The organism is Sorangium sp. So ce367 (assembly GCF_051520455.1).
Taxonomy (GTDB): Bacteria; Myxococcota_A; Polyangia; order Polyangiales; family Polyangiaceae; genus Sorangium; species Sorangium cellulosum_B.
Window position 1 is genome coordinate 4454899 of the sequence record NZ_CP150334.1, and the last position, 230686, is coordinate 4685584.

159 protein-coding genes, 1 tRNA gene and 1 pseudogene (2 of these 161 running past the window's edge) are annotated in these 230686 nt (G+C 71.5%); 90 read left to right on the plus strand and 71 right to left on the minus strand.

Annotation, left to right across the window (positions count from 1 at the left end; translation table 11 throughout):
* The 12 genes from WME97_RS17005 to WME97_RS17060 form a co-directional block, all read left to right on the plus strand.
* Positions 1-1192, plus strand: the 3' portion of a protein-coding gene (locus tag WME97_RS17005; RefSeq protein WP_437552945.1) for a hypothetical protein. The gene continues 353 nt to the left of window position 1, outside the view; the window shows 1192 of its 1545 coding nt (coding positions 354-1545); its start codon lies off the left edge, out of view; its stop codon occupies positions 1190-1192.
* A gap of 45 nt (positions 1193-1237) precedes the next feature.
* Positions 1238-1462 (plus strand): hypothetical protein, encoded by a 225-nt coding sequence (locus WME97_RS17010; RefSeq protein ID WP_437552946.1) that lies wholly within the window; start codon positions 1238-1240, stop codon positions 1460-1462.
* Between the two features lie 187 nt (positions 1463-1649).
* Positions 1650-3059 carry a hypothetical protein gene (locus WME97_RS17015; protein ID WP_437552947.1) on the plus strand — a complete coding sequence of 470 codons (1410 nt, stop codon included), beginning with the start codon at positions 1650-1652 and terminating at the stop codon, positions 3057-3059.
* Positions 3056-5263 carry a hypothetical protein gene (locus WME97_RS17020; protein WP_437552948.1) on the plus strand — a complete coding sequence of 736 codons (2208 nt, stop codon included), beginning with the start codon at positions 3056-3058 and terminating at the stop codon, positions 5261-5263. The genes WME97_RS17015 and WME97_RS17020 overlap by 4 nt, the downstream gene beginning before the upstream one ends.
* A 236-nt stretch (positions 5264-5499) precedes the next feature.
* A complete protein-coding gene (locus WME97_RS17025) occupies positions 5500-6315 on the plus strand; it encodes a hypothetical protein (protein ID WP_437552949.1) in 816 nt (271 codons plus the stop codon).
* 30 nt (positions 6316-6345) lie between these two features.
* Positions 6346-7416: a hypothetical protein gene (locus tag WME97_RS17030; protein ID WP_437552950.1), complete on the plus strand. Its 1071-nt coding sequence runs from the start codon at positions 6346-6348 to the stop codon at positions 7414-7416.
* Positions 7417-7439: 23 nt separating this feature from the next.
* The gene (locus tag WME97_RS17035) at positions 7440-8081 is read left to right on the plus strand and encodes a hypothetical protein (protein ID WP_437552951.1); all 642 of its coding nucleotides are present in this window, start codon (positions 7440-7442) and stop codon (positions 8079-8081) included.
* The gene (locus WME97_RS17040; RefSeq protein WP_437552952.1) at positions 8062-8661 is read left to right on the plus strand and encodes a hypothetical protein; all 600 of its coding nucleotides are present in this window, start codon (positions 8062-8064) and stop codon (positions 8659-8661) included. Before WME97_RS17035 ends, WME97_RS17040 begins: the two co-directional genes overlap by 20 nt.
* A 100-nt stretch (positions 8662-8761) precedes the next feature.
* On the plus strand, positions 8762-9283 hold the full coding sequence (locus WME97_RS17045; protein ID WP_437552953.1) for a hypothetical protein: 522 nt from the start codon (positions 8762-8764) through the stop codon (positions 9281-9283).
* 215 nt (positions 9284-9498) lie between these two features.
* Complete coding sequence (locus WME97_RS17050; protein ID WP_437552954.1) at positions 9499-10671, plus strand: tyrosine-type recombinase/integrase; 1173 nt, start codon at positions 9499-9501, stop codon at positions 10669-10671.
* Between the two features lie 261 nt (positions 10672-10932).
* Complete coding sequence (locus WME97_RS17055) at positions 10933-13056, plus strand: recombinase family protein (protein WP_437545634.1); 2124 nt, start codon at positions 10933-10935, stop codon at positions 13054-13056.
* A 6-nt stretch (positions 13057-13062) separates the two neighbouring features.
* Complete coding sequence (locus WME97_RS17060) at positions 13063-13548, plus strand: hypothetical protein (RefSeq protein WP_437552955.1); 486 nt, start codon at positions 13063-13065, stop codon at positions 13546-13548.
* A 9-nt stretch (positions 13549-13557) separates the two neighbouring features.
* Here WME97_RS17060 and WME97_RS17065 read toward each other — a convergent pair whose 3' ends face one another.
* Positions 13558-14577 carry an AraC family transcriptional regulator gene (locus tag WME97_RS17065; protein ID WP_437552956.1) on the minus strand — a complete coding sequence of 340 codons (1020 nt, stop codon included), beginning with the start codon at positions 14575-14577 and terminating at the stop codon, positions 13558-13560.
* 123 nt (positions 14578-14700) lie between these two features.
* Between WME97_RS17065 and WME97_RS17070 the strand changes: the two genes are divergently transcribed.
* On the plus strand, positions 14701-15237 hold the full coding sequence (locus WME97_RS17070; protein WP_437552957.1) for a VOC family protein: 537 nt from the start codon (positions 14701-14703) through the stop codon (positions 15235-15237).
* Between the two features lie 97 nt (positions 15238-15334).
* Here the strand turns inward: WME97_RS17070 and WME97_RS17075 are convergent, their stop codons facing one another.
* Both WME97_RS17075 and WME97_RS17080 read right to left on the minus strand, forming a co-directional pair.
* Positions 15335-16513 (minus strand): hypothetical protein, encoded by a 1179-nt coding sequence (locus WME97_RS17075; protein ID WP_437552958.1) that lies wholly within the window; start codon positions 16511-16513, stop codon positions 15335-15337.
* 177 nt (positions 16514-16690) lie between these two features.
* On the minus strand, positions 16691-17296 hold the full coding sequence (locus tag WME97_RS17080) for a polysaccharide biosynthesis/export family protein (protein WP_437552959.1): 606 nt from the start codon (positions 17294-17296) through the stop codon (positions 16691-16693).
* A gap of 260 nt (positions 17297-17556) precedes the next feature.
* Between WME97_RS17080 and WME97_RS17085 the strand changes: the two genes are divergently transcribed.
* The 4 genes from WME97_RS17085 to WME97_RS17100 all read left to right on the plus strand — a co-directional run bounded on the left by WME97_RS17085 (position 17557) and on the right by WME97_RS17100 (position 22193).
* Entirely contained in the window at positions 17557-19086 is a 1530-nt protein-coding gene (locus WME97_RS17085; protein WP_437552960.1) for an O-antigen ligase family protein, read from the plus strand.
* A 96-nt stretch (positions 19087-19182) separates the two neighbouring features.
* Complete coding sequence (locus WME97_RS17090) at positions 19183-20133, plus strand: Uma2 family endonuclease (RefSeq protein ID WP_437552961.1); 951 nt, start codon at positions 19183-19185, stop codon at positions 20131-20133.
* Between the two features lie 256 nt (positions 20134-20389).
* Complete coding sequence (locus WME97_RS17095) at positions 20390-21523, plus strand: UTP--glucose-1-phosphate uridylyltransferase (RefSeq protein ID WP_437552962.1); 1134 nt, start codon at positions 20390-20392, stop codon at positions 21521-21523.
* A 139-nt stretch (positions 21524-21662) separates the two neighbouring features.
* Positions 21663-22193, plus strand: a complete 531-nt coding sequence (locus WME97_RS17100) for a GNAT family N-acetyltransferase (RefSeq protein ID WP_437552963.1) — start codon at positions 21663-21665, stop codon at positions 22191-22193.
* A 17-nt stretch (positions 22194-22210) separates the two neighbouring features.
* Here WME97_RS17100 and WME97_RS17105 read toward each other — a convergent pair whose 3' ends face one another.
* Positions 22211-22753: a PadR family transcriptional regulator gene (locus WME97_RS17105; RefSeq protein WP_231864867.1), complete on the minus strand. Its 543-nt coding sequence runs from the start codon at positions 22751-22753 to the stop codon at positions 22211-22213.
* Between the two features lie 405 nt (positions 22754-23158).
* Here WME97_RS17105 and WME97_RS17110 point away from each other — a divergent pair, with 405 nt between their 5' ends.
* From WME97_RS17110 to WME97_RS17120, 3 genes are all read left to right on the plus strand, one after another.
* Entirely contained in the window at positions 23159-23941 is a 783-nt protein-coding gene (locus WME97_RS17110) for a class I SAM-dependent methyltransferase (protein WP_437552964.1), read from the plus strand.
* Positions 23942-24108: 167 nt separating this feature from the next.
* Positions 24109-24720 carry a 30S ribosomal protein S4 gene (rpsD, locus tag WME97_RS17115; protein WP_437552965.1) on the plus strand — a complete coding sequence of 204 codons (612 nt, stop codon included), beginning with the start codon at positions 24109-24111 and terminating at the stop codon, positions 24718-24720.
* 305 nt (positions 24721-25025) lie between these two features.
* Complete coding sequence (locus WME97_RS17120; protein WP_437552966.1) at positions 25026-27710, plus strand: hypothetical protein; 2685 nt, start codon at positions 25026-25028, stop codon at positions 27708-27710.
* A 132-nt stretch (positions 27711-27842) separates the two neighbouring features.
* Here the strand turns inward: WME97_RS17120 and WME97_RS17125 are convergent, their stop codons facing one another.
* Together WME97_RS17125 and WME97_RS17130 are read right to left on the minus strand one after the other, a co-directional pair.
* Entirely contained in the window at positions 27843-28271 is a 429-nt protein-coding gene (locus WME97_RS17125) for a VOC family protein (RefSeq protein WP_437552967.1), read from the minus strand.
* A gap of 111 nt (positions 28272-28382) precedes the next feature.
* Entirely contained in the window at positions 28383-29768 is a 1386-nt protein-coding gene (locus tag WME97_RS17130; protein ID WP_437552968.1) for an aldehyde dehydrogenase family protein, read from the minus strand.
* Positions 29769-29825: 57 nt separating this feature from the next.
* Between WME97_RS17130 and WME97_RS17135 the strand changes: the two genes are divergently transcribed.
* Both WME97_RS17135 and WME97_RS17140 read left to right on the plus strand, forming a co-directional pair.
* Positions 29826-30617, plus strand: a complete 792-nt coding sequence (locus tag WME97_RS17135) for a Stp1/IreP family PP2C-type Ser/Thr phosphatase (RefSeq protein WP_437552969.1) — start codon at positions 29826-29828, stop codon at positions 30615-30617.
* A gap of 107 nt (positions 30618-30724) precedes the next feature.
* Positions 30725-30982 (plus strand): hypothetical protein, encoded by a 258-nt coding sequence (locus WME97_RS17140; RefSeq protein ID WP_437552970.1) that lies wholly within the window; start codon positions 30725-30727, stop codon positions 30980-30982.
* Positions 30983-31023: 41 nt separating this feature from the next.
* On the opposite strand, the gene WME97_RS17145 is transcribed toward WME97_RS17140, so the two are convergent.
* Positions 31024-32100: a glycosyltransferase family protein gene (locus tag WME97_RS17145; protein WP_437552971.1), complete on the minus strand. Its 1077-nt coding sequence runs from the start codon at positions 32098-32100 to the stop codon at positions 31024-31026.
* A gap of 114 nt (positions 32101-32214) precedes the next feature.
* Here WME97_RS17145 and WME97_RS17150 point away from each other — a divergent pair, with 114 nt between their 5' ends.
* Positions 32215-33216 (plus strand): hypothetical protein, encoded by a 1002-nt coding sequence (locus tag WME97_RS17150; protein ID WP_437552972.1) that lies wholly within the window; start codon positions 32215-32217, stop codon positions 33214-33216.
* A 282-nt stretch (positions 33217-33498) separates the two neighbouring features.
* Here the strand turns inward: WME97_RS17150 and WME97_RS17155 are convergent, their stop codons facing one another.
* Genes WME97_RS17155 through WME97_RS17165 form a run of 3 tightly spaced genes read right to left on the minus strand, consistent with a single transcriptional unit; the run spans position 33499 to position 37165 of the window.
* Positions 33499-34614 (minus strand): ABC transporter permease, encoded by a 1116-nt coding sequence (locus WME97_RS17155; protein WP_437552973.1) that lies wholly within the window; start codon positions 34612-34614, stop codon positions 33499-33501.
* A complete protein-coding gene (locus tag WME97_RS17160; RefSeq protein ID WP_437555411.1) occupies positions 34611-36113 on the minus strand; it encodes a sugar ABC transporter ATP-binding protein in 1503 nt (500 codons plus the stop codon). Before WME97_RS17160 ends, WME97_RS17155 begins: the two co-directional genes overlap by 4 nt.
* Before the next feature lie 32 nt (positions 36114-36145).
* Positions 36146-37165: a sugar-binding protein gene (locus tag WME97_RS17165; protein ID WP_437552974.1), complete on the minus strand. Its 1020-nt coding sequence runs from the start codon at positions 37163-37165 to the stop codon at positions 36146-36148.
* A gap of 350 nt (positions 37166-37515) precedes the next feature.
* Between WME97_RS17165 and WME97_RS17170 the strand changes: the two genes are divergently transcribed.
* The 10 genes from WME97_RS17170 (at position 37516) to WME97_RS17215 (ending at position 60884) form a co-directional block, all read left to right on the plus strand.
* Positions 37516-38787, plus strand: coding sequence for a DUF1566 domain-containing protein (locus WME97_RS17170; RefSeq protein ID WP_437552975.1), 1272 nt, complete (start codon positions 37516-37518; stop codon positions 38785-38787).
* A gap of 112 nt (positions 38788-38899) precedes the next feature.
* Positions 38900-40357 (plus strand): YkgJ family cysteine cluster protein, encoded by a 1458-nt coding sequence (locus tag WME97_RS17175; RefSeq protein WP_437552976.1) that lies wholly within the window; start codon positions 38900-38902, stop codon positions 40355-40357.
* 63 nt (positions 40358-40420) lie between these two features.
* Positions 40421-41452 (plus strand): DUF2169 family type VI secretion system accessory protein, encoded by a 1032-nt coding sequence (locus tag WME97_RS17180; protein ID WP_437552977.1) that lies wholly within the window; start codon positions 40421-40423, stop codon positions 41450-41452.
* A complete protein-coding gene (locus WME97_RS17185) occupies positions 41449-42510 on the plus strand; it encodes a beta-ketoacyl synthase N-terminal-like domain-containing protein (RefSeq protein WP_437552978.1) in 1062 nt (353 codons plus the stop codon). The genes WME97_RS17180 and WME97_RS17185 overlap by 4 nt, the downstream gene beginning before the upstream one ends.
* A 916-nt stretch (positions 42511-43426) precedes the next feature.
* Positions 43427-48220: an alpha-2-macroglobulin family protein gene (locus WME97_RS17190; protein ID WP_437552980.1), complete on the plus strand. Its 4794-nt coding sequence runs from the start codon at positions 43427-43429 to the stop codon at positions 48218-48220.
* Positions 48221-48630: 410 nt separating this feature from the next.
* Positions 48631-50856 carry a type VI secretion system Vgr family protein gene (locus tag WME97_RS17195; RefSeq protein WP_437552982.1) on the plus strand — a complete coding sequence of 742 codons (2226 nt, stop codon included), beginning with the start codon at positions 48631-48633 and terminating at the stop codon, positions 50854-50856.
* Positions 50857-50896: 40 nt separating this feature from the next.
* Positions 50897-53170 carry a type VI secretion system Vgr family protein gene (locus WME97_RS17200; RefSeq protein WP_437552984.1) on the plus strand — a complete coding sequence of 758 codons (2274 nt, stop codon included), beginning with the start codon at positions 50897-50899 and terminating at the stop codon, positions 53168-53170.
* Between the two features lie 13 nt (positions 53171-53183).
* Positions 53184-55955 (plus strand): type VI secretion system Vgr family protein, encoded by a 2772-nt coding sequence (locus WME97_RS17205; protein WP_437552985.1) that lies wholly within the window; start codon positions 53184-53186, stop codon positions 55953-55955.
* Positions 55955-56527 carry a hypothetical protein gene (locus WME97_RS17210; RefSeq protein WP_437552987.1) on the plus strand — a complete coding sequence of 191 codons (573 nt, stop codon included), beginning with the start codon at positions 55955-55957 and terminating at the stop codon, positions 56525-56527. Before WME97_RS17205 ends, WME97_RS17210 begins: the two co-directional genes overlap by 1 nt.
* Before the next feature lie 70 nt (positions 56528-56597).
* Positions 56598-60884, plus strand: coding sequence for an RHS repeat-associated core domain-containing protein (locus WME97_RS17215; RefSeq protein ID WP_437552989.1), 4287 nt, complete (start codon positions 56598-56600; stop codon positions 60882-60884).
* 1010 nt (positions 60885-61894) lie between these two features.
* Here WME97_RS17215 and WME97_RS17220 read toward each other — a convergent pair.
* Together WME97_RS17220 and WME97_RS17225 are read right to left on the minus strand one after the other, a co-directional pair.
* Entirely contained in the window at positions 61895-62200 is a 306-nt protein-coding gene (locus WME97_RS17220; protein ID WP_437552991.1) for a hypothetical protein, read from the minus strand.
* A gap of 237 nt (positions 62201-62437) precedes the next feature.
* Positions 62438-62737 (minus strand): hypothetical protein, encoded by a 300-nt coding sequence (locus WME97_RS17225; protein WP_437552993.1) that lies wholly within the window; start codon positions 62735-62737, stop codon positions 62438-62440.
* A 231-nt stretch (positions 62738-62968) separates the two neighbouring features.
* On the opposite strand from WME97_RS17225, the gene WME97_RS17230 reads away from it, so the two are divergent.
* Positions 62969-63859 (plus strand): tautomerase family protein, encoded by an 891-nt coding sequence (locus WME97_RS17230; RefSeq protein ID WP_437552995.1) that lies wholly within the window; start codon positions 62969-62971, stop codon positions 63857-63859.
* 255 nt (positions 63860-64114) lie between these two features.
* On the opposite strand, the gene WME97_RS17235 is transcribed toward WME97_RS17230, so the two are convergent.
* Positions 64115-64315 (minus strand): hypothetical protein, encoded by a 201-nt coding sequence (locus tag WME97_RS17235; RefSeq protein WP_437552997.1) that lies wholly within the window; start codon positions 64313-64315, stop codon positions 64115-64117.
* 306 nt (positions 64316-64621) lie between these two features.
* Between WME97_RS17235 and WME97_RS17240 the strand changes: the two genes are divergently transcribed.
* The gene (locus WME97_RS17240; protein ID WP_437552998.1) at positions 64622-67240 is read left to right on the plus strand and encodes a hypothetical protein; all 2619 of its coding nucleotides are present in this window, start codon (positions 64622-64624) and stop codon (positions 67238-67240) included.
* 47 nt (positions 67241-67287) lie between these two features.
* Here WME97_RS17240 and WME97_RS17245 read toward each other — a convergent pair whose 3' ends face one another.
* The 3 genes from WME97_RS17245 to WME97_RS17255 all read right to left on the minus strand — a co-directional run bounded on the left by WME97_RS17245 (position 67288) and on the right by WME97_RS17255 (position 71449).
* Positions 67288-69039 (minus strand): glycoside hydrolase family 43 protein, encoded by a 1752-nt coding sequence (locus WME97_RS17245; RefSeq protein WP_437553000.1) that lies wholly within the window; start codon positions 69037-69039, stop codon positions 67288-67290.
* Positions 69040-69276: 237 nt separating this feature from the next.
* Positions 69277-70929, minus strand: a complete 1653-nt coding sequence (locus WME97_RS17250) for a hypothetical protein (protein ID WP_437553002.1) — start codon at positions 70927-70929, stop codon at positions 69277-69279.
* Between the two features lie 67 nt (positions 70930-70996).
* Complete coding sequence (locus WME97_RS17255) at positions 70997-71449, minus strand: hypothetical protein (protein ID WP_437553003.1); 453 nt, start codon at positions 71447-71449, stop codon at positions 70997-70999.
* A gap of 64 nt (positions 71450-71513) precedes the next feature.
* Between WME97_RS17255 and WME97_RS17260 the strand changes: the two genes are divergently transcribed.
* The gene (locus WME97_RS17260) at positions 71514-73625 is read left to right on the plus strand and encodes a hypothetical protein (RefSeq protein ID WP_437553005.1); all 2112 of its coding nucleotides are present in this window, start codon (positions 71514-71516) and stop codon (positions 73623-73625) included.
* 68 nt (positions 73626-73693) lie between these two features.
* Positions 73694-74788, plus strand: coding sequence for a hypothetical protein (locus tag WME97_RS17265; RefSeq protein ID WP_437553006.1), 1095 nt, complete (start codon positions 73694-73696; stop codon positions 74786-74788).
* Positions 74789-74818: 30 nt separating this feature from the next.
* Here WME97_RS17265 and WME97_RS17270 read toward each other — a convergent pair whose 3' ends face one another.
* The 5 genes from WME97_RS17270 to WME97_RS17290 form a co-directional block, all read right to left on the minus strand.
* Positions 74819-76000: a hypothetical protein gene (locus tag WME97_RS17270; protein WP_437553008.1), complete on the minus strand. Its 1182-nt coding sequence runs from the start codon at positions 75998-76000 to the stop codon at positions 74819-74821.
* Between the two features lie 121 nt (positions 76001-76121).
* Positions 76122-76859, minus strand: coding sequence for an OmpH family outer membrane protein (locus WME97_RS17275; RefSeq protein WP_437553010.1), 738 nt, complete (start codon positions 76857-76859; stop codon positions 76122-76124).
* Between the two features lie 33 nt (positions 76860-76892).
* Positions 76893-80954 carry a serine/threonine-protein kinase gene (locus WME97_RS17280; protein WP_437553012.1) on the minus strand — a complete coding sequence of 1354 codons (4062 nt, stop codon included), beginning with the start codon at positions 80952-80954 and terminating at the stop codon, positions 76893-76895.
* Between the two features lie 308 nt (positions 80955-81262).
* Positions 81263-82270, minus strand: coding sequence for a hypothetical protein (locus tag WME97_RS17285; protein WP_437553014.1), 1008 nt, complete (start codon positions 82268-82270; stop codon positions 81263-81265).
* A gap of 410 nt (positions 82271-82680) precedes the next feature.
* Entirely contained in the window at positions 82681-83988 is a 1308-nt protein-coding gene (locus WME97_RS17290) for a PP2C family protein-serine/threonine phosphatase (protein WP_437553016.1), read from the minus strand.
* A gap of 467 nt (positions 83989-84455) precedes the next feature.
* Here WME97_RS17290 and WME97_RS17295 point away from each other — a divergent pair, with 467 nt between their 5' ends.
* The 3 genes from WME97_RS17295 to mutS all read left to right on the plus strand — a co-directional run bounded on the left by WME97_RS17295 (position 84456) and on the right by mutS (position 92026).
* The gene (locus WME97_RS17295) at positions 84456-86213 is read left to right on the plus strand and encodes a hypothetical protein (RefSeq protein WP_437553018.1); all 1758 of its coding nucleotides are present in this window, start codon (positions 84456-84458) and stop codon (positions 86211-86213) included.
* Positions 86210-89134: a hypothetical protein gene (locus tag WME97_RS17300; RefSeq protein ID WP_437553020.1), complete on the plus strand. Its 2925-nt coding sequence runs from the start codon at positions 86210-86212 to the stop codon at positions 89132-89134. Before WME97_RS17295 ends, WME97_RS17300 begins: the two co-directional genes overlap by 4 nt.
* A gap of 117 nt (positions 89135-89251) precedes the next feature.
* Complete coding sequence (gene mutS, locus WME97_RS17305) at positions 89252-92026, plus strand: DNA mismatch repair protein MutS (RefSeq protein ID WP_437553022.1); 2775 nt, start codon at positions 89252-89254, stop codon at positions 92024-92026.
* Between the two features lie 10 nt (positions 92027-92036).
* Here mutS and WME97_RS17310 read toward each other — a convergent pair whose 3' ends face one another.
* Together WME97_RS17310 and WME97_RS17315 are read right to left on the minus strand one after the other, a co-directional pair.
* Positions 92037-94091, minus strand: coding sequence for an IgGFc-binding protein (locus WME97_RS17310; RefSeq protein WP_437553024.1), 2055 nt, complete (start codon positions 94089-94091; stop codon positions 92037-92039).
* A complete protein-coding gene (locus WME97_RS17315; protein ID WP_437553026.1) occupies positions 94091-96193 on the minus strand; it encodes an IPT/TIG domain-containing protein in 2103 nt (700 codons plus the stop codon). The genes WME97_RS17310 and WME97_RS17315 overlap by 1 nt, the downstream gene beginning before the upstream one ends.
* Before the next feature lie 518 nt (positions 96194-96711).
* Between WME97_RS17315 and rpsB the strand changes: the two genes are divergently transcribed.
* The 4 genes from rpsB (at position 96712) to WME97_RS17335 (ending at position 101205) form a co-directional block, all read left to right on the plus strand.
* Positions 96712-97548 (plus strand): 30S ribosomal protein S2, encoded by an 837-nt coding sequence (gene rpsB, locus WME97_RS17320; protein WP_437555413.1) that lies wholly within the window; start codon positions 96712-96714, stop codon positions 97546-97548.
* A gap of 270 nt (positions 97549-97818) precedes the next feature.
* On the plus strand, positions 97819-98769 hold the full coding sequence (tsf, locus tag WME97_RS17325) for a translation elongation factor Ts (protein WP_437553028.1): 951 nt from the start codon (positions 97819-97821) through the stop codon (positions 98767-98769).
* 9 nt (positions 98770-98778) lie between these two features.
* Positions 98779-99723, plus strand: coding sequence for a polysaccharide deacetylase family protein (locus tag WME97_RS17330; protein ID WP_437553030.1), 945 nt, complete (start codon positions 98779-98781; stop codon positions 99721-99723).
* A gap of 477 nt (positions 99724-100200) precedes the next feature.
* Positions 100201-101205: a hypothetical protein gene (locus tag WME97_RS17335; RefSeq protein ID WP_437553032.1), complete on the plus strand. Its 1005-nt coding sequence runs from the start codon at positions 100201-100203 to the stop codon at positions 101203-101205.
* Between the two features lie 69 nt (positions 101206-101274).
* On the opposite strand, the gene crcB is transcribed toward WME97_RS17335, so the two are convergent.
* Positions 101275-101658 (minus strand): fluoride efflux transporter CrcB, encoded by a 384-nt coding sequence (gene crcB / locus WME97_RS17340; RefSeq protein WP_437553034.1) that lies wholly within the window; start codon positions 101656-101658, stop codon positions 101275-101277.
* An 89-nt stretch (positions 101659-101747) separates the two neighbouring features.
* On the opposite strand from crcB, the gene WME97_RS17345 reads away from it, so the two are divergent.
* Positions 101748-103322: an ATP-binding protein gene (locus tag WME97_RS17345; protein ID WP_437553036.1), complete on the plus strand. Its 1575-nt coding sequence runs from the start codon at positions 101748-101750 to the stop codon at positions 103320-103322.
* 55 nt (positions 103323-103377) lie between these two features.
* Here the strand turns inward: WME97_RS17345 and WME97_RS17350 are convergent, their stop codons facing one another.
* Positions 103378-104292 (minus strand): ABC transporter ATP-binding protein, encoded by a 915-nt coding sequence (locus WME97_RS17350; RefSeq protein ID WP_437553038.1) that lies wholly within the window; start codon positions 104290-104292, stop codon positions 103378-103380.
* A 111-nt stretch (positions 104293-104403) separates the two neighbouring features.
* On the opposite strand from WME97_RS17350, the gene WME97_RS17355 reads away from it, so the two are divergent.
* From WME97_RS17355 to WME97_RS17370, 4 genes are read left to right on the plus strand one after another with little or no spacing between them, the layout of a single operon-like run.
* A complete protein-coding gene (locus WME97_RS17355) occupies positions 104404-104691 on the plus strand; it encodes a hypothetical protein (protein ID WP_437553040.1) in 288 nt (95 codons plus the stop codon).
* A 15-nt stretch (positions 104692-104706) separates the two neighbouring features.
* Positions 104707-105540, plus strand: coding sequence for a CheR family methyltransferase (locus WME97_RS17360; protein WP_437553041.1), 834 nt, complete (start codon positions 104707-104709; stop codon positions 105538-105540).
* Positions 105541-105559: 19 nt separating this feature from the next.
* Positions 105560-108421, plus strand: a complete 2862-nt coding sequence (glnD, locus tag WME97_RS17365) for a [protein-PII] uridylyltransferase (protein WP_437553043.1) — start codon at positions 105560-105562, stop codon at positions 108419-108421.
* Positions 108418-109485, plus strand: coding sequence for a tetratricopeptide repeat protein (locus WME97_RS17370; protein ID WP_437553045.1), 1068 nt, complete (start codon positions 108418-108420; stop codon positions 109483-109485). The genes glnD and WME97_RS17370 overlap by 4 nt, the downstream gene beginning before the upstream one ends.
* Positions 109486-109500: 15 nt before the next feature.
* Here the strand turns inward: WME97_RS17370 and WME97_RS17375 are convergent, their stop codons facing one another.
* Positions 109501-110406: a ParB/RepB/Spo0J family partition protein gene (locus WME97_RS17375; RefSeq protein WP_437553047.1), complete on the minus strand. Its 906-nt coding sequence runs from the start codon at positions 110404-110406 to the stop codon at positions 109501-109503.
* Positions 110403-111338 (minus strand): ParA family protein, encoded by a 936-nt coding sequence (locus WME97_RS17380; protein WP_437553049.1) that lies wholly within the window; start codon positions 111336-111338, stop codon positions 110403-110405. Before WME97_RS17380 ends, WME97_RS17375 begins: the two co-directional genes overlap by 4 nt.
* Before the next feature lie 691 nt (positions 111339-112029).
* Here WME97_RS17380 and WME97_RS17385 point away from each other — a divergent pair.
* The 9 genes from WME97_RS17385 (at position 112030) to WME97_RS17425 (ending at position 123802) form a co-directional block, all read left to right on the plus strand.
* On the plus strand, positions 112030-112194 hold the full coding sequence (locus tag WME97_RS17385) for a hypothetical protein (RefSeq protein ID WP_012235776.1): 165 nt from the start codon (positions 112030-112032) through the stop codon (positions 112192-112194).
* A gap of 265 nt (positions 112195-112459) precedes the next feature.
* Complete coding sequence (gene tig, locus WME97_RS17390; protein WP_437553051.1) at positions 112460-113728, plus strand: trigger factor; 1269 nt, start codon at positions 112460-112462, stop codon at positions 113726-113728.
* Positions 113729-114026: 298 nt separating this feature from the next.
* Positions 114027-114671 carry an ATP-dependent Clp protease proteolytic subunit gene (locus WME97_RS17395; RefSeq protein WP_012235778.1) on the plus strand — a complete coding sequence of 215 codons (645 nt, stop codon included), beginning with the start codon at positions 114027-114029 and terminating at the stop codon, positions 114669-114671.
* Between the two features lie 482 nt (positions 114672-115153).
* Complete coding sequence (gene clpX, locus WME97_RS17400; protein WP_012235779.1) at positions 115154-116410, plus strand: ATP-dependent Clp protease ATP-binding subunit ClpX; 1257 nt, start codon at positions 115154-115156, stop codon at positions 116408-116410.
* A 207-nt stretch (positions 116411-116617) separates the two neighbouring features.
* The gene (gene lon, locus WME97_RS17405; protein ID WP_437553053.1) at positions 116618-119110 is read left to right on the plus strand and encodes an endopeptidase La; all 2493 of its coding nucleotides are present in this window, start codon (positions 116618-116620) and stop codon (positions 119108-119110) included.
* 59 nt (positions 119111-119169) lie between these two features.
* Positions 119170-120738 carry a bifunctional phosphoribosylaminoimidazolecarboxamide formyltransferase/IMP cyclohydrolase gene (gene purH, locus WME97_RS17410; protein WP_437553055.1) on the plus strand — a complete coding sequence of 523 codons (1569 nt, stop codon included), beginning with the start codon at positions 119170-119172 and terminating at the stop codon, positions 120736-120738.
* Between the two features lie 189 nt (positions 120739-120927).
* Positions 120928-122361 (plus strand): ParA family protein, encoded by a 1434-nt coding sequence (locus WME97_RS17415; protein WP_437553057.1) that lies wholly within the window; start codon positions 120928-120930, stop codon positions 122359-122361.
* A gap of 115 nt (positions 122362-122476) precedes the next feature.
* Positions 122477-122821 (plus strand): hypothetical protein, encoded by a 345-nt coding sequence (locus tag WME97_RS17420; protein ID WP_157906707.1) that lies wholly within the window; start codon positions 122477-122479, stop codon positions 122819-122821.
* Between the two features lie 276 nt (positions 122822-123097).
* Positions 123098-123802: a Bax inhibitor-1/YccA family protein gene (locus tag WME97_RS17425; RefSeq protein WP_437553059.1), complete on the plus strand. Its 705-nt coding sequence runs from the start codon at positions 123098-123100 to the stop codon at positions 123800-123802.
* A 189-nt stretch (positions 123803-123991) separates the two neighbouring features.
* On the opposite strand, the gene WME97_RS17430 is transcribed toward WME97_RS17425, so the two are convergent.
* A complete protein-coding gene (locus tag WME97_RS17430) occupies positions 123992-124498 on the minus strand; it encodes a DUF4112 domain-containing protein (RefSeq protein WP_437553061.1) in 507 nt (168 codons plus the stop codon).
* A gap of 204 nt (positions 124499-124702) precedes the next feature.
* Here WME97_RS17430 and WME97_RS17435 point away from each other — a divergent pair, with 204 nt between their 5' ends.
* Positions 124703-126301, plus strand: a complete 1599-nt coding sequence (locus tag WME97_RS17435) for a hypothetical protein (protein WP_437553063.1) — start codon at positions 124703-124705, stop codon at positions 126299-126301.
* Between the two features lie 102 nt (positions 126302-126403).
* Here the strand turns inward: WME97_RS17435 and WME97_RS17440 are convergent, their stop codons facing one another.
* From WME97_RS17440 to WME97_RS17460, 5 genes are all read right to left on the minus strand, one after another.
* A complete protein-coding gene (locus tag WME97_RS17440) occupies positions 126404-128329 on the minus strand; it encodes a hypothetical protein (RefSeq protein WP_437553065.1) in 1926 nt (641 codons plus the stop codon).
* Positions 128330-128388: 59 nt separating this feature from the next.
* Positions 128389-130338 (minus strand): molybdopterin-dependent oxidoreductase, encoded by a 1950-nt coding sequence (locus WME97_RS17445; protein WP_437553067.1) that lies wholly within the window; start codon positions 130336-130338, stop codon positions 128389-128391.
* A gap of 112 nt (positions 130339-130450) precedes the next feature.
* Positions 130451-131389 carry a hypothetical protein gene (locus WME97_RS17450; RefSeq protein WP_437553069.1) on the minus strand — a complete coding sequence of 313 codons (939 nt, stop codon included), beginning with the start codon at positions 131387-131389 and terminating at the stop codon, positions 130451-130453.
* 202 nt (positions 131390-131591) lie between these two features.
* Positions 131592-132644, minus strand: a complete 1053-nt coding sequence (locus tag WME97_RS17455) for an RluA family pseudouridine synthase (protein ID WP_437553071.1) — start codon at positions 132642-132644, stop codon at positions 131592-131594.
* 87 nt (positions 132645-132731) lie between these two features.
* Entirely contained in the window at positions 132732-133925 is a 1194-nt protein-coding gene (locus tag WME97_RS17460) for a vWA domain-containing protein (RefSeq protein ID WP_437553073.1), read from the minus strand.
* Positions 133926-134153: 228 nt separating this feature from the next.
* On the opposite strand from WME97_RS17460, the gene glgA reads away from it, so the two are divergent.
* From glgA to hflX, 6 genes are all read left to right on the plus strand, one after another.
* On the plus strand, positions 134154-135608 hold the full coding sequence (glgA, locus tag WME97_RS17465; RefSeq protein ID WP_437553074.1) for a glycogen synthase GlgA: 1455 nt from the start codon (positions 134154-134156) through the stop codon (positions 135606-135608).
* Between the two features lie 168 nt (positions 135609-135776).
* Positions 135777-136772 carry a hypothetical protein gene (locus WME97_RS17470; protein ID WP_437553076.1) on the plus strand — a complete coding sequence of 332 codons (996 nt, stop codon included), beginning with the start codon at positions 135777-135779 and terminating at the stop codon, positions 136770-136772.
* Positions 136765-137226, plus strand: coding sequence for a FixH family protein (locus WME97_RS17475; protein WP_437553078.1), 462 nt, complete (start codon positions 136765-136767; stop codon positions 137224-137226). The genes WME97_RS17470 and WME97_RS17475 overlap by 8 nt, the downstream gene beginning before the upstream one ends.
* Positions 137227-137261: 35 nt before the next feature.
* Positions 137262-138677: a WD40/YVTN/BNR-like repeat-containing protein gene (locus WME97_RS17480; RefSeq protein WP_437553080.1), complete on the plus strand. Its 1416-nt coding sequence runs from the start codon at positions 137262-137264 to the stop codon at positions 138675-138677.
* Positions 138678-138953: 276 nt separating this feature from the next.
* Positions 138954-140873: a GAF domain-containing protein gene (locus WME97_RS17485; RefSeq protein ID WP_437553082.1), complete on the plus strand. Its 1920-nt coding sequence runs from the start codon at positions 138954-138956 to the stop codon at positions 140871-140873.
* Between the two features lie 242 nt (positions 140874-141115).
* A complete protein-coding gene (gene hflX, locus WME97_RS17490) occupies positions 141116-142546 on the plus strand; it encodes a GTPase HflX (protein ID WP_437553084.1) in 1431 nt (476 codons plus the stop codon).
* A gap of 51 nt (positions 142547-142597) precedes the next feature.
* On the opposite strand, the gene WME97_RS17495 is transcribed toward hflX, so the two are convergent.
* Entirely contained in the window at positions 142598-142768 is a 171-nt protein-coding gene (locus tag WME97_RS17495) for a hypothetical protein (RefSeq protein ID WP_437553086.1), read from the minus strand.
* Between the two features lie 100 nt (positions 142769-142868).
* Between WME97_RS17495 and WME97_RS17500 the strand changes: the two genes are divergently transcribed.
* Together WME97_RS17500 and WME97_RS17505 are read left to right on the plus strand one after the other, a co-directional pair.
* On the plus strand, positions 142869-143303 hold the full coding sequence (locus tag WME97_RS17500) for a DUF309 domain-containing protein (RefSeq protein WP_437553088.1): 435 nt from the start codon (positions 142869-142871) through the stop codon (positions 143301-143303).
* Positions 143304-143511: 208 nt separating this feature from the next.
* The gene (locus WME97_RS17505) at positions 143512-143904 is read left to right on the plus strand and encodes a response regulator (protein ID WP_437553090.1); all 393 of its coding nucleotides are present in this window, start codon (positions 143512-143514) and stop codon (positions 143902-143904) included.
* 157 nt (positions 143905-144061) lie between these two features.
* On the opposite strand, the gene WME97_RS17510 is transcribed toward WME97_RS17505, so the two are convergent.
* Positions 144062-144802, minus strand: coding sequence for a hypothetical protein (locus WME97_RS17510; protein ID WP_437553092.1), 741 nt, complete (start codon positions 144800-144802; stop codon positions 144062-144064).
* A 474-nt stretch (positions 144803-145276) separates the two neighbouring features.
* Here WME97_RS17510 and WME97_RS17515 point away from each other — a divergent pair, with 474 nt between their 5' ends.
* On the plus strand, positions 145277-145726 hold the full coding sequence (locus tag WME97_RS17515; RefSeq protein ID WP_437553094.1) for an acyltransferase: 450 nt from the start codon (positions 145277-145279) through the stop codon (positions 145724-145726).
* Positions 145727-145951: 225 nt separating this feature from the next.
* On the opposite strand, the gene WME97_RS17520 is transcribed toward WME97_RS17515, so the two are convergent.
* Both WME97_RS17520 and WME97_RS17525 read right to left on the minus strand, forming a co-directional pair.
* Positions 145952-147550 (minus strand): L,D-transpeptidase, encoded by a 1599-nt coding sequence (locus WME97_RS17520; protein ID WP_437553096.1) that lies wholly within the window; start codon positions 147548-147550, stop codon positions 145952-145954.
* Positions 147551-148146: 596 nt separating this feature from the next.
* Entirely contained in the window at positions 148147-148902 is a 756-nt protein-coding gene (locus WME97_RS17525; RefSeq protein ID WP_437553098.1) for a S1 RNA-binding domain-containing protein, read from the minus strand.
* 265 nt (positions 148903-149167) lie between these two features.
* On the opposite strand from WME97_RS17525, the gene WME97_RS17530 reads away from it, so the two are divergent.
* Together WME97_RS17530 and WME97_RS17535 are read left to right on the plus strand one after the other, a co-directional pair.
* Positions 149168-149240: transfer RNA gene (locus tag WME97_RS17530), tRNA-Lys, on the plus strand.
* A gap of 1045 nt (positions 149241-150285) precedes the next feature.
* Positions 150286-150447 (plus strand): annotated as a pseudogene (locus tag WME97_RS17535) (DUF6531 domain-containing protein); the annotation flags it as partial.
* On the opposite strand, the gene WME97_RS17540 reads toward WME97_RS17535, so the two are convergent.
* Entirely contained in the window at positions 150393-150779 is a 387-nt protein-coding gene (locus tag WME97_RS17540; RefSeq protein WP_437555712.1) for a hypothetical protein, read from the minus strand. The pseudogene WME97_RS17535 and the gene WME97_RS17540 overlap by 55 nt on opposite strands.
* A gap of 239 nt (positions 150780-151018) precedes the next feature.
* Between WME97_RS17540 and WME97_RS17545 the strand changes: the two genes are divergently transcribed.
* From WME97_RS17545 to WME97_RS17555, 3 genes are all read left to right on the plus strand, one after another.
* Entirely contained in the window at positions 151019-154000 is a 2982-nt protein-coding gene (locus tag WME97_RS17545; RefSeq protein ID WP_437553100.1) for an RHS repeat-associated core domain-containing protein, read from the plus strand.
* A complete protein-coding gene (locus WME97_RS17550) occupies positions 153997-156768 on the plus strand; it encodes a hypothetical protein (RefSeq protein ID WP_437553102.1) in 2772 nt (923 codons plus the stop codon). The genes WME97_RS17545 and WME97_RS17550 overlap by 4 nt, the downstream gene beginning before the upstream one ends.
* A gap of 138 nt (positions 156769-156906) precedes the next feature.
* The gene (locus WME97_RS17555) at positions 156907-157092 is read left to right on the plus strand and encodes a hypothetical protein (protein WP_437553104.1); all 186 of its coding nucleotides are present in this window, start codon (positions 156907-156909) and stop codon (positions 157090-157092) included.
* Between the two features lie 213 nt (positions 157093-157305).
* Here the strand turns inward: WME97_RS17555 and WME97_RS17560 are convergent, their stop codons facing one another.
* From WME97_RS17560 to WME97_RS17575, 4 genes are all read right to left on the minus strand, one after another.
* Positions 157306-158352: a cytochrome-c peroxidase gene (locus tag WME97_RS17560; protein ID WP_437553106.1), complete on the minus strand. Its 1047-nt coding sequence runs from the start codon at positions 158350-158352 to the stop codon at positions 157306-157308.
* On the minus strand, positions 158349-159338 hold the full coding sequence (locus WME97_RS17565; protein WP_437553108.1) for an MbnP family protein: 990 nt from the start codon (positions 159336-159338) through the stop codon (positions 158349-158351). Before WME97_RS17565 ends, WME97_RS17560 begins: the two co-directional genes overlap by 4 nt.
* Positions 159339-159467: 129 nt before the next feature.
* On the minus strand, positions 159468-160361 hold the full coding sequence (locus WME97_RS17570) for a dihydrodipicolinate synthase family protein (protein ID WP_437553110.1): 894 nt from the start codon (positions 160359-160361) through the stop codon (positions 159468-159470).
* The gene (locus WME97_RS17575) at positions 160358-160855 is read right to left on the minus strand and encodes a cupin domain-containing protein (protein WP_437553112.1); all 498 of its coding nucleotides are present in this window, start codon (positions 160853-160855) and stop codon (positions 160358-160360) included. The genes WME97_RS17570 and WME97_RS17575 overlap by 4 nt, the downstream gene beginning before the upstream one ends.
* Positions 160856-160919: 64 nt before the next feature.
* On the opposite strand from WME97_RS17575, the gene WME97_RS17580 reads away from it, so the two are divergent.
* Positions 160920-162407, plus strand: a complete 1488-nt coding sequence (locus WME97_RS17580) for a PLP-dependent aminotransferase family protein (protein ID WP_437553113.1) — start codon at positions 160920-160922, stop codon at positions 162405-162407.
* Positions 162408-162422: 15 nt separating this feature from the next.
* Here WME97_RS17580 and WME97_RS17585 read toward each other — a convergent pair whose 3' ends face one another.
* The 3 genes from WME97_RS17585 to WME97_RS17595 all read right to left on the minus strand — a co-directional run bounded on the left by WME97_RS17585 (position 162423) and on the right by WME97_RS17595 (position 164943).
* Positions 162423-163415 (minus strand): alpha/beta fold hydrolase, encoded by a 993-nt coding sequence (locus WME97_RS17585; protein ID WP_437553115.1) that lies wholly within the window; start codon positions 163413-163415, stop codon positions 162423-162425.
* A 32-nt stretch (positions 163416-163447) separates the two neighbouring features.
* Entirely contained in the window at positions 163448-164056 is a 609-nt protein-coding gene (locus WME97_RS17590; RefSeq protein WP_437553117.1) for a TetR/AcrR family transcriptional regulator, read from the minus strand.
* Between the two features lie 113 nt (positions 164057-164169).
* Positions 164170-164943, minus strand: coding sequence for an MBL fold metallo-hydrolase (locus WME97_RS17595; protein WP_437553119.1), 774 nt, complete (start codon positions 164941-164943; stop codon positions 164170-164172).
* A gap of 194 nt (positions 164944-165137) precedes the next feature.
* On the opposite strand from WME97_RS17595, the gene WME97_RS17600 reads away from it, so the two are divergent.
* From WME97_RS17600 to WME97_RS17610, 3 genes are all read left to right on the plus strand, one after another.
* On the plus strand, positions 165138-166589 hold the full coding sequence (locus tag WME97_RS17600) for a hypothetical protein (RefSeq protein WP_437553121.1): 1452 nt from the start codon (positions 165138-165140) through the stop codon (positions 166587-166589).
* Between the two features lie 10 nt (positions 166590-166599).
* Positions 166600-171423, plus strand: a complete 4824-nt coding sequence (locus WME97_RS17605; RefSeq protein WP_437553123.1) for a sigma 54-interacting transcriptional regulator — start codon at positions 166600-166602, stop codon at positions 171421-171423.
* A 61-nt stretch (positions 171424-171484) separates the two neighbouring features.
* Complete coding sequence (locus WME97_RS17610; protein ID WP_437553125.1) at positions 171485-172762, plus strand: hypothetical protein; 1278 nt, start codon at positions 171485-171487, stop codon at positions 172760-172762.
* Positions 172763-172904: 142 nt separating this feature from the next.
* On the opposite strand, the gene WME97_RS17615 is transcribed toward WME97_RS17610, so the two are convergent.
* Positions 172905-174398: a glycosyl hydrolase family 8 gene (locus tag WME97_RS17615; RefSeq protein WP_437553127.1), complete on the minus strand. Its 1494-nt coding sequence runs from the start codon at positions 174396-174398 to the stop codon at positions 172905-172907.
* A 1-nt stretch (position 174399) separates the two neighbouring features.
* Here WME97_RS17615 and WME97_RS17620 point away from each other — a divergent pair, with 1 nt between their 5' ends.
* Positions 174400-174732, plus strand: a complete 333-nt coding sequence (locus tag WME97_RS17620; RefSeq protein WP_437553129.1) for a hypothetical protein — start codon at positions 174400-174402, stop codon at positions 174730-174732.
* 45 nt (positions 174733-174777) lie between these two features.
* Here the strand turns inward: WME97_RS17620 and WME97_RS17625 are convergent, their stop codons facing one another.
* Positions 174778-175689, minus strand: coding sequence for a LysR family transcriptional regulator (locus tag WME97_RS17625; RefSeq protein ID WP_437553131.1), 912 nt, complete (start codon positions 175687-175689; stop codon positions 174778-174780).
* Between the two features lie 131 nt (positions 175690-175820).
* Between WME97_RS17625 and WME97_RS17630 the strand changes: the two genes are divergently transcribed.
* Positions 175821-176513: an O-methyltransferase gene (locus tag WME97_RS17630; RefSeq protein WP_437553133.1), complete on the plus strand. Its 693-nt coding sequence runs from the start codon at positions 175821-175823 to the stop codon at positions 176511-176513.
* 55 nt (positions 176514-176568) lie between these two features.
* Here the strand turns inward: WME97_RS17630 and WME97_RS17635 are convergent, their stop codons facing one another.
* Positions 176569-177828: a Kelch repeat-containing protein gene (locus WME97_RS17635; RefSeq protein ID WP_437553135.1), complete on the minus strand. Its 1260-nt coding sequence runs from the start codon at positions 177826-177828 to the stop codon at positions 176569-176571.
* A gap of 236 nt (positions 177829-178064) precedes the next feature.
* Complete coding sequence (locus WME97_RS17640) at positions 178065-178976, minus strand: LysR family transcriptional regulator (protein WP_437553137.1); 912 nt, start codon at positions 178974-178976, stop codon at positions 178065-178067.
* A 145-nt stretch (positions 178977-179121) separates the two neighbouring features.
* Here WME97_RS17640 and WME97_RS17645 point away from each other — a divergent pair, with 145 nt between their 5' ends.
* Positions 179122-179697, plus strand: a complete 576-nt coding sequence (locus tag WME97_RS17645) for a DoxX family protein (protein WP_437553139.1) — start codon at positions 179122-179124, stop codon at positions 179695-179697.
* A 146-nt stretch (positions 179698-179843) separates the two neighbouring features.
* Positions 179844-180200: an antibiotic biosynthesis monooxygenase family protein gene (locus tag WME97_RS17650; protein ID WP_437553141.1), complete on the plus strand. Its 357-nt coding sequence runs from the start codon at positions 179844-179846 to the stop codon at positions 180198-180200.
* Between the two features lie 42 nt (positions 180201-180242).
* Here the strand turns inward: WME97_RS17650 and WME97_RS17655 are convergent, their stop codons facing one another.
* Both WME97_RS17655 and WME97_RS17660 read right to left on the minus strand, forming a co-directional pair.
* Complete coding sequence (locus WME97_RS17655) at positions 180243-181682, minus strand: PLP-dependent aminotransferase family protein (RefSeq protein ID WP_437553143.1); 1440 nt, start codon at positions 181680-181682, stop codon at positions 180243-180245.
* A gap of 3 nt (positions 181683-181685) precedes the next feature.
* Entirely contained in the window at positions 181686-182273 is a 588-nt protein-coding gene (locus WME97_RS17660; protein WP_437553145.1) for a LysE family translocator, read from the minus strand.
* A 319-nt stretch (positions 182274-182592) separates the two neighbouring features.
* Here WME97_RS17660 and WME97_RS17665 point away from each other — a divergent pair, with 319 nt between their 5' ends.
* Positions 182593-183405 carry a hypothetical protein gene (locus WME97_RS17665; RefSeq protein WP_437553147.1) on the plus strand — a complete coding sequence of 271 codons (813 nt, stop codon included), beginning with the start codon at positions 182593-182595 and terminating at the stop codon, positions 183403-183405.
* Between the two features lie 171 nt (positions 183406-183576).
* Here the strand turns inward: WME97_RS17665 and WME97_RS17670 are convergent, their stop codons facing one another.
* Complete coding sequence (locus WME97_RS17670; RefSeq protein WP_437553149.1) at positions 183577-184425, minus strand: oxidoreductase; 849 nt, start codon at positions 184423-184425, stop codon at positions 183577-183579.
* A 124-nt stretch (positions 184426-184549) separates the two neighbouring features.
* Here WME97_RS17670 and WME97_RS17675 point away from each other — a divergent pair, with 124 nt between their 5' ends.
* Entirely contained in the window at positions 184550-185509 is a 960-nt protein-coding gene (locus WME97_RS17675; protein WP_437553151.1) for a LysR substrate-binding domain-containing protein, read from the plus strand.
* Here WME97_RS17675 and WME97_RS17680 read toward each other — a convergent pair.
* Positions 185457-187364 carry a M6 family metalloprotease domain-containing protein gene (locus WME97_RS17680; RefSeq protein ID WP_437553152.1) on the minus strand — a complete coding sequence of 636 codons (1908 nt, stop codon included), beginning with the start codon at positions 187362-187364 and terminating at the stop codon, positions 185457-185459. The genes WME97_RS17675 and WME97_RS17680 overlap by 53 nt on opposite strands.
* A gap of 308 nt (positions 187365-187672) precedes the next feature.
* On the opposite strand from WME97_RS17680, the gene WME97_RS17685 reads away from it, so the two are divergent.
* Both WME97_RS17685 and WME97_RS17690 read left to right on the plus strand, forming a co-directional pair.
* Positions 187673-189115: a sigma 54-interacting transcriptional regulator gene (locus WME97_RS17685; protein WP_437553154.1), complete on the plus strand. Its 1443-nt coding sequence runs from the start codon at positions 187673-187675 to the stop codon at positions 189113-189115.
* Positions 189112-192501: a protein kinase domain-containing protein gene (locus tag WME97_RS17690; protein WP_437553156.1), complete on the plus strand. Its 3390-nt coding sequence runs from the start codon at positions 189112-189114 to the stop codon at positions 192499-192501. Before WME97_RS17685 ends, WME97_RS17690 begins: the two co-directional genes overlap by 4 nt.
* A 28-nt stretch (positions 192502-192529) precedes the next feature.
* On the opposite strand, the gene WME97_RS17695 is transcribed toward WME97_RS17690, so the two are convergent.
* On the minus strand, positions 192530-193423 hold the full coding sequence (locus tag WME97_RS17695; protein ID WP_437553158.1) for a hypothetical protein: 894 nt from the start codon (positions 193421-193423) through the stop codon (positions 192530-192532).
* Between the two features lie 383 nt (positions 193424-193806).
* Between WME97_RS17695 and WME97_RS17700 the strand changes: the two genes are divergently transcribed.
* The 3 genes from WME97_RS17700 to WME97_RS17710 all read left to right on the plus strand — a co-directional run bounded on the left by WME97_RS17700 (position 193807) and on the right by WME97_RS17710 (position 198447).
* The gene (locus WME97_RS17700; protein WP_437553160.1) at positions 193807-194532 is read left to right on the plus strand and encodes a hypothetical protein; all 726 of its coding nucleotides are present in this window, start codon (positions 193807-193809) and stop codon (positions 194530-194532) included.
* A gap of 479 nt (positions 194533-195011) precedes the next feature.
* A complete protein-coding gene (locus WME97_RS17705; RefSeq protein ID WP_437553161.1) occupies positions 195012-195275 on the plus strand; it encodes a hypothetical protein in 264 nt (87 codons plus the stop codon).
* 79 nt (positions 195276-195354) lie between these two features.
* Entirely contained in the window at positions 195355-198447 is a 3093-nt protein-coding gene (locus tag WME97_RS17710) for a DUF3427 domain-containing protein (RefSeq protein WP_437553162.1), read from the plus strand.
* Between the two features lie 150 nt (positions 198448-198597).
* Here WME97_RS17710 and WME97_RS17715 read toward each other — a convergent pair whose 3' ends face one another.
* The 6 genes from WME97_RS17715 to pglX form a co-directional block, all read right to left on the minus strand.
* Entirely contained in the window at positions 198598-199419 is an 822-nt protein-coding gene (locus WME97_RS17715) for a DUF3883 domain-containing protein (RefSeq protein ID WP_437553164.1), read from the minus strand.
* Between the two features lie 246 nt (positions 199420-199665).
* The gene (locus WME97_RS17720) at positions 199666-201852 is read right to left on the minus strand and encodes a DEAD/DEAH box helicase (RefSeq protein WP_437553166.1); all 2187 of its coding nucleotides are present in this window, start codon (positions 201850-201852) and stop codon (positions 199666-199668) included.
* Between the two features lie 13 nt (positions 201853-201865).
* Complete coding sequence (gene brxD / locus WME97_RS17725; protein ID WP_437553168.1) at positions 201866-203179, minus strand: BREX system ATP-binding protein BrxD; 1314 nt, start codon at positions 203177-203179, stop codon at positions 201866-201868.
* 3 nt (positions 203180-203182) lie between these two features.
* Entirely contained in the window at positions 203183-206176 is a 2994-nt protein-coding gene (gene pglZ / locus WME97_RS17730; RefSeq protein WP_437553169.1) for a BREX-6 system phosphatase PglZ, read from the minus strand.
* Positions 206177-206336: 160 nt separating this feature from the next.
* A complete protein-coding gene (locus tag WME97_RS17735) occupies positions 206337-210161 on the minus strand; it encodes an NACHT domain-containing protein (protein ID WP_437553171.1) in 3825 nt (1274 codons plus the stop codon).
* Positions 210162-210231: 70 nt separating this feature from the next.
* Positions 210232-214233 (minus strand): BREX-6 system adenine-specific DNA-methyltransferase PglX, encoded by a 4002-nt coding sequence (pglX, locus tag WME97_RS17740; RefSeq protein ID WP_437553173.1) that lies wholly within the window; start codon positions 214231-214233, stop codon positions 210232-210234.
* Between the two features lie 189 nt (positions 214234-214422).
* Between pglX and WME97_RS17745 the strand changes: the two genes are divergently transcribed.
* Both WME97_RS17745 and WME97_RS17750 read left to right on the plus strand, forming a co-directional pair.
* Positions 214423-215058, plus strand: coding sequence for a hypothetical protein (locus WME97_RS17745; protein WP_437553175.1), 636 nt, complete (start codon positions 214423-214425; stop codon positions 215056-215058).
* Entirely contained in the window at positions 215042-215335 is a 294-nt protein-coding gene (locus WME97_RS17750; RefSeq protein ID WP_437553177.1) for a hypothetical protein, read from the plus strand. Before WME97_RS17745 ends, WME97_RS17750 begins: the two co-directional genes overlap by 17 nt.
* Positions 215336-215357: 22 nt before the next feature.
* Here WME97_RS17750 and brxC read toward each other — a convergent pair whose 3' ends face one another.
* The 11 genes from brxC to WME97_RS17805 form a co-directional block, all read right to left on the minus strand.
* Positions 215358-218969 carry a BREX system P-loop protein BrxC gene (gene brxC / locus WME97_RS17755; protein WP_437553179.1) on the minus strand — a complete coding sequence of 1204 codons (3612 nt, stop codon included), beginning with the start codon at positions 218967-218969 and terminating at the stop codon, positions 215358-215360.
* Positions 218970-218973: 4 nt separating this feature from the next.
* Positions 218974-219612, minus strand: coding sequence for a BREX protein BrxB domain-containing protein (locus WME97_RS17760; protein WP_437553181.1), 639 nt, complete (start codon positions 219610-219612; stop codon positions 218974-218976).
* Entirely contained in the window at positions 219609-220490 is an 882-nt protein-coding gene (locus WME97_RS17765) for a DUF1819 domain-containing protein (protein ID WP_437553183.1), read from the minus strand. The genes WME97_RS17760 and WME97_RS17765 overlap by 4 nt, the downstream gene beginning before the upstream one ends.
* Positions 220487-221056, minus strand: a complete 570-nt coding sequence (gene brxE, locus WME97_RS17770) for a BREX-6 system BrxE protein (protein ID WP_437553185.1) — start codon at positions 221054-221056, stop codon at positions 220487-220489. Before brxE ends, WME97_RS17765 begins: the two co-directional genes overlap by 4 nt.
* Positions 221057-221475: 419 nt before the next feature.
* Complete coding sequence (locus tag WME97_RS17775; protein ID WP_437553187.1) at positions 221476-222498, minus strand: zinc-dependent alcohol dehydrogenase family protein; 1023 nt, start codon at positions 222496-222498, stop codon at positions 221476-221478.
* Positions 222499-222686: 188 nt separating this feature from the next.
* The gene (locus WME97_RS17780; RefSeq protein WP_437553189.1) at positions 222687-224147 is read right to left on the minus strand and encodes a hypothetical protein; all 1461 of its coding nucleotides are present in this window, start codon (positions 224145-224147) and stop codon (positions 222687-222689) included.
* Between the two features lie 6 nt (positions 224148-224153).
* The gene (locus tag WME97_RS17785) at positions 224154-225485 is read right to left on the minus strand and encodes a hypothetical protein (protein ID WP_437553191.1); all 1332 of its coding nucleotides are present in this window, start codon (positions 225483-225485) and stop codon (positions 224154-224156) included.
* A complete protein-coding gene (locus WME97_RS17790; protein ID WP_437553193.1) occupies positions 225482-226444 on the minus strand; it encodes a hypothetical protein in 963 nt (320 codons plus the stop codon). The genes WME97_RS17785 and WME97_RS17790 overlap by 4 nt, the downstream gene beginning before the upstream one ends.
* Positions 226444-228984, minus strand: coding sequence for a type VI secretion system Vgr family protein (locus WME97_RS17795; RefSeq protein ID WP_437553194.1), 2541 nt, complete (start codon positions 228982-228984; stop codon positions 226444-226446). Before WME97_RS17795 ends, WME97_RS17790 begins: the two co-directional genes overlap by 1 nt.
* 5 nt (positions 228985-228989) lie before the next feature.
* Positions 228990-229904 carry a hypothetical protein gene (locus tag WME97_RS17800; protein ID WP_437553196.1) on the minus strand — a complete coding sequence of 305 codons (915 nt, stop codon included), beginning with the start codon at positions 229902-229904 and terminating at the stop codon, positions 228990-228992.
* Between the two features lies 1 nt (position 229905).
* Positions 229906-230686: the end of a DUF6531 domain-containing protein gene (locus WME97_RS17805; RefSeq protein ID WP_437553198.1), read on the minus strand. 3215 nt of this gene lie beyond the right edge of the window; only the last 781 of its 3996 coding nucleotides appear in the window; its start codon lies off the right edge, out of view — the gene reads right to left on this strand; it ends in the stop codon at positions 229906-229908.

Below are 230686 nucleotides of genomic sequence, written 5' to 3' on the forward strand. Positions count from 1 at the left end.
TTCCGGCGTGGATCTCATCGGGGGGTTCGGCTGCGTGAGCTGGAAGCGCCAGGCCGACACGCGCTCTGTGCTTCAGATTTCGGACAGGCCGGACATCGTCCTGACCGTTGTGCCGGCGAGCGACGGCGACAGCGGCGCCGCGGACGGGGTATCGACAATCGTCGACATGATCTTGGATGGGTGGAGCCCGATCACGATGCTTGTTCGCTCGAACACGGCCGTGGAGCTCATCCGGAGCGAGCTCCGCACCTCCTACGGATGGGCAGGCCACGATGGCGAGAAATGGGGCGGGCTAAACCAGGCACCGCGCGGACCGGATGGCGTGTATGGCGGCGATGCGTGCTCGGCAGACACGGTCCCCGGCGGCCCGGCGGTGATGAATCCGTGCGATGGCGGAATCCCGAGCGCCGGTGGCAAGGGAGGCGACGGGCGCGCCGACGGCGCTGGAGATGGGGAGGCCGGCGAGCCCGTACCCGAGCCGGACCCCGGCCACGATGGGCAGGGAGGACTTGGCAATCGGGCAGACGGTGGTTGCAGCGGCGGTTTCACCGGGAAAAACGGCATGTGGGGTACCGTCGGCGCCGCGGGTCAGGGCATCGGGCGTATCACCGAGACAGGATGGGAGGCCGATTGGGCAGGCAACGGCGATAGGGGCATGCCGGGTCAAGGCGGCGGCGGGGGCGGTGGCCGTCGAGGCGGCCTCGCCGTGTGCGGCGTGGCCTCGAAGGGAGGCGCCGGCGGCGGCTCCGGAGGCGCCGGTGGCTGCGGTGGGCGAGGCGGTCGAGGGGGTGAGAACGGCCACCCGACGATCGGGATCGTCGCGCTCCACGCCAACCTGACGGTACGCGACACCGTGATCGAGACGCTCGCCGGGGGACCGGGTGGCGACGGCGGGCCACCCGAGCAAGGGGGCAAAGGCGGTCGAGGCGAACTGGGCGGCGCCGTGGGAGACGGCACCTGGTCCTGCAAGGGTGGCGACGGCGGCCTAGGGGGCGATGGCGGCTACGGCGGCCCTGGGCGCGGCGGCGACTCGATCGGCATCGCCTACCTCGACGAAGCTCGGCTCACGCTCGAGGGGGTGACCTATACTCTCGGACCGCCGGGGAAGGGCGGCGTGAGCTGGGATTGGTCTGGCGAAGAGATCCGGGGGGAGGACGGCACCCGGGTCGAGACGCTGCGTTTCCCTGAATAGGATCACGACACTTCAGGCGAACCCTGTAGTGACAGGGCGCCGACGGTGACACACGCGGAGCTCCACGAGGGCGCCCGCGGGCCTGCTGGTGGCGACGTGGACAGCCGCGCGGCGCCCCAGGAGCACGACGCCGAGACCTTGCTCGCGGAGCTCGCCGGCGAGGGTCACGAGCTCAGCGGCGTCCGCCTCGACCCCGCGGCCGGTCCGAAGGCCGTGGCGCCACGCACCCCCAAGCACACCTCTCCGGTTCCGCGACTGTCCGCGCATTGAGGACGGACAACCTGGCGCTCGGGGCGCGATCCACGGCCGAGCAATGTCCTAGCGCTTTGGTGGGGACGCTTGCTTCTGGAGGACGTGCGGGCGAGCGTGCGCGAGCGAGAAAAATCGCGGGGTGGAGGCAATGCGCATGGGCGAAAGATCCAGACCGAGGCGACGGAGGACGATCCTTGCGGTCGCTGTGGCCGCCCTGGCGTTCGGCGCCGCGGGGGCAGGTTGTTTGTGGAAGTTCGGGGACGACACGTTCGGGAGCTTCTGCGCGGCGGCGGTGGGCGGCGAGGAGCACTGCGTGGGCGAGAATCAGGGGCCAGGCGCCGCGTGGGCCCAGGCGGAGAAGGACGGCGCTCTGCCCATCGAGGTGTGGGCCACCTGGCCGAACAACAAGACGCCGGAGGAGATCGTCGCGAGCGAGACCTCGCTCGGCGTCTGGTTCGGCCACATCGACGAGGCGATCGCGTACGTGCGCGACGACGCGAGGAACGCCGAGTCCCTGCGGGCGACGCTCGCGGGCAAGCTCGCGCGGCTGCTCGACGAGGCGAGGGACCGCCAGAGGGTGCTGCTCGCGGAGGCACCAGTCGACGCGGCCGGCAACTTCAGGGCGGCGATGCTCGACAAGGCCAGCGCCGAGAGGGAGCCGCTCGCCGCCACGCTCGCGGCCGACAGGCAGGCGATGGCGGCCGTGCAGGTGATCTTCGACCAGGCCCGGGACGAGGCCGCCCCGCTGCGATCGAAATACGCGGGCGTCGCTGCGCGCTTCGCCGCGTACCGCGCGACCGAGGCGGCGGAGACGGCGGCGTACGCGGCGCTCTCGGCGCAGGCGTCGCAGTCGGACATCGACGGCCTCGACGGCGCGGAGCAGGCCGTGCTCGCGGCGGCGCGCGAGGCGAGCCGCGCGCCCGGCGAGCTCACCGCGGATATCCTGGGGTGGTCGGCGACGCTCCAGGTCTTCGCGGCCTCCTTCGATGAGGCGATGGCGCCGCACAGGGAGCTGCTCGCCACGCACGGCGCCGTGCTGCCGGACATGACGTCGGGCGCGCTGCGCTCGCTGAACGCGATGCTGGGTTACGTGAAGGGTCGCGTCGCCCGGAGCGACGCGACCGCGGCGGCGCTGCTCGGCGGCATCGCGCTGCGCCGGCAGGCGCTCCGCGTGCTGCAGATGGACGAGGGGGCGCGCGAGGCCGTCGCAGGGGCGCGGGCGCGCAAGGCGTCGGACGCCTTCGAGCAGCGTGCGCGCGCGCAGGTCACGGCGCTGTCGGCGGCGCCACCGGTGAGCGAGAAGCTCGGGCTGCCGCTCTTGGCCGAGCGGTGCGGCGAGCTCCTGGCGCTGGCGCAGCTGCGACCGCTCTGCGAGGCGGCGGGGTCGTCCTGGCGCGAGGCCGGTTGCACAGCGCTTCGGGGGCGGTTCGACGCCGCGGAGGCCGAGCTCAGGACGGGGGTGCCTCAGAAGATCGCGGCGGGTCTCGCGGCGCTGCGGGAGAAGGGCATGGCCGCGGCGGAGCTCGACGCGGCTCAGGCGAGGCTCGACGCGGGGGACGTGAAGGGCGCCGCGATCGCGTATGACGCCGCCGTGCGCGGCGCGGAGGGGACATGAGAGGCTCCAAGGACGTTGCGCGGCGCGGCTGGAGCGTCGCGGCGCTGCAGAAGCTCGTCGCGCTGATCACTGCGGTGGTGTTGGTTGCGCCCTCGTTCGCGTGGGCCGGCACGCCGTACAGGCTGGACTGGGAGCGCACGGAGCTCAGCTCCTCGTGCGAAGGGGCGTTCCTCGTCGGACACAACTTCTTCAGCGTAAACGACACGCCGCTGACCACGTACGAGGTCCCCGGCGCGCTGGTGGATCTCCCCGACGGAACGCAGACGAACAGGGCGGAGACGGAGTTCGACTCGGTGCTGCTCCAGATGGGAGCGAACGACTTCCACTTCCATGTGAAGAACTCCGCCGGCGAGGACTGGTGCACCGAGTCGCACGAGGTGGTGCACCTCGTCTCGGAGCCGCTCGGGCTGAACAAGCCGCTCTTCGATGTCCAGCGCCGCGGGGAGAAGTTCTCCGGCAACACCGAGGTCGACCTGAGCCTCGCGGAGATCAACCCGGCGCTGGCGCGCGACATCGAGATCCTGCTGGCCGAGATCGCCAAGGAGCGCGAGGCGCTCGTGGCGAACGCACGGGCGGTGGGCCTGCTGGCGGAGAAGATGGACCTGCTCCAGCAACTCGACACCGAGCTCAAGGATCTGGTCAGCCGGCCGCTGGATGAGATCTCGCGGACCGACCTCGAGGCGATTCTGGACCGGTACAAGGACGCGGTCGCGCCGGATACGCGCGCGGCGATGGAGCAGCTCGTCGACGACCTGAAGCGGAGCGTCAGCGATCTCGAGGACGAGCTCGCGCGGCTGATGGACGAGTTCGGCGCGCAGGCGGACGAGGTGGCGGACCTGGCGACGGAAGACGCGCGCGCCGAAGGGTGGGATCCGGACGATCCGCAGGCGTACGCGCTCGGGGAGAGCGAGGTGCCGTGGGTCGAGGTGCCCGACATCGCGGAGGTGGAGGGGGCGTTCGACGAGGGGAGGGATCCCTACGAAGCGTACGCGGACGCGGTGCTCGCGGCGCTGGAGGCGGACGTGAGCGGCCGGGTGGTGGTCTTTCGGGCAGACTTCGTGGCGAACGTGAGGGCGTGGCGAGCCAACAGCGCGGCGCTGGAGATCGCGTTGCGCGACCGGATGGGGGTGTCGCTGGCGGAGACCAACGCGTTCCTGAAGGCGCAGAACCGGATCACCGGGTTCGTGCGGCAGTTCATGGATGCGTCGGACTGGTTCGAGGATTCGCCGGTGCCGGCCGACCTGCGGGCGCAGGTGGACACGGTGCTCAAGCCGCGGTTCGATGCGCTCGCCGACCAGATGAAGGACAGCCTGAACCAGTGGACGGGGGACGGGCTCGACCTAGAGCAGACGCAGCTCTACCAGACGATCAGCGCGTTCGCGGGGGCGATGTCGACGGTCGGCGAGGGCTTCGAGGCGTACGCGGAGGTGATGCAGACGCTGGTGCACGCGACGACGCGCATCGGGGTCGGGTTCGTGCCGGTGGTCGGGCCGGCGCTGGACCTGTGCGAGGCGGTCACCGGGAAGGCGTGGTGCCTGCCGTCGGGGCAGGAGCTAAGCGATGAGGAGCGGATCTTTTCGGGCCTGGGCTTCGGGCTCGGGGCGGTCGGGCCGATGTGGCGTGCGGTCAAGACCAGCAGCGGCCTGCGACCGGCCGCGATCCGGGTGGCCGGGGAGATCGCCGAGATCGAGGAGTTTTTTGCCAAGATCGTGAAAACGAACCGCGTCCGGGGCTACAAGAACCTCCGCGGGGCGATCACCAAGCAGAAAAAAATAGACATTTTCGAGAAGAAAGCGGCCAAGTTCCTGGTGGACGACGGCAGGTCGCTCGTTGGGGTCGGCGACGATGGGGTGCGCAGGGTGCTCGACATTCCGAGGGAGTCACCGACGGGTACCATCGAGGGGAAGGCGCCCGACTTCCTGTCGGTGTCCAGCGGGCACAAGCTCATCCTGAGCGAGGCGAAGGGCGGCGGAACGATCGACGCCTTTGACGTGCGCGATCAGCTCTTGAATGCGATGAGGGCGCTGAAGGACAAGTGGGGGCTCGCTGGCGACGTGCAGCGGGTCGAGCTCATCATGGAGCAGGGGGCGAAGTTCGAGCCGAATAAGTTCATCGTCAAGGACGGCTACCTGTTCGATTCGGACGCTGGCAAGCTCCTTACCCTCGATGGCTTCAATAAGCCCATCATGGTGATCCGGCTATGAGCTCAGGACCTCGATTCTTCGCCTGGTGCGACGAGCCAGAACGGATCGATGCGCTCGCAGCGGCATTGTCTGCGCTGATGATTCCGGGGGATCTCATCAGCCTGGGTATGAGCGCGACCATAACGTGCAGAACACGCTCCGTCGAAGACGTCCTTGCCACGGTCCGCGCCCACTTCGGAGGACGGAACAGCGCTCACGTGTCGTCCGGCGTGATGCTCAACGATTCCGAGCGCGTCATGGTTTTCAGCGCCGCGTGCTACCCTGAAGAAAGCGAGCGTGATCATCCTTACGGCCCCCTCAAGGCGAAGGCGGGCGAACGGAAGTGGGATTTCTACCCGTACGAGATCCCCGTGGGCAGGGGCCCCCGCTCCGTGGAAGCCGAGGCAGCGGTCGCCTACCATATGGTCCAAGGCGACATCGAGGACCTCCTGCTCCGCCTCTGCGCGCCGGACGCGAGCGGGCGCGTGCCGACCGGCGCCTGTACGGGCGAGGAGGACTGGATCGCCCCGGTCGAGATGTGCGCGACCTACAGCGCGAACGCCGCGGAGCTCGCGCGCGACCTCGCCCTGTCGTGGGTCAGCCTCCACGACAAGGAGAGTGTCTCGCGCATCGCAGGCACGTCGCTGGAGGCGCTCCGCGCGCGGGTGGAAGCCGCGCCGCGCGGCGCACGCGTGCCCATGAAAAGCACGAGCGAGCTCACGGGCTCGCTCTCACGCGAGACCGTGCTCAAGGCGCTCGCGACGCCGCCGGCCACCCTGCTCGATGCGCTCGAGGCCGCGGCTGTGTCCGACGACGCGTGGCGCGCGGCCGAGCCCCAGGCGCGCGAGCTCCTGGAGCTACGCCGCCAGCTTGACGACGAAGCCGCGGGGGAGGTCCCCCCCGCCTTCTGGGTAGATATCACGACGCGCGAGCACACCCGCTTCCTGGAAGAGCACTCCCCCTTCCACGTCCGCCGCCTCCCGAGCGGCGGGGTGGTGCTGGCCACGCACCCGTACCGCACGCTCTGGCCGCTCTGGGCCGACGCGCTCTTCGTGCTCGGCCTCCTGTCCTGACGCAGGCTATCTCATGAGGATGATCAAGCGATGAGAGAAGGGCCGTTTTTCTTCGCCTGGTGTGACGAGGCACAACGGGTCGATGCGTTCGGCGCGGCGCTGTCGGCCCTCATCAAGGAGCAGCAATACTTTATCCGCGCGATCATGGACCGCGACACGGAATGCAACACGATCTCCGTGGACGAGGTGCTCGCGCTGCTCCGCGGGCACTTCGGGCGCACCGACGCCGAAGCCTACTTCGTCGCGTCGTTGAGCCAGGAACACTTCGTCCATTGCATCCTTCGCTGCTTCACCGACAGGAGCGAGCGTCTCAAGCCGATGGGCCCCATCCACATGCACGCCCGCCAGATCGAGGACTTTTCCCCCATGCACATGGACCTCGCCCTGGGGAGGGGCCCGCGCTCCGTGCAGGCCGAGGCCGTGCTCGCGTGGCACATGGCGCTGGAAGACATCGACGACGTCCTGCTCCGCCTCTGCGCGCCGGACGCGAGCGGGCGCGTCCCGACCGGTGGCTGCACGACGGCGCGGACCTGGCTCGCGCCGGTCGCCCTGTGCGCGACGTACAACGCGGACGCCCGCGACATCGCGCGCGATCTCGCCCTGTCGTGGCTGTGCCTCCATGACAAGGAGAGGGTGTCGCGCATCGCGGGCCTGCCGCTGGAAGCGCTCCGCGCGCGGGTGGAAGCCGCGCCGCCTGGAGCGTGCGTCGCGCTGAGACATAGCAGCGGGCACTCGAGCTCGCTCTCCCGTGAAACCGTTCTCAAGGCGATGGCGACGCCGCCCTCCGCCTTGCTCGAGGCGCTCGAAGCAGCGGCGGAGAAGCCCGATGGCGCGTGGCGCGCCGCAGAGCCGCGCGCGCGCGAGATCTACGAGCGGACGCTCCCGTTCCGGGGGCGCGACGGACAGGGCACGGAGACAGGCGACGGCTCGCCGCTCTCGCAGGTCGAGATCACCATCGACCACTTCGAGTTCCTGGTCGATCACGCCCGGTTCTACGTCCGGCGCCTGCCGAGCGGCGGCGTGGTGCTGGCGACCCATCCGTACCGCACGCTCTGGCCGCTCTGGGCCGATGCGCTCTTCAGGCTCGGCCTGATGTCCTAACGATCCCGCCCAGCCGCCGCGGCGTGCCCGCCTCGCTCGAGCGCATCGACCTGGTCGTCGAGATCGCCGGCCGGCGCTTCGAGGAGCGATTCGCCTGCCCCTGCGAGCTGAACAGCGAGACGACGTTCTCGTGGGACGGCAAGGACGCCTCCGGGCGCCCCCTCGAAGGCGCGCAGCCGGTGACGGTGCGGGTCGGCTACGTCTACCGGGGTGTCTACATGGAGCCCGCGGAGCGCAGGAAGGCGTTCGCGGCGTTCTCGAGCACCCCGATCGTCGGCACCAGGACACGAGGCGACGTCACGCTGTGGAAGGTCTGGCGCGGGGCGCTCGGTATTATGCTGAGCGCTCGCTCCCAGGGGCCTCGCGGCTGGATGCTGAGCGAGCACCACGCCTACGAGCCCATCGGGCGGGTGCTTCACCTTGACGACGGGCGGCGTCGCCGTGCCGGTGCGCTCGGCAACGTGTTGACCACCGTGGCGGGCCACGGTTGCGCAAACTGCGTGCTGAGGGATGGCGAGCGGGCAACGGCGGTGCCGCTCAATGCTCCCTCGGGCGTGGCCGCGGCGACGGACGGCAGCATTTACGTCGCCGATACGTTCCACCACCGGGTGCACCGCGTGGGCACAGACGGCGTGATTGAGGCCCGTGGCCGGCACAGGCAATGAGGGGGATCGCCGCGACGGCGGGCCTGCGGTCGCCGCCGAACTCGACGTGCCGCGCGGGCTCGCGCTCGGGCCTGATGGCCGCCTGCGCATTGCCGAGCAGGGCGGCAATCGCGTGCGGCGGGGTACACCCGACGGGACGATCGCGACCGTGGCCGGTACAGGCGCGGCCGGGTACAGCTGGGACGGCGGCCCCGCCGCGCTGGCCACATCGACGAGTCCGTTCAGCATCGCGGTAGGGCTCGACGGCAGCGTCTACATCGCCGATAGGGGCAATCACAGCGTCCGTGGTGTGGCGCCCGACGGCATCATTGACACGGTGGCCGGCACGGGGGCGTGGGGCTTCGGAGGCGACGGCGGACCGGCCGAACCCTCTCGCCCGGTGCGCGTGGGTCGCGTTCTGTGCGGTGTGCCTACCTTGGGGCCCCTCGGTGTCACCTCCGCGCGCGTCGCTGAGGGGGCGCGCAGAACTACCAAATCGAGCCCTTCATTTTCCCCGTTTTTCGGCCCCTCAGCGACGCTTCCCAGAACACCTAACCCCGCGATACGGCTCGATGTTCTTTCCGAGCGCGTATCCCGGTAGTTCGCGGCGAACTACCGGGAGCGCAGAACTACCGTTTCGTGCCCCTTCCGGCGGCGTCGGTCACGGTTGCGAACGAACCCAACACGGATGGAGGTACATCATGACACGAGCGGCGCTCGCCCGTGTATCGGCCCCCCTTGCGCTTCGTCAGGTGGAACACGGCACACGCGTGGTCGAGAGGACATTCCCGGACGTGCCTGGCCGAGGATCGTGCCCCCCGAGGGGGCTTGCCCATCCCGTCACAGCAACGGCGACGCTCGCGATCCCGCTGGACGGCCTCACGCTCACAGCGCCGCACCCGGAGATGCTCTCGCAGAAGAACGTTGAGTCGGTCACCGGGATCCCGGCACGCGTCTACCTCGACACGATCCGCGGACCGGGCTTCCCGCTCCCGGTCACGAGGCTTGGCAAGCTGCGCCTCGTCCAGCGCGAAGCGTTCGTCGCCTACCTCCAGGCGCTGGCTGGTGACCCAGAATCGCGCCGTGACGAAGAGGTGGATGAGCGCACGCGGGTTGCCGCCGTGCTGGCCTCTGCCGGCCTCGAATCTGTTCCGTGTTCGCGCTCCGGCCGGGCGAGCGCTCCTTCCGCAGGAGCAAGCCGTGCTAGGCTGCCGCCGAAGTAGAGCGGGCCCGCTCGGCGCAGCGAACGCCGGACGGGCCCTTGATCGACCCCCGCATCACCGGAGACCGATCCATGACCGACGTACCCCAGCGACGGGCGCGCGCCAAGCGCTCGGCTTCATTCCCCACCACATCCCTCCCTGCACCGGCGTCGACCGATCGGCGTTTGCGTTCGAGCCGCTCTGGCGGGCGCCCCTCTCCGGCCGCGGAGGCAGCTGTGCCCGTCGCAGACTCGCCGAGTTCGGCGAGCACGACGGATCGCCCGAAGCTGGCCGCCCGCGCCCCTGGCAGTCCAGCAGGAGAAAAGCGCGCCAACGGCTCCGGGTCCGTCCGACTGCGCGGGAAGACGTGGACCGCGCGCCTCAGCCTTGGCGAGGCCGGTCGATCCACGTTCAGCTTGCCGACGTGCCGGACCGAGCAGGAAGCCAACGCGCGCTTGGAGGTGCTGGCCGACCTCGCCGGGCGTCTGCTCGCGGCCGGCCAGATCGTCCTCGGCTTGCCGCTGCTGGAGCGGGCTGCTGCACGCGAGGGCAGCGCGCTCCGCGACGTCCGGCTTGCCATCGAGCAGCTCTGCAGGGGCGAAGCGCGTGCTCGCGCGTCCGGGGAAACAACCTTCGCTGAGTTCGCCGAGTTGGTTGTTTCTGGAAGGCTCGCCGAGCAATACCCACTGCATGTGAAAGCGCTTCGCCATCCCGAGCAATACCGGCATAAGCTCAATCATGTTTTGGGGGTACTCGGGCCCGTTCCTCTCTCTCGTTTGACGCTCGACCATGCGGATCGCGCGATCTCCATGCTGCCAGGACATCTTGAGGACTCCTCGCGTCAAGGAGTCGCAAAGGTCATTCATCGGATACTCGCGCTCGCGACCTATCCGGCGCGCATCATCGCCAGCAATCCGCTGCCACGTGGATGGATCCCCAAGGCGGAGGACAACAAGGCCAAGGGCTCCCTCTATCCCGACGAGGATAGGCGTCTCATGGCAGCGGTGCATATTCCGCTGTCTTATCGGATCTATTATGGCTTCCTGATTCGCGAGGGAATGCGGGCAGACGAGGCCGGAAGGCTGGAGCCGTCCGACCTCGATCTCGAGCGCGGCGCCGTGGTGCTCGATGAGAACAAGACGGATGACCCACGCGCCTGGGCACTCTCACCCGACGTCGTGCGCGCGCTTCGGACCTATTTCGCTATATCTCCCCCGAAGGAGCGTGTCTTCATTGGGCCGAGCGGGCCCCTGCCGGGGCGCAGTGGGGCGCACAACTTTCGAAATCACCTGCGCCGTGCTGGCATCGATCGACCCGAGTTGTTCGAGACCACGCAGTCACGGCTGAATATACGCTTGCACGACACCCGCGCGACCTTCATCACCATCAACCAAACCGAATACAGGTAAAGTCACAAAGGATTCAACCCCCAGCGAGCTGCCGGTCGTTGCCGCAGAGGCGCTGCTGGCGTTGGCACGGTGGCTGCGTGCACAGTCGAGCGACGCGCCGCGTGAGCGGCGAGGTCCGGGAGGGACGGTGCCACATGCCCCAGCAGAGGACCACCGAGGAGCATCTGTGGGCGGCGCTGACGCGGGACAGTCAGGCGCAGCTCGTGAGCGTCCTCAGCAGCATGCTGAGCCGTTGCCTGGCGGCGCGCCAGGAGGCGGCCGATGACAACCATGGCAGGGTCCTGCACGAGCATCGAGGCGCGCCCGACGAAGCTCAGCAGTCGCCACCTCGATCGGCTTGCGGTCGTGTACATACGCCAGTCATCGGTGTACCAGGTCCAGCACAACCAAGAGTCGACACGACTGCAATACAGCCTCGAAGCGATGGCGCGGGGGCTCGGCTGGCAAGCGGAGCGGATCCTGGTACTCGACGAGGACCTCGCAACCTCGGGGGCTTCGGCGGCGGGGCGCCACGACTTCCAGCGGCTGTTGGCCGAGGTCGCTCTGGATCACGTCGGGATGATCCTGGGCGTGGAGATGTCGCGAATCGCACGCTCGAACAAGGACTGGCACCAGCTGCTCGAGCTATGCGCTCGCTTCGGCACCCTCATTGCAGATTTGGACGGTCTCTATGACCCGTCGCAATACAACGATCGACTGCTGCTGGGGCTGAAAGGGACGATGTCCGAGGCCGAGTTACACATCCTGCGTCAACGGCTGCTCCAGGGCAAGCTGCAGAAGGCGCGCCGTGGAGAGCTGAGCAAGCCAGTGCCCTCGGGCTACCTGCTGCAAGCCTCCGGCGAAGTGGTCCTCGATCCCGACGAGTCAGTCCGGGCGGTCGTGCGCTTCATTTTCGAGCAGTTCGAACGCCTCGGCAATGTGCGTGCCGTGCTGTGCGCGATGGTCGAGCAGGGGCTCCAGATCGGCGTGCGTCGTCGAACCGGGGCAGACCGCGGTGGCCTTGAATGGCACCGTCCCCATCGTGGCATGGTCGCGAACATACTTCGCAATCCGATCTATGCGGGAGCCTATGTGTATGGGCGGCGCAGGATGGACCCACGTCGGCAACAGCCAGGCCGCCGCGCTACGGGGCGCACGCCGCTCGTGGAGCCAGCGGACTGGCAGGCCTGCGTCCGTGATTGCCTTCCGGCGTATATCAGCTGGGAGCAGTTCGAGCGTAACCAGCTTCGCCTGAAGGCCAACCGTACGCAGGCGGCCTCGGGCGCCGTGCGGCGTGGGAGCGCCTTATTGCAGGGGCTCGTCAAGTGCGGGCGCTGCAACGTGCGAATGTCGGTGCAGTACGCCTCATGCAAAAAGAACGGACGCCTCTACCCGCGTTACGTCTGCAACGACGAATCGATTCACCATGGTGGTCGGCTTTGCACCAGCATCTCAGGCCCGTGTGTCGATCGGGTGGTTACGGCGTTGGCGCTTTCGGCATTGACGCCGGCCGCGCTAGAGATCAGTCTGCGGGTCCGCACCGATCTCGAGCAGCAGCGTGCGCAGCAGGAAGCCCTCTGGCAGCAGCGCCTCGAGCGTGCACGCTACGAAGCAGAGCGCGCCGCTCGGCAGTATAGGAGCGTGGAGCCAGAGAACCGGCTTGTAGCCCGCACGCTTGAGCGAAGCTGGGAAGACGCGCTCCGCGCCGAGCGCGAGTTGCGCGAAGCGTACGAACGGCACTCTCAGCAGGCGCCTCAACACCTGACGGCCGAGGACCTCGCCGCTATCCGTGCCCTTGCCACAGATCTGCCTGCGCTTTGGAACGCGCCCACAACGACGGTCATAGAGCACAAGACTGTGTTGAGGCTATTGATCAATCACGTGGTAGTCACGACCGAAAACGACACGTCGTGGATGGATCTCATCGTGCATTGGGTCGGTGGGCACCAAACATATCAGCGCATCCGCCGCCCCGTTCACAACCTGGGCAAGACGGGATACAAGGATGCGCTTATGGCGACGATCTACGACCTGCGGCGCAAGGGGCTCACGGCAGAACGGATCGCCAAGCAGCTCAACGCAGACGGCTGGATCACTCCGACTCAGCAAAACCAGTTTAACGGTCGATTGATCTTTGCGATGCTGTCTCGCTACGGCGCCGTCCCGCGGGGGCCCAAGCCGCCGCCGCGGAACGCCGAAAACGCCTGGTGGGTTGCGGACCTGGCTCGCGAGTTGAAGATGCCCGTTGTCACCCTGCATGGGTGGCGCCGCCGTGGCTTGGTGCAAGCTCGCCGGATCGAAGGCCAGTGGGCAGTAACCGCCGACAAGGTGGAGCTACGACGGCTCCGTCGACTCCGTCGTGAACACCCTCTACCGCCGAGCAGGAAGGCCTCGAAAAGAATGTGACAGGAGTTGCATCATGCGTGGTCGATCACCATCAAGCTCGCGAACGGCCGCACGGAGACGTGGATCTCCGATCGGACCGGGCATAAGTCGAGCCGTCAGATTCACCACTACAAGCGCGCGGCACGCAAGGTTGCTGAGCTCGGCTTGGGGGACTTCGCGCCTCTCGACGAGGCGATCCCCGAGCTGAACGGCAGGGGCGGCCGTTTATTAGGTGGAAGTGATCCCATGTCCGCGGGCCCGGAGGCGGGCTCGCCGTCGCCGAGCAACGGCGCGTCCTTCGTCCGCGCGCTGCACCACCGAGCGCCGGCCGCGGTCGATGACCACGCCGGCCAGCCCGCAGCGGGCGCCCCGGTGGCTGCAGGCGGCCCGTTGGGCCCGCGTTGGGCCACGCCGGAGAGCGAGCCGGCCGCGAATCAGACGGAACATATTGAAATTATTGACATTTATTCCGCCTCTGCCGCGTCGTCTCAGAAATCCTGGCGGGATTCCTGACACACGGAGCTACCGGGCGCGGGCGCGCCGGTACTCTCCCGGTGTCGTGCCCGTCCAGCGACGGAAGCTGCGGTAGAAGTGGCGCGGCTCGCCATAGCCGAGCAGGAACGCGATCTCCTGGAGGGCGAGGTCAGGCCGGCGGACGAGATCGAGCGCCTTCTCCCGCCGGGCCTCGTCGAGCTGCGCCGTGAACGACGTGCCGATGTCCTTGAGCGCGCGCTGGAGCGAGCGCGTGCTCATGCCCAGAGAGCGCGCGACCCCCTCCTGGTCCACGTCGCCGCGGTCGAGCCGCTCGTCGATGCGGGCGCGCACGCGCGCGTCGAGCGCCGCGGCGCTGGCGGGCGCGGCGCGCGCGGCGAGGAGCTGCTCGGCGTGGCGAACGAGGTAATCGCGGACCGACGGGTCCGCGCCGACCAGGGGCGCGTCGAGCAAACGCGCATCGTAGACGAGGCCCGTGGCGCCCGCGTCGAAGCGGGCCGGAGCCCCGATCGCCTCCTCGTAGAGCGACGGCGGGTGCCGGCGAGGATGGCGGAACAGCGCCTCGATCGGCCGCGCCGAGCCGCCGAGGTAGAGCGCGATGAAGCGCGCGAGCGTCGCGATCATCATCTCGATCGGCTCGGCCATGGCGACGACGCGCGGCTCGTGCTCGAGCGCGAGCCGGGCGACCCCGCCGCGCTCCTCGAGGGTGATACGGAGGTACGGGTCCATCAGCCGGCAGAAGCGGCCATAGACGGCGACGCCCTGCCGCACGGTCTCGCTGTGGCGAAGGACGTGCCCCACGATGCCGACGACCGAAACCGGGATGCAGCGCGCATAACGCAGCCCGAGCGGCTCGCCGGGGAGGCGCTGGAGAAGGACCTCCCACAGCGAGAAGAGCGATGCATACGGCACGAGCTCGTCGGGCGCGGCGAGGACCTCGGGCGAGACGCCGGCCGCCCGGAGGAGATCCTCCTGCGGGACTCCGCACGACGAGGCGAAGGCGATGAGCCCGGCAGGCATGGATGCGAACACGAGATCGCCGTCGGACATGGCGTGCGCCGAGGATAGCGCAGACGCCCGGGGGCTCAGCGCCGATCCCGCCGCGCTCGAAATCCAGCTTGAACGAGCGCTCCGGCTCGTGGCATCCTCGACATGCACGAAAAGGGGGGGACGATGGCGGTGCATCACATCGCGCTGGCGACCAGCGATCTGGTCGCCACACACCGGTTTTATACCCGGGCCATGGGGTTCCGTCTCGTGAAGGTCATCGCGGTGCCTTACGAGGGCAGCCGCGACGGGGGCTGGGCGAGGCACGCCCTGTATCGGACCAGCGAGCCCGATGGTCCGCTGCTGGCGTTCTGGGATCTGCACGAGGAGACGGTGCGGGGCCGCTTCAGGACCGATCTCTCGACAGGGCTCGGGCTGCCGGTGTGGATGAACCACCTGGCTTTCAGCGCCCCGACGGGCGAGGTTTACGGTCGGATGCTCGCGCGGTGGCTCTCGCACGGCCTCGAGGTGATCGAGCGAGATCGCGAGTTCTGCCGCTCGATCTGCACGATCGATCCCAACGGCATCATGGTCGAGTTCTGCCAGACCCTCCGGCCCTTCTCGGCCGAGGAGGTGGCCGACGCGGAGCGCTCGCTCTTCGATCCGATGCCGCCGCTCGAGCTGCCGCGACCCTCGATCGTCCACCGGTCGCAGCTGGGGTGACGCGCCTGCGCGCGACCGGGCCTCCGATGGGGATTGCGCCCCCTCGTCACGGCATGCCCAGCATGTTGGAGGATGAAGGCGCGCGCTGCGGTGTGGCTCAGGGCGCTGCCGGAGGACCTTCCCGGCAGGGCGCCACCCGATCGGCGCCGCCGAAGAACTCTTTCGCGAGCAGCGACCACGCCCGCGCGTTCTCCGGCGGGCCGCACTTGAACGGCGCCTTCGCGAGCTGTTTGCCGCGGAGCGCCGCGCGCTGCTCGCGGTAGTAGCGGATCGCCAGCTCGGCGGCGTACTCCACCACGCCGTTTCCAGGCTGGAACGAGTAATACGTGCCGCCCTTCACGATGGTCTCGTTCGGCGAGTACGGCGTGAGGCAGGTGATCCTCGTCCCGCAGCGCGCGACGATCCCGTCGTAGATCGGCGAGAGCGCCGCCTGCGACCACCCGCCGTGCGCGCCGTCGTTCAGGTGGAAGAGCTCGTGGAAGAGCGTCTCCCGCACGTCGTCCGCGGAGCGGTGGAGCGAGCCGGAGAGGTTGTACGCGACCGTCCAGCCCGAGGCGTACGCGGAAGGCGTCCGCGCCCGGACGGACCGGAAGTACCGGAGCGCGAGGGCGCGGTGCCGGTAGCGCACGGGCGAGCTGGCCGTGGCCGCGAGATCCGCGACGAAGGCGTCGAAGTCGGCGATCGCCGACACCGTCCACTCGAGGTGGCGGCGCTCGGCGCGCACCGGCAGCTCCGGGACGAGGTGGAGCATGCCGCGGTAACCGCCATCCATCATGTGCTCCCGCTCCAGCCCGGCGACGCTGCCGTTCTGGTCGAAGAGCGCGGTGGCGCTCGCTGCCGCCTGCGGGTCGCCTTGGTAGCGGAGCGCGAGCAGGCAGCGGATGCGCTCGTGCGCTGGGCTTGGCGCGGCCGCTGTCCCGGCGTTCCCGCGCCGGCAGGCGTCGATGGCGTCCCGGTGGGCGGCGGCGTCGCCCGGGAACAGGATCGCCTCGGCTTCGTCGGCCGAGATGGCGGGGGCCGGCTCGGTTGGGGCGGGGGAGGGCGTGGCGCCGTGCGCGCCATCGGCCTGCGCTGCTCCCGAGGATGCCGCGCCGGCGGGCCCAGGGGTTCTCGGGCCAGAAGGCGCGCTGGCTGCCGTGAGGGCCGGCGTGCCTGGCGCCGCCGCGGCCTTGCCGGCGGGGCCCGGGGGGCCGGGGCTCGCGGGGGCACACGCCGCGACGAACACCGGCAACGCGAGGGTCAATACGGCGGCGAGCGGCGTGGCCTCGGGGCGCATCCTGTCCAGGATGCCAGAACTTGGTGCGGCGATCATCCAACGATGTCCGTGAGGGCAGGGGAGGACGCCCATCGAAGCGCGACGGGCTCTCTGCGACGTGAACGCTACCCACCCGCGCGCCGCAGCCGCATGCGGAGAAGCCTGCTCCCGGAACGACGTGTCCCCGATGCAGGCCTTCTATGGCACCACCACGGTATCGTTCGTTTGCAGCGGCAGATCCCCGCGGAGATCGCCTTTCCCGACGACCTCATCGAACACGAACGGAATCCTGCGCTCGCCGATCGCGTCGCGCCGGACGATCACCACCTCGTCGGGATCGGCGAAGCGGGTGAATCCGCCCGCGAGGGCGAGCGCCTGGAGCACGGTGATCTGCGCCCTCGGCGTGAACTCGCCAGGACGCGACACCTCGCCCATCACGTAGACCCGGTAGCTGTGGAGCTCTGCCACCTCGACGCTGACGACCGGCTTCTCATGATAGAACTTGGCGGCCTGCGTCGCGATGTCCTCGGCGACGCCCATGACGGTGCGCCCCGACGCCAGGACGTCGCCGACGAGCGGGATCGTGATGAACCCGTCGGGTCGCACCGTGACGCGCTGGCTCAGCGCCTCGTTCTTCCAGGCGCGCACCTCCAGCACGTCGCCGGGGCCGACCGCATAGGCGCTCGTCGCGCGGCGCTCCGCATCGAAATCGACCCGCGGGGAGCGCGCGCCGCAGCCCGGGAGCGCCATGAGGACCGTGAGCGCGGAGCAGAGCAGGGCAATCCGGACACAGCGGGAGCACATGCGGTTTCCAGCCTCCTTGATGCGATGGCGCTCCAGCAAGCGCCGATCCCGCCGCCGCGCTCCGCGCCTGCTCCTCGCGCGCGCACTGGCGCTCTTCCCGCGTGCCGCTCGGGCCCGCGGTGCTAGATCCGTCGCGCGGAAGGGGGGAATGCGCGCCGCGCCTCATCGCGCCCGCGCAGGGCGCCTCCGCGCGGCCGTCACGAGGGCGCGGCGCGGGCCGCCCGTGCGCGGCGCGCACCACGCGAACGGCGCGCCACACCATGGCAGCGTGGGTCGTGTGCGCGCTGTGCGCGCTCGTCATCATCAAGCCGCAGGAGTTCATCCCCGCGCTCTCGGGGATTCCGCTCGTGCACGCGGCGTTCGGGATCACCCTGCTCTGCGTCGCCCTCGACGTCGTGTGGCGGCGGCTCAAACCGACGCTCGCGCCTCAGGTCGTCTATGCGCTCGCGTTCCTCGCCTGGGCAGCGCTGACCACCGCGCTGAAGCGCCCGACCGCGCTCGAGGAGCGCGGAATGCAGCTCGCGACCGTCGCGGGCATCTTCGTCGCCGTCGCCGTCGCCGCCGCCTCGCCGCGAGGGCTGCGGGCGCTCGCGATCACGCTCGTCGGCTGCGCCGTCCTCACGACCGTGGTCGCGATCGTGCAGGCGTTTCAGCCCCACGGCTGCATGATCGCGGCTCCCGATGACTGGGAAGGCAAGGGCGAGCTCGAGCCGGATGGGCGCCCCTGCGAGACCAACCTCGACTGCCGCATCGAGGCGCCCGTGCCCGACGGCAACTACCGGTGCGAGCGCCCCGGGCCGCTCGGCACGTCGACCATCGATGGCCGCGTCCGCTACCGCGGCTCGCTCGCCGATCCCAACGAGCTCTCGCTGATGGCCGGAATGTCGATCCCGCTCGCGATCGCGCTCGCCGAGCGGCGCTTCGGCCCGCGCCGGCCGCGCAAGTCCGTCCGCGGGGGCTCACCCTCGTCGGCTGGCGCGCCGCCCGGCGGCGCTGCGCCAGGGCCCCCGCGGGCCTGCGGGGCGCGCCGCGCGCTGACGCTTCCCGTCCTGCTCACGGATCGGCTGATCTCGCGCGTGGCCGGGGCGCTCCGCGCGCTCCCCGTGACGGCCGTCATCGCGGCGATCGGCGCGATGGTCGTCCTGTCGCGCTCGCGCTCGGGCGTCATCGTGTACCTGGCGGTCCTCGGCATCAGCTTCATCCGGCGGAGCGGCACGCTTGGCGTCATCGCCGCCTGCTTCGTCGGGCCGCCCATGCTCCTGCTCGGGGGCCGGAGCGGCGATGAGGCGAGCGAGAGCTCGGGCGAGCGCGTCGAGCTGCTCCGGGAAGCGTTCAAGATGATCCGCCGGACGAAGGGGATCGGCGTCGGCGCAGGGCAGTTCGGCGACGAGTCGTCGCTCGGCTTGACCGCCCACAACTCGTATCTCCTCGCCGCGGCCGAGACGGGCCTGCTCGGGATGTGCCTGTTCGCGCTCGTCCTGTACGCGTCGATCAAGGTGCCGCTGTCGATCTGGCTGGGCGACGTCGATGTCGGCCCCACGGCGAGGCGGTTCGCGCCGGCGATCTTCGTGAGCCTGTGCGGCGCGCTGATCGGCATCTTCTTCCTCTCGTGGGCCTACAAGGACATCCTCTACATGGTGTTCGGCGCCTCCGCCGCGCTCTACGGCGCCGCGCGGGCCGAGGACAGCCGCGTCGTGGTGCGCGTGTCCGGGAGGGAGGTCGCGCTCGTGTGCGGCGGGATGTCCCTGGTGCTCGTGCTGCTCAACGTCCTGCTCCGGTTCCTCGGGTGAGCGCGCCCGCGCGCGCCGGGCGCTCCGGGACGGCGGCGGCGCGGCCTCGCAGGTCGTCCGACGGGAGCGCCCTGGAATGGTGGTATGCTGGGCGGGATGTCGGCTCCCATCCGCAAGCCCGTCGACCCCGCCGCGGCGTCGATCCCGGCCGAGGCGCCGCGCGCCCCGACGGAGGCCGAGTGGGCCGCGATGTCGCCCGCTCAGCGCCAGCAGGCGATCACGGCGCTCGTCGACTCCATGTCCCAGGAGGAGATCGACGAGCGCCTGGCCATGGCCGAAGGGGACCCACACTTCGACGCCAAGGTGGAAGCCCGCGACACGCTCCGCGCCTGGTTCGGCCGGCGCGGGCGGCGCATCTACATCGGCGCCGAGATGAAGGTCCACTATCCGGGCGAGAAGGGCTTCACGCCCGACGTGATCGCGGTGACCGACGTCGATCCCACCCCGCGCCTCTGCTGGATGGTCAGCGCCGAGGGCAAGGGGATCGACCTCGCGATCGAGGTGCACTACGCCGGCAACTGGCGCAAGGACTTCGTCGACAACGTCGTGCGCTACGCGACCCTCGGGATCCGCGAGTACTTCATCTACGACATCCCGCGCGGACACCTCAAAGCTCACCGGTTACCGCCCACCGGCGTGCGGCGCTACGAGAGCATCCCCTCGCGCGCCGGGCGGTACCGATCGGAGGTCCTCGATCTGGATCTGGCGGTGGAGGCGGGACGTCTCCGCTTTTACGCGGATACCGCTGAGCTGGTCACTGCCAGCGAGCTGGTGGGCAAGCTGGAGGGGATGATCGAGGCCGCCGAGGCCCGGATCGAGCAGGAGCAGGCGCGGGCAGAGCAGGAGCAGGCGCGGGCGGAGCAGGCGGTGGGCCGGCTGTCGGCGGCGATCCTGATGCTGCTGGACGCGCGCGGCGTCCCGGCGAGCGACGAGGCGAGGGGCCGGATCCTCGGCGAGACGGACGTGGACGTCCTGGGACGCTGGCTCCAGCGCGCGGCGACCGCGGCAGCGGTGGAGGAGCTGTTCCTGGAGTCGACCGGCCGCTGACCGAAGCCGGACCGGGGGCTCCCGGGTCGGCGTGATTTCCTGGAGAGGGTCCATTCTCGGAATGGAACTGGCGATCTTCAGGCGAGCGACGTGGCATCAGGGAGCCGCGTACGACGCATTCAGCGCCATCCGGATCTCGGGTGTGTGCGCAGGCGCGAGATGCCTCTCGAGCAGGAGGCGCGCCCATTCTGCATGGCGTGACCGGTTGCACGACGCCGTTGCCTCGCGCATCGCCTCGTGGTCTTTTGAGGATACCGTGTCTTCCCTCACCCAGCAGATCGCCGCGCTCCCTGGCCCTCTCCTCGCTCGCCTCCGGGCTCGCGGGTTCGACCCCGATCGCGTCGCCCGGTGGGCCGCGTCCATCGGCAAGGACCGGGACGCCCGCAACCGCCTCCAGGGCACGGTCGAGCCGCCCGCGCCCGGCGATGTCGGCGACCTGCCCGCCGAGGGCACGCCCGAGCACGCCCGCTGCCGCGAGGCGGGCCTGGCCGCGCTGCGCCGGGGCGAGGTCGCCCTCTGCGTCCTCGCCGGCGGGATGGCCACCCGGATGGGCGGCGTGGTCAAGGCGCTCGTCGAGGTGCTGCCCGGTCGGACTTTCCTCGATCTGCGCCTCGCCGAGAGCGATCACCTCCGGCGCACGACGGGGGTCCCGGTCCCGCTGTGGCTGATGACCAGCGAGGCGACGAACGGACCGATCCGCGAGGCGCTCGGCCCGCGCCTCGATGAGCCGGGCGATCTGTGCGCCACGTTCGAGCAGCACGTCTCGCTGCGCCTGACCCCGGAAGGCGGGCTGTTCCTGGACGAGGCGGGCGAGCCGAGCGTCTACGCCACCGGTCACGGCGATCTCCCGGATGCCCTCCGCGAGAGCGGCCTCCTCGGCCGCTTCATCGCCCGCGGCGGGAAGATCGTCTGGATCGCCAACCTCGACAACCTCGGCGCGACCGTCGATCCGGTCCTCCTGGGCTGGCACCTCGGCCACGGCGGGCCGCTCTCCGTCGAGGTGGTCGACAAGGGCGGCGACAAGGGGGGCGGGCCGCTGCGGTGGAACGGCCGACCGGTGATGGCAGAGGACTTCCGGCTGCCGGTCGGGTTCGATCCGAAGGTCGTGCCCGTCTTCAACACCAACACCTTCCTGGCGAGCGCCGAGGCGCTCAACGCGCTCGCGCTGGACTGGATCTATGTGGAGGTCGAGAAGAAGGTGAACGACCGCAAGGCGATCCAGTTCGAGCGCATCCTGAACGAGGTCACGTTCGGGCTGCCGGCCCGGTTCGTTCGCGTCCCGCGTGAGGGCCTCGCGGCCCGGTTCCTTCCCGTCAAGGACGTCGAGGAGCTGGAGCGGCGGAGGCCGGCGATCGAGGCGATCGCCCGCGCGCGCGGCTTCCTCGGCTGAACCGAGGAGCGCAGGCCGCGGCGCGCGGCGCGCGGCTGGCGAGCGAAGGTGCCTGTCGTCGTGAATCGACGCGTGCGACGAGGCGCTGCGCGCCGCCGAGGAGCGCCCGAGCGCGCGCTGGCGGACGGGAGAAATGGATATGGCAGATGCGCAGACGGTCTCTCTGGACGCGGCGACGCCGGCGGATGCGGTGATCCTGTCCAACCTTCTCGAGCTGTACATTCACGATCTCAGCGACGTGTTCCCCGCGGTCGAGCTGGGGCAGGACGGGCGCTTCGGCTACCCCAAGCTCCCTCTCTACTGGTCGGAGCGGGAGCGGCGGTTCGCGTTTCTCATTCGATGCGGCGGGCGCGTCGCGGGGTTTGTGCTGGCGACGCGCGGTTCGCCGGCGGTGGAGGACCCGGACACCCTGGATGTGGCCGAGTTCTTCGTCCTTCGCCGCTATCGCCGCTCCGGCGTGGGCCGCCAGGCGGCGTGCCTCCTATGGAACGGCCTCCCCGGGAAGTGGACCGTGCGCGTCGCCGAGGGGAACCGGGGCGCTCTGGCGTTCTGGCGCGGTGTCGTCGCGGAGTTCACGAGCGGCGCTGTGACGGAGCTCGTGCGTCCTGGCCAGCCACACGCCTGGCGGGTGTTCTGCTTCGAGAGCGTGTCTGAGCGCGTCGCGCCCTGATTCCACGGCGGCGCGGATCACGGGCGCCGGCCGGCGCGCCCCTCCGGATCTTCGGCGAGCAGCTCCTCGATCTCGGCCGCCGCCTTGTCGAGCACCTTCACGGTGCGCGCGAGCACGGCCGGCGTGATGCGCCCCCGGCGCATCGCGTGGCGCAGCATCTTCATGAGCGAGCCGATGCGCTTCATGACGTCGCCGAAATCCTCGGCGAAGCGCTCCCACGAGGTCTCGACGAAGCGCTCGTAGAACTCGTCGACATACTCGCGGTTCGCCTTGAGGTCCTCGCGCCCCGCGTCGGTGATCTCGTAGATCTTGCGCCCCTCGGCCTCGATGACGCGCGCGTGGCCGAGCTCCTCGAGCATCTGCAGCGTCGGATAGATGACGCCGGGGCTCGGCCGGTAGGTGTCGCCGCTGCGCTGCTCGATCGCCTGGATGACCTCGTAGCCATGGCGAGCTCGCTCGGCGAGCACGTCGAGCACGAGGTAGCGCACGCCGCCGCGATCGGCGCGGAGCGGCGGCCCTCCGAACCAGTCGCCCCACCAGCCCGGCGGGCCGCCACCCATGCCGGGCCGACCCCTCCCGAACGGACCCCCCCTCGGCCCTCGCGGGCCTGCGCAGTGATGGTGTTCGTATCCCCAGAACATAGACAAAATCCCTCTCCGGCTCGGCGGCGGACCACCACGGCGGCGAACACTCAGCTGCCGCGCGCTCGTGCGCAGACCACCCCGGCTCCACTGCCCGGCGGACCTGTGGCGGCCGGGTCGATATTCTAAAAGATATATCTAAAAGATAGCTCTCGACTGTCGGCCGTCAAGAGGCGGGGCAGGTGGGGTTGCAGGCTCAACCTGGGTGGGGTTGCAGGCTCAACCTGGGTGGGGTCCGCCGGGCTCAACCTGGGTGGGGTCGCGGCTGATCGCCAGCTGTTCGCTGCTTGACACGGGACGCTCGTCCCTGTAACGAAAGTGAAAATGATTTTCAGTATCGACGCTGCCCCTTCGTTTGCTCGACGCGAGCTCGCGGGAGTCGCCGCGTGCGCGTACGCCTCCGACGCGTTTCCCGACCTCGGGCTCCACGACGAGGAAGCGCGTCAGCTCGCCCGCGTGCTCGAGGTCGAGCGCGCCGGCTTCACGGAACAGGAGCTCCGCCCCCTCGCGACCCGCACGCGGCTGGTCGACGACGTCGTGGACGACTTCTTCCGCCGTCACCCGGACGGGCTGGCCATCGGGCTCTTCTCCGGGCCGTGCACCCGGTTCTCGCGCGTCGACAACGGGCAGCTCCACTGGATCGACATCGACGTTCCCCGCGTGGTCGCGTGGAAGTCCCGGCGCGCCCCGCAGACGTCACGGTATGCGCTGGCCACGGCGTCCCCCGGCTGCGATCACTGGATCGATCAGCTCGCCGACGCGCAGGACTGGCCCACGTTGATCCTCGGCCTCGGCCTCTTCTCTCATCTCGGCCCCGAGCGGATCGGCGCCTTCTTGACCCAGGTCTCCCTGCGCCTCGCCAAGGACGTGGAGCTCCTGCTCGACGCGAGCCCATGCCTCCAGCTCCGTCCCACCGCGGCGAGGGGCGCGCGTCACGTCGAGCTCCACCGAGAGGGAGGCGTCGTCGAGACGTTTCCATGGCTGCGCGTCCTGGGCGATAACGACTATCCCGAGCCGCTCGGCGCCCGCATCCGGACCACGAATGGACTCGCGCGCTTCTTCCGTAAAGCGCAGTTCCCGATCCTCCGCCACCTCCGGCGCGTGTGAGCCCTCGATGGCACCCTCGATAACACCTCCATAACAAGTAACAGCAAGACCCATGCACAAGGACAGAGAAGCTCGATGAACATCCAGGACTACGTTGACGCACCGGCGCCCTGCGGCGCCGCGCTCCACCATCGCGACGCGCGCGCGTCCCTGGGGAGGGCCCGGGCATGAGCCGTTACACCGGACCTCGCGTCAAGGTCATGCGCGCGCTCGGGGTCGAGCTCCCCGGGCTGTCGGCCAAGAAGACGGAGCGGAGGCCTTACCCCCCCGGGCAGCACGGACAGGCCCGCAAGAAGCTCAGCGAGTTCGCCCTGCGGCTCCGCGAGAAGCAGAAGGTCAGGCTCAACTACGGCCTCACCGATACGCAGCTGAAGACGCTCATGCTCGAGGCGCGCAGGAGCGATCTCGCCGCCGGGACGAAGCTCATCGAGCTGCTCGAGCGGCGGCTCGACAACGTCATCTTCCGCGCGGGCTTCGCGCGCACCATCCCGGCCGCGCGGCAGCTGGTGGCGCACGGGCACGTGCTCATCAACGGAAAGCGCGTCGATATCCCGTCCTACCGCGTCACCACCGGAGAGACGGTGAGCGTGAGCGAGAAGCGCCGTGACCACCGGACCGTCGTGGAGGGCCTCGCGAGGACGGACATGGAGGCCCCCACGTGGCTCGCTGTCGACAAGGACGCCCGGCAGGCCCGCGTGGCCGCGCTCCCGGACGAGACGAGCATCCCGTTCCCCATCGCGGTTCAGCTGATCATCGAGTACTACTCGCAGCGGCTGTGACGAGGACCAGGGCTCGCCGCGCTGGCGAGCCCGCCTCCCTCGACGCGGGGCGGTCGCGACAAGCGCCCGCCTTCCTGGGAGCGTCCGCGCAGCGAGCCGCGCGCGCCGGACGCCGAATGTCCATGGCGTGCGTCGGCATGGGCCCTCTCTCACGCGGTCAGCCCGCGTGGTGGCGCCGAGCCGGGTGCGTCCCGGGGTGACGCGCCCGCGAGCACGCGCCTTGCCGTGCGGGGGCGGAGCGCCCTCGCGCGCGCCCTCCGCGCCGCGCGGCGCTGGACGCGCTGCCTACAAGGGCGAGGAACACCATGGCCAGCCTGAGCACGGAGAGCACACCCCGGGAGCGCCTGGATCGCGCGATCAGCGTCCTCGGCCGGGTCCGGATGTACTGGCGCGGAGCGGCCGCGATGCTGGCCGTCGGACTCGCGATCTCCTTCGCCCTGGCGCTCGCCACGAAGCGGGTGTGGCGGAGCGAGGCCACGATCCTCTACCGCGACACCATCCAGACCGGCCGCGATCCCCAGAGCAGCACCGCGCGCGCGGCGCGCCTCGGGTCGAAGCTCAAGGACGCGCTCACCGCGCGCGGAACGCTCGCCGGCGTCGTCGAGGCGTTCGGGCTCTACCCGGAGAAGTCCGCCCGCTCGATGGTCGAGGCCGTCGAGGAGATGAAGACCCACGTCGGCTTCCGCGCGCAGAGCAGCGATACGTACGTCGTCTCGTTCACCCACGACGATCCGCACGTGGCGCAGCAGGTCGCCGCCCGCCTCACGCAGATCCTGCTCGACGACTACCGCCGCGACAGCCTCGGCACGGCGACGATGACCCGCGATTTCCTGCGGGAGGAGCTCGCCGAGGCCAGCTCCAAGGTCGACGCGGCGAGCCGCGCGCTGGCGACGTTCCTCGCCAGGAATCCGCAGTTCCAGTGGGGGCTCAACGACTCTCCGTATGCGCCGGCGCCCCAGCCGCTCGGCTCGCCCGGCGCCCCCGCGCCCGCGGCTCTGGCGCGCGCCCTGTCGTCAGCGCAGCCTGCCCGCCCGGTCGACCCGCAGCTCGCGGCGCTCGAGCGGCAGCTCGCGCGGGTCGAGGCGCTGCTCGGGGCCGGGCGATCGCCAGCGGCGGCGCCGGGGCAGCCGCTGCCCCAGAGCCTCGTCGAGGCGCAGCGGGCCCGAACGGCCGCGGTCGCCGCGGTCGCGGCGGCCGAGGCGGCGCTCGCCGAGAAGCTCACGACCGTGACCCCGATCCACCCGGACGCCGTCGCCGCGAAGCGCCGCGTCGAGGCGGCGAAGAGCCAGCTCACCGCGGCCGAGAGCGCGCTCGGGCTCGTGCGCGCGGGCGTCACCGAGGCGCCGGCCGGCGAGGCGCGCGCGCTCACGCCGTCGCGGCGCGCGGCGCTCGCGGCGGAGCGGACCGCGCTCCTCCGGCAGATCGCGGGGCTGCGCGCGCGCGCCGGAGGGGGCAGGGCGCCGGTGGGGGGCGAGGCGCCGCGCGCGCCGGCGGAGAGCGCGGCCAGGGGCGAGGCGCCGCGCGCGCCGCCATGGGCGGCCGACGGGGGCGCCGAGGAGCGCGTGATCGAGCTCGAGACCGAGTGGCACCGGCTCCGCCTCGATCTCGAGCGGGCGCGCGAGTACCTGAAGACCGTTCAGGCCAACGAGCGGGCGGCGGACCTGTCCGCGGACGCCGCCGAGAACAAGAGCGAGACCGAGCTCGACGTCCTCGACCAGGCCTACCTGCCGAGCCGCCCTGACCGGGGGCGTGGCCGCGTCTTCTTCGCTGGCGCCGCGGTGACGTTCTTCTTCGCGCTCGGCGTCGCCGGGGCCCGGGTGCTGCTCAACGACACGCTCTACGACGGCGGCGACATCCACGCGCTCGGCGGCCCCGCCCTGCTGGCCGCGATGCCGGAGCTCCCGGCGCGCCCGCCGCTCCGCGAGCGCACGATCGTGCCCGCGTACTACGCGGAGCCGCCCGTCGAGCCGAAGTACGGCACGGAGCCGCCCGGCGGGCGCGGGCATGGCGCAGACCCGCCTGGCGCGGCTGGGCCTGGCACCGAGCCGCCCTGCGGGCTCGGGCACGGCGCAGAGCCGTCCGGCGCGGCGGAAGAGGCCGCTCCGGCCGGCGCCGCCCCGGAGGACACGCTCCGGGACGGCCTCGACCTCGGCGATTGCGAGGTGGCCGACCGGTCGTCCTGGAGCGCGCCCGAGGCGCCGCTCGCCTGCATGGGCGTGCGCTCGTTCGCGCGCGCCGGCGGCTCCGCGTTCGATGGGCCCGAGGTGGAGATCATCGGCGCGGACCTCGATCCCGAGGGGCACGGCGTGTTCGAGCTGCTCCGGGGCGCGCCCGCGCCCGCGCTCGCGGCGCTCCGGGTCCTCCGGCACCGGCTCGATCAGCGGCGGGCGGGCGAGCCGCTCGCGATCGCGGTGGTGAGCCCCGGCCGGGCCGAGGGAAAGACCGCGCTCGCGGTCCGCCTCGCGATGACGCTCGCCGAGGCCGAGCGCGCCCGGGTGCTGCTCGTCGACGGCCACCTCGCGTGCCCCCGCGTCGCGGCGACGCTCGGCCTGCGGCTGCCCGCGCACGCGAGCTTCTCGGAGCAGCTCCGGCGGCGGATGGCGGGCGAGATCCGCCCGCTGGGCGTCATCGCGGTCAGCCAGTCGCTCTCGGTGCTCGCGGAGCCGTCGCACGAGGCGAGCTATCCCGCGGCGCTCCACTCGGTCCACTTCGAGGCCGCGATGCGCACGCTGCGGCGCTACCACGATTACGTCGTCATCGACGGCCCTCCGGTCCTTGGCTCGGGCGACGCCAACGTCATCGAGGACGCCTCCGACGGCATCGTCCTCGTCGCGCGCGCCTCGCTGACCCGGGCGTCGTCGCTGACGAGGGCCGCCGAGCAGCTCGGCGATCGTCGCATCCTCGGGGTGGTCCTGAACGACGTCGCGCCGAGGCCCGTCGCCAGGAAGCGGGTCTGCATCGATGGAGAGCCAGCGGGGCAGTCCGTTTAAGGAGAGACGAGCAGGCGCCGAGAGGGGGAGCAGGGAAAGAAGCGCGGGAACAGCAGCGGTGGTGCGCTGGCGCCCGTGCCAATTCAATTGATTCTCTGTCGGTTCTTCGACGCTCTCGCGACATCTTCGCGATCAGAACGTGATCTTCACCGCGTCCGCCGACCTGTTCGCCGGGCCGTGGTGGACGACCTCGATGTTGTTGCCATCCGGGTCGAGCACGAACGCCGCGTAGTAGCCGGGATGGTACGGGCGCTTGCCCGGAGCGCCGTTGTCCTTGCCGCCCGCGGCGACCGCGGCGGCGTGGAACCGATCGACCGTCGCGCGGTCGCTCGCCTGGAAGGCGAGGTGCGTCCGGCCGGTGGTCACGCCGGCCGCGGCCGGCGAGTCCACGCTCGAGATGAAGAGCTCGTCGGCCCAGAAGTAATCGTCGCCCTCGCCTGCCATCGGGATCCCGATCACCTCGAAGACGGCCCGATAGAACTTCTTGCTTGCCGCCAGGTCGGCCACGACGAGCTGAACGTGATCGATGAGGCGCCCGCGATAGATCTCTTGAATTTCCATCGCCTCGGGATACCGCACTTCGCCCCCGGCGCAAGCGGACTCATTCGAGCTCATCTGCTCGCGGGCTGCGCGAGGCACGGTGTTGGCGCCGCGCGCCGCGCGCCCAGGCCTTCAGCCGATCTTGAAGTTGATCGATTTCGGCCGCGTCAGATGCAGGAACCCGAGCGTCGAGAGCGTCGCGCCCTTGCCGCTGTTCTTGGCGCCCGTCCACGGGAGCGCCGGATCCAGGGTGTCACACTGGTTCATGAAGACCGTGCCGACGTCGAGCTCGCGCGCGAGCCGCGCGGCGCGCTCGCGGTCGCGCGTCCAGACCGACGCGGTGAGCCCCAGATCGCTGTCGTTCATCAGCGCGAGCGCCTCCTCGTCGGACGAGACCGGCACGATGGGCAGCACCGGCCCGAACGACTCGATGCGCATCACGTCGAGATCGGGCGCCGTGTCCACGAGGAGCGTCGGCTCGAAGAAGCGGCCGCGGCCGTCGACCTGGGTCGCCCGACCGCCGCAGAGCGCCTTCGCCCCCCGGGAGAGCGCCTGCTTCACCTGCGCCTCCAGGAACGCCGGCGCGTGAGGCTGCGCCATTGGACCCAGGTTCGTCCGCTCATCGGTCGGATCGCCGAGGACGTAACGCTTCATCAGCTCCAGCGCGGCCTCCACGAACTTCGGATAGAGGTCGCGGTGCACATACGCGCGCTCGACAGCGCAGCAGCTCTGTCCGGCGTTGTAACAGGCGCCGTCGACGATCCCGTCCACCGCCTTCTCCAGGTCCGCGTCGGCCGCGACGTAGGCGCCGTCCTTCCCGCCGAGCTCCAGGCCGGCGTCGACGGCCACCTTCTTCGATGTGGCCGCATAGATCCGGCGTCCGCCTTCGACGGAACCGGTGAAACCGACGAAGTTGACCCGCGGGTCGGACGCGATGCGCTCGGACGTGGCGTGGCTGCAGTGGAAGGCCTGGACGAGGCCGGGCGGCGCGCCGGCCTCCGCGAACGCCGTCGCGAAGTGCTCTCCGCAGAGCGGCGAGCGCGGCGAGTGCTTGAGCAGCACCACATTGCCCGAGAGCACCGCGGGGATGACCACGTTCACGGCGGTGAGGAGCGGATAATTCCAGGCGGGGAGATTGAAGACCACACCGAGCGGAGCGCGCACGATCCGCCGCTCGAGCCCGGGGAGCTCCGGCAGGATCACATCGGCGAGCGCGCCCTCGGCGATCGCGATCATGTGCCGGGCTCGCTTGGCCATCCCCGCGACTTCATTGCGGGATTGGCGCAGGGGCTTGCCCATCATGCGGGTGATGTCGGCGGCGATCGACGGGGTGTTGGCCTCGATGTGCTCGACCGCGCGCTGGCACAGGGCGGCGCGCTCGGCGATGGATGTGTGCGAGAAGCGCCGCGCGGCGGCGGTCGCCGTGTCGAGGAGGCGGTCGACGGCGGCCTCGTCTGCAAGAGGCCGGCGGACGGCTTCCTCGAGGGTATACGGGTTGTCGATCACGAGGTCGGACATGGCGGGGAGATTAACCCAGTTCCCTGGGGGGCCAAGCGTCGTCTAGACTCGGGGCGAATGCGCGCCACCGCGGCAGGTCTATCCGACGTCGGCAGGGAGCGGGTCCACAACGAGGACCGATACATCCTCCTCCCCGAGTTCAACGTCTACGTCGTCGCGGATGGCATGGGCGGGCACGAGGCCGGCGAGGTCGCGAGCCGCATCGCCGCGAGCGCCATCGCCGGCTACTTCCGCGAGGCGAACGCCAAGCGGCGCAAGGCGTCGACCGGCGACAGGCTGCGCGCCGCCGTGACGTACGCGAACGCGCGCATCTTCGCGCACGCCGACGACTCGCGGTTCTACCGCGGGATGGGGACCACGGTCGTCGCCGCGGCGTTCTCGCCGCGGGAGCGGAAGTTCTACGTCGCCCACGCCGGCGACAGCCGCTGCTACCTCCTCCGCAACGGCGATATCTCGCAGCTGACCCGCGACCACTCGCTCATCGCGGACGCGCTCCTCGAGCGGCCCGACCTCACGGAGCGCGACCTCGCCTACCTGCCCCGCAACGTCATCACGCGGGCGCTCGGCATCGGCCCCAGCGTCGACATCGACCTGCGCGCGGAGCGCGTCGAGGCGGGCGACGTGTTCCTCCTCTGCTCCGACGGCCTCCACGGGCTCGTGGACGATCGCGAGATCGCGCGCATCGTCGAGGACAACGCCGTGCTCGCCGACGCGTGCGGCAAGCTCATCGACTGCGCCAACGAGAACGGTGGCCGCGACAACATCACCGCCGTGCTCATCCGGATCGAGGAGACGGCATCGGCGTCGTGGAGCCAGCGCCAGGGCGTCAAGAGCCGCAGCGCGCGGTAGCATCGGGCTGCGTGCGGAGGGGGCCGAGCGCGCGCCGCGTCATCACGTGAGCGGCGCCGCCGCGCCCCTGCCGCCTGCAAGTGGGCTGAAGACAAGGGAGGTCACGCATGCGAACCAGGTGGATCGGGATGGGGCTCTTCGTCGGCGCGCTGCTCGCGTGGGGCTGCGGCGGCGCGGCGCTCGGCGAGGCGTGCGACGAAGAGGGCGCGGACGGCGAGTGTGAGGACGGGGCGGTCTGCGGCAAGCCCGACGACAGCGCGGCGCTCGAGTGCCTGAAGACGTGCGTCGAGCAGACGGACTGCCCCGCGGACCAGGAGTGCAACGGGATCACCGGCTCGGACGTCAAGGGCTGCAGGCCGAAGTAGGGGAGGGCGCCTGGCCGAGCGCAGCGCGCCGGCCGCCGCGCTCAGAGCACGCCGGCGTGCGCGCGATCGAGCAGGCCGTCCATCACCTCGAACAGCTTCCGGTTGCCGTCCTGGGAGTAGCCCGCGAGCTTCTCTTCACAGGCCGGGATGGCCTTCACGAAATCCGCGACGACGGCCGGGTCGTCAAGCGAATCGGCGCCGCGGCCGAACCCCTCGCGCTCGAGGTAGCGGGCGTTGAGCACCTGCTCGAACTGGCGGCCGAGGGGGACGGCGAGCATCGGCTTGCGCAGGTAGACAGCCTCCCCCATCAGCGTGAACCCGCCGCCGGCGATGACGGCGCGGCACGAGGCGAGATCGTCGATGAAGCCCTCCTCGCTGAAGGGGCGGTAGCGGAGGTTGCCCTCGACCTGCTCCTCCGTGATGTTCCGGCGCATCCCGTAGATGCGGCACTCGAGCCCGGTCTTCGCGAGCGTCGCCGAGAGCGCGTCGTTCCCCTCGGCGGTCTGGTAGACGAGCAGGTGCTCCCCGGGGCGGCGGTTCGCGGCGATGATCTCGGGGCGGAGGATCGGCGGCACCAGCGTCGTCTCCTGCTTGCGGACCGGCGGGCGGAAGAACGTCGCGATGACGTAATGGTTGCAGAACGGCAGCTTGCTCTTCACGAACGCGCGCGTGAGCTGGAACCCCGCCTCGTGGCCGGCGAGGATCTCCGCGTCGTGGGTGCACCGGTTGATGATCTGCATGTTGTCGACCGAGAGGATCGGCAGCCGGTGGAGCTTGGCGTAGAGGTACGTCCACGACTCGAAGTCGCTGACGGTGAGCTCGGGGCGAAAGTCCTTGATGAGCTCGAAGTACGCGGCGATGTTCTTCGGCGTGCCCGTCGCGCCGGAGAGCACGTTGGACCACAGCGTCTTGCCGCGACGCACCCGGTTCTCCTCGTAGATCATGTGGAGCCCGTGGATGCGGTTCACCCCCGCGAAGCGCTTGGACAGGAAGTCGGTCGCCCTGCCCGACGCCATGATCTCGAGCTCGTGTCCCTGCGCGAGCAGGTGTTCGATCACCACGCGCGAGCGCATGGCGTGCCCCATCCCTTCGCCGACGACGCCATAGAGGATCTTCATGACGCGCGAGTGTAGCGGGGGCTCTGGGGCGTTCGGAAGGAAACCGCGGCGCCGCGGCGCGCGCGGCGCGGGCGGCGACCGAGCGCAGGCGGCGCCGCGGCGCGGGCGGCGGGCGTGACGCCCCGCCGCCGGATCTGGAGCGAGCTGCTGCCGCTCGAGGTGGTGCGGGCGCCCGGGACGCTCGCGCTGTTGCGGCGGTATGCGCTGGAGCTCTCGATCGCGGTGCGGCCGGAGACCGCGGCGGGGCTGCCGGATCTCGTGGCCGCGTGCGCGGACGCGGGGGTGGCGGTCGCGGTGTGGCCGATGATCGCGGACGAGGACGGGCGCTGGGCGAGCGCCGGCAATGCGGCGGCGTTCGGTGCGTTCGTCGCGCGGCTGCTGGACGCTCTCGACGCGCGGCGCCTGGCCGCGGCGGAGATCGTGTTCGATCTCGAGCCGCCGATCGAGGCGGTTCGGCGGGCGCTCGCGGGGGGGCGCGGCGCGCTCGATCTGCTCGGCGGTGGGCCTCGGGGAGCGCGGGGGAGCCCGCGGTGGGACGAGGCGCAGCGCGCGTACACCGAGCTGGCGGGCGCGGTGCATGCGCGCGGGGTGGCGACCTCGGCGGCGATCGTGCCGCTCGTCCTGGCGGACGGGCCGGCGCGCGGCTGGGAGCGGCTGCTGGGGACGCCCGTGTCCGCGCCGCCGTGGGGGCGCGTCGGCGCGATGCTGTACACGTCGCTGTTCGAGGGGTATTCGCGCGGCGCGCTCGGCCGGGAGGACGCGCTCGCGCTGCTCGCCTGGGGGTGCCGCGCCGCCGCCCGGCGGTTCGGTCCGAGGGCGGGCGCCTCGCTGGGCGCCGTGGGCAAAGGCGCGCTCGGCGACGAGCCTGTCTACCGCTCGGTCGCCGAGCTCCGCGAGGACGTGGCCGCCGCGGTGGCGGCCGGGGTCTCGGATCTCTCGCTGTTCGACCTCGGCGGGGTGCTGGCGCGACCGCCGGCCGAGGCCTGGCTCGAGGCGTTTGTCGCGCCGCCGGAGGCGCATTCACCCCGGGATACGCTGCGGGCGCGCGGCGTGATCGCGGCCGCCGCGCTCGTAGGTCGGGCGGCGGGTTATGCTCGCCGGCTCACCTCGCCGTGACGCGATCACCCGTGATGTGACTTGCCCTGGCCGCGGTAGCGCTTCCAGTGATGTCGCTTGTTCTTGTTCTTCGGCCTGCTGTTGCTGGACAGGCCGATAGACGTCTTCTTCGAGTGGACTGACATGGACCCGTCATGGCGCCGAGACGGGGTGGGCGACAGGGGGCACGAGCTCCGGCGCCGCTCAGGCCGGACCGCCGGGCTGAGGAGGCACCGACTTCCCTGACGGTCAGGGCGGGGCGCTCCTGGCGACCTGCCGGTTCGTCCCCCGTCGCCGGAAAGCTCAGACGCTCTCGCGATCGGGCGCTCGCGCGGCGGGCGGCCCCGCTGCGCTGACCGCCGCGGTCGCCTGCAGGCTCGGCGCCGCCTCGGCGGCGCCCGCGGAGGCATGCCGGATGCGCCGTTTCGTCTGCACGATGTGCACGATCTGGTCGAGGATCACGGCGACGAGGATCACGGAGCCGATGATGATGAAGGTCCAGTTCGGGTCCAGGCGCCAGATGCGCTGGATGCGGTCAGCGTCCTCGTACGGCAGCTGAAACATGTTGATGCCGTTGTCGATGACGCGCATCACCGCGGAGCCGATGACGATGCCGAGCACCGTGCCTTCACCCCCGCGAAGCGAGCAGCCGCCGAGCACGGCCGCGGCGATCGCGTACATCTCGTATGCGATGCCGACCTGCTGCGACATCTGCCCGATGTACGACGCGTAGCAGACGCCAGCCACGCCGCCGAGGCCCGCCGAGATCACATAGGTCGACGTCTCCACCCGCCTCACGTTGATGCCGGAGTACTCGGCCGCGTCGCGGTTGCCGCCGATCGCGTAAACGTAACGGCCGAACACCGTGAAGTGCAGCGCGTAGGCCGCCACGCCGCCCACGGCGAGGAACATCAGCAGCGGATACGGGACGAGCGCGTCGCTCCCGCTCTTGAGCAGCCCGCCGTTCGCGAGGGCGAGCAGCGGCGAGCCACCGAGGCTCAGCGTGCCCCCGCCGGCGATGGTCTGCGAGACGCCGCGCAAGAACAGCATGCCGCCGAGCGTGACGATGAACGGCTGCAGCTTGAGCCGCGTGATCAACAGGCCCTGGCCGAGGCCGATCAGCAGCGCCACGCCGAGCGCCACCGGAATGCCGATCCAGAGCGGGTAACCGAGGCCGCCGAGCTGGGTCGACGAGAGCTTGGCGATGAGGACGCCCGTCAGGCCGATCACGGACCCGATCGACAGATCGATGCCGCCGGCGATGATGACGAACCCGATGCCGATCGCGAAGATCCCGAGCATCGAGATCTGCCGCAGGGTGTTGATCGAGTTCGACTGCCCGAGAAAATCCGGGTTCGAGATGTAGAGGCCCAGACACATCACGACGAGCGCGATGGTCATCCCGAGCTCGCGCCTCACGACAGATCCTCCTTGTCGGCGTGCCCCGTCATCAAGGTCGCGATCCGCTCCTGGCTGAGCCGTTCCCGCGGCAGGACGCCCTTGATGCGCCGCTCGTGCATGACGGCGACGCGATCGCTCATTCCGATGATCTCTTCCATGTCCGAGCTGACCATCAAGATCGTGATGCCTTCATCCGCGAGGGCGGTCATGTGGCGGTAGATCTCGGCCTTGGCGCCCACGTCGATGCCCCGCGTCGGCTCGTCCAGGATGAGCACGCGCGGGTTCATGGCCAGCCATTTCCCGAGCACCACCTTCTGCTGGTTTCCGCCGGATAGGTTCACGACGGGCTGACGGATGCCGGGCGTCTTCGTCCTCAAGCGCTCCACCTCCGATTCGGCGACCCGGCGCTCCGTCTCCCTGTTCAGGAAGCCCCAGCGGCTGTAGTTGCCGATGTCGGGCAGGGAGGTGTTCTCTGCGACGCTGAGCGGCAGCACGAGGCCGTGGCGCTTGCGATCCTCCGGCGCCAGGTAGACGCCGCGGTCGATGGCGTCCCTGGGTTTTCGAGGAGCAAACTCCTTGCCTTCGAGCGTCATGCGGCCCCCGAGCGCCGGCGTGACCCCGAAGATCGTCTGCATGAGCTCCGTGCGGCCCGAGCCGACCAGGCCGGCGAAGCCGAGGATCTCCCCGCGTCCGGCCGAGAAAGAGATCTGCGCGGGCGCGCCGGGCACGACGAGCCCTTCGACCACCAGCACGGGCTCGGTCGACGCACGGGGCCGTTTCTCCGGGAAGTAGTGCGCGCTGAGCTCGCGGCCCACCATCATGGAGACGATCCGTTCGCGCGTCGCTCCCGCGCGCGTGAGGTCCCCGACGTGGCGGCCGTCGCGCAGGACCGTCACGCGGTCGGCCAGCGTCATGACCTCTTCCATGCGGTGCGAGATGTAGACGATGCCGATGCCGTCCGCCCGGAGCTTGCGGATGATCCCGAAGAGATGCTCGGACTCACCGCTCGTGAGCGACGAAGTCGGCTCGTCCATGATGAGGATGCGCGCGCTCAGGGCGAGCGCCTTGGCGATCTCGACCATCTGCATCTGACCGGCGGTCAACGCGGACACCGGGGTCGAGGGCGGGAGCCGCAAGCCCACGCGCAGCAGCAGCTCACTGGCGCGGGCGGCCATGTCGCCCTTCGGCAGCGGACGGAGGAGCAGCCCTGTCGCGCCGCCTTCGTTGCCGAGGAAGATGTTGGCCGCGATGTCCAGGTTCGGCGCCAGCATCAGCTCCTGGTGGATGAGCGCGATGCCGAGGCGCTTGGCGGCGCGCACGCTCTCGATGGCGACGTTCTTCCCGTCGATGCGGATCTCGCCTTCGTCGGGCTGCAGGGCGCCCCCGAGGATCTTCATGAGCGTGCTCTTGCCGGCGCCGTTCTCGCCCATGAGGGCGAGCACCTCGCCCGGCTTCAGCGAGAGAGAGACGCCCTGGAGCGCGACCACCCCGGCGAACCGCTTGGTGATCGCGCGCATCGCGAGCAGATCCGGAGCCGACGCTGTCACGCTCACTTCTTCATTTCGGCGAGCTGCTGCTTGAAGGTCGCCACGTTGGTCTTTTCGATCAGGTCGATGCCGGTGTCGATGCTCTTGTTGGCCGGGATCTGCCCCATCGCCGTGTCGGGCTTGACCGAGAGCTCATGCGCCCACTTGCTCGCCAGGTAACCGAACTGAAACGGCTTCTGGACGACCGTGGCCGAGATCGTGCCGTTCTCGATGGCCGTGAGCGTCTCCTCTTCCTCGTCGAACACCGCCGCGAGGACCTTGCCCTTCTTCCCGAGCGCCTCGATGGCGGCCGCGATGGCGGGGCCGTTGTAAGACCACAGGCCTGCGACGAGCTTCAGGTCCGGGTGCGCGTTGATGATGTCCTCCACGTTGGAGCGCGCCTTCGCGCGGTCGGTGTTGTCCTCGCGCTTGTCGACGATCTCGATGTTCTTGCCGGCGATCGCGTCCTGGATGCCTTGCAGGCGCTGCTTCGCGTTGTCCGCGGAGAGCGTGCCGACGAACACGGCCATCTTGCCGCCCTGCGGGAGGAGCTTCACGATATGCGCGCCGAGCGCCTTGCCGGCCTCGTGGTTGTTGGTGCCGATGTAGAGAAGGCGGCTCGACGCCGGGGCGTCCGAGTCGAACGTGATGAGCTTGCTCTTCCCGGCCACCTTGTTGAGCACCGGGACCTGATCGGCCGGCGCGATGGCGCTCACGGCGATGGCGTCGTAGCCCTGACTCGAAAGGTTCTCGAGGATCTGGTTCTGCTCCTCCGTGGTGCCGTTCGACGGCATCTTCACGTCGACTTGAACCTTGCTCTCTTGCTCGTATTTCCGGACGCCCGCCTGGGCGATCTTCCAGAACTCGGACGCGTTGTTGGTGACGAAGGCGAGCTTGACGATCTTCGGCTTCGCGCCGCCGCCCTCGGCAGGCGCGGCGCCCGTCCCCTCGCTCTTCTCGTTGCACCCCGTCATCGCGAGCAGCGCCAACACGAAGGGCGCCACGACCGCCCAACCCTTGCGCCAGGACTTCGTCTCTTTCACGGCTGGTCTCCTTGCTGATTCACATTCAAGAACGTGTTGACATCACGCGCGGCGTCGCCCTTACCCGGCCGTTGTCCCCGTGATCTGCCGCAAAGCTGGCGGCGCGTTCTCCCCACAGTGCGCCCCGGTGGCTGGGGTCTACCCTCCGCGTCCCTGGAGCCCGAACCACTCCTTGGTCTCTACCATCGGAATGGATCTGGAGGACAGAGGACACCCGCAGGAATGCATTGTGAACGTTCACAATTTCGGTGTCAACTCCGATCGGCGGGTGCTGTGCGCAGCGTGTGATAGGTTGGTGCGGTTCGAGCATATTTGTCTTGTGGCATTGGCTTGAGTGTGCGGAGGTGCTTGTGAATCGAAGCAAGCGGTGGGTCGTCGACGCGACCTGGGTGATGGCCGTCCCAGCGGCGCATGCCCGGACGGGGGTCGCGCTCGGCGTGGTGCTCGCGGCCGCGGCGTGCGGCCAGGAGGGCGGCGACCGCGACGCGATCGCGGGGAGCGGAGGGTGGGGGACGTGGGGGACGGGCGGCGCGCCCGCGACAGGCGGAGCCTCGGAGACGGGCGCCGGGGTCGGCGGCGCGGAGAGCACCGCGAGCGGCGGAGCGGAGAGCACTGCGAGCGGCGGCGCGCCGGGGGAGGGCGGAGCGGCCGGGGAGGGCGGTGGCCCGGGCAGCGGCGGCGCGGGCGGAGCGCCCGAAACATGCAGCAGGGCCGCGGCCTGCGGGACGCACAAGTGGGCGTGCTGGCCCATGCCCAACCCGGCGGGCAGCGGCCTGCCCAACCCCGCGAGTTATACCGATGTGGGGGGCGGCGTGGTGCGCGACGACATCACATGCCTCGAATGGCAACAGAACCCTCCTTCCGAGGCGTACACGTGGGAGCAGGCGATCCGCTATTGCGACGACCTGACGCTCGGCGGGTTCTCCGACTGGCGCCTTCCGACGCGCATCGAGATGACGTCGATCGTCGACTTCACCCGGAGCCCGGCCATCGACAGGGGCGCTTTCCCGGGGGCGCGCGGGGGCTTCCACAAGACGTCGTCCGACTGGATCCTCACCATCCGGCAGGCCGGCGCCGGCGCGGGGCGCGACCATGCCTGGGCCTTCAACCTGAGCGACGGGATCGTCAGCAACGCCTACTCCAAGGCGACCGCGGCGAGCCTGCGCTGCGTGCGAGGCAACGGCGAGGGCGAGGCGCCGAGCAGCCCGGCCGTGGCCCCGCCCGACCAGTACGCCGTCGTGTCGCCCGGCGAGGTGATGGACAGGTACACAGGCCTCGTCTGGCAGCAGGGGTATTCGCCGGCCACGCTCGCCTGGGCCGAGGCGGAGAGCTACTGCGCGACGCTCGATCTCAACGGCCACACGTGGCGCTTGCCCAGCGTCCGGGAGCTCGCGACCCTCGTCGACGAGGCGCAGGTGGCGCCGTCGATCAACCGGGCGATGTTCCCCGACACGCAGTACGGCGCCCGCAGCAACGACTGGTACTGGAGCTCCCACGCGGCCGTGGGGAACGCCTCGGCGGCCTGGGCGCTCAACTTCGACGACGGCTTCACCGGGTTCAACGCCGGAGAGAGCGGCAAGTGGAATTATTTCACCGCCGCGTGGGTGAAGTGCGTGCGCTGAGGGCGCAGCCGTGGCTGAGGCGGCCCGCCCCGGGAGCTCGGCGGCGATGGCCGGCGCCGCCGCGCCTCGTTTCGGTGGCGGGCTGCCGCTGCCGTCGGATAGCGTGCCTCGAGTGAGCCCGAGCACTCCGCCGGCGCGCCCTCGCCTCGCCGCCCACGTGCTCGCGCGGCGTCACGTGGTCGGCGAGGAGGAACGCGTCATCCTCCACGACGTCCGCACAGGGCAGCTGCTGCAGCTCGGCCCACGGGAGTGGGTCCTGCTCTCCGCGGCCGACGGGACGCGCGACGTCGAGGGCATCGTCATCGCGGCGGCCCGCGAGGGCGCACACGCGCGTGTGCCCGCGGCGCAGGCGTTTTTCGCCGAGCTCCATGCCGCAGGGCTGCTGGGAGCGGATGAGGCCGGCGAGGACGCGGGGCCGTGGCGTGCCGCGGCGCCCGCGGCGCCCGCGCTCGACCCGGGGGAGCGCGATCCCCGCGAGCGCCCGCTGGAGGTGCTGCCCGACTTCAGCCTGCACTGCGACGGCGGCGGGAGCTGCTGCCGGATCTACGCCTCGATCCTCTTCGATCCCGAGGAGGCCGCGCGGGCGCGGGCGCTGCGCCCCGACGTGCTGAGCGGGGGCGCGCGCCACGAGCGGGCCTTCACGCCGGAGCGCGGGACGTGGCCGTGCGCGGCCTCCGTCGTGGCGATGCGGGACGGCCGGTGCGCCTACCTCGAGGGCGAGGGGCGCTGCTCGCTCCACGCGAAGGGCGGGCCCGAGGCCAAGCCGCTCGGGTGCCGCACCTTCCCGACCAGCTTCATCGACGACGGCGAGTCGGTGCGCGTCTCGGTCGCCGTGGAGTGCGCCTGCGTGCTCGCCAGCGTGGGCCGCCCCGGCGGCGCGCCGCTGCTCGATCCGCGCCTCGTCACGCGGGGAGATCTGGACGAGCGCATCGATGTCGCCCGCCTGCCGGACCGCGCGCAGGTGGCGCCCTGCGCGACCGCCTCCCGCGCCGAGGTGGTCGCCTGGTCGCGGCGCCTCGCCGCGGCTGCGCCCCCGCCCGACGTCGCCGCGGGCCTCTTCTCGCTCGCCGCCGCGCTCGAGGCCGAGGGCCTCGCCGACGGGGCGATCGCGCGCTTCGAGCGGCCCGATCCCCTGGATCCCGCGGCGCTCGCGCCCTGGCTCGCCGCGCTCCACGGCCGCGCGGCGCGGCGGGCGCGCGAGGACGCCGCCTGGCGGAGCGAACGGGACCTCGCCCGGAGGGCCACGCAGTGGATCGCGGACGCGAGCCTGGCGCTGGCCGAGCCGGACCTGCTCGCCGCGCTGCTCCTCTCGCCCGTGCGCGCGCCAGATCGGGAGCGGTTTTACCTCCGCGCGGCGCTGCACGGCCACCGCCTGCTCGGGGCGCTGCCCCTCTCGCTCGCGCTCCGCGATCGCGCCGTGCGGCTCGTCGTGGCCCGCGCGCTGCCGGCGGTCGTCGACGGGGAGGGTCCGGACGACCCGGCCTGCGCCGAGCCGATCGCGCTCGTGGAGGCGACGCTGCGCGGCCACGGCCTCGACGCGTACGCCGCCGACGTGGCCGCGGCCGGGTGATCGCGCACGTCTCCTCGAACTCGGAGAGACATCGCCTCCGATCCTGTCGATAATGCGCCCGCGATGAGCCAGCCCCCGCTCGACAACAAGACGGACTTCGCCGCGCACCCACAGCTGCTCGTCGACCGGGACGGCGAGCAGCTGGTCACGATCGTCAAGGCGAGCTTCGAGCTGCAGGGCGACGGCAGCCTCGAGCTCGCGCCCCCCGAGCGCACGCGCGGGGTCCGCCTCGCCGACCTGCCCTGGGAGGAGAAGAAGCCCGAGAGCGTCGCGTACCCGGCCGACATCTGCCTGTTCAAGCCGGCGACGGACGTGATCTTCGTGGCCACGGCGTACGCGCCGAACGGCAAGGCGGTGCCGTCCTTCGATGTGCGCGTCGAGGTGGGCCCGCTCAGGAAATCGCTTGTCGTGTTCGGCAAGCGGCTCTGGGTGGACAAGGGCGGCGGCCTCACCGCGCCGGCGCCCATCGAGCAGATCGACATGCGCTACGACCACGCCTGGGGCGGGCTGGACGACGGCGATCCCGCGGCGCCGCTCGAGGAGCCGCGCAACCCGATCGGCACGGGCGTCACGCGCGCGCCGGCCTCGCTCACCCACCAGCCGGCGCCGGCCATCGAGGATCCCTCGTACCCGATCCGGACCGCGAAGACCGCGCCGCCGCCCGCGGGGATCGGGGCCGTCGGCCGGCACTGGGAGCCGCGCCGCGGGTACGCCGGGACGTACGACGCCGCGTGGCGGGAGAACCGCGCGCCGCTCCTGCCCGAGGACTTCGACCACCGCTTCAACCTCTGCGCCTCGCCGGGCCTCATCGCGGATCCGCCGCTCGCGGGCGGCGAGCCGGTGCGGGCGCTCAACCTCACGCCCGAGGGGGCGCTCAGCTTCGAGCTCCCGAAGGTGCAGGTCGAGATCGAGTTCCACGTGAAGGACCGCGCGCCGGTCGCCTTCGCGCCGCACCTCGACACCGTGCTCGTCGACCTCTACGCCACCGGCCCGCAGAAGCCGGTGGCCGTCGAGATGGTCTGGCGCGCGCACGTCAAGGCGCCCAGGCGGATGAAGGACGCGCGCGTGATCGTGCGCGAGCGGGGGCGAGCGTGAGGCCCCTCGCCGTCATGGTGGCCGCGGGCGCGGTCACGCCCGTCGGGCTGCGCTCGATCGACACCGCCTTCTCGCACCGCGCCTCGGCCGCGGCGATGCGCGAGTCGCCGCTCGTGGACGGGCAGGGCGAGCGCGTCACGATGTGCTTCCTGCCCACGCTCGATCCGCGCGTCACGGGCGCGGCGCGCGCCGTCCTGCTCGCGGAGCGCGCGCTCGGCGAGGCGCTCGAGAAGCTCGGCCCCGCGGCGCGGGGGCTTCGCATGCAGATGGGCCTGTGCCTCGACGAGCACCTCGGGCAGCGGCCGCCGGGCGGCGAGGCCCCGGCGCAGCGGGTCGCCGCCGAGCTCGCCGCGCGGGCGCAATCGTACGGGGGCGCGCCGGAGATCGCGGTCAAGGTCTCGACGCGAGGCCCCGCCGCGCCGGGGTTCTTGCTGCCGGAGCTGTGCGACGCGCTCGCGCGAGGCACGATCGACGCGGCGCTGCTCGGCGGCGTGCACACCGACTACGACCCCGCGCGCATCGCCGCGCTCGACGCCGCGGGCCGGCTCTTCCGGCCGGACAACCTCGACGCCCTCGTCCCCGGCGAGTGCGCGGCCTTCGTGGTCCTCACGCGCCCCGACGTCGCTCGGCGCGCGCTCCTCCGCGAGCTCGGGCAGATCGTCGGCCTCTCCACCGCGCACGAGCGGGCCCGCCCGGACAACGACGAGTCCGCGTTCCAGGCCACGGGCCTCACCGCCGCGCTGCGCGCAGCGCTCGCGCCGCTCGCCGAGCGCGGGATGCGCGCGGGCTGGATGCTCACCGACATCACCTTCGAGACCTTCCGCCATTTCGAGCTCCAGGCCGCGTCGGTGCGCACGCAGCAGCTCTTCTGCGATCCGCAGCAGCTGGAGTGCCCCGCCCAGCGCATCGGCGCGCTCGGCGCCGCGGCCATGCCGCTGCACCTCGTCATCGCGTCGGAGGCGTTCGCGCGCGGCTTCGCGCCGCACCCGTGTGCGGTCTCCCTCGCCGGGAGCGACGGCGGGGAGCGCGCGGCGATGGTGGTCGTGGCGCCGGGCTGATGGCGCGAGAGGGCGAACCAGGTCCAGGGGCAGCCGCCGAACGGGACGACCGCCGAGCTGCGGCGCCCACGAGGGATGCGGCCCGACACCAGGCCTACCGGTAGCGACCGGGCCAGCTGTCCGCCCAATGGGTACCAGCGAGCTCGGCGCATTGCGTTTCGACCTCCGCTGTTGTGCAGTTCCCCCTGGCAGGCTGAGCTCGACCGTGTTGCTTCTCGCACGCGTACGCAGCCGTAAAGAAGTTCCGCCAGTAGAGGGGACCACGATTATCGGAGCACGACGTGGAGCGCGCCCGGCTGGCTATCGATTCTGGGGCGGTATCCTCGCACATCTGCAGGACACAGCCAGCCTGGCAGGCTTCTCCCAGCTCTGCCGGCACGTGTACGCAGGGCGACAGCTCCTTTCCGGGGGCGCACCACTCGAGGGTCCGTGCCAGCTCTTTCGTGCTGCATGGCGGACCGTAGATGGTTCCCTTGGGTTCGTCGCGGCACCCGGGCGTGCAGGCGACGAGCAGGAGCACGAGCGCGATGGTCGATGCGCTCATGCCTCTTGCTTAGCATAGGCATGAGGCGCGGAACGACGCCGCGCAGCGTTCACGCGGCTCGTAGCGAGAGCACGAAAGTCCCCTGTATGAGAGTAGTTGTCGTTGCTCGGGGATCCGCTCACCGACCCGACCGCAAAATAGTGGGGTCGTTTGCGCCCACAAAAGTGGGGTCAATTCAAGGCAAGTGGGGTAATTACCCCACTACCTGTCGACTCCCTCCCCGGAGAACTGAAATTCAGCCCGGAGGAGGTCGACACCCTCCCCGGAGCCCGTCGCCAAACGGCGAGTCGTCCCGAGCGCGCGCCGCGCCGGCCACCCCGGACGGCCGTAGAGCGCAGGAACCTGCTCCCTTTGGCGGTGTCGAAAGGCACCATGCCCAGGCCTTCCCTTCCGCTCGCTGGCCTCCTCGTCGCCGCCCTTGGCACCACCGCGACCTCCGACGCGGCCACGGATGGCCGCGATGCGGTCGCCCGCGGCCTCGACCTCTTCCTTCACGCGCCCGACCGCGGCGCGCCCGGCGCCTCCTTGCCGGTCCAGATCCTCGCGTTCGGCTTCCCCACGGCGATCACGCTCCGGCCGCTCGAGGCGGTCACCGTGGAGGCGAGCTGGGATCCCGAGCACCTCGGCAAGGTCAGCGCCGTCCCGCCGCCCGTGCGGGTCACCACCGACGCGAAGGGGCGCGCTCACCTCGACGTCCCGATCCCCGAGGGGCCCGAGCGCGAGCTCCGGCTGCTGCTCGGCGTGCGCGCCGGCGACCGGCAGCGGACGCGGACGCTCACCGTGCACCGACTGGCGCCGCTCCAGGTCGACCTGCACGTCCCTGACACGCGCGTGGTGCCGGGCAGCGCGATGTCGGCGTGGATCACGGTGCAGAGCCAGGCCTCGGGGCAGCCGGCCCCGCGGGTTCCCGTGGAGGTCAGCCTGCTCGAGGGCGGCGTCGCCCGGCACACGGCCGTGGTCACGACCGACGCGGCCGGCGTGGCGATGACGCGTGTGTCCGTCCCCTGGATCGACGAGCCCGGCTGGCGCTGGATCCTCCGCGCCCGCGCGCGGAGCGCGGCGGGGGCCTCGTCGAACGCCGCGGAGATCTCCCTCTCGCCGCGCGAGGAGACGCCCGGCGCCCCGCAGATGCTGGCCGAGTGGTCCGAGCAGGATCTGCGCGCAGGGGATCGCGCCACTTACGTGATCCGGATCCGCGATGGCGCCGGCCAACCCGTGGCCGGGCTGCCGGTGCGGACCTGGATCGGGCCGAAGGGCACGAGCCCGCCCGAGGACAGGGCCGCGTGGGAGAAGCTCACCACGCCCGCGCGCACCGACGCGGCCGGCGAAGTCCGCGGCGCGGCCGTGGCGCCCACCACCGTGGTGCAGGGCGCGGGGACCACGCTGCGCGTCGTCGCGCGCGCGACGTTCGAGGGGCACGAGCTCGAGCGCGAGGCCACGGTCTCGGTGGAGAGCCCCACCTCGGAGGCGACGCTGCTGCCCGAGGCGGGCGCGATCGTTCCGGGCGTCGCTCAGCGCATGCTCCTGCGCGTCCGCGATGCGCGGCGGAAGCCGGTGCAGGGCACGTTCACCGTCGAGGGCGACGGGCTCCAGGCCGCCGTGACCACCGACGCGTACGGCGAGGCCGAGGTGACCTGGGACGCGCCCGTCGAGCTCGGGGCCTTCCGCAACGTCGGGCCGTGCGCTGGCGGCGTCGCCGCGGCGGTTCGCGTGCGGCCATCCGGCGAGCTCCCGGCGCTCGGGTCGCGGCGCGAGCCGTTCGCGCTGTGCGTCTCCGTCGATCGCGACGCCTCGGCGCTGCTCCGGCCCGAGCGGCTCCTCGCCCGCGCCGGCGATGCGCTCGCGCTCCACGTGATCGACGCCGGCGGCGCGGCCCCGCGCGCCGGCCGGCGGCCGGAGGGCGGCAGCGCAGCGGACGGCGCCGGCTGGAGCGTGATCGTCCAGGCCGGCAACTCGGCCCGCGCGGCGAGCGCCTGGATCGCCGGGGGCCCGGAGGGCGGCGCGCTCGGCCTGCCCGACGGCGCCGCAGGCGTCTGGACGCTCAGCGCCGCCGCTCCCCGGCCGGGCGCCGCCGCACGGCAGGCCGGAGGCGCGGTGCTCGTCACGCCGCGCGTCCTCCCTCGGCTCGAGGCCCGCATCACGGGCGGCCGCGCGGCCCCGCATGGCGCCGTCGACGTGGATCTCGCGCTCACCGACGGGGGCAACCGCGGCCTGCCCGGGACCGTCGCGGCCGTCGTCGTGGACCTGCACGGCGGGGGCAGCGCCGGCGGCCTCGCGGCGCTCGACACGCGCGCGCGGCTCTGCCAGGGCATGGTCGAGCCCGAGCGCTGCGGCGCCTTCCTGCAGGGCGATCCCGCGCTCGAGCCGCTCCGGCGCGCGGAGCTCGGCGCGCGGGCGCGCGAGGCGATCGCGCCGGCGAACGATCCGGCCGGCTCCGCGCGGGCGGCGCTCGACGAGGCGTTCGGCCAGGTGCTCCGCTCGCTCGAGGGGGCGGTCTTCGAGGCCACCAGCGACCCGGAGCGGCTGCGCGACGTGCGCCGCCGCGGGCCGGGCGGAGCGTATGCATGGAACCCCGAGCTGATGACCCTGGTCACGGCCGCCATGGATGCGCCCCCCGAGACGCCCGGCGGCGAGCCGCTCTCGCTCGCGGACCTCCTGGCGGTGGACCCGCAGGTCACGTTCGATCACGTCGCTCGCCGCGTCACCCGCCTCAAGCTCTTCCGCGTCCTCGCCGCGGCGCGCGCGTTCCGGCGCGAGCGGCTGCTCGACCCGGACGAGCCGGCGCTCCGCGATCCGAACGCGCTGCTCCGCCGCCTGGTGCGCGACGCGCAGCTCGAGGAGTCGCTCCTGCTCGATCCCTGGGGCGGCACGATCCAGTTCACCCCGACGACCGCGCCGCCCGCGCCGTTCCTCACGGTGCGGCGCGGCTTCGCCCTGCACGCGCCCGGGCCCGACGGCCGTATCGGCACGGGCGACGACGTGCGCGATCCGTTCGAGCGCGTGCTGCGCTCGGGCACGCCGTACGCCAGGGCGGTCGGCGAGGATCGCCTTGTCGACGCGAAGTTCGACATGGAGGTCGGCGACGCCACGGTGTCGGCGTGGGAGAGCCTCCTGGAGGAGTTCACGGGCACGTCGCTGGGCGAGGGGCTCGGCCTGAGCGGCATCGGCACCCTCGGCGGGGGCACGGGCTCCGGCGTCGGGTTCGGTTCAGGCCACGGCAGGCTGGGTGGATCCCACCGCACCTCGTTCGGCGCGCCGCGGGGCGTGTTCTTCTGGTCGCCGCCCCAGCGCACCGACAAGGATGGCCGGCTGCGGATGCGCGTCCCGCTCGGCGACGTCGAGACGACCTTCCGGCTCGTCTTCGTGGGCGTGCCGGACGGCACCACGCCGGCAACGGCCACGCTCGACGTGCCCACCGCGCAGCCGCTCTCGGCGCGCGTGGAGGCGGGCGCCGCGTGGGTCGAGGGCGACGAGGTCGACGTGGAGGTCTCGGTCCGGAACCGCTCGCCGAGGCCGCTCCGCGCGAACGTGGAGCTCACGGCGCGCGGCGTGGCCGCCCTCGCCGACCCGCGGCGCCGGGCGGTGGCGGTCGACGTGCCCGCGGGGGGCGCGGCCCCGGTGCGCGCGCGGGTGCGGGCGCTGCGCGCGGGGCGGGCGGAGCTCGCGGTCGCCCTGAAGGCGCAGGGGACCCCGGGCGACACGCTGGTGCACGCGTGGGAGGTGCGCCCCGCGGGCGAGCCCACCGATCTGAACATCGCCCAGGTCGTCGAGGGCGGCGCCACCGCCACGCTGAGCGTCGCGGCGGACGCGCAGCGCTACCAGCCCACCGGCCGCCCGCGGCTCGTCGTCGAGCGCGGCCTCGCGGGCGCGCTCACCGCGGCGCTCGAGGCGATGGATCCCGATCGGCTCTCGTCTGCCGGGGCGATGGCGGACGCGGTGGAGGTCGCGGCGCTCGTGCGCCGCTGGGCCGCGGCGCGCGGGGGCGAGGGCGCGCCGCTCGCCGCGCGCGCGGAGGACATCGGCCGCCGCGCCGTGGGCCGGCTGCTCGCGTACAAGGGCAGCAGGAAGGACCTGGTCTTCTGGCCCCCGGCGCTCCGGGCGCGCACCTTCGCGCCCGCGTCCGTGGCGGAGGAGCTGCCGAAGATCGACGCGCGCTGCCCGCCCGAGCCCCTGCAGCCCGCGGCGGCGCTCGACGCGCTCGATGTCGAGCCCTCGCCGGCGGGGGGCGCGGTGAACGCGTGCTGGGACGCGTTCGTCACGACGACGCTGGACGAGGTGATCGGGAGCGGCGATCGCGTGGCGCTCGCCCGGGTCCTGCTCGCGCTCGCGGAGCGGCCGCACCGGGCGGCGCTGGCCGCGAACGTGGCGGACCGGCTGCGCGCCTGGGTGGCGCTGCTCCCGACCGGCGGCATCACCTTGCCGCCGGGTCAGGCCGAGGATCGGAGCGCGCGCGCCGTGGTCTACGCGGCGCTCCTCCGCGCCGCCGGGCTCGGCCGGAGCGCGGCGCCGCCCGCGAAGCTCCTCGGCTGGGTGGGCGTGCAGCGGGACGTGCGCGGCGGCTACGGCGCGCCGGCCAGCACGCGCGCGGTGGTGCGCGCGCTCCTGGCCCACGGGGGCGAGGGCCGAGGGGCGGCACGGGTCACGGTCACGTCGGGCGGCGTGCGCCGCGACGTGGAGGTCGGGCCGTCGGGGCGGCTCGTGGTGCCGCTCGACGCGGGCGCGACGGAGGCGTCGGTCGAGGTAGCGGGGCCCGCGGTCGTGGCGCGCCTGGAGCGCCCGGCGCTCCGCCGCTGGAGCCGGCCGCCCGCCGCGGCGGCGAGCCCCGTGCAGGCGGAGATCTCCTGGCCGAGACGCCCGCGCGCGGGAACGACGGGCAAGCTCGCGGTCTCGCTGCGCCACACGCTGGGCCGCCCGGTCGAGGTCGACGTGCGCATCCCGCTTCCTTCAGGGGTGTCGCTGGCCGCGCCGCTCGGGGGCGTGCGGCAGGTGAACGGCGTCCTCGCGGTGCGGGCCTCCCTGGAGGCGAGCCGGCTCTCGACGCTCGTGGAGATCCCGGTGCGCTTCGCGCTCGCCGGGAAGGTGACGGCGCCCGAGGCGCAGGCCCGGGTGGCGCAGGAGGAGCTGCCGCGCGCGGTGGTCCCGGCGCGGCCGATCGTGATCGAGTGATCGGCGCTCCTGGATACCGGTTCACTCGCTGCCCGCGTCGAGGTGATGGGGGGCATTGGCAGGTACTGGTCCAATTTGAACAGGGAGACGGGGAGGCGGGGAGAAAAACTTAGTAAATTCCACCGTCTACATGTGATCTTTCTCGGGCAAAGTTGACCACCACCCTTCGGCCGTAGGTGGGGTCTTTTGAATCGCCAAGCCGCCAAGGACGCCAATGAACACACGAATCTTGGCGTCTCAGGGCGTGTTGGTGGCTCGATCATTCTGCCAGCGTGGGATCAATACCCCACCACCAACCGCGCGGATCTCCGCACGATCCGGCCTCCCACACCGCTCCCACCGCGTCGGCGCCGCGTCGGGTTCCAGCGCCGGGGCTTGGCGCCGTCCGCCGATCGCCTACCATGCCCCCAATGGCCGCTACCTTCGCCACCTTCTCCCTGGAGGGCGACAAGCTCCCCGCGGACGTCTCCGTGACCCGCTTCGAGGCCGTCGAGGCGATCTCCACGCCCTACACGGTCGAGGTGCGCTTCGCGACGCTGGACGCCTCGTTCCGGGTCGAGGACTGCCTGCGCAGCCGCCTCTGCCTGCGCGTCGTCGACACGTCGGGCCAGGAGCGGCTGTACGACGGCATCGTGGACCGCGCCGGCTTCGCGCACATCGTGGGCGAGAGCCGCCAGTTCGACGTCCGCCTTCGGCCCGCGCTGGCCGCGCTCGCGCACCGCGAGGGGTGCCGCATCTTCCAGGAGAAGACGATCGTCCAGGTCGCGCAGTCGGTCTTCGAGGACTCCGGCTTCGGCGACAAGGTCGAGTGGCGGATCGCGAAGGAGTACGAGCCGCGCGAGTTCATCGTCCAGTACCGCGAGTCGCACCTCAACTTCGTCTCGCGGCTCCTCGAGGACAACGGCCTCTTCTACTACTTCCGGCACGAGGCCGCCGGGCACACGATGATCATCACCGACGACCCCGCCGCCTTCGAGGTGGAGGAGGGGACGCCGGTGAGCTTCCGCATGGCGCAGGGCGGCCTTCCCGGGAGCCTGCCGCTCTCCAAGCTCACGAGGACGCGCGCGCTGCGCACGAGCCTCGTCCACCTCCGGGACCACGATTTCGAGAAGCCCGACGTGAAGCCGGAGTCCGCGCTGCCCCGCAAGGAGGCCATCGCGGCGCCCTACTTCGAGTACCCCGCCGGCTTCACGAAGGGGAGCGTGGGCGGCCGCCTCGCCGAGGCCCGCATGCGCGAGCTCTCCGCCGACGCCGACGTGTGCGAGGGCGAGAGCCGCGCGGCCGGGCTCAAGGTGGGCGAGCCGTTCGTCGTCGAGGGCGCCGCGGAGCCGTGCCTGAACGGCGAGTTCGTGGTCACCCGCCTCGTCTCGCGCGGCAACCAGACGCTCACCGGCGGCGCGACGAACTACGACGTCGAGAACCACTTCCGCGGCGTCCCCAAGGGCGCGCCCTTCGCGGCCGAGCGCCGCGCGCGGCGGCCGCGCATCCGCGGCATCCAGACGGCGGTCGTCACGGGGTCGAGCACCCAGGAGCAGGCGCTCCACGTCGACAAGTACGGCCGCATCAAGGTCCGCTTCTTCTGGGACCGGCAGGGCCAGCAGGACCACACATCGAGCTGCTGGCTGCGCGTCTCGCAGATCGCGATGGGCGGCTCGATGATCCTCCCCCGCGTCGGCTGGGAGGTCTCGGTCGCGTTCCTCGACGGCGACCCGGACCGGCCGCTCGTGCTCGGGCGCACGTACAACGCGGAGAAGACGCCGCCCGACGCGCTCCCCGCCGCCAAGGCGTCCGGCACGCTGAAGAGCATGTCGTCGCCCGGCGCGGGCGGCCACAACCAGATCGGCATGTCCGACACCGCGGGGAGCCAGGGGTTCGGCATCCACGCCCAGAAGGACCTCAACGTCACCATCAAGAACGACAAGGTCGAGGAGGTCACGGTCAACGAGGAGCAGCACATCAGCGTGAACGGCTCCCGCTCGGTGAAGGTCGACGACTCGACTTCCGTCGCCGGCAACCAGTCGCTCGACGTCGGCGCGGTGCTCTCGCACAAGATCACCGGCAACCAGAGCATCTCGATCGGCGGCAACGACACGACCAACGCGATCAGCAACCACGTCGAGAAGGTCACCGGCAACCGCTCCTACACGGTGAGCGGCAACCAGATCACGATCTCGAACGGCGTCAGGCACTCCATCACCGGGGACATGAGCCGCAAGGTCGGCGCGCTGCAGCTCTCCGGCAGCCTGGGCTCGATCAACGACAACGTCCTCGGCGGGATGACGGAGACGGTGGGCGCCGTGAAGGCGCAGATCATCAACGGCAGCCACGGAGAGCAGATCACGGCCAACAAGGACCAGACCTCGCTGGCGGCGGAGCTCCACCTCACGAAGGGCTCGCTCTCCCAGGTGGCGCTCGGCGTCACCAACATGGTCGGCGGCCTCCATTACCAGAAGCTGGACGGCGATCTCGTGGTGCAGGCGCCGCTCATCACCCTCCTCGGCGCCGTCGGCGCCTTCAAGGGCGGCGGCAGCGAGCTCAAGCTCGGCGGCGGGCCCGTCGTGATCAAGGGGTCGAAGATCGCGGTCAAGGGCGCGCTCGTCGTCAAGATGGGCGCGTCGATGAAGCTCGGATCGTGAGGGCCCATGAGCGCTGGTGACGTGAAGAGAGAGGTGAAGAGTGGCTGAACATCATGTCCTCGCGATCCCCTCCCTCAGCGTGGAGGGCAAGATCTACCGGGTGCTGCGCTTCGAGCTCACGGAGCAGCTCTCGGAGCTCACCCGCCTCGAGTGCGAGCTGCTCGACGACGAGGCGGCGCTGCCGAGGCCGAAGGAGGTCCTCGGCAAGCGCGCGGTGTTCACGCTGTCGCGCAGCGACGACACGCAGACGCGCTCGTTCGCCGGGACCATCGTCCTCGCCGAGCTCGTGCCCGATCCCGACGACGTGCCCACGCTGCGGATCGAGGTCGCGCCGGCGCTCTGGAACCTCGGGCAGCGCGCCGACTGCCGGATCTTCCAGGACAAGAGCGCTGTCGACATCGTGAAGGAGGTCCTCGAGGGCGCGGGCGTGCCCGCGGGCCAGCAGGACTGGCGCGTGACCGAGCCCCACCCGACGCGGGTCTACACGGTCCAGTACCGCGAGCGGGACCTCGATTTCGTGCACCGCCTCCTCGCCGAGGAGGGGATCTACTTCGCGATCCACATGAAGGACGACGAGGACGTCCTCGTCTTCGGCGACTCGCCGACCGGCCTCGAGGACATCGAGGGCGCGACCTCGCTGCCGTTCTTCCAGGACTTCGGCGTCGAGGGCTTCGGGGATCGCGTCGTCCGCCTCTCGCGCGAGGTCTCCGTGCGGAGCGACAAGGTGTTCGTCCGCGACTACGACCCGGAGAAGCCCTCGACGAAGCCGGAGGCCTCGGCCGAGGGGAGCGATCCCGGGGAGCACGTGCTCGAGATCTACGAGCACCCGGCGCGCACCGCCGACGCGAGCGTCGCGGAGCGGCTCGCCAAGGTGCTGCTCGACTCGGTGCAGGCGGAGCGCGACGTCGTGCACGGCGAGACCGGCTCGCTCGCGCTGCTCCCGGGCCGGCGCTTCTCGGTGGACGGCCACCCCTACGACCCCCTCAACCAGGAGTACCTCGTCGTACGCGCGCGCATCGCCGGCAGCCGGCCGCGGAACTTCGAGCTCTCCGGCCGCGCGGGCGCGGAGGACGGCGCGCGCGACCTCCGGTCGAGCTGCGAGTTCTGGGGCGTGCCGACCGGGACCACGCGCTACAGGCCCCCGCGGCGCGCCCGCGAGCAGGTGATCCCGGGCACGCAGACCGCGATGACCACCGGGGCCTCGGGGCAGGAGATCCACACGGACGCGAGCGGGCAGGTGAAGGTCTCCTTCCACTGGGATCGCTCCGGAAAGAAGGACGACACCTCGAGCCGCTGGATCCGGACGAGCCAGGTGCCCACGGGCGGATCGATGCTGCTGCCGCGCGTCGGGTGGGAGGTCACCGTGCGCCACGTCGAGGGCGACGCCGACCGGCCGTTCGTGATGGGCCGCATGTACAACGCGCTCACGCCGCCGCCCTACGCGCTCCCGAAGGAGGCGGGGAAGAGCTCGCTCCAGACCGCGACGACGCCGGGCGGGGGCAGCACCAACGAGCTCCGGATGTCGGACACGAAGGGCGGCGAGGAGATGTTCATCAACGCCTCGAAGGACATGTCCACCGAGGTGAAGAACAACGCGACCGAGTCGATCGGCAACAACCACAAGAAGAAGATCGGCGCGGACCAGACGACGAACGTCACCGACAGCATGACGACCAGCATCGGGTCGAACCAGACGCTCTCGGTCTCGGGCAACCAGTCGATGAAGATCGAGACCTTCCACGTCGACGACATGGGCGGCGATCACTCGCTCTCGATCGGCGGGAACCGCGACATGAAGATCGGCGGGGATCACAAGCGCGACGTCACCGGCAACAGCTCGCTCACGGTGTCCGGCAACCAGATCGATCTGGTGGTCGGCTCGGTCACGGATCAGACCCTGGCCGGCTTCAACCACGAGGTCGGCGCGGCGCTCGTCGAGCTCGCGCTGGGGCACCGCTCCGTGACGGTCCAGGGCGACCGGAGCGAGACGGCCACCGGCGCGAAGGTGATCGCGGTCAAGTCGGGCCGCGGCGTGCAGGTCGGCGGATCGATGAACGTGAAGGTCGGCGGCGCGATCGTCAACGTGGCGAACGGGAACCGTGTGGAGAGCTCGCTCGGCACGTACACCGAGCTCGCCGGGGGCGCGCAGATCGTCAAGGCGAACAACGCCGTCTTCGAGGCGACCGGCGCGCTCACGCTGGTCATGGGGGCGTCGATCCTCTCGCTGACGCCCGCGAGCGTCGCGATCATCGGCGTCTCCGCGAAGCTCGACGGCGACGTCTCCGACGCCGCCGCGCTGGTGCTCGACAACTGAGGAGGAGGCGAACGTGGCACGCGAGATGATTGCGCACTTCACGATCGACGAGGTCCCCGCGGCCCGGGTGCTCCGCTTCGAGTCGACCCACGAGGCCGGCAGGCCGCTCGTCCTCGACGTCGAGGTGTACCTCCACACGTACCAGGAGCTCGAGGCGATGATCGGCAAGCCCGCGGCGCTCTCCTTCGGCGTGCCCGGGGAGGCGCCGCGCGTCATCGCGGGCACGGTGGAGGCCGCGACCTCGATCGGCACCACCGAGCTCGGCGTCGAGGCGCTGCTGGGCGTCCGCTACGCCGTCCGCGTCGTCTCCTCGCTCGCGCTCCTCGCGCGCAGCGTCGACTCGCGGATCTTCCAGGACATGAGCGCCAAGGAGATCGTGGCGAAGGTCCTCGAGGATCACGGGATCACCAAGGTCGCGTGGCGGCTGAGCGGCGACTGTCCGAAGCGCGAGTACTGCGTGCAGTACCAGGAGAGCGCGCTCGCGTTCATCTCGCGGCTCATTGAGCACGAGGGCATCTACAGCTTCGTCGAGGTGGACGCCGACGGCGAGCTCCTCGTCTTCGACGACGACAGCACCGTCGCCGGGCCGATCCAGGGCGACCCCGCGCTGCCGTTCCGCCGGCGCACCGGGCTCAGCGCGGCCGACGAGCGCGACGCGATCTACGCGATCCGCGAGCTCGAGCGGGTGCGCTCCGGCAAGTTCGTCCTCCGCGATTTCGACTTCAAGCGGCCGAAGCTCGATCTCACGGCGACCGCGGCGTCGGGCGAGAACGACGCGCTGGAGCGCTACGACTACCCGGGCGGCTACTTCGAGCCGAGCGAGGGGCAGCGGCTCGCGCAGATCCGGCTGGAGGAAGAGCAGGTCGAGCGGCACACGATCGAGATCGACACCGTCTGCTCGCGCCTCGCGGTCGGCCAGAAGCTCACGATCACGGACGCCGGCGAGCTCGACGGCGAGTACTTCCTCTTCGCGGTGAAGCACACCTACGTCCACGAGGAGGACGACGCGCTCGGCGGCAGCGAGCGCGCGACGCCGCGCTCCAGGGCGCGGGCGCGCCTCGTGCCGGCCTCCGTGAAGTACAGGCCGCGGCGCATCACGCCGATCCCGCTCATCGAGGGGCCGCAGACCGCGACGGTGGTGGCGCCCGCCGGCTCCCAGACCGAGGCGATCCACACCGATGAGCTCGGCCGCTGCAAGGTGAAGTTCCACTGGGATCGCAGCGACGTGATCGACGACAAGGCGTCGTGCTGGATGCGGGTCGCGCAGCTCCAGACCTCCGGCTCGATGATGCTCCCGCGCATCGGCTGGGAGGTGATCGTCGAGTTCCTCGAGGGGAACCCCGATCGGCCGATCGTGACCGGGCGCCTCTACAACGGCGTCTACATGCCGCCGTACGCGCTGCCGGAGGGCAAGACCCGCACGGCGATCCAGACCTCGAGCACGCCGGGCGGCGGCGGAGCCAACGAGATCCGCTTCGAGGACAAGGCGGGCTCCGAGGAGATCATGGTGCACGCCCAGCGCGACATGAAGACGGTCGCGGCGAACAACGCCAAGCGGAACATCGGCAACAACGAGACGTCGGTCGTCGGGAACAACGCGTCGCTCGAGGTCGGCGGCAACCAGACGACGAAGATCACGAAGGGCTCGCAGAACACGGTGGGCGCGAACCAGACGATCAGCGTCGGAGGCAACCGCAACGTCGAGGTGAACGCGGTGTCGGCGCTGACGGCGAAGGGCAACGCGACGACCACCGTGGGCGGCAACCAGTTCGAGATGGACGGCAACCCCCTCGAGGCGATGCTCGCGCTCGCGGCGCAGGCGGCTGTGCAGTTCGCGAGCGTGATGGCCAACAACGCGATCGCGGCTGTCCAGGGGCAGGTCGACGGCGCCATCAACCAGGTGATGGCGCCGATCAACGGGCTGACCCAGAAGGCGGCGGGGGTCTCAGGGGCGATGAAGGCCGTCGCCGGCGGGGACATGAGCCGCATGCCCGGCATGATCGCGGGCGCGTCGGGCATCCCCGGCGCGAGCCAGCTCGCGGCCTCGATGGGCGGCGGCGGAGGCGGGGGCGGCGCGGCCGGCGGCGCGCCGGGCGCGGCCGGCCCGCCCAACATGCTCGCCTCGATCGCGTCGAACGTGGCGCAGAGCAGCCTCGCCGGGAAGGTCTTCGTGAAGCCGGAGGCGCTCGCCTCGGCCCTCGGCATGGACGGGGGCGGCGGCGGCGGCGGGTCGACGGCCAACGTCGGCGGGCCGGACGGCGCCGTCGATGGCATCGACGCCACCGACCGCGAGAAGGGCCCCGGGCACACGACCGCCAAGGTCACGGGCACCCACAAGGAGGACGTGGGCTCGATGAAGGTCCTGGGCGCGATCCAGGACATCGACAACAACGTGACGGGCAAGAAGACGATCGACGTCGGTGCCGCCACGGTGCAGGTGGCGTTCGGCAGCTACGCGGAGAGCGTCACGGGCTCGAAGAGCGAGAAGGCGACGGGCCTGGTCGTCCTCAGCAATGGGGGCGAGAGCGAGACGGTCACCGGCTCGCGCACCGCGATGGTGGGCGGCGCGGTGGTCGACAAGCTCAAGGGGTCTCACGTGGTGCAGGCCGTCGGGCCCGCGACGTTCATCGGGGCCTTCCACAAGGTGGAGGCGAAGGGCGCCATCGTCTTCAAGTGTGGCGCCAGCGAGGTGGTGATCGACGGCGCCGGCGTCACCATCACGTCCCCGCTCGTGACCATCCTGGCGCCCAAGATCCAGCTGCCGAAGAAGGTCTCGGAGGTCTGATGGCGACTCCGTTCGACGGTGGCTCGCGGGCGGCCGGCGCGTCGCTCTCGCTCGAGGAGCCGGACGCCGCGGCCACGGCGGAGGAGGCGTCCGGGTCGCCGCGCGTGACCCTGGACGACGTGCTCGCCGAGCCGGCCGCGGCGCCGCTCCCGGCGCGGAAGGCGCAGCCGCTCGGCGCGGCCATGCGGACCGCGCGCGTCGCCTCGATCGTGGGGCGGAAGGCGTCGATCCACGTTCGTGGCGCCGAGGGGCCCGTCGACGCCCAGATCGCGCCCGACGTCGATCCCGAGGTGATCGCCGACGCCCGCGCCCGCGGCGACGCCGTGCTCGTCGAGCTCTGCGAGGGCGAGCCCCCGCTGATCGTCGCGGCCCTGACGACGCAGCGGCCGCAGACGCTCCACCTCAAGGCGACCACCGTCGCCATCGAGGCGGAGCAGGAGCTGCTGCTCCGCTCCGGCCGCGGCGCGGTCCGCATTCGTCAGGACGGCGACATCGAGGTCGTGGGCAGCCGCATCAGCGCCGCGTCGCGGGGGCTGTTCCGGATCGTCGGGAGGCTCTTGCGGTTGAATTGACGGCACGCACCGCGTGTCCGCTGGAAGGCTCGGCTGTCATAGCTTTCACTCAGGGAGCGTCGAAACAGCAATGCGAACGGCACCTGTCCCCAACATCCCGGCCATCCCGGGGATGAACCCCGGAGTCTTCGTTCTCGGCGGCGGCGGTGACGGCGGCGGGGCTGGCGGCCGCGGAGGCGGCGCGGGCAAGGACAAGCAAGGCGCGAACGGCAAGAACGGGGGCGACAGCGCGTCGGGGGGCGGCAAAGGCGCCTGCGGCTCCGGCCAGAACGGCGGGGCGTGCCCCAACCATCACGGCAAGAAGGGGAGCGGCAAAGGCTCCAAGGGAGACCCTGTCGACATCGTGACAGGCCGTGTCTTCACGATCCCCGTCACCGACGTGCACTTGCCGGGCCCGCTGCCGCTGACGCTGACCCGCAGCTACACGAGCGCCGCGCGCGACCGCGACGTCGGGCTCGGGCGCGGCTGGTACCACTCGTACGCGTGGGAGGTGGAGGTGCACCGCGGCCGGACGAGGCTCTGGACCGGGAACGGCATGTACGTCGACTTCACGCCCATGCGCGTCGGCGAGTCGGCGGTGGGCCCCTCCGGGTGGCTGCTCGTCCGCGGCCAGACAGGCTTCGTGCTCGATCGGGGCGACGGCCGGTGGCTCGTCTTCGAGCACGCCTGGCAAGACCGGTACCTCCTGTCGGCGGAGACCGACTCTCACGACAACCGCATCTCGTTCTTCTACAAGGAAGGTGTCCTGACGCAGATCGTCGACTCGGTCGGTCGCAGGGTCGAGGTCCGCTCCACGAGGGAGGGGCGCATCGCGTCGTTCGAGGTGAAGAACGCGGCGCACCGGGGCCAGCTGGTCCCGTTCGCGCGGTATCGTTACGACGACGCGGGGGACCTGGTGCTCGCCGAGGACGCGATGGGCGCGGCGACCAGGTACACGTATACGGATCATCTCCTGACGTGCCAGGAGCACCCGACCGGCCTTTGCTTCTATTTCGTCTATGACGGGGCAGGGCGGTGCGTCGAGACCTGGGGCGCGTACCCGGGGCGCGAGGACGAGAGCCTCGCGGCCGATGTCCCGGCGGTGCTCGCCGACGGGACCACGGCCGCCAAGGGCATCTTTCACACGAAGCTCGAGTACGGGCCTGACAACTACGTGGAGGCGGCCGACTCGATCTCGGTCGAGCGCTTCTTCGGCAACGACTTCGGGAGCGTCGACAAGGCGGTCACGGCCGCCGGCGTCTTCTGCCGCACGTACGACGCGTGGGGAAACCTGCTGTCGTTCACCGACGCGACGGGGGCGACGACCCGCTGGGAGCGGGACGCCCGCGGGCGGGAGCTCCGGATTACGGATGCTCTCGGCCGGGTGACCACGTTCGAGCGGGACGCCGACGGACACATCCGGAGGGCGGTCGATCCTGCAGGGGGTGTCATCGAGACGGGGCGCCTCACGGGCGGGCTCGTGTGGCGCGACGCCATCGGCGCCACCTTCGAGGTGCACTTCGATCGCCGCGGGCTCACCACGCGGACCGTCGCGCCGAACGGCGGGCAGACGCTGTACCGGTACGACGATCACGGGAACCTCATCGAGCGGACGGACCCCACGGGCGCGGTGACGCAGTACACGTACGACTACTGGGGCCGCCGCCAGAGCATGCGCGACGCGTCGGGGGCGATGGTCACGTACGCCCACGACGACGCCGGCCGTCTCCGATCCGAGCGAACGCCGGACGGCGGCGTCACGCGCTACGAGTACGACCCGTCCGGAAACTGCACGTCGATCTGGCACCCGAACGGCCACTCCACCACGCACCGCTACGCGGGGTACAACCGGATCGTCGAGACGCGGGAGCCCGACGGGCGGATCGGCAAATATCGATACAACCGCGAAGGGCGCCTCGTCGAGGTGCACAACAGCCATGGAGAGGTGCACCGCATCCGGCTGAACGCCGCCAGGCTCGTCTCGGAGGAGGTCACCTTCGACGGCCGCACCCTTCGCTATCGTTACGACGCCATGGGGCGCGTCGTGCAGTTCGAGAACGGCCTCGGCGAGAAGACGGGGTACGTGTACGATCTCGTCGGTCGCGTCGTGGAGCACCAGTATCCCGACGGTGGTGTCGAGACGTTCGAGTACGACGAGCTGGACTACATCATCGCCGCGCACGGCCCCTCAGGCGACATCTTTTTCGAGCGCAATCTGCTGGGCTGGGTGACCTGTGAGCGGCAGGTGAGCGGCGGCGAGACGTTCTCGGTCGAGACGAAACATGACCTGATGGGCAATGTCGTCGAGCGAAAGACCTCCCGCGGACACCACCAGACCTGGGTGCGCGACGTCGCCGGCCGCGCGCTGCGGGTGACGCTCGACGGCAACGAGGAGCTCGGCGTCGTCCGCGACGCGCTCGGGCGAGAGACCGCTCGCTATTTGCCCGGCGGCGGGCGTGTGGACGTCGTCTATGACGGGCTCGACCGCATGGTCCAGCGCACCGTATCGCGCGGGGTCGCAGGCCCCGTGGTGGCCGCAGGGCAGCCCGACTGGATCGGGGCGCTCCCCCATGACCTCACCCTCCGGCAATCGGTTCACTACACGCCGCAGGGCGATGTGGCCGCGATCGACGACGATCGCTCGGGCGCCGAGCGATGGGAGCACGATCCGCGCGGGCAGGTGCTGGCGCGCACCGACGTCCACGGGCAGGGCGAGCACTTCCGGTACGACGCGGAGGGGAACGTGCGCGAGCTCGGTCACGGCGCGCCGGAGCGCGAGTACGGGCGCGGCAACGTGCTGCTCCGGCGAGGCCCCGTGTCGTACGTGTGGGACGGCGACGGGAGGCTGATCAAGCGCCGCGTGGTCATGCCGAGCGGTCAGGAAGCCACGACGAGCTACGAATGGAACGGCGCGGGTCTCCTGAGCGCCGTGGTGCGCCCCGATGGCGTCCGGATCGAACATGCCTACGATCCCTTTGCCCGGCGTCTCGAAAAGCGCGTGCTCAGGCGAGACGAAGGCGGGCGGATGGACACGCTGTCCGCGACGCGGTTCATCTGGGACGGGGACACGCTCGTTCATGAGATCAAGCGCGAGTGGGGCCCGGAGGGCGAGCGGGTCACCCAGGAGAGGACGTACTGCGCCGACGAGGAGACGTCGGCGCCGTGGGCGCAGAAGGACGCCAGGAGCGGCGGCGATGCGGTGTCGGCCGAGTGGTACTATTACCTGAACGACCCTGTTGGCAGGCCTGAACGCCTGCTCGACGCCGCCGGGAATGTCGCTTGCGAGCTCGACCGCACGGTGTGGGGCGCCGCGCGCCCGCGGGAAGGCGCGCGCACGGAGACGCCGCTGCGGTTCCTTGGGCAGTACTACGATGACGAGACGGGCCTCGCGTACAACCGTTATCGCTACTACGACCCCGCGGTAGGACGGTACATCAGCGTCGATCCGGTCGGGCTGCTCGGCGGGCAGAACGGGTTCTCGTATGCCGGCAATCGGCCCACGAAGATGGTCGACCCCACGGGGTTGATGTTCTCGACCACCACGGGGCGGAAGGACGCGAATGGCAATCCGCTGCCGGACATCCAGGGGAAGAGCTCGACCGTCCAGAGCGACGACGACCTCGACCCGGCGCTGAGGGATGCGGTATCGAACTCTCGCGAGAAATTCAAGGACCCCAACAAGCCCGACAGCGATCCTCGAAACCTGGACGCCGACAACAAGGTCAAGCCGAACGCGTCCAGCAAGGCGGGCAGGTGCGCCGAGATCGACGGGTTGAACCAGCAGGCCAAGGACATCCGGCAGCGCCTTAGCAAGGATGCGAACGGCAAGGACTGCGAGAAGTGGGCGAAGATGTCCGAGGCCGAGCGGAACGCCCGAGTCCGGAACGAGCTGCGCGAGGAGTACCGTCGGGGCGCGAAGATCGAGGCGCACTCGAAGAAAGGGAAACCCAAGAATTCCTCGGAGAAGCCTTGCCCGTTCTGCGCGCAGGTCTTCCGCGAGCTGGGCATCCATCCGGACAATATCAATGCTGATCCGAACAAGGATGTGTCCGACGAGGCCAAGAAGAGAGCTGGGCTCACCACGGGTGACGCCAAGGGCGGCGTCATGTACAATGGGAAGAAGTGGGATCACAAGACCGACGGCGTCTACGATCCGGACAGGAATGATCCGGGGAAGAACGTGGCGCGGGAGAATCCCTCCGCGACCAACGTCGTCCCCAAGCTGAACCCGGACGGCTCGCAGCAGAAGAACTCGCGCGATCCGAACGCATTCCAGGACGAGCAGGGCAATTACAGGCGACCGGACAAGCCGCCGCCGCCGCCGGAGCCGAAGTTCGTGCCGCCCGAGGACGACAACACCGACCCGACCGGGAAGTAGAGATGGCAGACATCGGCGAAGAGGCTGCGATTTCGGGCTTGCTCGGCGGGCTGGAGCGCGCGCCGGACGGGGTCTGGCAGGCCACGCGGGCCCTCCTCGCCTCTCCGGCGGCGGCGGCCTGGCGTCACGGCGAGCCGCGTGCTCCCGACTCGCCCGAGCAGCGCCCCTGGTCAGCGCTGGAAGCGCTCTGGGCGAGCTCCCGCCCAGGCGATAGGGCCTTGATCAGAGCTCCTGCGGGCTCTGGCGCGAGCTCTTTACTCGGTGCGTTCTGTCTTCATCTCACGCGGCGAGGGCTGGCCCGCGTGGCGTTCATCCCGATCTCGGTCCACGGCGGCATGGCGGATCCCTCGATATGGGTCGCCGCGCTGCATGCGCGGCTCGGAGCATTGACCTCCGGGAAGGCATCCGAGCGCGCGCTCGCTCCGCGCGTGGCGGACGAGATCCGACCGATCCTCGACGGTGACGAGAACCCCGAGACGCCGCTGCTGCTCGTCCTCGACGGTGCCCACGAGAACGATGATCCGGCGGTATGGTCGCGCATCGGATGGTCAGCGGGGCTGCCCGGGAACGTCCGGGTGTGGGTGTCTGCGGACAACGACCCCGGTGTCACGGCCGCCCGATGGGGTGAGGCCCTTCATTGGTTGAACGATTGGTCTGATGTCGTCCTGGAGACGCCGCCGGCGCGCTCCATCACGGCGTCGCCTGGTGACGTCGACGCAGATACCGTGTGCGTCTTGAGCGCTGCCAGCGGGCCGATAGCGGAGGCAGAGCTGGCCCAGATCGTGGGAGGCGATCAGGCCGAGACCCGGGTGTCTGCCACGTTGCGGAAGCTCGACCCATGGATCTGTCACTCAACGCATGGCGCCGCGTTCCATCATCGAGCTCTCGGGAGAGAGTTTGCTCTGCGCTTGAGCGGCCTGGGCGACGCCCGTGGCCGGGCGCTCTTGACGGCACATGTTCAGGCGACTCTCGATAGCTGCTCCGAAGGGAGCATTGCCCTTGGCGCTCGATCAGAGTACGTCATTCGATACGGGGCGATGCACTTCGTGCGGCACGATGCCACGGCGGGAGAGCTCGATCGCGTGATCGCCGAGCCGATGCGCGCCGCCTGGGAACCCCTGGATGGCGGTTCGTTCGGCTTTCGTGCGCTCGTCGTCGCCGCGTGGCGGCGAAGCCACGCGGCGTTCGGCGAGGCGACCTCGGAAGCCGCGCGCGGTCGGTGCATGGTGCAGGCGCTGCGGTTGCGCACGATCTTCGAGCAGATCATCAGTTTGCTCGTGCATGCGCTCCCGGACGTGGTTGCGGGTGCCATCCACGAGGGGATCTTTCGGCCGGACGCAGGCATCGAGCTCGCCAAGCCGCTGAACGAGAAAGACAGGCTGCGGCTGTGGCGGGCGGTCCGGCCCGCCGTGTCCGAGGCGGATGTAGCATGGCCAACGCCATTGCTGCACGAAGCAGACCGCGCCGTCGGAGGGCTCGAGGCCGCCGGCGCGACCGAGCCCCCGTCGGCATACCAGCTAGACCGCAGACGCTTCGTACTGGGCGGGCTGAAATCACGTCGTGTCGTGAAGGCGCTCGTGATCGGCGCGCTCCGGCGTATGGCCGAGCGGCTGCACTTCCCCGCGCGGGAGGAGGTTCTGCTGCTGGCGGCCAGGCGCCTTGCCGGGCTCCGTCCAGAGCGCCGTGCGTCCTGGGCTGCCCTGCTGGCGCCGCTCTACCCCGAGGAGCGCCGTGCCGAGCGACTCGAAGACGTGGACGCGCAGATCTCCGCCTTGCCGGAGCTCGGAGATCGCCTTGAAGTCTTGACGGAGCGGCTCCTGGGGACCTCGGCGGGAGCGAGCGCGATCGTTCAACGAGCCATGGGATGGCTGCTGTCCTCCGAACGGTTTCCGCTCACAGCGCAGCGCTTTCTCTTTCATGTTCCCGAGAGTGAATGGAACCGGCTCGTTCCCGAGGAGGCCCGAGCGCTCGTCCGTCGCTGGCAAGGCGAATCGCGAGGATCCGCGGATTCGCTCGGGCCGCTCCGCTGCGGGCAGCTGCCTCCGTGGCTCGCGGCCGAGGTGCAGGATGCTCCCCTTGCGGAGGTGAAAGCGCGGACGGACGTCTCCGACCGCAACTACGTCGCCTCCGAGCTCGTGTCCTTCGTCGCGGCGGATGTCCGAGCAGAGCTGGCGCGCATGTTCTTCTCGGAGCCGCCAGAGGCCTTTCGCGGCGAGGGCCGCGCCATCGAGAACTGGGCGGAATCGGCGACGCTGGAGGAGCTCCGCACCATTCACCAGAAGGTGTTGCCGTGCATGGGCTCTCAGATTGACGACGCGCTCGCGGCGCTCTCCCGCCGTGCAGTGGCGCTCGGCGACAGAGATCTCGCGACCAGCTTTTGCGCCGCGATGGAAGGGGACGACGACCGACATCAGGCCGAGCTGGAGATCGCGCTCGCGCTGGGCCCGTTTTCCGACGTGGAGCGCCTCGTGCGCCCGGACCTGGACGACGAGGAAGCGTCTGGAATGCTCGAGATGGTAGGGAAGGCGCTGAAGGGCGAGGGGCACGCGGAGCGTTTCGCGGAGCTCGTGCGTGGCGCTGCCCGAGCGTCGAACAGGCTGTCCGCGTGGGCGACCGTGTTCCCGTCGCTCTCCCCGGAAGCGAGGGAGAGGTTGTCGGCCGCCGTCGCCGACACGGTGAAGGAGGTGCTCCGCGAGCCCCCCGAGGAGTCGGACGACACGCTCTGCAGCATGTTTCCTTGGATGCCGGAAGAGAGCCTGTGCGACGTGTGGCGGGAGCGCGCCTCACCCGAGGCGTGGCGCCCCACGGTCGCCGAGAACACGCCTCTCTTCACGTACGATCGACGCTATGACAACGGCGCGTGCCTGGACACGCTCCTCCTGCGTCTGGGAGGTGAAGCCGCGCTCGTGGCCTGGGCCAGGACGCTCGCCGAGCTCGACGACTGGTTCTCGGAGATCGGGCCCGGGTCGGAGTGAGTGATCGAGCGCGGCCGTGGCGGGGCGGCGCTCGTCTTGTGGTGTTGCAAGGAGGCGGCCCTTGCATCGGGTGCCCCCAAGCATGCACTGTGTCATCGATTGGGAGGTGTGCTGTCGATCATCGCCGGTTCGTTGGTGGTTGCCAAGTGCCTCGCCGGGGTCGTCTCCGGTTCTCAGTAGGCTGTCTGCTGCCTCGCCCGGACTGTACGGGCGCAAATGTCCTCAGCTCCGCGCGTTCTGGTCGACGAGCGCCTGTCACTGTGCCTTGAGCGCTGGAGCGGACTCGAGGCGCATCGTCTGCTCCTCATCCGCGCCGGCGTGGTCGCCGGAACCAAAGTTCGTGCCACCCGAAGGCGACACCACCGCCAGGACCGAGAAATGAGCGATTCCCGCGACAATGTCACGATTCATTCTTTGCTGGAAGGTCTGGAGCGCGCCCCAGGATCGGTCTGGCACGCCACACGAGCCCTCCTTGCATCTGCGGATGTGGCTGCAAGTGTCCATAGCGGACCGGATTCTCGCCAGGTGGACGAAACTCATCTCGAGGCGGGCGAACCGGGCTCTTGGTCCAGGATTGAATCTCTCTGGGCAAACTCGCGGCCTTGTGAGCGGACTCTCATTCGAGCACCCGCGGGCGCTGCAATCAGCTCGCTGCTCGGCGCTATCGCTATCTACCTCACGCGGCGAGAGCTCTCCAGGGTTGCGTTCATACCGATCTCGGTCCGTTATGGAACGGCCGACCCCTCGGTATGGGTTGCCGCGTTGCACGCGCGCCTCGGACAGTTGACCCGGACGGGAGCGTTCGAGCGCGCGCTTGCGCCGCGCGTGGCCGATGATATCCGGCCGCTCATCGACAGTGACGAAACCCCGGAGATACCGCTGCTCATCATTCTCGATGGCGCTGGTGACAATGACGACCCGGCAGTATGGTCGCGGCTTGGATTGTCTGCGACGTTCTCCACTGATGTTCGTGTGTGGGTTTCGGTGTGCGGTGCCGAGGGCGATGGCGCGAGACGAACGGCTGCGGAGCGGGAGCGGTTGTTCCATCGAGGGAGTGAGTGGTCAGAGGTTTGGATTGAGGACCTGTCTGCGCGCCCAGTCGCAGAACTGCCCGAGGACGTAGATTTCGATACGGCGTCCATTCTGGGTGCTGCAAGCGGGCCAATACCGGAGGCAGAGCTTGCCAAGGTCGCTGGTTCCAGCCGGTCGGAGGATCGAGTGAAGGATACGCTGGAGCGGCTCGGACCATGGCTTTCCCGCACCGAGGACGGCGTAGCGTTCCTGGATAGAGCATGGGGTGAAGAGGTCCTCCGCCGCTCGATCGACCACGGGCTTTCTCGCGGGCACGAGTGCGTGAATGCCTACGTTCGAGCGACTCTCGATGGTTTCTTCGGAGAGGTCGATGTCGCCCTTTCTCGAGCAGAATACGTCGTCCGGTATGGATCGATTCACCTCGTGCATCATGATGCGACGGGTGAAGAGATCGATCGTGTCATCGCCGAACCGATGCGCGCGGCGTGGGAGTCCTTGGACGGTGGCGCGTTTGGTTTTCGTGCGCTCGTCGTCGCTGCGTGGCGGCGAAGCCATTCTGCGTTCCTCGAGGCGGTGTCGGCGGCCGAGCGCGGCCGGTGCATGGTGCAGGCGCTGCGGTTGCGAACGATCTTCGAGCAGCTCGTCACTTCGCTCGTGCACGCGCTCCCGGAGACGGTCGCCGGTGCCATCCGAGAGGGGATCTTTCGAGCGGGCGCAGGCGTTGAGCTGGCCAAGCCGCTGAGCGCGGAGCAGCGGATACGTCTGTGGAAGTCTGTCCGACCTGTGGTGTCGCCAACTGCCGTGGCGTCGCTAGAGCCGTTGCTGGGCGAAGCCGAGCGCGCCGTCGCTGAGCTGGCGGAAACTGGCTCGATCCATTCATCGGTCGAGCGTGGAGCAGAGCTCAAGAGCCGCATCCTCTACGAGGTGAAGTCTCGTCGTATGATCGCGGCGCCCGTCATCGGTGCACTTGTAAGGATCGCGAAGCGCCTGAGCTCTCCAGCGCGAGACGAGGTGCTTCTCCTCGCCGAGCGACGCCTCTCGGGCTTGCGTCAGGAAGAGGTGCTGGTATGGAGAGCCAGGATTGCACGTCTCTGTCCGGACGAGCGTCGTATCGTATTGCTTAATAAAGTGGATGTTGGGATAGTTGCCTTGCCGAGGTTGGAGGATCGGTTGGATGTAGTGGCGGAGCGGCTTCGGGTGAGCTCTGAGGATGCAGGCGGCATCCTACACACCGCGATGGGCTGGCTCGCGTCTGCCGAACGGTTCCCCGTGATGGCAAGTCGTTTTCTCCCGCATGTGCCCGAATGCGAGTGGAGCCGAATGGGAAGCGAGGAGGCGCGGGTCCTCGTTCGACGCTGGCAGGGTGATTCCCGCGGATACTTGGGAGATATCAGCCCGCTTCTCGGTGGGAATCTCCCGGGTTGGCTCGCTGATGAAGTCCAAAGCAACCTTGTTGCTTCGGTGAGACGGGTTGAGGGTGCCAGACGGGTCCATGCCGCTTCCGAGTACGCTCCGCATGTCTGTGGAGAACGTCGTGCCGAGCTGTCACGCATGTTCTTCTCGGAGCCGCCGGAGGCTTATCGGGGCAGGACCAGCGCCGTCCAGAATTGGGCCGCGCTGGCCACGCTGGAAGAGCTCCGCCACATCCACCAGGACATCTTGCCACACGTCGGACCTTGTGATGACGACGTCTTCGACGCCCTCTCCCGTCGTGCAGTGGAGCTGGGGGATAAGGACCTTGCGACCAGCTTCTGCGCCGCGCTGGAAGGGGACGACGACCGGCATCAGGCCGAACTGAGGGTCGCGCTCGCCCTGGGCTCATTCTCCGACGTGGAGCGCCTCGTGCGTCCGGACCTGGAGGACGAGGAAGCATCTGGGATGCTTGAGATGGTAGGGAAGGCGCTGAAGCGCGAGGAGGACGCGGCCCGCTTCGCGGAGCTCGTGCGCGGCGCGGTCCGAGCGTCGAACAGGCTGGCCGCGTGGGGGGCCGTGTTCCCGTCGCTCTCCCTGGAGGCGCGGGAGCGGTTGTCCGGGGCCGTCGCCGAGACGGTGAAGGAGACGCTCCGCGAGCGCTCCGAGGAGTCGGACGACACGCTTTGCAGCATGTTCCCCTGGATGTCGGTAGAGAGCCTGTGCGACGTGTGGCGAGAGCGCGCCTCGCCCGAGAAGTGGCGCCCCACGATCTTCGAGGCCACGCCTCTCTTCACGTACGATCGGGGTTACAGGAACGGCGCGCTCCTGGACACACTGCTCCTGCGTGTGGGAGGTGAGGCCGCCCTCGTGGCCTGGGCCAGGACGCTCGCGGAGCTCGACGAGTGGTTCTCGGAAATCGGACCTTGGCCGGACTGATCGCGCGCGTCCGCGGCGATGTGGCCATCGCCGCCCGGGTTACCGGTTCAGCTCGTCACTCCCGGACGACGCCCCTTCCGGCCGCGCTGCCGGAGCCCCAGGGACGCCGCGAGCAGCGCTGTCAGCGCGAGGGCACCTCCGGACGGCGCGCGGCTCGCCGCGCGACAGCTACAACCAGCCGGATCGCCCGACTCCCCGCCGGAGGTGCCCCCCGACGACGCCTGGGCGGCTGACGTTGAGCTGGGGGACCCTCCACCCGTGGCCGCACCCGTCGACGTCGAGGGCGCTCCTCCGGAGCCGGCGCTGGAGCTGGAGCCGGAGCCGACGCCGCCCCCGACGCCACTGACGCTGCCGTCGCCACCGCCGCTCGTGCTTCCCCCCGCGCCACCCCCGCCGGCGGCTGCGCCCCCGATGGGCGAGAACTGCCAGGAGTTCACGTTGAAGAGGTACGAATCGCCGCCGGTGAAGACCAGGTACAGGTCGTGAACGCCGGTGGCGCCGTCGACCGCACACGACGTGTCGCCCCACGTCTGCCAGTCCCCGGTCGCCGCGACCGCGCAGGTTCCCACGAGCGTGCCGTCGGGCGTCTCCAGGTGGAGCTCGATGCTGCCCCCCTGCCCGGCGCTCGCGACGCGCGCGCTGAAGCTCTCCGCCCCTTCGCCGAAGTCGACCCCGCGGAGACGCACCCAGTCTCCGTCCTCGATGTTGGAGAGGTTCATCCCCCCCTCCTCGCAGGGCTCGGTCTCGATGCCGCGCTGCGCGTTGAAGGTCTCGGCTTCGACGCGCGCGTAGGGGTCGAGGTTCTTGACCTGCTTGAGCCCGTCCGTCGTGTAGGTCACTGGCACGATCGACCCGTCCTCCTTGTAGGTGAACGACTCGATCCCGAGGTTCCGGCGATAGCCCGGGGGCTCGCCGGCGTCGTTGGCGACGGAGCGATTGTGGTAGGCGTGGTACCAGGAGCCGCCGAACTCGAAGATTCCCGCGTGGTTGTTGTTGTTGTTGTTCTTCGGCGGCTGGGGCCCCACCGTGCCGCGGTGGGTGAAGCCGGAGGTGGGGCTCGAGCTCGTGAGGTAGTCGATCCGCATGCCGTTCGCGGGGTTCGTCGAGTACGACAGATAGTAAACTCCGTTCCGCTTGTGCATCCACGAGGCCTCGAAGAAGTACGGGATCGTGATCGTGGAGGCCGAGCCCGAGACGCTCACCATGTCGTTGTTCAGCTTGATGACGCGCGCGTTCTGCTCGCCGTTGCCGCCGAAGTAGAGGTACGCTTGGCCATCGTCATCGATGAAGACCCCCGGATCGAAGAGCCAGATGTTCTGGCCCGAGGCGCCGGGGGTGCTCGAGGTGATCAGGGCGCTGCCCTTCGCGTCTCTGAACGGTCCGGTCGGGCTGTCGCTCTTGGCGACGCCGATACCTGATCCGTTGTTGGCGAAGTACATGTAGATGTTGCCGTTGCGCTCTATGAGCGAGGGGGCCCACGTGTTGGCCGCCCAGGAGGCGTCGCGGGGCACGCGGATCACTTCCCCGTGGTCGGTCCAGTTCTTCATGTCGCTGCTCGAGATGGCCACGAACGAGGCCATCTTGTAGCCGTCGTCCGAGCCGTCCGCCTTGACGTTGTCGTCGTCGTTCGAGCCGTAGAGATAGACGCGCCCGTCGTGCACCAGCGAGGCCGGGTCGGCGAGGTAGCGGTGCGAGGCGATGGGGTAATCGGCCAGCGCGGAGGGGCTCGCGACGAGCCCGACCGAGGCGAGCGCAACCCCGCAACAAGCCGTTCTCGCCAATGTACGTGAGCGACGCATGTTCACCTTACCTGTTGGTCCAGAGCCCTTGATCATGGCCGCTCGGGCGGCGCTTCGCCCTCGAACTGGTACAGGCGAGGTCCCGAGCGCAGGCTTCCAGGGCGAAGCGAAAGGATATCCCTGGGGGTCAAATGTGAACGTTCACATGGCCGATGTCAATCAAAATCCGGCGCGCGGTGAGCCTCGGCACCTCTCGACGCCGGCGCTGAGCGGCGCCCGACTCGAGCGCTGGTGTCCTCAGCTCCGCGCGCTCTGGTCGAGGAGCGCCTGCCACTGCGCCTTGAGCGCCGGATCGGACTCGAGGCGCTCGTGCCAACTCCTGTGGAGCGCGATCCAGCTCTGTGGGGTCAACCCATAGTGGCTCTGGATCTGCGGGATGTGATTCGGATGGTCGCGCATGTCGGCGCACAGGCTCGCGTACCGCGCGAGGGAGATCCGCTCCACGCGCCGCATCATCTCGTCGTCCTCCGCGCCTGCGTGCGCTTGCGCGGTGGGCTCCGCGGGCGAGGGGCTCGCGGACGGCTCGACGGCGCTTGGCTGAAGGAAGGGCAGGGCCCAGCTCCCCGTCGGGATCTGGGGCGGCTGCGGCGCGATCTCTCCCCTGGCAGGCCGCGGTGGCGCGGGCGATTGGCCCGGACGAGCGAAGGGCAGGGCGTTGTCTGCCGGCGGCGAGGGGGTCGGTCGCGAGAACGGCAGGACGTTATCGGCCGGCGGCGAAGAGGCCGGTCGCGAGAAGGGTAGGGGGTTGCCGGCGGGCGGCGAGGAGGCCGGCCGTGAGAAGGGCAGGGGATCGGTGGCTGGCGGCGAGGAGACCGGTTGAGAGAAAGGCAAGGGGTTGGCGGCCGGCGGCGAGGAGGCCGGGCGAGAGAAGGGCAAGGCTCTGTCGGCCGGAGGCGCAGGGGCCGGGCGAGAGAAGGGCAAGGCATTGTCGGCCGGAGGCGCAGGGGCGGGGCGAGAGAAGGGCAAGGCTCTGTCGGCCGGAGGCGCAGGGGCCGGGCGAGAGAAGGGCAGAGCGGCATCGAGCGGGGGCACGGGGGCCGTGCCGGAGAACGGCAGAGCGGCATCGAGCGGGGGCACAGGGGCCGTGCCGGAGAAGGGCCGAGCGGCATCGAGCGGGGGCACAGGGGCCGTGCCGGAGAAGGGCAAGGCTCTGTCGGCCGCCAGCGCGCCGACCGTGCCGATGGTCGTCGCCTCCATCTCCGGGCTGTCTGCCGGTGACGTCGCTGTACCCTCGACCGCGGGCGCGCCCGACACGTCTTGACGGAACGGCAGCGCATCCCGGCTCGGGAGAGACGTCGTGCCGAGGAGCGTCATGCGGGCTCGCGGTGCCGTGGACGGCCGCTCCAGGCTCGGCATGGGCAGTGGCGACGGCACCGCCGAGAGCAGCGACGGCACGGCCGGCGGCAACGGCGACGGCATGGCCGGCGGCAACGGCGAAGGCTGCACGACCCCGGGCGGCGGCGGGGCGGCGCTCAGCCTGGCCCAGGGAGATCGCGCAGCCCCCTCGTCGCTCACGCCTGCGGCAGGCGGCGGCGTCGTCCCATCCCGAGGCGCCCCCTGGAGCGGGGCGATGCGCGCTGCGGGCGCGACCGGCATCGGCCCTTCCAGCTTCCTGCGCGCGCCCCGCGCCTTCTCCTCGGCGCGGCGCTTCTGCGCGGCGACGAGCTCCAGGTACCGGCGGCTCGATCGCAGCTGCCCGCGCGCGGCCTGCGCGGCGAGCCTGGACATCCACCGCTCCCGCTCCGCCTCCCACGCCGCGGCCGAGAGCCCCGCGTCCGCGAGCACCTCGTCGCGCGGCAGGCCCGCCTCGAGGGCCCCGGCCACGGCGGCGAGCTCCTCGAGCCGGATCGATCGGACCTCCTCGTCCCGCTCCACCATGTCCACGAACATACCCCCTCGTCGCCGTCGGGCGGCGCGCTGCGGCGGCCCGGCCGATGTCGCCCCGCGGCCGTCCCGGTTACCTCATCGCCCGCTGAAACCGCGCCATGAGCGCCTCGTCCTCGAGCATCGCCGCGGTCCATCGCTGCTGCGCGCTCAGGTAGTCCTCGAGCGTCAGGTCCAGGCGGCTCAGCACCGTCGCCATGTCGGTGCCCCGCTTCAACCCGCGCGCGGCCTCGAGGAAGCGCTCGAACGACAGCTCGCTCTTCGCTCGGGCGCGCTGCACCCTCGCGAACGTCTCGGCGTAGGCGACGACGAGCGGCGGCACGCCCACCTCCTCGCCGTCGTCGTCGTCCGCCTCGGAGAGCCGCGCCTGCCACGCGTCGTCGAGCGCCTCCCAGCCGGCCTCGTCGAGCCCGTGCGCCGCGAGGAGCGCCGCGCGGTCGGCGCTCGGGTCCGCGAGCTGGGCGGCCAGCGTCGCGTACGCCTCGACGTCGTCGACGTTCTGCGCGCTCTGCGGAGGATCCTTCATCGTCCGGGCAGGCTACCTCAGCGCGCGTCTTGGGGCCTCCTTCGCGCAGGTGTATTCATGGCGCGTGTCCTTCTCATACCTGCCCTTCGTCGCGCCCGGCGGTCAGGAGGGGCAGCCCTCCGCGCCCGCCGGCACGGACGTGCTCGCCCACGACAAGCTCGAGAACGCGCACGCCGCGCTCCGCCGCGCAGCGCTGTCGCTCGAGCACGACGTCGAACCGGTGACCGACCTGACCGGGCCGGCGCGCGCCCTGGAGCGGGCCCTCGGCGCGATCTACGACGCCTTCGACGGCCGCGCCGAACCCCTCGGCGCCGTGCGTGCCGCCCTGGCAGAAACCGACAACGTCGCCGCTCGGATCGAGCAGGCGATCGGGCTCGACGCGGGTTTCGCCGCGGTGGACGAGCTGCTCCGGAGCGCGCGCGGCTGGCTCGAGCAAGCGGCGGCGCGGCTCGCCCTCGTGCCGCCGGCGCCGCCGCTCGACCTGCCGCCGATCCTGGCGAGCCGCGACCGGCCGCGGCTGCACGCGGTCCAGCGGGCGTCGCTCGCGCCGCTCCTCAAGGTCCCGGAGCCGCCCCCGGCCGAGCTCGTCGCGAAGCCCCCGCCGCCGATCCCGCCGCCGCGGACGTTCGAGGAGCTCAAGGCCGCCGTCGAGGCGCTGAAGCAGCAGGCGCCCGCGCCCGGCGCGCTCCCCGCGGCGGCGGAGGTGCGGCCGCCCGCGGCGCGGCCGGACGAGGGAGCTGCGCGCCCCGTGCCGCCGGGCTTCGCGCCCGAGATCGGTGACGCGCTCGACGATCTCGCCTTCCTCCGCGCCCGCGCCCGCGAGTGCTTCGAGGAGGTCGCGATGGTCGGCATGCAGCGGGCGCCGCTGCTCGGTGATCCGTTCCGCGGGGCGCTGATCCTCGAGCGGCGCATGCTCGCGGCCATCGACGTGATCGCCGCGATCGGGGCGCCGGCGCTCGAGCACGTGCCGCGGCTCGTGGCCGACGCGCCCGTGAAGGACGCGAGCGTCGCGTTCGCGAGCGCGATGGTGCTCGGCTGCTTCGCCGGCCGCGACGCGCTCGCCGCGGCCGAGCTCGCGCTGCTCCGGAGCGGCAAGGACAGGGCGTTCATCGACGCGCTCGGCGCTGCCCTGAAGCTGGTCCCGCACGAGCTCCTGCCGCTCGCGCTCCGCAGCCTGCTCCGCGAGCGCGAGCCGCTGGTCCGCGCGATGGCGATCGACGTCCTCGCCTACCGCGGCTTCGCGACCGAGGACGAGCTCGTCGCGGCGGCGTCGGACGACGAGGCCCCCGTGGCGGCGTGCGCGCTCCACCACCTCGGTTGCACGCCGGGCCCCCGCTTGCCCGAGCTGATCCAGCGGGCGCTCGCGTCGACCGCGGCGCCGGACCCGGCGCTGCGCGAGGCCGCCTGGACGGCCATGGCGCTCTCGGATCACCCGCACGCCCCGCTCGCGCTGCGCGGCGCGCTGGACGAGGCCGACGGCGCGGACGCCGCGGCGCTCCTGCTCGCGCTCGCGGGCGACGACGCCGACGCGCGGCTGCTCGCCTCGCGCACCGCCGAGGCGCCGCGCCGCGGCCTGATCTTCGCCGTGGGGTGGGCCGGCGCGGCCGCCGCGGTGCCGCTGCTCATCGACCTGCTCGAGCGCGACGTGGACGGGGAAGTGAAGCTCGCCGCGGCCTACGCGCTGGAGCGGATCACCGGCGCAGGGATGTGGGAGGAGGTCGCGGTGGAGGACGAGGAGATCTTCGTCGCCGATCCGCCCGAGCCCGACGTGGGCGAGCCTCGCGAGCTCAAGCTCGCGCAGCTGGTCAGCGATCCCAACGACCTGCCCGAGGCGCCGGCGCCGGAGATGGCGGAGCAGCCCACGGTGGACGCCGCGCGCTGGCGGGCCTTCTGGCGCGAGCGCTGCCAGGGCTGGGACATGAGCGCGCGCTACCGCCGCGGGCGCCCTTACACACCCGACGTCGTGCTCGACGAGCTGGATACGGGGCGGGTCACCCCGGGCGAGCGCCGGCTGCTCCAGCGCGAGCTGATCCTCCGCACGGGGCACTTCGTGCGCTTCGATCCGCACGACTTCGTGGTGGCGCAGGAGGAGGCGATCCAGGCCTGGCGGCCGATCGCGGCGCGCGCCTCCGGCGCCCCGGGCCGCTGGACGCGGCCCCGCCGGCGCGTAGGGTAAACGGCGCGCGGACTTCGGCGCGCCGAGCCGAGCGCGAAGAGGGGCGCGGTGCCCGGCAGGGGGGATGCATGGAGCGACGCGGACTTCGGACGAGCAGCTGGCGGCGGGTCATCGCGGCCTCGGCGCTCGGCGCCGCGCTGATCGCGCCGCCCTCGGCGCGGGCCCAGTCCAAGGAGGAGCTCGCGGAGGCGCGGGCGCTCTTCCAGGAGGGGGTCGCGCTGAGCGCGGCGAACCACTGCGCCGCGGCGCTCGCGAAGTTCCACGCGGTCGCGAGCGTGCGGCGGACGCCGCAGGTGCTGTTCAACATCGCGGAGTGCGAGGCGCGGCTCGGCAAGCTCGTCTCGGCGCTCGGCAACTACCGCATCGCCGCGGCCGCGGCCGACGGGGACCCCCGGGCGAACGACGTCAGCGCGAACGTCGGCGCGCGGATCGAGGACCTCGAGGCGCGCATCCCGAGGCTCGCGATCCGCCGGGGCGCGGGGGCGCTCACCGCCACGATCCTGCTCGACGGCGCCGCGCTCGGCGCCTCGGAGATCAGCGCCGACATCCCGGTCGATCCAGGGCCTCACGTGGTCTCGGCCTGGGTCGGCGATCGCGAGGCGGCGCGGGAGACCGTCACGCTCGCGGAGCGGGACGCGAAGACCATGGAGATCGCGATCGCCGAGCCGCCGGCGGCGCCGCGGCCGGCGAGCGCGTCGCCGGGAGGCGCGCCCGTGGACGTGCCGCCGAGGGCCGCGCTGGCGCGCCTGCCGGCGGCGCGTCCGTCGAAGGTGCCGGGCCTCGCCGTGCTCGGCGCGGGGCTCGCGAGCGGCGCCGTGGGTGGGGTCTTCCTCGGCCTCCGCGCCGGCACGCTGAGCGATCTCGACGCGCTGTGCGGCGGCGACAGGAGCTGCCCTCCTTCCGCCAGGCCCGTCGCCGATCGAGGCCGGCTCTACACGGGCGTCGCCGAGGCGGCGATCGGGCTCGGTGTCGTCGGCGTCGCCGCGGGGATCACGCTGCTCGTGATGAGCGGCAGCGCGGCCGCGGCCGAGCCGGACGCGAGCGCCCGCGCAGCCGCTGCCGCGGCCGGGCGGCGCGCCCGCACGGGCGTCCGCCGCGCGGAGGTCCTGCCGCAGGCGCCTGGCGCCGACCTCGCGGGCCTCAGCGTCGCCGGCAGCTTCTGAGGCCGGGCGCCCTCCGGGCCGGCGGGCGCATCAGGTGCGGCAGCAGAACGTCCGCGGGCTCGCGCCGCGGACCTCGCCGCTGGGCGTGCCGCCGCTCGGCCGGCACGCGCCGCCGGTGGGCACGCCGAGCGACGTCACCTTGCGGCCCACGACGGAAGGGTTGTCCTCGAGGTCCACACAGCTTCCCGCGGGCAGCTCCGTCACCTGCATCGAGCAGGTGTGCAGCTGCGCGTCGGAGTAGAGGGCGACGGTCGCCGGGCACGTCCCGCCCGACGGCGCGCCGCACGCGCAGTCGTCGTCGCAGCCGCGGCTGTCCTCGATGTCGGTGAAGAAGACGCGCCGCTCCGTGTAGGGGCCCGGCGGGCAGGCGGCGTCGCCGTCCCTGGCGATGCAGAGGCCGCCCTCGAACGGCGCGGCCGGCTTCGGCGCGCAGACCTGGCCGAGGTTGCAGCCGCGGCCGAGCGGCTCGGCCGCGGCGCACGCGCGGCCGAGGCGCGTCCACCTCGGGTCCGGCCTCTGCACCTGCGCGGCGCTCGGCGCGCACGCGCCGCCGGAGGCCGCGAGCGGGCTCACGCTGACCGACACGGCGCACGGCGCGCCGGTGGTTGCCGAGCACTCCGCGTCGCTGCTCGGCCCGCAGGTCAGCCTGTCGCTGAAGACTCCATCGGGGCCCCTGCACACCTGGGCCGCCCAGCCGGGCGTCGCGAGCGGGAAGAGGCAGTGCGGCTCCGACCCGCAAGGCGCGTCCGCGACGGTGATCGTGATCCCGTCCACCGAGTCGCACTCTTGCCCCTCCGCGGGACCGCACGAGCACGCGCAGCTCGCCGGCGGCGCGGACAGGCCGCGGTTTCCGACGAACGGCGGCCCCGCGGCGAACTCGGGTGGGCAGCCCGGGTCCATCGCGGGCTCACCGTCGAACAGCGCGAAGTAGCCGCTCCAGCCTTCCGGCACGGCCGCCGTGCACACGAAGTCGCCGCACGCGGGATCCGCGCAGTCGATCTGGCCGTCGCCGTCGTCGTCGGCGCCGTTCGCGCAGTCCTCCGCCCCGTCCCCGCTGGAGCCGCTGATGGCCCCGGCGCCGCCGGAAGGCTCGGGCTCATCGAAGCTGTACTCGGGGTACAGGCAGGCGGCGGGAGCGGCCAGGGCGCCTGCGGCGCCGAGCCCGATGCAGGCCGTGAGGCGCGCTCCCCGGCCGACGAGAAAAGAGCCCACCGAACCACCTCCGTGCCAGGTGGCCCCGCAGCGCCCGTTCGCGCTGCGCGCCCCCGCCCAGAGGATATCGCGCCGCGCGGCGTGAGCCACGAGCGCCCCGCGAGCGACGTGCGCTGCGCGGCTACTTCTTGGCGGGCGCGGCCGGCTTCGCCGGGGCGGCGGGCGGCGCGCCCTTGGCCGGCGGCGCGCCCTTCGCGGGCGGCGCCTCGCCGGCTTGCCCGCTGTTGTACATCTGGATCGCGCGATCGGTGAGCTCGAGATCGGCGCGGTAGTAGGGCACGGCCGACTTGTCGAGGATGAGGTCGTAACCCTCCTGCGCCGCGAGGCGCCGGAGGAGGCCGAGCACCTTCTGCAGCATCGGCGTCGTGAGCTCGCTCTCCTTGCGCTGCATCTCGCGCTGGGCGTCGAGCGTCGTCGCCTGGAACTCGGCGGCCTGCCGCTGCCAGGTCTCGAACCTGCGCTGGAGGACGTCCTTCGGCGTCTTGCCCGCCTGGGCCTCCTTGTCGAGCTTGTCCCGCTCGTCGTCGAGCGCGCGGCGCTTCGTGTCGAGCTCCACCTGGCGGCTGTCGAACAGCTTCTTGAGCGTCGCCTGGACGCGGAGCCCTTCCTCGGTCTCCAGCATGGCGCGGCGCACGTCGACGACGGCGATCTTCGACTGCGCGGCCGCGGGCGCGGGCGACAGCAGCGCCGCGCTGCCGAGCGCCGCGGCCGCGAGCAGCGGCAGGACGCGCGCCGTGAGCCACCGGCCCGAGGTCGGGCGGGCTGCCAGCGCAGCACCCTGGCTCGCGCCGGCCGGACGCGCAGGGGTGGAGAACGTGGAACAGCGCGCGACGAGCCGCTCAGGAGCGTTGTTTCGCATCGCGGATGGCCTTAGCTACCCGGCCACCCAACGTCAAGAACGTGGCGCGCCCTTCTCGTGCGCTGCCGCCGCCGCGCCCTCCGGGTGCGCGTCCTTGTTTTGCGCAGGGCTCGCGCTCCGGTGCGCTGAGGGATCGTTGTTGCTCGGCGCCTCGGCGCGCTCCTTCCGTCCCAGGGCGCCGGCGGTCTTCGCGACCTTGCTCCGCGACGGCGCCCCGGCGGCCCGCTGGGCGGACGGGTCCGCCGCGTGCGGCGGCCGCTGCGTCGAGGGCAGCGACCGGCCGAGGCGCTCTCGAGCGAGGGCGATCAGACGCCCGACGTCGTCGTTCCCCCGGAGGAACGCGTCGCGCTGGCGGGGATCCCGCAGGGCCTCGACGCGCGCGGCCAGGGCGGAGAACGCGGCGTCGAGCGCGGCGTTCGCCTCGCGCTCGTCCCCGATCGCGAGGAGGGCCTCGACGAGCGTGACGCGGATCGCGTCGCTCCACTCCTCGATGGGCCCACCGGCGAGGTGGCGCGAGGCCTCGCGCGCCGCGTCGACCGCGGCCCTGAGCTCGCGGCGCGCCAGCTGGACGCGCGCCATCGCGAAGCTCGCCATCGCCTGCAGCGCGGCCGCGTGGTGCGCCGCCTCCTCGCAGAGCCAGCGCGCGACGGCGTGGGCGGTCGCGTGGTCGCCGGGGGCGCCGCGCCAGACGAGGAAGAGCGCCTCGTACAGCCGGCCGGCGAACCTGAGGCGGGAGATCTGGCACGCGTCGGCGATCGCGCTCGCCTGGCGCTCGAGCGCGACGCCCTCCTCGATGTCGCCGAGCCGCGCGTACGACATCCCGAGGTTGTGGAGCGCGAACCCCTCGATCGCCCGGAGCTTCCGGCTCCGCGCGTCGAGCAGCGCGCGCTCGAGCAGCGCCTGCGCCTCCTCGAACAGGCCGAGCTGGTTCAGCGCCGAGCCGGTGTTCAGGCGGGCCCTTGCCGCGATGACGGCGTCGCCGGCCGCGTCGGCGTCCGCGACGAGCGACGCGCCCAGAGAGGCCGCGGCGGCCAGATCGCCGGCGTGCATCAGCGCGGCCAGGTGGGCCTCCCTGGCGTGGAGGAGCGCGTCGGTCGAGCCGCTCCCGCGCGCGGCCTCCATCGCCGCGTGCGCGGCGCGGAGCGCCTCGGCGGGCCGGCCCAGCGCCGCCAGGGCGCGGACGCGCGACGCGAGGAGCTTCGCGCGGATCGACGGCGAGAGCGCCGCCGCGAACTGCGGAGAGAGCGCGGACGCGGCGCGCGCGTCGCCCTCGGCGCCCTGGCCCGCCTCGATCATGCAGGTCACCGCGACGACCTGCGCCTCGCCCCACAGATCCGAGCCGGGCAGCGCGAGGCGCGACGCCTGCTCCGCGGCGTCGAGCGCCTCGCCGAGGCGGCCGAGCAGCTCGAGGATCTCCGCCCGGCGGACCAGGAGCGCGGCGCGCGTGGTCCCCTCGGCCCCGCAGGCGAGCCCGCGCGTCGCGAGCTCGAGCGCCTCGTCGAGCTCCGCGCTGCTCGCCGCCGGGTCCCGCGTCGCGCGCGCGTAGAGCAGCGCCGCCCGCGCCTTGTCGCCGCCCGCCTCGGCGTGGCGCGCGATCAGCCCCGGATCGACGCCCGCGGACTCGAGCCAGGCGGCCGCGGCGAGGTGGAGCGCGGCGCGGTCCTCCTCGAGGATCGACGCGTACGCCGCGTCGCGCACGATCGCCTGCCGGAACGTCCACTGCACCTGCCCCGGGACCCGCGGCTCCAGCTGGCGCGCGATCATCTCGCCCGCCTCCAGCTCGGCGAGCTCCGCGCCCACGGCGCGCTCGAGCAGCGCCGCGACGCCCGCCGTCCAGAAGACCTGGCCGAAGACGGACGCGGCGCGCAGCGCCCCGCGCACCCCGCTCGACATGCGATCGACGCGGGCCTGCACAAGGGCCTGCACGCTGAGCGGCACGCCGTCGCGCCCCTCCGCGGCCGACCGGATGAGCTCCTCCAGGAAGAGGCCGTAGCCGCCGGCGCGCTGGACGATGGCGCCGCGCGTGGCCGGGTCGGCCTGCGGGAGGGCGCTCGCCACGAGCCGATCCGCGGCCTCCGGGGCCAGCGGCGGGAGCGTCACGCGGGTCACGTCGCGGTGCTCCCAAAGCGACGGGAAGCGGGCGGAGAGCTCGGGCCGCGCGAAGGCGAAGACCCCGAAGCGGAGATCGGCGCAGCCGAGCAGCCAGTCGACGAGCTCGACCGTGGTGCTGTCGGCCCAGTGCATGTCCTCGATGACCAGGATCTGCGGCGTGGTCTCGGACTTCGAGCGGAAGAACGCCTCCACCGCCATCCGCGTGCGCGATTCCATGAGCTGCGGGCTCTCGCGGGCCGCGCGCAGCGGCTCGTTGCCCTCGTCGGGGAAGGGCACGCCGGCGAGCTCCCCGATGAAGCCGGCGAGGAAGCGGAGCGGGCGGGCCAGGCGCATCGCCACGTGGGCGCTCACCTTCTGCACCTGCTCCTCGAGGCGCTCGCACTCGCGGATGCCCATGAGCGCGCGCAGGGCGCGGCCCAGCCCCGTGAGGCCCGCGCCCTGGCTCATCGCGTCGCCGCGGCAGAGCAGGATGATCGGCGCGTGCGGCGCCGTCTCGAGGTGCTGGATCAGCTCGGCGCGGACGCGGCTCTTGCCGATGCCGGCGGGGCCGGTCACGAGCGCCGCGCGTGGCGCGCCGCCCTCGGCGATCTCTTTGAAGATGCCCTGGAGCCTGGCGAGCTCGTGCTCGCGCCCGAGGGTGGCCGTGGGGAGCCCGGCGAGCTTGCGCGCGTCGAAGCCGGCGGCGTCCTCGTGGACGAGCACGCCGCCGCGCGCGTCCTCCTGGACCACGAACCGCCCCTCCAGCGCCGCTGTCGCGTGGGCGTCGATCCGGACCGCGCCGGGCGCCGCGTACTCCAGCTGCTGCGCGGCGCGATCGAGCGCCTCGCCGGCGAGGCTCGCCCTGCCGCGGACGGCGTGCCCGACCGCGACCGAGGCCCGCGCGCCCGGCGTCGATCGGGCCACGGTCAGCGCCGCCCGCGCGGCGCGCGCCGCCTCGTCGCCCCGCGAGCGCTCCACCCCGAGCGCCGCGGCGAGCCTCCCGTCGGGGAGCGGCTCGAACCGCGGGTCGTCGCCGAGGGCCTCGCGGAGCGCGGCGTCCACCGCGGGGCGGAGCGGGCCGGCGCCCAGCTCGAAGAGCGCGCAGGCGACCACGCGCCGCTCGCTGTTGGCGAGCCGCACCTGCGGCCGCTCGTCGCCCGGCCCGGCGGGCCTCGGCATCATCTCCTGCGCGGCCGCGCGCCGGACGATCGAGGCGGACCTGTCGGTCGCGGGGGGATCGTTGCTCAGCTCCCCGACCCGCGCGAGCGCGCGCGCCAGCTCGCCGCCGTTCTCGTACCGCTGCTCGCGATCGCGGGCGATGGCGCGCGCGAGCACCTCGTCGAGGGCCTCGGGCACGTCGAAGCGGATCTGCTGCGAGCGCGGGGGGTCCTCGACCACGAGGCGGCTGAGCAGGGCGATCGCGTTCTCGGTCTCGAACACGTTCCTGCCCGTGACCAGGCGGAACAGGACGGCACCCAGCGAGTACACGTCGGCCCGCGCGTCGACCGCCTCGCCGCGCGCCTGCTCGGGCGCCATGAAATGCGGGGTGCCGATGATCGTGCCGCGCTCGGTGGGGCAGTCGTCCGGGACCGCGAGCTTCACGACGCCGAAGTCGATCAGCTTGATCGCGGTGCCCTTGCCGCGGACGAGGAAGATGTTGGAGAGCTTGAGGTCGCGGTGGACGACGCCGCGGGCGTGGATGGCGGCCATCGCGGCGGCGCTGCGCCGGACGACCTCCACCGAGTCGCGCAGGCCGAGCGGCGCGCGCCGCTGGCGCTGCCCGAGATCCTCGCCGTCCAGCCACTCCATCGCGAAGAAGAGGCGCCCGTCGAGCCAGGTGCCGTGCGCGACGTACTGGACGATGTTGGGGTGCCGCAGATCGGCGAGGATCGAGATCTCGCGCGCGAAGCGGGCGCGCTCCTGGTGCGACGCGGCGGCGCGCAGGACCTTGAGCGCGACCGGGGCGCCGGTGGTCTGATCCGTGCCCTTGAAAATATCACCCATGCCGCCGCTTCGGCTGCGGGCTTCGATCATGAAGCGGTCGGTCGGGTCGGTGAACTCCGGGAGCACCGTCCGGATAGGCTACGCGAACCTCGCGTCTTCATGCCAGCGAGAAGGCGTTTTGCGCAGCGCGCAGCGCCGGCGGGCGACCTGGGCCGAAGCCCGAATCGCGCGCCGTCATCGTGCTGCTCCGCAGCGTAGCGCCGCCACGAGCGGCGCGATCGGGGCACGGCGCTCGAAAATTCCAGCCAGCATCCGCGCCGCCGCGCCGTCCGCACCGTCATCCTGCCCGCGCGGGGCCCTCCGTGCGCTCAGAACCCTGCGAGTAGCCCGGCGCCGAGGGAAGCGCTCGGACGCAGATGTCTCAGCGCGCCGGCGAGCGGGTGGTCGACGAGCCCGAGCGCGGCGAGGACCTCGGCGTGGGTATAGAACGAGAGCGTGTCGTTGAGCGCGAGCTCGATCCCGCCGCGGAGCCCGAGCGCCATGAACAGCAGGGACACGTCGGCGGCGGGGGTGGCCCGATCGCCGACCTGCGCGACGCCCACCTCGACGAGAGCGCATGTGACGAGCAGGTCGACCGTGTGGAGGCACGGAGCGAAGGCGCCGCTCGTGTGCGTGCGCGAGTACGGCGATCGCGCCTTCGTGCCCCCGCCGGGGCTCGGGGCGTACGGACTCGACACCTCGCCGCGTCCGAGCGCGCTCGGCTTCGAGACGACGAACGTGCCCCGGCTCTCCAGCGAGAAGGAGAGGCTCTGTGACCAGCGAACCCTGACGAGAAAGGAGGCGCCGCCGAACAGCCCCTCGGGCACCCCGAGCCCCGCTATCGCGCCCATGCCGACCCGCGCCGAGCTCCACGGCTCGTCGGGCCTGCTCGCGGGCTCCGGGCGCGCCGGCGCGATCTCCGGGCGAGGCGGCGCGTCGGGCGCTCGCTTGTCGCCCGCGAACGGCGTCAGCGTGAAGGAGATCGCGACCGCGACGGTATGGGTGAGCTGCTCGCAGGCGCCGTCTCCGTGCGAGAGGTCGAAGCCTCGGCCGGAGACCCGCCCGTCGGCGTTCCGGTAGGTCGTCGTCGCGACGACGTGGGCGCCGTGAGGCCTGATCGCGACGTCGACCTCCTCGGTCGCGTCCTCGCGGAAAGGGTCGTACCCGACGCGCAGCCGGATCCGCTCGCGCAGCGCGCGCTCTCCGGGGCACGAGGCCGCTTGCGCATCCTCGCTGTAGCGCAGCCGCAGCGCGCGGCGTGCCGGCTCCGCCGCGCGCGATGGCGCGCTGAGCAGCAGAGAGGCGAAGACGATCATGCAGAGAAAGGAGCGTGCCATATCCCCGGTCAGCGGCTCCGCTGGACGAGCCATCCGTGGCCGCCATGAAGCGCTCTCGAGGCAAAGCACGTCAAGAGCTCACGTCGCTTCTCTTGCCGATCCCGGCAGGCGTCAATTGACGTGATAATCGAAGCTCGTGAATGGTAATGGCCGCAAAATTGCGATTGCGCACGAGCGGGATCCGGATCCGTGACGAGCGTGACCACTCGCCCGTATGCACGCAGGCAGCTGACCGGCGCGGAGCATGAGAATCCGTCGGGATTCGTGGCAATGCAGACACGCTGTCTGCAATGGCCTGCGCGCGGCGGGCATGCTCCGCCGGCCGCGCGGACCTCTCGGTCAGCGCCGTGCGCGGTCGATCTCGTTGGAGGGGGAGGGAGGGGGGAAGGGGGGAAGGGGCCGGCGAGCGATCAGCCAGCGCTGGCGCCGGCGCTGGCGCCAGCGCGCGAGGCGAGCCGCGCCAGGTCCTTGGGATCGCTGACGCGGACGAGGATGACAGTGATGTTGTCCCGCCCGCCGCCCGCGTTCGCCTTCTCGATGAGCGCCTGCGACGCCTTCTCGGGATCGGGCTCGGCGAGCAGGATGTCGCGGATCGCCTCGTGGGTCGTCATCTTCGACAGGCCGTCGGAGCAGAGGAGGTAGACGTCGCCGGGGTGGGGCCGGGCGATGATCAGATCGACCTTGACTGCGGGGGAGATTCCGATCGCCCGGCTCAGGTGGTTCGCCATCGGCCCGGTGATCCCCGCGGCGCCCATCGTGTGATCGGTGGTGAGCTGCGTGAGCTCGTTGTCGCGCAGGCGATAACAGCGGCTGTCGCCCACGTGGCCGATGTAGAGGCGCTGCTTGTTGGGCGAGAACCGCGCGCTGACGAGGGTCGTGCCCATGCCCGTGAGGCTCCGCTCGGCGTGGGCCCGCTCGTAGATCGCCTGGTTCGCTTGCTGGATCGCGACCGCGAGCTCGCTGCCGCGACGAGGGACGTCGGGGTAGGGGCTCTCCGCGTCGCTGTCCACGAACGACTGATCCTTGAACGCGCGCGCGATCGTGTCGACCGCGAGGCGGCTGGCGACGTCGCCGCCCGCGTGGCCGCCCATGCCGTCCGCCACGGCGAACAGGTAGTGCTCGTCCAGGCAGAGGTAGCAGTCCTCGTTCTTCTTGCGCTTCTGACCGGGGTCCGTCTGGCCGACGGCGCTGATGAGCAGGAGCGGCGACGAGCTGGTCGGCTCGTCGACGGCGGCCTCGTCGTCGTAGATGATGGGGACGGCGGACGGCTCCTCGCGCTCGTGCCCGTCGTCATCATCGTCGTCGTCGTCATCGTCGCCGCCGTACGACGGGACGCTCGCGCGCTTGATCGTGCTCTGCAGCACCTCCGGCGGCGCCAGCGTGATCAGCGTGAGGTCGTCGTCATCGTCGTCGAACGCGTCGTCGTCGTCGCGGCGCGATGGGCCGTTCGAACGCTTCCAGTCGGCGCTCGAGACCCGCTCGGTGCGGCCGTGACCTCCTGCGGTCTTCGCGTGGGCGCTCTCGCTCGCGGGCGCGCCGCCCCGCAGCCCTGCTGCGCCTGGCCTGGTCGTTGAATCTTCGAGATCTCCCTCCCCCTCGTCGAGGGCTTGGGCTCCTGGGCCCCCCTGCGTCAGCGTCGTCGCCGCGCGAGGACGGGTCCGGTCGCCGTTGTTCGAGCGAAAATACCAATAGATCAGCCCAAGAAGGGCGATTCCCATGACAAGGGCGGCTGCGAGATCGGCCATGTCCCGGCGACCAACGTAGCAAAGGCGCGCCGCGTCTCCGAGATCAACGTGCAGGGGGACGGACGACGGCGATCGATCCTGGTCGACCTTGACCTGTGGAGCCCACACTGCAGGGGCGCACCTTGGGCACCACCCGGCGCAGGGGAGCGCCACCTCTACCCCGCCGCAGGGCTCGCCACCCCGTGACGGGCGACCGCTGCAGGGCGCCTCGCCTGGAGCAGCGCGCCTCGCCACGAAGAGGCTGCGCCTGGCGGGCTGTGCGCGCTCACCCGGGGCAGGCCGTGCGGGCGTGCTGCGCTGCGGCAGGTGCGCGCGAGAAACGAGGGTCTTCGCAGCGGCGTGTGCCGCTCGTTCGCCAGGAGGCCCGCTGCGAGCGCCGCCCCCGGCGCGTGTCCGCCGCAAACGAACCCACCGAGCGGAGCGGGTTGCCAGTGCTCCTGGTGCTGACTAGTCTCCGCGCCCGCATGAAGCTCGCCCGCACACTTCTCCAGACACCTCGCATCGTTGGCGTGGGCCTCGCGGCCTCGATCGTGGGCGTGGGCGGGCTCGGGGGCGTGGGCTGCTTCGTCGAGGGCGAGGGTCTCCCGCCGCCCGTCGAGGGGCTCTATTACCCGACGGGCCTGGCGGTGTCTCTCGGGGGACGGGTCCTCTACGTCGCGAACTCGGACTTCGATCTCCAGTTCAACGGCGGCACGGTCCAGGCGCTGGATCTCCAGCGGCTGCGCAGGCGGGCGCTCACGCTCCAGTCGGCGCTCGCTCCCGGCGGGCCGAACGCCAGCGCCAGCGTGCGCGATGCGTGCAATAAGGTGGGGCTGGCGACAAACGCCGCGTCGTCTCTCTACCCGGGGCCGTGCGGGCCGCTCGACATCTCCGCCCTCGAGGGCGAGGACGAGGTCGTCCGGAGCTCGGCCGTGATCGGCGCGTTCGCGTCCAACCTCCTCCTCGTGCACAGGCCGCTCAGCGGCGAGGGCGCCGACCCCGGCGCGGAGCGGCAGGCGCGCCTGTTCGTGCCCGTGCGCGGCGACCCCTCGGTGACCTTCTTCGACGTCGCCGACGATCGGTCCGACGGCGCCGGCGCGCAGCGCTGCGACGGCGACGCCTGCTTCCAGCTGGACTGCGGCGCGAGCGCGGCGGGCGGGCGCTGCAGCAGAGATCACCGCATCGGGGAGGACCCGGGCCAGGAGCTCATCCGGCGCAAGCTGCCGCTGGAGCCGTTCGGGATCGCCGCCGGCCCGGGCGGGACGAGCATCGTCGTCTCGCACCAGACGGAGAGCGCCGCGAGCGTCATCGTGAACCGCTGGGAAGCGAACGAGAGGCCGCAGCTCGCGCACGTCCTCACGGATCTCGCCTTCGGGCCGACGGAGGTCGCGGCCGTGCCGCGCCCGGGCGTGCTCGGGGCGCTGCAGCAGGGCGGGTGGGCGATCGACGACCAGCCGGCGTTCGCGGTCACGTACCTCGCGGCGCCGGAGCTCGGCCTGCTCCGCTATCAGGACGCCGCTTCGGGCGGCGCGCCGCGCCTGTACGAGTCGACCCCGACGCCGATCACCTCGCTCGCGAGCGGCACCGACTCCCGCGGGATCGCGTTCGACGCGAGCGAGCGGCAGGCGTGCGAGGACGGCTGCGCAGGCGCGGCCGAGTGCCTCGAGCGGTGCGTGGAGATCCCGATCCCGGTGTACGTGGCGCATCGCGGCCCGAACTCGCTGCTCATCGGCGAGCTGACGACGACGCTGGTCAAGAAGGACTCGGACGTCCCCGCGGCGAAGCGGGCCTCGGTGTTCTACTCGATCGGGTTCCACGACGCCGCCGTGCTCGGGGCCTACCCGTCGCGGATCGAGATCGGTGAGGTGATCGACCTGGAAGGCGTGCCTCGCCGGAGGGTCTTCGCGCTCGCGTTCGACTCTGGGCTCGCGTTCTCCTACGACCCGGAAGCGCGCCGCGTCGACGCCGTCATCAAGACCGGGCGCGGGCCGCAGGCGCTCGCGTTCGACACGGGCTCCACGCGCAGCGACGATGCCGACAAGAAGCGCTGCGAACGCGAGCAGGGCAGCGCCGGCTGCGACCCCTATTCCCTCATGTACATCGCGCATTTCACCGACTCGTACCTCGGCGTTGTCAACCTCGACATGCGCAAGACGAACACGTTCGGAACGATGATCCTCACGGTGGGCACGCCCGTCCCGCCCCGGGAGTCCCAATGAAGCCGCGCCTCGCGCTCGTCGCCTCCACCTCCGCCCTGGCGCTCGCCGGGTGCGCCGCGGAGGCCACGCCGGTCCCTGTCGAGGCCCTGGCGCAGTCCGGCCGCAGCGCCTTCGTCTGCCTCGCCATCGACCGGCCGGATCCGAACAAGCCGGGCGTGATGCGCTCGCTGCCGATCACGGACTGCTCGTACGGCACCGTCGAGTCGTCCACCGACTACGAGGTCGACGCCAAGGACGGGGGCAGGGCCACGCTCCCGCACCTCTACGGCCTCGTCACGCAGACCGCGCACGGCGAGGTCGCGGTCGTCGACCTGACGACCGAGTCCTCGCTGATCGTCGATCGGGACACGGGCACGCCCGCCCCGAGCTTCCTCCCGGTCGGCGCGCAGCCGGTCGACATCGTCGCGACGCCGGGGGGGACCGCGTCGTTCGTCGCCGTCGCCGAGCCGGGGCGCGCGGGGATCTACGCGCTCCCGTCGGCGAAGGTGCTGCCGCGCGAGGGCTGCCCGGTCCCGTCGCTCAGCTCCTGGCCGGCCTGCTCGCTCCCCTCGGCGCCGGGCGAGATGCTGCTCGTCGCCGACCCGCCGGACCCGGACGCGGACCCGGAGGGCAGCGCCAAGCTGCGGAGCTCGTGCGAAGGCAGGTACGACGTCGAGCCGACCGAGCCTGGCGACCCCGGTGCGTTCGTGGACGACGTCTGCTCCACCTCGAACGGGAGCTTGGACATGGAGGGCGGCGGCCGGCAGAAGCTCCTCGTGACCCTGCCGGATCTCGGCGGCTTCGTCGTGATCGACGCGCAGAAGCTGCTCGAGGACACGGCGTACCAGGACGGAGGCTTCGCGGCGTGTGATGTGGAGCGGTGGGTCCCTCTCCAGGTCTCGCTCCCGCCGGCCGAGCCGCCCGACGAGCCGCCGCCCGGCGACGTGCCGCCCGGCGACGTGTCGTGCGCTCAGCCGGCGGTCGCGGCCAGCCCGGAGCAGGCCTTCGACAAGGCCCGGCCCGCGGGGCTCGCGCTCTCCGGCGACCGGCTGTTCATCGCCGATCTCGATGCGCCTGTGATCCACGTCGTCGACCTCCCGACGCCCTGCGAGCCGCGCGAGCAGCCCCCGCTGCTTCCCGCGTCGACGCTCGAGCCCGGGCGCGTCGTCACGACGAGGCGCCTCGCGGTGAGCCAGGCGTCGCCCCCCGAGTTCAACCGCTACCTCTACGCGGTCGACGCCGGCGACGGCAGCGTGATGGTCTTCGACATCAGCGACGACGTCAGCGAAGACCCGTCCAGGCGGTCGCCGCTCTCTCGCGAGAACCCCGACTGGAACCCGTTCCAGCCGCCCGACCGCATCCGCCTGCCGGCGCCTGTCCGCGATCTCGCGATCGTGCAGCGCGAGATCCCGAGGAGCCTCCCGGCGACCGGCGTGGTGCCGAGGGGGATCCGGTGCAGCCCCCTCCCGGAGCTCAGGACGTGCGACAGCAGCGTCACGTCGTGCGACCTCGAGACGCTGTACCGCACGTCGAGCGATCGCGACTCCGGCGCCGGCCCGCTGAAGCTCCGGGGCACGTTCGCGTACATGGCGCTCACGAACGGGCAGGTCGCGATCGTCGACATCGACGACCTCGACGCGGCCTGCCGCGGACCCGAGCGCCAGAGCGTCCGCGCGGGCTGCGACGCGGACGCTTCGCCGAGCAGCCCGCTGCTCGAGACGAGCGGCGAGGCGTCCTGCAACGTCGTCCTCCCGCACGCTGTCCGCTCGGAGACCTACATCGTGGCGAGCGACGGCTCCGGCCAGATCGAGCCCGGCGTGCAGGGCCTGCCGATCCTCTACGATCGCAGCGGCGCGGTCGTGCCGCTCTCCGGGGAGAGCCCGAAGATGCGCGCCACGTTCCCGTCCGAGGGGGCCGCGCCTGACCTCGCGCTCGCGGTGGGGGTGCAGCGCGAGGTGATCGCGTCGAGCGACAGCGCTGAAAGCGAGCTCGACGAGCGGGGGCTCGTGCTGAGGTCCGGCGGGCCGCAGCACGCGCTGACGATGAACCTCGAGGACCCGCGGGTGCACATCGCCAACGAGACGTGGGCCGTGACCTACGAGGGGGTGCTCACGTCGATCACCCGGGCCTCCGTCGCCTTCGACGAGAACCTCGACCTGAGGGGGACAGACGCCCGCTTTTGCCGCCGCGGCGTGCAGAGCCTGACCAGCGTGAAGGCGCAGCTGAAGGCGGCGGGCGTCCCGGAGGGCGAGGCCGAGACCCGCGCCGAGCAGCTCGCCGACGTCGCGCAGATCACGTCCGAGCTCCCGGACGAAGACGCCACCTACTGGAAGAGCGTCGACTCGGCCGTCTGCTCGTTCGACACCTGCAACGCGAAGTACGGCAGCGTCATCACGTCGCGCCCGGCGCTCCGCATCGTCGAGGCCTACGAGGACCACCTCGAGCTCGATCGGACGGACGAGGTCGGGTTCGCGGCGTGCTGCTTCGCCGGCTCGGTGCAGCTCGACATCCGCGCCGGGGGCCAGTGGATCGTCCGGAGCAACGGCGCCGGCTTCCTGCACCACGTGATCGCCGATCCTGCGGGCGGCTACTGCCGCAACTCGTGCGACACGCGCCTCTCGCGGTTCAACGGGCGCGTCGCCCATACGCCGCGCGACGGGCGCGTCACCGACGGTGACGTGGGTGCGTTCCTCAACCCGATGTTCCGGTTCGCGGTCACGGGCGGCGTGCCCGAGCAGGACATGCAGTTCCGCTTCACCACCCAGGGGGCGTTCACGCCGCTCGCCCTGGACCTCGTGGACATCAGCGACACATCGGAGCTCCAGCCGCAGTCCATCCAGCTCGTTCCGGCCACGGGCCAGCTCGCCGTCACCGACGGCTCGGTCCAGGGCCTGTTCCTGCTGAGCTCACGCGACGTCGCCGTGACGCGCCGGTACCGCTGAGCCACCTGCCGGCCCCGCGGCATTGCGGCTTCGGCGCCGATATTTCCACGAAAACAGCGGAACAAACGCGCGAATCACGCGTAGACCTCACCGGCGGTCGAGACTAAGACGCCGGCGATGCAGCCGTCCGAGCAGCCTGCGGCCAGGAAGAAGCTGACCCCGGTGATGCGCCAGTACGAGGATGCAAAGGCGCTCCACCCCGACGCCATCCTCTTCTTCCGGATGGGCGACTTCTACGAGATGTTCAACGACGACGCGGTCCTCGTGTCGCGCGCGCTGAACCTGACGCTCACGAGCCGCAACAAGGGCGAGCCCGACGAATCCCCGATGGCCGGCGTCCCGCACCACGCGGCGCACGGGTACATCGCGCGGCTGCTGGCGCTCGGCCACAAGGTGGCGATCTGCGAGCAGTGCGGGGATCCGTCGAAGATCAAGGGGCTCGTGCCGCGGCAGGTCGTGCGCGTCGTCACGCCGGGGCTCGTCACCGAGACCGATCAGCTCGACGCGCGCGCCAACCATTACCTGGCGGCGGTCGACGGCGGCGGCGTGCCCCGCGGCGACGCCCTCGGAGCGGGGGGCCCCTACGGCCTCTCGCTGCTGGATCTCTCCACCGGCGAGCTCTCGGCCACCTCGGTCCCGGACGCCGCGACGCTGCTCGCGGAGCTCGCCCGGGCGGATCCGCGCGAGGCGCTCATCGCCCGGGACCTCCCGGACGTCCGCGCGGCGGCCGCCTCGCTCGCCTGCCGCGCGGCGCTGCGCGACGACGAGGAGCTCGACAGCGCGCAGGTCGCGTCGATCCTCGACGACGCCGCGATCGAGCCGATCTCGGCGGCGGCGCTGGCCGAGCACCCGCTCCCGGCGGTGCGCGCCGCGGCCCGGGCGCTGCGCTTCGCGCGCCGCTGCAGCCCCGGCGCCCGCATCCCGGTGCGCCGCATCGCCCCGCACGACACCTCGGGCACGCTGCGCATCGACGAGACGGCCCAGGCGCACCTGGAGCTCGTGCGCGCCGCGGACGGCGGCCGCCGCGGCACCCTGCTCGACGTCATCGACTGCACGGTCACCCCGGGCGGCGCCCGGCTCCTGCGCCGCCGCCTGCTCTCGCCGCTCGCGGACCTGGCCGGCATCCGCCGGCGCCTCGACGAGGTGGAGCTCTTCGTCTCGCACCCGCGCGCCCGCGGCGAGCTGCGGCAAGCGCTCGGCGGCGTCGGCGACCTCGAGCGTCTCAGCGTCCGCGCGCTCCTCGGCGAGGCCACGCCGCGCGACCTCGGCCTCCTGCGCGACGGCCTCACGGCGGCCCCGGCGGCGATCGCCGCTGTCCGGTCGATCCCCGACCTCGGCAAGGCGGCGGCGCGGAGCGACGACGGCGCAGCTGCGCGGGGCAAGGAAGGCGCAGCTGCGCGGGGCAAGGACGCTGCAGCGGCCGGATCGGGCTCCGAGCCGCTCCTCGCCGAGGCGGCGTCGCTGGATGTCGTCGCCGACGTGTGCGCCGAGCTCACCGCCGCGCTGATCGAGCGGCCGCCCCCGAACACGCGCGAGGGCGGCATCTTCCGCGAGGGGTACGACAAGGAGCTCGACGACGCGCGCGGCGTGGAGAAGAACGCGACGGAGCTCATCCTCGCGCTCGAGGCGAAGCTGCGCACGCAGACGGGCGCGCCCTCGCTCCGGGTCAAGTACACGCGCGTCTTCGGCTGGTACATCGAGGTGACGCGCGCGCACATCGCCAAGGTCCCGGCGACCTTCCGCCGCAAGCAGACCGTCGCGACCGGCGAGCGCTACACGAGCGACGAGCTCGACGAGCTCGCCGACAAGATCGAGCACGCCGGGGCGCGCGCGCTGGAGCGGGAGACCGCGCTCTTCGACCGGCTGCGGGCCCTCGTCGCGAAGAGCGAGGGCCGCCTCCGCGCGCTCGCGCGCAAGCTCGCGGCGTGGGACGTCGCCGCCGCCCTCGCCGACGTCGCCCACCGCAACGACTACGTGAGGCCGCACGTCACGACGGGCGAGGCGCTCGCGATCCGCGACGGCCGCCACCCGGTGGTCGAGCGCTACGCGGCCGCGGGGCACTTCGTGCCGAACGACACCCGCCTCGATCTCTCGGGCGAGCGGCTCTGGCTGATCACGGGCCCCAACATGGCGGGCAAATCGACGCTCATGCGCCAGGTGGCGCTGATCGTGGTCCTCGCGCAGATGGGCAGCTACGTCCCGGCGCGCGAGGCGGAGATCGGCCTCGTCGACCGGATCCTCTCGCGGGTGGGCGCGAGCGACAACGTCGCGCGCGGCGAGAGCACGTTCATGGTGGAGATGCGGGAGACCGCCGAGATCCTCCGCGACGCGACGCGGAGATCGCTCGTGATCCTCGACGAGATCGGCCGCGGCACGAGCACGTACGACGGCCTCGCGATCGCGTGGGCCGTGGCGGAGCACCTGTTCGACGCGATCGGCTGCCGCGCCCTGTTCGCGACGCACTACCACGAGCTGACGGAGCTCTCGGCGCGCGCGCCGGGCATCGCGAACTACTCCGTCGCCGCGCGCGAGCACGGCGACGACGTGATCTTCCTCCACAAGCTCGAGGCGGGCCCCGCGAGCCGCAGCTACGGCGTGGCGGTCGCGCGGCTCGCGGGGGTCCCCGAGGGGGTGCTCGCGCGCGCCCGCGCGATCCTCGCGACGCTGGAGTCGGGCGCCGCGCTGCCGGGCGGCAAGCACGCCTCCCTCCGCGGCCGCACGCGCGGCGGCGCCGCGCAGCTCGACCTGTTCGTCCCCGCGCAGGCCGCGGTGCCGCCGGAGCAGTCGGCCGTCATCGAGACGCTGCGCGCCGTGGACATCGATCGGCTCGCGCCGCTCGACGCGCTGCGGCTCGTGGCCAAGCTGAAGGGGCTCCTCGGCGGCGGCGGCTGACCGCGGCGGCTCAGTCCGGCGGCGCGATCTCGCGGAGCTCGGTGCCGCCCGCGTACCCGTAGCTCACGAACGAGTCGAACCCCGTCACGAGCAGCCCCACGGGCGCGGAGGCCGTGAGCCAGTGCACCCCGTCGCGCTGCATCCCGGGCAGCACGTTGTCCGGCGCCTGCCGCGCCGGATCGATCGCCGCGAAGCTCAGCTGGCAGCGGTAGACGACGAACGACGGCGCGCCGCCCCCGCGCTGCTCCTCCGTGAGCCCGTCCGCGGGCGCGATCTCGCACTCGTCCGGCCCGAGCGTCGCGTCGTCGAGCCGCACGACGGCCGACCGCGGCGCGACCACGGAGATGAAGTCGAACGCGTACTTGTCCGGGGTCAGGAACACGTAGTCCGGCCGGAACTGCTCGATGGGCGGCAGGATGATGAGGCTCGGGTCTCCGCCTGGCAGCCCTTGCTTGACCCCCGTCGCGTTCTGGCTGGCCATGATCTGCGACACGATGACCGGCTCGGAGCTCTCGATCATGAAGTCGCCCCACGCCGTCACCTCGCGGAACTCGCCCAGCGCCGACAGCGTGATCCGATCGTCCGGCGGCGGCAGGGTCGTCTCGATCACGGCGCCCTTGCCGCTGGCCGCCACGATCCTGACGTACTCCGGCTCGGGCACGGCCTCGATCCGCGCGCCGGCCTCCTTGACGGTCAGCGACCGGCTCGGCGTGTGCGGCACCGCGAACCGCTTGCCGGCGGTCCGGGTCGGATCGAGCTGATCCTCCAGGTGGTCGGCGCAGCAGCGGCGATCCGCGAGCACCTCGAAGTGCGGCGCGTCCGAGGCCTCGCTCCCGGTGAAGACCGCGATCGGTTGATCGGCCTTCACGATCGATCCGGTGAAGTCCGCGTTGAACCCGCCGCTCTCCAGGTTGAGCACGTCGAACGCGCCGAGCTTGACCTCGATCGACCCGCCCTCCGGCGTCTCCGGGACGGGCCCGCCCCCGACGACCTTCGCCTTCGTCGTCACCTGCACGGTCGTCCCTTCGCGCGTCCCGACGATGGTCAGGAACGCCCGGAGGTCGATCGGGTTCTGCGGATCGAAGTTCGTGTCCGGATCGTCCGTGACCGCGATGGTCTGCGGCCACCCTGTGACGACGTACGCCGTCGCCATCGCGCCCGGGCTGTACGTCAGCGCCTCGCGCGGCTTCAGCAGCGAGGCGTCGTTGGAGAACACGTTGGCGTTCTCCAGCGGGTTGAACTGGTAGGCGACGATGGGGAACTTCGACGTGATCTTGTACGCGTGCCGCGTGAGCGCCGTGTGCGTGCCCGTGTTGTACTCGCCCTCCGGGCTGCCATCGACCTCGCGCGGCCCGAGCTTGAACACCTGGAGATAGAGCGGCGCGATGAGCGCGCTCGCGATCTCTACAGGGGCGGGCTCGTCGCCCGGCGCGCCGTCGTCCTGGAAGATGTGGATCTCGTTCGGCACGTCCGGCTGCGGGTTCGAGACCACCACCGCGAACTGCTGCGCCGCCGCGTTTCCGGTCGCGTCGATCCGCGCGTTGTCCAGATCGACCGCCCAGTACTCGCACCCCACGTTGCTCCGCTCGAGCTCCGCGACGGCGCAGAGCTGCTGGCAGCTCCCGCTCCGGCACGCTTCGCCGGCCTCCGTGTCGCACGTGTCGATCACGCGGCCGAAGCGGCCGTCCGCGTCGCAGACGACGACGTCCTGCTCGCGGCACGAGCGCGCAGCGGGAACGCAGGGCCGGCAGCCGAGCTCGAGCGACGCGCAGACGAGCCCTCGAGCGGCGCAGTCGTCGAGCGTCACCCAGGCCAGCCCTGCGCCGGTCTCCTCGCAACGCGCGAGCTCCGCCCCGCAGCGCACGTCGCCGGCCGTGCAGAGCGGCGGCTCCTCCGGCCGCTCACCCCACCGCGTGCCGCTGTCGAAGCAGCTCGGCGCGAGCCCGAGCCCCGCGGCGACGGCGACGAGGGCGGCGGCTGCAGCGTGCCGCGATCGGGCGCGGCGTCCTGGCTTCCGTGCGCGCGTCGGCCTGCGCGCTCGCGTCGGGTGGGGCGGGGCGTTCATCACAGGTGTGCGTTGAAGCTGTCGAGGGAGTAGGCCGTCATCCCTGCCGGCTTGAGCTGCCGGTAGACGAGCTTGCCGTAATCGAAGCCGTCGATCCGCGCCCCGTACACCCCGATCGTGAGCGGCCCCGGCGGCAGCGCGCCGTGCTCGAGCCCGAGCTGCCGGAGGTCCGGCACCTCGACGGCGTGAGACCCTGCCGGCACGGCCACGGTCCACCGGATGAGGCCGTTTCCGCTCGCGATGTCGTAAACGCTGAGGTCGACGGGCGCGCCCGCGCCGAACGAGGTCGCGAGGTGGGACCCATCCCAGGCGGTGTTCTGCGCGGGCGCCTCGAGCGTCGGCACCCCCACGAAGTCGCCGATGCGCACGGGCTCGCTCGTGCTGGTCGAGAGGACCCGCCCGACGACGGACAGCGGCGCGAGCCCGGCCTGGCCGGTCACCGCGCGCGCGGACGAGTGGTAGCTCGCGCCGAGCAGGTCGCGGGCGAGCGGCGGCACGCCGACGAACGTCAGCCCCCCGTCGAACGGGATCAGCGGGCTCTGCGCGCCGATCGGGAGCGTCGCGAACCCGTCGTTGCCGATCATCAGCGACACGTTCGCCTGGATCCGATCCGGCCCCTTCGGCCCCTTCGCCGGCGCCTTGACGTCCATCGAGAGGGCGTGGTCGAGCGGCTGATTGATCCGCACGAACACCTCCCTCGTCCACTCGTTCGGGAGCACGGGGATCCCGCGGACCACGCCCATGGCGTACGCGGTGAACCGCGGCGGGGTCGTCGAGCGATCCTCGAGGCCCGCCAGCGCGTAGATCGTGCGGTTGCCGGGCGCGACGTACATCGTGAACCCGTGCCCGAGCTCGCCCGACGTCTCCGGCGTGATGGCCTGGAACTCGGACGGCAGCTTGAAGGTCGCGAGAGGATCGGCGCCCGCCGTGAACAGGTACGCCGCCTTTCGCTCGGTGTCGCGGCGCGGGCTCGGGATGTTGCCCCACGCGACGCTCCCGGGGTCCAGCGACGTGTCCCAGACGAGCTCGCCCTCGATCGCCCCCGCGCTGCCGACCTTGCCGCCGACCGGCGGGGGGGGATCGCCGGGCGCGCCGCACGCGGGGGTGAGCACCGGATCCAGGTAGACGGTCACCGTGTCGACCGGCACGTCGACGAACGAGATCGGGCTATGGCACGTCGCGGCCACGGTGACGGTGCGCGGCGAATCGAGCGACGCGTCCTCGATCACCGCGACGCCGGACGCGTCGACCTCGATCGGGGAGGTCGTGTCGGTGCCGACGACGACGCTCGCTCCCGGGATCGGATCACCCGTGAAGTTGTTGTAGACGAGCACCTTCAGCCGTCCGGCGAGCGGCGCGCCGCTGAGCCCGCCCTTGTAGCCGTTCTCGCTGTCCTCGTAGGTGTAGCCGTCCAGCACGAGGATCGTCTCGCCGCCGGTCGTCACCGAGATCGTCTTCGCGCCCGGCGTGCCCTGGGGCACCGTGCACAGGAGCCGCGTCGGCTCCTGGACGGCGAGCGACGTGCACGGCTTCTGATCGATCTTCGCGACCGTCCTCTCGTTCCAGCGCGTGCCCTGGCCGACGAGCTCGATGGTCGTCCCGCCGGAGATCGGCCCGCTCGACGGGGACGCATAGAGCGCGTCGTACACGTAGCCGCCCGGCAGCGTTCGCCGGGTCGACGTGTCGTCGCCGTTCTGCACGGCGAGCTCCACCGGGCCCGCCGCGCCCGGCGGCGCCGCCACCTGGACCCGGCTGGGATCGATGGGCACGATCGCGGACGGATCGACCTCGACGTCGCCGAACCAGACGCGGACCTGGGAGCTGAAGCCGTTGCCGTGGAGCAGGACGCGCTGGCCTCCGTTGAATGGCCCGTGCGTCGGGTCCGCGCCGAGCAGCGCGTGCGGATCGCCGCCGGGCAGCCCTGCGCCGGCGGACGATGACGTCGACGTGGTCTGCGGGTCCACGCCGAAATCGCCGCCATCGCCGTCGGTCTGCCGGCGGATGCCCTCCGGCGCCGAGGCGATGCACGCAGAGACGATCGCGAGCCCTGCGCAGACCGAAGCGAAGCGTGCGGTAAGAAAGCCTCGTGATGCGGTTCGCACGAGGCGAGTGTACGCCATCGCGGATGCCGGGCCACGGCGCGCCAGGGGGCGTGGCCCGGCGTTCCCGTGCTCCGCGCCGCGTGGTCCCACCGGCGCAGCTGGCGCAACGAAGGCAACTGCACGAGGTAACTGCACGAAGGCAACTGCACGACGACAACTGCGTGGGTGGCTGCGAGGACAACCGCGCGGAGACACACGCAAACACACGGAAATCGTGCACGCCGGGGTGGCGGCTTCATCGCTTGACAAGCGAGGCGCCTCGGGGTAGCAAACCGCCCCCTTCTTGCGGTCTCGTGACGAGGGGGACAGCGGAGGCTGAATCCTCGCCTTCGCTGCCGCAGAACCGAATCCACACGCTCTCCTGGCACCCACGGCATTCCGCGGCCCGGTGCCCCATCAGCACGGACGCTCCTGTCCGCGCATGGGGTTGGTCGCGGGAGGGGGAGCGGCGGACCAACCGAAAGGGCACTGCCGTGACTGATACCAGCTTCTCCGCATCCGTCCCCGCGGCCGACACCATGCAGGCCGCCGCCCCCCAGCCGGGGGATTTCCCGCTTCCGCTCCGCTCGCTGCTCGACGCGGGCGTGCACTTCGGCCACCAGACGAAGCGCTGGAACCCGAAGATGCGGCCGTTCATCTACGGCGCGCGCAACGGCATCCACATCATCGATCTCGACCAGACGACGCGCCTCTTCAAGCGCGCGTACGACTTCCTGACCGACGCCGTCGGCCGCGGCGGCCACGTGCTGTTCGTCGGCACGAAGCGCCAGGCGCAGGACATCGTGCAGGAGGAGGCCCGCCGGGCGGGCATGTACTTCGTCACGAACCGCTGGCTCGGCGGCACCCTGACGAACTTCCGGACGATCAAGCAGGGCCTCGATCGCCTGCGCACGCTCGAGCGCATGAAGGAGGACGGCACCTACGAGCAGCTGCTCAAGAAGGAGGTCGTCCGCCTCGAGAAGGAGCGCGAGCGGCTCGAGAAGTACCTGGGCGGCCTCAAGGGGATGGGCGGCCTCCCGGCGGCGATCTTCGTGATCGATCCGCACCAGGAGTCCATCGCGATCAGCGAGGCGCGCAAGCTGAACGTCCCGGTCGTGGCCATCACGGACACGAACTGCGACCCGGATCTCGTCGACTTCGTGATCCCTGGCAACGACGACGCCATCCGCTCGATCCGGCTGATCACGGCCCGCGTCGCGGACGCGTGCGTCGAGGGCGCGCAGCGCCGCAAGGATCACGGCGAGGGCGGGCAGCAGGCGGCGGGCGGCGGTCGCGGCCAGCGCGACGAGATCAACGTCTACCAGGGCGGCCGCGGCGGCCGCGGCGGCGGTCCGCGCCAGCAGCAGGCGTCGTAGCGCGGCGCGAGCCGCGACGGAGCGGCCCAGCGCTCGGGCGGCGCGGTGACGACGACGTCGCTGCTCGTCTGGGCGGTGTGGCAGCCGCGAGAGAGCAGAGAGGGCGCAGGGACAGAAATGAAAATTTCACGCCTCTGCGCCTTCTGTGCCTCTGCGGTTCGACCCGCCCTCGCTGGGCCGTTCGTGCAACAGCAGTCGGACGTGTGGTGAACGGGGGCCGCTCGGCGCGGCCTCTTCCTATCTAGGTTTCAGGTTGAAGGAGAAAGAGCCATGGCCGGCATCAATGCGCAGGCGATCAAGGAGCTTCGTGAGCGTACCCAGGCGGGGATGAGCGACTGCAAGAGCGCCCTCACGGAGGCCGAGGGCGACATGGAGAAGGCGGTCGAGATCATCCTGAAGAAGGGTCTCGCGAAGAGCGCCAAGCGGGCCGGCGCGTCCGCCACCGAGGGCGAGGTCCGCGCGGTGGTCGCGGCCGACCGGCGCAGCGCGACGATGGTCGAGGTCAACATCCAGACCGACTTCGCCGCTCGCAACGACGCGTTCCGCCAGTTCGTCGGCGACGTGCTCGCGGCGGTCGAGAAGGCGCCCGACGGCGCGGACGCGGCTCAGCTCTCGATCGGCGGCAAGTCGATCGCCGACACGGCCACCGAGCTGACCGCGCGCATCGGCGAGAAGATCGCGGTGCGCCGCTGGGATCGCGTGTCGATCCCGGCGGGCAAGCACGGCGTGGCGCACGAGTACGTGCACCTCGGCGGCAAGATCGGCGTGCTCGTGGCGGTCGAGGCGTCGAGCCAGGCCGTGGCGGAGCACCCTGCGGTGCAGAAGTTCGTCGAGGAGACGGCGATGCAGGCCGCCGCGATGAGCCCGCTCGTCCTCCGTCGCGAGGAGGTCACGGAGGAGCTGAAGGCCAAGCAGAAGGAGATCTTCGAGGCGCAGCTGCGCGAGGATCCGAAGCCGAAGCCCGAGGCGGCGTGGCCGAAGATCATCGAGGGCAAGTTCAACAAGTGGTACTCGGAGGTCGCGCTCCTCGAGCAGGAGTCGGTGGAGGCGGCCTCGCGCGGCGAGAGCGGCCAGACCATCGAGAAGCTCCTCCAGGCGGCGTCGAAGGCGGCCGGCGGCGAGCTCAAGCTCACGCGCTTCGTGCGGTACGAGCGCGGCGAGGGCATCGCCAAGAAAGAGGACGACTTCGCCGCCGAGGTGGCGAAGATGGCCGCGAGCTGACGCGGTCCGATGCGGGGGCGCCTCGCCGCCGTCTCGATCGACCTCGACGAGGTCCCGAACTACTTCGCCATCCACGGGCTCGCCGTCCCGGATCGCTCCGGGGCGGCGGCCGCGCTGAGCGCCGTCTACGACACGGCGCTGCCGCGCATCGCTGATTTCGCTGCCTCCCACGGCATCCCCGTCACGCTGTTCGCGATCGGCCGCGACCTCGCGCGCCCCGAGAGCGCGGCGGCCTTGCGCGCGCTGAGCGACGCCGGTCACGCGGTCGAGAACCACTCGTACGGGCACCGCTACGACCTCTCACGGCTCCCGCGCGCCGCGATCGCGCAGGAGGTCCTGCTGGGCGCCGAGGCCATCGCGGAGGCGGTCGGCCGGCGTCCGACGGGCTTCCGCGCGCCGGGGTACACGGTGAGCGACGCGCTGTTCGACGCGCTCGACGCGGTCGGGGTCGCGTTCGACTCCTCGGTGTTCCCGTGTCCGCCGTACTACGCCGCGAAGGCGCTCGCGATGGGCGTGCAGCGGGTGAAGGGCAGGGGATCCTCCGCGATCCTGGACACCCCGCGTGTGCTCGCGGCGCCGCGCCGGCCGTACCGGCCTGGGCGACCGTGGTACCGGCGCGGCGGCCGGCGCTTCGTCGAGCTGCCGATCCAGGTGACGCCGGGGCTCCGGCTGCCGGTCATCGGGACGAGCGTGGCGCTCGCGGGCGCGGCGGGCGCACGGCTCCTGGCGCGCGCCTGCGCCCGGGAGGTGTTCGTCAACCTGGAGCTGCACGGGATGGACTTCCTCGACCGGAGCGACGGCCTCGAGGCGCTCGCGCCGTACCAGCCGGAGCTCCGGATCGCGCTGGGCAGGCGGATCGAGGCGCTTGGGGCGTTCGTGGAGGAGCTCGCGCGTGGGGGGGCGAGCTTCGTGCGGCTGGACGAGGCGAGCCGGGAGCGCGGGCTCGTGGAGTGACCCGGGGAGCGGGACGCGGCGAGCCTGCGGCGCGGTGATCGCGGGCGACGGAGGGTAGGGGAGATGGTTGATGCAGTGCGTCGTCTGCGCCTTCCCGGCGCGTCGTGCGCGTGCTCGGGATCTCTGGCGCGCGGGGGCGACGGGCTTGCCGCATGCTGCCTCCGTGTCGTGCGCGCGTTCCAGGCGCCTGTCCGTGCGTCGCCCGGCGCCGTGCGCGCGCCCCGCGCCCGTGGTGCGCCGGCGCGACCGGGGTTGCGCGTGTTGCCCCCCGGTCTCGCGCGCGCCGCCCGCCGTCGTGGCGCCGTTGATCTCGACTGGTGCGCACGTCGCATCCCGCCAAGCGCGCCGCAGCGGCCGACCCTGCACCGCTTTCCCGGCCCCCATGCATTCGTTCGAACCGGATCGTCGCGACGTGATCTTGCGTCGCCGATGTGCCCGCTTTCCCTTCCTTGACCCTCTCCCGTAGCCTCTCTTCTCATGGCCACTTCCAAGACCAAGAAGCCCGCGCCGGCGGCATCGCCGGCCGAGGTACCGATCAGCTCACCCACCACCGTCACCCTCGACTCGCTCGCGAGGGAGCTCGGCCCCGCGGATGGCGCGTTCGCCGCGCGCACCTACGCGGGCGTCCCCGAGGAGGACCTCGTCGCCGAAGGGACGCGCATCGACTCGCAGAGCCTCATCGATGACGCCCCGCACTTCGTCGCGTCGGCGCGGCGGATACTGGGCTCGCTGTCCGAGGCGCAGCGCGGCAAGGTGCGCATGCCCGCGGCGCTCTTGCCGCTGCTCGTCGCCGAGGCGGGCAGGCTCCAGGCGATGAAGCGGTCGCACGACGCGGCGGAGACCGAGGCGGCCGGCGCGAGGGCCGCGCTCGAGGTGCAGGGGCGGAGCGCGATGCGCGACGGCATCGGCGAGCGCGATCTCTGCTACGACGGCCTGCGCAACGCGCTCGGCGCTCGCCGCATGGCGCGGGTCGACGCCGTCGTGGGGCGCGCCGACTCCCCCGAGAGCCTCGCCAAGGGCCTCGAGGCGCTCGCGAGCTTCATCGACGAGACCCGAAGGGCCGATCCGGCGCAGGACGCGAAGGTCCTCGAGGACTACGGCGTCGGCGCCGAGTGCGCGGCCGCGCTCCGCGCCACGGCGCAGCGGGTGCGCGGCGTCGCCAGCGTCCAGATCGCCGCGGGGCGACGGGTGACGCAGCGCGCGCTCGATCTGCAGGATGGACGGGTCGCGATCGTGATCGAGAAGATCCTCCGCGCCTTCCGCGCGGCGCGCCGGGTCGATGGAACGATCCTGGTCCCCGAGCTGAACAAGGCCGCATGGATGTTCGAGGCCCGCTCCGGCAGCTCCGGCAAGAAGCCCCCGTCCGCCGGAGAGAAGCCCTCGTCCGGCCCAGAGACGCCCCCGCCCGCCGCCGGCGGAGCGCCGGGCGCCGTACTGCCGGCGCAGGGAGAGACGACACCGATCCTCGGCGCCGACGGCTGAGCCTCATCCCCCAGGATCACGGGCGGCGCCGCCTGTCGCCGGCGCTTTCCACGGCCCGTATCCACGCCTTCAGCTCGCGATGAGCCGCCTCGTGACGACCATCCCGAGGACGCCGGCGAGCAGGCAAGCGACCAGCGTGATCGCGATGTTGGTGAGCCCCGCCGCCAGCGACTTGTGCTCGATGAGCCGGATCGTCTCGTTGTTGAAGCTCGAGTACGTGGTGAAGCCGCCCATGACGCCGGTGCTCAGGCTGAGGCGGAGCGTCGGTGACAGGAGCTCCGTCGTCGCGGCGATCTCTCCGATGGCGCCGAGCAAGAACGACCCGATCACGTTGACCGCGAGCGTCCCATACGGAAACTCGGCGCCGAAGCGCTGCTGGCACCACGTCGAGAGCCCGTAGCGGGCGAGGGTCCCCGCCGCGCCACCGAGACCGATCCAGAACCACCGATCCATTCGTTTCACCTTATCGCTCGAGTCGCGATCACCGTGTTCGGCGGCCGTGCCCTTGCGTCCTCGTCGCCGCTGGCCCAACGCTCGCGCGGGTGAAGCGCCGCTTCAACACGACCGGGCCGTGCCGCCCCGATCTGCACTACATGATCCCGGCCGAGAGCCGCCTGCCCGAGGCCCCGAGGCTTGTCGAGCAGATGGGGTACTTCGTCGTCCACGCCCCGAGGCAGACGGGCAAGACGACCGCCCTGCGCGCGGTCGCCGAGCGGCTCACGGCTTCGGGGCGACACGCCGCCGTCCTCTTCTCCTGCGAGGAGGGCAGCGCCGCCGGCGACGACTACGGCTCCGCCCAGCGAGCCGTCCTGCGAGAGCTCACGCGCGCGGCCCAGATCGCGCTGCCCCCCGAGCTCCAGCCGCCCCCGTTCTCCCTCGAGGGCGACGAGGGTCTCCTCTCCGCCGCGCTTACCGCCTGGGCGCGTACCTGTCCGCGCCCGCTCGCCCTCATCTTCGATGAGATCGACTCCCTGCGCGGACAGGGCCTACTGAGCGTCCTGCGCCAGCTCCGTGCCGGCTTCCCCAGCCGTCCCGAGCACTTCCCTGCCTCGATCATCCTCTGCGGGCTGCGCGATGTGCGCGACTACAAGGCCGCGAGCGGCGGCGATCCCGGGCGCCTCGGCACCGCGAGCCCATTCAACATCAAGCTCAAGTCGCTCCGGCTCGGAGATTTCTCAGAGGAGGAGCTCCGCGCGCTCTACGCCCAGCACACCGAGGACACCGGTCAGGTCTTCCTCGATGCAGCGCTCACGCGAGCGTTCGAGCTCACCGCCGGCCAGCCCTGGCTCGCCAACGCGCTCGGTAGCGAGATCGTCGAGGAGATGGCCGTCCCGCCCAGCGAGCCCATCACCCGCCCGCACGTCGAGCAGGCCAAGGAGCGCCTCATCCTTGCCCGCGCTACCCACCTCGACTCGCTCGTCAGCAAGCTCGCCGAGCCCCGCGTGCGCCGCGTGCTCGAGCCCTTGCTCGCGGGGACGTACGAGGGCGGCGGCGACACGTACGACGATGACGCCTCCTATGTCCGCGATCTCGGCCTCGTGGCCCAGGACAAGCCGCTGCGCGTCGCGAACCCCATCTACCGCGAGGTGATCGTCCGCGTCCTGTCCTCGTCGGCCGAGGAGCGGATCGACGCCCCGCCCGAGCGTTTCCGCCTGCCCGACGGCCGCCTCGCGTTCCGGCGACTGCTCCGCGCGTTCGCGGCCTTCTGGCACGAGCACGGCGAGGTGCTTGCCTCCGGGATGCCGTACCCCGAGGTCGCCCCGCAGCTCGTCCTGATGGCTTTCCTCCAGCGCGCGGTCAACGGCGGTGGCTTCATCGATCGCGAGTACGGCGTCGGCCGCGGGCGCATCGACCTGCTCGTCCGCTTTCCCTACCAGAAGCCCGACGGTTCCCGAGCCGTCCAGCGGCGCGCGATCGAGCTCAAGGTGTGGCGCAAGGGCCAGAAGGACCCGCTCCTCGAAGGCCTCGCTCAGCTCGACGACTACCTCGCACGCCTGCGCCAGAAGCGCGGGACGCTCGTGATCTTCGACGCGCGCGGGCGCCTCGCCCGAACCGCGCCCCGGTTCAGCGAGGCCACGACGCCCCGTGGCCGCCGCGTCGCGCTGCTCCGCCTGTAAAAGCGAGGGTAGACCCGAGGAGACCGTGCTCGTCGCGCGGCGCTCGCCCCGGCAGCTACTCCGCCGCCTTCCTGAACTCGATCACCCGCCCGCCCGTGCTGTCCGCCAGCGCAGGCCGGTTCACCCGCGACACCTCATCCGTCGCCACCCCCGACGCCGCGATGAACTGGCGCGCCTGCTCGTTGTCGCCGTGCGCCAGCTCGTCCGGCGTCCCCGACGCGACGACGCGCCCCTGGATCACGAGGAACGCCTGGTGCGCGATGCGGAACGTGCTCGCCATGTCGTGCGAGATCACCACGCTCGTCACCTTGAAGCGCGCCCGCGTCTCCTCGATCAGGTCGTCGACCATCCGGCTCGTCAGCGGATCGAGCCCGCTGGTCGGCTCGTCGTAGATGAGGATCTCGGGCTCGAGCATCAGCGCGCGCGCCAGGCCCACGCGCTTGCGCTGCCCGCCGGACAGCTCCGACGGCATCCGGTCCTCCTTGTTCTCGAGGCCGAGCGAGTTCAGCATGCCCACGACCTTGTCGCGGATGTCCCGCTTCGACATGTGCTTCCGGTGCTCGCGCAGCGGGAACGCCACGTTGTCGAAGATCGTCAGCGAGTCGAGCAGCGCCGCGTACTGGAACACCATGCCGAACCGCTGGCGCATCCGGTTCATCTCGAAATCGTCGAGCGCGCCCATGTCCACGCCGTCGACCCAGATGTGGCCGGTGGTCGGCCGCTCCAGCCCGATGAGCAGCCGGAGCAGCGTGGTCTTGCCGGCGCCCGACCCGCCGATGATCACCGCCGTCTCGGTCCGCCGGAGGTGCATCGTGATGCCGTGCAGCACCTTCGTCGCCCCGAACGATTTCTTGATGTCGTCGACGAAGAGGTGATCCCCCGGCTGCCACCCCGGCGGCATGTTGCCCACCTGCTGCGCCTCCGGGGGGGCCCCTCGAGGGGGGGGCTGGCTGGGCGGCCTTCTCGACATCCGCACAGTACGGTACCACGGAGGGGGCCCCGCAGGACGCCGATCGCCTTGCATCACGGTAAGGGCGAGCACGTGCTTGACGCGGCAGGGCGCGGGACGGAAACGTTGCTCATGACCGACGACCTACTCAAGGCAGCCCTCGAGACGGCAGAGGCGAAGACCGACAAAGACGGCTGGGCCGAGCTCCCTGAAGGGCGCGTGCTCACGATCTACGCCGCGCACGACGGCGTGTCGCTCCCGGTGACCAAGATCGAGGCCGTGTCGAGCGCGGGCGGGCTCCTCAGGGCGCGCAGCACCAAGGGCGAGACGTTCGTGCTCGCGCTGAAGGACGTGTTCGCCATCGCCCTCGACGGCGGCGGCAAGGGAGCCCAGGCCAGGAAAGCCGGCTTCCTCGGCTGATCGCGACGACCTTCCATGGCCCGATCGTCGAGAGCGGGAGGAGGTCCTGCGGCGCGGTCCGCCCAGCGGGCCGTCGACCTCGCGCTCGCCGAGCTGCAGCGCCGGTTCGGCCTGGGCCGCAGCCTCGCCGCCCCGGGCTGGGTGCGCGAGCGGGTCCTCGCCGTGCTCAGCGCCGTGGCCGCGCGCCACGGCGTGTCGCCGCTCGCGGCCGCCGAGCGGCTGCGGGACGACAGGGAGGCCATCGAGGAGATCGTCAGCGCGCTCCGCGTCGGCGAGACGCGCTTCTACCGCGACCCGATCATCTGGGAGGCCATCGCCACCTCGGTGCTGCCCAGGCTCCCGCCCGACCTGCCCGTCGCCGGCCTCTCGGCCGGGTGCAGCACCGGCGAGGAGGCCTATACCCTGGCGATGGTGCTCGCGAGCGCGGGCCGCCGCTTCAGCGTGCTCGGGGTCGACCGCGCCGCTCCGGCGATCGAGGCGGCGCGCGAGGCCGTCTACTCCGCCGAGGCCGTCGACCAGCTCCCCCCGTCCTTCGTTCAGCGGTACTGTGAAGAGAAGGGCGGCGCGCTGCACGTCGGCCAGCAGCTCCGCGACGTCGTGTCCTTCGAGGTCTGCGATCTGGTGCACGCCGTGCCGAGCGGCGGGTTCCAGATCATCTTCTTCAAGAACGTGCTCCTGTATCTCGCAGAGCCCGCCGGCGACGCGGTGGCGCGCCGCCTCGCGGCCGAGCTCGGCCCGGGCGGGCTCCTGTTCTCCGCCGCGAGCGAGGCGCCGCGCCTCTGCGGCGCCGGCCTCACGCCGGTCAAGGTGAACGCGCACGTCACCGCCTTCCGCGCCCCGGGCGCCTGAGAAAGCAGAACGACACCGCATGAGCGTCGACCTCTCCCCCACGTCCAGGCCCAGCGGGCTCGTCGAGCTCCGCGCCGCCTATGCGCGCGAGCGCGCCGAGCTCGATCGCACGGCGCCGAGCGGCCCCACGCCGGCCGCGGATCCGGCCGCCGTCGGGGTCGCCCTTGGGCGGCGCCACGCGCGCCTGCTCGACGATCTCCTGGCGCGCCTCTTCCACCTGCTGCGCGAGTCCGGCGGGCCCAGCCGCAAGGAGTGGGACTCGGTCGCGATCGCCGGCGTCGGCGGCTACGGCCGCGGCGCTGTCGCGCTGCGGAGCGACCTCGATCTGCGCATCCTCGCCCACAACGCCCAGCGCGCCAGCGCCATCGCGGACGCGCTGCTCTACCCGCTCTGGGACATGGGGGTCGCCGTGGGGCACCAGGTCGTCACCATCGACGACCTCATCGACGGCGCGCGCGAGGACCTGCCCACCGCGACGAGCCTGCTCGACTGGCGGCACGTCGTCGGCGACGCGTCGCTGTCGGAGTCGCTCTGGCAGCGCGCCTCGTCGGGCATCTTCGCGCACTCGGAGCTGCCCCGCTTCATCGAGCGGCTCGGGAAGGAGATCTCGCAGCGGCACGAGCGCTTCGGCGGCTCGGTCTACCTCCTGGAGCCGGACGTGAAGAACGGCGCGGGCGGGCTGCGCGATCTCGACGTCGCCCGATGGGCCGCGAAGGCGCGCTACGGCGTCGGCGAGTTCGACGCGCTCGTCCGCTTCGGCGCGCTCGTCGCCCGCGAGGCAGAGGAGATCCGGAGCGCCGCGGAGATGCTCTGGCGCATCCGCAACCTGCTCCACGCCCACTCCGGGCGGAGGACCGACCGGCTGACGTTCGACGAGCAGGAGCTCTGCGCGGGCGCGCTCGGCTACAGCAAGGGCGCCGGTCCGGCCGACGCCGGCCGGAAGGGCGCGCCGCCCCCCGGCGAGGGCGCCGTGTCGCCCGAGGCGATCGAGCGGATGATGAGCGACTACTACCGGAGCGCCCGGACCATCTCGCGTTCCCTCGACATGATCGTCTCGCGCGCCACGCCGACGCTGACGCGGCGCCGCCGCCGCGACGAGGACCTCGGCGCCGGGGTCCGCCTCTTCGACGGCTGCATCACGATGAGCGATCCGGATCTGCTTCGGACCGATCCGGCGATCGCGCTGCGGCTCGTCTCCGAGGCCGTCGAGCGCGGCGTGCCGCTCTTGCCGTACGCGCGCGGCGCGATCGTCCGCGCCGCCGGCGATCCGGCGTTCTGCGCGGCGCTCCGCGAGAGCCCCGAGGCCGCCGAGCGGTTCCGGACCCTCGTCGCCACGTGCAAGGAGACGGAGCTGCAGAGCGGCTCGGTCGTCCGCGAGCTGCACGACCTCGGCCTCCTGCTCGCGATGATCCCGGAGTTCTTGCCGGTCGTCGGGCGCGTCCACCACGACGTCTACCACGTGTACACGGTCGACGTTCACTCGGTCGCGGCGGTCGATCGGCTGGCGGCGCTCGTGCGGGGCGAGCTCGCGGGCGAGTTCGGGCTCGCGTGCCGGCTCGCCGCCGAGGCGACCCGGCCGACGATGCTGTTCTTCGCCACGCTCCTGCACGACGTGGGCAAGGCGATCGGGGGCACCGATCACAGCGGGCGCGGCGCCGAGATGGCCCGGAAGATCCTGGCGCGCCTCGGCTTCCCTCAGGAGGACATCGACGAGGCGTGCCACCTCGTGCTGAAGCACCTCGTGATGTACCTCATCGCGACCCGGCGCGATCTCGATGATCCCGCGACGATCTCCGAGTTCTGCCAGGAGGTGCACGGCCGCGAGGGGCTGCGCGATCTCTACCTGCTCACGGTCGCCGACATCTCGACCACGAGCCCCACGTCGATGACGTCGTGGAAGGCGCGCATGCTCGACGAGCTGTACCTCTCCGCGGACAGGGCGCTGCGCGGCGCGCGCGAGGACGCGGGATCGTTCGACATCGACGATCAGCGCATGGCCCGCGCGATCAGCGGCACGGTCGGCGCCCTCGAGGACCTCCCGGCCGCGAGCGAGGCCGAGCGGCGCGCGCAGCGGGATTTCCTGGCCCGCTACCTCGCGTCGATGCCCGAGCGCTACCTGCTCGCGAACAGCCCGGCCGCGATCGCCGCGCACTCGGAGCTCGCGCGGCAGCAGCAGTCCGGCGCCAACACCGTCTCGGTCGCGCTCGTTCCGTCGCGCCACCCGGAGGCCGCGGAGGTCTGCGTGGTGGCGCCGGATCGCCCCGGCTTGCTCGCGGCGATCACGGCCGCGCTCGCGGCCTCGCGCCTCGAGGTCCACGCGGCGCAGATCCACTCGCGCGCGTGCGACGACGAGGGGATGGACGACGGCGGCGTGATCCGCGCGAGGGCGGGCTCGTCCCCGCCCGCCGGCGTGCGCCTGCAGGCCGTCGACCTGTTCTGGGTGCGCGACCGCGGCGAAGGGGTAGGGGGGGTGGCGCGCGCCATCCCGAAGCTCGTGACCGACATCCAGGCGGTGCTCTCGGGGCAGCTCTCCGGCGCCGAGCTCGCCAAGAAGCGCCGGGGCGGCGCGCTGCGCGAGCGCCCGACGCCGAAGGTCCGGACGCAGATATCCATCGACGATCGCGCCTCGCACCACACGGTGATCGAGGTCCTCACGCGCGATCGCCCCGGCCTCCTGTTCGCGATCTCGGACGCGCTCTACCAGCTCGGCCTCTCGATCTCGGTCGCCAAGATCAACACGGAGGGGACGCGCGTGGCCGACGTGTTCTACGTGAGCGACGCGGACGGGACGAAGATCGCGAACGGCAAGCGGACGCAAGAGGTGGAGGAGCGGCTGCACGCGGTCCTCCAGGGCCTGGACGGCGAAGGGAGTGTCGGATGAACGAGAGGTGGTTTACGCGCGCGGTGTGGACGACGACGGCGAGGCCCGCCGCGCAGCGGGTCCTCGGGACGATGGCGCTCGCCGCGTGCCTCGCGGCGTGCGCCCTTTCGTGTGGTGGAGCGCAGGAGCCCCAGCGCGACCCGCTCCTGGCCGATCCGCCCGAAGGCAGCGACGCGGCGGCTTCGAAGGGCGCGTCGTCCACGGCGCTGGACCGGGGCATCGCGTACATCAAGAACGAGAAGTACGAGGAGGCGAAGCAGCACCTCCTCCAGGCGATCGAGCACGAGCCGGGCAGCGCCGAGGCGCACTACTACCTCGGCCTCGCGAACGAGAAGACGAACGATCGCGCCGGCGCCGAGGCGTCGTACAAGAAGGCGCTCGCGAGCGATCCCAAGCTCGAGGCCGCCGCGCTGAACCTGGCCGCGCTCTACCTGGACGAGCCGCCTCGGCCGGACGAGGCGATCGCGGTGCTCTCGAAGGCGATCGAGCAGGCGCCGGACCGGGCGGCGCTCCACCAGAACCTGGGCTACGCGTACGGGCTGAAGGGCGACGTCGCGAACGCGAGCAAGCACTACGAGGCGGCGCTCAAGGCCGAGGACACGGCCGCCACGCGCTTCGCCTACGGCGCGATGCTGTTCGAGGCGAAGGTGCTCGACCGGGCCGCGGCCGAGCTCAGGAAGGCGCTCGCTGCGACCGGCGACGACGTGGCGACGATCGCGACGATCGGGCGGATGCTCGGGCCGGCGAAGGCCTACGCCGATTGCGTGGCGGCGTTCGACCGCGCCATCAAGCTGAAGCCTGAGGCCGAGTTCCACGTGCGCCGCGGGACGTGCCGCCACGAGCTCGGCGACGAGCCGGGGGCGCGCGCCGACTACCAGGCGGCGATCAAGGTGGACCCGCGGTTCGCGGCCGCGCACTACTACCTGGGCCTGTCGTTCCTGGCCGAGCGCAAGCCGCAGAGCGCGATCGCCGCGCTCACCGAGGCCGGGAAGCACGGCGGCGACACCGAGATCGGCAAGCGCGCCCGCGCCAAGGTGAAGGAGCTCAGCGCCAGGCTGAAGTGATGCGCGGCCGCCGGCTCACGCGCCGAGCAGCGCGATGAGCCTGTCGAGCTCGTCGAGCGAGCCGTAGGTGATGCCGAGCTCGCCGTGGCCGCCCTGGTCGCGCACCTCGACGCGGGTCCCGAGCCGGCGCGCGAGCCGCGCCTCCAGGTCCTTGATCGCGGGCGACTTCCCGCCGCGCTTCTTCTCGCCCGGCTCCTCGCCCTCGGCGGCACGGAGCTCCTTCTCCTTCGCCGCCTTGATCAGCGCCTCGACCTTGCGGACGGGGAGCTTGCCGTGGACGGTCCGCTCCGCGACGTCGGCCATCACCTTGTCGCTGGGCGCGCCGAGCAGCGCGCGCGCGTGGCCCTCGCTGAGCTCGCGCGAGATGACCATGGTGCGGATCCGCGGCGGCAGCCGGAGCAGCCGGAGCGAGTTGACGATCGTCGTGCGGTCCTTGCCGACGCGCTCGGCGAGGGTCTGGTGCGTGTAACTGTGCTCGCGCAGCAGCCGGTCGAACGCCTCGGCGATCTCGATCGGGTTGAGGTCGGCTCGCTGCACGTTCTCGACGAGCGCGAGCTCGAACGCCTCCTTGGGGGAGACGTCCTTGACGACGACGAGCACCTCCCTGAGCCCCGCGCGCTGCGCGGCGCGCCACCGCCGCTCGCCCGCGATGAGCTCGAAGGCGTCGTTCCCCGCCTGCGTCCGGCGCACGATGAGCGGCTCGATGAGCCCGTGCTCGCGGATGCTGCCGGTGAGCTCCTCCAGCTCGGTCTCGTCGAAGTGCTGCCGCGGCTGCCCTTTCTGCGGGACGATCTTCTCGATCGCACACACGAACACGCTGCGCCCCTCGGCCGCGGTCGCTGTCGCCGGCGGCGCCGCCGGGAGCAGGGCGTCGAGGCCCCTTCCGAGCGCGCGCCGCGCCCCTTTCTGATCGGCATTCATGATCTGGGTCGTGCGTCCCTCGCGCGCTCTCCGGGGTTCTGCGGGGGCGAAGGCTCGGCCGGCGGCTCCGCCTCGGCGGCGTCCCCGCGCGGCCGCTTCTTCGTGTCTGCCGCGGCGGCGGGCGGGCCGTCCAGGATCTCGCGCGCGAGGCTCAGGTAGCCCTGCGCCCCCTTCGACTGCGCGTCGTAGAGCAGCGCCGGCTTGCCGTGCGACGGCGCCTCGCTGAGCTTCACGTTGCGCGGGATGATGGCGTCGAAGACGCGGAAGTGCGCCTTCACCTCGTCGGCCACCTGGTGGGTGAGCGAGTTGCGCCCGTCGTACATCGTGAGGACGACGCCCTCGACCGTGAGCTCCGGGTTGAAGGCGCTCCGCACCCGGTCGATGGTCGCCATCAGGTGCGTCAGCCCCTCGAGCGCGTAGTACTCGCACTGGAGCGGCACGAGCACCCGGTGCGCCGCGGTGAGCGCGTTCAGCGTCAGGAGCCCGAGCGACGGCGGGCAGTCGAGCACGACGTAGTCGTAGCCCGCGAGCTGCGGGCGCAGGGCGTTGCGCAGCCGCACCGCGCGGTCGTCCGCGTCGACCAGCTCGAGCTCCGCCGCGACGAGGTCCTGGGTGGCGGGCACCACGCCGAGGAGCGGCACCTCGGTCGGGACGATCGCGTCCTTCAGCGACGCGCGCCCGATCAGGACGTCGTAGAGGGACAGCTCGAAGCTCCCGCGCCGCACGCCGACGCCGCTCGAGGCGTTCCCCTGCGGATCGCAGTCGACGAGCAGCGTACGGCACTCTGCCGCGGCGAAGCTCGCGGCCAGGTTGACCGAGGTCGTGGTCTTGCCGACGCCCCCCTTCTGGTTGGCGACGGCGAAGATGACAGGCGAAGGCTTGGGGGCGGAGCCGGGCTTGCCGGGCGCGCCCCCCTCGTTGGGCGATGGCATCGTGCTGTGTCGCGTCCGACCAGGCTGCTTACACGACCCCCATCGGCACGTCGAGAGAAGCGGGCGCCTCGACACAAACGTTTGACCGAGCGTGCGGGTCTGTCCTGCGGTCGGCCCAGCGCGCGGACCCAGCGCGCTGCCGCCGCGGGCGTCCCAGGCCGCCCTGGACGCTGGGCTGCGGCGCCCAGGACTCGCCCTGGACGCCGGGCTGGAGCGCCCTCGGGGGCGTGACCCGCGCGGGGCGTCGTCACCCGCTCGCCGCCATCCCATCGATCGCTTGCCGGATTGTTGGCCTGAACGGCCGGGATATCTACAGTGCCCACATGTCGCTTGATGTAGGCAAAGGTGGCCGAACGGCGAAGGCATGGGCGCGCGGTCGAGCCTCGAGGCGAGGCCGCTGCTTCGGCCTCGGCGGGGCGCTGCTCGCCTGCTGCGACCCGGGGCCCGTCGACCGGGTCCTTGCTCGCGCCTTCTGGGGCGACGGGCGCGGCCCTGCGCCGCTCGCCCCTGCCCAGGTCCTCGTGCTTTCGCCTTCGCTTCAACGCAGGTCGGCGATCGGCTCGCGCCGTCGTCCGCCCTCGACCTCGAGTCGCGGGACGACGTCGACCGCCCCTTGATCACGGACGTGGTGCCCAGCTTCGCCGAGCAGACCGACGCACCGACGTCGCCTCGGCACATGTGAGGAGGACAGATGCCGCTTCCCAGGTCGTATCAGAGCTTCTCAGAGTTCGAGCGGGAGATTCTCCGCCCGAGCCGTGTCGGCTTCTCGCTCGAGGACATCGTCGAGGAGGAGGGGTCCTTCGACGCCGAGCTCGACTTCGACAAGGACCCCTTCGACGTCTCGGACGACGACTGAGCGCGGCGGCGCGGCGGCGTGGTGTGCGGCATGGCTTCAACGTCCTCGCACGTCCTCGCGGTCGCGCTCGGCGCTGCTGCTCCGTCGCATCACCAGCGCCGGCGCTGCGCGGCGCTGAACATCAGCTTGCACGATCCCTCCCGGGATCCGAGCCCCGGCGGCCGCCTCTCCGCCGGGGCTCCTTTTTTTTAAAGCAGCGTCCTGTCGCTCGTCTTGACCCCCCCAGCGACGCGTGGCACGAGTGCCGCCCTTCGAAAAAACCGCCATGCAAGTCAACGTCGAAAAGCTTTCTCCCGTGCTGATGGAGTTTCAGGTGGAGGTCCCCGCGGACCGGGTCCGGAGCGAGGTCGACAAGGCCTATACGGCGCTCCAGCGGACGGCCCGGGTCCGGGGCTACCGGCCTGGCAAGGCGCCGCGCCAGGTGCTCGCGCACCTCTACGGCGGCCGCATCCACGCCGATGTCGCCCAGCGGCTCGTCGACGCCACGCTGAACCAGGCGCTCGCCGACAAGCAGGTGCAGCCCCTGTCCCAGCCGGCGATCGCGCCCACCGAGCTCCGCCCTGACGACGCGTTCTCCTACAAGGCCCGCTTCGAGGTCCGCCCCGACATCGCCGAGGTGAAGTGGGAGGGCTTCGAGGTGAAGCGCCCCTCGACCACGCCGAGCGACGAGATGATCGACGCCGAGATCACCGCCCTCCGGCGCGAGCACTCGACGCTGCAGGCGCCCGAGCCGGAGCGCCCCGCGGCGAAGGGGGATGTCGCGACGATCGCGTTCACCCTCGAGGTCGGCGGCGCGCTGCGCGACACGAAGGAGCAGGAGATCGAGACCGAGCTCGGCAGCGGCCAGGTCTTCAAGGAGATCGAGGACGCCCTCGCCGGGATGACGCCCGGCCAGTCGAAGGACGTCTCGGTCACGTTCTCCGAGCAGCACTCCAACGCGGATCTGCGGGGCAAGCAGGCGACCTTCCACATCACGTTGAAGGATCTGCGGGAGCGCATCTTCCCCGAGGTGGACGATGAGTTCGCGAAGGACTGCGGCGACGAGAGCCTGTCCGCGCTCCGCGAGTCGCTCCGCAAGAAGCTCGAGAAGGAGCTGACGCAGCGGGCGAGCGACGCCGTCGCCGAGCAGCTCGTTGTGGAGCTCTGCAAGGCGAACCCGATCCCGGTCCCGCCGTCGCTCGTCGATCAGCAGGCGCAGCTCGCCGAGCGCGAGCTGCTCGCGACGGCGCGGAGGCAGGGGCAGCGCGTCGATCCTACGCCGGAGTTCCGCGCCCGCGTGCGGCTCGACGCCGAGATGAAGGTGCGCGCGGGCCTGGTCATGGCCGAGATCGCGAAGGCGAAGGCGGTCAGGATCACCGAGGCCGACCTCGAGAAGGGCTACGAGGAGCTCGCCGAGCAGACCGGCAAGAACGTGGCGAAGATCAAGGCGGAGTACCGCGAGCCCCAGAAGCGCGAGCTCTTCGCCGGGATGATCCTCGAGGACAAGATCCTCGACATCATCGAGGCTGCGGCGAAGGTCGCCGACGCGAGCTAGCTTCGTCCAGCAGCGGTCCGGCGCGGAATGGCCGGACTCCTGCCCCGCACGCCGGCGCCTCAGCTCTGCTGCGCCGGCGTGCGCCGTTTGTCCAGGTCGCGCCTCTCGCGCTCTCGAGCGACGTCGGGCGCGCGCGGGCCGGATCGAGCGGGCCGCGGCGCGCCGCGTGTTCCGTGCGCCGCGCGGCGAGCGGCCGATATTTCCGGTAACCTCGGGCGCGTTCGGTCTTGCGATCGGACGCAGTCTGGCCCAGGAGTAGAGCCCCTGCCGCGCGGCAGCGAACCCCCCGGAGCACCGGATGACCCGACGAGTCGAAACCCGCACCCAAGCCATCGAGTTTCTCGAACGCGAGAAGGCCTACATCCTCCCGACGGTCACCGAGGTGACCCACCGCGGCGAGCGGGAGTGGAACATCTTCAGCCGTCTCCTCAAGGATCGCATCGTCTTCATCGGCACGGAGATCGACGACTTCGTCGCGAACGCCGTGATCGCGCAGTTCCTCTTCCTGGAGAGCGAGGATCCCGAGAAGGAGATCCAGGTCTACATCAACAGCCCGGGCGGCGTGGTGACGTCGGGGCTCGCGATGTACGACACGATGCAGTACGTGCGTTGCCCGGTGTCGACGATGTGCATCGGCCAGGCCGCGTCGATGGGCGCCGTGCTGCTCGGCGCCGGTCGCAAGGGTCGGCGCTTCGCGCTGCCGCACGCGCGGATGATGATCCACCAGCCGCTCGGCGGCGCGCGCGGCCAGGCGACGGACATCGAGATCCAGGCGCGCGAGATCAAGAAGATCAAGGAGACGCTGATCGACATCCTCGTCGACGCGACCGGCAAGAACCGGGACGAGCTGGCGAAGGACATCGAGCGCGACTTCTACCTGAGCGCGACGCAGGCCAAGGAGTATGGCCTGATCGACGAGGTCTTCCCGAAGCGGAACAAGTAGGTGGCCGCGCCGCCGCGTCCGGCGGGCGTGCTCGGGGTGAAGGCCGGCGCGGCGTCGCCCCGGGCCGCGCCGCGGCGCGGCGTGGCGACGCCGTGCCACGCCCCACCGCTGTGGCGGGCGGGGCATTGCGCGCGGGCGCGCAGCAGCGGAGCACGCAGGCCCGGCGCCTCACGCGCCGCGCTGCGCTCGCTCGATCCGCTGCTTTTCGCGTTTTTCGCGCGATGCGCGGGCGTGTCGGCGGCCGACTGCGGGGCGCCATCGGGTGATTCCCTGACTTCGGCCACAGGCTGGAGACCACCCCCGTTAGCTTGCGACGGTACGGGCACCGCACTAGAATCCGAGCGCGGCGTTTGGCTGCGCATCGCTGAAAATACAGGGGACGGTGGAAGCCGTTCCCGCCGCAAGTTGGAGGGGCCGCCGCCGCGGCGGGACCCCACCTCTCATTGAAGCGGTAGCGTCGGCAGACCGCACTGAGGGTCGAAGTGGAGCGAAGGCGGGACGATCACTCGAATGGCAATCTAAGCTGCTCTTTCTGCGGCAAGTCGCAGAAAGAGGTGAAGAAGCTCATCGCGGGCCCCACGGTGTACATCTGCGATGAGTGCATCGGGCTGTGCAATGACATCATCGCGGAGGAGGTCGAGAAGGACGAGCCGTACGCGGGGTCGACCCCGGTGCCCAAGCCCGCCGACATCAAAGCGACCTTGGACGAGTACGTCGTCGGCCAGAACCGCGCCAAGAAGATCCTCGCTGTGGCGGTGCACAACCACTACAAGCGCATCGACAGCCGGGTCTCCTCGGACGACGTGGAGCTGTCCAAGTCGAACATCCTCCTGCTGGGGCCGACGGGGTCCGGCAAGACCCTGCTCGCGCAGACGCTCGCCAAGATCATCAACGTCCCCTTCGCCATCGCGGACGCGACGACGCTGACCGAGGCCGGGTACGTCGGCGAGGACGTCGAGAACATCATCGTCCAGCTCCTGCAGAACGCGGATCACGACGTCGAGCGCGCGCAGCGCGGCATCGTCTACATCGACGAGATCGACAAGATCAGCCGCAAGAGCGACAACCCGAGCATCACCCGCGACGTCTCGGGAGAGGGCGTGCAGCAGGCGCTGCTCAAGATCATCGAGGGGACGATCGCCAATGTCCCCCCGAAGGGCGGGCGCAAGCACCCGCAGCAGGATTTCCTGCAGGTCGACACGACGAACATCCTGTTCATCTGCGGCGGCGCGTTCGTCGGGCTCGATCAGATCATCCAGCGGCGCATCGGCCAGAACACCCTCGGCTTCGGCGCGGACATCAAGGCGAAGAAGGACTTCAAGCTGGGCGACCTGCTCAGCGTGGTCCAGCCGGAGGACCTCCTCAAGTTCGGGCTCATCCCGGAGTTCATCGGGCGCCTGCCGGTCGTGGCGACGCTCCACGAGCTGAACGAGGAGGCGCTCATCGACATCCTCACGAAGCCGAAGAACAGCCTGGTCAAGCAGTACCAGAAGCTCTTCGAGATGGACGGGGTGAAGGTCAAGTTCACCCGCGGCGCGCTCGTGGCGGTGGCTCGCCAGGCCCTCGAGAGGAACAGCGGCGCCCGCGGTCTTCGCGCCATCCTCGAGTCGGCGATGCTCGACATCATGTACGACGTCCCGTCCCGCACGGGGATCAAGGAGGTCGTCGTCAGCGAGGACGTGATCGTGAAGCACGAGCCTCCGCTCATCGTGTACACGAAGGAGGCGGAGCTCGCGTAGCGCTCGCCCCCGGGGGGCGGCGGGCCGGGGCGCGAGGCCCGGACCGAGCTGCGCCCTCGCCCCCGGAGGCCCCTCCGAGCGCGCCGGCGCCGCGTGTCCCTGGAGGGCAGCGGGGCGAGCCGGCGGAAGTTCAGCATCAGATCAAGGCATTTGTGACAACCGAGGCGGGGGTGCCCCGACCTCCCGATACTCCCGGAAAGACGGCGGATGTTCTTCAAGAACGACAGTGATCGCGGCAAGAACGCACCCGAGCGCGGGATCGTCCCGTTGCTCCCGCTTCGCGACATCATCGTCTTTCCACACATGGTCTCGCAGCTGTTCGTCGGGCGCGAGCGCAGCATCGCCGCGCTCGACGAGGCGATGAACCGCGGCAAGGAGATCTTCCTCGCCGCGCAGCGCAACGCGAAGACGAACGATCCGACGCCGGACGACATCTTCGGCGTCGGATCGGTCGGCGCGATCATGCAGCTGCTCCGCCTCCCGGACGGCACCGTCAAGGTCCTCATCGAGGGCAAGCGCCGGGCGCGCATCCGCCGCTACGTCCAGAGCGATGCGTACTTCCTGATCGAATACGACGAGATCGTCGAGAGCTCGGTCGCGAGCGTCGAGGTCGAGGCGCTGATGCGCTCGGTCCAGTCGACGTTCGAGATGTACGTCAAGCTCAACAAGAAGATCCAGCCCGAGGTCCTGATGGCGGTGCAGGCCATCGACGAGGCCTCGCGGCTGGCCGACACCATCATCGCCAACCTGCCGACCATCAAGCTGACCGACCGGCAGGCGCTGCTCGAGATGGAGGAGCCGCAGAAGCGGCTCGAGCGTCTCATCGAGTTGATGCAGGCCGAGATCGAGATTCTCCAGGTGGAGAAGAAGATCCGGAGTCGCGTCAAGAAGCAGATGGAGAAGACGCAGAAGGAATACTATCTCAACGAGCAGATGCAGGCCATCCAGAAGGAGCTGGGCGGCGGCGAGCGCGACGAGTTCAAGAACGAGATCCAGGAGATCGAAGAGGCCCTCAAGACCAAGCGGATGAGCAAGGAAGCCGCCGCGAAGGTCAAGAAGGAGCTCAAGAAGCTGAAGATGATGCACCCCACGAGCGCCGAGGCGACCGTGGTGCGCAACTACATCGATTGGATCCTGGAGCTCCCCTGGTACGACAAGAGCGAGGAGCGTTATGACCTCGTCGAGGCCGAGCGGATCCTTGATGAGGACCACTACGGCCTCAAGAAGATCAAGGAGCGGATCCTCGAGTACCTGGCGGTCCAGGCGCTCACGAAGAAGCTCAAGGGCCCGGTGCTCTGCTTCGTGGGGCCGCCCGGCGTCGGCAAGACGAGCCTGGCGAAATCGATCGCGCGCGCGACGGGGCGCAAGTTCGTGAGGCTGTCGCTCGGCGGCGTGCGCGACGAGGCGGAGATCCGCGGCCACCGGCGGACGTACATCGGCGCGCTGCCCGGCAAGCTGATCCAGTCGCTCAAGAAGGTCGGGACGAACAACCCCGTGTTCCTGCTCGACGAGGTCGACAAGATGTCGACCGACTTCCGCGGGGATCCGGCGGCTGCGCTGCTCGAGGTGCTCGATCCTGAGCAGAACCACACGTTCAACGACCACTACCTGGATCTCGATTACGACCTCTCCGACGTGATGTTCATCACGACGGCGAACACGCTCTCTGGCATCCCGGTGCCGCTCCAGGACCGCATGGAGGTCATCCAGCTCTCGGGCTACACGGAGTTCGAGAAGCTGAACATCGCCGTGAAGTACCTCGTGCCCCGGCAGCGGAAGGAGTGCGGCCTCGAGGACGTGTCGCTCGACTTCACGGAGGGCGCGCTCCGGACGATCATCCACCATTACACGAAGGAGAGCGGCGTTCGCTCGCTGGAGCGCGAGATCGCGAGCGTCTGCCGCAAGGTGGCCAGGCGGGTGGTGTCCGACGGCAAGGAGAAGCCGATCGAGGTCGTGGCGAAGAGCATCCCGAAGTACCTCGGCGTCCCGAAGTACCGGCTCGGCCGGCGCGAGGAGCGCGACGAGGTAGGCCTCGTGAACGGCCTCGCCGTGACCAATGTCGGGGGCGATCTGCTCCCGGCCGAGGCGACGGTGGTGCCGGGCAAGGGCAAGCTCGTGATCACCGGGCTGCTCGAGAAGGGGATGGAGGAGAGCGGGCACGCGGCGATGAGCTATGTCCGCTCGCGCCTCGACCGCCTCGGGCTCGAGGCGGACGTCTATCAGAAGGTCGACATCCACATTCACTTCCCGGATTTCGTCCGCAAGGACGGGCCCAGCGCCGGCGTCACGATGGTGACCGCGCTCGTCAGCTCGCTCATGAAGGTGCCTGTCCGGAGGGATCTCGCGATGACGGGCGAGATCACCCTGCGCGGGCGCGTGATGCCGATCGGCGGGCTCAAGGAGAAGCTGCTCGCGGCCCACCGCGGCGGAATCGCGACCGTCATCCTGCCGAAGGAGAACCGGAAGGACCTCCGGGACGTGCCGCGGCGGGTGCTGAAGGCGCTGCGGCTCGTGCTCGTCGAGCACGTCGACGACGTGCTCCGTGAGGCGCTCATCCTGCCGGACGCCTATGCGATCTTCGGGCCGCCCAAGGGCGTCCTGGAGTACCGGGACGGCGAGCTCGTCGCCGAGGCGGCGCCGGTCAAGGCGCCGCCGGCCGCGGCGGGCGAGCCGACGCCGGCCGCGCCGCCCGGCGCGTGAGCGCGGCGCCGTCGGATGGGCTGGCGGTCGCCGCAGAGACGCACTAGCTGTGCGTCGCAATGATTCGACGCGCACTGATTTCGGTATCCGACAAGACGGGATTGCTCCCGCTGGCCAGGCGGCTCGCGGAGAAGGGCGTGGAGATCCTCTCGACCGGGGGGACGCAGCGGGCGCTCGCCGACGCCGGCGTGCCTGTCATCGGGGTGGAGGCCTATACCGGCTCTCCCGAGGTCATGGATGGCCGGGTGAAGACGCTCCATCCGCGGGTGCACGGCGGCATCCTGATGCGCGGCGCGATCGACGACGAGGACCTCGCGCGGCTCGGCGGGGCGCCGATCGATCTCGTTGTGTGCAATCTCTATCCCTTCGAGGCGACCGTCAGGAAACCGGGGGTCACGCACCCCGAGATCATCGAGAACATCGATATCGGCGGGCCGTCGATGGTGCGGAGCGCGGCCAAGAACCACGCGCGCGTCGCGGTGGTGGTCGATCCGGCCGACTACGATGCTGTGCTCGCCGAGATCGACAGGCAAGGTGAGGTGTCGAGCGCCACCCGCCGCCGGCTCGCCACCAAGGCGTTTGCGCACACGGCGGCCTACGACGGGATGGTGTCCGGTTACCTCTCCTCGCTCCCCGAGGAAGGTGAGCCGAACGCGGCGGAGCGCGAGGCCTATCCGCGCTTCCTCACGCTCGCCCTCGAGCGGGCTTATCCGCTCCGGTACGGCGAGAACCCGCACCAGTCCGGCGCCTTCTATCGTGAGCGGGGCGCGGCCGCGGGGTCGCTCGCGCTGGCGGAGTCGCTGGGCGCGGGCGGCAAGGAGCTCTCGTTCAACAACCTCGTCGACGTGGACGCCGCGTTCGAGGCGGTGCGCGAGCTCGCGCAGCCCGCCGCGGTCGTCGTGAAGCACACGAACCCGTGCGGCGTCGCGACCGGCGACAGCCTCGCGGCCGCCTACCGGACGGCGCGCGACGCGGACGCCGTGAGCGCCTTCGGTGGGATCGTCGCCCTGAACCGCGAGGTCGACCGCGCTGCCGCCGAGGTGCTCGTCGAGACGTTCCTGGAGTGCGTTGTCGCGCCCGCCTATACGCCCGAGGCGCTGGAGGTGCTCCGGACCAAGAAGAACCTCCGGGTGCTCGCCACCGGCGCGCTCCTGCCCGCGGATCACCGCGAGCTGACGTTCAAGCGTGTCGGCGGCGGCCTGGTGGTCCAGGAGCGGGATGCCTCGGCGGCCGGCGAGGTGCGCGGCGGTCGGGTCGTGACGAAGCGCGCGCCGACAGAGAAGGAGATCGAGGCGCTCGATCTCGGTTGGCGCGTCTGCAAGCACGTGAAATCCAACGCGATTGTGCTCGCGATGCCGGGGCGGACGGTCGGGATCGGCGCCGGACAGATGTCGCGGGTCGAGAGCGTGCGCATCGCCTGCAGCAAGGCGGGCGAGCGGGCTCGTGGGAGCGTCCTTGCGTCGGACGCGTTCTTCCCGTTCCCGGACAACGTGGTGCTCGCCGCGGAGCACGGGATCACGGCGGTCGCGCAGCCAGGCGGCAGCGTGAAGGACGCGGAGGTCATCGCCGCGGCCGACGCGGCGGGGATCGCGATGGTGTTCACCGGGGCCCGGCACTTCCGTCACTGAGTTGGTCTGGCGCCGAGGTCCCGTCACTGAACCGCCTCGCGCCTCTGTCCCGGGATGCGTGCGCTCCCACGCCATTGCGCCGGAAGGGTGGGTCACGCTCGCAGAAAAGTTGACCTTTGCGCCTTGACTGTGATGATGGTCAACGCTGCGCCTGGGCAAAGCGCTGTGCGCGGCGCGAAGGAGCGAGCTGTGGGCGGAATCAGCGAGACGTGCAGCGTGTGCGGGACCGGATTCGAGGTCCAGTTCCGGTACCAGATGGAGGAGAAGGACGGCGGCTTCTCCTTCTTCTGCTCGCAGAAATGCCTGGAAAAGAGCCAGCTCGGCGGGCAGGGCGGCGCTGCGCTCGCCACGTGCGACGCGTGCGCGAAGCGGTTTCCACCGGATCTCGTGTCCCAGGTGCTCTACGTCGCCGGGCGCCGGCACTACGCGTGCTCGCTGGGGTGCCGGACGCAGCTGGTCCGTGAGGCGAAGGGGGTGCGGCTCGGCGACATCGCGGCGGCGGCCGCGGCGCCTGCCGAGGGAGGAACGCCGACCGGTGACGAGGCGCCGCCGGCAGGAGGCGGGTCGCGCTCCGCCGTGGCGGCAGGTGAGCCGGCGCCGCCGGCGGCTCGGGCGGGCGCCCAGGGCGAGGCGACGGGGCGGGCCGCGCCGGCCGCGTCTGTCGCTCGCCCGGCGGAACTCAAAGGGCAGGGCGCGGTCGCGGTGCCCCTGTCGCCGGCGGGGGGCGCGAAGCGGCCGGCGCAGCCGCCGCAGCGCCCGGCCGGGGTGCCTCGCTGCCTGGCCGTGTTCAACCACAAGGGCGGTACGGGCAAGACGACGACGGCCGTGAGCGTGGCGGCCGGGCTCGCGGCGCGCGACAAGCGGGTGCTCCTCGTCGACACCGACGCGCAGGGGAACGTCTCTGTCTCGCTCGGCGCGGGCGCGGAGCGGTCGCTCTATCACGTGCTCGTGATGGGGCTCCGGGTCGCGGACGCGACCAAGACGGTGCGACCGAACCTGGATCTCCTGCCGTCCAACGAGACGCTCGCCGCGGCAGAGCTCTACCTGGCAGGGCGCCAGAACCGCGACCGCGTGCTCTCGGATCGCCTCTCCGCTGCGGCGGCCGAGTACGATTACGTGGTGCTCGACTGCTCGCCGAGCCTGTCGTTGATGAACCAAAACGCGCTGGTGTTCGCCGACAGCGTGCTCGTCCCGGTCGCGTGCGACTATCTGTCCCTCGTCGGCGTCCGGCAGGTGATCAAGACGGTGAAGAACGTGAACGCGCTGCTGCATCACCCGGTGCAGATCTGGGGCGTGCTGCCGACCTTCTACGACGGCCGCGCGAAGATCGCGCGCGAGGCGGTGAGCACGATGAAGCAGCACTTCGGTGAGCGCTGCCTCGCGCCGATCCGGCAGGCGATCAAGGTCAAGGAGGCGCCCGCGCAAGGGCAGACGATCTTCGAGTACGCGTCGGGAACCCCTGCCGCGGACGACTACCTCGCGGTGGTCGATCGCATCATCGAGAGCCGCGAGCGCGGCACGGCGGGCCCCGAGGCAGGGGCGGCGCGCGACGGGACAGCGTGGAGCGTCGACCGGGGGGACGCGGCCACAGAGCGGCCGGGCGCTGCGGCGGCGGGGGCGTGAAGGGACCCGCGGACGCGGAGTCCCACTGGATGAAGGACCCGCGGACGCGGGGTTTCGCTGAATGAAGGGCCCGCAGTCGCGGAGCCTCGACCGGGCAGGGGAGCTGGAGGAAGCAATGAAAAGCGAAGGCGATCTCGGGGGCGCCGCGCGGGCGCTGCTCGATCGCGACGAAGTGGAAGGTGTTTTGTCCGGGGCGTTTTATACGTCCACGGAAGCGCCTCGCGTGCGCGCGAAGGCCCGGACGAGCGGCGCCGCATCCGAGCCGGGTGCCGCGCCGGCGCCGGAGAGACCGCAGCACTACAAGGTCATCTGTATCTCGATGTACACCGAGGATCTCGAGCGGCTGGACGAGATGGTCAGCTCGCTCAAGGCGCGCGGGATGACCAAGGCCAACAGGAGCGCGCTGATCCGGCATGCGCTCTCCCAGGTGGACCTCGACAAGATCCCGAAGGGGATTTAATCCCTTCTTCCAGGGAGACTTCGACAGGACGCAGGGCGCAACGTCCGCATTTCCATCATCGTGCGGCGGGCGCCGCGGGCTCCGGGGGGCCCTGAGCGGTGCCGTGGGGGACCTGCGGGCCGGCCGGCTTTCCCGGGAGCCGGCGAGCGGCGGAGGGCCCCTGCACAGGCGCCGGCGCTCGCGACGTCGTGGCGCTGCGCCTCGTCCCCCGGCCGCCTCGCCGCGGGCATGCGGCGTGCTTCACGTGCTAGAGTCGAGGCCTACCAGAGAGGGAACATGGACCAGAACTACGTAGGATACGGGACACGCTCGTCGGTGCTCCGCGCCGGTGCCGAGTCGCGCGAGCGCTTCATCGTGCGAACGTACAACCACCTGTTCGGTGCGATCGTCCTCTTCGCTGCGATCGAGGTCGCGCTGTTCAAGACCGGCGTCGCCTCGGTCATCGCCAGGGCGATGATGGGCACGAGCTGGCTGCTGGTTCTCGGGGCGTTCATGCTCGTGAGCTGGCTGGCCAGCCGCGCGGCGCACACGTCGGTATCGAAGCCGGCGCAGTACGCCGCGCTCGGCGGCTTCGTGCTCGCCCAGGCGATCGTCTTCGTGCCGCTCCTTTACATCGCGGACATGGTCGCTCCCGGCGCGATCCAGAGCGCTGGGCTCGCCACGATGGCCGGCTTCGCCGGGCTCACCGCGATCGCGTTCGTGACCCGCAAGGATTTCTCGTTCCTTGGGGCGCTCCTGCGCTGGGGCGCCATCTGCGCGCTCGTCCTCATCGCGGCAGGCGCGCTGTTCGGCTTCCAGCTGGGCACCTTCTTCAGCGTCGCCATGGTCGCGTTCGCTGGTGCCGCCATCCTGTACGACACGTCGAACATCCTGCACCACTTCCCCGAGGACCGGTACGTCGGCGCCGCCCTCGAGCTCTTCGCGTCGGTCGCCATGCTGTTCTGGCATGTGCTCCGCCTCTTCATCAGCTCCCGCAACTGAGCGGGGGGCGCCCGCTTCGGATACGGGCCCACCTCGACGTTTTCGGTGCTCGGCGTACAAGAGTACGCCTGCGCGCCGAAAACGCCGATCTGGGCCCGTCTCCTGTGCGGGTGCGCCCCGCTCGGGCGGGGGACGTTGCGGAGAAGGACTCGGGTGGGGGACGTTGCGGAGAAGTGAGGAGAGGGGGCGTCAGGAGCCGAAGAGGGCTTGTAGCGCTCTTGTCAGCGAGAAGAGCATGAGAGCTGCCAGGGCGAGGATGCCTGCCAGCGCCAGGAACAGGCCGGCGTAGAAACGAAGATTGGAGGGCGGCGCGCCGCCCTGCGTTCGCGCCGCGAGATGGGCGCGCAGCAGGTCGAGGTTGCGCGCGTTCGCCTTGTAGGTCGCATCGAAGAGATCGCCTACGAGTGGGACCGTGCCGAGCAGCGTCTCGAGGCCCACGTTGAGCACCATGCGCAGCACCGCGGAGGCGGGGAGACGGTAACGCGTCGCCGCGAGCACGATGTAAATCGAGAGCGCAAAACCGATGAGATCGCCGACCCCAGGGATCAACCCGATCACGGCGTCGTAGCCGACCCGGTAGCCGACTCCAGGGATACGGATGGAGTTGTCCAGAAAATGCCCGAGGGCGTTCAAGCGTTTCAGCCGCTCGTCCTCGAGATCAACGACCTTCAGCGGGGCAAGGGGCGGCGCGGGCATGGCGGACCCATCTCTGCGAAGCGGATCAGACATCCCTTGCAGTCTACTTCTCGCACCCTCCAGCGGCGACTCAAGAGAGACGGCGGGGCGGCGTCGCAGGGACACGCGGCGCGGCGGGCGAGGATCGGGCAGGAGCACGTCGCCTCGGGAGGGGGCCGTGGACGGGCGGGCGCTGCCGCCATTGCGGCGACGGCGCTGTGATCCATGCTGGCGCCTGCCATGCCGAGCCCGCGCGCCCTGGTTCGCTGCTCCGGAGCGCGCCGAGCGCTGCTCGGCCTCGCCAGCGCGCTGCTCGGGACGCTCGGCGGAGGCGAGGCGCGCGCGCAGGGAAGGTACGAATCCGCGCTCCTCGGCGGGCGATCGGCGCTCCTGGGGGGCACGGGGGTCGTGCTGGGCGTCGACGGCGCCGCGCCCTTCCTGAACCCGGCCACGATCGTCCGCATCGAGGACCGGAACATCGCGTTCTCGTCGGCGTTCTTCCGCTACGCGCACCGCACACTGCAACGGTGGCACCAGCCAGGGCCGGTCGACCCCGGCCTCTACGGCGATCTCCGGCTCGATCGCACGTCGGTGAGCGATCATGGGGTGGACAGCCTCCCCGACGCGACATGCTATTTCTTCAACTGGAAGAGCGGCGCACGAGGCGCGGATTCGACGCGGGTGCCGGTCGGCCGCCAGGTCGTCGCCGCCTGCCTCGGCAAGACGGAGGAGAACGAGTTCGGGTTCGACGCGCTGCGATTCTCGGGGGAGTCCGCCTCGCGGCGCGTGAGCCAGGCGCAGACGCTCCGCTACGCGTGGGGCCGCTTCAGCGCCGGCCCTTCGTGGAGCTACAGCGCCACCTCGCGCCTCGCCGTGGGCGCCTCGCTCTCGCTCGTGCGCACCCGCTACACGAGCTCGCTCGGCGTCGCCAGCCTCGTGGAGGACACCAGCGCGGGCTCGGCGAGCAACGCGACCTACCAGGCCGCGCTCTCGGGCGATTCATGGGACCTCCTCGCCCACCTCGGCGTCACGTACCGGCTGAGCCGGGTGTTCTCGGCCGGGATCAGCCTGCGGACGCCCAGCGTTCACGCCGTCGACTCCCTGGACGCGAGCTACGTCGACACGCGCGCCGATGGGACGGCCGCGGCGCGCTACTGGGCCGGTGAAGGGGCGTTCGTGGCCCCCTCTCCAGCCCGCGTCGCGGTCGGCGCGAGCGCGGAGTGGAGCAGGCTGCGGCTGGAGCTCGACGGCTTCTTCTACATGGGCCAGCGCGAGTTCGCGCGGATCACCGCCGATCGCGAGGAGATCGCGATCGCCGGGGGCGCGGTGACGAGCCGGGCGCGGGGCCGCCTCCACATCGTCGAGGCGGCGGCGCCCCTCGTCAACGTCGGGCTCGGCGCCGAGGTGTTCCTCACGCGCGACCTCAGCCTCGTGGGCGGCGTCGCCTCCGATTTCAACGCGCTGTCGAGCCTGCGAGGCCCCATGTCCGCCGAGTCGAAGCTCTTCTTCGAGCGGATGAGCGGCGCCCACGCGTCGCTCGGGTTGGTCTCCTATACCCGGTTCGGCGACCTCGTGTTCGGCGCGCGCCTCGATTACGCCGCCGGGCAGATGGCGGCCGTCAACGCGTTCGCGTCGCCAGTGCGGCTGGATCCCATCGACTGCAGCGAAATCGGCGCGACCCTGGTGCTCGCCGGGAGGATCAGCCTGCGCACCGTGGAGGACGTGGCGCGCGAGATCGGCGACGCCGTGGAGGGCTCGGCCGCCGCGCCCCCCGAGCGGACCAGGCCGAGGGAGCCGATGCGGGCGCCTGCTCGAGAAGACTGAGCGGCGACGCGCGCCGTGGATCGATCGGGCGCCGCGCTCGTCCGGCGCGAGGATCTGCGCAGCTGCGCCTGAGGCCGCTCCCACGCCGCGGCGCCGCGGCGCTCACGCCGCCCCGGCGTCCCGCGTGCGCACCCCGGCGCGCTCCGCGAGAGCCTCGGCCTCGGCGAGCGCCTCCCTCTCCGCGAGGGCCTCGGCCTCGGCGAGCACGTCCGCGTCGCCTTGCTCCCTCAGGCGCTCGAACGCCGCGAGCGCCGCCGGCGCGACCGCCGAGAGCCAGCGCCGGCTCGCGGCGTCGAGCCGGAGCTCCTCGCGGAGCCGCTCCACCTCGCCAGCGCCCGCGGCGCCCGGGCTCGCCGCCGCGCGGCACACGTCGGCGAGCAGCTCGTCGCGCGCGTTCAGCGGCAGGTCCGCGTCTCGCTCGGTGAGGCGCGCAGCCCCGGCGATGTCGCCCTCCCGCGCCCGCAGCGCGAGCGCCACCCGCATCCTGGCCCTCTCCAGGAACGGGTACGACGCGTACCGCTCCGCGAGCAGCGCCATCTCGGCGCGCGCGTCGGCGCGCCGGTCCATCGCCGCGAACAGGAACGCGCGCTCGGCCAGGAGCGCAGGCAACAGGATGTCCGCCGCCGTCGCGCGCGCCGCCTCGGTGCCCAGCCGCGCGAGCCCCGCCTCGCACGCCGCGAGCGCCGCGGAGAGCTCTCCCTGTCGCTCCGAAAGCTCGGCGAGCGCGAGGTGCGCCTGCGCCGCGGCCGCGGGCACCTTGCTTCGCGTGAGGGCCTCGAGCTCACCCTTCCCCCGCTGCTCCTCGCCCTTCGCGACGGCGATCTGGGCGGCCATGAAGCGCTGCGAGAGCTTGCGCGCGCGCGCCATGTTCACGAGCACGGCCCCGACGAGCATCACGATGAAGAAGATCGGCAACGCCACGACGATCGAGAGCGGTCGGACGATCAGCCTCGCTGGCAAACGCTCGACCCCGGGCGCCACCGGCGGTTGATCGGGGCTCAAGAACTGCCACACCCCCAGGAACAGCATCACCAGGGCCACCCACAGGAGCACCGTGCGGCGCGCCGCCTTCGTCGCCGGCTGGCGGTTGCTCCCGGCGCGCCCCTCCGCCGCGGCGCGCGTGGAGGCGTCGGCGCGGTCCACCTCCGCGCGCGACAGCTCCTCCACACCGCCCGCCGCCAGCGCGGGGGCGCGCATGAACGGCGCCGCGTCGGGCGAGATGCGCGCCGCCCAGTCCGCCGCCGAGAGCTCGCCTCCCGCCTCCGGCTCCCGCTTCGCGCCGGTGCGGTAGACCGAGCTCGCCTTCGCCTTCAGCATGCGCTGGTAGGCGCGGACGAGGGCGCGCTCGCGCGGGCGCGTGTGCTCGACGAGGAGGCCCCGCTCGCGGAGCAGGTGCGCCCGCAGCGCCTCCCTGTCGCCCGAGCGCTCCAGGAGCACCGCGGCCGCGAGCTCCGCGCGGGCGCGCACCTCGGGCGACGCCAGGGCGCTCGTCCGCACGAACTCGATGTCCGCCGCGGCGCCGTCGCGATCGCTCGTCGAGGCGCGGAGCAGGGCCCTCAGCGAGCGCGCCGCGGCGATTGTCGCGTGCTCCAGGTGAAAGGAGAGCGAGTCGGTGCGGCGGGTCACCGCGGCGTCGGCGCGGGCGAGCGCGCCCGCGAGATCGCCGCGCTGCATGGCGGCGAGCGCGCGCTGGACGTCGATGACGCGCAGGACGTAGCGCGAGCGGCACGTCGCCTCCGCGTAGTCGAGCAGCTCGGCGGCGTCCTCGCGCTGGCCGGAAGCCGCGAGGTTGTACGCCTTGTTGACGACCTGCACGGCGACGCCGATCGATCGGGCGCGTAGCCCGATCGCGATCAGGAGCGCGCCGGCCATCCCGAAGGGCACTCCGGCCGCGACGCTGCCGAGCCCCGTCACGCTCACTCCCGCGCCCACCAGCGCCATCGACGCGCCGATCGCGATCTGCCGGTTCGCGAGGCGGCGCGCCGCGTGCGGTGTGATACCGAACCGTGCAGGCAGCTCTCTCGCCATCGCGCAAGCGTAAGAGACCGCCGGCCGCGCGGGCCAGGGGATCTCGCGTGCGCCGCGCGCTAGGGCAGGGGCGCCGGCGGGTCGATCGGCTCGACGCGCACCCGCTCCTCGTAGAGCGCGCCGCCCTCGCCGATGTCGGTGGTGCGCGCGGCGATCAGCGCGTTGGCGCAGCGGCCGTCCCGGAGGTGACCTCCCTTCGGGAGGAGCGCGACGTCGCGGCGCTGGGCAGGATCGTGGCGGAGCAGCGCCGTCATGGCGCCGACGCGCGACGTGATCCGGCAGGCGCCGCCGTCGGGCACGCCGCCGGCCGCGTCCGGGTGGACCGTGACGACGGCCGGACCGTGCTGGGGTCGCGCCCACTGCGACGACTGGGACTTCTCGGTGGAGAGCGCCATGAGCAGCAGCGGGAATTCGCTCGCGTCGGGATCCACGCGCTCATCGGGCGCCTCGGTGATGAGGTTGACCCGGCCGCTCGGGGTCGGGAACTTGCGGTCCTCGAACAGCACCTTCGGCGCCAGCGGGTTGCGCACCGGCCCGCGCTCCAGCGTCTCGAGCGTCACGCCGAGCGGCGCGAGCCTTGGCTCGGTGACCCGCCGCTTCCAGTCGCGGGCGCTGCCGTCGAGCGCGCCGCCGAGGCCCACGCGCCGCGCGAGCGCCTGCATGATCTCGAGATCGCTCTTCACCCCGGCCGGGGGCGGGACCACGGGCGTGGCGACGCCGAGGTAATGGTGGCCGTAGGCGCCGACCACGTCGTCCGCCTCGAGGAGCGTCGTCGTGGGCAGCACGAGGTGGGCGACCCGCGCCGTGTCCGTGAGGAAGGAGTCGACCACGACGACGAACTCACGCGTCCGGAGCGCCTCCGCGACGGTGTCGGACTCGGGCAGCATGGCGACCGGGTTGCCGGCGGTCACCCAGACGGCGCGGATCGGCGGGTCGCTCATCCCGAGCACCTCGCGCCCGAGCAGGGGCTCGCACACGGTGCGGGGCGCCGGGCGCTCGCCCTCGAACGGCGAGAGGTCAAACGCGCGGCGCCGCTTGAAATAGAACGAGACGCCGCCGCCCGGGATGCCGAGGTTCCCGCTCACCGCCCCCAGCGCGTCCAGGGCGCGCACGATCGCGCCGCCCGTGGTGCGCCGGCCCATGCCCCAGCCCACGAGGATCGCCGTGGGCCTCTCGGCGAGGCGGCGCGCGAGGTCCAGGGCCGCGCGCTCGGGCACGTCGGCCTCGCGGCACCACGCGGCGACCGAGCTCCGGCGCGCGAGCGCGCGGAAGGCGTCGAGGTGATCGCAGTAGTCCGTGGCGCGCGGGTCGGTCCACCCCTCGTCGAAGAGCACGCGGGCGACGGCCATCGCGAGCGCGAAGTCGCCGCCGGGGCGCGGCTGGTAGAACGCCCCGCAGAGCGACGCCGTCCTGTGGTGCACAGGATCGATGAGCACGAGCTCCGCGCCGCGCGCCTTCGCCTCGCGCAGCACCGGGAGCGTGTGAGGGCTCGAGGTGAAGACGTTCTTGCCCCAGAGGAGGATGTGCCGGGCGCTCCGGAGATCGGCGAGATCATGGCTGTCCTCCTCGCCGAAATCGGTGAGCTGCGCGGTGTCGCCCGCGCCGGAGCAGATGTCGCCGCGCTTGACCGTGACCGGCCCGAACCGCGCGAAGAACGCGTCGGCGATCCCCGTGAGCATCCCGAGCGAGCCGCCGCTCCGGTAATGGAAGATCGCGGCCGGGCCCGACTCGCGCCGGATCGTGAGGAGCTGCTCGGCCGCGGTGTCGAGCGCTTCCTCCCAGGAGACGGGCGTGAGCTCGCTGCCCTTGCGGAGCAGCGGCGTCGTCAGCCGCTCGGGCGAGTACTGGGTCTCGAGGAAGCGCGACGTGCGGTAGCAGAGGAAGCCCCGCGTGATCGGGTGGTCCGGGTCGCCGCCGAGGCGCACGACGCGGCCGTCCTCCACGGTGGCCACGATGCTGCAGGCGTCGGGGCAGTCGCGGTTACAGGTCGTCTTGCGGAGCTCCTGCATGGCGGCAGCGTAGATCGGGCCTGCGGTGCGGTACACCCGCCCCGCCCCCCCGGAAGTCCGTCCGGACCTGGCCGGGCTTCCACGCCGCGCCGGGGCGGCCCCGCGCGCCGGATCAATCGGCCGCGAGCCGCTCGGGCGCGTACTCCCGCGAGTCGTCGCCCGAGACCTCCTGAGCGATCGCCCGCAGCTGCTCGTAACGCTCGCGCAGGAGCGACCACAGCCGATCGCGGATGTCCCTCGAGTCGAGCCGCTCCGGCGGGCGGGTGTTGCTGAGCAGCCACTTCGCTGTGCTGTTCAGCTGGGTCAGCTCCTCCCTCGTGATCGGGATCCGGCTCTGCACGTGGCTCCACCGGTCCAGGATGAGGTTGGTGATGGTGGCCGTCGCGCTCGCGGGATCGCCGGCGACGAGCGCGCGCCGGACGATGCCGAAGGTCTCCGGGACGATGCTGCGCGGGAAGTACACCTCGGCCGTGGCGAGCGTCGGGCGCAGCACCCCGTAGAGCAGATCGAGCTTCTCGACGACCTCGGGCGGCGGCGCGCTCTCGGGCTGCATGCGCGTCACCGCGTAGTCGAGCGCCATCGCGAGCTCCGGCAAGCTGCGGATCGCGTCGAAGCGGGACTTCGGCAGCCGGCGCCGGTGGCGCGCCGGATCGCGCGTGACGGACTGCACGGCGCGCCGGACGATCGCGAGCACCCCGCTCGCGTCGCCGCGAAAGGCCTGCACGTTGGCCGCGGGCAGGTCGCTCGCCGGCATCGCGTACCGCTCGTAGCGCTCCCGATCCAGGCTCTCGTCGCCCCGGGTCCGCGGGTCGGCCTGCAGCGGCGCGGCGCCGGCCGATGAGGCCGCTGCGGCCCGCTCCGGGCCTGCCTGCCGCGGTTCTCCGGCGCCGGCAGGCTCTCCTGGAGAGGGCGCCGCCGCGTCCTGCCTCGTCTCTCCCGGACCAGGCACCGGCCCGGATGTCGTGCTCTGGGCGGTGCTCTCGGCCTCGAGCGGTGTGGACCGGAGCGCTGGATCCCGCAGCGCCTCGAGGTCGTCTCGCGCACGCGTCATCTCGGCCATCGTACGTAAGTCGGTACTTCGGCACAAGATCCGCAGGCGCTCGAGCGCGCTCGCGCGGGGCTCCGGTTGCAGCGTCCATGGCGCGCCGCAGGCGCCGCCTCGCCCACCGGTGTCATCGCGTCCCGCAAGCGTCACCCCGCACACACACGAGCGGAGGGGTGGCCCGCGCTGGATCCTCCGCCTTCCGCGTGGATCACGCGTCGAGCGCGTCCCAGAAGGTGCGCAGATCGTCCGAGAGCGGCGCCTCGATGCGCACGCGTTCGCCTGTCATCGGGTGCGTGAGCTCCAGGAGCCCGGCGTGGAGGGCGTGACGGTCGAGCTCGAGCGCACGGCGGTCGTCGTCGGTGAGCTCGCCGTCGGCGCCGCGCGCGAACATGCCCTCGTCCGGGCCGTAGAGCTTGTCGCCGACGAGCGGCAGGCCGCTCGCCGCGAGGTGGACCCGGATCTGGTGCTGCCGGCCGGTCTCGAGCGTGCAGCGGACGAGCGCGTAGCGCCGGCCGGTGAGGGGATCGGCGCGGCGGCCCAGCACCTCGCACCCGGTGGCCGACGCGAGGCCGCGGCCCGGCGGCGCGACCCGCATCTTGACCTTGTAGCGGCTCGCGTCGTCGAGCTCGAGCGGTAGCTCGACCCGGAACGTATCGTGCTCGGGCCAGCCCCAGGCGATCGCGGCGTAGCGCTTGACGACGCCGGTGCGCTCCTCGAACTGCGCCTTCACGGTCCGGTCGGCCTCGGGCGTGCGGCAGAGCAGCAGCACGCCGCTCGTCTCCCGGTCGAGCCGGTGGGCCAGGAACAGCCGCTCGTCGGGGCGCGCGGCCTCCATCATCTTGATCACGGTGCTCTTGTGGTACCGCGCCGTGGGGTGCACCGGCAGGCCCGCCGGCTTGTTGATGGCGAGCAGCGCGTCGTCCTCGTGGAGGACCGGGATCGGGGTGTCGGGCGCCTGCTCGTCCCACGGCTCGCGCCAGAGGAGGATGCACTGCTCCGGCCGGACGCGATCGCTGCCGCGCAGGCGCCGCGCCTCGGGCGAGTAGGCGCCGCGGGCGACGATCTCGGCGGCGCGCGTGCGGCTCGTCCGCTTGAGCTGGGTCTGGACGAACCGGTCGAGCCGCATGCCTGCCGACTCAGGCGGCACGCGAAGCACGGTGACGACCGACCCCTCCGGCACCTCCGCGGGGCGCACCACCGGCGTGCCGCGGCCGAAGGGGCCGCTCGTGCCGGCGAGCTCTCGCGCGCTGATCCTGGTCATGGGCCGAGCCGGCCTTGGCCTTTAGCAAAAGCGCCGGCCCGCGGCGCGGAAAAGGGGCGGCGCGCGTCGGCGCGCTGCTCCCTGGGTTCACTGGGGGACGAGGATCTCGCAGGGGAAGTCGAACGAGATCTCCTGCGCGTCCTTGAGCTGCTCGCAGGCGTCGCCGACGAGGGTGAGCTGGGTGGCGCTCTCCATCGTCCAGCCGTTCTGCGCGTCGTAGGGCACGGGCGCGCCGTCGAGGAGCACCTGGCCGAGCGACGCGTTGCGGAGGTCGACCTCGATCGAGCCCTGGAGGTCGAAGGTGCAGCTCTTGACGCCGGCGATGGCCGCGTCGAGCTCGTCCTCCAGGGAGGACGCGTCGGTGGGGTCCGGCGTGTAGTAGGTGGCGGTGCCGCCGGCGTCGGCGTAAGTGCCTGCGCCGGCGAAGCAATCCTCGTTCGTGCCGCTCCGGGGCCGCTGGACGGGCTGACCTGCGCCCGCGTTCGCGACGTCCTGCAGGTGCTGCGCGAGCGCGCCCGACCCGAGGCCGAAGACGAACGTGCCGATGCCCTGCTCGTAGGCGTCCTGCACCGCGCCGACGACGTCGTCGCGCGCGCACACGGCCAGCACGTCGTCGCAGCGATCGGGCTCGCCGTCGGTGACGAACAGGATGTACCTGGGGCCGGGCTCCGGGAACGCGAGGAGCTCCGGGACGACCGTCTCGTTGAACGTCATGGCGGTGGGCGTCTCGAGCTTGCCGGGCGGCACCGTGGAGGCCTCTTCGTAGGCGGCCGAGATGGCGGCGTGGTGGTTGAGGGCGATGCCGTCGGCCCTCGCGAGCAGCGGGCACTGCATGTTCTCGATCCCGGTGAACGTCACGAAGCCGAAGCGCACCCTGTCCTGCAGCCTGTCGACGACGTTGAGCACGGCGGTCTTGAGCGGATCCCAGAAGCCGCTGCCGTACATGCTGCCCGAGCGATCGACGACGATCATCACGGTCGGCGTCTGCGGCTCGAACGTGATGTCGAGCTGCTGGCATGCGCCGCCGCCGCCGCCGTCCGTGCCGCTCGAGCCGTGCGAGCCGGCGAAGTCGAGCCCGGCGCCGCCTTCGCCGACGCCCGAGCCCGAGACGGGGCCGGCGCCGGCGCCGCCCGCGCCGCCGCTGCCGCCATTGCCACCGATGCCGCCGGAGCCCTGGGACGAACCGCCGCCATCGTTCTTGCCGCCGCAGCTCACGGCGACGCCGGTGGCGAGGAGGGCGAGGAGCAAGGAAAGCCTGGGAAAGGTAAGCGTACTGCTCATGGAGAAACGATACACAGGGCAGGACCGCCCGTCTCCGCCATGTAGGGCCCTGGAATCCGCCCTGTAGGGCCCTGGAAGGGGGTGTGGCGCGGATGGAAAGTTGCTTCAAAACGGCGCGCGCGGCGCTGCGTCTGCGGCGACACCCGGGCGCTGGCCAGCGTTCAGCGCAGCTGTGGGTTCGGAAGCCGCGCTGTACGCACCCCGGTTCGTGCTACACACGGCGCCCGCATGGACATCCTCTTCGCTGCGTCCGAGATCGCGCCCATCGTCAAGGTCGGCGGCCTGGCCGACGTCGTTTCGTCGCTCTCGAAGGCGCTCCGGCTGCTCGGGCACAAGGTGACGATCGCGCTGCCGCGCTACCAGGCGCTCGACTCGAGCGGGCTGATGATGGCGCGCCGCCTCACCCCGATGCCGCTCGAGGTCGACGCGAAGGTGTCGCCGGGCGGGCCGATCCAGGTGACGCTCTTCGACGGGCGGCTCAGCACGGGCGTGGAGCTCGTCGTCCTCGACGTACCAGGCTTCCACGATCGGCCCGGCATCTACGGCGAGGAGGGGCGCGACTACGAGGACAACGCGCGCCGGTTCTCCCTGTTCTCCCGCGCCGTCGTGGAGCTCGTCCGCCAGCGCGCCCGGTCGGGCGCGCCGTTCGATATCGTCCACGCCCACGACTGGCCCACCGCCATGGTGCCGTACCTGCTCCGCCACCAGCAGTCCGCGCCTGGCCGGACCGTGCTGACCCTCCACAACGCCGCGCACCAGGGCCTCTTCCCGAAGGACGCGCTCCCGTACCTCGGCCTCGACGACGACCACTTCCGGCCCGAGCGGCTCGAGTTCTACGGCCAGCTCAATTTCCTCAAGGGCGGCATCCTGGCCGCGGACGCGCTCACCACCGTCTCGACCACCTACGCGAACGAGATCCTCACGCCGAAGCAAGGCGAGCGCCTCGACGGCGTGCTCCGCACCCGGGCGAACCAGCTGTCGGGCATCGTCAACGGCATCGACTACGCCGTCTGGAACCCGATGACCGATCCGGCCATCATCGCCCGCTACGACGCGGAGGACGTGAGCAACAAGGGCCGCTGCAAGAGCGCGCTCCTCCAGGAGCTCGGGCTCGAGATCCGGCCGGATCGCCCGCTCCTCGTGTCCATCGGCAGGGTCGTCGCGCAGAAGGGCAGCGACCTGCTCGCGAACGCCATGCCGAAGATCCTGAAGGGCGACGTCAGCGTCGTCGTGGCCGGCGAGGGCGACGCCGAGCTCATGGAGAAGCTCTCCGCCGCCGCGGCCAAGGCGCCCGAGCGGGCGAAGTTCCTCGGCGGGGTGAGCGAGGCCGTCGTGCACCGGCTCATGGCCGCGGCCGACCTCGTGGTCGTGCCGTCGCGCTTCGAGCCGTGCGGCCTCGTGCAGCTGTACGCGCAACGCTACGGCGCTGCCCCGGTGGCGTGCAGGACCGGAGGCCTCGTCGACACGATCGTCGACATCGACGCCGCCCTGGAGACCGGCACGGGGTTCCTGTTCGACAAGCCGACGGCCACCTCGCTGCTCGGCGGCGTGCAGCGCGCCCTCGCGGCCCTCACGTCGCCCCGCTGGCCCGCGGTCCAGCGCCGCATCATGCGCCTCGACCTCGGCTGGGATCGCCCCGCGCGCCGCTACGTCCAGGTCTACCGCCAGGCCCTCGCCAGCTGAGCGCCGCGCCGTCGCCGAGCCCCGCGCGCGCGGTCGCGAGGCGCTGCGCGCGGAACGGAAACGGCTCGGGACACCGCCTGAAGGTGCAGCCCGACCGAGATCAGGCGCCCTCCGCGCGACAACGTGTCGCATTGGCGCGGGGCAGGAGCCTCGCCTATAGGAGCGGCCGTGCTGGCCAGAGCCGTCGCCGCTGTGGTGCTCCTGCTGTCGGTCGCGGTGCACCCGAGGGCCGCGCGCGCGTCGGCCTGCTGCGGTGCGGGCCACGGCATGGCCCAGTGGCTCGCTCCCTCGGAGCGCGCCGCGGCGAGCTTCTCCGTCCGGCTCTCCGAGCAGCTCGGGGCGTGGGCGGTGGACGGAGGCTTCGACGTGTCCGGCGAGGGCGTCTACCACCGCGAGCTGAGGGCCGAGGCCGGGTGGCTGGTGCGGGCCGGGGATCACCTTCAGCTCGCCGTCTCCGTTCCGATGATGGTCACCTGGAGCGGGGTGGGGCTCGGCGCCACGTCGTCCGGCGGCGGGCAGGGTGACCTGGGTGCGGCAGCCAGGATCGACCTTATCGACGGCGCGGCGTCGCCGTGGATCCCGTCCGCCGCGTTCACGCTCGGCGTGACGCTCCCGACCGGGCGCGGCCCGAGCACCGCGACGGCGCCGTTCGACGCCGGCGTGAGCGGCGCGAGCGGCGCCCGCGCGATGGGCGTCGACATCACCGGCGCCGACACGACCGGCCTCGGGGTGGCCGAGATCCGGCCGGGGATGGTCTTCGAGAAGTCGTGGGGCTCGTTCCACGCGCTGCTCTCCGCCTCGACCAGCGTCCGCACCAGCTACCGTCTCCCCGACGGCGACGCGGCGCGGTCCGCGCCCCGCCTGCAGATCCTCGCCGCGGCGGGGCCCTCGTGGCCCTCCGGCGCCTCGCTCACCGTGGGCGCGCTCCACGAGCGCGAGGGCGAGCCGCGCGAGGATGAGCCTGGCCGGGGCCCGCGCGATCCCATGGGAAAGGAGCGCGTGCGGACGGCGCTGCTCGCCGTGCTGGCCCACGACGTCGGCGCGCGCTGGACCGCCGTCGGCAACCTCCAGGTGGACGTGCCGATCTCCGGGATCGGCCGCAACGAGGGCGCGTTCGCCGCCCTGTCCGCAGGCCTCCGCTACGTGTGGGGAAGACGTGATTGAACCTCGTGAACAGCCTTCGCCGAAGTCACCTCCCAGGCGCCGCTGGGCGCGCGCCCGCGCCGCCCTCCTCGCGGCGCTCGCCGTCCTCTCGCCGGCGGGCTGCGGATCCCAGGACGTGGCGCCGGACGACGGCCACCGGCTGGACGTCGGTGCGAACGGGCGCATCGAGTTCGCGGTGGAGTCGACCGAGCCGATCAAGCGAGGCTTCAACACCTTCCACGTCCGGCTCACCTGGACCGACTCGCGGGACCCGGCGCAGCGGATGAAGCTCCGCTGCTACGCCAGCATGACGAGCATGGGGCACGGGTCCGTGCACGAGGGCACGGAGATCGAGCCCGGCCTGTACGAGGTCGCCGACGTGCCCTTCGGGATGGGGGGCCTCTGGGACGTGCAATGCCGGGCCCTGACCTCGTCGCTCATCGACGAGGCGGCATTCGAGTTCGACGTCCACTAGGCTCACCCCTCGTGCGAGTCCCTACAGAACGCTCCGTGCGAGCCCTCCCAGCGCTGACGCGTCACTCCCGCAGCGGGCCAGGCGCGCGGCGGCGTGGCCCCCTCTCGTCCTGCGCGGCGCCGCTGCTCTCGGTCGCGGCGCTGCTCTCGGTCGCGGCGCTCGCCGCGCCGGCCTCGGCCAACGGCCGCTTCCCGGCCGCAGGCTTGATCGCGTCGCACCCGAGCGACCCGTCGCGCCTCATGGTCCGCGCGACCTACGGCCTGCTCGCCACGCACGACGGCGGCGAGCGCTGGCGCTGGATCTGCGAGCCGGTCGTCGGCTTCGGCGGGAACGAGGATCCGATGCTCGCCTTCCTCGCCGACGGGACGATCATCGCCGGGGTCTTCGACGGCCTCAGCGCGTCGAAGAACGGCGGCTGCGACTGGTCGTTCGCTCAGGGCGATCTGATGAACCGCTACGTCATCGACCTCTCGGCCGATCGTGAGGACCCTTCCCGTGCCGTGCTCGTCGTCAGCATGGGGCTCGGGGCGGGCCAGTTCCTGACCCAGCTCTGGGAGACGAGCGACAACGCGGACAGCTGGACGAAGGCCGGCGTCGATCTGCCCGGGGACTTCCTCGCCCACACGGTCGACGCTGCGCCCTCCGACCGCGCGCGCGTCTACGTGAGCGGCCGCTACGGCGCGCCCGACTACGCCGGGGCCCTCCAGCGCACCGACGATCGCGGCGCGACCTGGGAGCGGCTCGACATCCCGGGGAGCGACGACATGCGCCTGCCGTTCCTGGGCGCGATCGATCCCGTCGACCCCGACATCGTCTACGTGCGGCTCGACGGCGATCCGACCGACGCGCTGCTCGTCTCGAAGGACGGAGGGCGCAGCTTCACCACCGCCTTCGAGAGCGCCGGCGACCTCCTCGGGTTCGCGCTCTCGCCGGACGGCGCGACCGTGATCGTGGGCGGGCCCCAGGACGGAATCTGGCGCGCGCCGGCCGCGTCGCTCGAGTTCGAGAAGATCTCGGACGTCGGCGCGCGGTGCTTGACCTGGACCGCCGCGGCGCTCTTCGCCTGCGGCGACGAGTTCGCCGACGGCTTCACGGTGGGCCGATCGATCGACGACGGCGAGAGCTTCTCCGCGCTGCTGCACCTCGACGGGCTCTGCGGGCCGATCGAGTGCGCGCCGGAGAGCGGGGCGACCTCGACCTGCGCTCCGCTGTGGGGTGCGACGGCGCTCACCATCGGCTCGCAGCAGTGCGACGGCGGCGCCGCAGCGGCCGGCAGCGGCGGCGGGGGATCCGAGCCGCCACAAGAGGAGGCGTCGGACGGGTGCGGGTGCAAGATCGGCGCGGCAGGCGCGGCGCGGGGCGAGGACGCCGCGCCGTCCGCCGGCGGCGCGGTCTGGCTCGCACTCGCGGCGGGCCTCGCGAGCGCGCGGCGGCGCCGGCGCGCACGCTAGCGCGGCGACACGCGCGAGCGCGCCGGAGGTCGGGAGCACGGGCGCCACGGCACACGAGCGAGCGCGACGGCGCAGGCGCGCAGACGAGCGCAACATAACCGCTTATGGAAGGGCGCTCCCATGGCGCAGGCAGAAGGGTACGGACGGAGAGGGCGGACCGACTCGGCGCCGTCCGCGGGAGAGCCGGACGGGCAAGCCGCCGCCGGTTCGTTTCTGGATCTACGTCCTCGTGGGCTGGCGTAGACTGAGGGCGCCGCGGCTCCGGCCAGCGCGTGAATGGCCCCTAGAGACCTTCCCAGATCGCCGCTCGCCGTCTTCCTGCGCGCCCACAGCGCGGAGATCCTGGAGGCTTGGGAGCGCGCCGAGCGTCGCCGCGCGCCGGGCGAGCAGTCCCCCGGCTACATCGCGCTGCGCCAGGAGCTGCCCTCCATCTTCGCGCGCCTCGCCGAGCGCCTCGAGGCGGCCGTGTCGGCCGCGGCTGCGCCGCCGGGCGACCAGGAGCAGGACGCGTGGAGCGGCGTCGAGTCCGTGTCGGTCGAGTTCCCCGAGCCGCTGCTCGGCTTCCGCGTGCTCGACAAGCTCCGCGACGGGTTCGAGCTGGAGGACGTGGCCGCCCAGTACTCGGTGCTGCGCCGCTGCGTGCTCCGTATGCTCGAGCGGACAGGCACGCAGCCGTCGTGGGTCGAGATGACGATCCTGCACGAGGTGCTCGATCAGGTGATCATCGATCCGGCGACGCGGAGCGCCGCGCTGCGCGAGCGCGCGCTCGGTGCGCTCGATCGCGTCTCGGCCGAGGGCATGGGCAACGTCCACATCGATCGGCTGCTGCGGCGGCTCGTCGAGGTGCTCGTCGAGTCGGCGCGGTCGGTCGACTGGGCGGTGATGCTGCTGCTCGAGGGCGAGGTGCTGCGGATCCGCGCCGGCATCGGCGTCGACGAGGCGCTGTGGGGCCTGCGCGCCTACAGGCTGGCGGAGGGCTTCGTGGGGCGCGTGGTCCGCGAGCGGCGCCCGGTGGCGCTGCGCTCGGCGGCGCCGGATCCGCTGGCCACCGACGCCGGGGGCGGCGCGGCGGGGCCCGAGTCGGGGGCGCAGAGCGAGCGCCCGAGCGACGCGCTCCACGCGCTCTACGGCGTGCCGATGCTCTCGGAGGGCCGCCTCGTCGGCGTCACGGTCGTGAGCTCCCGCCGCGTGCCGGAGTTCTCCGAGGGAGACCGGCTGCTCTTCAAGAAGGCGGCCGAGCGCGCGGCCGCGCTCGCGACCCAGGCCCAGCTGCGCGAGCAGCTCGCCGCGGAGCGCGGCCGGTTCGAGGCGACGATCCAGCGGCTCCCGGTCGGCGTGGTCGTCGCGGAGGGGACGTCGGGCGCCGTCGCGCTCAACAACCGGCGGTTCGCGGAGATCGTCCGCGGCCCCGAGGAGACCCCGAGCAACGCGCCGCTGCGGACGCTGCTCAGCGAGACCGACGACGACCAGCGCGCGCGCTGGCTGCTCCACCGGGCGCTGCACGGCGGCGAGACGGTCTCCCGCGACGAGATGGAGTTCGTCCGCGCGGACGGAGAGCGCCGCCTCGGGAGCTTCAGCGTGGCCCCCGTGCGCGACGCCGACGGGCGCATCACCGCGGCCGTGATGACGGTCGAGGACGTGACCGAGCTCAGGAAGGCCGAGCGCGCGCGGCAGATCCTGATCGACGCGAGCGCGCTGATGGCGGAGTCGCTCGACCACGACGGGACGATCGAGCAGGTGGTGCGCCTCGGCGGCGAGCGCTTCGCGGACCTCTGCGCGCTCGATCTCGACGATGGCGGCGCCCCGCGGCTCGTCGCGTCGGCGCGCCTGCCCGAGGCGCGGGCGCTCCTGCCGAGGCTGCTCAAGCACCCGCCGCTGCTGCTCGGCGACGCCGCCTCGCTGGCCGAGGCGACGGCCCGCAGGGAGGCCACGCTGATCCCGCTGGTCACCGATCCGTGGCTGCAGCGGATCGCCCGCGGGCCGGAGCACCTCTCGGCGCTGCGAGAGCTCGGCGCCCGCTCGGCGATCCTCGTGCCGCTCGCGGCGCGCGGCCGCAAGCTCGGCCTGCTGAGCCTCTGGACCGTGGAGCGCGAGCTCCGGCAAGACGACACGGGCGTGGCCGCGGAGCTCGGGCGCTTCGCGTCGCTGGCGATCGAGAGCGCGCGGCTGCACGGCGAGGCGGCGCGAGCGAGGTGACGCCGCTCGTGCGCCTCGGGATGTGACGCGCGTGCCCCGGGCGTGCCCGGAAGGCCACGCCCGCCGCCGGCGTCGGGCTGTCCCTGCCCGCCCTCGTGGTCCATGGCGGGGCGAGCTCGGCGGTTCGCCGGAGCGAGCCCGGCGGGTTCGTCCGAGGCGACGCAGCGAGGCGCGGGCGAGCGCGCGGCGGCTTGCGTCGCGGGGGTAGATGAGGCGAAGCTCCCGCCCTCGCACACGACCGTATGACCACCACCAACCAAGAACGTCCCCTCGCTGTGCTCGTCGGGGTGCAGCTCCCCGGCGTCGACGATGTAGAGCACGCCGCCGATCTGGCCGAGCTCGGCCGCCTCGTGCACACGCTCGGCTTCAACGTGATCGCGACCGTGTCGCAGAGGCGAAGCGCGCTCGCGGCGGCCGCGGTGCTCGGGGAGGGCAAGCTCAGGGAGCTCGCGGAGCTCACGGGCGGCAGCGGCGTCGTGCCCTCGGGCGCGCCGGAGCGAAAGAACAAGGCGCGCGCGCGCCGGGCCGCAGAGAGCGGTGAAAGCGGTGAGGACGACGTCGAGCTCGGCGAAGACGACGGCGACGACGCGGGCGACGACGACGGCGCGGAGCCGCGCGCGGGCGGCGCCGGGCAGGCGGCGCGCCTGGCGACGGTCGTGGCGGTCGACCACGACATCTCGCCGAGCCAGGCGCGCAACCTGGAGCGGGCGACGGGCGCGCAGGTGCTCGACCGGGCGGGCGTGATCATCGAGATCTTCCACCGCCACGCGCGGAGCCGGGAGGCGAAGCTCGAGGTCGAGATCGCGCGGCTCAACTACGTCGCGCCGCGGCTCCGGGAGACGGGCGGCGGCGGGGATCGGCAGCGCGGCGGGATCGGCGGCAAGGGCGCCGGCGAGAGCGCGCTCGAGCTCGATCGGCGCAAGATCCGCGACCGCATCGCGGAGCTGAAGGAGGAGCTCGTCGCGGTCCAGCGCGAGCAGTCGACGCGCCGCGCGCTCCGGCAAGGGCAGCGCCGCGTCGCGCTGGTCGGCTACACGAACGCGGGGAAGTCGTCGCTGATGCGGGCGCTGACGGGCAGCGAGGTGCTCGTCGCCGACAAGCTCTTCGCGACGCTCGACACGACGGTGCGCGCGCTCCACCCGGAGGTGCGCCCGCGGATCCTCGTCTCGGACACGGTCGGCTTCATCAAGAAGCTGCCGCACGATCTCGTGGCGAGCTTCCGCTCGACGCTGGACGAGGCGCTCGAGGCGTCGCTCCTGCTCTACGTGGCCGACGCGTCGGATCCGACGTTCCGCGATCAGCTCGCGGTGACGCGCGGCGTGCTCTCCGAGATCGGCGCGAGCGAGGTGCCGAGCCGGCTCCTGCTGAACAAGGTGGACCGGCTCTCCGAGGAGGAGCGGGAGGCGCTGCGCCTCGAGTTCCCCGAGGCGACGCAGCTGTCGGCGAAGATCCCGGACGACGTGGCGGCGCTGCGGGAGGCGATCATCGCGTTCTTCGAGCAGTCGATGGTGGAGGCCGAGCTGCTCTTGCCGTACGCGAAGCAGGGCCTCATCGGGGAGATCTACGAGAACGCGCGCGTGCTCTCGGAGGAGTACGACGACGTCGGCGGCCGGCTCTCGGTGCGGGCGCACGCGGCGGCGCTCGATCGGCTGCGCAGCCTGCTCGCGCGCTGAGGGGGCGGCGGGGGGCGCGGGCGCGCGCGGCCTCGGCGCTGGCGAGCGGGGTCAGCCCGGGCGGGAGGCGCGGGCGCGCGCGGCGTCGGCGTGCGCGGCGATGGCGCGCGCCTCGTCGGCCTGCAGGCGCCGCCGTCGCCTGCGGCGGCGCAGGAGGATGCCGATCGCGAACGCCAGGAGGTGGAGCCCAGCAATCACCGCGACGAGGATCCACCGCTGCACGCGCCGAGCGTAGCACCGGAGCGCCGGAGCGCGGGCGTCCGGGGCGCGTGGTACGCTCCGCTGTCCGCTGTCGCTCCGCTGTCCGCTGTCGCTCCGCGCCATGAGCTCCTCCACCGACGCCGCGCTCGAAGCGATCGTCCAACGCGGGCTGGAGGCTTACCGCGCGGGGCGGTTCTTCGAGGCGCACGAGCTGTGGGAGTCCGGGTGGCGAGACGAGCGGGACCCCGTGAGGAAGACGTTTCTCCAGGGGCTCATCCTCGTCGCCGCGGCCCTGCACAAGCTCACGAGGATGCAGAGCCCACCGGGGGCGTTGCGCCTGCTCGACAAGGCGCGCGCTCGGCTCGCAAGCACGCCGGATGGCATGGGCGGGCTGGCGATCCCGCTGCTCGTCGACGACATCACCCGCGCAGCCGCCGTGATCGAGCAGCTCGTGCGCGGAGAGAGAACCGAGATCGACGCCTCGCTTCTGCCCAGGATGGAGATCGCGGGCGATGTCGCGCCGCCCTCGCCGTCCGGGGCGCGTTCGCGGCCCTGAGCGTCTGACCCGAACGGGCTCCGCAGTCGATATTGCGCTCGTCGCGTGCGACATGGGACGCGGGCGTGACATCGTTTGCCTGAGTGGTGGTCGCGCATGGGAAGCGCCCGTGTGGGGGGATATCGTGGCAGACGGGTACTGTGGAATCGGAGCGGAGGGGACGGCGAGCGCCGAGCCTCGGGCCAAGCTGCAAACCGAAAGGAGCCGCGTGACACGGCGCAAGCAGATCCTGATCGTGGACGACGACCAGGAGATCCGGGAAATGCTCGAGATCACGCTGGAGGAGGAGGGCTATGACGTCCTCTCGGCGAGCGACGGCGAGGCCGCGCTCGCGCTGCTGGAGCGCAACCGGCCGAATCTCATCCTGCTCGACATGCGCATGCCGGTGATGGACGGTTGGGGGTTCGCCCGCGCGTACGCGTCGTGTCCTGGTCCGCGCGCGCCCATCCTCGTGATGACGGCGGCGGTGGACGCCGGCACCTGGGCCCGCGAGGTGGGCGCGTGCGCGTCGGTCGCAAAGCCGTTCGATCTGAACCGCTTGCTCGATTCGATCGCGGCGCACACGGGGTGCCCGTCCGGCCCGAACCCGGCCTCCGCCTGACGAGGTTCACGCCGGGCGCGAGCCCGGCGCGCCGTCTGAGAGGGGCCTTGCCGGGCGCGAGCCCGGCGCGCTGCCTGAACGAGTTATCTGAGCGGGGTCCTGCCGGGAGCGAGCCCGACCGAGGCCGCGGCTGTCTGCCGAGGGGCTCGGCGGTGGATCAGCCGCCCGTGGCGCGGCGCATCGCGCAGAGGAGGTCGCCGCGGCACGGATCGGTGGGAGCGCGGCGGTCGGTCGTGTTCGGCGCCGCAGGGCCCGGCTTGGCGCGTGTCGGCGCGGCTGCGCCCGGGGCCCGTACGCGGTTCTCGGGTGCGCGCTGCGAGGCGGCGACGCCGTCGGGCGCGTCGCCAGAGCTGTCGCGCTCGGCAGGAGGCGCGACCAGCGCGCGCTCGGCAGGCGCCTCGACGCGCGGGAGCCGCGCCTCGACCGCGCTGGCGGCGGCGGCGAGGCCGGCCTCCGCGCGAGGGCCGGTGGCGGCGGCATCCGGGGCAGAGATGCCCGCCGTGAGGGCCGCGATCGCGGTGGCGCCGGCGAGCAGGACGGCGATCGAGCGGGCGCGCCACGCGCGCGCCGGCACGTCGAGCGCCGGCGCCTCAGGCACGGGTGCGGACGCGGGCGGCTCGCCGAACGGGAAGATCGGCAAGAGGTCGAGGACCTGGGGGCGGGCGCCCTCCTCGCCGGCCTTCAGCGCGGTGAGGTCGATCTGCCCCGAGGACGCGTCGTCGCGCTCCTCGCTCGCGGCGCGCGCCGCGGGCGGGGTCGTGACGGCGGCATCCTCCGTGATCGCCGGCGTATCCAGCGAGGGCGCGTCCACCGAGAACGAGACCGAGGTGTCTTCTCCGGGGCTGGCGGCGGCGGCTCGCGGTTCGTTCGTCCACTCCTCGTGCTGCGTGTACTTCATGGTTGCTCCCGCTTCAGCCGTATCGGTCGAGCGCTGGAGTCGCGCGCCTGCGCCGGCCGGTCGGCGTGTCCTTTCGAGATTTGGACATGCACACGCGCGCGTGCTTGGGCCCGCCGTGCGCCCAGGCCCACGCTGATCGGCGGCGGTCGCTCAGCGTTGTGAGCGATTCCGCCCCGCGCGCGCGCCGGCGTTCGCCGCGTTCGCCGCGTGCCTCGCGTCCGTCGCGCTCGCCGTGTTCGCCGCGACGCACGCGCCTGCTACCGAGGTCAGGGAGCACCTGAAGCGCGCCCGTCGGCGGCGTTCGCGATCTTGCGAGCGGGCTCGTGACGCCCATACTTCGACCGCTCGGATCGCCGAGGGCGTGCAGCCGGCGGGCCTCATGACCGCGTGCGCTCGGGGAAGTTGGTTGCGATCGGGGCGTTCCTCGTCGAACAGAAGTTCCCACGCAAACGCGAATCGGATACTTGAGGTGAGATGAAACCTACACGGCTCTTCACGGTTCTGGGGGCGCTGATGTTCCCCCTTGCAGTGGCTCTGGTCACCAGCGGGTGCCCCAAGAAGGAAGAGGACGACGTGCCGCCGGTGCCCTCGGCTCCGCCCGTCGTGCCGACGCCGGCCCCGACGCCGACCCCCACGACGCAGATCGTGCCCGAAGAGGACGCCGGGGCGGATGCGGCGGACGCCGACACGGCGGACGCGGACGCTGGAAAGAAGGTGGTCGGCACGGGCGATTCCAGCGGGATCCGCAAGTGCTGCGCGGCGCTGCGCCAGAACGCGAAGTCGGCCCCGCCCGAGCAGCAGGGCGGCTACCTCGCGGCCGCCTCGGCGTGCGACGGCCTGGCGAACTCGCCGCAGGGACGGCAAGCGCTCTCGACCCTGCGCGGCCTCCTGGTTGGCGCGCAGATGCCGGCGTCCTGCCAGTAACGGGGTAACGGGGCGGACGAGAGGGCCGGCAGCAGTCGGGCGAGCGGCCCTCCCGCCCAGTTTGCCGGATGCACCTGGCGAGCTGGGCCGGTCGTCCGGCTGTCCTGAGGGGGCCGGGCAGCCGGAGCCGTCAGCCGTGCACGGAGCCGTCAGCCGTGCACGGAGCCGTCAGCCGTGCACGGAGCCGTCAGCCGTGCACGGAGCCGTCAGCCGTGCACGGAGCCGTCAGCCGTGCACATAGACGAGCGTACCGCCGCCCTCGATGTTCATCGCTCCGTGCCACTCGGGCGGGACGGCGGGTTCGGTCCACTCGAAGAGCCAGGCCGCATCGGCAGGGGCCAGGTTGATGCAGCCGTGGCTGCGCGCCTTGCCGAACTCGTCGTGCCAGTACGCTCCATGCAGCGCGTAACCCCCGTGGAAGTACTGGGTGTACGGCACGTCACGCAGGTCGAACGCCGCCTCGGACGCCTCGTCATCGCCGTCCATCGTGGTCGAGACGTGCTTCGCGTGGATGTAGAACGAGCCACGGACGGTGGCGTCGGTCTCCTCGGGATCGGCCATGCCGCTGCGACCGCTGGAGATGAGCGCCGCGAACACGGGGCGCGTGCCCTCGTAAGCGACGAGCATCTGGCGGCGGATCGAGATGTCGATCCACTTCTTGCCGTCGCGCGCGAACCCCTGAGGGTCCTTGCGCAGCTCGGCGATGACGAGGTGGTCGGCGGCGAGCCATGAGCCCTCGGTGGTCTCGAGCAGCCCCTTGGCGCCGCCACGCGTGCGGCCGGTGAGCACCCAGCCCGAGCGGTGCGGCGCGAGGCCCGCGTCGACGAGCGCGCGGCCCGACGCGGACGGGCGCTGCCGCATGGTGCCGTGGACGCGGACGAAGGCAGGGGCGCCCTTCAAGGCGGGATCGGGGCGGGGATCGGTGCCGGGCGGCGGGGGAGGCAGTTCGTCGGCAGGCAGCTCGGCGATGGAGAAGCTCGCGGTGTCGGCCGGTGGAGCGGCGGCGGGCGTCGGGGCGGCCGAGGACGTGGGGGATGCCGACGACGCTGCGGCGGCCGCCGATGCCGTGTCGGAGGCGCTTGCGGGGACCTCGGCGCCCTCGGCGTCGAGATCCTTGATGATCACGCCGCGCATCGCGCTGAGGCGCGCGGGGCGGGTGCGATCGAGCGGGATGAGATCGAGCTCGGTCGTGAGGCCGAAGCGGCGGTTGGTCCACTCGAAGGTCGTGATCAGGCCGAAGGCGGAGCTCTCCTTGGTGCGGCCCGTATGCACCGAGTAGTGGAGCTTCTCCTCGGCGCCGTACGGCTTGGGGAGATCCCGGCCGGCGAGGAGGAACTCCGGCACGGGATCGAGCGGCAACGACGAGGGCGCGACAGCGGCGCGGGCGAGGTGGACGCCGAGCGTGGACCCCTCGACGCGGCGCTGATCCTCGACGGTCGGGAGCCGGAAGTAGAGGTGCGGCGGGGGCGAGCCCGACATGGCGTAGTAGTAAGGCACCGGCGCACCACGGCGCGGGCCGCGCACGGCGGCGGCGACCACCTGGTGCTCGAGCGCGAGCGAGGCGCCCTTGCCCACGCAGACGTAACCGCGCGGCGCGATCCGGTACCAGCCGCCGGCACATCCGCCGGTGCCCGCAGGGAGCTCGGCCCGATCGACGACCGCGCCGGCGCGCAGGTAACCGAGCTTCGTCGAGCGCTCGTCGGGAGCGACGTAGATCCAGGTGCGCATCGCGATGCTGGCGATCTTCGCGCCCCGGCCCGGGAGCGTGGACTCCTTCGAGGAGGGTGATGCGGCCGCCGGTGACGCGAGCGACGCAGGGGACACGGCGTCCGGCGCGGCGGATCCAGGAGAGGGGGCCAGCGCTTCGGGCGAGGGGAGACCCGGGGCCGCGAGGGCGGCTCCGGTGGCGGACGGGGCGGGCGCGCGAGCAGCGCCGGAGCGGTGATCGTCGGTGGCCCTGCCGGGCGGATCCTGGGACGGAGCGCAGGCCGTGGCCGAAAGGACGAGCGGGGAGGGACTGGCGAAGGCGACGGCGATGGCGAGAGCGCGAGCGCGGAGCAGGGCGCCGGAGAGCGAGCGGGAGGGCGCCGTGGCGCGAGAGCCGACGCGGGGGCGAGCGCGCGTGCGCGGAGAGCGCTGCGGTGCGGGCAGCGACGCGGGGGCGGAGGCTCGAGCGAGAGAAGGCATCGACGCGAAGGCGGAGGCAGGGAGACCCAGGCCCGAGGTGCGAAGGCGCGCGGGGCCAGCGAACCAGCGGGCGACGAGGAGCCGAAGCTGGAGCCGCAAGGGCTGAGCGGGCGAGGTGTATGCTGAACCGAGGGGGAGACGCAATCTCCTGCCGGCGGCTTGGGGACGGGGAGGGAGAGGAGGGAGAGGGAGACGGGAGGGAGAGCTGGAGACGGGACGAGGGGGAAGAAGCGCTAGCGCTTGACCTTCTTCGCGAGCAGGTCACCCAGCGTGCCGAAGTTGCGAGGCGCAGGCTTCGCCCCCTTGTCGTTGCCGCCGCCGGAGCGCTCGCCCTTCGCGTACGACTCGAACTGGCCGCGCTCCTCGTCGACGCGGAGCGCGGAGATCGAGAGGCGGATCTTGCCGGACTCGTCCACGTTGAGGATCTTCGCCTCGACGTCCTGCCCCACCGTGAAGTGCTTCTTCAGGTCGGCGGAGCGAGGCGTCGCCGTCTCGGCCGTCGGGACGAGGCCGCGGCCCGAGCGGCCCGAGGTGCCCGCGATCTGGACGAAGACGCCGTAACGCTCGATGCCCGTCACCTTGCCCTTGACCCGCGCTCCCTCGACGAGCAGCGGCGCGCCGCCCGCGGCAGGCGCAGAGACCGCGAGCGACGTCCCGCCGTCGCCGTCGTCGCTCGCGCGCACGACGACCGGCGTGAGGCGCACCTGGCCGGTGCCCGAGTCGACGCCGGCGACCACGGCCGAGATGCGCGAGCCGACCGCAACGCGGAGCTTGCCGTCACCGTCGGCGAGCGCGACGCGCTCGAACATGCCCTCCTGCTTGCCGCCAAGATCCGCGAAGACCGCCTCGCGAGCGATCGCGACCACGGTCACCTCGACGGTCTCCCCCGTGTGGTACTGGCGGCGGCGCTGCTTGCCAGCTCCTTCGGACTGCTCGAAGAGCGAAGCGAACGATTCCTTGGAGGCGGCGGAAGGGCGTGACGACGACATGGCGCGACCTCATAGCGCGAGGCGAGGGCGCGAGGAAGGCGGCGGTGAGCGGGAAGCGAGGGGAGAGGCGGGAGGGAGAGGGAGGGAGGGGCCGCAGCAGGGGCAGGGGCCGAAGCAGGGGCAGGGGCCGAAGTGGGAGGAGAGGGAAACGGGGGAGGGGGACGGGACGGGGGAGAGGACGGGGCCGGCGGAGTGCAGGGAGGCGGCGGGAACGGAAAGGTGGAACCTGGCAGGGGCTTCTGCTAGCTTCCGCGGCCGCTGAATCGGGTCGATAGCTCAGTCGGTAGAGCTGCGGACTTTTAATCCGTAGGTCCAGGGTTCGAGTCCCTGTCGACCCACTGAATGATTCCGAGAGGTTAGACGCGAAACCTCAGGTGGAATCGAGGCGGAGGTGGGCAGCGGCGCTGCCCACCCGGGCGTCTGGCGGACGGCGCCCTTGATGGCCGTCTCGCTCAGGTGCGCGTAGCGGTGCGTCAAGGCGATCGACGTGTGGCTGAGGTGCTCGCGGACCTCCTCGAGCGTCCAGCGACGGCCCCAGCCTGCGGCCGGCGAGCTGATACGCGTGGGCCCGCTCCTCGCGCGCGAGCGGCCGGCATGAGCCGACGCCCGAGGCGAGGCGAGCCGAGCGGCACGCTCGCGCGCGACGATCCGCGGTGCGCGCTACGTCGGGACGTCCTCCAGGAAGTCGCCGTCGGTGCGTTCGCCTTCTCGCTCTCGGGCGCGCGCTCGCTGACGAGATGGTACGCGAACAAGGATGCGAGTTCACTGCCCCTTTCGGGCTGCTGCTCGGCCGCGTCGTCCCCGTGCGGCTGTGCGTGGGCTGCTCTGGTCATCGACGCACCAAGCGCACGTGATGTCTCGTCAACCTGACCGAGCTCTGAAGTAGGACGCGAAGAGGCCGTGGTACCCGTCTCGGCAGGTGATGGCGGTGTCCTCGTTCCCATCACGGCGAGACGCTATCGAGTCGACAGGAAATGGTCGCCAGCCCCGATCGTCGTCTTGAACTTCATGGGTATCCTCCTCGTCGATGCGCATTGCCCCGGGCTGCGAGCGTGTGGGTGCACCCGGGGCCAGGCGGTGTACGTTCGTCTGGATCACACGGCAGCAAGACCGCACGACACCCGGGAGAAGACCATGGCCCGCACTGCGCCTGTACCGAACATCCCCGCCATCCCTGGAATGAACCCGGGCGTCTTCATCATGGGAGGGGGCGGGGCCGGTGGCGGGGGCGGGGGCGCTGGAGGAAACGGCTCTGGAGGTAAACAGGGCGGCAATGGCTCCAACGGCGGCAAGGACGCCAGCGGCGGCGGAAAGTCCGGGTGTGGCAGCGCCGGCGGCGACGGCGCCGGCTGCCCGAATCACCATGGCGGCAAGAAATCGGGAATGGCTGCGAAGGGCGACCCGGTCGACGTGGTGACGGGCCGGGTGTTCACGATTCCCGCCGTCGACCTCGAGCTTCCGGGACCGCTGCCGCTCTCGATCGTGCGGTCCTACACCACCGCGGCGTTCGAGCGCGACGTCGGGCTGGGGTTCGGGTGGAGCCACTCGCTGGCGTGGGAGATCGAGGTGCGGCAGCGCATCCTCCGCGTCTGGAGCGACGATGGGCCGGTCGATCTCGACACGATGCCCGTGGGCGCCGGCGCGGCGGGCCCCCACGGATGGGTCCTCGCACGGGAGGAGCGCGGCTTCGTCCTCGATACCGGCGATGGCCGCTGGTACGTGTTCGCCGAAGCGGCCGGGAAGCGGTTCCGGCTCACCGCGATCAAGGACCGATACAACAACGAGATCAGGCTCTCGTACCGCGAGGGCGTGCTCGCCGAGATCACCGACAGCGTCGGCCGGATCGTCCGGGTCCGGCGGGCGCTCGACGGGCGCATCGGCGCGTTCGAGATCAAGAACGCGCGGGAGCGCGGTGTCTGGGTGCCTCTCTCGCAGTACAGCTACGATGCGGCCGGGGATCTCACGTCCGCGACCGACGCTGACGGCTACACGACGCGCTACACGTACCAGGAACACCTCCTCACCTCCCATACGAGCCCTACCGGGCTCACGTTCTCATTCCGCTACGACGATCGGCGCCGCTGCGTCGAGACGTGGGGCGCTTACGACGATGGGCGTGACCGCAGCCTGGCGGAGGACGTGCCGACGCACCTGGCCGACGGGAAGACCGTCGCCAGAGGCATCTATTCACTGCAAGCTGGAGTTCGGAGAGGATGGATACGTCGAAGTCGCGGACTCCATCACGGTTCATCGCTACTTCGGGAACCGCTTCGGCAAGCTCGACAAGGCCGTGAGCGCCGGGGCCGTGTTCAGCCGGACGTACGACGAGCACGGGCACCTCCGGACGTTCGTCGATCCGGTCGGCGCCATGACCGTCTGGCAGCGGGATCGCCTGGGCCGCGAGCTCTCCATCACCGATCCGCTCGGTCGAATGACGAAGATCGAGCGCGAACCCGACGGGCACATCCGCCGAGCGATCGATCCGGCGGGCGGCGTCACCGAGATCGGGCGGACGCCCGACGGGCTCATCTGGACCGACCCCCTCGGGGCGGTGTTCCAGGTGCGCCAGGACGCGCACGGGCGGCTTATCGAGACGGTGGCGCCGAACGGCGGCCGCACGACGTACCGCTATGACGATCTCGGGAACATGGTCGAGAAGATCGACGCGCTCGGGGGCAAGACGCAGCTGGCCTATGACTACTGGGGCCGGTGCCGCTCGATCCGGGATACGAGCGGCGCGGTGCTGTCGTACACCTATGACAACCGCGGCAACCTCACCGGCGTCTACCGGCCCGACGGCGGGACGACCCGCTACGAATACGACGGCATGGGGGACTGCACCGCGGTCCTCCAGCCGAACCAGCAGGTGACCCGGTTCGTGCGAGGCGGCTTCCACAAGCTCTGCGAGGTGCACAAGCCGAACGGAGAGAGCACATGGTTCCGGTACAACCGTGAGGGGCGCCTCGTCGAGATCCAGAACGCGCTCGGGGAGCGCCACAGGCTCGAGCTCAACACCGCGGGGATGGTGACCAGCGAGCGTGGGTTCGACGGGCGCGTGTCTCGATACAAATACGATTACAATGGCCGGGTCATCTCCTTCCAGAACGCGGCGGGCGAGAGGACGGAGTACACGTACGACCTCGCCGGGCAGCTCGTCGCGCGCACCTTCGAGGACGGCAGCGTCGAGAGGTTCACGTACGACGACCGCGGCGACGTGATCGCCGCCGAGAGCCCCGCCGGTTCGTTCACGTATGAGCGCAACGCCGTCGGCTGGGTCGTGTCCGAGACCCAGAGCGTGGGAGGCGAGGCCGCGACCGTCCGGCGCACCTTCGATCTCATGGGTGATGTCGTCGAACGCACCACGTCGTTCGGTCACTCCGCCAGGTGGATTCGCAACGTCGGCGGGCTCGCGGAGAGGGTGATCCTCGACGGAAGAGACGAGGTCCGGATCGCTTACGACGCCGCGGGGCGTGAGGTCTGCCGCGCGCTCCCGCGAGGCGGCCGGATCGAGAGCGCGTGGGACCTGATGGATCGCCTCGTCGAGCGGCGCGTCTGCTCGCCGTCGAGCCGCGTGCACGTCGGGCCGAACCAACCGGAATGGGTGGGCCCGGCCCCGGCGTCGGTGACGGTGCACCAGGCGTACCGATACTCGCCTGCGTCGGAGCTCGTCGAGGCGTGGGACCAGGCGTACGGCACGCGCCGCTTCGAGTACGACCCTGCGAGCCAGATCCTGGCGAACGTCCCGGAGCACGAGCGCGCCGAGCTCTTTCGCTATGACGCCTGCGGGAACGTGTTCGACGTCGCCGCTGGCAAGAACGATCGCTCGTACGGTCCTGGCAATCGCTTGCTCAGGAAGGGAGACACCGAGCTCCTCTGGGACGACGACGCGCGTCTCAAGGAGACGCGGGCCAGGACCTCCGCCGGAGCGCTCGAGGTCACCCAATACACCTGGGACGCGCGTGGGCTCTTGCAGTCGGTCGAGCGCGCCGACGGCACCTTCGTGGAGTTCTCGTACGATCCGGACGCCCGGCGCGTGGCCAAGCGGGTCTCCCGGCGACTCTCGACCGGCGAGCTGCGGCCGGAGAGCGCGACGAGGTTCGTCTGGGATGGCGCCGAGCTCGTGCACGAGATCCGACAGGTCACGGGCGACGCGGCTGCCCACGCCGTGCCAACCGTGGATGCGCGCACCTACGTCTTCGAGGCTGGCGCGCCGTGGGCGCAGCGCGCCGGGGAGGGCGAGTGGTATCATTACCTGAACGACGAGATCGGTACGCCGGAGCGACTCGTCGGCCCCGACGGCGCCGTCGCGTGCGAGCTGCGGCGGAGCGCCTGGGGAAAGGTCGAGCCCGCGCGCGACGTGCTGGTGCCGGTGTCGACGCCGATCCGCTTTCGCGGGCAGTACTGGGACGACGAGATCGGCCTCTGCTACAACCGCAACCGCTATTACGATCCCGAGGCGGGTCGCTATATCAGCGCGGATCCGATCGGGATCCTCGGCGGTCTCAATGGATTCGCCTACGCGGAGAACCAGCCGACGCGGCTCGTCGATCCGGACGGGCTCATGGCCAAGGCCGGGACCGAGATCCAGACCGCCGGCGGCAAGACGCACCGCGGGTCGAGCGCGTTCGGGGGGCCGCTCGACCCCGCGCTCCAGACCGCTGTCGACAATGCCCACAAGAAGTTCGACGAGGGCCAGGTGGCAGGGCCGAAGCCGTCGAGCGCCGGGCAGTGCGCCGAGATCGAGGCGCTGAACAACCTGGCGAAAGACATCCGGCAGGACCGCCAGAAGAACGGTAAGACATTGAAAGACCCCGCGGCCGAAGACACCGAGATCAGGAAGGAGATGCAGAAACAGGTGAAGGAGGGCAAGATGACGACCAAGACGGACAAGGATGGTCTGCTCATGGATCCGTGCAAGTTCTGCGCGCAGGTCATGCGTGAGCTCGGCCTTCACTCGGCGAACAACGGGGGCACTGGCAAGAAGAACGGTGTCATCGGCTCGGACGGCAAGGCGTGGAACGGCAATGTCTGGCACAAGGGACGCTCTATGCCGTTCAGGACCGCTCCCTCGAGCACGCCGCCCTTCGCAGGGACATGAGCACTCCTTCGCGAGCACCGGATGCGCCGGCCGCGGGCCCGGCGGCGGCGGAGCGCGGCGTCCTCGCCTTCTGGCGCGAGGTCGAGCGCTACCGCAGCGCCCCCCTCGGCGGGGAGGCGCGCGCTGGTGCTGTGGCGGGCCTCGAAGCGTGGCTGGAGCATGGCGGTGCGCGCGCGGCGCTGCTCGGACCGAGCGGGCGCGGCAAGTCGATGCTGCTGGGCGCGTGGGCGCTGGAGCTGGCCCGCGCGGGCCGGCACGAGATCGCGTTCGTCCCCGTGAGCCGCCGGTTCGGTACGGCGCTGGAGTCCACGGCGCTGAGCCTCCTTTATGCGCGCGTGGCTCTGTTCCTCAGGTCGCGGTGGCGCACCGGCAAACGGCCGCACGGGGTCGAGGAGATGCGGCGCGTCCTCGCGACCATGCTCGAGGAGGGCCGCCCGCCCGGAAGCAGGCCGCTCGTCGTCATTCTCGACGGGTTCGACGAGGGCGTCGACTGGACCCTCGATGCAGCGCAGCGATTCCTGCGAGGCCTCGGCCCCGGCGTGCGCGCGGTGCTGTCGGCGCGCTCGAGCGAGGCGCTCGGAGGGCTCCGGGAGGGGACGGAGCTGGTCGCGCTGCCGCCGATCGAGGTCGACGAGGTCGCGAAGGCGATCGGGCGGAGGCTTGGCGAGCTGCCGGCCAGCGTGAAGAACGACGTCGCACGGGTGAGCGGCGGGGAGCCGCTGCTCGTGGAGGCGCTGATCGAGGTACTCGCGCGGGATGCCGCGGCCGTGGGAACGGCGCTCGCGAACGCTCCCGCCGGAGCTCCGGGGGTTCTGGATCTCTGCGTCGGCGGCATGATCCGCTCCGTATTGCCATGGCTTGCAGGCGCGCTCGCGCCGATCGAGGTGGAGGAGCTCCTCGCGATCTCGACGGTGAACGGCGGCGCCTGGAACGAGCTGAGCGGACCGCTGGTCGCCGCCGGAGAGTCGGGCCTCGCGCTCCGTCACCCGGCCTGGGCGGAGGCTGTTGAGGAGCGGCTTGCGCCGCAGCAGCGCGCGGCGGTCGATCGCCGGTTCGTCGACCACGGGAAGCGCGCGTTCGCGTCGGGCACGGTCTCTGACTACGTATGCCGGAACTGGCGCGCTCACCTGGAGCGGGTCGGCGCGAGCCTCGCAGACCGGCTCGACCTGGTCTCGAGGGCGTGGCTCGACGTGTGGAGGACACGCCCGGATGGCTCGTCCGGGTTCATCGCCGACGTGGACGCGACGGCGGCGTGCGCGGCGAGCCTTCTGGTCGATGCAGCTGCCGGAGGCGATGTCGTGGCGGTGCTGGCCGCGCGGGTCCGCTGCCTGCTTGTGACGAGCTCAGTGCGGAGGATCCTTGGCTTCGAGGAGACGCGGCGCGCGCTGGCTGCGCAGGCCGCGCAGGACGACGAGGAGGAAGAGGAAGGGGCCCAGGGAGGCGAGGGCTCCGCCGGACCCGACATCGAGATGCCGCGTGTGGGCGAGGACATCCTCGAGGCTGGACGGCCGATCGCCGACGCCGCGGAGCGCGCCGGTGCCCTGATCCGGCTGGCGAACGAGCTGCCCGACGCCGAGTGCGCCGTCGTGCTCGGCTGGGCGCTCGAGGCCGCCAGGGAGGAGCACGCCGGCGGGGCCGCGCTCGCCGCCGTGGCGCGCGCGCTCGACGGGCAGGCGCGCGTGACGGCGGCGCGCGAGGCGGCGGCGCGGCTCGCTCGCGAGCGGACCGGGGAGAGCCGGAGCGCGCGCGTGTCCCTGGCGGCGCTGCTGCCCGAGGCCGAGGCGCTCGACCTCGGTCGCGACGCATTCGCCGAGGTCCCGGCCGACGCGAGGAGCGACGAGCTGCCGGGGCTCTCGAAGGCCGCCGCGCAATGGTCTCCCGCGGCGGTGCGCGGGCTCTGGGCATGGTCCGAGGCGCTGCCCCCCTCGGATCGGCACCTGGTCCTAGCGCACCTCGCGTCGGGCCTGCCCGCGGAGGAGCGGGAAGCGGGCGCGTCGGAGGCGCTGGGGCTCGCGCTGTCGCTGCTCGCGGGCGACGCGCTTCCGCCGGACGCGTGCTGGAGCATCTGCGCGCTCGCGTCGCACGCGCCTGCCGGCGCCGCGTCCGCGCTGGTCCAGGCGTGCGCGGCTGCGGCCGGCCTCCACCTCCCGGTGGTGAAGGCCGTCGCCGCGCGCCTCTGCGATCTGGGGCGCGTGGAGGATGCGCTCGCGCTGGTGGACACGCTGCCCCAGCCGTCGGACCGGATCGAGGCGCGATCCGCGCTGCTCGCGCACCTGCCCGCCGCGGTCCGCGAGGCCGCCTGGGCCCAGCTGTCGGGCGATCTGCGGGCGAGCGACGGCGCGAGATTGCTCTTCGCGCGGAACGCCGCTGCGTGGACCCGGGCTCTCGGGGCGGATGCGGTCCTCGACCTGTCACGCGAGATCGGCGCCCCGTGGTCAGACCTGGTCGCGATCGCCGTGGTCTCGCCGGACGACGCGCCGGCGATTGCGCGCGATCTGGTCGAGCGCGCTCTGGAGCAGCCGAGCGACGAGGACGAGGCGCTCTTCGCGCTGATCCCGCTGGCCGCCTCGATGACCGAGCCGCACGCGCGCCGCGTCTGCCAGAGACTCCTGAACGAGCTCGGCTGGAAGCCGCGGCCCGATCTCCTCGACGACTGGACGAAGGACGACCTGGGGCACCTGGCGCCGTTGTTTGCCCGCGTCGCTGGACCGCAGGGCGTCGTCGCGGTGGCCCGGGAGATCGTCGACGTTTGCCGGTGGCTGCCCTGAGCGTCCGCGTGGAGATGTCGCGCGCCGAGCCCTTCAGTCTCATCTCCGTGGCGTATTCGCAGCTGCCACCGGGCCACAGTCGCTGACAGGCATTGAGGGCACTCGTCCCGACGCCGCGTGAGTAGCGAACAAGCCGCCATGGATGACAGCCGGCGCAACGAGGCTGCAGCCTCGAGGGCGCTCACGATTCGATGGGAAGATCTGCGCGACGTGCTCTATGAAGTCGAGGCTTCGACGCATCCATCGCCGCAATCTACGCGTCGTCGGGCCGGCCTTCCCGAGAAGCTCCTCGGCAACACGGGTCAATTGCCCGAGCCCGGGTGAGCTGCCCGCCTGCCGCAGCCAGCGGACCTCCTCGAGGGCCAAGTCGACCTCCTCGGAGCGATGGCAGCCTCGGATCTGGAGCGCCTCGCGCTACATCGGGCGGCGATGACCGTGATCATCGAGATGATGGATCGGGTCGACGACTCCCTCGCCGATGAGCGCGGTGTTCGCGGCGAGCGAGCAGCGCGTGTACCTCGCGCTCGCCCTTGCCGCTCACGGAAGGTACCGCGGATCGTCGAGGAAGGCGGCATCGGTCAGCGACCGCAGGAACGCCACCAGATCGGCCTTCTCGTCCGGAGAGAGCCCCAGCTCATCGATCTGCGGATCGGTGGAGGAATGGCCCAGCCCGCCGCGATCGTAATGGTCGACAACCTCCTCCAGCGTCGCCAGCGATCCGTCGTGCATATAGGGGGCGCTCGCCGCGATGTTCCGCAAACCGGGCACCTTGAACTTGCCAAGGTCTCCCGTGCGCCCGGTGATCACTTGCCGCCCGACGTCGCCGCCGTCGAGGTAGGTGCCGTTGTTGAAGAAGCCTTCGTTGGTGAGCATTCCGGACGGGTGGCAATGGAAGCAGCCAGCTGGCTCGCTCAGGAACAGCGCCTCGCCGCGGCGCTCGGCGTCTCCAAAGCTCGTGTCGTCCCCGCGCCGGTGCCGGTCGTAAGGGCTGTCGGCGCTGACGATCGAACGGACGAAGCTGGCCAGGGCATGGCGCAAGGACTCCTCCCCAGGAGGCCCGCCATAGGCATCCTTGAACGCCTTCACGTAGACGTCATCGCCGGCGACACGAGCGACGGCCTCGGCGAGCGGTAGATCCATCTCGTCGGGGTTCTCGATGGGCTTCCCCACCTGCTCTTCCAGGGTGGCCGCGCGGCCATCCCAGAAGAAGCTCTCGCCCCAGGCCAGGTTCACCAGCGCGGGCGCGTTCCGCTGTCCCAGACGGCCGTCGACCCCCCGGGAGACGGGGTCCGGATCGGCGAAGGCGTGCTCCTGGCGGTGGCAGCTTCCGCACGCTACCTCGCCGGTGCGAGAGAGGCGCTTGTCGAAAAAGAGCCTCTTGCCGAGCTGGGCCCTCGCCTCGGTGAGCGCGTTGTCGGCCGGCGCTCTGGCCGCCGCGGTGCGCGCTGGAAACCCGGCGGGGATGGCGTCCGTGACGAGCGGCGGCAGAGGTCCAGGGGCCGCCGGACCGTCGTCGCCGCATCCGCCCGCAAGGAGCAGCGCCGCCAGGCCGATGGCCCCGCCACGGTTGAAGCCCGGCGTCACGGACCGAAGGTGAACACCGTCAGATCGGGGAGGCCGCGCCGCAGGCGCTCACCCGCGAGGAGCTCGTCTCCCACGGGCCCGGGCGGCGCGACGAACCCGGTCAAATCGATGTCCGCCGTGGCGCCCCCGAAGACCTCGTCCATGACGACCCGGACGACCTTGCCCGTCGAGCCGCTCGCGGGCACGGACAGCGCGCCTCGTACCTCGACCCTGGGGGCGAGATCCTCGGCCAGGTTGCCTCCCATGTGGACCGCCGGCGGAACCGCAGCCGTCTCTCCGTCCGGATCATCGGAACCACCCTCACCCTCGGCCGGCGGAGCCACGCTGCCCTCGTAGCGCAGGAAGAGGTAACCGCTGTGCGGCCACGTCATCTGGGAGGCTTCCGACAGAGGCGCGACGTTCGCTTCGGGCCGAGAGGTGCTGCAGGCCTTGTGCAAGCCCCAGACGAAGCTGACGCCTTCATAGCTGCCAGCCGGAGCGCGCAGCCGGAGCGCGGCCGAGCCCGTCTCCTCGGCGTTGTAGAAGTGGACCCCGTAAGGGGTGGCGGCGCCGTCCGGGCCGACGATATCGACGGGCACGAGGTCGCCGTCCTCTCCGATCAGCGCCGCGTGTGAGACGTAGAAGCGAACGTTGAGCGGCGTGACCGTGCTGCCGTCCGGCGCGACGTTCGGCTCGCCGAACAGGAACGGCGCGCCGCCGAGGACGAGCTCGAACGCGAGCTCGACGATGGCGCCCTCGGTCCTGATGGACGCCGGCTGCTCTGCGCAACCGGTCGGCCAGGTGCCCTCGGCCTGGCCGCCGGCGCCGCCCGCGCCGCCCGCGCCGCTGGTGTCGGCCTGGCCGCCCGCTCCACCGGACCCGTCGGGCTGGCTGCCGCCCGCCCCGCCGGTCCCGGACGCCACTTGCTGCTGGTTCGGAGACGTGCCGCAAGCGGTCGCGGCGACCAACAGCAACCCGATCCACCGGAACAAGCCAGGAGATTTCATCGTGGGATCGAGTGTACGCGAGGACGCACCCCACCGGAACAGATGACGCATCGCCGGGATCTTGCTGGGTGAGACGCGATCAAGGCGCGAGCGGTGGCGTGACGAGCGGTAGCAAAGATTCCGGACGGCTCACGCGGATGGCAGTACGGCGAGATCGACCAGGATCCGCCGGAGCTCCTCCACCCGCGCCTTCTCGAGGGGCTGCAGCGGGGCCCGGAGCGGCCCGACGCGTGTGCCCATCAGCTCGAGGGCCGCCGAGATGGCCCGCGGCAGGCCATGCGCGACGATGAACTGAAGGAACGGCAGCTGGCGATAGAAAGAGCGCCGAGCGGCCTCGAGATCACCACGGGTCACCGCGTCATAGAGCTCGACGGTGAGGCGCGGGATGATGTGCGGGGCAGCCGTGCACCAGCCGCGAGCCCCGGCCACGAAGGCGGCGAGCGCGAGCGGATTGCTTCCGTTGTAGAAGGCAACCTGGTCGCCGCAGAGCTGCACGAGCCGGTGCATCCGGTTCACGTCCCCGGTGCTCTCCTTGACCATCGTGACGTTCGGGATCTGCAGCAACCGGGCGATCACGTCCGGGCTCAGGTCGAGGCCGCCCGTCGCCGGGTTGTTGTACACGGCGATGGGGACGGAGATGGCCTTCGCGACGGCCTCGAAGTGCGCCACGATCTCCTTGTCCGAGAGCTTCCAGTAGCTCATCGGGAGGATCATCACCGCGGCGGCGCCAGCCCTCTCCGCGTACCTCGCGTGGTGCACCGTCCGCTCCGTTGTGAGGCTCGAGACGCCGACCAGCGTCGGGACCCGGCCCGCCACGCGCCTCACGACGATGTCGGTGACGGCCTCGCGCTCCGCGTCCGAGAGGTACGGCAACACCCCGGTGCTGCCCAGCGGGGCTATCGCATGAACGCCCGCGGCGAGCATGTCGTCGACGATGCGGCCGAGGAGCTGTTCGTCGACGCGTCCAGCCTCCGTGAACGGCGTGATGGGGTAGGCGATGATTCCACGGAGAGGCGATGTCATCGCACGCCTCCTTCCCCCTCGTGATCCCGGTCGAAGAGCTGATCTCCCCGGTCGGGCACCTCTTCGCGCAGCGCGACCCCTCCCATGTTCTGCAGCATCGGCGCGTTCTCGCAGGCGAGGTAGCGGGCCCGACCCTTTCCGGTGTTGACGTGGTTGTGCCAGGCCCAGACAGGGACGTAGATCGCGTCCCCCTGCTTCCAGTCGACACGCCTCCCGCCCACGTACGAGTAGCCCTCTCCCTCCAGGACGTAGAGGATGGTCTCGTACGTGTGCCGATGCCGGTTCGAGGATTGCCCCGGATCGAGCCATCCGATGGTCATGCTGATCGCGTGCGACGGGAGGTCCACGAAGAAGACTGGATGCTTCCGCGCCTTCGAATACTCACCGTGACGCCCGGCGGACTCGACCGCGGGGTGCGCGAGCCTCTCTGGCATCACCACGCGAGGCCGCGGCGGCGTCTTGTCGAAGTCTGCTGAATGGAATCGTTCGCTCATGTCGGCTCCCTGTCAGCGCAAAAGGCATCTTGCGCAGGAGAGTGGATAGCGCGAAGCTGGACCCATGACAGGCTCCAGAACGAACATATCGACGGGTCCAGCTGGTCGGCCCTGGCGCTTCGACCTGGTGCTCGACGACGGCGCGTCCGTGCCGCGGCAGACCCAGCTGAGCAGGGCGATCGTTCAAGAGATCCAGCGCGGGCGGCTGCTGCCGGGTTCAACGCTCCCGGGCAGCCGGACGCTCGCGGCGCAGCTCGACGTGAACCGGAAGGTCGTCGTCGCTGCCGTCGACGAGCTGGTGGCCCAGGGGTGGCTCGAGGCGCTGCCCGCGCGCGGCACCCGCGTCGCGCTCAACCTTCCGACGCTCGCCGTCGCGGATGCCGAGGGCCGCCGCTCGGTCGATACCGTCCTCGCCCAGCGCCGCGGCACCATGATCGCGGTGAACGACGGGATCCCGGACGCCCGGATCGCGCCCGTGGACGAGCTCGCGCGCGCGCAGCGGCGCGCTCTCCGAGCGCTGGCGCGGACGGGCCTGGGCTACGGAGATGCCGCGGGCGATCCCGTGCTCAGGGAGGTCCTTGCGGGCTTCGTCAATCACGCCCGCGGGTTGTCGTGCTCCTCGGAGGAGGTCGTGCTGACGCGCGGCAGCCAGGGCGCGCTGAGCCTGTTCGCGCTGGCGATGCTGGAGCCCGGGGATGTCGTCGCCGTCGAGCACCCTGGATACACGCCGGCCTGGCGCGCGTTCCAGCTCGCCCGGGCCGACGTGGTTCATGTGCCGGTCGACGCTCATGGCCTTCGAACGGAGGAGCTGGAGGCGCACGCCAGGAAGCTCAAGGGGCGCCTCAAGGCCGTGTACGTGACGCCTCACCATCACTACCCCACGACCGTCGCCATGTCGGCCGAGCGTCGGATGCACCTGCGACGAATCTGCGAGTCGTTTCGCCTCTACATCGTCGAGGACGACTACGACTACGAGTACCACTTCGAGGGCGCGCCGCTGCTCCCCCTCGCCGCGACCAAGGACCTCTCGTCGCGCTGCATCTACGTGGCCTCGCTCTCGAAGCTCATCGCTCCGGCCCTGCGGCTCGGGTACATCATCGCGGACAGGTCCGTTGTCGCGCGCTTGAGGGCGGTCCGTGAGCTGCTCGATCGTCAGGGAGATGTCGCCCTCGAGCGCGCCGTGGCCGAGCTCATCGAGGACGGCGAGATCCAGCGTCACGCGCGGCGCGCCCGGCAGCTCTACCGGCAGCGTCGTGACCACCTGCTGGAGCAGCTCGCGTCGAGGCCGCCCTTGCGTTCCGCGATCGAGTGCGACCCGCCCGGCGGGGGATTGGCGCTCTGGATGCGCTTGCGCAACCTGACCTCGGAGGAGCTCGTCCAGCGCGCGCTCGCACGCGGCCTGGCCCTCACCCCGGGGTCCGTTCATGTCGCGGCCGGGGCCGTGCCCGCATTTCGCTTCGGCTTCGCGGCGCACACGAGCGAAGAGCTATCGAGGATCTGCGATACGCTGGAGGCGTGCCTGATGTCCGACGCGGGATCGAGGCGTCGATGAACAGCGTTCTCCACGTCACACCACGCGCCGGCGGTCGCGCTCGAACAGCTCGCGCTCCAGCTCGCACGTCTCGAGCCCTGTCCGGACCGGCCACGGGGTGCCGGTCACGACCTCGACCACCTCGGCGATCACCTCCGGCGCGCGCAGGACGCGCCTGTGGCCGAGGCCGCGGGTCGACATGAGCCGTGCGCCCGGCCAGCGATCGGCGAGCGCCGCGCCTGCCTCGAACGACACCTCGCGATCGTCGCGGTCGTGCACGACGAACAGCGGCGCGTTCATCCGCGGGGCCGCAGAGAGCGCGTCGAGGTCCGTGAGCGGCACGCCGTAGCGCGCCTCGAGGCGGGCGACCATGCGGCGCCGGACGGCCTCGTCGATGCCGAGGAGCTTCGCGAAATGCTGGGTGTAGCGGACCGCGCTGAGCGGCGGCGCGATGAACACGAGCCTCGGCGCCGGAGCGCCCGCGCGCCGGACCGACGCCGCGCGGGACAGGGCATACGTCGTCGCGGCGCTCCCGAGCGAGTGCGCGACGATGGCGTGGACGGGCCCGGCCTCGTCCATCGCGATCGTGACCGCGCGGGCCAGCTCCACGAGCGTGGCCGACCGGCTCGGCCCATCGCCGTGCCCCGGCGCGTCGAACGTCACCACGCGAAAGCCCAGCTCCACGAGCGGCCTCACGAACGCGCCGAGCTGGCTGCCCCGCCCCTCCCAGCCGTGCACGAGCAGCACGGTCGGCCCGTCCCCCCACGACCACGCGGGCAGCGCCTCCGCGCCCCACGGCAGCGAGAAGCGCGCCGCGCCGGCGAGGACCTCCTCCTCCCAGGCCGGGCGCGTGTGGCGGCGCGGAGAGCGGAACAGCCGTTCGGCCGCCAGGGAGGCCAGATCCGGCGCGGCCTTGTTGAGGAGCTTGAACCCGAACCGGATCCCACCGCGCAGGAGGACCTGCCGCGGATCAGTACGAACGATCGTTCTATTATTGGGCGACGAATGGACCTGATTGGCTTCCTGCATGGGGGGACCTCCTCGGGGGATTGCGAGACGGATCAGGCAGAGCGGCGGGGCGAGCGCCGGGCGTCGGTCACGAGCCTCTCGAAGGCGGCGCGGGCCCGGCGCTTCGACGCGTTGTCGGGCATCAAGCGGCTGAGCGCGTGGGAGCCGGACGCGATGGCATAGGCCTCGAAGGCGAACTGCCCGAGGTCGAGGTCCGAGCGGAAGTGGCCCTCTTCGACGGCGATGCGCGCGGCGGTGGCGAGCGTGGCCAGCCAGTCTTTCTGCGACGCGACGAGCGCGTCGCGCGCCGGACCGGGCTTGTCGTCCAGCTCGGCCGCGGCGGCATGGAAGACGCAGCCGCCTGGCATGAAGTCCTGCTCTGTCCAGACGAACCACCGATCGATGAGCGCGCGCACGCGCGGCTCACCGCGCGGCTCGCGCAGCGCGGGCGCGACCACGAGGTCGACGAAGCGGCGCTTGGCCTCTTCGAGGATGGCGACGTCGAGGTTCTCCTTGGAGCTGAAGTGCGCGAAGAGGCCGCTCTTCGACATCTTCACGCGCTCGGCCAGGGCGCCGACGGTCACGCCCGAGAGCCCGACCTCGCTCGCCAGCGCCAGCGCCTCGGCCAGGATGGCCTGCCGGGTATCTTCACCTTTCGCCACCTCGACTGGATAGAACGACCGTTCTATTTTGTCAAGCGACGGGGCAGCCGACCCAGGTTGGGCCGACAGGGCAGCCGACCCTCCTCGACGATCGCCTGCATTGCCGGCGCACGCTAGGCGCGCTTCGCCAGGTAGGCATCGACCAGCTCGATCAGCCGTGCCCGGCCGAAGCTGGGGTCGTGGCCTGCATGCACGATCTGCACTGGGAACTCCCGCAGCCGCTTCATGGTGCGGACGTAGGCGGGAATGTCTGCGCCCTCGATCTCATCCAGCAGCGGCCCGTCATAGATCGCATCGCCCGAGAACAAGGTTCCGGTCGCCGCCTCCCACAGACCGATGCTGCCCGGCGAGTGACCGGGCAGGTGCAGCACCTCGAAGTGACGGTCGCCGAGATCCACGACGTCGCCTTCGGCGACGACCTCCGTGACCGGCGCGGCATGCAGGGCGTAGCTTGCCATGTCGTACTCCGCGTAGGGCAGGGCGGTGATCACATCGCCCTCGATCGGATAGCCAGCGTCGCCCAGCTTGTGGATCTTCGCGGCGCCCATCACCGAGGCCAGCAAGGTGCCGCGGTCGGTCGGTGAGCGCAGGTTCTCCGCCTCGAGACCGTGCACCAAGGTGTGCTCGAAGTCATGGTGGCTGCCCACATGATCGGCGTGGGTGTGGGTCGCGACCGCCGTGACCGGCTTGTCGATCAGGTGCTTCATGGCCTCCCGCAGGCTGACGATGCCCAACCCCGTGTCGATCATCAGGTCGCGATCGCGACCGCGCACATGCCAGATGTTGCAGCGCATCAGCGGCACCACGTGCGGCTCGGTCAGCAGCGTGATGGCATCGCTGACGCGCGTGATCTCGAACCAGCGGTCGGCGATCGGCAAAGTGGCCATGCGTTTCACTTCAACCGCCCGCCTTACTCCTCGCTCGGGCGGTCGTCCATGGTTACCAGCTCCTGGTCACCCCGCCGTCCCGGTTACCACGTCCCCTGGTAACCGCCCCGGTGCGACGCGCACAATCCATTGAAATTCAATGACTTGGCGTGATGGCCCGAGAGCTGCTTAAGGGGCTGGCAGGAGACCTTACCATGGTAACCGAACCGACATCCCACCGCCTCACGCTTCCCGTGCTCCTCGCTACCCTGCTCGCCGCGTGCGCCGGAACGGCCGACGGCGGCAGCTCGACCGGCGACGCCCCGGCCGATCCGGCTGGTCCAGCGCCCCACGAGGGCGCCCCTTCCGGCCAGCAGGCCGCGCGCGCCGTGCCTTCGGCGCCGGATCTCGCGTACCCCGGCAAGGGCTTCATCGTCCACGAATGGGGCACCGACACCGTGGTCGTCGGCTCCGACGGCTCGCTTCAAGCGGGGCTGCACCACGAAGAGGAGGATCTCCCCGCCTTCGTCTATGACCGGCTCGGAGCCGGCACGCTCGATGGCTCGATCTCGACGAGCGTCAACGTGAAGATGGAGACGCCGGTCACTTACTTCTACGCCGAGGAGCCGCTCGACGCGCATGTCCATATAGGGTTCCCCAAAGGGATCTTCACGCAGTGGTACCCCGCCGTCCGCGCGTTTTACCCGCCCATCATCGCGCCCGGCAGCGTTGCTGGCGTGACGACGTACGCGGACCCGGCGTTCGACCCCGACTTCCCCTTTGGCTCGCCGATGTGCTCAGAGATATACGGCCCGAACGCGCGCGGGTTCCTCGAGTGGAGCAACATCGAGGTCCTCGGGCGCGACAGCGATATCCCCCTGCCCGAGGCGCCGCTCGATCGGTTCACGTGGGCGCACGCGCGCCAGGTCGGCGCCAACCCGCTCCGCATCGGAGGCGTGCCCGGCGCGATGGAGGCGCCCCAGCACGAGCGCTTCCTGTTCTATCGAGGGCTCGGCAACTTCGACCTGCCCGTCCGCGTGACGGCCGGCACCGGCGGGGCGATCTCCGCCGAGAATACCCTCGACGAGGCGATCGGCGCCGTCTTCGTCCTTAACGTCGGCGCCTCGACGGGGGCGTTCGTCGCCCACCCCAAGGGCATCGCCACGGGCGGCACGCTCGTCGAGCGCGCCCCCTCGCTCGACGGAGCGCCGCCGCTCGACGAGTTCGTCGAGTCGCTCGGCGCGAGCATGATCGACACCCTCGACGCGGCCGGCCTGTACCACGACGAGGCCGTCGCCATGGTGAACACCTGGAAGCGCCAGTGGTTCCGGACGCCCGGCGTCCGGGTGCTCTACCTCGCTCCGGAGGCGTGGACCGACGCCTCGATCCCGATCACCATCGATCCCACGCCTGCCGATGTCGTGCGCGTCATGATGCTCCGCGTCGAGGTGCTCTCGCCCGAGCTCGAGGCAGCGGACGTCGGCGCGGCGAGGCGGCTCGCAGATCCGTCCCTCGCCGGCGACGCCGAGCGCCACTTCGACGATCTCGGGCGCTTCGCCGAGCCGCGCCTCCGCCGCGCGCTCACGCTCCTCGGCGAGCCCGCGTACGGCCAGCCCCTGCTCGCCCGCGTCGCAGCCGGAGCGACGGCGAGCGCCGCGCGCGAGTAACCTCTCGGCCATGCACGCCCCGCGGCGCGAGCCCTTCGTGGCCCATGCTCGGTACGAGCCCGGCGAGATCCTCGGGCAGGGGGCGCAGGGCGTCGTGGGGCGCGTGATCGACCGCGAGGCGCGGGGGCGCGAGCTCGTCGCGAAGGTGTTCCGTCAGGGCGCTTTCCGCGAGGACACCCTGCTCGGCGAGTTCGCTCTGCTCGCGCGCCTGCGCGTCCCCGGCGTTGTGCGGGCGCACGATCTCGGGCGGGACGAGCGGACGGGAGCGCCCTTCCTCGTCGAGGAGTACGTGGCCGGCGACGACGCCGGGGCGTGGGTGCAGGGGGCCCCGGCCGGCGAGCGCCCGGCGCGGCTCGCGGGCGTGCTCGCCGGCGTCGCGAGGACGCTCGCCGCCCTGCACGACGCGGGGTTCGTGCACAGCGATCTCAAGCCGGCGCACGTCCGGATGCGGCCCCTCGGCGGGGGCGGCGCCGAGGCCGTACTCCTCGATCTGGGGGCCGCGGTGTCGAGGGCGCGCGCGCCGGGCGGCGCCGTCGCGTTCACCTCGGCGTTCGCCGCGCCCGAGCTGCTCGCCGGGGGCGCGCCGTCGGCCGCGTCCGACCTCTACAGCCTGGGGGCGCTCGCGTGGTGCTCGGCCGCGGGCCGCCCGCCCGGGCCCCTTCGCGCGCGGCGCCCGCTGCGCGACGCCGCGTCGTGGGTCCAGCCGAGCGTGGCCGAGGTGATCGAGGCGCTGCTCGCGCTGCACCCGCGAGACCGCCCTGCCGAGGCCCGCGAGGTGCTCCGGCAGCTCGGCGTCGCGGCCGCGGAGGCGGGCATCGCCGTGGGGACGCCGCCCGCGCCCATCGGGCGGGAGCGCGAGCTCGAGGCGCTGCAGCAGGCGCCGTCACCGTCAGGCCGCGTGCGCTACGTCACGGGGCCGAGCGGCGCCGGCAAGAGCCACCTCGGCCGCGAGCTCGTGACGCGGGCGCTGCTCGCCGGGCGGAGCGCCAGGTACGTGGCGTTCCCGCGCGAGGCCGACCCGCTCCAGCTGCGGCTCATCGCGTTCTTCCGGGGCGCCGAGCGCGCGCCGCCCTTCGTGACGCCGCCCGGCGACGGGCCCCCGCTCCTGCTCTTGCTGGACGACCTGGATCAGGCCCCGGCCGAGCTCCGCGCCGCGCTCGACGCGTACCGGTGCCGGCCGGCGGCGCCCGGCGGCGCGGCGATCGAGGTGGTCGCGACGGCCCGGAGCGCGCCCGAGGGCGCGGCGTGCGTGGCGCTCGGGCCGCTCGGCGACGCGAGCTTCGGCGCGCTGTGCCGCGCGCTCGGCGTGGACGACGAGGCGAGCGTGCGAGAGGCCGCCGTGGCGTCGGGGAAGAACCCGGGGTGGCTCTTCGCGTCGCTCGGCCGCGTGCCGCTCACGAAGGACACCGCGATCGAGCGCGTGCGCGAGCTGTCGGCCGACGCCTGCGCGACGCTCGCCGCGATCGCCATCGCGGGCGGCGCCCTGCCCGAGGCGCGCTGCGCTCTCGGGTTCGGGCGCGGCGGCCGGGCGTACGCGCGGGGTGGCGGGCAGCCGGGCGCCTCCGGCGAGCGAGCCCTCGGCGAGCTGCTCGCGGGCGCGCTCATCGCGCGGCGGGAGGCGGCGGCCGGCGCGCTCACCACGCTGTCCGCTCCCGCCCTGGCGAGGGATCTCGCCGCGGCGCTCGCCACGCCGGAGGTCGCCGAGGAGGTCGCCGCGGCGCTGCTCGCGGATCCCGGCGCGCCTGCGTCGGCGCTCCTCTCGGCGGCGGCGGCGCCGTGCACGAAGGCCCGGCGCGCGCAGCTCCACGAGCGGGCCGCGGCGCAGGCGCGCGAGGCCGGGCTGCGGTCGGAGGAGATCGAGGCGCTGCTCGCGCTCGGCGAGGACGCGGACCGGAGGACCCCGGCGCTCCTCTGCAGGCTCGAGCGGCTGACGCGCGACGCGGGCGTGGGCGCGGCGCACCCGCAGGTCGTGGCGTGGCTCGACGAGGCGGCGCAGCGCGACGAGCGGGTGCTCGTGCTCGCGCTGCGGCGCCGCGCGGAGAAGCGCGCGCGGGATGGAGACGCGACGGCGGCGAAGGAGCAGGCGCTCGCGGCGCTCGCGGCGGCGCGGCGGCTCGGCGGCGGGACGGCCGAGGCGTTCGCGCTGTCGACGCTGGGGCTCGTGGCGCTGATGCGCGCCGACTGGGGCGAGGCGGAGGCGTGGCTCGCGGGGGCGCAGGCGAAGCTGCCCGCGGCGGGCGAGCGCGTGGACGGCGTGGACGATGTCGAAGAGGTGGCGCGGCTCCACCACAACGCGGGCATCGTCGCCCTGTACCGCGGCCAGGTGGACGGCGCGGTGCGGACGTTCGAGGCGTCGCTCGCGGTCAAGCGGACCCTCGGGGACCGCGCCGGCATGCGCTCGTGCCTGATGAACCTCGGGATCGCGCTCGGGAAGGCGTCGCGCTACGAGGAGGCGTTCGGCGCGCTCGACGAGGCGATGCGGCTCGCGCGATCGCTGGGGCAGGTGGCGGGGCGCGGCTGGTGCCTGTCGGCGCGCGCGGACATCGAGGTGCGCCGCGGCGACGCGCGCGCGGCGGAGCGCTGTATCGAGGAGGCGTGGGCGCTCGCGGCGTCGCTCCCTGCGGCGATCCAGGCCGATCTGGTGATCGCGCGGGCGAACGTGGCGTTGCTCGACGGCGACGGGCGGCGGGCGCTCGCGGCGCTCGCGGCGCTGGACCCGGGCGTGCGGGCGAACGACCCGCTGGTGGACGCGCGGGCCCAGGTGGCGGAGGCGCAGGTGTACCTCACCAAGCTGCCGGCGGAGCCCCGGCGGGCGGCGCGGGGCGCGATCCGGGCCGCGCGGCGAGCGCGCGCGGCGATGCTCGCGGAGGTGGAGGCGCAGGCGCTCGACGTGCTGCGCTCGGCGCGGCCGGGCGCAGCACGTCGAGCGCCGGCCGCGGCGCCGGCGCGGGGCGGCGCGCATGCGGCGCAGGGGGCACCGGCGGCTGCGCAGGGGGCACCGGCGGCGGCGCAGGGGGCACCGGCGGCGCAGGGGGCACCGGCGGCGGCGCAGGGGGCACCGGCGGCGCAGGGGGCACCGGCGGCGGCGGGCGGCGCGTATGCTGGCCCAGGCATGACGGCGGCGGCGAGCGGAGGAGACGACGCGCTCTGGGCGTGGCTCGCGTCGGTGGCGACCGCGGACGGCGCCGCGGAGGCGGCAGTCGGGCTCGCGCGCGCCCTCGTGCAGCAGTCGGGGGCCGAGCGCGCGCTGCTCGCCGTGGTCGACGAGCAGGGGCGGGTGGTCGCGGCCTGGGGCGCCGACCTCGACGGGCTGGAGATCGCCGAGGCGGCGCGGCGCATCGCGCCCGACCTGGCGCAGCTCGCGCTGAGCCAGGCCGCGCCCGTCCACTACCAGCGCGACGTGGAGACGCCGGGAGGCCGCGGCTCGCGGCTCGTGCTTCGCGTCGGCGCGGGCCACGCCTCGATGGGCGCGCGCGCCCTGGCGGCGAGCGCGGCCTCGCCAGACCCGGCGCTCCCCGGGCCTCCGCGCGCGCTCATCGTGATCGAGCACCGGTTCCGCCCGGCGTGCTTCGACGCCGTCACGGAGGCGCGGGCCGCTCGCTGGGCGTCGCTCGCCGGGCTCTTCCTGCGGCTCTTCGCCCGCCCCGGCGCGCCGGAAGAGCCCCGCCGCGAAGGCCCGGCGCCTCCCTGCCTCGCCTCGCTCGCGGAGCCCGCGGCCGATCTCCGGCGCGCTGACACGACCGTCGTGCCCGCGGCCCAGCCGCGGAGGAGCTTTCCCGACATCCTGGGCCAGAGCGCCGCGCTGGGCCGGGCGCTCGCGCGCCTCGACGCGGCCATCGACAGCGATCTGCCCGTGCTCCTCATGGGCGAGACCGGCACGGGCAAGGAGCTCTTCGCCCGCGCGCTCCACGATCTCGGCCCGCGCCGTTCGCGCGAGCTCGTCGCCATCAACTGCGGCGCCGTACCCGACGCGCTCTTCGAGGCGGAGCTCTTCGGCCACGCGCGGGCCTCGTTCACGGGGGCCGAGCGCGCGCGCCCCGGCCTCCTCGCCCGGGCCGAGGGCGGCACGCTCTTCCTCGACGAGCTGGGGGAGCTGCCGCTCGCGCGGCAGGCGGCGCTGCTGCGGGCGCTGGAGTCACGGCGCTATCGCCCGGTGGGCAGCGACGACGAGCGGCCGTTCGACGTGCGGATCGTCGCGGCCACGAACCGGGATCTCGCGCAGGCGGCCGCCGAGCGGGCGTTCCGGCAGGACCTGCTCTTCCGGGTGAACGCCATCGAGATCCACCTGCCGCCGCTCCGCGACCGGGAGGGCGACGTGCCGCTGCTGCTCGCCGGGTATCTGGCCCGGACGGGCGCCCCCATCGAGATCGCGCCGCGCGCGCTCGCTGCGCTCGATGCCTACGCGTGGCCCGGCAACGTGCGGGAGCTCGCGCACCTGGTCCAGCGCCTGGCCGCGCTGGGCGTGCGCCGTGTCGAGCTGGAGCACCTCCCGCGGGGGGTGAGGGCGAGCGCGCCGCGGGCGAGCGCGCCGCGGGCGAGCGCGCTGCGGGCGAGCGCGCGCCGGACGCCCGACGCGGAGCGCCCCGCGGGCGAGGCGCGACCGCCGGCCAGTCCCATTCCGCCGCCGGCCGCGGGGCGCGGAAACTCGGGCGAGGCGCGCCACGCGCTGGCCGAGGACGACGAGCGCGAGCCGATCCGGCGCGCGCTTGCGGAGACCGGCGGCAACATCAGCCGCGCGGCCGAGCGTCTCGGCATCACGCGCCACGGTCTGAAGAAGCGCATGGCGCGCCTCGGCATGCGCGCTCCCTCCGGGTCGCAGAGGAAAGCGGAGTGAATCCCCTCGTGAAGGCGCCGCTGACAGAGAGGCAATCAAACGCAGTCGTGGAGGACTCCTTATGAAGGGCAGCGGTTCCGGAGCACTGAACACATCGAGGCTCGAGGAGGAGCGCCGACAGGGCCCCGCGGCAGGAGAAACGGTCTTTCCGATCTCCCCGCGCCCCTGCCATCGAGGGCCGAGCGCTCGCCGTGGATGGAGCGGGCGGTTCGCTCTCGCGCTGCTCGTCGCGGGCTGCTCGCCCGCGGCCGTCGACGGATCACCGGCGCACCTGCCGGACGGCGGAGGCGGCGCCCCCGCCGAGCCGCCCTCGCCCGCTGCGTGTGATGCCTCCGCGGCCGATGGCGTCGCCGTCTTCGCCTCGAGCGTCGACTCGGGCGACCCGCAAGCTCCCGGCGCTCCGCCCTACGCGATCGACGGCTGCTTGCTGGCCTACGTCGCGCCGCGCGAGGCTGGCGACGTGAGCGGCGCCCTGAGGCTGCGTGATCTCGGTACGGGCGAGGAGCTCCTCCTCGCGCCGGCCGCCGAGACGCCCCGCCGGCCTGCGCTCGCCGGCGACGTCGTGGTCTGGGAGGCGACGGACAACGGAGCACGCGTGGTGCGCGTGCGCCGGGATGGCGAGACGCAGACGATCCGCGGCCCGTTCGATCACGCGGGCGAGCCGCGCGTGGCGGGAGACGCCGTGGTGCTGACTGGCTGGCTGACCGCGGACGAGAGCGGCGACACGGACGTCTTCCTGTACGAGATCGGCCAGGCGGAGGCGGTCCCGATCGCGTCCGGCCCGGGGCAGCAGCGCTTCCCGGACGTCTCGGCGACGCACGTCGCCTTCGCTGATTTCTCCGAGGATCCCGACGGCCGCTTCGACGAGGACGAGCGCGATCTCGCGGACATCGTGGTCTATGACCGGCGCACGAGGCGCGCTGTCCCGCGATCCCGGGAAGGCAAACAGTCCTTCCCGATGCTCGGCGCCGGAGAGCGGGTGGTGGCTTATCTCGAATGGGCGCCGTTTCATCCGGAGCCCAAGTACGAGCAGTTCGATCTGCGGATCGGGGACATCACCGCTCTTGCCGACGGCGACGCCCTGGCCGCGAGCATCGAGCAGTCGGGCCTGCCGTACGTGCTCCCCGAGGTCCGCGGCGAGCTCATCGAGTGGGTGGAGCGGCCGGCGGACAGCAATGCGTCCTTGCGGCGGAGGCCGGCCGATCTCTCGGCGCCCGCGGCCGAGGTCCCCGGGCTCTCGGCGTTCGAGCTGTTCGGGCCGTCGGCTTCTGCGACGATCACCGTGGTCGCGGCGCGCTCTCCGGGAGGCGAGCTGGAGCTCCGCGGCGTCGCCCGGTGATCCGGGGGCGCAGGCCGGCTCCGCGGCGATGCGGTGCAGGTCCGGGAACGTTACCTCCCGGTGGGACAGGCCTTGCGAGGGGAGTCGGCGTCGGGCGCCCGCGATCACCGGAGTGATCCCGAGCGCCCCCACGCCGGCCGAGCTATTTCTTCGCAGCAGCAGGCGCCGCGGCAGCAGGCGCCGCGGCCGGCGCCTTCGCTGCAGCAGCAGGCGCCGCGGCCGGCGCCTTCGCTGCGGCGGCCGGCGCCGCGGCCTGCGCCTGCGGCGTGATGATGCGGAATTTCCCGCTCAGGTGCAGCAGCGACATCGTGTACAGCATGCCGTCGTAGTACCGCCACTTGCCGGTGGGCGCCTCGCGCTGATAGAGCTCCTCGACGAAGCGCCAGGCCCGCGGATGGGTCGCGGCCAGCGCCGCGACGGCGTTCGCCGACACGAGCCCGAGCGAGTCGTAGTCGACGGTGGGCTTGCCCTCGAGGGTGAAGTTGCCCTTGTACTTGGGGCCCTGCGCCTCGAAGAACGCGAGGAGGCGATCGCTCAGCTCGGTCTGCCGCGGATCCTTCGCCCACCACGCCGCGTCCACCGACCAGTTCATCGCGGTGCGGAACGCGTCCTGACGGAAGTTGGCGGTCCCCGCGTCCCAGGAGGCAGCCTTGGGGGTGCCATCGAAGTTGGCGTAATCCGGAGCGAGCCCGGTCTTCGGATGGGTCACCTTGACGAAGTAATCGCGGCTCACCTTGGCCGCCTCGGCCCAGAACGCGCGATCCGCCTCGGGGCCCCAGGCCGCCCAGACGTCGTAGAACGCCGGCAGGTGATACGACGGATCGGTGTGATCGCCGTTCTTCGCGAAGTTGTCCGCGTCGGGCGTGAACCGCACCATCTTGTGCTCGGTGTTGAAGAGCGAGTGCAGCGTCGTCTTGCGCTTGTCCTTGTTGACCGGACCGGTGATCGGCTTCCGGTTCTTCATCGCGTCGAGGATGGCAAAGGCTTCCTTCTTGTAATCGTAGATCCCCTTGCCGTTCCCCCAGCGGTTCGACGCGAACAGCAGCGCCGTGGCGAAATACTCCTCGGCGTCCGGGGCCGGATTCTCATCGATGGCCGTGCCGTCCGGGCGCATCTGCCACGAGAAATAGCCGAAGCCGGGGTGCTTCGGATCCGCGCGGTACATGTGGGACTTGGCCCAGTTCCACAGGGCGTCGAAGTCGTCTTTGCGATCGACCTGCACGGCGATCATCATGCCGTACGACATGCCCTCGGAGCGGACGTCGTTGTTGCCGATGTCCATGATGTACGCCTTGGGGCCGTTCGCGTTCTTTCCCGCCGGGAACAGGACGGCCTGCTCCTTGGGATCGCCGTGGAACAGCTGCTCGTAGGCCTTCGCGATCTTCGCGTCGATCTCTTCGGGCTTGTGTCCCAGCTCGGCGAACAGGTTGCGGTACTCCCCCGTGACGAACGCTCCCTTGGCAGCGGGCTTGAGCGGCGGACCGAGGGGCGCGGGCTCCGCCGGGGCGGGCGCCTGGGCCGCGCCGCTCGGGGTCGCGGTGCTGGCCGGAGCGGCGCTGCCGGCCGGGTTCGTGGAGCTCGCCGGATCGGGCGAGCCGACGTGAGTGCCTTGGTTGGTGGGCGCGCAGGCGATCACCGTGACCGCAAACCATGCCGATGCGACGGGAGACGTTAGCATTCGCAAGTTCATCGCTATCCTCGTGTTCGAGCTCGCATCCTCTGAGGACGCGCTCGGCGTGAACATCGCTGGCGACGTCCACGTGATGACGCTGATGGGCGAGAAGGAAATCCAACCGCTCGGAGGCGTCAAGTCCCAACTGCCGGGCCTGCCTCGGGGGAGACGACACCGTGACAACCGCGATCCGGCTCTTCTGGAAAAGTCGCGTGATCCCGGCATCTTTTCATGTGTCGAAGGGGATCGCCTTCACGTCACAGCGCTGCTCGCTCACGGGTCGACGCGGTCGACATGATCGACGTTCACACGCCCCGAATCGGCGCTGCCGGGTCGGGCGCGGCTACGCCCTGAACTCCGCGAGCGACCGGCAGACGCGGCGGAGCCGGTCGCGCAGCCACCGGTGCGCGGGGTCGGAATCGAAGCGGGGGTGCCACGCCTGCGAGATGGTGATGGCCGGCGTGGTCACGGGCAGCGGGAACGTGACGAGATCGAAGCGCGGGGCGGCGTGCGCGAGCCATTTGGACGGGAACGCGCCGACGAGGTCGGAGCTGGCGAGGAGGCACAGCGCCGCGTAATGGCCTGACGCCACGGCCGCGGTGGTCCTGGCGAGCCCTTTCTTCTTGAGGGCCTCGTCGATGGGGCCCCAGGTCTTGCCCAGCCTGGAGACGCCGAGGTGGGCGTGCTCGACGAACCGCTCCAGCGTCACCTTGCCGGACGCGAGCGGGCTGCCGCGGCGCACCACGCCGACGAAGCGGTCCCTGACGAGCGCCTGCACGCGGATCTCCGGGCCCATGTCGCCGATGATGCCGAGGTCGAGATCGATCCGGCCCTCGCGGAGCGCGGCGACGTCCTCGTCGCCCTCGGGCAGGAAGCGGACCGTGACGCCCGGGGCCTCGGCCCTCAGCGCGTCGAGGAGCGGGGCGCCGACGAGCCCGAGCATGCCGTCGCTGGTCCGGACGGCGAAGCTGCGGGTGAGCGCGGCGACGTCGAGCGCGCCCCGCTCACGGAGGACCGCGCTGGCCGAGGCGACCACCGCGCGCACGCGCGGGCGCAGCTCGGCGGCGCGCGGCGTCGGCACGAGCCGCCGGCCGGCGCGCACGAGGATCGGGTCGCCCACGGCCTCGCGGACGCGCGCGAGCGTGCGGCTCATCGCCGAGGGGCTGAGGTGCATCCGCTTCGCGGCCAGGAGGACGCTCTCCTCCTCGAGGAGCACGTCGAGCGCGACGAGCAGGTTCAGATCCATGGAGTGCATGGGACGCAGCAATAACTTACCGTACATGCACTGGAAGTCATGTCTGTTCGGGCGCAGGTTCGGTGTCGAACAGGGCAGCCGCGAGGGCAGGGGAGCCGTCGCCCGTGCCTGCCCGGAGGAGACATGCCATCATGAGCACGACGCTCGATTCGCCGCGCGTTCAAAGGACCCTCGACCGCCTCTTCCAGGACGCCGACAGCGGCGATCCGGGCATCATCGCCCGCGTCCGCGCCGACTGGGAGCGCCTCGGCCCGAGACCCGACCCCGAGACGCTCGCCCACACGCTCGCCGACGCGTATCTGCCGGTCTCCCGCGAGGTCGGGCGGCTGCTCCACCTGCTCGCCTTCGCGGCGCGGGCGCGCACGGTGGTGGAGTTCGGCACGTCGTTCGGGATCTCGACGGTGTTCCTGGCCGCGGCCATCCGCGATAGCGGCGGCGGGCGGGTGATCGGCAGCGAGCTGCACCCGGAGAAGGTGCGGCGGGCGCGGCTGAACCTCGATGAGAGCGGGCTCGGCGATCTCGTCGAGATCCGCGAGGGAGACGCGCTGGTGACGCTGCGGGACGTGGAGGGGCCGATCGATCTCGTCCTGCTGGACGGATGGAAGAACCTTTATTTGCCGGTGCTCCGGATGCTCGAGCCCCGGTTGCGGAGGGGCGCGCTCATCGTCGCGGACGATCTCGACATCGCGCCGGATGACCTGCGGCCGTACCTGGAGTACGTGCGCGGCGCGGGCAGCGGCTACGGGTCGGTGGAGATCCCGCTAGGGGACAGGCTGGAGGTCTCCTGCTGGCACGGCCGCGACGGGCGCGAGCGCGAGGCGTGAGATAGGCCGCCTCGTTCCTCACGCGAGGCGAGCAGCGCGCGGCGGCGTGTGCGCATCAATGCTTCTTCTTGCAGCCCCCGTAGCGTTCCACGCTCGCGAGGGTTGGCGGATTGCTGAAGTACGTCGCGTCATACCCGCCGGTGATGAGGACCGAGCCGTCTTGCAGGGTCGTCGCGGTCGGGAAGCCCCTCTCGATCGGCTCGTCGATCGGGGTCCAGCCGCCGTTCGCCTCCTTGAAGATCTCGGCGCCGTCGCTGCCGACGGCCATCACGCGGCCATGGGACATCGGCGCGACGGCGGACGCCCACGTGTGGAGGAAGTTCGGCGGCGCGGTCAACGTCCACGTGTCGCTCGCGGGATCGTAGATCTCGGCGGTCTCGCCGGCATCGACGAGGATCTCGATCTCCTCCTCGGTGCCGCCGTAGATCCTGCCGCCGCCGCCCACCACCAGCACGCGCCCGCTCGGCAGCAGCGTGGCCTTGTGCTGCATGCGGGGCAGGTTCGTCGGCGCCGCTGCCGTCCAGGCGCCCGTGGCCGGATCGTAGATCTCCACGCTGGTGCGGCCCTGGGGCATCTCGTTACCGTTCAACGTGTAGCCGCCGACGACGAGCACGCGCCCGTCCTGGAGCAGCGTCGCCGTATGCAGGTAGCGAGTCACCGACATCGACCCTGCGCTGGACCACGTGTTCGTGGCAGGATCGTAGAGCACGGCCTCCTTGAGGGTGCTGTCGTCGTCGCTGCCGCCCGTGCGTAATACCCGCCCGTCCGGCAGGAGGGTGAGCGCGGTATACGCGAACTCCCAACCACGGGCCGCCTCGCCGGGCGTGAGCGGGACGCTCGCCGTCGTGCCCGTGATCGGATCGTAGACAAGCCCGCCCGGGCTGAAGAGCACCCTGCCGTCCTGAAGGAGCGCCGCGCCCACGGGGGACATGGGGTAGGGCAGCGTGTGACGGGGCGTCCACGTGTCAGCGGCGGGATTGTAGAAGTCGACCGTCGTGGGGTAGGGGTAATCGCCGCTGCCGCCGGCGACCATCACCTGGCCGTCCGGCATGAGCAGGGCGATGTGCCGCTCTCGCGCCTCTGGCAGCGGCGCCACGGACGACCACTCCGCGTGGACGCCGACGTGGCGGCGGCACTTCTTCTTCGCGTGATGGTCGGCCGACGACGGCACCGCGTGCGCCTCGAGCGCCGCCTCTTCGAGCGGATCGTCCGCGGGCAGCGCGGGCTCCGGTGCAGAAGCGCAGCCGGCGGCCGTCAGCGCAGCGAAGGATAGGAGCGCGCGCAGACCACGATGGCAACGACCGATGGTGGACATGGTAGGACCTCGTCAGGAGTTAGGGGAGGGGGCGGCCGTCCCCGCGGGGACCCGCCACGAGCGCAACAGAGGATCATACCCGATCTCCGCGATGCCGAGGTGAGCGGAGGCCTGGTCACCCCGCGCGATCTGACCGCGGCGCGGTGGCGTCCCTCCTCGCGAGAACTCGGTGACCACAGACGTCATCGCCGCCGCTCTCTCCTGCGCTCCGGCTGCGCCGGGGCGGCCGCGCCGCGCTAGGCCCAGGCGTCCCACGCGGGCTCCTGCCCGAAGCGGCTCACGACGAAGTCGATGAAGCTTCGGACCTTCGCCGAGAGGTGCCGCCCCTGCGGGTAGACGGCGTGGATGCCGACCTCCTCGAGCGCGTAGCGGGGCATCAGCGGGACCAGACGGCCTGCGGCGAGGTCCTCGCCCGTGATGAACGTCGGCGCGACGCCGATGCCCAGCCCGCTCAGCATGGCGACGCGCAGCATCTCCCCGTTGGTCGCCGTGAGCCGGCCCTGGACGCGCACGGACACCTCCTCGCCGCCGGGCCCGCGGAACCGCCACTGGCCCGGCGTCGCACGGTACGTGTATTCGAGGCACTCGTGGCGCTCGAGGTCGGCCGGCTCCGCCGGCGCGCCGCGGCGCTCGACGTAGGCCGGTGAGGCGCAGAGCACGGAGCGGCTCGGCGCGATGCGGCGCGCGGCCAGGCTCGAGTCCGGGAGCGCGCCAATGCGGATGGCCAGATCGAAGCCCTCCTCGAGCAGATCGACCTTGCGGTCGTTCAGCGAGACGTCGACGGCCACCTCCGGATACGCGAGGAGGTAATCGGTGATCACCGGCGCGAGGTGGCGCATCCCGAAGGTGATGGGCACCGAGATCCTGAGCCGCCCCCGCGGCGCCTCGTGGAGCGCGCCCGCGGCGGCCTGGGCTTCCTCCACCTCCGCGAGGATGCGCGCGCAGCGCTCGTGAAGGGCCTCGCCCGCCTCCGTCAGGCTGAGCCGCCGCGTCGTCCGGTGGATGAGGCGCGCGCCCAGCCAGTCCTCGAGCGCGCGGATGTGGTTGCTCACCCCGGCGGGGGACAGCCCGAGCTCGCGCCCGGCCTTCGAGAAGCTCCCGGTCGCGACCACCTTCGTGAACACGGCCATGCTGGTCAAGCGGTCCATCGGGCTCCACCATCTTTCAGGATCGCGCAAAGGTCCTTCAAGCGCGGGGTGCGTTATCACGCGCCCGGATCGGGTGCATCCATGTCGCCTGAGCCGCGGTGACGTGCCGATCCTGGCAAGCGCCGGCGGCGGAGGAATCATGACCATGGACCGGATGCTGAGAGTTCTTCTCCCTCGCGCGCTCGATCGCTCCACGTCGACGGGCCTGCTCTTCGCTCGCCTGGTGGCCGGCACCGCCATGGCCCTGCACGGGGCGCCGAAAATGATGGCCGCGACGAGCTGGATGGGTCCGGGCCCCGTGCCGGGATGGCTCCAGGCGCTCGCCGCCTTCGCCGAGCTCGGCGGCGGCATCGCCTGGATCCTGGGCCTGGCCACGCCGCTCGCGTCCGCCGGGATCGGGGTGACCATGATCGTGGGGATCGCGATAGCTCACGTCCCCGCCGGCGAGCCGTTCATCCGTCTGACCGTGCAGGGCGTCGACGCGGGGCCCGGCCTCCCCTTCGGCGGTCTGCCCACGTGGCTCGTGCGCGCGGGCGGCCGGAGCGCCATGGGATCAGGGTCCTCCGAGCTCGCGTCGCTGTTCATCGCCTTCGCGGTCCTCCTCCTCGGCGCGGGACCGGGACGGTTCTCGCTGGATGCGCTGCTCGCGCGGCGGTTCGGGCGCCGGCTCGCTGCCGACGGCGAACTCGGGCACGCAGGCGAGGCGGCGCTCGTGCGCTGAGCTGCAGGGTCCGTCGGGCGAGCCCCCCGGTCGCGCACCTCGAGCGCATCCTTGGTTCGCTCGAGTCATCGTGACCTGATAACCAGATGTGGCCCGCAGCGCGGACCACGGACTCGTTCCCCCCGCGCTCTCTTGCAGGAGGTCGCATGATTCGACGGATCTGGCACGGCTGGACCACCCCCGAGAACGCAGACACGTACGAGGCCCTGCTGAAGACGGAGATCTTCCCGGGGATCCTGGCGAAGCAGGTGCGAGGCTTCCGCCGCATCGAGCTGCTCCGGCGCCCGCTCGGGGACGAGGTCGAGTTCGTCACCATCATGTGGTTCGACTCGATCGAGGCTGTGAAGGCGTTCGCCGGCGAGGACTACGAGACCGCCTATGTGCCAGCCAAGGCGCGCCAGGTCCTCGCGCGCTTCGACGCCCGCTCGCAGCACTACGAGCTCCGCGAGACGCGCGTGGTCGAGGGCGAACAAGCCAGCGCCAACACCGCCGACGGCGCGTGACACCCCTCAGGCGTGACGTCGACGGCGTCGCCTCCCGACCCGTCATGCCACCACGCCCGCCCTCGCCATCGCCCCCCGCGCGCTCGCCACCGCCGCGAACCGCTGCGCCAGGTACTCCGCCACCCGCGCGTGCTGGCTGAACACCACATTGAACCGGATATGCGGATCGCCCGCCCCATCGGCCATGAACGTCGCCCCGCGGGCCAGCAGGATCTTGTTGAGGTACGCGTCCTTCACCAGCTCGTCGACGTCCACCCCGCGTGGCGCCGTGCCCCAGAGGAACAGCCCGCCTTCACCCGGGTGGTCCAGCAACACGCCGGCGTCGCGCAGCCGGCGCGCCGCCGCGTTCCGCGCCGCGCCGAGCTTCTGCTGCAGCCGGTCGATATGCTTGCGCCACCTGCCGGCCGACAGCACCTCCAGGAGCACGAGCTCGTTCAGCGCGCCGGTCGTCAGCACCGAGTAGATCTTCTCGCGCAGGAGCGGCTTCAGCCGCCGTGGCTCGGCCGCGATGTAGCCCAGGCGCAGCGCCGGGCTCAGCGCCTTGCAGAAGCTGGAGTAATAGATGACCCCGTCCAGCCCCGAGAGCTGCGCCAGCCGCGTCGGGTGCCCGGGGTGGAAGTGACCATGCACGTCGTCCTCGGCGATGAGGACACCGTGCTGGTGCGCGATCGTCAGCACGCGGTGCAGGTTGGCGGCGCTCGAGCCCCAGCAGGTCGGGTTGTGCAGCACGCTCTGGAGGAACATCAGCCTGGGCCGGTGCTCGCGGCACGCAGCTTCCAGCGCCCCCAGATCCACGCCGTCCGGCCTTCGCGCCACAGGCACGAGGCGGTAACCCGCCTGCCGCAGGCGGCCGAACAGCAGGAAATAGCCCGGGTCTTCCACCAGCACCGCGTCGCCTGGCTGGAGATAGCCCCGGCAGATCAGGTCGATCGCGTGCGTGCCGCCCCAGGTCGTGAGCACGCGGCCCGCGTCGGCCGCGATGCCCTGCGCGCGTAGCAGCGTCGCGATGCGCTCGCGCAGCTCGGGCAGCCCCTGTGGCGGGCAGCGCGCCGCCATGCCGGCGTCGCTCCTGGCGAGCGCGCGCTGGAGCACCGTCGCAGGGATGGCGTCGCTCAGCCAGCTCGCCGGCAGGGCGCCGCTGCTGGCCAGCAGCACGCCGGCGCGCTGGTCGTTGGACTGCTGCGCCAGCCACACCGGCTCCTGCTCCTCCCCGGCCTCGAGCCACGCCTCGCTCGGCATGGCCGAGGCCGCCTCGCACACGAAGAACCCGGCCGTGCCGCGCGACTCGAGCAGCCCGGCCGCCACCAGCCGATCGTAGGCCGTCACCACGGTGTTGGGGCTCACGCCGAGCTGACCCGCCAGCTGGCGGATCGACGTCAGCCGCGCGCCGGGCGGCAGCTGCGCGCCCTCGATCAGCGCGCGCAGCCGCGCCTCGATCTGGTCGGCCAGGGGAACGGCGGAGTCGCGGTCGAGCGAGAACATGGGTCAACGCAGGAGCAGGAGCGCCAGCACCGCCAGCGCGCCGGCCATGATGCCATTGAACAGCCGGTGCCGTCGCGGATCGGTCAGAAATCGCCGGATCGCCACGCCGAACAGCGCCCACGCGGAGGTGCACGGAAAGGTGATCGCGAGGCTGATGACGGACACGAGCAGGGCGCCGCTCGCCACGCCCATGCCCGCCGGCATGAACACCGAGGCCACCGTGATCGCCTTGACCCAGCTCTTCGGGTTGACGGCCTGGAACACCGCCCCCTGCGCGAACGACAGCGGCCGCGGCACCTCGGCGCCCTTGACCGCGGCGCCGCCGGTCAGCTTCCACGCCAGCACCAGCAGGTACAGCGCGCCGGTCACACGCAGCACGGCGTGCAGCGCCGGGTAGGCGGCGAAGAGCGCACCCAGGCCCAGGCAGGCGAAGAAGGTCTGGACCGCGCCGCCCACGCTGATGCCCAGGAGATGCGGCAGCGATCCGCGGTAGCCGAAGTTGGCGCCCGAGGCGGTGAGCATCATGTTGTTCGGCCCAGGGGTGCTCGACATCACGAAGCAATAGGTCAGGAGGGGCAGCAGCTCGGTCATCGCAGGTCGCTCCGGTCGGGATTGCCCGGAGCGTAAGGAGGCGGTGTTCGCCGGTGAAGGCACAGGGGACGCGCCGCACGAAAGCACTGTGTCAGTCGCGCGACCGGTACAGCGAAGGGCCCGGGCCCGGGGTGCGCATCGGACGTGGACGCTGCTAGCGCTGAGTGGAACCCGGGTCCTGCCGCGTCGAACGGATGCCCAGCGGTCGCATCGCGGGTCGCACTGTGATAGCTGGAGCGGCATGAACACTGGAGTTCGGGCACCGACTGGGCTTGGGCAACGCGTCACGTCGGGCACGCGATGGGCAAGTTGCGCTGCGTTGGCGCTGGCACTCGGGAGCTGCGGGTCGTCCGGCAATGACGACGGCTCGAGCGGCAGCGGCGCGGGCGGAGGAGCAACCACGGGCGGGACGACAGACGGAAGCGGCAGCAGCGAAGCCGCTGGGTCGAGCGTCAGCACGGGTGGAAGCGACGGCTTCACCCCCGTCACGATCAGCTTCAGCTGGTCTACGTACAAACTGCTGGGCACGACGCGGACGCCGCTCACTTGCGGCGACATCGGCGCCGGGACCGTGGGATTTACGTTCAGCGGCGACTCGCTTGAACGCGCCGAGAACTGGTACAGCTCGAACGGCGAATTCTGCGCCTCGGGTGACTACCCGACCTATCGCTGGGAGCACGGCCCTGGCGACTTCTATCTGGCCATCACCCTGTACACCGGCCTGGCTTCGGACAACACTCGGAACGCGCTCATTTCGGGCGTGGTTGGCTTCACGGTGCCGGAGGGGGCGGCGCACGTCGACGTCCCGGAGGTCGAGCTCGCTCGCATCATGTTCCCGCTGAGCTGGTCAATCGAGAAAGCCGGCACCGCCGCGACCTGCGCCGACGTGGGCGCCACCGAGGTGGATTTCCTGCTCGCCGAGATCCGCGAGAATTTCGAGAGCACCATCTCGTGGAGCGAGCCCTGCTCCGCGACCCCTAATGAGATGAGGAGCACCCCCGGCAACTACCAGCTCACCGCCACTCTCAAGGGCAGCAGCGGAGCGCTCGCCTCCTGGACGGCTCCTGAGCAGCTCGTTTTCTCGAAAGAGAGCGCGGCCATACCGCCCCCAATCGTGTTCGAAGTGCCCTGAAGGCGGGGAACGGCCACCGCTGCAACCGGCGGCTCGAGCTTCTTCGACTTCTCGGACCCGATGTCGGGATGGCCCGAGATCGAGGCGCCCATGGTGAACGACCCGGAGGCGGCGGGCGCGTGACCCCCGTCTCTCCCTGCGCGCTCGCGCCTCCGGGGTGTCAACCTCGCTTCATTTCGGAAAGTCCGTCGACTCCGAGACGGCGCGCCACGCGGCGAGCTCCTGCGCCACGAGCGCGTTCTTCGCCTCGATCGCAGCGACGGCGTCGCTGCCGAGCGGGAGGCGGAGCGGGGGATTCTTCGCGCGGGCGAGCTCGACGACCACGCGCGCGAGCCGCTCCGGATCGCCAGGCTGCTGGAGGCTGACCGTCTTCGCGTAGCTCCGGACCTTGCCCGCGGTCTCCGCATAATCGGCGATGACCTTGCCCGTCTCGACGACGGACTTCGCCTCGAGGAACTCCGTCCGGAAGTAGCCCGGCTCGATGATCGTCACCGCGATGCCGAGCGGCGCGAGCTCGGTGTGGAGCGCCTCCGAGATCCCCTCGACGGCGAACTTCGTCGAGCAGTACACGCCGAACCCGGCGCCCGACCGGTAGCCGCCGAGCGACGAAATGTTCAAGATCTGGCCGGCGCGCTGCTTCCGGAGCTGCGGGAGCACGGCGCGCGTCACCGCGAGCAGGCCGAACACGTTCGTCTCGAAGACGCGCCGGACCTCGTCGCCCGAGGTCTCCTCGATCGCGCCGACGACGCCGTAGCCGGCGTTGTTCACGAGGACGTCGATCCGGCCGAACCGAGCGATGGCCGCCTCGACCGCGGCGGCGACCGACGCCTCGTCCGTCACGTCGAGCCCGACGGGGAGGAGCGCCTCGGGCCGCCCGAAGCGGTCGGTGATGCTCTTCGGATCGCGCGCGGTGGCGACCACCCGATCGCCGGCGGCGAGCGCCGCCTTCGCGATCTCCGCGCCGATGCCGCGCGACGCGCCCGTGATGAACCACACCCGCTCGTGCTTGCTCGTTTCCATGGGGATCTCCTCTTCGTTGCCCGGGGCGCTGCGCCCCTCACACGACGGAAGATGCAACATCCCGAGCATGAAGAGAATGCGCTGAAACGTTGATGCTTTATGAACATCTGGTTCATAATCCAGCATGTCCGACGCGCTCGACGGGCTCACGACGTTCCTCGCCGTGGGCCGCCTCAAGAGCTTCACCGCCGCGGCCGCCGCGCTCGGTGTCACCCCCACCGCCGTGAGCCAGAAGATCAAGCTCCTCGAGCGGCGGTGCGGCGTGGTGCTGTTCCAGCGGACCACGAGGCGCGTCGCGCTCACGGAGCCGGGCGAGAGCCTCTTTCAGCGCCTGCGGCCCGCGATCGCCGACGTCGAGGACGCGCTCGCCGCGCTCGGCGACTACCGCGGGCGCCCCTCCGGGAACCTCCGCATCACCGCGCCGCGCGTGAGCGGCGCGTGGCTCGTCGCCCCGCTCGTGGCGCAGATGCGGGAGGCGTACCCGGAGCTGTCGATCGAGGTCTCGCTCGACGACGCCTTCGTCGACCTCGTGGCGTCCGGCTTCGACGCGGGCATCCGGCTCGGCGACGCGGTGGAGAAGGACATGGTGCGGGTCCCGATCTCGAGCCACTCGTCGTGGTCGATCGTCGGCTCGCCGGCCTACCTCGCGAAGGCGGGGCGGCCGCGCTCGCCGGAGGACCTCGTCCGCCATCGCGCGATCCGCCAGCGCCTCCTCGCGAGCGGCGTCGTCTATCGCTGGGAGCTGGAGCGCCGGGGCAAGACGATCACGGTCGACGTCCCCGGCGGCGTCGTCACCGACGATATCGGGCTCATGGTCGCGCTCGCGTGCGCGGGGGCGGGCCTCGCCTACGTGCCGGACCAGGCCATCGAGCGCGACCTCTCGGAAGGACGGCTGGAGCGCGTGCTCGAGGCGTTCATCACGAAGGGGCCTGGCTTCTGCCTCTATTTCCCCGCGCGCACGCAGGAGCAGCCGAAGCTCCGCGCGCTGATCGAGACGGTCACGAGCTTCCGCGGGCAGGAGGCCAGGCCGCTCAGTCGCACTCCCCGACGCTCCACATCCCGGGCGCCTCCACGTGGAGCGTGACGATCTCGTCCTCGTCGAACCCGAGCGCCTGATGCACGCCCGTTGTGCGGTATCCAAGGAAGACCTGGTCGTCCCCGAGGTCCACGATCTGCTTGTGGGCGCGGCCGTGGATCTCGTGCTCCGCCACCGACGCGGTGATCGCGTTGCAGGCGAAGGGGACATAGCTCACGTGCGCGAGCATGATCGGCCCGGAGACGTTGAAGTCCGTGACCGAGAGCCCGGTGAACTGCCCGTCCGCGTCGTCGCTGCTCGGGTCGGTGAACGGCGTGAAGGTCCGGCCCCCTTCGTCGTTGTAGAGGTTGGTGATGGAGCTCGGCGAGCTCGGGTTGCTCGCCATGACAGCGATCTTCCCGGCGCCCGCCTTCCTGGCCTCGTCGACGCGGTAGATCGCCACGCCGCCGGAGACGTCATCGAAGTCGAGCCAGCGCTGCAGGCCGCGGTCGTATCCCTCGTTCTGGCGGTTGTCGATCAGGAAGTACTGATCCGGATCCGAGGTCTCGACCTTGTAGATCGTCGGCGCGACGCCCTGCCCGAGGAACTCCGCGCCGGCCGTCCGGACGATGGCAATGTCCTGCGGCGGGGACCCGGGCTCGATCACCGTCGGCGCCAGGAATCCGGCCTTGATCCGGCTCCAGGCGCCCATCGCCACGGGCACCGAGCCCGCGGGCGAGCCGCTCGTGCTCCCCCAGCTTCCGGACGCCATCACGCACCATGACCCGAGCGGGGTAGGGCCCTTGTAGAGATCCGGGAGGCCGACCGCCGAGTGCCCGAGCTCGTGGACGATGACACCCACCGTGGCCGGCATCGTCGTGGGCACGCCGCCGACCGAGTGGACCTGCCGTTCGCCGAGCGCGGCGTAGCCGGTAAGGACCTTCCCGTCGAGGGTGATCGGGTCCTCGAAGCCCTTCGCATGGGCCCAGATCGAGGGCGTCTTGCTCGTGTTCGCTGTCTCGTAGCCGGCCACGATGAAGACCGTGTTGAGCTCGTCGCCGCGGACCTTGCCGTCTGCGTTGGTGTCGTAAGAGGCGAAGTTGACGAAGGGATCCGCCATCACCAGCGCCTCCTTCAGGTAGAGCTGGAGGAGGGAGAAATCCTTTTTGCTGTTGGGGTGCGCGAACGGGAGCTTGATCCGGACGATGCCGTCGTTGGCGGTGCCCTGGGTCTCCTTCGCGCGGGTGAAGGAGAACTTCCCGCGCGACATGTCGGCGTAATAATGGTTCACCGAGCCAGGGAGGCTCCCGTACATCGTCTGTTTCCAGTACGCGAAGTCGGTGTTGAAGTTGCCGGTGAACGCGCCCGGCGCGGCGAGCCCGCCCCCCTGGGTGAACTCCAGCAGGATGGTCAGCAGGGGGCGCCGGATCCCGGAGATCACGGTCGGATTCGCCGCGAACGAGAGCGCGCCCCGGGAATGTGCGATCTCGGCCTCCCAGAGCGTATCGAGCGCCTCGTCGTCGATGCGCTGGAGCAGCGACGGATCCACGGGGCCGCCGTGCCCGCGGAGATCGCGGACCAGCACCCCGGAGGGGACGAGCCTGAGGGCGCCGCGCGCGTCCGAGCCGAGCTCGGCGACCTCGTAGTCGCCCGAGAGGGCGTTGAGCACGACGGCGGTGCCGTCCGCCATCCGGAGGTAATCGAAGTGCTCGTCGCCGATCACCTCGGCGCGGAAGGTCGCGCCGGTCGCGTCGAGCTGGATCTCGCGCAGCCCGGGCTCGGCGCTCACCGCGGCCGCGGGGCGGCTCGCCGAGACGGCGCTCGCCAGCACGGCGAGCGCGACGAGCCCGAGCCGCGCCGATCGGCGCGCGCCGGCGATCCCCTGGTGATCCACGTTGCCCGCGCCGCTGTTTCGAGACGTCATGTCCGCATCCTCCTCAATCCGCGTTTCGCCGCGTTCGAGGGGCGCATCGCAACGCGTGTGCCGGGATCGGTCAGAAGCGCGAATCGCCGCGTTTCCAGGCGGATCCGCGCGTCTCCGGCGAGCGCTTCGCCCCGCGCCGACACGCCGCCGGGACAGCTGTCACGCGCGCGCGACGGGCGCTGTCGCGGCGGCGTGACAGCGGTCCTGCAGGCGCTCCACCCGTGCGCGTGCGGTGCAGGCGCGGGCGCGGCTCGCGGGCGCGCCGGTTCCGGGTTGACGCGGCCCCCTCCAGGGGCACCATGGCGATCATGGGCGACAATCCCGGGGAGGCCTGCACGCTCACGAGCTTCGATGAGGGGCGCTCTCTCCGGCTCCCGGCCGTCTCGGTGACCGTTACCCTCCCGGACCGGCGCACGCTCACCGCGCCGCTCGATCTGCGCCCCCTCGTCGTGGGCGCGGGCGCCGACTGCGATCTGGTCCTCGCCGATCCACGCGCCTCGCGCCGGCACTGCGAGATCCGGTTGACCGAGCAAGGCGTGCTCCTGCGCGACCTGGGCAGCAAGAACGGCACGCTGATCCGCGACGTCCGGATCCGCGAGGCCTTCCTCCCGCCGCGCGTCCCCGCCACGGTCGGCGGCTCCGAGATCGTCGTCGGCCCCGCGGGGCCCGCGGCCGTCCTGCCGCTCTCCGCCGCGGACGCGTTCGGCGAGGCGGCGGGGCGGAGCCTCCCCATGCGCGCGATGTTCGCCCGGCTGGAGCGCGCGGCGCCGACCGATGAGACGCTGCTCCTGCTGGGCGAGTCCGGCACCGGCAAGGAGGTGCTGGCGCGGGCGATCCACGCGCAGAGCCGCCGCAAGGACGGCCCCTTCATGGTCGTGGACTGCGGCGCCATCGCCCCGAACCTCGTGGAGAGCGAGCTGTTCGGCCACGCCCGGGGCGCGTTCACGGGCGCCGCGGCGGCGCGGCCAGGCCTGCTCGAGCAGGCGAGCCGGGGCACGCTCTTCATCGACGAGATCGGCGAGCTTCCGCTCGAGCTCCAGCCGAAGCTCCTCCGCGCCATCGAGGGGCGGCAGATCCGGCGGCTCGGCTCGAACGAGTGGGTCCCCTTCGACGCGCGGATCGTGGCGGCCACGCACCGGAACCTGCGCGCGAAGGCCCAGGACGGCTCGTTCCGGGCCGATCTCTACTTCCGGCTCTCGGTGGTCGAGGTCCATGTCCCCGCGCTCCGGGAGCGCAAGGACGACATCCCGCTCCTCGTCGAGCGCTTCCTCGTCGCGCGGGATCCGCCGCGCGCGCTCGCGGACCTGCCGCCGGGGGCGCTCCCGCTGCTGGAGGCGTACGACTGGCCGGGGAACGTGCGCGAGCTCCGGAACACCGTCGCGCGGCTCGTCCTCTTCCCCGAGCTGCTCCACGAGATCCTCGGCGCCGCGCCGCCGGCGCCGCAGGGGAGCGTCAGCGCGGAAGCGGCGCGCCTCGATCCCTCGGGCGCGGGGCCCTCCGGAGCGGCTTCGTCGGGCGCTGCGCCCTCCGGCGCGCCGCCAGCAGGGGTCGGGGACGCCCGCCTCCGCAGGCTCCTCGAGCTGCCGCTGCCCGAAGCGCGGGAGGTCGTGCTGGAGGAGCTGGAGCGCGCCTACGTCACCGAGAAGCTCCGGCAGCACGGGGGCAACATCTCGCACGCGGCCGACGCGATGGGCGTCTCCCGCCAGCTCGTCCACCGGCTGCTCCAGCGCCACGGCCTCCGGGCCCGATGATCCTGCCCGTGGACGGTGATGATCCCCGCGTCGACGCCCCGCCGTGGCCGCGGCGCGGGCGCGACGACGCGACCGTCACCGGCCCGGCCACGCCCGGGGCGTCGCCCGCCGCGCCCGGGGCTTCGCCCGCTGCGTTCGAGGCCACGCCCGCCGCGCCCGAGGCCACGTCCGATCTTGGCCTCGGCGAGGAGAGCCGGCGCACCGCCGACGCGCCCGCGGTGCCCTCGTCGATCCCACCCTCGCCGATACCGCCCTCGCTCCACGCCCGCTTCGAGGACTTCCACCTCCTCGGCCGCGGCGGCATGGGCGTCGTCTACCGGGCCCGGGACCTCCGGCTCGGCCGGCGCGTCGCCATCAAGCTCCTCTCGGCGGGCGCGCAGATCGACGGGAGCTTCCTGCGCGAGGCGCGCTCCCAGGCGCGGCTCCGCCACGAGAACGTCTGCGAGGTCCACGAGGCAGGCGTCGCCGATCACGTGCCCTTCCTCGTCATGCGCTGCATCGACGGCCCCTCCCTCCAGGACGCCCGCGGCGACCTGACCCTCGAGGAGAAGGTGCGCGTGGCCCGGGCCATCGCCGCCGCGCTCCACGAGGCGCACCGGCTCGGCCTCGTGCACCGCGACGTCAAGCCGAGCAACGTCATGCTGGAGCGGGGCACGGACGGCGCCTACCGCCCCTACCTCATGGACTTCGGCATCGCGCGCGAGGCGGGGGAGAGCGGGTCCACCCTCACCGGCGCCCTGCTCGGAACCCCCGCGTACATGGCGCCCGAGCAGGCCGCGGGGCGGGTACACGCCCTCGATCGGCGGACCGACGTCTACGGCCTGGGCGCGACGCTCTACACGCTGCTCGCCGGCCGTCCGCCGTTCACCGGGGGCACCGTGATGGACGTGCTCCGCCAGGTGCTGGAGGCGGACGCGCCGCCGCTCCGCACCCTGGACCGCGACATCCCCCAGGATCTCGAGGCGGTGGTGATGCGCTGCCTCGAGAAGCAGCCCGGCGCCCGCTACGAGTCGGCGCGCGCGCTCGGCGAGGACCTGCAGCGCTTCCTGGACGGCGATCCCGTGCTCGCGCGCCGCGCCTCCCTCGGCCGCCGCCTCGCCAGGCATGCGCGGCGGCACCGGGCGGCGGTCGCGAGCGCGGCCGCGCTGCTGCTCGCGGCGCTGGTCGTCGCCGGCCTCCTCGTTCGCGGCCGGCGCGCCGCCGCGGAGCAGGCCAACCTCGCCCGCGAGCTCGGCGAGACCGTGAAGGAGATGGAGCTCTTCCTGCGCGCCGCCCACGCGATGCCGCTCCACGACGTCGAGCGCGAGCGCGACGTGGTCCGCGCCCGGCTCGGGGCCGTCGAGGCCCGGATGGCGACAGCGGGCGAGGTCGGCCGGGGCCCCGGCGAGTACGCGCTCGGCCGCGGCCTGCTCGCGCTCCAGGAGCCGCGCGCCGCGCTCGACCACCTCCGCGCGGCCGAGCGGGCCGGGTACCGATCGCCGGGGCTCGACCACGCCGCCGGCGTGGCGCTCTCCGAGCTCTACCGCCGCGCCCTGGAGGAGACCCGCCGCATCCGCGACCCGGCGCAGCGCGAGGCCCGGATCGCGGCGCTCGAGGTCGAGTACAAGGCCCCGGCGGTCGGGCACCTCCGCGCGGCGCTGGGCGGCGCCGGCGAGGCGCCGGCGCACGGCGCCATCGAGGCGCCCGCCTACGTGGAAGGGCTGCTCGCGTTCGCCGAGGGCAGGCACGACGAGGCGCTGGAGAGGGCCCGGGAGGCGTTCGCGGCGGCGCCGTGGCTCCACGAGGCGAAGAAGCTGGAGGGCGACGTGCTCTTCGCCCTCGGGAGCCGCCACCGCCACGACGCCGCCGCCTTCGACTTCGACCGGATGAAGGGCTACTTCGACAGCGCCGCCGAGGCGTACCGGATCGCCGCCGATCACGGCCGGTCCGACCCCTCGGTCCACGCCGCCGCGTGCGAGCTCTGGACCCAGACCATGAACGCCGCCGGCAAGCGCGGCGACTCGATGCGCCCGAGCTTCGAGCGCGCGCGGGCGGCCTGCGAGCGGGCGCTCGAGGCGAGCCCGCGGAGCCCCGAGGCGCTGGTCAAGCTCGCCTGGGTGCACAACTGCTTCGCCTGGTGGGCCGCGAGCGGCATGCAGCCGGGCGAGGACGCCGAGGCCGCCCTGCGCGCCGCGACCGCGCGCGCCGAGGCGGCGCTCGACAGGAGCCCGGACGACGCCTTCGCCCGGTACGTCGCCGCCGCGGTCGCCCGCGCGCGGGCGTACCACGCCGACATGCTCGGCCGCGACCAGCGCGCGGACCTGGAGCGCGCCATCCAGGGCTACGAGGCCGCGCTCCAGCGCGAGCCCGACTTCGCCTGGGCCCTCGCCGAGCTCTGCTCCGTCCACGCCGAGCTCGGCCGCCACGACTCCCTGCACGGCCGCGACCCGAGCCGCTCCTTCGAGCGCGCGGGGGCCCGCTGCGACCAGGTCCTCGCGCTCGACCCGGGCCTCGACGGCGCGCGCACCTCGCGGCTCGTCACCGGCGTCTACGAGGCAGAGCACCTCGTCCGCGCCGGCCGCTCCCCCGAGGAGGCGGTCCAGCGGACGCAGCAGGTGATCGAGGCGATGCATCAGAAGGACCCTTCCTGGGGTTGGGCGCCCTACTGGCGGGTCTGGCTGGAGCACGCGCTCGCGCTGCACGCGCTCGACGCGGGCGCGGATCCCGGCCCGGCGCTCGCGCGCGTCCGGGCGAGCGCGCTGGAGGTGGCGCCGGACGCGACGGCCTTCCCGGAGTCGCTGCGGGCGATGCTGGCGGTGCTCGAAGCGCGCGTCGGGGTCGCGCGGGGTGAGGACCCGTCGCCCTCGATCCGGATCGCGCGCGAGGCGCTCGATCGCCAGATCGCGGTGGCGCCCTGGGACGTGTCGGACCGGCTGCAGCGCGCCGAGGTGGAGCTGCTCGCCTACCGGTGGAGCGCGCAGCGCGGCCGGCCGGACGCGGCGCGGCTCGACGCGGCGCTCGCCGTGCTCGACCCCCTTCTCGGCGGGCAGCGCGCTGATCCCCGGCTCCCCGCGCTGCTGGCCGAACTCCACGAGGCCCGCGCCGCCCACCGGGCGGACCGCGGGGGGGACGCCGCCGCCGACATCGCGGAGGGGCTCCGGCATGCGGACGCGGCGCTCGGGCTCCACCCGCGGTTCGATCGGGCGCTCGTGGCCCAGGGCGGGCTCTGGCTGCTGCGCGCCGCGGCCGCGCCCGGCGCGGCGGCCCGGCAGGAGGCCGCCCGGCGCGGGGCCGAGGCCCTGGAGGCGGCCCTCCTGGCGAACCCGCTGCGCGCCCGGACCGAGGGCGCGCGCCTCGCGGAGGCGCGGCGGCTCGCGGGCCCGGCGCCCGACCCGGCCGCGCCCTGACCGCGCCGCGGCCCGCGGCCCGCGGCGCTCACCGGGGGAACGGCGCGGGATCGATCGTGCGCACGCGCCCGGGCTCACGGCACCAGTCGGGCTTGATGTCCTTCAGCCACGTCATCGTGCACGGCTTTCCGTTGCAGCTGAACTGGCCGTGTCCCGGGGGCCCGACGAGCTGGCAGGTGCCGTCATCGATGCTGTCCGCCAGGAGCCCCATGTAGTTGAGGCCGCAGGCCCCCGGCTTGTAGCAGTACCGCTGCTTCAGCGCCGACTCAGGGTCGACATCGCAATGGGCGATGAACGGGGCCGTTGCATAGACGGACACCTCGGCGCCGAACGCGGTCGAGGGGACCGCGCACCAGAGCGCCTCGCGGTGAATGTACTCGGTGTGAGGCGCCCCGTCGTCGGTCACCTGGGTGCCCGTGAGCAGGACGCTGAGGCCGTCGGTCACGTCGTTGACGTAGGCGATCACGCACTCCAGCACGTTGCCGATCACGGCATCGGAGAGCCCCTCCTCCGTCCAGGCCGACGCGCTGCTCACCATCCCTCGCCCCAGGTAGACCTCCTCGCCGTGGTGCACGACGGTGCCGTCGGCGGCGGCGCAGCGGACGGTGTGATCGAAGACCTCCTTGCCGTCCACGCCCCCGGGGGCCGCCTCGTCGAGGATCTTGGTGGCGAGGATGTCCGGGTGGATCTGGTCGCCCTGGAGCAGCGGGCTCCGCAGCGCCGTGACCACCGCGTACTTCCATGTGTGCCACGCGAGCTTCGGGGTCCCGTTGGTGTCCGGGATACCGGGCTTCATCACGGCCGCCTCGAGCCCTGGTGTGTCGAGCTCGACGTCGATCTCGGACTCCGACACCGGCGCGCAAGCCGCCATGAGGAGCCCGACGCCCATCACCATCCCGTGCGCACCGACCGAGCGCTTCATCGCGATCTCCTCGTCCAGAGAGTTTCGAGCCTTCGTTCACGGCAACGGCGAGCTCGCCGAGCGTGGACACAAGCGGCCATGATCGCCGCGCTGCGTGCCGGGGACAAGAGCATGCGCCGTGCCACGCGTGGGAGCGGCGCGGCGGCGGCGGATCTGGCCGCGCGTCTCCCGGCGAGGTGGTGCGGCGGCGTTACAGGTGACCGCCGCGCGGACAGCGGGTGTTGCGCCGCCATGACAGGCGCCCATCGGGGCTGCTGGAGCTGCCGGAGCGAGGGGAAAAATCGACCGAGGCCGTGTCGGGTCGGCGGGTCCTCTTGCGGGAGTAGGGGAAAGAGGGCGCGATCCGCGCGCTCCACGAACGCCTTCTGCCCGAGGTACACGCCATGAACAAGCCGTCGTCGCTCTCCGTCTTCCTCTGGCTCGTTCTCGCCGCGGTCGGCTGTGGCAGCAGCACGGAGCCCATCGAAACCGAGACGCCGGGGCCCGCGCAGGAGGCCCTGCGGGGGAGCCGTTACTGCGAGATCCTGCTCGGCGACGCGGATCTCGGCGCGGGATCGGTGACGATCGACGTGTACAACACGCAGGGCCTGAACGAGTGCCCCGAGGCGGCGTGGGTCGCGGTCGATGAGGCCGAGGTGAAGGCCGAGACGAGGGCGGACGTGGTGGTCATGAACGGCCCGCGCCACTGGATGATCGACAGCTTCGAGGGCTCGAAGGTGCTCGATCCGGAGGTGCGCACGCTCGGCGGCATCGAGATGCGCAAGACGGGCACGCTCACCGTCGCGCTCGCCGAGGCCTCGGGCAAGGCGAAGCCCTACGAGACACGCACCGTGCGACGGGACACGACGTGGGGCTACGACGCGGGAAAAAGCGTCTACGAGCTCGTCGATCCGGAGGGCGCGATCTACGAGTTGCAGTCGTACAGCGTGCAGGAGGTGCAGCAGGACGAGGCGTCGCTCGCGAAGCTCGGCGAGACATTGACCCTTCCCGACGGCTGGGCCTTTCGAACGCGGGTGCTCGACGAGAAGCTCGAGGTGGAGGCGGTGGACGGGCTCGCGGTCGTCGTGCAGGACGACTTCGGGAATACCTACCAGCGCTCGCGGCAATAGACTACGGAGGGAGGGGGAGTGGCCGCGAGGATCACGCGGTGGCGTGGCGTCATGAGTGTCCAGCCCAAACAGCACGAGTTCCTGCGCGAGGCTACCGGCGTGGGACGTCCTCTTCGAGCTTCACGCGCAGCTCGCTGGCATTGGTCCCCGGCGCGCGCCCGGACAGGCGGCTCTGTGGCTCTTCCCGGGGGCCGACGATCCGGCGATGCTCGCTCCGCCGCTTCGTGCCCGATCCGGCACGATCCTCGCCTCCCCGTAGGCCTGGCGAGGGACGCCTCGCGGGCGCGATGTTCCGGCGGCCGGTCGTGGGATAAGCTCTCGCTGGGAGCGAAGGGAGGAACCACAGGATGGCAGACAGGATCTCCAAGGTACCGATCGTGGCGCCGGTCGGCTCGAGTGAGGCGGCCGCTGTCCTGATCCCGCGCAAAGTTGCTGCTGCTGTGAAGCTGAAACCCTGATCGACAAGACGAGCGTCCGGCATGTTCCTCAAGATCCTCATCGTCCTTTTGCTCGCGCTGCCAACTCTGTTTTCTATCTATGTCTTCTCGATTGAAGGAACGAAGATGCTCAAGCCGTTGGCGTTCACCTTCACGCTGACCTCTGCGCTCTACGTCCTTGTCGTCAGTCTCGTTCGCGTCCGTCACCCTTCCACGCCGTACCTCGGTTTCTGGATCGTGTTACCCATCTGCTCGGCGCTCATTCTCGCTTGCGTGGTGATGGCTCTTTCCGTCGTCGGTCATTGACGAGCGTGAGCGGCGCTTCGCCGAGCGACCGGTCGAATGCCTCTTGGACGTGCGCTCGCCTGCCGTAGACTCGCTGGCCATGACGACGAGCCGGCGCGGTCTCTACCAGGATCTGATCACCGAGGCGCTGGCGTCCGGCCTGCGCGAGCTCGACGCCAGCCTGGAGGTCCGCACCGCGGGGCTCCGGGCCGCTGAGGCCGCCGACCGTATCGCACTGCACCTGGGTCGCCTCGTGCAGCGCGCCATCTCCGGCGTGCCCGATGTGGAGCGTGTGGCCGTCGGCGTGGGTCTGGCGCGGCGGCTCGTCGAGCAGATCGACCAGGTGATCGCCGGCGCAGAGCTCCAACCCGAGGCGCCCGTCGAACCGGCGACGGTGCTCCACGCCATCGTAGGGCGCCAGCCGGACGGCAGGCCGGAGACGATCCCCGAGCCGCTCATCCCGCTCCTCGACACGGCGCTGCTCACCAACGCGCCTGGCGAGCCGAGGGTGGGCCACCAGCTCCTGACCGAGGTTCGCTCGGCGGACCGCATCGACGTCGTCATGGCGTTCGTCCGCCGGAGCGGCATCGCCCCGCTGCTCGATGCGCTCCGCGTGCACTGTCAGGCGGGCCGCGCGCTGCGTGTGCTGACGACCACGTACACGGGATCGACCGAAGCGAGGGCGCTCGAGGCGCTCCGCAAGATCGGCGCTGACGTGTGTGTGTCGTACGACACGGGGACGACCCGCCTGCACGCGAAGGCCTGGCTGTTTCATCGCGCGTCGGGCTTCTCTACCGCCTATATCGGCTCCTCCAACCTGACGCACACCGCGCAAACGAGCGGGCTCGAGTGGAATGTTCGTGTGTCCGGCGCGCGCAACCCGGATGTCATCGCCAAGGTCGCCGCCGTCTTCGAGAGCTACTGGAACAGCGGCGACTTCGTGCCGTACGACCGCGCGGAGTTCCTTGAGCGCGTCGATCTGGCGACGAACGCGGCGCCATTGGTGATGCTCAGCCCGATCGAGCTCCGCGCCGAGCCGTTCCAGGAGCGTCTGCTCGAGCAGATCGCGCTCTCCCGCGAGCGCGGGCATCACCGCAACCTGCTGGTATCGGCGACCGGCACCGGCAAGACCGTCATGGCCGCCATCGACTACGCCCGACTTCGGGAGGCGCTCCCCCGCGCACGCCTGCTCTTCGTCGCGCACCGCGGGGAGATCCTGGAGCAGAGCCTCGCGACCTTTCGTCACGGCCTGCGCGATCATGCCTTTGGCGAGCTGTGGGTCGGCGGCCGTCACCCGCGGCGCTTCGAGCATGTCTTTGCGTCGATCCAGAGCCTCTCGGCAGCAGGGCTCGATGATCTGGATCCGTCCCATTTCGACGTGGTGATCATCGATGAGTTTCACCACGCAGCCGCGCCGTCGTACCGCGCGCTGCTGGAGCGCCTGCGTCCCGTCGAGCTCCTCGGGCTCACGGCCACGCCCGAGAGGAGCGATGGGCTCCCGCTCCTCGGCTGGTTCGATGATCGGATCGCCGCAGAGCTGCGGCTCTGGGACGCGATCGATCAGCACCGGCTCGTTCCGTTCGTCTACTACGGCATCCACGACGGGCTGGACCTGCGCGATGTGCCCTGGCGTCGCGGGCGCGGCTACGACGTCGATGGCCTCTCCAAGCTGCTCACAGCCAACGACGTCTGGGCCCGGCAGGTGGTGGCCCAGCTCGCTGCGCATGTCGATGACGCGCGACGGATGCGGGCGCTCGGATTCTGCGTCAGCATCGAGCACGCGCGGTTCATGGCGCGCGTCTTTCGCGAGGCTGGTGTCGCGGCGACCGCGGTGTGGGGGGACAGCCCCGATGACGAGCGGCGCGCGGCCCTCGCGGATCTCGGGGCGCGGCGGGTCAACGTCGTCTTCTCCGTGGATCTGTTCAACGAGGGGATCGACGTCCCTGCGGTAGACACGCTGATCCTCCTGCGCCCGACCGACAGCCCGACGCTCTTCTTGCAGCAGCTCGGGCGCGGCCTGCGGCGCAGCGCCGGCAAGACCGTTTGCACGGTGCTCGACTTCGTCGGGCACCATCGGCGCGAGTTCCGCTTCGATCGCCGCTTCGGAGCCCTGCTCGGCGGGAGCCGGAAGGAGCTCGTTCAGCAGATCGAAGGCGGGTTCCCGTTTCTACCCGCGGGCTGCCACATGGAGCTCGACCAGAAGGCATCGGAGCTCGTGCTCGACAACATCCGGCAAGCGGTGCCGTCGGGGTGGACAGCCAAGGTCGACGAGCTGCGGCGGCTCGCCCGCAGCGGCGACGTGAGCCTTGCGCGGTTCCTCGAAGAGACCGGGCTCGAGCTCGAGGACGTTTATGCCGGGCAGCGCTCGTGGTCAGACCTCCGTGATGACGCTGGGCTCCCGTCGCTCGGCGTGGGACCGCACGAAGAGGTGCTGCGGCGCGCGTGCGGGCGGCTGCTCCACGTCGACGACTTCGTGCGGATCGAGGTGGTTCGCCGGCTGCTCGCGTCTGACGCGTGTCCCGATCCGGGGGCGATGAGCCTGCGGGAGCGCCGCCTCCTGCGCATGCTCGTCGCCACCGTGGCCGATCGCGCCATCGACAAGGCGACCACCCTTGCGCAAGCGTGTGCTCTCGTCTGGGCGCATCCGCAGGTGCGCGCGGAGCTCGTCGAGGTGATGGACGTGCTCGCTGCCCGCGTGGATCACGTTCACCGGGAGCTCGCGACCCATCCGGACGTGCCGCTCCAGGTGCACGCGCGATACTCGCGCATCGAGATCCTGGCGGCGTTCGGCGTCGGGGGCGGCGCGAAGGTCGCGCCCTGGCAGACAGGCGTGTACTGGGCGAAGGACGCCCGCGCCGACCTGCTCGCGTTCACGCTCGACAAGACGAACGGGCAGTTCTCGCCGACGACGCGCTACCGCGACCATGCCATCAGCCGGCAGCTGATCCACTGGGAGAGCCAGTCGACCACCCGCGCCGAGAGCGAGACGGGGCAGCGCTACCAGCAGCACGAGGAGCTCGGCACGGCGGTGATGCTGTTCGCGCGGCTGCGCAGCGATGAGCGGGCGTTCTGGTTCCTGGGGCCGGCGAGTTATGTGCGGCATGAGTCGGAGTTGCCGATGGCGATCACGTGGCGGCTGAAGCATGCGCTGCCGGGGGATCTATTCGCTTCGTTCGCGGCGGCGGTTGCGTGAAATGTATAGCGCCCGCTCTGTGGACGGAGTGCCCGCCTGCTCTGCGCGTTCCAGAATGCTGCCTATTGGGATAGATTCTTGGATAGGCGCGGCGCGGGGAGCTCCCCGGGGGCGTCGCTCGAAGCGAGTACACGAAAGCGTGCTGCGTGCTCACGAGCGGCGCAGGTTCGCCTGGAAGGCGAGCGGTTTCAGCTCGAACTTGTCGAGCATTTCACGACCAGAGTACCGCCGCAACAACGGACGCTTCGAGAGCGCGCTCGTGACAAGCACCAGCACGAACGCCGGGTCCTCCCTGGCTTGAGCCACCTCTGCTCTCGTGATGATGAACGACTCCTGCGCTCCGCGGACGCCTTTGACTTCCACGTGGTCCTCCGCTCGCCGCTTGATGCACTTCAGATCGTAGCCACATTTCTCCTTTGAGACGTCCACGACCTTCCAGCCGTCCTTCTGGTAGAGCTCCGTGGCATACCACATGGCGAGGCGCTCGACTTCCGCGTTGGCCTCTGGTTCCCCGAACCCCCCGCCGCCCTCACTAGCCCTCTTCGCAGCGCGTCGCAGCGACGCTGGCTCGGCGCCCGCGCCGGCGTGAAGCTGGCTTCTGGCCAGGGTCTCCAGGCGGTCGATGTACTTCTGCTCCTTGATCTCTCGAAAACCGAGGCTGAAGTTCTGGTAATCGGCCAGAAAGTTCTTGAACCAGGGCTCGTCGGACAGGGAGATATCCGGCGTGAACAGCGTTCCCTCTCCACGAACGACTGTCTCGGGCTCCTCGTCTTCCGAATGAATCTCTTCCGCGATGAAGCGGGCGCAGAGCCCGTACCTCCTCGGCTTGCCTTCGCCGCAGATGATCCACACGACGTCTCCAAGAACATCTGGTATGCGCTTCTGTGTGACAATTCCGATTGGGCCTGTGCTGATTTCGGCGCAGCCGTACCCCATCCTCTCGGTGTTGTGGTATTGCATGTAATGTCGCATGGTGAGCTCCTGTGGGAAGGGGTGGAGCAGATCGTGACAGCGATCGCGGAAACACGGCACCTGGCGTACGAGCTGCTACGGCGAGCGCGCTCGACGCCGGCCGGCCGTGGTACGCGAGCCGCCCATCCTTGTCCCAGCTAGCGGCTCTGGTGTGATCGCTGGCCCGTCTTGAGTTGGTCGACAGTAACACCTGGGCGCCTGCCCCATCGTGGAGATTGGTTGAAGTGCTGGCCTCAGCAGCCAGACCTACGTCGGATCTGCATCGTTGGTCTCGCGAACCTCCACGGTCGGCCGCTGCCGGACATCATCCACGTTACCCGTAGGCCCCGCTCCACTTGCCAAGAACCGTGCCGTCGCTTCGAAGTCGAGCAGGTATCCGCCCACCATCTCGACCTGCCAGGGCTCGGGAAGAACGCGCTGGAACTTGCTCAGACGGTACTCGGGTACGAGAGCAAGAAGCCGGCGGCGGGTCTCTGCGGACTCCCAGAAGCTCGGTGATCGCAACTCGTCGAACAGACGGCTCACCGTGTCGAAGCTCACACCGTCACCCTGCACCTTGATGGAGAAGTTGTCGGGTACAACCTTCCATCCCCCCTTCCACTCGAGAGCATATTTGAGCGTCTGGTTGATCCGACCGCCGGCGAAGGTCCACCAGGTGACTGTCGTGCCGTCGAATTGGAGTGCGTCCCCGCTGCGCCGGAGGAGCTGGCCGAGGTCGCCGCGCCATTCGGCGAGGGCGGCTTTCGCCTTCGCGTCAAGGAACGGGTACTCCTCGTCGCTGGTAAGGACGTCCTTCATCGCCTGGCACACCTCGAATCCGAGGAATTGCGGGACAAACCCACCCCAGCTCGGCTTCTTGCCACGGGGAGCGCTGCGGACGCGCACGAGGCGTTCCTCGTGGTTGAGCGACACGACGAGCCAGGCGCGCCCGCCGAGCAGGAACGTGCTCATCTCCTCCACGAGGCGATCGACGAACGCTTGCTCCAGGCTGCCCAGGTCGCGTTTCGACTCGGTCTGCACCTTGTAGAGGACCGGGCTCGAGAACACGGCGTAAAGCTCGAGGAAGTTCTTCCTGCCGAAGACACGCTCGGCTGTCATCCCCATGCCGAGGAGCCCTCCGGACTCGAACAGATAGCCCTCGCGCTTCATGTGTTCGATGAGCGCCAGGTACTCCTCCCGCTGGATGCCCCGGAAGTCCGGCACCCGCTCGAGCATCTGCCAGCAGCGCTCCGCGCTGATGCCGCCGTGTTGCTGGGTCATCGCCAGCACCTGGTGCACCACGACGGGCCAAGCGCGCGTCTCCTCCTTGACGCTCTCCACCCACCCGCGCGCGGCGAGCAGGACCAGCGCCGTGCTCTGGACCATGGACACCGCGTCCTCGCACAAAAAGGTCATGTTGGCCACGGTGCCCGGCCGCCGACCCGTGCGACCCATCCGCTGCAGGAACGACGACACGGTGCTCGGGGCGTTCGCCTGAAACGTGAGGTCGAGCCCCCCGACGTCGATGCCGAGTTCGAGCGTGGACGTGGCGACGATGCAGGCGTTCGTGCCGCGGGCGAAGCGCTCCTCGGCGGCGTGACGCTCCTCCTTCGAGACCGACCCGTGATGTACGAAGACCTCGATCGCGTCGTCGCGCATGTCGTCGGCGACGGTCTCGGTGAGCGCCCGGGACTGGCAGAAGAACAGGCTTTTCTTGCCGCGTCCCTCCCTGACGGCCTCACGCGCGAAGTCACTCGTCTCTTCTCGGAGGTACACCTTGATGAGGCGCTGAGCTTTCGGCCTAGGAGGATCGACGACGACGCTCGGTCGCGCCGAGCTCCCGGTCAGCCAGCGGCCGATGTGCTCCGGGTTCCCGATCGTGGCGCTTAGGCCGATGCGCTGCACGTCGTGCTGCGAAAGTGCTGCGAGACGCTCGAGGACGCTCATCAGGTGCGCGCCCCGGTCCGTTCCGGCGAAGGCGTGGATCTCGTCTACCACGACATAGCGCAGATCCTCGAAGAGCCGGCGCACCGGAACCCGCGACGACATGAGCATCACCTCGAGGGACTCCGGCGTCGTCATCAGGAGTTCTGCGGGCTCCCGGCAGAAGGCCTCCTTCTGGCTCTGCGGCGCATCGCCGTGCCAGACGAACCGGCGCAGGCCGACCATCTGCGTGTACTCGCCAAGGCGGACCTCCTGGTTGTTCAGGAGCGCCTTGATGGGTGCGACGTAGAGCGCCCCCACGCCCGAGGGCGGCGCCGCCATGAGCCCGGCGAGGACGGGAAAGACCGAGGCTTCGGTCTTGCCGCCCGCCGTCGGCGCGAGGACCACGGCATTCTTGCCGTCCAAGATCGCCTCGCCCGCGAGCTCCTGGACCGCACGGAGGGACGTGAAGCCAAGCTGGTGCGCGATGGCGTGCTGCAGTCGCTCCGGAAAGCGCGAGAACACACTCATCGTCGGCTGAGCCTCACATCGCGACGCCGGCGCCGCCGAAGGCGTCGTCCGGCGGAGGGTCTTCGAGCTTGCGTCCGGCCAGCACGGCCTCTTCCTCGGGGGTCAGCCCCGCTGGCTCGAACCCGAGCAGGCCCTGCGCGTCCTGGTCCGGGTCGTCCGCGAGCACGTCGAGCACATTCACGAACGTCCGCAGGAACTGGCGCGGCACCACGCCCACGTCTCCCCGGAAGCCCGCCGTGACCATGTCGACCAGTTGCTCGACGAGCTCCCTGGGTAGCCGGCGCTCGGCCTCCTCGGGCGCGAGATCGGGGTGCAGTGAGCGGAGCTTGAGCGCCACCTTGAGCAGGCGCTCGCGGTCGAACGGCCTCAGGGCGAGCTGAGGCTGCCGCAGGCTCGGAACTCCGTTGAATTCCTCGTACTTTATCCGGGCATAGAGCGCCTCGACGCCCTTCACGCCCTGCCGATCATCAAAAAACGTAGGTGTGCCCGTGAACACCCAGAGCAGCCCCGGATAGCTGCTCGCGGCGTCCACGATCTGACGGATCGCGTTCAGCGACTTGCCGCGTACGTCGCCGCGCATGCGCAAGATCGTCTCCGCCTCGTCGATGATGATGACGAGCCCGGTGTAACCGGCGCTCTTGATGATCTCCAGGATACCGCGGAGGTACGCCATCGCGTCGCTGCTGGAGATGTCGCCCTTCACGCCGGCGATGCTCTTGAGGCTGGCAGCGACGTTCGAGCTGCCGGAGAGCCACGACACGAGGGCCGACGCCTCCTGGACGCGCCCTGCCTGCTTCAGCTCGAACACCTTCCTGATCACGCGGATCATGTCGGCGGGCGCCCGACCGCCGGTGAGGGCCACGAGCTGCTCGTCGAGCTTCGCGAGCACCCGCTCGTCGAAGGCCGGATCGTCCTCGCTCAGGCCGAGCTCCACGAGGCCCTCCTCGATGCCGCCGATCCATCGGTCGAGCACGTCCCCCAGCGCCCCCTGAGCGCAGGCCGGCGTGCTCAGGCCGCTGACGACCTTGCGGTAGAGCTCGTCGAATTTGTGGAAGTGAAGATCGTTGTCGGACACCACGACGAAGCTCGTCGCGAAGCCGCTCTTCTGCGCGTCGTGGACGACCAGATTCGCCATGAACGTCTTGCCGCAGCCATAGCCGCCGCGGAGGAACTTCACGTCCCCTTCGCCGCTCTTCACCTCGTCGAGCTTCCGCTGGAGCTCTTTCCTGTGCCGCTCGATCCCGACGGCGAACGCCTCCAGGCCCCGGTCGGGCACGGTGCCGTTGCGCAGACGCTGAAAGATGTGAGCCGCGTCGCGGAATGCCATGGGTCAGTCCTTTCTCGCGTACGCCTTCATGCCATTCACCGTGAGCACCTCCACCTCGAAGGGCAGCCGCCGGACGAGCTCGTCGAAGTGCCGGGCGAAGGTGCGCACGCGCCGCGGCGAGCCGAGCACCTGCGCGAGCTCGGCCTCGTTGATCGTACGTCGTTCCGCGATGATCTCGAGGACGCGCCGGTAAGCGTCGTCTGCGACGAGCTCGCCCCATGCCGGCGTGGCAGGCGCGGGCTGCACCGGAGGCGGTGCGCTGGGCTGCCGTGCTTGCGCGTCAGGGGGCGCGCTGGGCGGCCGATTCTGCCCCGGAGGGGGCGCGCTGGGCGGCCGACTCTGCCCCGGAGGGGGCACGCTGCCCCCGGTGGCACGGAGCTTCGGGAGGTGCCGGCTCCGCGCCACGTCGAAGAAGCCCTCGACCACCTTCGACGTCACCTCCTCGACCGCATCCGGGTGGTACACCTCGATGCGTACCTTCTCGTCGGTCTGTCCCTCGAGCTCGAACTCGACGATCGCCTCATCGCGGTTCGGCGGAACCAGGACGCGCCCGTCCGACAGCGCGGCCGGCGGCCCTGCGTCGAGCAGCCCGATGAGCACGTCGGGGCGACCCGGCACGCGCAGCGCCAGGCTGATGCTCTTCGGTGCCAGGAAGCCGAGCGACGCGTTCTCGCGGCTCTGCAGCCGCACGGCCACGCGCAGGCGCTGGCGCCCCAGGTGCGCCGGCTCGGGGTGAGCGACGACCTCGTACCGGGAGGTCGTCTTGCCGCGAGCGACCTGCCGGTCGAGGACCAGGACCGGGATCACGCGCTCCTGCAGGCTGTTGCCGCCGTGCACGAACGGCGCGATCTTCTCCTTCGTCTGCCAGAGCGCCGTGTCCGGCCGCAGCACCAAGTAGCGATCTTCCTCCACATCGTACTCGAGCGCGGAGAGCCGGATCTCCAGCACGTCCGGCATCCCGGAGGGCTCTGACAGGAGCGCGTGCCGTCGCTCGGGCACCTGCTTGCTAGCGCCGAACGGGATGTTGGCCGCCGTGGCGTCCTGCAGCAGAAAGCCGTGATCGGAGGCGATGACGAAGCGCTCGACGCCGGCCTGCGAGAGGAGCGAGATCGCCGATTTCAGCAGCGCGAGCGTGTGATCGAAGGTGCCGAGGTGCAGCCCGTGCTCGCCGGCCGTGTCGAGCTCCCGGCTGCGTACCACGACGAGCGGCGGCTTCCCGCCGAGGCGACGCTTGAGCTGCGCGAGGCTCAGGTCCTGGAGCTCCTCGAGCTCGATGTCCTCGGCGTTGTGACCCGGGCCGTGAAGGCTCCGCTGGCTCATGGCGCGCACGCGCTCTGTCGGCTCGCGCACGCTGAACTCCCCCGCGAAGAATCCGTCGATCTTGCCGTCCTTCATCGCCGGGCGGAGCCGCCCGTTCCGCTCGACGGGGGCGAGCGCGTTCATGCCGATCGCGGTCTCGGTCGGCAGCTCGGCGAGCCGCGCGCCGAGGCTCGCGCGGTATTTCTCGCGCCGGAGCTCCTCGGCGAGGCCCTGCGCCATCTCGAAGCGGAGGGCGTCGACGAGGAGGAACGCCACGCGCCCCCCTTGCTCCACGAGCGGGTGCACGACGTCCTCGTAGACTGCCCGCTGCCGCAAGCTGCGTCCGGGCAACGGGCCGTGCGCGACGCAGAGCTCGAAGAAGGCCCGGTTGATCGCGTCCGCCCAGTCGCGGTACGCGCGGCGCACGGCCTTGCGGACCTCCAGCAGCGCGTCGTAGTCATCGAGATCGGAGGCCAGCAGCGCGTGGGCTCGTTGCTCGAACAGCCGGTGCTGGCGGTCGACCGGGGCGAGCTTCTCCGCGTAGCGCTCCACCGCCTCGTCGAGCGACCCGCATCGGTCCAGCCCCTTGCGCGTCGTCGCGAGGGCGCGCCCCGTGCTCGCCGCCCGACGGAGGATCTCCCAGGTGCGCTGCAGCGCGGGCGAGCGACGGACCCAGAAGCACGTCTCCGGCGTCCGGGGACCGGCCAGCTCCTCGGCGCCGTCCCACTCGCCGCGGCGCAGGGCGCCGAGCGCCGCGGCGCGCATCGTGGCCTCCTCGAAGCGGAATGTATCGATGGCGCCGAGCGCGCCCGCGTGGTGGCTCGTGCGCTCCTGCCGCAGATGCTCCTGCAGCTCGTTGGCGAAGAGCTCGTAGGCGTCGGCGTGCTGCTCCCGGAAGCGTGCGGCGAGGCGGCGGCAGTCCTTCTCGAGCGGGCCGAGCTTGGTCAGGGCCTGGAGCTCCGGCGTGACCGGCGGCTCCTTCAGATCGTGGACGAACTCCACGGCCATGAGCCAGCTCGCGACCAGCGTGGCCACGGCGGTCGCGGTAAGCTGCGCCTCGCCGATGCGGTAGTTTCGCCAGGCGGCGCTGAGCCCGAGGCCTTTCTCGAGGAACGCGACGACTTGCTCCCCGTGCTCGGGAAGGTGGGCACGGAGGCGCGGATCGTCGGCCAAGAGCCCGAGGACGACGTCATCGAGCCCCCGGCTCTCCAGGAGCAGCGTGATCTCTCCCTTGGGCTGCGCCTGCAGCTCGTCGAGCCAGCGATCCGCTTTGTCGAGGCTGAGCCCCGGCGTGCGGACGAAGGTGTCGGTCTGCTCCAGCGTCGCCGCCCCCACGGCTGCCTCGCGGACGAGCGTACTCAGGCTCTTCTCGAAGACCACACCCGCCTTGTAGAGCTCGAACACGGGGGTCTCCTTGACCGTTTCCTTGTTCACGCCGGGGAGGTGGATGAGGACGTGATCGGGGTGGAGCGCGCTCCCGTGCGGATCGAGCGCGAGCATCAGCTCGAGGTAGCTGCCGCGGTACGCCACCACGGGGTACGAGAACCCGAAAGCGCCTCCGCGGAGGGCGTCGACGAGCGGGGTGTACTGCTGGTCCGCGTCGACCCACACCACGAGGCCACGCTCGCGGACCTTCTTGCTGACCTCGGCGGCGAGCGCGCGGCTCGCCGCGCCTCGGTGGGGCTCTGCGCTGGGCATGATCCTGCGGTGACGCTATCACGTTGCGCGCAATGTCTGAAGGCGGCGGAGCGCCGGCACGGAGGTCGTAGGCTCAGCGGCCACGGCGCGATCGCTCGCGATGCGCGGTCTCGCTGTGAGCCGGATCCCGACACCAGGCCGCGGTGCTGAGCCCGTCGCGTCAGGACTCGTCTTGTAGGCTTGGAGTGGATTCCCCCATGAGAAAAAGAAGTTCCTCGGCTGCATCGCTCAGACGGACGCAAGGCCAGCGGATGTCGGTCGAAACCCAGGGCAAGTCGTCATCGGTGAGCCTGCGTGTGGCCCGCACGAGCTCGCCCCGTAAAGCGGAGTCCGATAGATGGCTCCAGAGGCGGCGCGCCATGCGGAGGAAGGGGAGCGCAACAGCGTGACCATGGTCCCGGAGCGCCTCCAGACAGGCCCTTGCCCACGCTTCGGGAGCTGCAGCCAGGAGGCGCTGCGCGTCGTCGGGATCGAGGTCCTGATCGTCGTCATTCAGGAACGGACGCAATGAAGCCGCCCGCTCTGCCAGCCGCGCTGCCTCTTCGGGGTGCAAGAGGATGAGGTACGAGGTGGCCTGATGGATCAGCGGGTTCGGATCGGTGCTCGCCACGAGCATGGCGAGCACTGGCTCGATCTTTGGCAAGATCCGCGCGCGCAGGGCGGCGCTCAACCAGCGTGAGAGATCGAACGAGAAGAACGGCTCTTCGGAGGGCCACCCGGCCGTGTCGCAGATCCGCCTCTCGAGCACCGACGCCACCTCTTCAGGGAAATCTCCTTCCATCCAGGCTTGCAAGGACGCATCGAATATGTCGCGATCTGTTCCGTGCGCCCAGGCGATAAGGCCCTCCTTGATTTCTCGATCCTCCTCCCAGGCCGGCCACAACCCACGCAACCGGAGGCCAAGGCCTGCGGGGTGCAACTTCACCATCTTGCCGTCGGAATCGGGCCGTCCGCGCGTGGCGTAGTCCCATGCGTCCCGCGCAGAAGCCAGCGCAGCTGCCCGAATCGGCGGGTGATGCAGGGTTCCCTGAGAGGGTGGGCACCACGGGATCAGCGGCGCCATGAACGGGTTGTGAGGCAGCCACGCTGCGTAGACCGCCACGGCATCGGCCTCCCCCCTGGCGGCGAGCGGCTCGAGCGCCACGCCAGGGAACGACGAGGGGCACTCGACGTCAACGCCGTTCCGCCATCTCGCCACGAGGGCCCGGCCGATCTCAGGGTGTCGCAGGGCCGCGCGACCCAGGGCGTCCTGCGAGCCTGGCGGCATCGCGATGCTCCCGGAGCTCTCCAGCAGGTGGAGGGCAGCCTCCGGAACATGCTCAGCCGCCAGGCAGAGGGCGTGCATCCGATCGTTGGGCCAGGCGGGCATCAGGGCGAGCGCCTCCTGAACATCGCGCTTCAGGAAGCCCTCGGCGACAATCTGGAGCAGCTCCTGCCTGACGAGGCTCGATGGAGGGGCGAAGGAGGAGTCGCCGGCGCTGCGCTCGACGGCGGGCCGCGAGGGCGCAAAATCCGGTCGTAGCGCCTCGGGCCAGTGGCGCTCCAGCCAGGCTCGCCCCTCCGGCATGCTCCCGTGGGCTTCGATCGCCCGGTAGGCCGAAGGCCGGTGTGCGCCGCGAGACACGAGCTCCTTCCGCTTCGTCAGGAGCGCGTGAGTATCTGCTTCACCGGGTAGCAAAGCCAGCGCGGCAGCTTCGGACGACAGCCATCTGCCATGGACGAGCAGCACCTGCAGGTACTCGCGGTCGCCGTCGCGGCGAGGCACATGACGAAGCACCTCGGCCGCCACGAAGGCCGGACGCCCCCAGGCCGAGGATTCCACGGAGTACCCTTCGTCCTGAACCTCCCAGAACAGGATATCGCGGACCTCTGCGTCCTCTTTCCAGTGAGCCAGCCGCGAGATCGCCACCGCGCGGACTGTCGGATCTTGCTCGTAGAGCCTCTCGGCCCACGCCTCGGCGTCACCTTGGCCGCGCTCTGCGAGCCATGAGGCCCGACAGCCCGGGGCGAGCAGGACAGGCTTCAGCTTCGGCCACAGGTCTTCCCAGACCGGACCGCCATCGAGCGCGATTTTCCGGACCTCATCGCCCACGCGGCGTCGCTGCCATGCGGAGGTCTCATCGGTTAACCAAGCGAACAATGCCGAAGCCAGCTTGCTCGCGATCGGGGCGGAGGCGCGCTCACGATCCCGGGCCGCCTCGATCGCCACGAGAGTTCGCCGCAAGCGGGCGTCGCCAGCATCCGTGGGGACGGGATCGAGGAGGCTCGAGAGCAATTTCAACGCACGTGTCGGATCGGTATCCCAGCATCGGTCCACGGCCAGGCGCGTCACCTCGCCCGCCCAGGGCTTTCCGGCTGTGGTCATGAACTCTTGGTCGCTTCTGCGCAGCAGGGCCCCGGCTGCGAGGTACTCTGCCACGGGACGCAGCGGAAATTCCCATGCATCCCCGTGCACTGGGCGGATCAGGCCGAGCGTGAGCTCGGCGGTCTCGATCGCCGGCTCTACCTCCGCCTGGTCGACGACCTGCGCGAGGGCGGCCTCAAGAACCGACCGCGGCAGCGGGCGGCCCCCCTGCGCCAGAGCGTCGAAGGCCACTTGCTCGAACGCCTCCGTCAGCCGCATCCATGCGGCTGGATCCCGATCCTCCGCCCATCGGCGGAAGAGGTCGTCCGTGAGGCGCCGGAAGAGTCTCGCTCTTCCCGCGGTCTCGCTCGTCTGCTCCGGCTGCTGCAGAGCGATCAACGTGCTGCACAGCGGGTTCTCATGCATCGACGATGAGGCAATGGCCGCTTTCGGGGGCGCCACACGCCCCTGCCTCTCCGTGCGGCGTGCCCACAGGGACGAGAATTCCTGCCAGTCTTGCTCCCGCCATGCCGGAAGCTCGACCTGCGTTGCCTCCGGCAGCAGCCGCGGATGCAGGTGAGACGTCCGGCAGGTCACCGCGACAGCCTCGACGGAGCGGCGGCCATGCAGGGCGGTGATCTTCTGCAGCACAGCGTGCTGGATTCGCTCTTCGACCTCGTCCAGCCCGTCGACCATGACGATCCACCGACACAGGGGATCGGCCCAGAGCCGAGCCAGGCCGTCGAACGGCATGTGCGCTATGAGGCTGTCGAGCTGTGCTCCGGCGAGCTCGGCAGCCCGGATGCGCAAGGGGAGCGGCGCAGCCTCATCGCTCGCTGCCCGCTCGGCCAGCTGCGACGCCGCGTGCAGGAGCGCGACCGTCTTTCCTGCGCCCATGGGCGCGAGGACCAGGATGAGCGGCTTATCGGTGCTCCGAGGGGTGAGCCACTCGACGAGCGGTCCCTCGTACCTTGGTGGCCGGGTGCTGTCCGGCGAGCGCTCGCCCGACGCGCGCTGCGCCTCGGCAGGCAGCGCCCCGCCGTTGGACGCGAGCCGAAGGACCTGCTGGACCAGCACGTCTTCGAGGCGGATATCACGAGCTCCTGGGGGACGGAGCGGGAGCGGGTAGAGCGGTCCGGCCTGCCGCATCTCGCGGCACGCCTGCGCGCAGTATCCCTGCCGCAGTCCCGTCCGGTCCTGCTGCGACAACCACGGTCCGCTGCCGCAGTGCTGGAGCAACAGTTCGGAAAAATGTTCCCAGTCCCAGACTTGGAGGTCGATCTGGTGATTGCTACTTAAGTATCGCGCCTTGTCCTGGACCTTTGCCGAAACCGGCGCGGTCGTCACGACCACAACCGTGTCGATGTCCTGACGGTTCTGGAAGCTCTGGAGTAACCGGACCACGTTCTCGAGCTCTGCCGGTATCAGGCGCTTCGCTATATAGTTCTTTCCCTGAAAGGCCCATAGCCGACCGGTGCCGGCCGGTCGTCTGTCCCGTGCCAGGACGTCGAGGCCGTGCTGCCCCTGGCCTTGTCGACCGTAAAGGGCGGCGTGCGGATCCCCGAGGTAATCGCGGGCGAACCGGGCAATCGTTCGCTCAAGCGTTTTCCAATCGTCCGGAGGAGGAATCTGGGAGGGCATGGAGTCGGCCGTGTCGCGGCGCAGGATACTATACTACATTTCACCCGGGAGCGACTTTGGACACCCAGCTCTAGGCATCTTCCGCGTCGTCCGCCTCACCCGCATCGGGCTCTTCGGATTCGTCGGCCTCGGTCTTGGCGGCCTTACGTTCGCGGCGCTTCTGCTCGGCGGCCTCGATGGCGCGGGCCTCGGCGGCGTGCTCCAGGAGGAAGCGCTTGCGGTGGCCGTCGGAGCCGGACTCGTCGATCGTGAAGTCGGGCCGGATCTCGTCCTTGAGGCGGAGCTCCCAGGCGTAGGCCTTGGCGGGGTGGTACTTCCAGAAGCAGCCGTGAGCGACGGCGAGGCTCGGGTCCTTCTGGCACTTCTCGTCGACGCGGGCCGGGAAGTAGCGGGCTGCGAGGTGGGACCAGTCGTAGTCCTTGCGGCCGTCGGCGAGGCAGAGCTGCTTCCACCACTTCTTGGGGTCGTTCCACTGCGGGGAGAGCAGGGGCCAGAGGGCGGCGCTGTTGATCATCACGCCGCCGTCGAGGTCCATGCGGAAGGTCGCGTCCGCCGCGCGGGGAGGGCATGCCGGGTCGGTGGGCGGGGCGCCGCGCTCGGCGCACTGGGTGACGGCCTCGATGAAGTCGGCGAGCTCGTCGCGCAGGCGCTTGACGGTGGCGTACTGCTTCTCGGCGGCGATGGCGGTCTTCTTGTCGGTGCTGGCGCGGGCCTGGCTGAGGTCGGCGATCTCGCCGTCGAGCTTGCGCAGGAGCGGGTGCAGGTGATCGGCGAGCAGGGTTTGCAGGGTGTTGTCGGCCCAGCGGTGGATGCTCACCCAGGCGACGAAGCTGCGCTTGTCGCTGCTGAGCGGGAAGTAGATGGGGCGGTTCTCGTAAAGGGCCTTGTGGTAGGTGAAGAAGTCCTTGCGGAGCCAGTCGCGCAGCGGCTGCTTCTTGCCGGTGCCGATGGTGTGCTGGTGCTCGGCCCAGGCGCGGAGGACGGGAGCTGCCGCGGGGTGGGGGAGGGAGTCGGGGAGGTGGTCGCTGGGGCCGACGAAGAGGATGCCGGCGGGGAGGGCGTACGGGGGCGCGGCGTCGAGGATGCCCTCGCCGCCGGCGCCGAAGCGGCCGAGGGCGACGCCGAGGGCGAAGGAGACGGGGGCCTCCGGGGCGGGAGGGTCGTAGACGGGCTCGTAGGGCGGGAGCGGGGCGCCCTCGGGGCGATCGACGGCGCGCTGGGCCCATTCCTGGGCGTAGCGCCAGGGGGAGGGGCCGGGGCGACGGAACTCGACGGATGGCTCACGGTGGGATTCGTGCTCCGTGAAGGCGCGGTCGATGGTGGCGAAGATCTCGTCAGCGTTCGCGACGGGGAAGATGGGGAGGCGGTTGACGTCGCCGGTTTGGAAGCTCACGGAGGGGTTGAGTGAGGCCATGATTTCCTGCGAAACTGTCCGGTTCATCACGCAGAGGGTGTGCGCGAGGACGCCGGGAAACACCGAGGATCCCTTGTCGCCGAAGATGCTGACGTACCGATGGGCGCGTGACATGCACCTGCTCCCGATCATGGAGAAGGCGACTCCACGCTTGAAATAATAAGACTCGTTCTGGGGTCGTGAGGCTTGTTTCCCGTTTGCCTCGAACGTCTTGATTTGCAATCCGTTGGTGACCCAATGGACGACACAATCCAAGTCCTCCAACCATTGCCTCCCCGCTGCCCCACGTATGTAAGGAACCCATCTGGCAGAGTCTCCTGGTGATTCTTCTGTTTTTATATGTATATGAGCCAGAGGGATCTCCCAAGGACGCCGAAGGAATCGGATCATGTCGCCCGTAATCAGGCCTTGTCTGGCTGGACTAACCTCCCTCAGCTTCGGCGCCTTTGCGTACCGATCGAGCAATTCCTTCGTCCACCAGTATACAAAGGGCTCGCCCTCGATGACCCCGAAGTCATTCTGGCCGAATTCGTAGACCTGCTCCTGGCACAGGAGTGCGGCGGCGCGCCGTGCCGGTTTTCCTGCGTCTCTCCGGGGATCGGCGAGCGGCGCGGCCTGTACGCCATAAGCGTCTTCGTTAGATGGGGCGTGCCGAACTAGAACGAGCGAGGTACTGATGACGTCGTCCATCGAACGACTACTGAATGCCCCAGTGCCGAGATCGGCAAGCCCGCGAAGGTCTGCCTCTTGCAGAATCCTGCGACGAAGCTCCGTGAACTGTCCCAAGAACATCCACCCCCGCATCGTGACCAGCGCGGAGATCCCCCCCTCCCGCGTCAGCTCCAGCCCCCGCTCCAGGAACGCCGAATAGAGATCGGCCTTTCCCCGCGGGTAGTGCTTCGCTACATACTCGAACTGCGCGGTCTTGCTCAGCCCCTGGTACGGCGGATTCCCCACGACAATATCGTAACTCCCCTCCTTCGCCAGCCGCACGAACCGCACCCCCGCGGCCACCTGCTCCCCGTGCAGCCGCAGGCCCAGGTCCTCCGAGGCTGAGTGCGCCTCTAGGAAGCGCTCCAGCTTCTCGACCACCGTCTCCCTGGCCGCCTCGAACGACAGCTCCACCTGCTGCATCGCGAAGCCCCGGAACAGGTCTCCCTGCCCCGGCTTGCCGCGCTCGATCTGCCGCGTCGCCTCGTTCAGCGCCTCCCGTATCGCATCGTCGACCTTGAGCAGCGACCCGAGGTAGTTGACGCCCGCGATCCCCTTGACCAGTTTGCGTGTGAGGGCCCCGGCGATCCCGGCCTCCCGCTCGAGCTCGCGGCAGAGCTCCAGCAGCGCCGGATCGTCGTCCGGAAGGTCCCCGAGCCGCAAGCTCGGTGCGACCAGGTTCATCCGGCTGAGCTGCGCCTCGGGGGCGAACAGCCTCGCCCGCAGCGCGAGCGCCGCCGCCGCGATCTGGATAGCCCGCGGATCGATGTCGATGCCGTGCAGGTTGTTCGCGAGGATGCTCTCCGCGATCTCCTCATCGCGCCACACTTCGCCCCGGTGCCTCGCCTCCTCGCGGTACAGCTCGGCCAGCAGACCGAAGGCGATCACCAGGAAGTGCCCGGAGCCGCACGCGGGATCCAGCAGCTTCACCTCCCGGATCGACGGCGGCGCCTTCGCCACCGCATCCTCCGGGATGGGCTGCGGCACATAGTACTTCCACGCGCTCTCGAGTCCCGGCTCGAGCGGCATCAGCGCGTCGAGCGCCACCTCGCCGGCTTCACGCTTCGCCCGCCACGCAGCCCGGCGCGCCTCCAGCACGGGCAGCACCGCCTCGGCCTCGGGTGTCCAGCCGTTCTCCGGCTTCCGGCAGATCGCGAGCCACGTGAGGCCTAGGCTGTTCTGGAGCAGCCACTCGACCATGTAGCGCTCGGTGAACATCTGCGTCTTGCTGGCGATCTCGTGCGGTTCGATCTTGCCGCCGCCCGCGATCTTGGCGTCGAGCTGCTCGCGCTCCGGGTCGTTCCAGTACTGGTAGACCCAGCCGAGCGTGGTGTCGTCGCCCCAGGCGGACGCGAGCGCGGGATCGTTCAGCGCGGTGATCACCTCCCGCAGCACGGCGGCGGGAACCGGGAAGAGCGGCGTCAGGCCCACGGGGCCGAAGAGCCCGGGCAGATCCACGGCGAGCTCGGCGAAGACCGCATCGAGCAGCGCGCGGTAACCGCGGGTGTCGTCGCTCGCCAGCGGACCGGCGTAGTGGACGAACTCCTGCTCGTAGGCAGGGCTGCTCCAGCCGCCGGTCACCACGGCGGGGCGGAGCACGCCGTGGTGCTCCAGGATGCGCACGAGCACGAGCCGGTTGAGCAGCGTGTGCGCCGCCTCCTTCGCGGCCTGCTGCAGGAACCGCTGGCGGAGCTCCGCGTCCGCGCCCTTGCCGGCCTTCTTGTCCTTCGGCTTGCGGGCGCTGCGCACCTGCTCGTCGATCCACGCTTCCAGGCGCTCCCGCCGGCAGCGGCGGGCCTCGGGGAGCTGGGCCTTGGAGGGCGCGACGTCGAGGCGATACTCGCCCCTGGCGGCCTCGGTGAGCTGGTCGATGAGGCGGGCGCGGAGCCCGCGAACGGCCTTGCGAAGGGCTTCCTTCGCGTCGCTGGTCAGGAAGGTCTGGGTCATGGTGAGCGCAACGGCACGCGGCATCGCGGCGAGCCCGTGGAGGATACAGCCACGGAGGTGAGGGACCCCGGACGAACTTCGCCAGGTGTCAGAGACGACCTCTTGCGCACGTCCCAGCGTGCCGGTGCGAGAAAATCGCCGCCCGAGCTGCTGGGAACGTCGTCTGTGAGAGGCTAAACTGCGAGGGGCATGACGGCTCCCTCGGCGCCACCCTCCACGCCCTCCGCACCGGCGACGCCGCAGGCGTTCTTCGACTACCACCGGACGGTCATCGGCTACCACGGCACGCGCCGGTCCACAGCGCAGGCCCTCGTCGACGGCGCGCCCTTCACCGCCAGCACCAACGACGACGACTGGCTGGGGCATGGGATCTACTTCTGGGAGTACGCACCCCAGCAAGCCTGGTGGTGGGCGCGCCGCCGGTACGGGGAGGATGACGCGGCGGTCGTGGGCGCCATGATCCACCTCGGGAGGTGCCTCGACCTGCTCGATCCTGCCAACGCTCGGCTCCTCGGGCCGGCGCACGCGAATCTACTTGCCGCGCTGGCCGCAGCCGGACAGAAGGCACCAGGGAACGCGAACACCCACAAGTACCTGGATTGCGCGGTTTTCCAGTATCTGTTCTCGAAGCTCGATGAGGCCGGCTATCACTACGAGAGCGTCCGGGCGGTGTTCGTCCCGCTACGAGCGGGTGGTATGCCAAGGTTGTGGGAGCGGAGCGGTGTCTTCGAAGGCGGACATATCCAGATCAGCGTGCGGGAGCCCAGGAACATCCTGGCTGTCTGGTCGGTGCGAAAGGATGGTCGCTATGGCAAAGGCCCCTAAGCTGAAAAAGACAACGAAGCGAAGAAAGGCTCCAAGCCCTGCGGCGGCGAGCACGCAGCCGGGGCCGGCCGCCGCTCCTCCGTCGACCGGCCCGGAGTGGACGGTCGAGGCCCTGACCCAGGCTCTCCAGGCGACGACGGTCGACGAGGACATCGCTCTGCTCAAGCGCGCCGGCATCCTCACCAAGGAGGGCAAGCTCGCGAAGCTCTACACGAGCTGGGGAGACAAGGTCTCCCGCACACCGGAGATCAACGAGCTGGGCGAGATGGACGGCTGAGAGCGCGAACGCTGCCTCGGACTCACCGCAGTCGCACGCGGTGGTGCGCGGCGAGCTCGTGGAGGATGCGGCGGCGGACCTCGTCGAGCAGGCGCTCCAGCTCGGCGGCGGTGTCGACCTCGCGGCCGCTGAGCTGGAGCGCCACCTCAACGACGGGCGTGTCGCCAAGGCCCTCGAGCAGCGCGTCCAGCTGGGTCAGCGCCTTCGCCTCGGACGCCTGGCGGCGCATCGCGAGCTGGCCCTCGAGGACGTCGAGGGCCGGGACGACGGCGCGCTCGTCCGTGTTCGCGGCGGCGCCGTCGCTCAGATGGCGGAGGACGCTGTGCCGCTGGTCCGGATTGAGGCGCTCGAACCCGTTCCGCCGCTTCAGGCGCTCGCTTGCGAGCTCGACCTCCTTCGCGTGCGCGTCGAGCATCGCGCGCCGGCGGGCGCGGTACTCGCCGCGGAGGAGCTCCACGTGCGGCATGAGCTCCGCCGTGTCCTCCCAGGCGCGCTCGGTGCGGAGATGCGCCTTGATGGCGCCCGCGGCCGCGCGTGCCTCCTCCGAAGGGGACAGCCCCTCGAGGCCGGGCCAGGCGTAGTTCAGGACGTCCTCCGCCTGGCGGAGCACCTCGATCGCCTGGTCCGTGAGATCCGTCTCCATCCGGCGGATCAGGGTGAGCCCGTCCCTCAGCACGTTGAGCGAGCGCTTGACGGCGAGGACCGTGGGCTCCACCCGCCGATCCCGGCGGCACGTCTCGAGCGCGCCCTCGAGGTGGGTCAGGGCCGGCGGATAGACGGCGTTCTTCGGCAGGCGGCGGAAGCGCGTCCCGAGCTCCGTCAGCCGCTCGCGCACGCGGGCGAACCGCTCCGCAACGGCGTCGGCGATGGCGTCGTTGTCCCGCGCCACGTCCTTGCCGAGCAGGTCCCGAAACAGGGCGCAGATGGCGGTCCGGTCACGCGGCGTGAGGAGCTCGACCGTGTTCTCGGTGAGCCTCGCCTTGCGGAGCCCCGTCTCCTTGAGCAGCTCCCGCGCGCCCTCGTCCCGCGGGCTCGTGATCTCACCGGCCCCGGCGATCTCGATGCGGAGCTTCCTGCCGCGCAGCAGGCCGACGACGGCGGCGCGGAGCACGTCCGGCGGCACGCCGTGCGGCGGCGCGCCGAAATGCGCGAGGAGCGTGGCGCCGGTGATGCCGCCGTGCTCCCTCACGTACGCGAGGACGTCCGTGGGGACGCGGCCCGTGCAGGTGACCTCGTAGCGCCCCGCGTCCAGGCTGAGGATGCCGAGGCGATCCTGGCCGAGCACCGGGGGGGGCGCCGTCAGCTCAGCGTTCTCGATGAGGTACAGGATGTCCTTCTCGGAGACGGAGAACATCGTCGGGTGCGGGTAGAGCTCGCTCACGACCAGGTTGCCGAACGCGGAGAGCGCCGCGGTGAAGGTGGCCCCCACGTCGCGCGGCGACCTCTCGCGCCCACGGAAATAGAGCTGACCCGCCATGAACGCGCCCTTCACGGCTTCCGTGAGCTCCCGCCGGGCTGTATCCATGCGGTTTCGCTCCTCGATGAGCAGGCGCTGCTTGTCGTCCGACAGCGAGCTCTGACGGCCGCCGTAGCGCTCGATCATGCGCTCCGACCGCACGAGCTTCTTCGCGGCGTGCCGCGCGGCGTCCACGTCCCCCGCGACCCAGACGATGCGATCGCGGTACGCCTGGGTGTCGCTGCGCGGCACCCACTGCTCGGCGCCTTCTCCCTTCGTGAACTGGAAGTCCACGGTCACCACCGTGTACTTGCGCTCGTCCTTGATGTGGACGTCCTTCGACCGGACGCTATCCGAGAAGAGCGCGAGCCACGGGAGCGAAAGGCCCTGGAGCGAGGGGCGCTCGGCGTCGCCGAGGAGCAGATCGAGCGCCTTGACGACCTGCTCCGAGAGCTGCTCCGCGCCTGGCTCGTAGCTCTCGCGCTCGCGTTGCCACTCCTGCCCGGCCGAGCTCTCGATCTTGTACCCGGTCTTCTCGGAGTAACCGAGCAGGCTCTCGCCGGCGAGGACGTCGAGCACCTTCTGGACCTCCGGCTGGAGGTTGCCCTGCCCAACGAGCTCGTAGAGGCATCGCGCAATGAGCTCCGCCGACGTCTTCTGGTGGTCCTGCACCAGCTCGAGCAGCGCGACGGCCTTGATCACGCGCGCCATGAGCGTGTTTTTCTGCTTGGCGGCGAGATCGAGCGCGCGGGCGATCGTCATCTGGACGTCGGCGGCGAGCGCGCTGTGGAGCACGTCGTAGACGAGGTCGATGGTGATGAGGCGGCCCATCTCGTAGCGCGCGAGGTCCCGCTCGCGGAACAGATCGCCGAGGAGCTGGAGCAAGCCGCGGATCGTGTGCGCGTCGCCCTGCGTCCTCGCCGAGCGCGATCTGAGGGCGGTCGTGATGTCGAGCAGCAGGTCGATGTGCCCCGGCAGCAACGGGTACACCTCGACGAAATCCGTCTCCGAGATCTCGTCGCCGCGGTAGGCATAGAGCGCGAGCTCGGTGCGGTGTGCGTGAAATAGCTCCTTGATGTCCGGCTCGAGGAGCCTCTGCTTCCGGAGCAGGCGCTTGTGGACGACGTCACGGATGTTCGCGACGCCCAGGTGCACGCGCAAGGACGACGGGAAGCGATCCTTCAGCTTGAGGATGGGCGCGGCGACGCCGGTGCCTTCTTCGAGCTTCTGCTGCCCGGTGGCGAGCAACCAGGCCTTGCCCTTCATCCGCTGCCCCAGCGCGGCGACGAAGGACTGGAGCGCGAGCATCCGGTCGTCGTCGTCGTGCACGTACTGGCTCACCTCGTCGACGACGAAGAACAACGTCCGCCCAGGGCAGCGCTGGTCCATCATCTGCTGAATCGCCTGCACCGCCTCGTCCGCGGACCGCTTGCCCTCGAAGCGGGACCCGGTGCGGCTGTCCACCCACGCCATCGGGTGCGTGAAGAGCTCCGGCTGGAGCGCGTGCAGCGCTGCGGAGAAGTAGTCCTCCACGAGCTGGCTGTCCTTGAGCTGGCCCCAGGGCTTGCGGTGCACCGCGAGCACCTTGTCCATGAAGGCGGCGTGCAGCCCCTCGAGCTCCAGCTTCAGCTCGTACTCGGCGACGAGATTGCTGGTCTTGGAGTAGTCGAGCCGGTGCTGCAGCTGACGCACCACGACGGCGTGGATGTGCTCGTCGTCCCGCGCCTTGCTGCCGATGTCGAAGACGACCGCGACCGGTTGGATGCCGCTCACCAGGCGCTGCCATGCGGCGCGCAGATCGGGCGCGCTAGGGGAGTGATCCTGGGTGAGCAGCGCCTCGGCGAGGGGCTTCCCGCCGGCGAGCTTCCGGCCGTCGAGCGAGAGCCCCAGAAGCTTGGCGAAGCTCGACTTGCCGGAGCCGTAGAAGCCGGATATCCAGCTCGCGGGCAGCTCCGGTCCCCCGGGCTTCTGGAGCTCGCGGTGCATCGCGGACAGGAGGCGAACGAACTGCTCGTGGATCCCCCCCTCTGTCGCGCGCGGGTCGCCGGCCGGGTAGCCTCCGGTGATGATGTACTCCTCCACCTCGCGCTTCAGCTCGGCCGGCTCTTGCTCGTGAAAATACACGACCGGCGGGATGGTGCGGGTGACGTCTCTTTCGAACAGGTCTCCAATCAGCATCGGGTCACCGGTAGATCCTTGGGCGGTAGTCGCGGTCGGCCGGGAGCACGCCCATGAAGGACAGCCCCGTCTCGCCGACGACCTCGCCGGGATAGAGCAGCACGACCGGCACGTTCCGGGTGTGCCCGGCGACATGCTTGAGCAGCGCGGAGGTGCGGAAGAACGGGTAGAGCGCCCCGGCGCGCCCGAGGAAGATCACCGTGCGATCGGGGTTGCTCGATCGCTCGTTGAGGATGCGATCGATCTCCCGGATCACGTCCTTTGCGATGCCCTCGGGGCCCTCGAGCAGCGTGACGACGCGCTCCTTGAGCGTCCGCAGACCTCGTCCAGGATCGCTGGCCATGGTGAGGCGCTTCTCCCGCTGGATCATCGACTCCAGGAAATCGCTGCCCTGCGCGCGGAGCCGGGCGAGAAGCAGCGCGTTCAGCGGAATGGTACCCGTATTCCAGCCCGCGTCGCGCAGCGTCTCCGAGAGCTCGTGAATGGCCCGGCGCAGCTTGAACTCGTCCTCGGGATCGTACGGCAAGATGGCGAAGTTGTAGTTGCGAACGGTGCTGATCTGCGGGCCCTCGTCGCGCAAGAGGTCCTTGCGCAATGCGTCGAGTGCCTGATCGAGCTCGGTGGGGTGCTGGTAGCCGCTCATGCGCTCGCCCCGAGGTAGCGGAGCCCCCAGGCCGTCAGGCTTGGTTCGAGCCACCCGAGGTCGATCACGCCTCCGAGCTCGGCGAACCGGATGCCTGGGATGCGCGCCGCGAACGAGTGGAATGCGGCCTTGGTGATGCCCAAGGAACGGAGATAGGCGTTGTCCGTGATCGAGCCATCGATGCGGACGTCGCGCAGGAGGTACAGCACGTACCCGAGGATCTCGTCCGGCACGTGGAGCGGGGGCAGCTTGCGGGGATCGCGGCGCCCGCTGACGAGCCCGACATCGAGCGCCGTCGCGAGGAGGTTCGAGGCGAATTTGATGCAGGTGCTCGCCCCCCAGCGCCCCTCCTGGAGCCCGTCCACCCACCGGGCGACCGTGTCGCGGTCAATGGCCGTGAGGCCGTGCTCGCGGCGCGTCGGGAGCAGCTCCCCGGTGAAGCGGCGGTAGATGGGATCGGCGAGCTGCGTGTGAACGTGGCAGAGGAAGGGCCGCAGGTTCGACGGCACCGTCCCGAGCCGGCGGAACAGCGCGAGCGCCTCGGGGTAGGCGTCGAACCGCTCGATCATGTCGGTCATGAGGGTGCGGACGCGCGCCTCGCTCTTCGTACCGAACCAGCGGCGCTCGAACGCGATGCGAGCGCGGTCGGCGACGGAAGGCCCCTCGGACGCGGAGCCCCGAACCGCGTCGACCGGGACGTCCTTGTCGACGTGCTGCCAGTAGGCGTAGCAGTCGTCGATGGCCAGCATGCAGCGCAGGAGCCGTGTGTGAACCTCCGTCGCTTCCGCTGGGCGAGCGCCGCCCGGCGTCGGATCCGGCATCGAGCTCCGCGGAGATGTCCCTGCGGGGGCCTGGAGCGCGACCGACGCGCCGTTCAAGCGACCGGCTCCAAAAACGGCAGCGGATAGCTGGCCGAGAGCGGAAGCAGGGACGCGGCGAGCAGCGCCGCGGCCTCGACCGGCGACGCCGCGGTCACGTCGAGCCGCCGCCCTGCGGGTGTGATCTGCACCTTCGGCTGGCCCAGGCTCGCGAGCATCGATTCGAAGGCGGTCTTGGACCAGGGCCGGTCGACGAGGAACCTCGCGCCGAGCACTTCGGCGGGCGGGCGCCGCTGGTGCCGGTGCTGCGCGAGCCGATCGGCGAGCTGCTCATCCACGGAGAAGCCGAGGTGGAACAGGCTCCAGACGGCGTCTCCCCGCGCGAGCTTCTCACGCCCGGCCTCGTCAACGCGTCGCGCGACCTCGCGCACCAGCGCGAGGCTCGCCCAAGGGGCGGTCTTGGGGAGGAGTCGAACGAAGAGATCGCCCCCGGCTTCGAGATCGACGAGATCGGACCTCCACCACCCGAGGCGCGGCGGTTCACCGGCAGACTCACCCGCCCACGCCACGGTGAGCTGCAGCGCGAGGATCTCGTCAAGATGGGCGGGGCTGAGGCGGAGGGACATGGCTGGAGTAGGGGAGGGGCAGCTCGCCCCCGGACCGGAGCCCGGGATGTCTACCGCCGCGTTGGGAGGCCAGGCTACCAGAGCGAAACCCTGCGGAACAATGGGGACGGCCCTGCTCCGGGGTGAGCCTGACGATCGGCCGGACGCTGCAGGGGCAAAAAGCCCTGTCGCTCGTCTCGATGTATGAGTGAATATCCGCGGTTGGTCATCAATGGCGGTAGCGGCTCTCGTCGTCTCAAACCGGTGCGTGACGGACTGCCCCGCCACCACAACCGCTCTCGGGGGGAACGCCGCCGCGCACGCACATTGCGCAGCTCTGGCCGCGCCGCGGTCAGCCCGTCGTCTCCGGCGCCTGCTCACCGCGCGACGCCGCGCCCTGTCGCGCTCGCCCGCGACGACCGCCCCGCCGCCGCTTCGCCTCACTCGATCCCGATCACCACCTTCCCGAAGTGCTTCCCCGCCGCGAGCTTCGCGAGCGCCTCGTTCGCCCGCTCGATCGGAAAGACCTCATCAACCACCGGCCGAATCCCGTGCAGCTCGAGCGCCGCCCCGAGCTCCACGGTCGCCTGCCGCGACCCCACCATGGTCCCCTCGACGCGGATCGCCCGGAACAGGATCGGCATCGGATCGATCTGGCTCCCAACCCCGCTGAGCAGCCCGATCAAGCTCACCACGCCCCCCGTCTTCACCGCCTGCATCGATCGCGGCAGCGTCCCCGCGCCGCCCACCTCGATCACCCGATCCACCCCCTCGCCACCTGTCAGCCGCAGCACCTCCTCGTGCCACTCCGGCTGCTTCAGGTAATCGATCGCCTCGGTCACCCCGAGCGCGCGCAGCCGCTCGATCTTCGCCGCGCTGGACGACGTGGCGATCACGCGCAGCCCCGCCGCGCGCGCCAGCTGCGCCGCGAACAGCGACACCCCGCCGGTCCCCTGGACAAGCACCGTCGCCCCCGGCGCCGGCCGCGGCCCTGACTCGAACAGCGCGGTCCACGCCGTCACCCCGGCGCACGTCAGCGTCGCCGCCTCGTTGAACCCGAGGTGCGCCGGCGCGCGGACGATCGCGTCCTCCCCGAACACCACGAGCTCCGCGAGCACCCCGTCGTTCCCGCCCGCACCGAGCGTCACAGCGCTGTACTCCCTCCGGAACGGCCCCGAGGCCCACGCCGGGAAGAACGTCGAGATCACGCGATCTCCCTCCTTCCAGCGCCGCACGCCCGCTCCAACCGCGACCACCTCGCCCGCCGCGTCGCTCAGCGGGACAAGCTCGTCCTTGCGCTCCCCGCCGTACCTGCCGCGCACGACCATGAGGTCACGGTAGTTGATCGACGCGGCGCGGACGCGCACGAGCACCTGCCCCGGACCGGGCTTGGGTGCGGGGCGCTCGGCGAGCGTCCACGCGTCCGACTCCGAGGCGTTCTTCCGAATGATGACAGTCTTCATGGCGTGTCCTCCAATCTTCCCTGGACACCCCATCCGTAGATCCGTTCCTCCGGGTGCAGTAGTCCGCGCGAGGGAACGTCACCTGTGCCATTTCAGCACAGATCATGGTCTCGCTTGCCGCGATCGAGCTGCTCGTCGCCGCCCACAGTCGAGACCGGGAGCTTCTCGCGCACCGCGCGCCTGCACGATCACGGCTTGCTCGTGTTGCGGAGGCGCCACGCTCGGTACGAGGCACGGGCCGCCTCGAACGCGCTGCGCTCGGCGGCGTTCTGGGCGAGCCTCGCCGTCCAGGTGGCGTCCACGAGCGTCCTCTGCGCGGGCGTGAGGCCGTAGCGACGGAGCGTCTCCGGGGTGCGCTCCGGATCGAGCGAGAGATCGACGGTGAGCGACGCGTATTGCTCCAGCGAGAGCTGACCGGGCCCGCCGGCGCCGCCTTGCGGCTCGGCGCCCGCGCTCGCGGTCGGCCTCGGCGCGGGCGAGGAACCGGCCAGGAACGGCAGGATGGGCGACATCACGACCTCGCCCGGATCGACGGTCCTGTTGAAGTCGACGCGCCGCTCGGCGGCCGGAGGGTTGGGCGCCTGCGCGATGGCCGGCTGTCGTGGGGACGAGCGCTCGGGAGCGTGTTGTCCCGCCTTGGCGCGGGCTGCCTGATAACGATCCACCGCGACCTTCACGCGGCCCCTGAGCGCGGCGTCCGCGTCGACTCGACCCTTCCAGTACTGGAACGCCTGCGCCCGCTGCGCAGGCGTCAGCTGGTGTTTCTCGCAGAGCTGCGCCTCCGTCATGCCGAAGAGCGTGTGGTCGGCGAGCATCACCGCATACCGCTCCAGCGGGATGGGCGGCGGTGCCTCTTCCGCCTTCGCCTGACCCGGCGGGGCGGGCCGCTGGAACGGCAGGCCTTCCGGGAACGGGACGGCCGAAACCGCCACGGTCGTCCCCATCTGGATGCTCCCCGGGGCAGCACGAGCGTCGCGCATCGACGGAGGCGGCGGCGGCGGAGGCGGAGGCGACCGAGGCGGCTCCACGATCTCGCTCGCGACCTGCGCCTGAACCACCGCGGGTGGCTGCACGACCTGCTGCGCCACGACCTGCGGCACCACGACGGCCGGCGTCACCACCGCCGGCGACGCCACGACCAGCGCCGGCGCCGGCTCCGCGTCCGTCGCGGCGAGCAGCGGCGAAGGTGTCCTCGTCAGGGCAGGACAGTCCTCGAGAGCGCCCTCCATGTGGCCTCGAAGCGTCGCGGCGAGCATCTCATCCAGAAGGACGCGGTTCGCCCAGCCCGCCTCGATGCGCGCGTACGTCGCGAGATCGAGGTCGTGGCGCGCGAGGAACGCGATCGGCTCCGTCGCGGTCACGAAGTGCCGGCGGAAATGGGCCCACGCGCGGACATCCGACTCGATGGGCTCGAACGTCGGCTCGAACCGCCGCTTCGCGGTCAGCAGGGCGGCGTCGAAGGCCACAAGCACGGCGAGATCCGACGCCGCGCTCTCGTCGATCCTGGCCTGCCACTGCTCGGAAGCCTGCTCCCACGCCGCCGGAGCGACGCCGGCGTGCGCGAGGGCTCGCCGCAGGTCGAGCCCCGCCCCGAGGCCGGCCATCACGGCAGCGTACGATTCCAGCGAGATGACCGTCTCCTGTGACATAAGCCCTCAGCGCGCGAGGCGAGCCAGTTCGGACAAGGCTCCTTCCAATGTCGCCCCGAACGCGTCCCACGCCACCTGCGCCGGTCGGCCGGCCCGCGCGAGGAGCTCGTCGGCGCGCACGCGCAAGGCCTCGGCGGACAGGTCCGGGCGCCTCATCTCCTCGAGCACCGATCGCGGAGAATGAGGCTCGCCCCCCCGGAGGCGCGTCGGCGCGGCGGTCGCGGGGAGGGACGCGATCACCTCCTCCCACGCCTTCACGGAGGGCAACGCGACGCGCGATCCGAGCGCGGTCACGAGCGCGCCGTGCGCGTCCTCCTCGAGCTCGTCGCTCCCCAGCTCCGCGAGGAGGCGCGGAAACAGGGAAGGCAGCCCGATCCGCCCCATGGCGTCGAGCGAGCGCGGGGTCGTGGGAAACCCCGCCGCGAGATCGCGCGCGAGGGCCTGATCGCCCGCATCCCCCGCGAGCGCGATCACGTCGAGCGCGTACGGGCCGAGCGCGGCGACGGCGCGAGGATCCATGCTCCGTACCCGGTGCAGCGGCTCGAAGTCCCGCTGGAGGATGCGCGCGCGCGCCACCTCGTGGGCGAACGCAGGGGTCGCCACGTCGAGCCACGACGCGCGGCCCGGCGCGGCGAGCGCGGCGCCGCGCGGCGCCCGCGAGAGATGCCGCTCGAGGGCCGCCTGGACGATGGGGCTCTGCGCCCGCGCCAGGGCGGCGAGCGCGTCACCCGGGAGCTCGCCGGGAGGCGTCACCTCGAGCGCGATCGCGGAGAGGACCGGCTGCTCCAGGCGCGCCGCCCAGCGCCGCGCGCGCTCACGCAGATCCGCGCTCGGCTGGGTCGCTATCGCGTCGGCGAGCTCGACGATGCCTCGGTAGGTGGGGAAGGCCGAGCCGTCCAGGGATGTGAGCCACGCCTCGAACGCGTCCTCCACGCCATGCACCTCCAGGCAGCCGAAGAGGAGCGCCAGCGCCCACAAAGTGCCCAGGTGATCGAGGTCCGCCTCCTCCGCGAACGCGGCGAGCTCGACGGGCGTCAGCCCGGCCTCCGCGAGCGCGTCGATGTGCGCGAGGAGGCGGCGCGCGGCCTCGGGCCGATCGAGGTGCGGCCCCGCGCGGTGATCGGCCCCCAGCACCAGCGCCCGCTCCAGGAGACCGGTCCGCACGTGCCGCTGCCAGAGCGCCGCGGTGAGCCCCGCTGCCCGCTCGGCGTCGAGGCGGACCTCGCCTTGCCACGCGAGCGCGTGCAGATCCCGATCCGCGGCCGGCGGCTCTCGCTCGGTGAGGGGCGGGGAGGGGAGCACCCGCCGGAGCCCAGCAGAAGCTTGCCGGACGCTCATGATCGCTCGTCTCCCACGAGCGCGGCGCCCACGGTTCCATCGTGCGATCGGGCCCAGGCCAGCGCGACACGCTCGCGCGCCGGCCCGGGGAGAGGGAGCCCGTGCCGCAGCCAGGCGAGCGCGAAGACCGCCGACATCAGGCCCGCGGCGCTGCCGAGGGCGCCGATCTGCCCCTCGAAGCTCGGCATCTCCGCGCGCCCGAGCCTCGCGTGGTGACGCACGGAGGCGAGGTGGAAATCGCGGATCCGGAGCGGATCCACGTCGCGAGGGCCGACGACCAGCGGCACCGTCGGACGGAGCCGGAGCGCCGCGAACACGCGCGTGAGCGCGGCGCCGTCCGTGGGCAGATCGTTGTCGTCGCGCGCCTCGCTCTCCGCGACGGCGTACGAGTGCACCTTGCCCGCGAGCGGCGCCTGCGCGCTCGCGACGAGCCGCATCGCGGCGGCGCCCTCCGAGGGGGGCAGCGGATTGCGCGTGAAGGCCGAATAGCGCAGCTCGAGCCACCGCTCGATGTCCGGCCGGTGGATCCGGGAGTCGACGGCGAGCACCACCACCTCTGGATCCTGCCGGAGGACATCTTCCGCCTCCTTCAGGGCCCGCACATACCCCGCTGCCCCCGATCGCTGGCTCACGACGGCGTGACCCGCGAGCGTCAGGAACCGCGCGACGTCCGCCTCGCCCTCCAGCGCTTCGCGGGGCGCGACGAGGAGGATGGGTGTCTTCCTCGACCCGGGCGCGGCGCGCGCGAGGGCCTGCTTCGCGAGCAGGCGGATCCGCGACGACCACGGGCGTGAAGCGGCGATCCACGGGCAGTGGTGGACGGGGAGGGCCTCCCCGTCGCGGGTCGTGAACGCGCCGCTCGCGTGCGGATTGACCTCCGCTCGATGGAAGAAGACGTGCTCGCTCGGGCTCGACCCGAGCGGCGAGACAAGGGCGATCTCGGCGACGGAGAGCGCCATCAGCCGGCGTTCTCCTTGCCAGTGTGCTGGGTCTCGCCGTTGATGGTGATCGTCGCGGACTCGAGGGTGAGCCCGCCGCCGTGCACCGAGACCGTGGACGCGCCGTCGCCGACGTCGAACACCACGGTGCCGCCGTCGAGCGTGATGGCCCCAGCCGCCTGGATCGACAGCGCGCCGCTGGCCTTCACGGCGAACTCCGCGCCGGCATCGAGCTGGATGGCGCCGCCCGCCTTGAGGGTATGGGCGGTCTTGACGTTACGCCCGAGCCCGGCCCTCGCCCGGAGGGACGTCGCCGCCGCGGTGTCCGCCGACGCGGCCATCGTGAGGCGCGATATGCGGACGGCGGAGGTGGCGTGGCTCCCTCCGATGGCGAAGCTCGATGCGCCGAGGGTCGTCCACTTGAGAGACCCCGGCGTCTGGATGGCGTGGACGGCGCCGATCACCTCGGTGGTCGTGCCGTTCACGACCAGCTTCCGGTGCCCCGGCGCGGCGGCGGCAGCACCGGCGCCCGCGCCGCCGGGGCCCGCAGCGCCGCCTCCGCCCTGCTGTTCGGCCGCGCGTTGCTGGGCCTGCTCGGACCACGGCGTGAGCCCGGCGCTGTCCGCGGCCGCGACGATGGCGTCGCCGCCGGGGATCCGACCGGCGACCTCGCCAAGGCCCGTCCGCACCGCGGCCGTTCCCAGGCCGCTCCACCCGCCTCGACGGTATCCCTCGCCCAGCGCCTTTCCCCAGGTGTAGCCCCTCGAGAGGGCGGCGCCGACCCCGGGGATCTGGCCGACCCCGGCCAGCACCGCCGATTCTGCGAAACCCTTGAGCCCGCTGATCGGATCACCCACCTGCTCGATGAGGTTCGCGCCGATCGAGACGCTCTCGCTCCCAACCTTCGTCATGCCGGTGGCGTTGATCGTGATGTCCTGATTGCCACCCACGGAGGCCGTCTGGCTGTCGACGCCGACCGTCCACGCGTTCTCGAGCGACAGCGTCTCATTGCCGCCGATCTGCCACGATTGCGCGCCCTTGATGTGGATGTTCTCGAACCCCACGGTCTGGTTCTGCATGTCGGCCCCGACCGTCGTCGTCTTGCCGAAGCCGGCGTTCCACACCATGTGCTGCCGCCCGGCGGCGTCCTCCAGCGTGATCATGTTGGCCTTGCCGCCGCCGGGAGAGCTCACCGTGCCGAACGCCGTCATCGTCTTGTTGGCGGGCAACCCGAACGCTGGCAGCTGCCGGCCGTTGAAGGAGCGCCCGAGCACGTAGGGCCGATCCGGATCGCCGTCCTCGAAGCCCACAAGGACCTCCCAGCCCACGCGCGGGACGAGCATGGACCCCGGGAGATGGGCCTGCATCACGCGGACTGGCAGGCTCGCTGTCTCGTCCTTCGGGCCCCCGCGATCCCAGGGAAACGTGACGCGCACGCAGCCGGCCGCGTCGGTGTGGATCTCCTCGCCGCTCGCCCCGGTCACCGTGGCGCTCAGGATCCCCGGGACGCGCGGGCGAGGGGTGGCACGCGGGAGCCGGTACGGCACGCCGAGCGGGATCGCCTTCACGGACATCCGGCCTTCCGGCTCGCCCGCGCGCCACGTCAGCGAGGTCTCGACGACGAAGTACTTGCCGCTCGGCGCCGGCCCCACGGCGAGCGTCGCGTCCGCCTCGAACTGCACGCCGGGGCGGAGCTCGAGGGCCGTCGTGTCGAACTCGAGCACATCGGCGTCGGCCCGCAGCGCCTCGAGCCGCAGCGTCGCCTCGCGCTGCCCCTCGCCGTCGGTCCGGAACCGGCCGGGCGCCTGGTAGACCTCCACGGCCTTCTCCGGCTCGAGGCCGCCCTCGGCCTTGGCCTCGAGCTTCACGGCCGGCCTGGCCGGGTCGTGATCGCGGAGGGCCACCTTGCCTGGCCGGCGCCTGCGGATCTGCCTGGCGGCGAAGGCCACGCGCTGCCCCGGAACCAGGCCCGATTCATCGACGAACATCAGGGGATCCGACAGGCCGTCGGGCGCCGCGTCGGACCGGTCGCACAGGACGAACGCGTCGAACCCTTCCTTCGGATCGAACCGGAAGAACAGGCCCTCTTCCTCGCAGATCCGGCGCAGGAAGACGGCGTCGGTCTCGTTCCACTGGGTCACGTGCTCGCGCTCGGGCGGCGGCTCCGCCTCGTTCACGAAGGCGTCGTCCCGGACGCCGACACCGGCGAGGAGCTCCTCCACGATCGCCGCGGCGGTCGTCTTGCGGAACACCCGCGCGTCCTTGCGCAGCGTCAGCCACTCGATGGCCGAGCGGACGTCGAGCGTGTAGAGCCGCTGCGCGCCCGGGTCCACGGTGGCGCTCGCGGTGATCCCGGCGACGATGCCGTGGTGCACCGCGGTCGCGCCGTCGTCGCCGCCGATCTCGATGCGCGCGGGCGTCCCCGTGAGGGCCTCGCAGTCGAGCGGCTCCGGCGCGGATACGTCGATCTCGGCGCGCGTCGCGCCGCCGAGCGCGCTCGCGATCCGGAGCGCGATGGCGCGGGTCGTCGCCGGGGGATCGAGGGAGAGCGTGACGTGCATGGGAGTCAGCCCGAGCGCCTTCGTTCGGCCTTCGGGGGCCGCACGAGCAGCGCGTCCAGCGCGGGGCCGAGGCAACGCCATCCGTGCTTCTCCCGCCGCCAGAGCTTGCCGTCGCCGGTGAGGACGTAGCCGGTGGCGCCCAGCCGCCAGCTCGTCTGCCGATCCTCCTCGGCGAAGAGCTCTTCCTCGCGAAGATCGCGGTTGAGCCATGGCCGCAGGCTGTACAGGGGACCGAGGTGCTCGCCGGACGCGCCGCAATACACCCTGTACCGGTCCGGGTACCCCGCAGGGAAGGCGCCTTCCAGGCGTGCCGCGGAGACGCCGAGGCGCGACGGAGGCCAGATGCCCGCGTCGACGAGCGTGTGCCTCGCGAAGCCGGGCGCGATCAGCTCCGCGGCGAGCCGGAGAGCGGTCAAGCTGCCGCCGTTGAACGCTGCTCCGATCTGCTGGAGCGCGCTCTTCAGCAGCGGCTCCAGGTGCCTTTCGCGCGTCACGCGGCTCAGCGCCCACCAGTCGATCAACCGGAGCCATTCTGCGCTGCGAAAGCGTCGGTCCACCGACCGGAGCTCCTTGAGCGCGCGTCCGAGGGGAGACTTCGGCGCGATCGACGGCGCGAGCGACTGTACGTGCGCTCGGTACTCCCGGAACGTCCTCGGCCGCACCACACCATCCCATGGGACCCCGTCGGCCTCGTCCGCCGTGACCCTGTGTGGATGACCGAGCACCCGGCTCCCCTTCAGCATCACCTCACACTCGCGAGGTCCATACGTGAGGAACTGAACCTCGCAGGGAGGCCCGGAGAGCTCGCCGTCGGTGAAGAAGAAGTCCGGGAAGCCAAGCTGCTGGTAGAGCTCGATCTCCGGCGCGCGGCGCGCGGCGAGCTCGTTCATGAAGTCGACGGTGGGTCGCGGCAGGAGCATCTCAATGACCCTTGTGGGCGATGAGCCTCGCCAGAGCGGCTCTGACCTGTTCCATCCTCGCAGCCAGGGCCCTGTCGCTCGGGGTCCCTGTCGAGGCGCGCTGGATGCCCTCAGAGAGGTTCCGGAGCAGCTGCCATCGCCAGCCCGCGTCGGTCCTCAGCCTCTCCCTCGCGGTGTTGATCTCGGTCTGCACCGGTCCAGGTCTCCTCTCGGTGCCCGTGACACGCTCGAAGGTGACGTTGCCCCTGCCGTCGGTCCGGACTCCCAGCTCGACGCCCGGATTGTTGGTGTAGAAGTGCGTGCCTTTCCCGTCGTTCCAGTCCTGCGTACCGGGGGAGTGCGGCTGCCATGGGTCATACGCCAGACCCAGGGGATCTACCGTCTCGGTCGGCGCCCCGCCGAACGCCATCAGGTTCAACCCGCCATGGATGTTGATGGGATCCGGCGAGAGCCACCTTCCACACGCCGGCTCGAAGTACCTGAACCTCGTGGAGCAGAGGCCCGTCTCGTCGTCCGCGACCTGGCCGAGGAGCCGGAACGGGCTCTCCACGGGCAACGTGTGCGGGTCCCTCTCGACCGACACGACGTCGCCCCACGCGCCGTGATGGGCTCGCCAGGCCACGCGCCCGCGCTCATCCACGAGCTCCTTCGGCGTGCCGACCTGATCGACGACGACGCCGAAGACCATGCCCTGCTCGACCTGGAGCAGCGGCGTGAAGGTGCCGGGATCGTGGACGTGGATCCGGGATCGCGGCCCCTGCGCCGTGGCATGTCTCTCCTCG

Coding starts and splice junctions, on each gene's coding strand:
- WME97_RS17020 (WP_437552948.1), top strand. CDS start 3,056: ATGAGAGGCTCCAAGGACGTTGCGCGGCGCGGCTGGAGCGTCGCGGCG.
- WME97_RS17025 (WP_437552949.1), top strand. CDS start 5,500: ATGGTTTTCAGCGCCGCGTGCTACCCTGAAGAAAGCGAGCGTGATCAT.
- WME97_RS17030 (WP_437552950.1), top strand. CDS start 6,346: ATGAGAGAAGGGCCGTTTTTCTTCGCCTGGTGTGACGAGGCACAACGG.
- WME97_RS17045 (WP_437552953.1), top strand. CDS start 8,762: ATGACACGAGCGGCGCTCGCCCGTGTATCGGCCCCCCTTGCGCTTCGT.
- WME97_RS17055 (WP_437545634.1), top strand. CDS start 10,933: ATGACAACCATGGCAGGGTCCTGCACGAGCATCGAGGCGCGCCCGACG.
- WME97_RS17065 (WP_437552956.1), bottom strand. CDS start 14,577: ATGTCCGACGGCGATCTCGTGTTCGCATCCATGCCTGCCGGGCTCATC.
- WME97_RS17070 (WP_437552957.1), top strand. CDS start 14,701: ATGGCGGTGCATCACATCGCGCTGGCGACCAGCGATCTGGTCGCCACA.
- WME97_RS17075 (WP_437552958.1), bottom strand. CDS start 16,513: ATGCGCCCCGAGGCCACGCCGCTCGCCGCCGTATTGACCCTCGCGTTG.
- WME97_RS17080 (WP_437552959.1), bottom strand. CDS start 17,296: ATGTGCTCCCGCTGTGTCCGGATTGCCCTGCTCTGCTCCGCGCTCACG.
- WME97_RS17085 (WP_437552960.1), top strand. CDS start 17,557: ATGGCAGCGTGGGTCGTGTGCGCGCTGTGCGCGCTCGTCATCATCAAG.
- WME97_RS17090 (WP_437552961.1), top strand. CDS start 19,183: ATGTCGGCTCCCATCCGCAAGCCCGTCGACCCCGCCGCGGCGTCGATC.
- WME97_RS17100 (WP_437552963.1), top strand. CDS start 21,663: ATGGCAGATGCGCAGACGGTCTCTCTGGACGCGGCGACGCCGGCGGAT.
- WME97_RS17105 (WP_231864867.1), bottom strand. CDS start 22,753: ATGGGTGGCGGCCCGCCGGGCTGGTGGGGCGACTGGTTCGGAGGGCCG.
- WME97_RS17110 (WP_437552964.1), top strand. CDS start 23,159: ATGATTTTCAGTATCGACGCTGCCCCTTCGTTTGCTCGACGCGAGCTC.
- rpsD (WP_437552965.1), top strand. CDS start 24,109: ATGAGCCGTTACACCGGACCTCGCGTCAAGGTCATGCGCGCGCTCGGG.
- WME97_RS17120 (WP_437552966.1), top strand. CDS start 25,026: ATGGCCAGCCTGAGCACGGAGAGCACACCCCGGGAGCGCCTGGATCGC.
- WME97_RS17125 (WP_437552967.1), bottom strand. CDS start 28,271: ATGGAAATTCAAGAGATCTATCGCGGGCGCCTCATCGATCACGTTCAG.
- WME97_RS17130 (WP_437552968.1), bottom strand. CDS start 29,768: ATGTCCGACCTCGTGATCGACAACCCGTATACCCTCGAGGAAGCCGTC.
- WME97_RS17135 (WP_437552969.1), top strand. CDS start 29,826: ATGCGCGCCACCGCGGCAGGTCTATCCGACGTCGGCAGGGAGCGGGTC.
- WME97_RS17140 (WP_437552970.1), top strand. CDS start 30,725: ATGCGAACCAGGTGGATCGGGATGGGGCTCTTCGTCGGCGCGCTGCTC.
- WME97_RS17145 (WP_437552971.1), bottom strand. CDS start 32,100: ATGAAGATCCTCTATGGCGTCGTCGGCGAAGGGATGGGGCACGCCATG.
- WME97_RS17160 (WP_437555411.1), bottom strand. CDS start 36,113: ATGCGCGCGATCACCAAGCGGTTCGCCGGGGTGGTCGCGCTCCAGGGC.
- WME97_RS17180 (WP_437552977.1), top strand. CDS start 40,421: ATGAGCCAGCCCCCGCTCGACAACAAGACGGACTTCGCCGCGCACCCA.
- WME97_RS17190 (WP_437552980.1), top strand. CDS start 43,427: ATGCCCAGGCCTTCCCTTCCGCTCGCTGGCCTCCTCGTCGCCGCCCTT.
- WME97_RS17195 (WP_437552982.1), top strand. CDS start 48,631: ATGGCCGCTACCTTCGCCACCTTCTCCCTGGAGGGCGACAAGCTCCCC.
- WME97_RS17210 (WP_437552987.1), top strand. CDS start 55,955: ATGGCGACTCCGTTCGACGGTGGCTCGCGGGCGGCCGGCGCGTCGCTC.
- WME97_RS17215 (WP_437552989.1), top strand. CDS start 56,598: ATGCGAACGGCACCTGTCCCCAACATCCCGGCCATCCCGGGGATGAAC.
- WME97_RS17245 (WP_437553000.1), bottom strand. CDS start 69,039: ATGCGTCGCTCACGTACATTGGCGAGAACGGCTTGTTGCGGGGTTGCG.
- WME97_RS17250 (WP_437553002.1), bottom strand. CDS start 70,929: ATGTTCGTGGACATGGTGGAGCGGGACGAGGAGGTCCGATCGATCCGG.
- WME97_RS17255 (WP_437553003.1), bottom strand. CDS start 71,449: ATGAAGGATCCTCCGCAGAGCGCGCAGAACGTCGACGACGTCGAGGCG.
- WME97_RS17265 (WP_437553006.1), top strand. CDS start 73,694: ATGGAGCGACGCGGACTTCGGACGAGCAGCTGGCGGCGGGTCATCGCG.
- WME97_RS17275 (WP_437553010.1), bottom strand. CDS start 76,859: ATGCGAAACAACGCTCCTGAGCGGCTCGTCGCGCGCTGTTCCACGTTC.
- WME97_RS17280 (WP_437553012.1), bottom strand. CDS start 80,954: ATGGGTGATATTTTCAAGGGCACGGATCAGACCACCGGCGCCCCGGTC.
- WME97_RS17285 (WP_437553014.1), bottom strand. CDS start 82,270: ATGGCACGCTCCTTTCTCTGCATGATCGTCTTCGCCTCTCTGCTGCTC.
- WME97_RS17290 (WP_437553016.1), bottom strand. CDS start 83,988: ATGGGAATCGCCCTTCTTGGGCTGATCTATTGGTATTTTCGCTCGAAC.
- WME97_RS17300 (WP_437553020.1), top strand. CDS start 86,210: ATGAAGCCGCGCCTCGCGCTCGTCGCCTCCACCTCCGCCCTGGCGCTC.
- mutS (WP_437553022.1), top strand. CDS start 89,252: ATGCAGCCGTCCGAGCAGCCTGCGGCCAGGAAGAAGCTGACCCCGGTG.
- WME97_RS17310 (WP_437553024.1), bottom strand. CDS start 94,091: ATGAACGCCCCGCCCCACCCGACGCGAGCGCGCAGGCCGACGCGCGCA.
- rpsB (WP_437555413.1), top strand. CDS start 96,712: ATGCAGGCCGCCGCCCCCCAGCCGGGGGATTTCCCGCTTCCGCTCCGC.
- tsf (WP_437553028.1), top strand. CDS start 97,819: ATGGCCGGCATCAATGCGCAGGCGATCAAGGAGCTTCGTGAGCGTACC.
- WME97_RS17330 (WP_437553030.1), top strand. CDS start 98,779: ATGCGGGGGCGCCTCGCCGCCGTCTCGATCGACCTCGACGAGGTCCCG.
- WME97_RS17335 (WP_437553032.1), top strand. CDS start 100,201: ATGGCCACTTCCAAGACCAAGAAGCCCGCGCCGGCGGCATCGCCGGCC.
- crcB (WP_437553034.1), bottom strand. CDS start 101,658: ATGGATCGGTGGTTCTGGATCGGTCTCGGTGGCGCGGCGGGGACCCTC.
- WME97_RS17350 (WP_437553038.1), bottom strand. CDS start 104,292: ATGTCGAGAAGGCCGCCCAGCCAGCCCCCCCCTCGAGGGGCCCCCCCG.
- WME97_RS17355 (WP_437553040.1), top strand. CDS start 104,404: ATGACCGACGACCTACTCAAGGCAGCCCTCGAGACGGCAGAGGCGAAG.
- WME97_RS17360 (WP_437553041.1), top strand. CDS start 104,707: ATGGCCCGATCGTCGAGAGCGGGAGGAGGTCCTGCGGCGCGGTCCGCC.
- glnD (WP_437553043.1), top strand. CDS start 105,560: ATGAGCGTCGACCTCTCCCCCACGTCCAGGCCCAGCGGGCTCGTCGAG.
- WME97_RS17370 (WP_437553045.1), top strand. CDS start 108,418: ATGAACGAGAGGTGGTTTACGCGCGCGGTGTGGACGACGACGGCGAGG.
- WME97_RS17375 (WP_437553047.1), bottom strand. CDS start 110,406: ATGAATGCCGATCAGAAAGGGGCGCGGCGCGCGCTCGGAAGGGGCCTC.
- WME97_RS17380 (WP_437553049.1), bottom strand. CDS start 111,338: ATGCCATCGCCCAACGAGGGGGGCGCGCCCGGCAAGCCCGGCTCCGCC.
- WME97_RS17385 (WP_012235776.1), top strand. CDS start 112,030: ATGCCGCTTCCCAGGTCGTATCAGAGCTTCTCAGAGTTCGAGCGGGAG.
- tig (WP_437553051.1), top strand. CDS start 112,460: ATGCAAGTCAACGTCGAAAAGCTTTCTCCCGTGCTGATGGAGTTTCAG.
- WME97_RS17395 (WP_012235778.1), top strand. CDS start 114,027: ATGACCCGACGAGTCGAAACCCGCACCCAAGCCATCGAGTTTCTCGAA.
- lon (WP_437553053.1), top strand. CDS start 116,618: ATGTTCTTCAAGAACGACAGTGATCGCGGCAAGAACGCACCCGAGCGC.
- purH (WP_437553055.1), top strand. CDS start 119,170: ATGATTCGACGCGCACTGATTTCGGTATCCGACAAGACGGGATTGCTC.
- WME97_RS17420 (WP_157906707.1), top strand. CDS start 122,477: ATGAAAAGCGAAGGCGATCTCGGGGGCGCCGCGCGGGCGCTGCTCGAT.
- WME97_RS17425 (WP_437553059.1), top strand. CDS start 123,098: ATGGACCAGAACTACGTAGGATACGGGACACGCTCGTCGGTGCTCCGC.
- WME97_RS17430 (WP_437553061.1), bottom strand. CDS start 124,498: ATGCCCGCGCCGCCCCTTGCCCCGCTGAAGGTCGTTGATCTCGAGGAC.
- WME97_RS17435 (WP_437553063.1), top strand. CDS start 124,703: ATGCTGGCGCCTGCCATGCCGAGCCCGCGCGCCCTGGTTCGCTGCTCC.
- WME97_RS17440 (WP_437553065.1), bottom strand. CDS start 128,329: ATGGCGAGAGAGCTGCCTGCACGGTTCGGTATCACACCGCACGCGGCG.
- WME97_RS17445 (WP_437553067.1), bottom strand. CDS start 130,338: ATGCAGGAGCTCCGCAAGACGACCTGTAACCGCGACTGCCCCGACGCC.
- WME97_RS17450 (WP_437553069.1), bottom strand. CDS start 131,389: ATGACGCGTGCGCGAGACGACCTCGAGGCGCTGCGGGATCCAGCGCTC.
- WME97_RS17455 (WP_437553071.1), bottom strand. CDS start 132,644: ATGACCAGGATCAGCGCGCGAGAGCTCGCCGGCACGAGCGGCCCCTTC.
- WME97_RS17460 (WP_437553073.1), bottom strand. CDS start 133,925: ATGAGCAGTACGCTTACCTTTCCCAGGCTTTCCTTGCTCCTCGCCCTC.
- glgA (WP_437553074.1), top strand. CDS start 134,154: ATGGACATCCTCTTCGCTGCGTCCGAGATCGCGCCCATCGTCAAGGTC.
- WME97_RS17485 (WP_437553082.1), top strand. CDS start 138,954: ATGGCCCCTAGAGACCTTCCCAGATCGCCGCTCGCCGTCTTCCTGCGC.
- hflX (WP_437553084.1), top strand. CDS start 141,116: ATGACCACCACCAACCAAGAACGTCCCCTCGCTGTGCTCGTCGGGGTG.
- WME97_RS17500 (WP_437553088.1), top strand. CDS start 142,869: ATGAGCTCCTCCACCGACGCCGCGCTCGAAGCGATCGTCCAACGCGGG.
- WME97_RS17510 (WP_437553092.1), bottom strand. CDS start 144,802: ATGAAGTACACGCAGCACGAGGAGTGGACGAACGAACCGCGAGCCGCC.
- WME97_RS17515 (WP_437553094.1), top strand. CDS start 145,277: ATGAAACCTACACGGCTCTTCACGGTTCTGGGGGCGCTGATGTTCCCC.
- WME97_RS17525 (WP_437553098.1), bottom strand. CDS start 148,902: ATGTCGTCGTCACGCCCTTCCGCCGCCTCCAAGGAATCGTTCGCTTCG.
- WME97_RS17540 (WP_437555712.1), bottom strand. CDS start 150,779: ATGCGCCCGTCGAGCGCCCGCCGGACCCGGACGATCCGGCCGACGCTG.
- WME97_RS17550 (WP_437553102.1), top strand. CDS start 153,997: ATGAGCACTCCTTCGCGAGCACCGGATGCGCCGGCCGCGGGCCCGGCG.
- WME97_RS17555 (WP_437553104.1), top strand. CDS start 156,907: ATGGATGACAGCCGGCGCAACGAGGCTGCAGCCTCGAGGGCGCTCACG.
- WME97_RS17565 (WP_437553108.1), bottom strand. CDS start 159,338: ATGAAATCTCCTGGCTTGTTCCGGTGGATCGGGTTGCTGTTGGTCGCC.
- WME97_RS17570 (WP_437553110.1), bottom strand. CDS start 160,361: ATGACATCGCCTCTCCGTGGAATCATCGCCTACCCCATCACGCCGTTC.
- WME97_RS17575 (WP_437553112.1), bottom strand. CDS start 160,855: ATGAGCGAACGATTCCATTCAGCAGACTTCGACAAGACGCCGCCGCGG.
- WME97_RS17580 (WP_437553113.1), top strand. CDS start 160,920: ATGACAGGCTCCAGAACGAACATATCGACGGGTCCAGCTGGTCGGCCC.
- WME97_RS17585 (WP_437553115.1), bottom strand. CDS start 163,415: ATGCAGGAAGCCAATCAGGTCCATTCGTCGCCCAATAATAGAACGATC.
- WME97_RS17595 (WP_437553119.1), bottom strand. CDS start 164,943: ATGGCCACTTTGCCGATCGCCGACCGCTGGTTCGAGATCACGCGCGTC.
- WME97_RS17600 (WP_437553121.1), top strand. CDS start 165,138: ATGGTAACCGAACCGACATCCCACCGCCTCACGCTTCCCGTGCTCCTC.
- WME97_RS17605 (WP_437553123.1), top strand. CDS start 166,600: ATGCACGCCCCGCGGCGCGAGCCCTTCGTGGCCCATGCTCGGTACGAG.
- WME97_RS17610 (WP_437553125.1), top strand. CDS start 171,485: ATGAAGGGCAGCGGTTCCGGAGCACTGAACACATCGAGGCTCGAGGAG.
- WME97_RS17625 (WP_437553131.1), bottom strand. CDS start 175,689: ATGCACTCCATGGATCTGAACCTGCTCGTCGCGCTCGACGTGCTCCTC.
- WME97_RS17630 (WP_437553133.1), top strand. CDS start 175,821: ATGAGCACGACGCTCGATTCGCCGCGCGTTCAAAGGACCCTCGACCGC.
- WME97_RS17635 (WP_437553135.1), bottom strand. CDS start 177,828: ATGTCCACCATCGGTCGTTGCCATCGTGGTCTGCGCGCGCTCCTATCC.
- WME97_RS17640 (WP_437553137.1), bottom strand. CDS start 178,976: ATGGACCGCTTGACCAGCATGGCCGTGTTCACGAAGGTGGTCGCGACC.
- WME97_RS17645 (WP_437553139.1), top strand. CDS start 179,122: ATGGACCGGATGCTGAGAGTTCTTCTCCCTCGCGCGCTCGATCGCTCC.
- WME97_RS17650 (WP_437553141.1), top strand. CDS start 179,844: ATGATTCGACGGATCTGGCACGGCTGGACCACCCCCGAGAACGCAGAC.
- WME97_RS17655 (WP_437553143.1), bottom strand. CDS start 181,682: ATGTTCTCGCTCGACCGCGACTCCGCCGTTCCCCTGGCCGACCAGATC.
- WME97_RS17660 (WP_437553145.1), bottom strand. CDS start 182,273: ATGACCGAGCTGCTGCCCCTCCTGACCTATTGCTTCGTGATGTCGAGC.
- WME97_RS17670 (WP_437553149.1), bottom strand. CDS start 184,425: ATGGAAACGAGCAAGCACGAGCGGGTGTGGTTCATCACGGGCGCGTCG.
- WME97_RS17675 (WP_437553151.1), top strand. CDS start 184,550: ATGTCCGACGCGCTCGACGGGCTCACGACGTTCCTCGCCGTGGGCCGC.
- WME97_RS17680 (WP_437553152.1), bottom strand. CDS start 187,364: ATGACGTCTCGAAACAGCGGCGCGGGCAACGTGGATCACCAGGGGATC.
- WME97_RS17685 (WP_437553154.1), top strand. CDS start 187,673: ATGGGCGACAATCCCGGGGAGGCCTGCACGCTCACGAGCTTCGATGAG.
- WME97_RS17690 (WP_437553156.1), top strand. CDS start 189,112: ATGATCCTGCCCGTGGACGGTGATGATCCCCGCGTCGACGCCCCGCCG.
- WME97_RS17695 (WP_437553158.1), bottom strand. CDS start 193,423: ATGAAGCGCTCGGTCGGTGCGCACGGGATGGTGATGGGCGTCGGGCTC.
- WME97_RS17700 (WP_437553160.1), top strand. CDS start 193,807: ATGAACAAGCCGTCGTCGCTCTCCGTCTTCCTCTGGCTCGTTCTCGCC.
- WME97_RS17705 (WP_437553161.1), top strand. CDS start 195,012: ATGTTCCTCAAGATCCTCATCGTCCTTTTGCTCGCGCTGCCAACTCTG.
- WME97_RS17710 (WP_437553162.1), top strand. CDS start 195,355: ATGACGACGAGCCGGCGCGGTCTCTACCAGGATCTGATCACCGAGGCG.
- WME97_RS17715 (WP_437553164.1), bottom strand. CDS start 199,419: ATGCGACATTACATGCAATACCACAACACCGAGAGGATGGGGTACGGC.
- WME97_RS17720 (WP_437553166.1), bottom strand. CDS start 201,852: ATGAGTGTGTTCTCGCGCTTTCCGGAGCGACTGCAGCACGCCATCGCG.
- brxD (WP_437553168.1), bottom strand. CDS start 203,179: ATGGCATTCCGCGACGCGGCTCACATCTTTCAGCGTCTGCGCAACGGC.
- pglZ (WP_437553169.1), bottom strand. CDS start 206,176: ATGCCCAGCGCAGAGCCCCACCGAGGCGCGGCGAGCCGCGCGCTCGCC.
- WME97_RS17735 (WP_437553171.1), bottom strand. CDS start 210,161: ATGCCCTCCCAGATTCCTCCTCCGGACGATTGGAAAACGCTTGAGCGA.
- pglX (WP_437553173.1), bottom strand. CDS start 214,233: ATGACCCAGACCTTCCTGACCAGCGACGCGAAGGAAGCCCTTCGCAAG.
- WME97_RS17745 (WP_437553175.1), top strand. CDS start 214,423: ATGACGGCTCCCTCGGCGCCACCCTCCACGCCCTCCGCACCGGCGACG.
- WME97_RS17750 (WP_437553177.1), top strand. CDS start 215,042: ATGGCAAAGGCCCCTAAGCTGAAAAAGACAACGAAGCGAAGAAAGGCT.
- brxC (WP_437553179.1), bottom strand. CDS start 218,969: ATGCTGATTGGAGACCTGTTCGAAAGAGACGTCACCCGCACCATCCCG.
- WME97_RS17760 (WP_437553181.1), bottom strand. CDS start 219,612: ATGAGCGGCTACCAGCACCCCACCGAGCTCGATCAGGCACTCGACGCA.
- brxE (WP_437553185.1), bottom strand. CDS start 221,056: ATGTCCCTCCGCCTCAGCCCCGCCCATCTTGACGAGATCCTCGCGCTG.
- WME97_RS17775 (WP_437553187.1), bottom strand. CDS start 222,498: ATGAAGACTGTCATCATTCGGAAGAACGCCTCGGAGTCGGACGCGTGG.
- WME97_RS17780 (WP_437553189.1), bottom strand. CDS start 224,147: ATGTCACAGGAGACGGTCATCTCGCTGGAATCGTACGCTGCCGTGATG.
- WME97_RS17785 (WP_437553191.1), bottom strand. CDS start 225,485: ATGAGCGTCCGGCAAGCTTCTGCTGGGCTCCGGCGGGTGCTCCCCTCC.
- WME97_RS17790 (WP_437553193.1), bottom strand. CDS start 226,444: ATGGCGCTCTCCGTCGCCGAGATCGCCCTTGTCTCGCCGCTCGGGTCG.
- WME97_RS17795 (WP_437553194.1), bottom strand. CDS start 228,984: ATGCACGTCACGCTCTCCCTCGATCCCCCGGCGACGACCCGCGCCATC.
- WME97_RS17800 (WP_437553196.1), bottom strand. CDS start 229,904: ATGCTCCTGCCGCGACCCACCGTCGACTTCATGAACGAGCTCGCCGCG.